Genomic DNA, 230,686 nt, shown 5'->3' on the forward strand with positions numbered 1-230,686 from the left:
ACGACTGCCCTCTCATTGAAGTTAGCTGAAATACGGATGTAATTTTATAATTTTTTTTACAGGGAATACGACATGGGTATCAGGATTTTGTTACCCTTCTTCTTTCTTTTAAAAATCAAATAAACCTATATAATAAAATATGATTGAGTTTATTTCCCTTCTGTACAAATTAGGAAAGTGGAAATTTCGTATAATTTTAGATCTTACTTTAATAGCTTCTACTAATATTTTTATTTCTAAAATCACAGATTGTCGTACATTATTATTTTCTAGCAGCAACATTTTTATTCTCTTCAATGTTAAGTTCTGAATCAAATGAGTAAAATATAGCAGCAAATCGCTCTTTACTCACATCAATTTTCTCTATTTTAACTTTAATAAATTTATTATTACTAAAATAATCATTTAATGAATTTTGATACTCTGCAGGGATATTTGATTTATGCATTAAACCTACACATTTATCTGTCAATCCAAAAATTCCATAATTTCTAATACCTGTTATTTTAAAATCAATAATATCTCCATCTCGGTATTTTCTCATAAAACGTTGAAAATCTGTTTCTTTTAGATCCAGTAATAGCCTGTTAATCCCATTTCCTTTATATGTTTCTATGGTTTTTAGACATCCTCTAAAAGTTTTATGTGAACGTGATTGCAATTTGTTTAAACCAAACTTGATAAAATTTAATATAATTTCCAATCTGTTGTTATTATCATCGTCTAGTATAATTACCTCAGTACCACATTTCACAATTTGAATAATAGCATTAGTTAAATGATGTCGATGTAATCCATCTTTTACTAAGTCATCAAATGGTACTTTTGAAATTAAATCATTTAAACCTATGCCGAATTGATTGACAAAATTAACAAGTTTAACCTTGTACCCTGTTTTAATCTTTGTAATTATTTCATCATTTCCATCTGCATTCTCTATCTCTATTTTTCTCCGTTGTAATATTAACTTACCTTGGTATTCTATCCAAATGAAAAACAATACTAGACTTTCAGGCTCCGATACTTTCCTATTTTTGTAGTATCTATTTAAAGTAGCACATGCTTCTACTCCGTTATGATTCTCTTCATTTTTAGTATTCCAAAGTAATCTTACATATAGTCTAACTATTTCCTGATTATCTTTGAATAAACTATAATACTCTTTAAAGAGTTCTATAGATATTTCTGGTTTATTAAGCGTTTCAAAGTATCCAGTAACATTTTTTATAGCCTTTTGTTTAATTTCTATACTACATTTGGAGCTATCTAATAATTCTCTATATTGTTTCTTTATATTTTCTTCATTTTCACTTCTCCTACCCCTATCGGCTTTATAGAGCAAATTTTCATAGACATCACCTTGAAAGTTTGTTTCACCTATACTTTGTTTAATTTTTTGGACCTTTGACCTAAACTTTTGATCTCTTTTAAAGTAATTGTCGTTCATTTTTTTTAGGATTTCATCTGAGTAAACACGGTAAATTTTTGCAGAGTCAGATACAATTATTCGCATGTTAGTTAGTTCCTCAATTTCCTCTCCAATACTACTTCGTGATTCAATATTAGCTACTAAGTATTCTAAGACAGTTTCGTTAAAGCTTAAATCCTCATTAGATATAATTTGAGAAATATATACAAATAAGTTTTTAGCACGTTCACCTAAATAATCGTATAATCGGTCATATAAAAAGCTTTGTGCATTTTCACTGTTCGCCAATTTATTAAAATCTTGCTTACTAAAGCCATGTTGTACAAAAAGATGGACAAATTGATATAAGAATATAGGTCTCCCCGATGTTGCTTTAAAAATTAAATTCATTTTATAAGAGTCCTTAACTATACTTTCTATTTCTTTTAAATGTTCTGGATATTCTACTTGCACTATTTTTTTCACGAAATCCTTTGAAGTCTTTTCGTCAAATTCTGAACTTGTTATTTCTAATCCGATAACTCCATTCTTCACCCGTGTAGTAACTACAACTTTATGGTGATTTATGTTCAATTTTTGTACAAAGTCATTTAATTTCTTTTTTTCAATATCACTAAACGTTTCGAAATCATCTATTATGACTAAACTTTTACTGTTGTGATTCACGATTAATTCAGTATAATCATCAACTTGATCTATAAACTGGTCATATTCCATACTCAGGTCAAATAGAGTGTGACTTATTGTATATATTACCTCTTCGAAGGAACGGACATTATCAAAGATTTCTTCAATTTCTCCTGTTACAGGGTTATACTTACGATCCTTAGCAGAGGCAAAAATGATATAATCAAATTTTTTTCTTTGTTGGTTAAATAGTTCTGTAGAAATATGTTGTATTAAAGCCGTTTTTCCTACGCCACCATGACCCCATATGGTACAGCAGACACTTGATTTATCTTTTAATAAAAAGTTATTTATTATCTTTTCAATTTGTGTATTTGTAATAATGTACTCTTTATAATTATTCTCAAAAACATTCATAATTGTTCCATTAGCACTTATTCTTCGATATTTATTTTGAACAATAAATATATTTGTTAACTCATCCCATTCCTTATAAAAATTATTATTAGTTCTTAACAATTGAGAGTATTTAATTTTCCCTGTTAATTTTTCTTCTAAACTCACAAAAATGTAACGGTCTTCTCCACGATTTTCAAGATGAATAAATGGTGAAAGCTTTAAATACTTCCCTGTTTCTAATAATGCAAAAGTTCTACCTATGTAGGGTTCATCACAATTAAAAACCTGTACATTACAAGACCATCTAACTGGTAGTCCATTTGTTTCTAAAGGGAATCTTAACCCATGTAATATATCCTTTTCCTGCTTTGTAACTAATATGATATCGACTGTATTCATAAAAATAGGAATATTATTAATGAACACAGTATAGAATCGTTCTAATTCCAAGGCGAGTTCATGTACTTTATCATCTACTACATATCCATGTCCATGAGTATCATTTCTAAAGTTTGGGTAAGCATTAAGGTCAATATTTACATGCTTATTTACAAAAATATCTTTTTCTTTATCTAACATCCGAATAGTTTCGATAAGTTTTCCCATACTCATTTTGTGCAGTTTCTCTACAATTTTTGAAAAATCCTGAAAGTCAATATCGTCGGAATTTTTATCCCACACATATGCCAACGAGAAAAAAAGTACATAGTCAACTCTTTGCCTTAACAGGTTTATATACCTTGAACTTTCACTATCTTCTACAGAAATATTTGAATCTAATTGCCTTAGTATAAAATCCATCATTAAACCTCTCTTTCTAATTTTGGTCAATAATCCATTAAACATCGTAATTCAATAAAATATCCTTCATCCTACTCTTCAGTTTGACCAACAACCTCTCCCTTACTTACTTTCAAAAAATACCCCTCCATAATATCTTTCATTTCTTCAATTGATAATAAACTACCGGTTCTTGGTGTATCCACAATCGTGTAATTAAACGCTCTTCCGTCATACCAGGGGTCATTGTTGGTACACCATTCTTCTTGAAATCGTCTACTTCCTCGGTCACGCCATGTTGAATGAGCATCTCCTAACAACTCAAGCTCTTTTTTGCATTCTTCCTGTTCAAGTTGCTGACCTAATTGACTTAAGCATACGTCACTAGTTGGATCGACAGAAATAATCACTCTATTTACGGCAAACTCTTTATCTATAATTATCTTTCTTTTCGAATAGATAGGAATAAATGTTAGCGTGTAGCCAGCCCTTCTTGCCCAATACTTATGAAGTAAACAGGTTGGCGGGCTTTTCCATTGTAAGGCTTTAACTAACTTAGATTCTTCCTTATTATTATCAACCAACGGCAATAGCAAGGATGTTCTCTCACACAGATTATTAACATCAGCTAAAAACTTTTGATAATCCTCTTCGATTAATGAGAACTCCTTATCAAATGGGCACCCCTCGTATAAAATCGCAGGATTAAATAAATCCCTATTTTCCCCCGCCAACTCATCCAATCGGCTAATCAAGAATTCAATTAGCTCCATGCCCCTTGCTAATACCTTCTGATTGTATTCATCGGGAGTCAAATTTGTATTCTCTAATCTAATAGATTCATAAATTGCATGGGCAATCGCATACGGAGTGTATACATAGGAATCAGAATGTTGAACCAGACCCTGGTCTACTTTTTCAACATACTCAGCTAATTTTTGGTGATGTTTTGGCAATTTCCCATTCAAAATCAGTTCCCGAGTTAAATAAGCCGAGGCAAAGCAATCAAAATCTGGTTCACTATGTACAATAATTTCAACAGATTTTGGATCCTTCAACTGATCAAGAACATAGTTAGGTGAGCATGTAATCACACCTGTTGTGCTATGGTAAACCCTATTTTGATAGAGATATCCGTCTTCATATTTATGTAAATCAATGGCACCAAGCGTCAATTTGTTTCCAGTATCCAAGAAAATTCGATTTGGAACAATTCTTAACTGTTCATTTTCATGATGGTGACTAACCGTCTGTCCCATTCCCACAAATGAATATTCAATGTTGATAGTTTTTTTTGATTTATATTGATCAAATAGATTTATGCTAACAGCGTCACGAATCGTAGGCATAAATAAATTACAGTTCTCTAATACCTTTCTAAGAAAATATCCTGAATAAAGCAATGCAGCCTTTTGTTTAGTTACATCGTTTGTTTTTCGTAAAAATCCTAAAGCAACAGCGACCCCCGCTAGATAAAATGAAGAATCGAACCGTGTATTTCTAGGGTCTGCAATCACTTTCCGATAGCCCTGTCGAAGTCCATTCGTAAATTCTCTTAAGATACTTGCTCTTGGCCCGTCCGGAATTTTGACTTTATCAATATTTTCACTTAACTCGAAGCAAATCTTAGCCCACCATATCATTTGATCTGGATCGTTTAAATCAAGTAGATCTAAATATGTGTAAAACTCAAAATAGAGTAAATCATAGAAAAGATTGATATCTTCTTGGGCTTGACCAATATCAATGACATGAATGCCTAATTGAGAGACGATTACATTTTTTGAATGAAAATCACCATGTGCCATCGCCTGTAGAACATTGACCGATACCGCACGTCCTGATTGTTCTTTCCAAGCTTCATCATCCTTTAGAAAATAAAGTGGATTAGGCAAAAATACAGTTGCCTCTTCCACATATATGTATTGGCAAGGAACAGGAATATTTAAACTCTCCTCAAATCGGTTCACATATTTTTGATCATTTAGACGATACCCTAAGCAGTTTTTCACCGCCTCATATGGGGTCATGACCACGCTATGATGTTTCTTATTCCAGTTAAAAACAAAATCCACTATTTCCTCAGTAATCGCGCCCAACCGTCCTGATTCATTTTTTACTAGTCGAAAAAAGGTCTTTATATCATTTAGACTATCCCCTACTAGTTCATAGAGGTAAGCAAACTTCTTGGTCCCATCCTCCTCTTTCAGTTCACAAAACTGCACTAATCCGGCAATAGATGATTCATAGAGATTGCTTTTCGCACAATCAATCGCACGTTTAATGACGTCATATTCATTAATCTCATCAATTTTAAGGATGCCTAGGAGCTTCGACTGACTATATTGAACAATATAGATTTCGGCCCCAGACAAACCGCCGCTTAATTCTTTATCAATTTCAATAGGTGTAATGGTTGAGTCAAAATTATACTGAATTAGATCAAGTAAATGATGGTCCATGTACAATGGCCTCCTCTACGTATATAAGTACGTGAATTTTTGATGAATAAAACGACATTGGTCTTCGAGAGAATCAAGTTCTAACAAACCTTCAAAATAATCTGCTACCTCATCATCCCTAACAACAAGCTCCTTAAAATAGTTTAGTAGAGGTCTTATATCTTCGTACGTTCTTCCATAGAGCAAGGAGAGTTGAATCTCCGTATCTAGATTAATCAATTTGACGGTCAATTGAGCATCACCTTCGGCGGTAGAACGAATGAGTGCAAGTAACGGATCTATATCGATTTCTTTCTTAGAATGTTTTTGAAGCCAAATTGCAGCATGCTTATAGATCAACTCCCAAGGGTGGACATCTTTTGTATCCCCCTTTGTTAGTAAATCATGAAGAAACTTAGCCACATTCATTTTCTCCTGTTTTGTCAGTGTGTGATTGAATGAAGTTAAACTCTTTACAAAACAGTACACCTTAAAACTGTTTTTACGAAGGCTGTCTAACTTTCTAATGTAATCAAGTTGTTCCTGTACAAAAACCGAGCTTAAATACTCGCCAACGTATGTATCGAATAATCCCTTATCCTTCTTATCGATTGCCATATGTAAAAAGCAGGAAATTGTAAATTCTCGATTGTCTGGATCCTTTTCAAATTCTTTTAGGGCTTCTTCAAAATAAAGTTGTGAAAGATCCTTTTCACCGAGATATGAATATACTTGTGCTAAGGCACTGTTGGTTTTACCAAGTAACCCGCTTTTGTATTCGACAGGATCAGAAGACGGGTTGAATAAAGAGGCGTTACTCATTGTTAACTGCTTCATATTTTCAAGAGTTGCCACATTTCGATTCAATAACTCAAGGGCATCGTTAAATTGGAAGCAATTCACATATCTCATCGCTGTAATGATGACAATCCCACATAAATCTTCGAGGGATGCGAACGCTTGCAATTCATTAATCTTATCGAGATAAAACTTAGAACGTTTGATGTTTCCTAAATGGTTGTTCACGAGGACTAAAGAAGTAGCCAGCAAAAGCTTATGCTGTTGATGATTTACCATTTTTCGCTTAGCCTCCCACGCTTCTACCAGATCCCACATTTGATCCCCAATAAAGACTGCCTCATGTAAGTCTTCGGTCTTTTTACTGTTCCTTTGTTTGTCCACATAATCTTTGAAATCCTCGACATATTTGTAGAACAAGTTTTCATCAAAAGCTAATTCCTTTTGATTATGAAGAGTTGGCACCCAGAACATAGAATAATAGGGTTCAAATGGAGAAGTACTTTTTTTAAGTGTAAAAAGTAAGCTAAAGTAGGAAATTACGTCTTTTTCCTGAAAGGCTTTATATAAACTTCGCCATAGCTTATTTATTTCATCATATGCCCAAAATAATACCGGCCTTCCTGTTATTCTCTTTGAAACTTCGTAGAACTTCATGATGTTGAAGTCAGGATTTTCGTATCCTTTATAAGTAGGTGATCCAACCGTTTCACGAATGATATCGCAGGCAAAATCTGCAAAATAGAGAAAAGGTGTTGTCTTTCGTTCGACGCGATCCCTTTTCGTTAGGTGATAATTAATGGATTCAACATTTAAATGAAAATGGTCTTCTACATTCTCCCCCATCTGACTTGTTAACATCGTTTTAAACGTAGCTTGATTTGTGATGAAATACCTTCTTTTCCCTTCTCCGTGTAGGTCCTTATAGTCATAGCCAAGAGAATCATATTCTTCGATACGTTGTTTATCCGAAAACTTGACAGGAAAACTTCTCTTAGCGATTTCTAATCTAGTCAATCCTGAATTGACACGATAAGGGTTGGAAAATAAATAGGTTGTTAAGAATTGAGAGATCATATTTTCATATAAATTGCTTGCTATATCATCATTTAATAAGTTTGAAGCTGCAGTTGATTTGAAATGATGTGGTCGAATCATACAAACAAATTGGTACTGCTTGGATGACTTTATATATTCCTTTACTTTCTCCTTTAACTGCCGCTTTTTCTCAATTTGCTCAGCACTTGCCTTCCTGTCGTGTACATGTATCCCCTTTGGATAATCCAAACCGATTGCACGACATTGTTTTTTGAAAAATTGTTCAATCCTCAAGCTTTCCTCTTCATGGTCCTCCCCATGATATATTAATCCACCAATTAGTAAGGTTTTAGATTTATTTTCAAAGTTTCCACTTTCATCAATACAAATCGTCGTCAAATAATCTCCTCCCTTATTCCCCTAACTTTTTAACTATTCTTCCTATAAATGTTTTTTTCTGTATATTTCTCATAATATATAATACTATAGAACTAATTAAAAATTCTCAATACTTACTTTTTTAAAGAACAACCATAGTTTATTAGTATAAACTACCTAAAATAAGGTACGTACACCTGCACAACAAAATTTTTACTGGAGGTTATTATTTTGAAAACAAATCAAACGGAAATGTCAGATATAGCATCCGTGGACCCCTCGCATCATGCAAAACTTGAGATGGAGTGGGTAGCCTTACAAAAACAAATAATTGAACAAAGGATACCTGTAATGATTATTTTTGAAGGCGATCAGGAAGAGATGAAAGGCCAGTTAATTAATAAACTGATAAAACCTTTAGATCACCGATGGATAAATGTTTACGCGGTGAAGCATTATCAAGAAATGTATATGGATTATCCATATTTAAAACCTTTTTGGTTAATGACTCCAACTAATGGAAAAATCTCTATTTTAGATAAGGGTTGGTACACTGATAAACTTACTTCAACTAGAGATCAACAAGAGTTAAATGATTATTCCATCCGTATAGCACAGTTTGAAAACCAATTGAAATCAGAGGGAACGATCATCATTAAATTGTTCATCCAATCTACCAATTCACCCCTTCTGAAAAAGCTAGATAAAGGATGGATTCATTTAAACGAGACCTCAGTAAAACAAAACGAGGAAAAAATGCTTACTACTATTATTGACAATGTGAAGGATGCTTTATCAAAAGATATAAAGCCTACTATTACGCTTACTCCTTATCAACCAGACTTTTCATTCGACCACATTGATTTAGCTAAATCTTTAGATAAGGAAACCTATAAAATAAGATTAGTTGATTACAATCGTCGAATGAAAGAAATCTCTAATACATTACGAACTAAAAAGAAAAGCTTACTCATTTTGCTGGAAGGATGGGACGGATCAGGTAAGAGTGGAAGTATTCAAAGTATTACTGCCCCCTTAGACCCAAGACAATATAAAGTTGTCCCACATGCAACAATCAAAGATTTAGAATTGAATCACCATTATCTCTATTATTATTGGAGCTTAGTCCCTAAATGGGGAGATATCTTGATTATGGACAGAACTTGGTATAAATGGGTGATGGAAAACCGCATTTACAATAAGTGCACTGCGGAAAAGTCTGAGCGTTCCTATCAGCATATTCAAGAAATGGAGCAAGAGCTTTACGACTCTGGTGTCATCCTCTTGAAGTTTTGGCTACATATTGACAAAGATGAACAGCTTCGCAGATTTCACTTTCGAGTACAAAATGACCCAAGCGTCAAACAGAACCAACTAGATGATGATTGGAGAAATAGGGAAAAGTGGGATGAATTTAAGAGCTGTGCAGAAGAAATGATTGATCGAACAAGTAAGCCACATGTACCATGGGTGGTTGTTGAATCAAATTCGCGATTCTTTGCTAGAGATAAGCTGTTTCGAACTATTCTAGACGCAGTTGAACTGCAGAATTAAACGACAAGAATATTTCAAACCTGCATTTTCAGGGATAAATTATTTAGGGGGCTGCTATGAATTGTAAAAAGTGCAACAGTGAATGTATTGAATTCAAAGGACGATATATATGTAGCAATGAAAATTGTGACTTTACCGTAGTTATCTCTACTCTAACCAGAAGTGGACCGTGGTTTGAACAAATCGTAGAGGATGAGTCATTATGGGTGAAATCTGCTTTTGAAGTGTATCCCTCCATTATCGCCCATGAATATTGGCGAATTTATCAGCTTTTAAAGGAAGGCCATACATATGGGGCATTTCTGCAATTAAAGGATCTATTTGAAGTGTTAATTAAGTTCCCAACCTTAGTTGCCGTCAGTGAATTAAATGAGAAAACAGAAAAAACTAAAAAGGAAAATGAAATACTAGCAGATTTACTGAGTAAGCCATTAGGCTTAGGAGATTGGGAAAGAATTGCAAGTGCCCTAGTCAAACATACCTCCGTTAATCAAAAGGTAAAAAAATGGCTAACAAGCTGCCTCACTTTGTTTAAAGATCATTCTATTACCAATTGGAGAAATGATAACCTAGGACATGGGGCCCTATTTTTTGACCATGACCCTCAGTTTAAGAAGGATTTTTCAAAAAGGATTGCCATAGTAAAACAACACTTCGATGAACATGATAAATTATATAGGGATATACATTTTTACGCGACCATAAATGGTACAGATCAAGTGCTTCGTGGAAGAGAACATGCCTCCAACCTTTATAGTAAAAAAATAGATCTCTATATAGTACTTGAGGATGTAAGGGTGTCACTGTTTCCATTTGTTATTCTAGATAAACAAGGAATTTATTTTTTTGATTCCTATTTTTCAAAAAAGAATAAAACAGCCACTTTAAATTATCCTGAAGGAATTAAAGATGATTTAAATCGAACAGTTCATATGGAATTGTATCGAATCTATTCCTCTTTGACTCATTACACCCACTCTTTTGAGTCTACCTTTTCGGTTGAAGATGAAACTTATTCGAGAAAACAAGCAGATATATTAAATAAATTGCAGGAGGTAGATGATTTCCAATCACCTGCACACCTAAAAAAGTGGGTGGAGCAAATCACATTTACCTATGATAAAGGGATATTTCTATTACAAATGGAAAGAGGAACCGGAAAAACAACCTTTGCACGTGCACTAGATGAATTATCCTTACACAAAATAAAGATAGATGATTTTTCAATTCGATCATATTACATAAATGACTCCTTCTTACACGAGAGTAAAAACTTCACGATTAGAGTGAATGACTTATTAAGAAAAGACAGAAAAGGTCAAATAGAGATAGAGGGTATTCAAGCAATCACCGGCAATGAGGAAAACGTAAAGCGGGCATTTGCAGCATTCTTAGAAAAATACCAAAGAGCCCATAAGAATCATTTTAATAGAGATCACTTGTTGCTCATTCTTGATGGACTTGATGAAATTCCTTCCAATGATGGAACGTCAATCTTTGATTTCATTCCAGATGAGAAAGATTTGCCTAAGAATGTCTTTATTCTGCTTACCTGCCGGACCGATGAGGAAATAACAGACTATACAAAGTCAAAATTGAAGAAATTAACTATTAAAGCACAACAATCTTATACTCGTGAAGATAATCTATTAACAGTAGAGACCTATATAACAAAAAAAATCTTGAATATTCAAAAGGAAAACACAAAATTAAACGATTTCCAAATTAAGCAAATCAACAAGGTTATATCCCATGCTGACAAACGATTTTTATACGTAAAACCTATTAAGGAAATCTTAAAAATGAACCCTACAATGGATTTGAATGAGATACCCACCGGAAATCAAATCCTACCTTATTATTTAGAAAATTTACGAAAGCATTATGGTGAAAAATACTTTAAAAAGGTCAAAACCATTCTCTCCATTTTGGCAACTAGTTATGATGGGTTAACCTATAAAGAAATTTCCTATCTTTTTGGCGAGGATAAGCCTTCCTTTGAATTCTTAGCCTATCTCGTTGATATTAGATCTTTCTTACACTTGGACCGAGATAGTCGAGGAAATCTTATTCAAATCTCTCACCAAGAATACAAGGACCAAATCCTTTCTGACTGTCTATTAGAAATAAAAGAATTGGTGAATCATTGGACTGATCTAATTTCCTCGGACTTTGTTCAATTCGAAGTCGACCATGTAGGAGAACTATACTTAAACTCAACTATATTTAATTATGTGAAAGACTTTTCTCCTGAGAATAAAGCGAAGTTATTAGAAATATCCACCCTAGAGAAATTATATAAGTTTTGTGAAGATGTTTATCATCAACCTTATACAGACGTTTATTATACTCGTATTCTTTCATTATTAGCCCATTTGGTAACCGTTTCTACCTCAATATCTGATACTATTACGGTAAAAGCTTTAAGTCTGGGTGGGATGATTCTGTTTGATTTGAAAGAATATGAACGTTCGACAGAAATTTTAACGACAGCATTAGAAAAAATAGAAAATAGTCCAAATCCCCTACTGGCTGAAAAAGTTCCTGTACTAATGGGATTAGGAAATTGTCTGTCTAAAAAACACTTACCTGAACGTTCACTATATTTTCATTTACAGGCATTTGAATTATTTGAGCAACTGGATGATCACATCGAACATTTTCATTACTTTTTACCACACTTAAATAATACGGCACTTTCGTTGAAATATCTAAAACAATTTGATGAAGCTCTTTATTTAATTACAATTATTATCGATACTTGTAAACCTGAGGATGAGCTAGATATGGATTCCCAAACTTTAAATCTACTTGCAACAGCCTATCGAAACCGTGCATCTATATTCTTGGAAAGTAATCATTACCAAGACGCTATTAATGACTACAACGAATCCATTCAGATAAGGGAAGCATTAGTGAAGGAAAATAGCGCAAAATATAAACCAGATCTTGCCAACGCTTATAGTGGAAGAGCAGATGCTTATGCGTTGGACGATCAAGATGAAAAGAGTATTTTAGATTATAACCAATCAATAAAGTTGCGAGAAGAATTATATGAAAGTAGCAAACTAAAAAATCCAATGAACCTAGCATACGACTACTCTAATCGAGGTAAACTATATAAAAATAAAAATAACTATACATTTTCTGCTAATGATTTTACTCATGCCATTGGCATCATCGAAAGACTAATAGAACAAGAAAGAGAGCTTAGCCACGAGGAGATAGAAAATATATATCTTGAAGCCTACTTATTACGTTCAGATTGTCACAAGAAAATGGGCATAGATTATTTTACAGATTTATATAAAATAGTAGAAATCTACAAAGAATCAAACAAGATGTTTCCAGTATTGGCAGTTAAAGCCTATAATAGACTAGGAACTGACCTAAGTGAATCTTCTACTAAGTTGGCTATTGCCTACCTCCATGAGGCTGAAACAATTCTAATAACACTTCGAAAAAAAGACATAAATAAAAATGTAAATGATTACATTGCCAATTTATTTTCATTGGTTTTTGCATATTTTTACGATAAGAATGATAAAACCTCTGTAAAGTATTTAATAAAACTATTAATGGCCATTCAAATTCATTTAAAGAAACATCCTGAAGTATTTGATAAATACTTTCACACGGCACAAAATCTAGCTGTTGCTTTTAATCAAAAAGGCATAAATCCATCTGACCTGAAAAAAATAAGAAAATTGGTGATTGATATAGTTAAGAAGTATGCAGAAGTTTCCAATCAGCGTTATAAACGAACTGGTTCATTAATCGGAATCGTAAATAATGATTCTAACTGACACATCTCGCCGGACAGGGTACCACACCCTGTCCTCCCTCTTATTTTAAGAGACTAGTTCAAGCCCCTCCTTCACCCATCCTAACAATAAATCTCTATTGAGATTAATGTGTAAGATGATTTCAATACCCAACTTTTTCACGCTTCCTCTCAAATTTTAAACATTAACAAGTCAACATTTGCGAGTATTTTATCGTATTAACTTGTTCTTCCCTGATAATTTTTGTCGATATCAACCTAAACTCAAGAAACAAAGAAAACATCACCACACTTACGTATCGTAAGGATATATTGTTAGTAATCTCCCAAGTTTCTTCATTTGTGAATATTGATTTTAACAACCCAATGGTTTCAATAAAAGTAGTAGTTAGACCGCTAATCTTTTCACCCTTCAAATATTAACAAATAACTACATATAACGAGCGATTTTTCTTTTATGAAATGTCACATTGTGCGCTTACCCAGGAAATTTATTATTTAAAATAGAGCGATAGACACATTTGAAGAATACCATGAGGTAATTAAAATGAGGGACAGGTACGATATCCCAGGATGGGTCACGGAACCTGTCCCTCTGTCCCATAAATCCCAAATTTGGAATCTAGTTACTATAAAACCTATAATTACCGACGATTCTTCATTAGTAGTATGCTATAATAGTTTGCTTATACTATTCAATAAACTATAGGTTAACATATATATTATTTTACAAGGAGGGCTTTCTCGTGGCTAAGAAATCAATGGTTGCAAAGCAAAAGCGTCAACATAAATTTCCTGTTCAAGAATATACACGTTGTGAGCGTTGTGGACGCCCACATTCTGTTCTACGTAAATTCAAGCTTTGCCGTATTTGTTTCCGTGAATTGGCCTATAAAGGGCAAATTCCAGGAGTAAAAAAGGCTAGCTGGTAAGAAAAAAAGGGACTAGCTGTCCCTTTTTGTTCATTCTATATTGATTTCCCTCATTATTTCCTCAATTTCAACCTCTTCGGACGGAACAACTTTTTCGTAGTAGAATTTATCGGTACGTGCAAATCCAAGTTCCTCTGCAAGCTTTGCATTAGTAGTCCCCTATGTTTAATGTCTTTCCCTTTTGACTGACTAGCACATCGAATTCATGACCTTTGTATATACCAACTGGATGGACATAAAACACTTCAGTAAGGTCAGATTCATTCACTTTCTTTTGATACACACCCTTGGCATATTTTTCAAACCCATTTTCAACATCCTGATAATCATTACTTATCAAAAATAACTCATTTTCCTTCGTTCTCACAAACTTGTATTCTTTGCCGTTATAGTTGGCATAGTTCCCTTTTCGAATCATCTTGCATTCATCTCCTATATCGCTGAAACATATCATATTTATTTTAGTCATATTCTCCCTTCTGCCTGTTGTTGCAGCATGTATAACAGAATCTTTAGTATGTATAAATAAGATATAAGAGTCTACTTTTTGGGCTGATCAAGTGCTTGGTAAGCTACCTGATACTTTCCTCCATCCGCAACTTCTGAATGGTATAAGGCCTTCAGGGCATTGTTTTTTTCAAGCCCATGCTCAGCCTTCAGTTCTTTAAAGCGTGTATGCAGTTCTTTATTTTCCTTAATTAGCTGTTGCATTTGCGATTTTAAATACTTCAAAATATTTATCTCCATTCTGAATCTCTATGTTTATCTTCAATTTTTACGAGAAATAACCTGTTTAAAAAGATCCCTAAATTGCTCCCGGTCTTCTGCTGTAAAAGGCTTTGGTCCCTTTGTTCGCTGTCCGCTTTTTCTAGCCATTGCACTTAAATAACGTGTTTGTAATAAATGGTCAATATTTTCATTTGTATATCTAAATCCTTTATGGTGGAGGACGGTAATTCCTTTTGCTAAACCTAGTGATGCAAGACCATAATCTTGCGTCACGATAATATCTCCTTTTTCCACTAACTTCACAATCCGATAATCTGCAGCATCTGCTCCAGAATCAACATAAATGGTTTTCACTCCTGATGGCTGTTCTGCATTAGAAAAATGAGAAAAGCTTGTAACAAGGATAACCGGAATTTCAAAATCCCTTGCTTCTTCAATAATAATATCTTTCACCGGACAAGCATCTGCATCCACATAAATTTTCATCTTTCCCCTCCTGTAAAGAAGTTCGACTTATTATTTAACTTAATCTATTTCAACTAAACTTTTATTTAAATATAATCAAGAGTTCTTCCATTTGCTGTATTTGTCTATCCTCATATTATACTTTATAGAATTATGTTGGCAAATGGTCGTTAGATTACCTACAAAATAGGTGGCTAAATCATCTGCTTTTATAAAATCTTTAGGATACCTTAGAACTAAATACTTGATTAGAATGTCACACATTTTATAGGTGTTAAAACAAAAAGGATAAATGAACAGGATGATCACCTGTATACATCTATCCTTTTTAATCAACAAAAGACCTCATTTACCACAATAACAATATCGTTTTTCCCATATCAATAAGCAAGTCATAAAACTATAAATATAGAGTGATAGTAACATAAATAACCAATTAAGACGCTTTAATTATGGGTCAGAGGGACAGGTTCGTTGTCCCAGGTGGGTCACGGAACCTGTCCCCCTGTCCCATACACTAACTACCCTATTAGTTGTTCGGAACACAAGGTTACTTCTTGTCAGATAATAGCTGAATTTTGAAGATATTGGTAATGCCTGTGCGGTCGGTTAAAAGTGTGATTGAAACCAAATCCCCTTCTGACAACTCAGAAAGCTGTATTTTAGCATCCTGCCGATATATACTCACTTCTCCCCATACATCATATTGAAACTCACCTCGATAATTCTCATTATTGAGGGTAATGCCTTCCACTAATAGAGAGTTCTCACCGACTTCTTTTACTTCTGCATAGAATGACTGAATATCAGAATGTGACATTACCCATGCATCTTCTTCGTAATCTTTATAGGCATTAGCATATCCCACAAAATAGCTAATCAATATGCCAATGAGTATAACGATTATGGTCAAACCAATAGCGGCGACTGTATATGGAGGAACCATTGAAGTACGCTTGCCCCCGGTTGCTCCTAAAGCCTTATTGATATGCCGTTTATAGACTTGAAAATAGACAATGACGGTAGCGACTAATATAAGTAGAATTGCAAACAGTGCGAGAAAAAAAATAGGAAAAACCATGTAGTTGCCTCCTCTATATTCCGAAATATTCTTTGAATATGTAGTAATAGCTTCTTGTTACATCAACACGTTTACCATTAGTCATTGTAAGGATAAACTTCGACGAAAGAGTAGGTGTAATTCGTTTAACCTTATTTGTTGCAATTACAACAGAGTTACTTATACGCAAAAATTTTGTTGGATCTAACAAACTGACAATTCGGTATAATCGGTCGGTTGCTTGATATTGTGCTTCTTGTGTTTGTACTTCAATTGCATGACCGAACGATTCAATACACACAATATCCTCTACCGATAAAATGAACCGCGCATTTGTTCCTTTTTCTCTCACAGTCAGATTATCAATGAAGCTGTTGGTTTCACTTAATACAAAGTCGGCAGTATCGTCTATTTCAATTCCTCGTGATTCAAGTGCAGATTTGATTTCATCATAACGCTCATTACTAATGTCAAGTTTGATTTTCAAATTGCAGCCTCCTTTCGTTGATCGTGATACATAGCCATGTTTCGTAGTTTAACAATCGTATTTTCGTATTTCAATAGAAGAGGAACACTTTACAGATATAGCCACATAGATTACACAACATGGTGTATGAATATTAGCATTTTTCACTTCGCCTCCTGTCTGCAGGCTTTTCCGCGTCCTTCGGAATAAGCCACATAGATTGCGAACTTGGTAATGGCTTTTGTTATGGCTTTTGTACTTGTGGTATTCCATTAAATTTTCAGCTGCGATTATATCATTAGAAGTTCATGCTTTAACCTAAGTCATTTTTGGAGATTGGAGGAAAGAATGGGTCACAGAGCCTGTCCCCCTGACCCACTTTATTCATTTTGAATTCGAAATTAGTTATTTATGCTTAGTGATATAGGTAACTAGTTTTGGTAATATAGAAACCGACACGTTACGCAGCAGTATCTAAAGCTGCTACAAAGGAAGTCACCTAAACTATTTATCTATATTAAAATATCAATTCCGGAACAAATGTTATGTAGCAAGTAAATTTGTATTTAAATAGAAGAAATTAAGAAAGATGAGAAGTGATGCTAAGTTGAAGTACAAATCTTTTTTTATTTTTATAGCAGCCTTACTAGTACTAAGTGTTGTAGGAAATATAATGAATAACACAAAAGAGGAATACCCAGAAATCAAAGAACAATTTATCGATTATTTAACAAACACACACGATTTAGAGATTTCTAGTGGTTTTGTTTATAAATCTGGTCGATCTACCAATGGAGTAAAGGAAGGTGATTTCATTGGCGTATTTTACGACGAGAGAGACCCGAGTTTTATGATTCAACTGTCTATTGATCCACAAGACAATTCTGTTAGGGATACATTTGATAGTAAAACATTTTGGATACGACAAGAAATATTTGATGTTATGAATAATTACAGAAAAGATAATGAATTTAACGGGTATCTTAGCTTTTCACCAGAAGGTATACGAGGGCCTAATTTAACTTCTGTTTCTTACGGAAGAATTAACCCTACGATCAGTTATTCCGTTATTCGTGAAGAAGTAGATATTGAAAAAGAGTTAGAATCTGATTATCTCATCGCTAAAGAAGTAAACGAAATCGTAAATAAACATTATGATATGGATTTAAACATGGTAAGTGTCACATACTTTGAGAAAAACGGTTTTAATTTTGAAAGTTTTTTAGAACAATTCAAGAAAAATTACGGTGAAGATATTCACGGGAGTTCTATTACAAGCTATGGTCATTTAAATAATCCTAAAGTGTACGGTGTGAAAAATGTATCAGCTCCAAAAAGAGTGTTTGAATATGGAGTTAGTACGTTTGAAAAAGAGAAATTTCACTTGCGATTAGATAGTCTTGAACAATTTAAAATGGAAGCGAAAAGAAATTATACCGAGCAGTACAAAAAGACCGATACAAAATAATGTGTATCGGTCTTTATTAACTCTAAGATAATAAGGGATTAACCCCTATAAAAAGCATCCCTATTTGGTGCTCTGTTTTCCAATTCTAACTAGAAATTGGGATATTCAATTTTACCAGTTTCTACTAATTGTTTTAACCCTAAGAACATATAATGCCAACCTTGTTCTGTTTCTCGTTTCCAATCCTCATGTGCTTTTTCGATATCCTCTGCTGTCCAGTTTTCTTCATGAATTACTGTAATCTCTTGAGTAAAAGTCATTTCTGTTCCATCTTCAGCCGAATGTAATTCCACAGCTATGATATCATGTAAATCACTAAATTGTGGCATCTGAAAAGTAAACACGATTTTAGTAGGAGGCTCAATTTCTTTATAATCACCAATCGCTCGATAATCTTTTCCCCCTCGGTGGTCTACAACTTCCCAACTGCCTCCAACTTTAGGGTCATTTTTAGTCACTTTATTTGTATGCTCCATTGTAAAAAACCATTTCCTCATTAATTTAGGGTTCATCCAAGCATCAAATACCTTTTCAGCAGGAACGTCGAAGGAGCGTTTCATGATTAAAGTTGTTTTTGAAGTTTCAGCCATTTACTATTCATCCTTTTTAATTGAAATCTTTTCATTATCTTACAATCATTGTTTCTAAAAAAAAAAACTATTATTGAAAATAGAAAGAGCATCATGCCATCCTGGAATGATACTCTTGTCACTCTATTACTATTATGCACATGTACTGGCCAATTACCGTTAATACTTTAACGCACCGATGATCAGATTAACAGGCACCAGAAATTGTGCTTTTGTGTCACCGGGTACATATACACCTATTTGTCTATCAATCTGTAATTCAACCAAAAATCAAACCAAAAATCCGTTCATACGCATCATAGATTTTATCTGCCTCTTCAGGTTGTTTGAGCTCATCTCGATATTGACCGACAAACAAATCTAGTTCACTAAGATTAATCAAAATATTCACCATAACCTTTGGCATTTCATTCCACGAGTAAATCACGTCGATAATATCGTGTAATTCATTGTAGATTCTATCAAATTGTTGTTCATCCATTCCTTTGCCATTTTGAAGCTTTATGAAGAAATTTCCGTTTTCGTTGATTTTCTCAATCAAACTGTCAATCACTTTAGCTTTTTCGGGTTCTATTTCACCCGTCTCCTTCGTACATCTTTGAATCAGCTTTTTAATATCTTCAGCTGCTTTCTTAATACGGACTGATTCTTTCTCACCATATAGGAGTGAATAGTTGTACAACTCATCGTATAGTTCTACTAAAGTATGGACGGCATCTATCGGTATACTTGTACGATTCTCCCATTCATCCGCACAAATGGTGAGTGCCTTAATTAACCTTTCATACTCCTTTTCATGATAACCATTCCCCATTCGCAGCTCTACAAGTAAATTAATCTCTGAACGTTCAAATGCTTCTATTATCTCTTTATCTTTCACAATCTCACCCTCCTCTGAAAAGGCCACGTACTACCTTGCAGCAGTTTATGCACAACTAACTTTTGGAATTACTCCAAGTAGGAATTTCCCTCCTGAGTTATATTGGAGGGATATTCCTATTTAATTTTCACAATGAAACATTTTACAGATTTATTAGTATTTTCCATATATATTTTAACACATGAACCTGGTGCTGTATTTTTGTATTGAAACTGCCATTAGGAATGAGTCATAAGTTCTAAGTATCTTTCACACTTTAAATCTTCACAGAAATCAATTCTTCCCCACATGCCATACATACGGTGGGCGTGTTTGATTAACAGCATAATCCCCTATGACTCTTTCTTTATAGATAAGAGGATTATGTGAAGCAATGGTTCGTGCATTCCGCCAATATCGATCAAAGCTTTTGGTTTGTAATGTGGCCGAAGCACCTAATGCGTCGAACAATACTTCTGTTGCATCAAGCGTTAATCTAGTAACCACAATTTGAGCTTGCGAGACTTCAATTTCTGCTTCGTTATTTATCAATTCTTCATGTTCAACGTTTCCAGCAAGATGAAGCTCATACGCCCTTTGCAAAGACTCAGCTGCTTTTAGAACAATTGCTCCAGAGGAATAGGCTAAGCTATGAACCTTTCCGACCACTTGCAGAACTTGCGGGTCTTCACTTGAACGTGCAGCTGTTGAATGAGTATACGTTCTTTTGCGCTCTGCTACAGCTTTCGAAACGTCATTTGCAGCCGCACGGGCAATTCCAGCTAGAGTAGCTAAATGCATCATTTGGAAAAAGGCAGCTTGATATTTAGCATTAAACTCCTCCGTTAGAATGTCACTTTCCTTAATTGGAACATTCGTAAATATTGTTGTTCCACTACCAGTCAATTTTTGTCCAAAGCCGTCCCAATCATCAATTACGTCGACTCCAGTTGCATATCTTGAGATAACAGCAAAGACTTTAGTGACTTCCTCTCGGGTTGCCAAAACAAGAATCCAATCGGCATAAATCGTGCCCGTCGAATAATATTTTGTACCGTTCAAAAATAGCTTTTCTCCTTCTCCTTTTGTCACGTTCGTTAAGAAGGTGCCAGCCTTTGCGCCACCAACTTCAGACCATGCATTTCCAACAATATCTCCCTCTAAAATACGCTTTATCCACGTACTTCTTTGTTCACCCTTTGGTGAATTCAACACCATCTCAACAAATGCAAAATGTGCCCGCAGTGCTTGTGGTAGATTCGAATCCGCCTCTGCTAACTCAATAAGCAGATTAAATAACTCTGGGATTGTTGCACCCAATCCCCCTTCTTCACGTGGAATCCGAATAGCTCCGAAACCAGCTTCCTTTAACAAATTTATCTCCTCAAAAAGTAATTTCCTATCATTCTCTCGTTGAACCGCCCCTTCACGTATTTGTTGAAAAACGCCTCTGTACCTTGATGCCAATTGTTCATAACTATCACTAGGGGCACTCCCCCATACACCTCTTGCTTTTTCCAATGTTACTGTCATATTCTCTTCCTCCATATAAGTTATTTAAAATAATAAAATGATAGAAGCTATACGCTTTATAAGCTTGTTTATAACGTGATCTTAATGAGACCTATTACATCACCCCCTTCAAAAAGCACTTGGTTAAAGTACCCCTGATCATACTGCGGACTCCTTCAATAAAAAAACACCTCTCTTTTCAAGTCTTGAATGAAAAGAAAGATGCCTTTAGTTGTCTAATCGGCAGATATATAATTGTCTATTTCTATGGATAAGTAACATATAAGTTTTATTCACCTCGTGACTTTTGCCTTGCTTTATGAATAAATGAACATTCATGTTGATCTCTAGAAAAATACTAAAAGTGTGGCGGAAATAATTGCAGTCTTTGGCCAATAAAGTTAAATCAGCCCTTTTGCTGACCTACTAATTTTTTCCCATTTTACAATCTAATATTTTTTCGGTCTAAAAAGTTCTGAAGCTCTCTTGTTAGCCCTCCATTTCCAAATCGTATAAATTTATCACGTTCCTGTTTCATTCCTTCTTCTAACGTGTAATCTAGAAAAGCCAAAAGATAGATACGACGGTAATGGATATTGATCATCCCATTTTCAAAAAACCAAGAATCAATCGTATTAAAAACACCTCTATTTACCCCATACTGGCTATTACACCATTTATAAAATTGTAAATCAGGAAGATTCAGATGTTCACTTTGCTCAAATGAATAATCTTCTCTTGTCTTTACACGTATCCTAGTAGATCTTAATTGTTTTTGCATGTTGAATACCCTCCTTTGTTTGTTTCCTCTCAGGAATCACCACTACACACTTTCCCACAAAAAAACACCAAAAACACTGTGAATGATACTTCTAACAGTGCCTTTGGTGGTCCAAACAGCAAAATATTTTATTATTTAACTTTCCATTTTAAGTTCAATCAGAAAACTAAAAAACCCCTTCTAAAAATAAGAAGAGGTTGTATGAATTAATTCCATGACTCTCCTTATCTTTCAAGCGTACGCTTGCTGGATTTGGCACAGTACTTAATAAGTCTGTTGCCGAGGTATCCTTGGGCCAGTCCCTCCACCTCTCTAGATAAGTTAAATTTCCAAATTATTTAATTATTTAATTATTTAATACTATAATTCATTTTAAAAACATCGTCAATCGTTTTTGAGTGAAAATCTATTCAGTGATTTTCAATGGCCTGGCAGACCGGAAAAAAGTGTAATTGGAATGATAGTAACTTAAATAGCTATATAGGATGAAGGTATATTTACTAAATTTAAAAATTCAGTCAATTGTTGGGAACTTTATCAGTTATAAATCGTAAGGTAAGATAACAGTTTACTTTTGGAGGTGGAATATGAAAAACATAACTTATGGTTATGAAAATAGGATGATTTATTTGGTAATCGGAATATGTTTCGCTATTTTTGCACCATTATCTCTTTTATTTGTTCCGCAGACAGTTGCTGAAATTGCACACGATAAACCAGGGATATGGCAAGTTTTTGTACCCAAAAGTATCTTTTATCTCTATGGTGTCGGTTATCTCCTTTTATTTTTATCTATGATGCTCCTGTTTTTATTGAACAATAAGAAGGTCTCCATTACATTAAGTATTATTTTTATTATTCTGGGCATTGTCCCATTTTTTGTAGCTGCTCAAGCAAATACTACATTTTCTTATGATTCGATTTCTCACACTCCCCCTCTCAAATTCCAAAGCCACTCCTATACATGGGATGAAATTGAAAAAGTCAATTACTATAAAAATGAAGAAAATGGAGAATTCAATGAGTATGAGATTTTTTTCCGAGATGGATTAGTCATTAAACTACCCGATAATGGATATTTCAATGATATAAAGCTCAACTTTTATTCCAAGCTCGACGAGATGAATGTAGAAGTAACCGAAATTGAATAAAGTTATTCATACTTACATTCTACGAAAACTATAAACACAACGCTGAGGTGCAAATGCCCCAGCGTTCCTTTATGTGATTTTTCCTTTTAAAGTACTATTAATCTGACTTAAATACTCCATAAAACAGAATTACTTAGCGCCTATATTACACCCTTGCTAACGTTGTAGGTACTCCAGCTGAGGACAACTTATTATATTTATAAAGTTTTTCACATAGGTATTTATGCTGAACAATAATTATAGTAAAATCTATAAGACTGCCAACATTTGGTACAGTTACTTTACATAAGGGAGAAGCCTATGTCACAAATAATTAGAAGAAAAATATTAACGGCCATCATAAGTAGTTTACTAGTTGTACTCATTTTTATGATTCCAGGTGAATCTAACCTAAATGGATTTGCTAATTTGTATTATTTAAATTTCATCATTGTCGTTTCATATGGAGTTATCGGATCGATCATTAGTGATTGGGTTAGTAAGAAGATGTTTTCAGCAACAACAGCTCGAGAGATTACTTCCTTTTTATTTCATTGTTTGTTCGGTTCCGTGTTTCTCGTTCTAAGTCTTGTTTCTGCCATTTCCTTTTTTATCGTTGATCGACTACTTTCAAAAGTAAAACTTAAATGGTGGATTGTGAATGTGACAGTATTGCTTGTCGTACTCGTGTTTTTTATCCTTATTAATCTTGGAGAGTAAGTCTTGAAAAATCCCCAAAACTTCCTAGGTAAAAACCAGTTCAACTAGGCTATCATCTATACTTCCTCCCACATGGACACATACACTAGGTTGAAAGCTCATGATAGGCAACAAACATGGATAGGCAATTTTAATATTGTCGGTTGTTTGTTTGATGAGTTTCGAGATTACTCATGAGGAGGAATGTACAATGTACAATGGATATCAGCCTGTTCAAGCATTTAGAAGTGATGAAAGAATTTTTAGAAGACCTTGGGGATTTGGTTTTGGTCGCCCTTGGGGATTCGGTAGACCGTGGGGATATGGGTTTGGCTTCGGCAGACCATGGGGATGGGGCTTTGGCCCATTTTTAGGAGGACTTGCAGGTGGATTATTAGGTAGTGCCTTGTTAGGCCCATATTATGGCTATGGCTATCCTTGGTATGGGTTCGGTTATCCATACTACTGGTAAAGAGAGCATATAAATAGCTCGGTCACATGCTGAGCTATTTCCCATTTTGAATGTGCTTAGTTAAAAAATAGATCCCTAACCCCCAGCACATATACATTACTGAGGGTCAGGATCTTCTAGATTTCAAACCTATCCCGTATCAACTCAATCGCCTTTTCAAGTCGTTCTTGATAGGTCCCCTTTATATGAACGAACTCAATCCCGCTTTGATTCAAGATTTCTTTTAACCGCTGATTGTTTTCTTCACGCACCTGTTGTTCCCCATGTACCCGTAATCCATCATCGACCCATTTCACATCAGGCTCCAAAAAGAGGCAAAGGTCGTATTGTTGGATTTTGGCGACTTCATCTAGTACCCGCTGCGTTTTCTGATTGTACAGCTCCGAATAAAATTGTGTAACAGCAGCTTCCGTGTCGATAAAGACGATTTTATTCGCCCGTTTACTAGCTTCATATTCCTTTACTTTATGACCATATGCGATGAGAGGGTAATCCTCGTCTAGCATAATTCCATCACAGCCTCCTAATTCTTCACAGAACTCCCTGCCATATTCGCTTACATAGGTCGTGTTATAGATGAGTGCTAGATTTCGAGTTAGCGTTGATTTCCCACAGCTTTCTGTACCCAAAATCACAACCTTTTTCACGAAGTATGGTTTAGCCACTTCGGGAATGTACTCCCAGTAATGAAACACACCTTTCGTTCGAATGTCAGTAGCCGAGATCGGTACCTGTTCCCTTTTTTCATCAAGTAAGATGTGGGTTGCCTCAGGATATAGTTCTTGAAAAATCGGGTCGTATTCTACTTCAGAGCTAAACACAACATCAATCTTCTTTCCGATTGCGGCCTTTATTTGTAACGCCCCTTCACTCCAATCATAATCCTCATCTCCGTCATGATCCTCCACTTCGATGACCTTGACGTGCTTCATATCCTTCGTGAGCTGTGAAAGCCAGCGCAACCGGATACGACTTGGAATATAAGGTAATTTGCTTCCCTCACACAACTCCCGGTCCCTTTTTTCACTATGAGACAACACAACATACAATTCATCAACCATTGTGGACGCTTTGATGATGGCAAACACATGTCCTTGATGCAAAGGTAAAAACTTCCCACCGTAAAATCCAACCTTTTTCATGAAACCCTCGCCCCTTTCTGTTGTTTATAAACTTTTGACCAGTTGTAATATCCGTACGCACTATTAATCAAAAACGCCGACCACATGACAAGCATGGATACATCGTTTCCACCTTGTAACAGTAACGCTTTTACCCAAAGTGCAATGGATAGTACATTCACCGCAATCCAAAATAGCCACTGTTCGGTGAATCGCTTAAGCATTAAAATCTGGGCAATCACCGATAATGTTGTCGTTGCCGAATCGATCCAGACTACACTGCCACCTATACTTCCAAGCAGGTATGCGTAGAGTACAAAGATCACTAGGAATGAAGATAACGTCAAGACCCAGCCTTTTTTCGTTAACACACTGACTTGAATCTCTTCCCCTTGTACCGTTTGCTTTGTCTTATGTTTACTCCATAGGTAAAGTCCCACAAACTGTAGTGGAAAATAAAACAAGGCATTTAACATAACCTCGCCATATAAGCCATATCCGTACGCGATGTACGCATATGTTCCGGTTTGAATAATACCAAAATAGTAATTACTAATCTTCCCTTTTGCCACTAACACCACACAAAGCATTCCTGAAATCGAGGTAATTAAACCGAGAATCGTATCATCCCAAACAAAAAACAAATATACATTCACAAGCGTAAACGTCACAAGCCAAAGCTTTTCAAACAATGTCCAGTCTTTTAAGATTTTCATATTCCCTCTCCCCTTATTGATTATTAATTAACAAATTGTTAATTATAATGAAGAAAAAAATTAATACTTAGAATTATAGATGGATACATATGGTTCAAAATCAGTAAATCGATAGAGTTGTGCTTTATTTTTCGACCATCGATTTGTTTTTTGAGGCTCTCCATTCTTCACAACTTTTTCGATAAATGGAAGCGTTGGGGCTTTTCTAAAGAATTGAGAATCCAGTTTTAACCACGGCTCATCCATCACCGTTAACAATACCCCTTGCAGTTCTGATAGAACAAATTCCTTTGGTAAAAAGTTTTTCGCAAGCGTTGTTAACGACATATCCTTCTTAATGAACCATAGCGCATCATCAATAATTTGCTTGTGATCAAAGGCTAGGTCCAGCTTAAACACTTCATCCATCGTGAATAATTCTACCTCGGCTGCATCATCTGCTGCTCTTCTTTTCACTAGCTGATTTTCTGGAACAATCGCATAATGCGCATTTGAAATAATCCAGCCCCGCTCGTCTCGACCAAATTTGTCGTATACACCAAAGTGTTTAACCTTCAATCCATCAATACCCGTTTCTTCTTTTAATTCACGAACAGCAGCATCATAAGCCGTTTCCTCAGGCTTACAAAACCCACCAGGCAACGCCCACTTCCCTCTTTCTATATTAGGCTCACCCTCTTTTGTCTTTTCCGCTCGTTTAATCAACATAATTTTTAACGTTTTCTCTGGCGGCTTATAGGGAGCTACTTCCGTTGAAAGTATCGTAAAAACAGCAATATCACTCGTATAGCCGTCAGGAGTCCGATATTGACCCGCATCATACCGTAACATTTCCTCACTCATCCTTTGCTCACCTCAATTAGCTTTGTTTTTAATTAACGTTTTGTTAATTGTTAATTATAGTATATCAGATACTTCACGAAATGTTACATAAATTTTTGCGTTTTAGCGATAAATCGTATAAAAGTACTACTTATGATGCGTTAGGTTTGTGACGGGGAATTGATTTGTTATGTTGTAACAGGTAACCCGGGTACAACCCATTCAACAATTGGAACCAAAAAAAAGATGACTCCGGTAACATACCGTAATCATCTTTTCTCTGACTAAATAACTTATTTTACTGACCAAACGTTGCCTCCATTCGAGCAATCGGATCATCCTTAATGGATTCATCCCACTTTACGATCTGTCCTACCTTCTCCAATTCTTCTAATAACGTTTTGTAGTCAACATCCTGGACGGAACTATTATTCCGAATGGCGATCATTGCGGCTACGGCAGCAGACTGCCCGATTATCATAAAAATTGGCTCCATTCGGATACTTCCAAACGCGATGTGGGAACTAGAAACAGCAACTGGCACTAATAAATTGGAACACTCTTCTGCCTTCGGACGAATGGAACGGTACGAAATCGGAAAAGGAGAAACGGCTATTTCAACATCCCCCTCATTCACCACACGACCATCTATGACAAATCTTCGACAATTATGCGAGTCCATATGATAGGAAGCGAGACCAATAGAATCCTCCGCAACTCTTTGGTTCAAACAATTTCGGTCAATCATGACATAATCCGAAATCATGCGTCTCGCTTCTCTGATATATAATTGCGGCGGCCAATGTCCTGTTTCTTCAAATTCATCCTTTGGTAAACCAAATTGAGAAACTTCTTCCCTTATAGCAGCTGGAACTCTTTTATCATTGGTTAAAAAATAAAGCAATCCCATATTATATTCCACATGGTCTTGAAAGATTTTTTCTCTTGTTTCGTAATCCCCGTCTGGCCATTCATAATTCTTACCAATATGATCGGTCGAAAAAGCACCGAAATTATTTAAATCCCATTTGTTATTTGGCAAAGGGGTATTTAATTTCATTGCATCCCAATGACCAGCTAGAATATACCGAAGCAGCAATTGATACTTCTCTGGATCATAGTTGTCGGGTTTTGGAAATTCTACCTTGTTTTCTTTATCCTTGGTCAAGCAGATTCGAAAGTTGTACGCTTGGATGGTATTGTCTTCTTTTCCATTGTATCCGAGTTCAGCGAGAGGAATGTCATCAATTCCATATAGTAATCCACTTTCTGGATCACCTTCTATCTTATATGGATCGATCCACGTCTCAAATTTATGGTGTTGTTCTTTGAATTGAATTCCATTATAAATTTCTTGATATTTTGAATTCGCTTCTCTTCCGACTGCATAGGAAACTCCTGCCTTTGCCATTAGATCTCCTTCGTAGGAAGAATCAATAAATACCTTCCCTTTAAACGAATTGCCATTCTCCATGATCATTTCTGTAATGGCACCGTTTTCCGTAATGACACTCTCTAAATGTTGCTCTTTGTATATGTCGAGTTCATATTCAGTTATCCAATTTTGAACGATACTTCTTGCCACTTTCGGCTCGAATTTGAATTCTTTCGGTTTCCCATAGTACGAGCTGACTTCTTTGTAAAACTCCATCGCCAACCCACCTACTGCGTATTCTGAACCTAGGTCAGTTGCCGACAAACCAGAAGTTGTCATTCCTCCTATATGAGATCCAAATTCAGTGATTGCGATAGATAATCCGTATCTTCTTAGTTGAATCGCAGCCATAATCCCACCCATCGTGGCTCCATAGATTATGACATCCTTTTCGATTTTTTTAGGATTATCAAGTTTTTCCGTTTTACGATAGTAGTATAATTGTTTCCCTGTCATCGTCTTCACCCTTTTCTAGAAAAAATCTTTATAAAGAGGCACAAATGCTGAAAAACTACCATTCCTATAAACTGTAAAGATACACCGAACCCATTCTCCCACCGGAACCAATAGCCAAGATGGTATCTGACTCGTTTAAGGCAATACTTGTGAGATAGGGGCTATTGAAGCAGCCATATTGATAGTCATCCGTTGCAACGGTTCCTAACCATCTCAATCCCTTTTCATCGCTATATTCAAAGAGGATAGAGAAATCATCAATGTCTCCAGCAACTCCATATACTTTCTTCCCATCTTTCGTAACGGTCAAATCACGGACAGGGCCATTCGAACAAGCAGGCCCTAGAGCATATACATTTCTTCCATCCCATATTGCTAGCATGCCGTCTTTCGATGCAATAAGATGTCGATTTCCATCAATTGTGATCATTTTATCTATAACCGCCTGATACTGACGACCTGGATAATATGGCAATTCCACTTCCAGATTGGTAGAGGAATCAACTTCTACTGAAACGATTTGCTTTCTTTGTAACACTTCTCCTCGTACATCTATCGTGTAATGATAGAATGATTGTTCGCCAGTATAGACTTCCAAATTCCCGTTATTCCACACCACTTTTTTGACTCCAGAATTAAAAATCTCCTCATTCGAAAAATCATTCCACAATGCAACAGGAATCACTGATTTGGCAGCAAAGGTAGATGGATTGTTTTCCCATATCCTTCTTGTCGTTTGAATGCTTTGGCCATGTTCTTTATAAAGCTGATTCTTAGGATCTACAAAAGGATCTTGTGTAACCGGTCCAAGTTCATGAGCTTTTTCCCTATATACCGATAAATCTACAGCAACCACATCAGGTGCATCATTTCCATGATTTGTTGAAATCACATAAAGAATCTGCTTCTCTTTATCAATAAATAGGCTACAAGTAGAGGTAGTGACACGACTCTCAGTGCCTACAATACCTAAGAATTCGGGATCTTTTCCATTCAGAATATCCCAACGCATTAACGAATTGCCAAGTTTAAAATCTTCTCCATGATTCTGTCTCAAAGCACAAACAACGTAGTAAAGAACGCCTTTTTCATCAAAGTCCATGGCCCCAATATAATCTTGGTTTTCAATACTCTTCATGTAAAAGTCCGGTTTCTTGTAACGACCTATCACTTCAAACTGATTTGTTTTAGGATCATAAGCAGAGATTTCATCATGGAACATCCCTGACATATATAATCTGCCATCTGGTCCGTTTACCCCATACGTCATGTAGGAGCGATTTCGTTGATATTTCTCACTACTATTTGGTAATGTATGTCGGAGGTTTTCTACTTCTTGTGTTTCAACATTAACTCGCATTAACACTCCGTTACGTGACGTAAAATAGATATTTCGATCGCTACCCACAATCAAGCGATAGCTTGCTTTTTCTACAACCTGCCCGTAGTCTGTGACTTGTCTGTCATCTAGATCGATTCGATAGAGATGCCCTTTCAAGAACCCTAATGCATAGTACGCATTCTTCACGGCATCATATGTACCACCATATAGTGTCTCTCGGTGGACTGGAATTCCGTAATTCTCTGCTTTATTCGTCATAGGATCGTAGACTATCAACGAACTTCCGGGATAGCCTTCCCAAGGATGATTATAATAGGCATGAGGCATCCATGCAGGATGGTTAGGTGACTTATCCGTAGTGTGCGTCAGCATAATTAAGCGTCCGTCTTCTAGTTCTGCGAGACTCGTATGAATCTTGCTGTCACGGATAAATCGGTCGTTGGAAAAGATAAGTTCCTTTGTATAAAAGAGTTCTTCTACCTTATTGTTTTGATAATCATATCTTGCAAGTTTCGCATATTCACTCGTCGTAAGCTCTGAACAAAGACTCAGATAGAGTTCACCTTCTGAAGTCAATAAGGCATCCCAACTCGCATTATGGACGGAAGGACTTGGCAGTACACATTGTCTAACTCCGTTCTGATTCATCACTCGATAACTAGTAGGGTCCTCTATGTCTAACAAATACTCTTTGGTAACTCCTGTATCTTGATTCACCATTGTATATCCTCCTTGACTTATATTGGACGCTCTGTCGTGGATTATGAATTTCTCGCTTCTAATGGTGTTACGTTACTACTTAATACTCCCCGCTGTCATACCTTCAATAAATTTTTGCTGTGCGAAGAAGAAGATTAGTAGTAATGGGATTGTAGCAAGCGTGGTCGCACTCATTAAGTGATGCCATGCTGTTCCTGTTTCGTCAGTAAATAAAGACAGTCCCACAGGCAAGGTCATTAGCTCTCGTGAACTTGTAAAGATAAGGGGATATAAAAATTCATCCCAGTTTGTTAAGAAAGTGAAAATTGTCAACGTTGATAGAGCTGGAATCGAAAGTGGCAGCATGACTCTCCAAAAAATTCGAATTCTTGAGCACCCATCCATGATGGCAGCTTCCTCTAGTTCCTTTGGAATGACGATGAAAAATTGTCTCATTAAAAAGATTCCAAAAGCACCTGGAGCACCAAATACAGGAAGTAAAATCAATGGTATATGGGTATTAATTAATTCGAGATCTCGCATAAATAAAAACAAAGGAATAATCGTCACTTCTGGCGGTATCATCATGACACTTAAAAACAAGATAAAAATGACATTTCTACCTGGAAATTTAATTCTTGCAAATGCATAGCCAGCCATTGAAGCAAATACTATGACAAGCAATGTCACAATTACACCAATATAGATACTGTTCCAATATTGCTTCAAGAAGATAGCATTGCTTAGTACGTCAGTATAGTTTTCCCATTTGACTGGATTGGGGAAGAACTGCGTAAAAATCCTTGTTGGTTCCTTTAAAGATGTAGAAATCATCCACAGCAAAGGACCAATCATGAATAATGAAATAATCGAGAGAATGATATATTTGAAGATTAGATTTGTTTTACTCCTCAAAGAAAACCCACCTCTTTCTAACGACCCAAGATAAAATGGTAAATGCTAAAAGAATAAAGAATAGAACAAATGCAATGGCAGAGGAATACCCCATTTCATATTGTTTAAAGGCTGTTTCCCAAATGTAATAAACAATCACTTTTGTGCTATCCACAGGGCCACCACGGGTCATCACATATATTTGTCCGAAAACCTTCATCGCGCCTATTGTCGTAATAATCATTGTTAGAAAGATAGTTGGAGTGATGAGTGGCAGTGTGATACGACTAAACTTCTTAAGTGGTGATGCACCGTCTAGCTCGGCTGCTTCATATAATTCACCCGGCACTTGCTGCATCGCGACTAAGAATAAGATCATGTTTAAACCAACATTTTTAATAACACTAATAAAGATAACAGAAGGTAAAGCCGTACTTGTATCTAAAAGCCAGGATGGCCCTTGTATTCCAAATAAGTCCAAAAACTGGTTAATAAAACCTAATTCTGGCGCAAGTAAATACTTCCAGACAATTGCCCAAACAACCATTGATGTGACGACGGGAACAAAAATAGCAGTACGAAAAAAACCAATACCCACGAACTTATTTTTTAATAATGAGGCTAGTAATAGTGCTAACATGATGTTGAGCGGAACTAACCCTAAACTAAATAAGGCAGTATTTTTAAAGGATGTAATAAAAGTTGGGTCGTTAAATACATTCTTGTAATTTTCTAACCCGATAAATGTGTTCTCCCCCAATAATGGCCAGTCATTTAAGCTCATAAAGAAGGCATATAGTAGTGGTCCAAACATAAATACAAAAAATCCAATAAACATTGGCGATATAAAGAACCAGCCCGCTAGATTATCACGCCATTTAGCATTTAGCCCCTTTCGCCTTGTGTTGAATGGAGGATGGATTTGTTTCTCTCTCGCTTCTACTTTCATCATAAGATCTCACCTTTACACCCCCGCTTATTGGTAAAGTGGGAAATAGATTCGTAAATCGATGTTGGTGTTTGACCAGTTGTGACAACACCTAGCATGACAGCATTAATCCCTATTTCTTTAAGTAGCTTCAAATCCTCTGGAACAAGTCTTTTCTGCGAAGGGACAATTAGAGGAAGTTTCGTGCAATCCCTCATCATTTTATAGGTGACTAAATCTTTGCCATTCAACGCTTGACCATACTCTTCTTTTTTAATAATCGAAAGCTCAATTGCATCGATCGGAAATGAACTAAGAGCTTTAACCATTTCCGTAGTGAAATCATCAGTGATCGCAACCGTCTGTTCCAAGTCGGTTTGGAGCAACGTTGTCGAGGCGATATGAGTTGGATATAACGAGTAGTAGCCAAATCCGAGTTCCCTTAGGTGCTTCGTGTCTGCCTGCACAACTTGTTCTATTTGATCCCCTAACACAATCCCCATTGGTCCAGAGAATTCCTCTCTGATTTCTTGAAAAATATCTACATAGTGTTCAATATCTTGAAACGTATTTCCACTCGCACGATGTGCAACATTTATATGAAATTTCAGAGCATCTGCCCCTCCGCGTATAGCTGCACGCGCTAGATCCAAACGATTTTCGGGAAGACTAACAATAATTGGCATAGTATGCCTATCTAGTAATTCTTTAAGAGAATGTACCATTTTGTACCTCCTTTTAAGACGAAAAGGAACGGAATAATCAACCGCTCCTTTTCTTCAAATTATCTACTGTTGATCTAATATTGGTTGAATATTGCTCTCCATTTGTTTAAGTATTTCTTCTGGTTCCTCCATTTGAGAGTACAACATATCGAATCCTTTCGTAATCTCACTTTCAATCTTGGTCCAATCCTTGTGTAATGGATAGAAGTACCCATTATTCATTGTGTCAATCATTGCGATTTGAATGGACTCCTTCGGTGGATTATTAGGAACGTTAATAAATTCATCTGATTCTAGTACACTTTTTCTAGGAGGTACGAAGAATGTTGACTGAGCTTGAATACCTTCTTGGCTCTCAATATATTTCAACAGTGCTTTTGCTTCCTCTGGATGTTTACTTCCTTGGAATGTAACAATTCCAGCTTGACCTAGTAATGGCTTACTGCCATTCGGTCCTGAAGGCATTGGGGCAATATCCCATTCAAAATCTGTGATAGGTCGTACATTTGCCATGTAGCTATACATACCCGTAAACATTGCAACCTTTCCACCCTCGAAGTTAATATTCTCTCCTGGTGGCACATGTGATTTATCTTCAAATAGCATGCGATCTAGCAATTTAAACGTTTCAATCCCTTGTTCGGAATTCCACATGAATTTCTTCATATCATCAGAGAACATGGAGCCACCATATGAAAAGGTATGTGATGGAATGGCTGAGAAGTTCGCCCAATCCACATAAAACCTTGCACCATAATCACGATCTGCTCCTTCTCCACTTGAAATGGCTTTGGCTGTTTCCTCGAATTTTTCCCATGTCCATTCATCTTTCTTCGCTAATTCTAGTGGAGTCTCAAGACCAGCTTTTTCAAACATTGTTTTGTTGAAGTAGATGATCATTGGTGGAGTAGAAAACGGTAAACCATATAGTTTTCCATCCTTCTTCCATAACTCTAGTGTGGAAGGAATAAAGTCATCCATATTAAAATCTGCATCATTTTCAAAGTCTGAGATGTCAGCTAAAATGTTATTATCCATAAATTGTGGAACCATTTGTTCTGAAACCCAACCCACATCCGGCAATTCGTTTCCAGCTGCCAAGACTGACATCTTTTGTTGATAATCTGGGAAAGGAATGCTCTCGATTTTCACTTTAATGTGCGGATTTTCCTCATAAAAACCTTCTAATAATGTTTCGTACATTGCAGCATGTTGTTCATTTCCCCAAATCGTAAATGTTAATTCAGTCTCTTTTTTGTCACCTTCATCTTTTGGAGTGTTACTACTTTGTTTCCCATCACTACTACATGCTGCTAACAACAAAACTCCTACTGCAACAATAAATAATAGGTATTTCTTCATTCTATCTCCCCCCTCTTACCATTAAAAATATCATGGACAGAAATATTTTAATATTACTGAATATTAAGAATTGGTTTGTAATCTTAAGATGTTAGTTGCTTCGATAACGCTGTGGGGTTGTACCAACGATTTTTTTGAAGACTGTTGCAAAATGTTTGGAATCTGCGTATCCGACTAGTTTTGAAATATCAATCACTTTCATATTTGTTTTTGAAAGCAATTCCTTTGATTTTTCAATACGTCGCTGTGTGATATATTCTGAGAGGCGTATCTTTGTTTCTTGACTGAATAGCTGACTAATATAATTTGGATGAAGGTTAAGAGATTGTGAGATGAATTGTAGTGTTAGTTCAGAATTTAAATGTTTTTCGATAAGATCCTTGATTTGCCGTATATGTACAGATTCACCGTTATGAATCTCCTTTCTACTCTTCTGGTTCGTCTCATTAATACTTAGAAGAATAGTGGCTAGGTCACTTCGAGAGATTGGTTTTAGTAAATAATCTTTAACCCCTAGTTTCAATGCTTCTCTTACATAAATAAAATCATCATACCCGCTTAACACGATGATAGGTGTTAACGGCAGCTTCTCTCTAGCTAAACGAATAAAGTCAATGCCACTCATATTTGGCATCCTAATATCTGTTATGATAATGTCGGGAACTTCTATTGTTAGTATTTCAAGGGCTTCGAATCCATTGGACGCTTCCCATATGACCTTGTAACCTGTGATCACATCCTCTAACAACTTCTTAATTCCATTTCTAATTGTCTTTTCATCATCAACCACTAGAACAGTATTTATTTCCCTCACTCCCTTATCTATCAATCTCAATATATACGGTAGTACCCTTGCCAAATATCGATGTAATCTCCAATCGACTAGTACTCCCATACATTAACTGCAACCTACTGTTAATGTTTACAAGAGCAATACTATTCGAACTTTGTGTCTGCCCTTCTACATTATCCAGATTTGCGGATTTCTCATGTAATGCCTTCTTGATTGTGAGTAGTCTTTCACTCCTAATACCGACCCCGTTATCATTAACAGATATAATCAGTGAATGTTGATAGCTTTTTATCGTAATAGAGATAGTAAGTACCTTGACATGGTCTCCATAGCCATGATGTATGGCATTTTCAAGTAAAGGTTGAATGATGTATTTCGGAACGGGATAATCTAAAATCGTTTCATCAACATCCCAATAAACCTCAAGCGTGTCCTCTAATCGACTTTTCATGATATTAATATAGGTTTTTGTAAACATAAGCTCTTCCTGTAAAGGAATTTGCTGCTCCTCATTTCGCAATCGAAAACGAAGTAATTTCCCTAATTCTACAATCATATCTGAGATTTCATACTGATCATGCTGGATTGCCTTCATATTAATAGATTCTAAGGTATTGAATAGAAAGTGTGGATCCATCTGTGATTGTAGTGCTTTAAACTCCGCCTCCGCATTTCGTTGATTCGTTTCATATACTTTTTCAACAAGAAACTCAATTTCTGAGAGCATTCCGTCATAAGCCACACCTAATTCAGAGATTTCGTCTAGGGGATCCATCGCCGACTGGTTTTTAGACTGAAATAATAGGATCTTATTTTTTAAAATATCAAATGGTTTCAATAAATAATTTGCCATATAGTATGAAATAGGTAGTGAAATAAGGATACAAATACCTAAGAGTAGTAATAAGAAACGATCAAATTCTCTCACTTCCTTATAGAGATAGTCCTCAGAAATTAAGTTAACGACTTTCATCCCTGTTTTTTGAGACGTATTCGTTAGACAAATAGAACGGCCACCACTTTTATCATCCTGAACCCAGCTATAATTGGTTTGACAGTTCACTAAATCGGTTGCATTCAGATTTCCAATCAGGGGTTCATTATCCGCCGTTAGAATCTGCCAATTTTCGTTCGTAAATTGTGCAGTAATATCCTTTAAGTAAGAGGGAGAAAAATCTATTCGAATGACACCCAACTCTTCATGGTCATTTGGGTCCCTCAACAATCGTATAAAACTTACAAACTCTCGATTCTCATTTTTATAGTAAGTGGGACTTTTATCGAAGTACGTAATCCATCCCCCTTTTTCATCCTTTACTTTTTGAAACCAATCCTGCTCTTCTAGTGGAATAGAATCCTTTAATAAGTATTCACCTAAATTACTAAAAACCTGGCCATTCTCCGTGAAAACATGAATGCCATACACTTGGTCCTTCTTGAACGTAATGCTAGATAAAAACAAGGAAAACGTCTTGATATGTCCTGCCTTTTTATAAAGAGTCGTTGAATCACTATCGTATTCTCTTAAAATCTGTAAAAGTTCACTATTATATAATATAGACAGTGTTGACCTTGACGCATCCTCCATCATTAAATCTAGGTTATACCCTAGCTGTATCATCGAATTCTCTGTCTTCTTCACAACTTCTTCATTACTTGATGACTTGAAGGTTCGATGAACAGCTATCCCCACAGTAGCAAGGAGTATTAGGACGAGACAGGTAAACGTGATAAATATTTTATTTCTTAGCTTCATATTGGTCTCCTTGTCATTGTCGTTGTAGGATTCTAGTCTTACATCTTTTCTATCATTCTCCTCCTAAATCGCCTCTATGTATACAGAATATTCAATAATTATATAATACTACTATTTTATTATGGTTGTTGTTAGATGCAAGTCACTTAAACGTCTTTTATTTCTATTTGATCCACTCAAAAGAATCCAACAAGAAATATAATCCAATTTTTTCATCTTGATCAATCAAAGGAACAATTAGGCCATACGTACCGTTTGTTTTAGATAATGTGCTTAGTATGAAATAGATTTTAATAAAAATTTTTTCTGACGGGTAGACTTGGAGACTAATTGTTCCAGGAGGAAAAGTTGGTTTTCTATGAATATACCGGTGTTTGAAACGATTTGTTTCTGTTAATGCTATCCAACAGACGGAGGTGAAGAGATGGGCAAATATCCTGAGGGAACATTTGGAGGAACGGGAAAAGTTCCACGCGTTAAAACCGGTCCAACATACGGACAAGAAAGAAGCAGAAATAGTGACGGAACATGGCGAGCAAAACGCTCTGATGCTGGTTCTACGAGAAAAAATAGGAGAGATTCAAAATGAGAAGATTGATAACTGTTTTGTTGTTACTTATTCATTATTGGGGCAATTGAAGTATATGAAACCACTGACTAAGTTCAAAATTTCAAATACAACAACATAAGCCAGTGGACTAGTTTTTTTAGGAAGATATAGCCCCTAGTATAGTAGTTCACTAGGGGCTTGGTACTGTATCACCAATCTGCGGTTTGATAAGTTATTCCCTATACGCATAATAACCAATTTCCTTAATTCATTGTCTAAAATTAGGGAGCTTTGTATTTATCACAAGTATTTTTATTAACAATTAAAATTTTTAAATAGAATGTAGCCATATCGAATTTTTTATGAGTTTAACTAGTTTGTGAATCATGAATGGTCCTGCATTTTTCATTTCGGAATCCTTTTGAGGTGACCTATAAATAAAAATAATATAAACTAGTTCTATTCATATTAACTTAGAAACACCCGTCCTGTTCTCTATTTATGTATCTTTAAAAACTCTAAAACTTCATTTTTGGTAGGTATAGATTTTAGGGCACCTTCTTTTGAAACAGTTATTGCCGAAGCTGCAGTTGCAAATTTGAGGCTATCTTCATAAGAATTTCCTCCATATATAGCCACTAAGTATGCACCTATAAATGTGTCGCCAGCTGCTGTAGTGTCAACAGTTTGTACTGTATATCCTGGAGTGAAGATGGTTAATCCATTGCTATTTTTAAAAAAAGATCCTAGTTTACCAAGAGTAATTATTACTTCATTTACTCCCTTTTCTATTAGAGAGTTTGCTGCTAGCTCTGCTGTTTGTTGATTGTAAACGTGTATTTTTGTAATAATTTCCGTTTCGGTTTCATTCACAAAAACACCTCTTAATTTAGGCAATACCTCCTCTGGAACATGTATAGCCGGTGCAGGGTTTAAATAGACTGGTACACCTAATTTCTCTGCTTCCTCAATAACATAGGTAGTCGTTTCCCACGGGATTTCATTCTGTAGTAGGATTAGACCCGCCTGTGGTGAAATCTCAGGCAGGAAGTTTTTTATGTCTTCCTTATGTAATAATCCATTAGCGCCTTCCTCAAGAATGATACTATTTTCTCCATTATCATCCACTGTTATGAAGGCGAGTCCTGAACTATAGGGTTTTATAACAATAAAATCACTCGATATCCCTTCCGCTTTCAAGGTATCAAGTAATTTGGAGCGAAAAGAATCATTACCTAAAGCACAGACCATAGTTACGTTTCCACCAGTTCTAGATGCTGATACGGCTTGATTGGCCCCTTTCCCACCTGGATTAAACTCCGTTTTTATTCCTTTAATTGTTTCTCCTGGCAAAGGATGCCGATTAACTCTGTTGACAATATCCATATTTATACTACCAATTACTACAATTTGACTCATTTTTGAGCACCTCTCCTCGATAATAAGGTAGAATTATTGATACTTTCGTTCCTTTTTCAGGTTCGCTATAAATCTTTAAACCATATTCACCACCAAATGTTAATTTTATTCTTTGATGAACATTAGCCAAGCCTATTCCCGTACTCTTACTATTATTCTTTTCTTTTATCATTGTTCCTATGGATGAATCCAACATAGAATTAACTTCTTGTAGTCGTCCTTTATACATACCAATACCATTGTCTCTAACTTCAATCACCACGACTCCATTTAGTTGAAAACAGATAACTTCAATTGTTTTTGATGAATTCGTAGTATCAAATGCATGTTTAATCGCATTCTCGACTATTGGCTGTATAAGAAACCGAGGAACCAGTGTATGTTCAATAGATGTCGGTAACCGATAAATAAATACAATTTCTCCTTCATAACGAAAATCAATAATCTCCCCAAATAACTTTAAATAATCGAATTCCTCTTTTAAGGTTACGAATTTTGTATCATCTTTTAAGCTATAACGTAATAATTGACTTAAGGAATCAACTACTAACTGAATTTCTCGTATTCCTTTTCTGTTTGCAAACCAACTGATGGAGTTAAGAGTATTGTATAAGAAATGTGGGGTTATTTTTTCTTGAAGAGCTTCAATTTCAGCTTGTTTATGTAGTAAAAGGGCTTTTGATTCCCTTAACTCACTTTGATATACTTGTCCGATTAATTCTTCAATCTTCATTACCATCTCATTGAAATGAGCACCTAATATACCGATTTCATCCTTTCTGCTAAAATGAACTCTAGTTTGAAAATATCCATTTTGGACATCATTTATTGATTCTTGTAATTTTTTAATCGGTCTTACAAATAGCTTTTTAATAGAAAGAGCCAATAAAAATATAAAACAAAAGATGATTACAATAAAAACAAAAAATCCAATACGAAATGGTTTAAATTGTTCGACAACTTCATCATACGGAACAACACCAAATACCTTCCATCCTGATTGTGGTACTTCCTTTATAAAATACAGCATTTGATTCCCATTTTGATCTTTGTATAGTTTATATTTCTCCGTTTGATGGATCCAAAAGTAGTTGGATACTGTACCTATTTCTTTTTCGGGATGAAAAAGAAGTTCATTATGTTGATTAATAAGAATGATAAAACCCGACTTTAATAGTTTTGCATTTCCTAATTCTTGATAATAATAATCTAGATTTAGATCTAGCATAGCGATTCCAATGTACTTACCTGTATGTAAGTCAATAATCTTCTTTCCAAACGAAATTAGTTTTTCTCCATCTACGGTATACACTTTACTCGTTGCAAAGAATTGATTATCAAGTTTTACCATTAGCTCATCAAATGCAAAATGCTCTTCAAATCCTGGCAAAAAGTGGCCTTCACTATCTAGTCTTTTACCATCAAAATTATATACAGAGATTTCTTTTATCTCCGGATGACCTACCATGAGAAGATTTGTATATTCTGTAAAGAATCTGGCTTCTTGGTAAGACTTCCAATCATTCTTTGTTTCTTCTTTCAATGAACTCTGAATATCTGGATGAATGGTGACTTTAGTTAATACACTATTCATATCTTCATAGACTCCACTTAAAAACTCACCCAATTGATTGACATTGTTGTAATTTGACTCTGCGATCATATTATAAAGAACACGACTAAACGTATGATAGCCATATAGACTTACAATCAAAACCGGAATGATAGTAAGTAAAGTCAAAACAAGCAATAGTTTCTTATACAATGACCAGTCCGAAAGTTTTCTCATTTATTTTCCACACTTTTTGTTCGAAAGTATAAGGGCGATACTCCGGTGTGCTTTTTAAAAATTCGAGTAAAATATTCAGTACTATTAAACCCTACTTTTTCAGATACTTCTAACACTTTCATTTCAGAGTCACCAAGTAGCTTTTTCGCCTTTTCAATACGAACTTTGTTCAAATAATCGATAAAATTAATTCCGACTTCTTTTTTAAAAACTCTACTTAAATAGGAAGGTGTCACACCGACAATATTGGCTACTTCATTTAATGTAATACTTTGCTTGTAGTGATTGTTAATAACTTCTTTACAATGAAATAATATATCTGGACAAGATTGTTGCCTACTATCCCTTACTATATTTGAACATTGAACGACGAATTCCTCTACAGAAGTTCTTATAGCTTGAGTGGTCATTTTGGGATTTAATTCTTCAAATAACTTTATTCCTTCTTTACGAAAAAAAGTTTGTATTAGTTCATTAGAAGATAGTCTTTTTCTTAATGATTTTAAACTATCAATCACGAATGATAGTAATCTGAAAGGATCATCCTCCACACGACTCAGGAAAGCGAGATATAGTTTTGTAAATGCTTCTCTAGATGCATTCTTGTTTCCAATCTCAATCGCATCAAATAGTGTAGATTCGAGACGAACTAGCGTCATATCCCATTTTTCTTGATTAACCATTAGTTGGTTATGAGTAGATAATGAGAAATACATAGAGGTTACTTTAGACAAGGTTTCAGATAAATTTTCTTGTTGAATTGGTTTTAATAGAAATTCCTGGACCCCCAACTGAATAGCCTTTCTCGCATACTCAAAGTCATCATAACCACTTACAATGATAATTTTACATTCTGGATGGAGCAGTTTTACTTGTTTTACTAAGTCAAGGCCATCCATTTGCGGCATTCGTATATCTGTCAATAGAATATGAATGTTAGTTTGTCTCGCTAACTCAATTGCTTCTAACCCGTTAGCGGCACTTCCTACTAAACAATACGGTTCACCTAGTGATTGAATAAATTGTGTGATACCTCTTCGAACATTACCTTCATCCTCAGCAAGCAAAAGATTAATCTTCATTTAAGATATCCTCCTCCATATGATTGAAAGCACTTATTAAACTTCATTATGTTTTCAACCAGTGTAAAAAAGCAAGAAGAACATTAAATATTTAGATTATTATAAAATCCAATAAGGGAATTCCCCTCATAAGGAAATTCCCTATTCATCTTACAACCCTTTTACTTTAAATCCTTTGTAGTGCGTATGACTGCCATTCACATTTGAAAATCCAATTTGTCCATTTAGATAAGGGTTTTCTGTATCAATATACTCTAGTGCTAATTGACCATCCACATAAATTTTATAGTTATTTCCATGGGCTTCTACTTTAAGACTATACTCGCTTCCAATTTCCCAAACATAGTCAACAGATGAAAGCTTACTATAACCATTATTATTTTTATATAGTGCTAATTTGTGGTTTGGTGAAAAGCCTACTGCATATGAGCGAATACCTCCTTGAACACGATAGTTCAAGTAATGATCATAGCCAAGCATAGGAATTACAGTCGCTTCAAATTCATAGTTCTCCCAATTGAGATCGCCAGTATATGCCTCTGCTTGTTCACCATAGTAGCTTCCACTTAGGTAACCATCTTCTAGTGTCCATATTCCTCGAAGGTACGTAAACTGACTTACTTCAACGTGTAAACCGTTCCATTTTTCTAATCTTTCATTCTCAAAGTCAATTTCATAGTTTGGTTTTCCTGAGAATCTAAAGTCATCAACGTAAGCGATTAAGGATGGTAATGAACCTAATCTCCTCTCCTCTTGAACAGGGATAAATTCAACGCCCGCTTCTGAGATACATACTCCCTTTAAAGAAGGAATATCAAAAATTAAATGTTCCCAACTTCCTACTGCTAGCTGAACTTTATCACCATAAACTCTTTGATTCGTATTACGATCCTTCACATATAATCTAGCTTTCATATCATTCACTTGTCCTACAGGTAGCTTTACATGACATTCAATGGTTTGACCTGGGTAAAGCGTTGGCGAAAAGCTAGGGTCATATCTACTATCATTAAAATCTTCAGGAGTATAATAAGTTTTCACAAATGCACGATAGCCATACCCTCCATTACAATAATCAAACATTACTTTTAATGAACGATCACCAGAATGCGCTTCTTTGTTTGTGTTTTCAACCACACCAGTTATTTGTTCTGGTGCATCACTTTCTACTCGAAAGGCATGAGTAGATGTTGGATATTCAAAATGGAATAACCGATTCTTTTCTTCAATTAGTTCAGACCACTTTTCTGGTGCTTCAACCCCAGATATTTTATAACCAAACTTTGAGATGTAAGAGGCTCCCCAAGGTATATCCAAAATATTTAATGTACCAATAACGCTTGAACAGCACAGAAAATCGTTAATTGGTGTAATCCAATTTTGATCTATTCCTTCAATACCATTTATCACTCCTAAAATACATCCAACATTCCCAACATTACAGTCTGTGTCCCAACCACACATATTACAAATGTTAATCGTTTTTGAGAAATCTCCTTGCCCATAAAGCATGGATAAAACCATTACTGCAGAGTTAGGAATGATATGACAATTTCCTGGGTACTTGTCATATCCATATGTTTCATATACATATTGGAAGCAGTCACGCCAATTATTAGGGTATTCATGATAAAATTGGATTAAATCTCTCGTTACTTCAGCATATTCGCAATCCGATGGGATGACAGACAATCCTGCTTCAATAATTTTTTCGATATCTTTTTCAACAAATGCTGCGGCTATACATGCGGCAATAAACATACCTCCATATTTTCCATTGCCATCGTGAGAAACAGATGCTATTTTTTCAGCATACTCAGCAGCTAATTCTGGATTCCCTGGACAAATCAATCCCCACACATCAATGAAGATTTGACCACCAATTTGCTCTGCAACTGCATGACCATTTTGTTCTATAGAACCAGAACGTGGAGCCATAATACCATTTTTCATATTTAAATATGCAGTGTGTTCAGTTGATTTTCCATATCCACCCCACCAGTAAAAACCATGGCCATCGGGAGCATAATTTAACCATGTTAACCCCATTTGTTCGGGTGTAATCTCTCTGGTATGAGTATAATCCTCTAATGATCGTAAAAAGAATAATGGTCCATTTGTATCGTCATCGGCGGCAAAATTTTTGAATTCGTGAAGATACCCAGTTATTTCACCAAAAGCCTTATTAATTCTCTCATAGGACCATTGTTCAATATTCCCACCATGTCTAACACCTATAATTTTGCCGAGCCAACCTGCATAGACTCTTTCGACATAGTCGTTTGCAAGTATATCTAGTGATTGTTGGTTAAATACTTTTTTGTTTTCAGTAACTGACATATATACTCCTCCTAAATTAGTAATTTATTTATCCTTTTACACTACCTTCTGCAATACCTTCAATAAAGCGGCGTTGTAGGACAACAAAAATGATAGTAATTGGCAATATTGTAATTAACCCAGCAGCTGATAGCATTGTCCAATCTGAAGTAAACCTGCCCGTAAAAGCTAAATACTTTGTAGCTACTGTCTTTAATTCATCAGATTGTATAAACGCATTGGCAAAGAAAAATTCATTCCATGTCCATAATCCGACAAGTAGAACAACCGTTAAAAATGCAGGACTTGCTAATGGAAGCATAATCCGGTAAATCACTTGAAATTCATTACATCCATCAATTCGAGCACTATCCAGTAACTCATTAGGAATCGCTACAAAGAAGGATCGTAATAAGAAAATGTTAAATGGTAGAAAAATAGCTGAGTATATTAGAATGAGTCCGAACAAACTATCCATTAGATCTAACTGTTTCCAAATGAAAAATAATGGAACAAGGAATAATCCTACAGGAACAGATAGAATGAATAAAAGAATTCCCACAATTAAATTAGATCCCTTAAATTGGAGTTTTGATAATGCATAGGCAGCAAAACCAGCACTTAAAGAGATTATTAAGATACAAGCTACCCCTACAATAAGACTATTAATGAATGCTTCACCATAACCACCCCTCTCCCAAGCATCCACGATATTTTGGAACTCTAATCTAGAAGGGATTCCGAATGGATTTACTTGAAATTCCTCTTTTGGTTTTAATGCATTACTAAATAATAGAAATAGTGGTGCAGCAGTTAAAGCTGCTATTAAAATTAGAGGGATATGCCTCCAGTCTAAGTATTTTTTCATTACACATCCCACCCTTTTTTCTTCAAATATCCAAATCCAACAATAACTAGAATACTAAAGAGTCCCATGGTTAAAGCAACTGCACTCGCATATCCCGGTTGTTGTCCGTAGATTGCTAGGTCATACATATAAGTTGCAATTAATTCAGAAGCATTACCTGGGCCACCTTGTGTCATTACAAACACATAATCAAAGGCAGCAAATGACCAAATAATAAGCAACATATAGACTAAAACCAGTGTAGGTCGTAATTGCGGTAAGATTACATGAAAGAATATTTGAAATTTATTAGCACCTTCAACAAGTGCAGCCTCTTCCAAACTTTTATCAACTTGCTGTAAAGCTACTAAAAATAAAACGACTAGAAAACCATAGAAATGCCAACCATCAGCTAACGCAACGGAGAAAAGGGCATACTTGCCGTCTTCAAGCCACGGTAATGCTAACCAATCAAGTCCCCACTTTTCAAAAATTACATTCAATCCAACATACGGGTTATACATCCATAACCATATTTTCGCCGTTACCACTGTGGCAACGATATATGGAATAAATACAATCATTCGATAAAACATTTTTCCGAATTTCACTTTACTAATTAAGACCGCTACACTTAACGAGAGTATAACTGGAACAGTTAGAAAGAATCCCATCCATTTCACATTGTTAAGCAGGGCAGCATAGAAAACATTATCGGAAAATAGACGAATAAAGTTCTCAACTCCTATAAATTCAGGAGTAGCAATTCCATTCCAATCTGTGAATGCCAACCATACTGTTCCAACAAGTGGTCCTCCTACTACAAGAAGTAAGAGTACTAAAGTAGGTGATAATAAAATCCACGGTAAGAACGTTTGCTTCCATTTTCTTTTGTACTTTTTTGGTAGGGTCTTTGTCGATGTGGCGGCTGTAACTTCCATTATTTCTCACACTCCTTTGAACAAAAGGGGATCGAAGAATATATCCCCTTTTTTATTCACTTACTCATTAAAATTAAAGAGTAGTCCTTCTTCTTCATCTTTCTCGGCTTGTTTCTGGGCATTTTCTAAATACTCATCAACAGATAACTGATCGAGAAACACACTATCAATGTTATCCCATAAATAATACTGAACATTTGGACCCCAATAAGTCCAAGAGGCAAATCCAGCATTTCCCTTTTCAAGTGCGGCATCAAGTTCCTTATGAACATTTGTAACAATTGGATCTACGCCTTCTACAGCCTCAATGCCTTTGTTAGGGTAGAAGTAACCTTGCTTGAACATAATTGTTCCAACTTCATCACTGAATAACCAGTCTATAAATTCTGCAGCTTCGTCTGGGTGTTTTGTATCTGCATTAATTCCTACATTTTCACCAAGTGCTAATGGTAATGTTGGCTGTACTCCCTCTCTCCAACCAGGCATTACGAAGAAATCAACTTCGAAATCGACCGGATCGGTTGTAAAGTTCGCATTTGCCCAAGTTCCTTCCATTTTCATCGCTGCTTTTTGATTTCTGAATAATACCCACGCATCATCACCAGAGATTGCATGTGATTTTTTCTCATTGATATAGCCTTTTTGCCAAATATCTTTCCAAATCGTAGTAGCTTCTTTTACTAAATCACTAGTCCATGGAACTTCATTATTTAAAACTTTCTTAAATTCGTCTGGACCTAGATAAGAGTTATAAACAACTGATAGCCACCATTCGTTAGCAGGTCTGAAGTCAGTCGTACCAAACGCAAATGGTATTAAACCTTCGTTTGCAACATCTTCATTTAATTTTAAGAATTCATCTAAATTTGTTGGCTCTTTCCAACCATGTTCTTCAAATAAGTCCTTGTTATACCACACAACTAAAGATTCATATTGCCCTGGCAGTCCATACAGCTTGTCATCAACAAACCCTGTGTCATACGCCCAATCAAAGTAGCGATCGCCCCAGCCATATTCTGCTGCATAATCATCGAGCGGTAATAAATAGTCTGATTTAGCAAATTGAACGACTTGTGTTGGCCCATCAACAAGTACGATATCTGGCCCAGCACCTGCGGCTAATTGCTGTCTAACTAATGTAACAGGATCTTCATTTTGCACCCATTTAATCTTGATATTTGGATGTTCCTTTTCGAATGCTCCGATTACTTCCTCCTCAATGACTTTCTTTTGAACATCATTTTCTGGCGTATGACTCATATAAACAAGCTCGACTACATCACTATCACCTGAACCATTACTAGAGTCACTACTACAAGCAAATAAAATAATAGAAAAGAACAACATAAGAACCACAACTACTAAACCTGACTTCTTCATACTTTTCCTCCTTATGGTTTATGAAAACGCTTACTACCACTATCTAAATTATCAATCTTTTCTGACAAAATGTACACCATACAAATCTGCACAATTTCATGTACAAATATGACATAGCTAGAATCTAGTTTGTTTTTCTTAGAAATCTCGTTAAATATTATTTATCTATACACTATAGAGAATAGTTTTTATCTTTTAATTTTCTGATTGTGTTATATCAGGATTCGTTATTAGATAAAAAAAATACTTACACTTTGAATTCATCTCATCATACACAACACAGTTTCATAGTATTTGTTCTTTTAAGGAATCTTCAATTACTATAAATATACTTTGTTACAAATAAAAAGCCGGACCCCCAACACGGTAAAAGAATACCGCGCTGGAGGTCTGGCCCCATTTTTTATAGAGTGGAATGGTATAACATGTAGGAAGAAATCCGATGGAACAGATACTTCAAGTCCTTGCTTCTTCCTTCCGTTCTCTCTACAAGTGTAAATAAGAATCGATAAATTAACCGATATGCTTCCTCGAATGACATCTCCTCTATGAACCCATTCACATAATTCAAAGCGAAGTTCAAGTCCCATAAGCCATCGTTTTGGTTAAACATCAATTCGAATTTTCCTTTATCCCCCTTAACTCTTCATGGGTCAGGGGGACAGGTTCCGTGTCCCACCCCTGCAACTTTTAACTTTAGGATACCTTCATAGATGTTTTAGGGATAATTGGGCGGAAATGGTGGCTACTTGGGATGTGGTTTTGCTTCACTAAAAGTAGCTGATTCAGCTTTATACATTTTTCCATCCCAATGATACTTAACTTTTAGAGTTCCAATACTTGCTTCTGGAATGGATACAAAGACAGTTGTATAACCATAAAGTACACCATTTTCAGTCTTATAATCTTCTATTGACCCTACACCTGGCCTGTCAACAGATGTGTAGTAACCAAATTTAAAATAGTCCACAAAGTATTTCTTTTCACCAATTTTAAAAACAATTTCATTACCTTTTTGTTTCATCTTTACAAGTCGTTTGACTGCATCACTTATAGATTCAACTGGTACTTCTTCATAGCTTCGGTCAGGGTCATGTACTTGATTCAGAATATGAATTTCTTTTGTAGATAATCCAGAACCAGCAGCAGAGATCAATGCGACTATAATATCATTTAGTTTATCGCCATTACTATCCTCGTAAAATAATTTAGGGGCAAATTTATCATTATACCAATTTGGAAAGTTATATAATAACTCACCACCAACACTGTCTACTCCACCGCCGACTTGAACAGTAAAGTTTTTAGTAGCACTACCATCTGCCTTATCTGCAATGAGAAAAATGTTTTCATACCATACATTAGATATAATGTGCGAAGTAACTACTCTTTGAACCGCATATGCTTTTCCTGTATTACAAACAAACATTATGATTAATAGACATTAAAAATATTTTCTAATTGTTTTCACTCCTTTTACTAAATAACCTTCCCAATAGAAGTGAAGAATAAGTAGATGTACGACATAACTAACAAATTTTTTATTGAACTAACCTACGCTGTTAACCGAAAAGCAAAAAAGACCGCAGCAGCGATCTCAACTTTAACTATTGCTTGAACAAGAAAAAGTTACCCTCAATAATTCATGCAAATTTCATATTTGGCTAAGTGCACATATGGCACCTACCGGATATTCAATAATCGCATAACTTCCACGACCCTCACCTTGAGGCTCTGAAAGAACTTTGCCACCAAGACTACGACACTCTTCTAGACTAGCTTTTAAATCCTTTACTCCAAAATAGACGAGCCACACTGGGGGAAGCTCACTAAGACTTCCTGCTCTTTGACAAATACCCGCCGCAGGTTGCCCATCCGTGGTTATCATAAAGTAATCGGTATAATCTCCTCTTTTGTATTCACTATGTTCCCATCCAATGACTTTCTTATAAAAATCACGCACTGCTTCTGGCTGATTAAACAGTTACATCAGCCGAAAGAATCGTACCGGGCTTGAAAGCGTTTTGTTCTTCATTCATTAGCAACCCTCCTTGAATTAAATAACGTCTATAATAAATTTGACCATTTTTGTTATAGGTTAAAACCAATTTGATATACATCAACACCCCTGCACTGTTGGTAAAAATATAACAGTTAAAGATTTTGAGATTAATGTACAAAATTCCTCAAATAAACTCATTTAAGAGGTGATAACATGTTATTATCGAAATAACAAAGGCCAGATCCCCAATACAGTAAAGGATTACCGTACAGATGATCTAGCCCATTTGCATTTGTATAGAGAAGAATTTGTACTTTTGTAGGAAGAAATGCAATAGAACCGTTACTTCCCGTCCTAACTTCTTCCTTCCGTTCTCTCTACAAGTGTAAATAAGAATCGATAAATTAACCGATATGCTTCCTCGAATGACATCTCCTCTATGAACCCATTCACATAATTCAAAGCGAAGTTCAAGTCCCATAAGCCATCATTTTGGTTAAACATTAATTCAAATTTTCCTTTATCCCCCTGTAACTCATTACGTAAGTTTTCTTTAAGGGCTGACTCAAACTTTTTCTGCAATTTCAATCCTGCCATGACGTCATATGTTCCAAATACATCATTTACTTCAAACGAAATCGCATCAACGCCGATTTGTTCAAACCAACGAGATTCAAAATATAAAAATTCATTCTTGTGCTTTTGAAGGTAGTCAATCGAGCTTTCTAAGAAACCGAATGATTCAGTCGCAATTGTTTCTTCTGTTTCTTTGTTACATCTTTCAATGTACGCTTCAAGGAAACGTGTAGTCGGATCTTTTTCTATTACTGTCACGTCATTTGACATCATTTCATTTTTTTCAATGTACTCTTTTTCCTCTTGATAGAGTTCAACCTCTTTTACCGAGGGGTCACTCAATAATTCTGATGAAATGTATGTTTCCATTTGTTTATGTAACATGGGTGGTTCCTCCTGAAATCGGTGCCCTACCGGTCTTATGTGTAAGGCACTCTAGTTTGTTTCATAACTCTTAGCGAGAACGTCTTCTACCTTGCGTTTTATTGCTTGAATTGCTTTTTGATCGACTATCATTCGATTTTCTGTTTGAAGAAAACGGTGCAGCCTTCCTTCCGTCTCTTCTATTACCTTCAGAGCGTTTATCTTCTTTTTTTTGCTCGCTTGCTCTCTGATAATCCTCACGATCAGGGATACTTACTCCTTTTATCACTTGTATGTCTAATTTTTGATTTATCCCTTTTTCAATCATTCGGAGGAACTCCATATCTTTAGGATCTATTAATGTAAAAGCAACCCCGTCGACACCTGCACGTCCCGTTCGTCCAATCCGGTGAACATAGCTTTCCACATCATGGGGGATATCATAGTTATAGACATGCGTTACCCCTTCTACATCAAGTCCCCTTGCCGCAACGTCTGTTGCCACTAGAAATTGTGTTTTCGCATCCCGAAATCGTTTCATTGCTCGTTCACGTTTTGATTGTGGCAAATCACCATGCAGCTCGTCAGCTTCATATCCATTCGCAGTCAGTGCTTCGTAAAGCTTTTTGGCACGTACCTTTGTACGACAGAAGATAATCGCTAAAAAAGGACGATGTTCGTCGATTAAATGAAATAATGTGGCTTGTTTTCTACGGTCAGTTGTTTCAATCACCACTTGTTTGATTTCTTCAACCGTTACTTTTTTCGCTTTCACTTCTATGAACTCTGGCTCTACCATATATTTTTTGGCAAGAGATTGAATTTCGTTAGGTATTGTCGCTGAAAACAGCATGGTTTGTCTAGAAGGGAATGTTTCGCTAACAATGGCATCTACCTCTGGAAGAAAACCCATCAATAACATCTGGTCGGCTTCATCGATCACAAGACTCTCCACCGTTGAAAGATCGATTGTTTCACGGCGAATATGGTCTAATAAGCGACCAGGTGTTGCAACGACAATATGCTGAGCACCTTTTAGCTTTTTTAATTGATTCGCTACATCCTGACCACCGTATACAGATAGCACTTTGACACCCTCAACATTCTCAATCATTTTCTTGATTTCCTTCGAAATTTGCAGAGCTAATTCTCTTGTTGGCGTTAAAATAAGTGCTTGAACATCCGATTTATTCACATCAATATTCTCAAGAATCGGAAGAACAAAAGCCAACGTCTTACCCGTTCCTGTTTGTGCTTTTGCAATAACATCCTTTCCCTCAAGGACGGAAGGTATCGTTCGTTCTTGTATAGGAGTAGGAGCTACTATACCTAATGACTTCAATGTATGGTTAATCTCTTTTCGAATACCAAGTTGTAAAAAATCTACCAAGTCTAATCACGTCTCTCTTCTTGTACGAATACTAATTTATTTGTTCAATGGCTTATCTACTATATCATATAAGTTAGTATTTACAGATTGATTTGGATTATTATGGATCAGGGGGATATGGGTCAGGGGGACAGGTTCCGTGACCCACTTTCCTGTAACTATCAAACTTGGTATACCCGTTATTCCAATTTTACCTGTTAGTTCTAGTCCTAAACTTATTTGGTGAGATAAGAGGCGCCCAATGAAGTACGCTGGGATATCATTCCGGAATAAAAGAATAAGAAACCCAATCGCTTGTTTCAGTCCGAAACGAAATTGTGCAATCCTTATCTAAATCAGCAACTTCATAATAAAAAGGAGAAATTTCCTTCAGCCCTTCTCCAGCAGAAAAGACGTCCAAGTCTTCTCCAATATCCTCACGTATAAGAGCAATGGTGTCTCCTTTTTTGACTGGAATGACTGAATTATTTTCAACATTTGAGGTATATGAGTTTTCGTAATCCATGTTGTCACGGAATGAATAGCGAATAGTATGTGTTACTTCTTTATCAATTTTTGGATTCTTAAGTAAAATGCGGTGGTCAAAATCATTTGTTGTCCAGGTAAATCTTTCTTTTAAAGTAACACCATCAAATTCAATCGACTTTTTATCATCAAGTACCGAAACTCCATGATATACATGTTTTGCACCAAATCTTTTAAATTGAAATTTTTTATCTTTTTCATCATACAAAAGAACAGCAACCCAATCTGGAGATCCCGAACCTCCCGCATTGAACCTAAAGACTGGCTGCTCTAGTTTGTTATCAAAGACAGAAAGCCTTCCTATTGGCTCTATATAATGATATTCACCGACTTCTTCTTCATTAAGAATAATCTCCCATTCTTTAAATGAAGCATTATACTGACTAACAACAATTTTTGATTGTAGTAAAGTATTTTCATCACTCAGTGTATAAGCGGCAAGAACTTCAGGCTGATTATTGCCTGTTAACGACAAAACTTCGATTTTGGCATTCTGGGCGTCGCTTGGAATATATGATTCAATTTCACTTTCTTTTATGATGACATTTGGGTCGATTTCAACTTTTGGTTGTTCTTGATCAGTGGAAGGTTCTATAGTATTTTCTTTTTGTGATATATTCTCGTTTGAACAGCCACTCAAAGCAATCATTAGGAAACCACTCAAAACAATAAGCCAATAAATACGATGCATATACAATCGCTCACTTTCTATCATATTCATGAAATAACTGTCTCTTACTGCTCGAGCCGAATTTTTAGTATCTCCAAGAGAAGTAACATCATGACTAAAATCCGGAAAAACAAAGGCACATCTACAACCACAAAAAAACACCACAAATTTCTGTGTAAACAGTTGTAGTGTTTTTGTCTATAAATTGTTTGTACTAATTTAAAGTTATTAGTGTGGAGTTAACTAAAATTTAGTCTTTAAATAAACAATGGTTTAAAACTAATCGTCCTTCATCAAACATAATATTGTCTCTAAAAATCCATTTTCTTCTTGGAAACTTATTTGATCCTTCTTTACGAACATTTTATAATTTGAAGTGTGTTGATTTAGTAATACCATGACCTTTAAACAATGAATTATATAATAAATGTTTAATTTTATTCTTATGAAGGTTTTATTTAATATTGATTTATATGGTAATACTTTCCCTATCAAACTTAATTGATTATCATATCTTATTATCAACTTGTTGTTATTCAATAACTCTAAATAAACGGGGATAGATTTGTCATTCCTAACTTTTTCTACATCATTGATGATTTCCTCTTTTAATTCCCTAACCGCATTTAACCAATAATATAAATCAGAGTGTAAAATATCTATTTCATTTTCAATTTCTTTTCTCCTAAAGAACTGGGATATATCAAAAGAATGACCCATAAACATGTCAAAAGAAATTGGATCTATTAAAAAATCATCTAAAAAAAAATGTGCTTCTTCAACTTTCATCCCCGTTATACCATTTGATGCATACAACGAACCATTCCTTTTTAATAGGACGTATTGCAACTCCTTTTTACTAAAATATGTTTCTTCTTTTACAAACATTTTACTTAGCCTCAATGCATCCCAAAATATGTCACTATGTAAAGGTAATAAACTTGATTTCTTGTCCATATACAAATCTTCCCCTAAAAATTGATATACTATGTCCAATTTACATTTCATTTACGTTTCCAATAACCCTTTAATTTTATTTTATGCCATAACCATATTTCTCCTAGTTCCACTTTGCTAGTTCCATACGTGTTGTCACTGTTATTTATGTATCGAACTGATAACTCCGACAAGTGATAGAAGTAAGTATATTTATATAAAAAAGTTTGAGATTCGAAAATCTCAAACTTTTTTAGAATATATTTATTTTATTGATTCTACATCTAAATGATATCCCATAACTTCACCGACATCGGTGATTGTTCCAACTACAGTTACTTCTTGGTCACTACTAAATTCCATTACCGCATCTAAGTGTTTTTCTTCAATAAAACATTGAACACCCATTATTGTAAATTCCTCTGAGAGTGGATCAAGTGAAAAATAATCACCAGAACTGTCAATATTACTTAATCTACCTCTCACTTCAACATATTGGTCTTCGTAAGTTTTAGAAGCCTTTAAAGCATTTTCATTTAATGTATCCATAAGCTCATCAACCGTCACTACAATTGGTTCTTTAGCTTCTTCTTTTACTTCTTCCTGATTTTCAGCAACTTCGCCAGCAGTGTTATCATTATTGGTTGCAGTATCATCTCCACCACCTAATGCATTACCTAAGGCAATCAATAATACGATTGCACCAATAAACGTTAAAATCTTATGCCTCATAAACCAATTACGTTGGTCTTTTCCACAATGTGGACATTTTTTTACACCTTTTGCAATTTCTTTACCACATGCTTTACAATTCACTAAATCTGCCATAACGCTCGCCCTCCATTAAGTAATACTTTTTTGTGTATTACTTAATGTTCCCAAAAATGAATAAGTAATAGAACAATACACAAAAAACTAAATTTTACCATAGATGTATTTCAGGCAACCTTTTCCTAAAGAATAGTTAGAATTAGTATTACAGTATGGACTAATGGGTGCTAGTAATCAGAAAAAATAGGTCTTATGGAATTTATCACTTTTTACCGTATAGATGTAATTGATATTGTAAAATCCCGTTTGTATATCATTACCAAGATTATAAAAGAACCCTCCCTTATAAACTAAGGAGGGTTCCTTCACTTTAAATCTGTTAATAATTTCATCTAAGATATCGGTGTTAGTTTATCCTGTTTTTTCTATTGCTCTTTTCTTTTTCCTAATAACGAAATACGTTATTACCACTATAACAATAATCGTAGAAACAATTCCAAAACCTATTTTGTATTTTTTGATTGTTTCAAGTTTTCCTTTTTCGTAATACTTTCTATATAGTTGATCCTTATTATTTCCACGTAGCCTTGTCGGAGGAGAGTATTCTTCTAAGTACTTTCCCTCATTATAAGCTCTGTCTAGATATTTTTTCACCTCATTGTTTGAGTTGAATCCATTGATGAATTCTTCCTCTAATACAGAATTTTCTTCATAAATTGAAGGAAGAACGACTGTTTCATGTTGAAAAGCAGATTCATAACCTTGATCATAGGCCTTTTTCTGTATTAGTTCATCATACTTTTTTTGCGCACTTTCTTTAACGGATTGAGGTAGATCGGATGGAAAACTTATTGCTGTAAATGTGGATGCAGCCTCATTCGCCTGGTTTAACCAGTTTTGAGTTTGTCCGTCAACAAAGCCTTTCTCATATGACTGCTGCACATCTGTAGAAATTGTAAACTTCTCTGGTACAACCATCTTATCATCAAGTAGTCCTGCATTATAGCCTGCATCTCGTGCTACTGGAATAAGCATTTCAATCTCTTGTCGTTTGTATCCTTGATCATATCCTTGTTTATACCAGCTGTACTCCGCGTTCGAAAAATCATGGTTGGTCTCTGGGTCGTACGTTTCATAAAACGCATCTGAATAACCATCGTCATCACCCATTGATTTAATGTTTTCAGCCAGTTCACTTGCATTTTGTTCATAATCATTAACACCATTACTATCACTATCTTTGTATTGGTAATCTATAGTTGAGGTAGAATCCAGATTTGAAGAGTTAGAGTAAGTGGAATCACTGTATCCATTGTGACAATGATACACGCCGGTAGAATAATTAGTATGACATCCTGTAGCATCAGTACGTCCACTATGTGCTTGCGCTGTGGAGATTTGAAAAGGGATGATTATAGAAAAAATGATGGTCGTTATCAAAATTGGCAGTATTTTTTTCAATAAATGACTCCCCTTTTGTTTTATAAATTACATTTTGTTTAATTTACCCCTTATTCATTATAGGTTTATTGTATATAAATTGTAGTGTAAGTTTCTGGAAGTCATATAGATAATTAGGGACAGCGAATTATCCTAGTACTGAATGTCGTAGAATCCTTTTATAAAAAATAGAATTTATCTACCATTTTATTTTCCTTCTAATTAAACCTTCTTATAGTTCGTTGTTTTTAAACATAAAGAAGGGAACTTCCCATAGTGAAAGTTCCCTACTAAACTCGATTTTACAAGTCTACCTTCATATCACGCAACGCACCTTGTTTCACATATTTTATTAGTTTTGCAGACTCATCTTGAACACGTTTTCTTCTGAGTTCAGTTACAAAAGTACATTGTGTTGGTTTGATTTCTACTTATTGATAGAAAGGACAAACCCCCATTTTGGAATAGAAAAAAGAGTCTTACTCATAAAGACTCCCTAAAGGATACCATCTCTATTCTCCTTATCATTTTACTCCGTTCAGACAACTGAACGTTTTTTTTCCTAATTTTCTTTAAACGAGTTACATTCATCATGGTATGACAAAACTGCTAATCTTTACTGCTATATTGCTTACTTTGTTTTACGTATAATTCTTACTAATCATTTCCCTTTTTGGAAATAAAGGGTTGTATTACATCAACCATTCTATCCCACATTCGAGAATACGATTTGGTTTCTTCCCCTATCCTTTGCCTCATATAGTAGTTTATCAACTTTTTCTACCAACTGATCTGGGTTTTCACCATTTTGTTTACAAGTTCCAAAACTCATAGTTACAGAAAAGTCTTCCCCTTCACAGAAAAAAACGTGATTGGAAACTGTCTGTTTGATTTCAATTAATAGCTTGTTCACTTCAAAATGTTTACTAGTATAAAGAATGAGTGCAAACTCTTCTCCCCCATACCGAAAAACTTTTCCTTGATTCTCTGGAACAATAGTAGTTAGCAATGCCCCAATTTGATGTAATACTTTATCTCCCATTACATGTCCATATTTATCATTAATTGATTTAAACTTATCAATATCTGTAAGAACAAGGTAAAAATCATGGCCTTTTTCTAATTCTTTTCGTACGTTTTCCTGAAATGAACGGTGATTTAATAAATTCGTAAGATAATCACGTTTAGCAGTCTCGGCTAACAGGTTTCTTTCTGAATATTGCTGTCTTTCCCTAGAAACAATAATCCCACCTAATCCGCCTACCAATAACAGAAAGAAAACTTGGCATATATACATCACTACGTTTTTTAATAAGTAGACCTCAGAAACTTGTATAAAAAAAATGATAGAGTATATCGAAATAAATAAAAAGGCAGTAATGATCCCACCTACAAATCTCCAATAAACAGCAACGTGTAATAGAATTAAATACGCCACTGGAAACAGTGGACTTTCAATTCCTCCGGTTAATGGGATAAGTGCAGAAAATGCAATAAAGTCAAAACATGGTCCACCCTTAGTCATGATTGTATACATCCTTGATCCTTCAGGTGACTTATGTAAATAATAATCTGAAGTGCCCATATAGAGTATTCCAAATACAACTAAAGCTATGAATAATTTAAGTTTTACATCCGATGGATTTTCAACATATTGTACAGCGAAAACAACAATTGCTAATAATAAAAAGAACCAACGCAAAGAAGAAAAAATAACTTCAAGTGCATGGTATGACTGGTAAGCCTGCTTTATCAAAGATTTCAATTCGTCCACATCCAGTGAATATAATTCTAGTTTTCTTAATTATAATGTAAAATGAGCAGCAATAAATAAAAAATATGTAAAATGAGATAATTTTACATAGGTCAGTTATAAATGTGGGGTCCAATGTGTGGGCCTGTCCCCCATTGCGTTATTATTTAAATACATACTTGTTAGATGACTATATAATCTTTTACGCTGTTTTCTTAAAGTTCATTATTTTTATTCATAACAAAGGGAACTTCCCATAATCAAAGTTCCCTACTAAACTATTCTTATTTTTAGCGTTTTTACAAATCTACCTTCATGTCCCGCAACGCACCTTGTTTCACATATTTTATTAGTTTTGCAGACTCTTCTTGAACGCGTTTTCTTCCTAGTTCGGTTAAAAACCAGTTATCTTTTCTTGTATTATTATCATCAGCAGGACATAACGTATAGGTGATCCAATTAGGCATATATGTTTGTAATGTCAGATGTAATCGTTTCATATGGTAGGATGTCGTTACTACCAAAATTCGTTTTATTTTATATAAGTGGAATTCTCTGTTTAATACGAATAGAGAGGCTAACACATTTTCTAGTGTGTGTAGTGACTGGTCTTCAATTAGTATATCTTTTTCAGGAATCCCTAAAGAAATGGCCTCTCTTTTCATCGAATCGGCCTCCGAGAAATCACTTCCCTCCCATTGCACCCCGCCTGAAAGCAATAGTTTACTGGCTCTGCTTTGCTTATATAATTCCACTGCTTTTGGTAAACGATATTGAACGGCCTTGCTGCTGCCCACCACCAATATACAATCTCCGTTCGCGTAATCATCTTCAATATCTGAAAATAAAAGCTTGGTCAGTTGAGCGTCTGAGAGTTTTTCAACTTCTAACTCAGACAGATACATACTCAAGTCACCCTCCTTTCATAGGTAGTCCTATCTAAAATATACCACAATTTGGAAGCATGACAGTATGTACAAAAGCATCAAAATTTCGTTTTCTCTTATAATTGGGCACGTAAAAATGCTATGGGTCAGAGGGACAGGTTCCGTGACCCAAACCCCTTATCTGCCGGGACGGTTTCCATTACCCTATTTTTTCCATTTTAAGCTCAGAATGAAGGCCAAACCCCCAATGCGATAATGCATTCACACATTAAGGGCTGGCCATGTTTTTCTTACCCCTTCGTCTCCGGATGAACAATAGCCGCTGTTTCAACGGTAACAAGCGATGGTCCATTATCTAAAAATGCTCGTTTTAACGTGCTTTCCAATTCACTTTCATCCTTTATATGATACCCTTTCCACGAGCATGCTTCTGCAATTTTTACGAAGTCAGGGTTTGTCAAGTCAACATCCTTCGGTATACTTCCTTCAGCTAGCATTTTGTCACGTTCCATCTGTAATGCATGATTATTGAAAATGATCACCGTGATAGGTAAGTTGTATCTGACAGCTGTTAGGAGATCGGCTAACGTCATTTCAATTCCACCATCCCCAACAACTGCAACGACTTGCTTTTCCGGGTAACATATTTTTGCTGCTAGGGCAGCAGGTAATCCGAATCCCATCGTACGCCATTCTCCTGAAAAAATGACTTCTTGCTTTGTTGAGCGGAAGTTTCGATTAAACCAAACTGTAATATCACCTGTATCGAGTGTAACAATTGCATCTTCCTGTACAGTATTTTCAATTGCTCTCACGATTCGAGAAGGATGAAGGGGCTGCGTTTTTTGTAACCCCTCTTCCTCATTTTGGTTGGCCCACGTCTCTTTTGCCGTTTGAATCTGGGTTACCCACGCTTGATCTGCTGCGTGGTTTTGAAGGTTCTCTGTTACTTGTGGGACTAGTGTTTCTGCAGGACCAACTACCCCTACCTCAACTGGTATGCCATTTCCGATATTTTCCCTGGCTATGTCAATCTGAATGATTGTTGCCTGCTTGGGAACATACTCTTCTGGCCACCATAAATCTCCTACTAGTAACACGACATCTGATTGTTGAAAAAGCTCTTTGGCATGTGGATTCCCACCTTGTCCGATCCCACCCAAAAGATTTTCACAAGAATCATCGAATGCCCCTTTTGCACCAAGGCTGACTAGGATACCCGCTCCCCAAGCGTTTGCTAATGCCTCTATTTCATGAACGGCTTGTTTTGCCCCAACTCCAGCTAATATCATTGGTTTTTTAGCTGTTTTCATCACATCAACAACTTTGGCGATTTCTGTTTGGTCAATAAGGGAACGACCTTGAATCATTTTTGGTTCACTTCGTACTTTGGCATTTGAGTTCATAGTAAATAGATCCTTTGGTACTGATACATGTGTGACTGCACCTTTTACAAGTGATGTACTCATCGCTTTCACTAAAATATCAGTTACTGCATCTGGATGAGCAAGTAAGGTTGTATATTCAGCCAACGGTTTAATCAGTTCTTGTTGGTCAATATACTGTTTATAGTCTGTTCCAATTTTTTTCGTAGGTGCTTGACCTGTAATGGCCAATACAGGTGCCTTATCCAAGCAGGCGTCTCCAAGTCCGTTTAGGAGATTTCCTAATCCTGGCCCCATTGTTGCGAGACATACACCGAGCCTACCCGTTAGCTTCGCTTCGGCTGAGGCCATCATAGCAGCAACTGATTCATGTTTAACCGCGATAAATTGGATGGTATTTTGCTTTGCAAGCTCATCCATAAATCCAATAATCGCATCACCAACGACCCCGTAAATCCTTTTGACTCCCCACTTTTCAAGTTGATTAATCATCAGTTTTGCAACTGTTTCACTCGACGATTGCTGAGAATTCGAACTCATTATGTACACGTTCTCCTTTGACATTTTTACGCTTTAACATTCCAACTATTGGGGGAATATATACAACTGGGAAACAACGGGACGGTTTTGGTGTCTCTTATTTTTTTATAAATAGGATCTTGTCTCATGATGTTTTAGCATTGGGGGAACTTAGAAGAGTAAAAAATAAAAAAAGACCCAAAATGGGTCAATTTGATACTGATACATTTGATTTGATAACAAAATTAAGCTTCTTATTTAACTGTTATCCCAGTGGCAGGAACACCGAAAAACGAGATACCTGTATTAGTTCCTTCAAAGATGAAGTATGCTGCTACTTGATCACCTTCAGCTATTATGGATTGAATAGGCATTCTAAAGCTAGGTAATGCATCAAAGTCTACAAGCCCTTTTAAACAGGAAAAGGTATATCCAGTTGTGGATGAATACAAGTTTCATGGCAATACTCTTTACGTGCTTCAAAGTTCTCTTGGTCGATGGTTTCATAAAAGTGACGGACCAATTCCTTGTTTTCTTAAACCGACACAACTATTTCTCATTTATTATCTTCCAATAATATTTAAAATGTGTATGATTCTCCGTCAATTGGTACTAGCACATTAGATTCAATCTTTTTTTCTTTAGTATAGTTTTTCAGTTCCTCTCTAGATAAGGACCAGTGGTTAACTGCCTCCATGTGTACGCAAATAATTTTTGCTTCTGGAGCAGCTTTGTAAACTTCATAGACATCTTCTTTCCCCATGACTAGGGAACCACCTTGGAAGAATTGATTATCCCCAGCGTTTACAACAATTACTTCTGGTTCGTTAGTCTCAATTACTTTTTGTACTTCTTCATACCAAACAGTATCTCCCGCAACATATAATGTTTTCTCCGTTGGGTGTTTGAAGACAACCCCACATACTAGACCAGCAAGTTTTAAGATTTCGCCTCTTCCATGCTCGCCCTTTGTTTTCACTAGCTGGATTCCTTCGAACTCTGTTTTCTCTTGTAAAACCTCTACATTTATGAAACCAGCATTTCGAATTTCTATTGCATCTTCTTCATTTTGGGCAAATATTTTAATCTCTTTTGGTAAAGCTTCCTTAGCTGCATCATCCCAATGATCATAGTGCAGATGAGTAACAATAACTGCATCAATACCTTTAATTACATCATCGATAGATGTTGGCAGGCTTACCAAAGGATTATTTTGCTCTTGCCTAGGTGAATTTGGGAAAGGTGGGTAAGTACCTTTTTCAGATAACATTGGATCGATTAAAAACTTTTTACCCGCGTATTCCAAAACGATAGTTGCATTACGAATTTGTTGTATATTCATAGTTATATCTCCTTTTCTTCATAATTTCCTTTGAACATTTTATATACTATACTATGGTTAATAACAGATACATGGCCTAAATAAAGTGTTTCGGTCGTTTGACTTTATTTATGAAGGAGTTAGATAGATGTTAGATAACACGGATCTGCAAATCCTAGATGAACTATCCAAAAACAGTCGGATAACAATGAAAGAATTGGGAGAGAAAGTCCACTTAACTGGACCAGCTACTTCAGCTAGGGTGGCAAAATTAGAGGACAACGGAATTATTGAAGGATATACCATTAAAATTAATCAAGAAAAGCTGGGCTATTCAATTCACGCAATGATCAGTATTATTACAAATAGCCCATATCATAAACCTTATTTGTCATTCTTAAATGCACAAAAAGAGTATGTAATAAATAACTATAAAATTAGTGGGGATAGCTGCTACCTTTTAGAATGTAAATTCCCATCTACTCATGTATTGGATGAGTTCTTAGTGGGTTTGAGTTCGTATGTGAATTACAAATTATCAATAATAATAAATAAGTAATTCTTATAAAGAGATAACTTGTGAAGAAATATACTTAAAGTAATTGGTGATTTAGTTGAGCATAAGGCACATATAAAATACAGCAAAAAGACTAGGAAAAAGTATAATCCTAGTCTTTTATTGTTGATTATGCTTCTGAATATTACGTTAACCCCCTGCTAATTGAGATGTTTATACAAGTTTACTTGCTATACAGAACCCGTTAGATCTTTTTCGTAACTAGAAGTTTGTAGGACATAGTAATCTATCCAACTTGAATCAACCGCTCAAGCTCCTCCTTCTCCACATCCGACAGTATCACCTCTGCCAATGGAAACAGAAATTTTTCTTCTTTTGCGAAGTGTTGTATTAAGGTTGCATACGCTTGAGCGGCGTATACGGTTATCGATTGAATGTCGTTTTCATCAATTTTCTCCCCCGCCTGTTCAGCTTCTTTCATAAAATCCTCTAGATGCTGCTCTGCCTTCTCATGTTCATATTCCATCACTTCGATAATATTGTTTTCCTCTCCAAGGTGACGAGACATCATCGGGAATAACGCTTCATCCTCTCGTTTAGAATGTATCTTAAGTTTAGCTATGAAAGCTAAGACCCGCTCGGATAGTTCGGCAAACAGTTGAAACACAGAAGACCCGGTTTCATATTCTATCTCTTCAATGATTTCATAAAAGAAATCCATCTCTGCCTTCAATGACACGTGCTCGTTCTGTAATTGTTTCAGTGGCGCACTCTCTATAACGGTTACAGTTTCCATCGTCTTCCCCCTATTGGCTCACAAACATGGTCGTCAGTCACATCTTCTACGTAAAAGTATAAGTCAAAAGACTTGTTACCTTTGTGATGAGAATCACTAGCCTTTACAAAAGAAGATTCTAACTCGCCCCACGAGATACGAAATATGGTATTCTATTCCTAATAGAATCTAGAAAGGTAGAATAACATGTATACAAAACAAGATTTACTAGATCATCTCGAGCAGTTAGGTATTGAGCGAAACGGAACATTGCTTGTTCATTCTTCGATGAAAAGTATTGGGCAGGTTGAGGGTGGCGCGGATACAGTCCTTGATGCGTTGTCTGAATATATGAAAGATGGGCTATTGGTTTTTCCAACACATACTTGGTCGTATATAAAAGCTGAAAATCCCAAGTTTTATGTAGAGGAGTCGCCTTCTTGTGTGGGTCTACTAACTGAGCTTTTCCGGAAGCGTCCCGGTGTTGTTCGTTCCTGGCATCCGACCCATTCTGTAGCTGCTTTGGGAAATGGTGCTCAGGAATTTGTTGCTGGCAATGAAAAATTCAATACACCTTGCGCAAGAGAATCGAGTTGGGGGAAATTATTGGACCGAAAGGCATCGATTTTATTAATTGGGGTGGATTTACGTCGTTGTACATATATTCATGGAGTCGAGGAATGGCTTGATATTCCTGGTAGATTAACAGATAGTCACGAACAGCTTTACACCGTATTACCGGATGGAACCGAGATTTCCGTACCTCAAAGACGACATATAGGGCACACCTCTGAAAAATATGAACGGGTGGAAGAAGCATTTCTTGATCAAGACGCAATGTTCAAAGGTTCATTTGGGGATGCAGAAGTTCGAGTTTGCGATACGGTAAAAATGACTGACTTGCTTTATCATATACTAGAGGAAGATCCGGAGATGTTTTCTTGATTCTTACATAAAAGACCTGACCCCAATCATGCTTTTTGTAAAGTGTGGATCAGGTCTTTTTTTATAGAGATTAGTATCAATAATTCTACTAAAAAACTAATTATCATACACAATTTTGCCAGATAAACTTAAGTCAATTAGTAATTGATAACAAATTTCAATCTTTTTATCAGCCGGTAACCTGTTGTATTCTTCAAATTCTAAATCAAAAGTTTCCTTTAACTCTTCATTAAATAAATTTGTGAAAATTGATTGATTTATTTTAGTTAGTTTAGGATAAATATAATTCTCATAGTAATTAATTATTTGGCTATGGTCCCATGACAAAACATCAGATCCTCCTGGACTATTAATGGTTTCCCCTACATAAATTTCCTCTGGGAATGCAATGGGTGTATATAGACCCGCTAACTGAAAACCATCTGGTAAAGAATCCTCAATATTTGGTTTTTCGTAATTATCTAATACGAATTGTTGGATTTGCAAAAATTCTTTAATCTCAGGTATTTCTTCAAAATCTATTAGTTTTTGTTCAATCCATTTGTAATTTTTCATTATAATTTACCTCTTTACCTATAGTAATTCATAAAAACAATGTTTTTCTACTTACCTAAAATACCTTCAGTATTATTTATTTTTTAACAATATTTATTTGTAGAAATCGATTCGTGCATATCATTACCCAAGTCGCCATTCTGTTGAATAAGTTCTCGGTATTCCTTCTTCCTTAATTTTTTTCATCGAATGTTGAGCCTTTAAAATATCCTTTTTGTCGGTTTCACCAGAACCGAATTTTATTATATTCTTTATTCTATTACCTGTCGCTTCGCCTAATATTAGGGCATTTTTATCGAATGTTATGATTTCTAACACTCCATCTTCTTCCTTTAGCCCCGGTCTCGAATTTCCAATCCAAACTAATTTATCTCCTGCTTTTATTCTCCAAATATTCGGTCCATCCACTTTAGCTTTTGGTTTATAACCAGAGTCCAATTTCTCCAAGATTTTATAAACTAATGAATCACTAACTTCTGTAGGATGTAATTCGAACCACGAAGGAATATCTGCCCATCGATTTGTAATAGTTGCATAATCACCATCACTAAGTTTCCAAAAATCAATTATCGAGAGGCTATCAAGATCGAAATAATTCTTAAACCTAAACCATATTAACATGTCTTTTCTCTAAAAGAGAGTCTTATTGTAGTATCATGTTTAACTACTCTTTTCATGTTTCTACCCCCCTATTTAAATAACTATAATAATAGGCATTGTAATTAATTCCGTTATTCTTTTGTAAATATTTCTTCACTAAACTAAATACTTCTAAAATCTATCTTGGCAGCAATCAAGGTATTATATTCCTTTTCTACAAATAAACAATTTAAATATATTCATTTAAGTTATGTTTGCATTGTCCACTTCTTCTTTTTTACGTCTGAAGTTTATGTGTTCACAAAAGGGCCAGTCTTTTTACCCAGTATGTATTTACAGAACTAGTAAATTAATATACTTTTAAATTAGTAAATCTTGGAGGATATTACATGAAAAAGGAAATTAGCTTTTTAATAGACGAAGATTTAGTTGAAAAATTTGAGGCAGCAATATTAGTAAACAAGGAAAACCTGAATAAGGTACTATCAAAATGGATGATCCAGTATGTTTCTAGTAGTTTTTCAAAGGCTGAGTCTGAAAAGGCTTCCCAACCTTCCATCAAATCAAACAATTTAGTTAAGGTTGGGAGTAACTTTTCTAACAACCAAATAGAAACTAAAAAGTTAGATAATCGCATTTCAAAAAAAATAACAAAAGAAATGATTGAGATAGCATATAACTTTGCAAAAAAAGTGTATTTTGGTGAACTAACTAGAACAGAAGGAAAACAGAAGATTTCAACATTTACAGGGATGAACGCTGGATCTGCTCAAGATTATATTACGGATTTTTTAGCTATGATGTCAGGACAGGAATATCATCGTACAATGAGTAATTTCGGAACAGAGTATTATCTAGAGAATATACGAAAGGACTTTGGCAATCAAGCCTTTATGTTAGCTTTGGAGGCTACAGAGAAACATATTAAATATTACAATGCACTTGGGTATGGACAATTAAAGGAAAAAGAAAAAATAGTAAGGAAATTTAAAGAAACAATTAGGTGATAGAGGAATAGGTGCCTGCCATTGTGAGCTAATTGCTCCCAATTGCCCTTTTTAAAATTTGATACAACTATACAATAAAAAAGTTGTATTACGTGTTAATTTTTTATTAGAACTTTCTAGGTTTAAACAATTTATATCATCATTTCTATATTTAATATATTGTAAAAATCCGGTACTATTTTCTTGATACCTTGAATTGTTACTACTAGGGGAGATAACCTCCCCTGCTACATTTTATCTACAGCATGAAGACTCGCTCTACCAAAACTATAAGTTTCTTAACTCCTCTAACCCTGTTTCCACATACGAATCCATCATTTCCTTGGGAACCATACTCCCCCCTGTTGCCCATGCAATATGAACGGAGTGTTCCATTTTATCTGCTACTCTATGTTTTTCCAAATACCCTCTACCTTCTGGCTCTGTAAATAAGCGAGCTGGACCGGGCACTCCTGCTAATGCGGAAGGTTCTAAATAGATGCTTTCTGTTTGAGCCAACAGACTGAGATACGCTAATAAATGATGATCCTCAACCGTATAAACACCACTCAAAAGGTTTTCCAGCGTTCTCCCAACAAATCCTGATGGACGTCCAACCGCTAATCCATCTGCAGCTGTTTTGTTATCAATGCCAAAATCCTGTACCGAAATGTTGTCATGCTGTTCGGTTAACAAGCCAACTAACATACAAGGAGAATGGGTAGGTTCGGCAAAAAAGCAATGAACATGATCCTTGAAAATGAGCTTTAAACCAAACGCCACTCCGCCTGGTCCTCCTCCCACTCCACAAGGAAGGTACACGAACAATGGATGATCTTCATCGATTGTGATGTTCATCGCTTCTAGTTGTTTTTTAAGTCTTGAAGCTGCTACGGCATACCCAAGAAACAAATGTGTGGAGTTTTCATCATCAATAAAATAACTGGTAGGATCATCCAGAGACTGTTTTCTTCCTTGCTCAACTGCCACACTGTAATCTAGTTCATGTTCTATGACTGTTACTCCCTTACTTCTAAGAAGGTCTTTTTTCCATTGCTTTGCTTCAACTGACATATGGACTGTCACGTTAAATCCTAGCTTAGCGCTGATAATCCCAATACTTAACCCCAAATTCCCGGTAGAACCCACAACAATTGAATAATTGGAAAAGAATTGTCTAAATGAGTCACTGTCGAGTTTGGAATAATCGTCTTCCAATGATAGAAGCTTATTTTCAATTGCTAAGTTTTCCGCATGCTGTAAAACTTCATAAATACCACCCCTTGCCTTAATCGATCCAGAAATCGGTAGATGACTATCGCATTTAAGAAGTAACTTGCCCTCAATTTTTTCCGCGAATAAACCCTCAATAGCCTGTTGCATAGTTGGGATTTCTTTCAATGGTGATTCAATAATCCCATTCATCTCCCTTGTTTCAGGAAAGGCACTTGCAAGATAAGGGGCAAATCTTTGTAATCTCTCCTCTGCATCCCGAACATCCTCGACACCCAACGAAACATTCTCTATGGCTCTAGAAAATTCGTGGTATTTCGGATTCCTCCAAAACACTTCTTCCGTTCTTATAAGCTTTTCTAATAAAGGGTATGTCTGTAACCATTCATCCTTTGTTTTCCCTAAAATAACGTCCATCTCAGCACCCCTTTTAGTAACTATAGAGAAGTTTATGTAAGAATTAGAGTTTCATATACCTAAAAAGGCCTGGTCCTAGTTACTTCATAGGAATCGGGCCACTTTTTATTTACTTCTCATCATACGCATTTAGCGCATTCACACTATGTGCCAACGCAGATCCCGCTTTTAACGCAACTGCAACGAAAATCGCTTCAGTGATTTCTTCCAGGTCGGCACCCACTTTTTTCGCATTTTTCGTATGAAGGTCAATGCAATAGGCACAACCTGTTGTGTGAGCACAAGCGACCGCAATCAATTCTTTTTCTTTTTCTGTTAAGTTTACTGCTTTAAGAGATTTCGTATCAAAATCAATAAATGCTTTAAATGCTTCGCCATTCAGGTCAGCAAATTCTTTTAATCTTGCAAAATAGGCTGCTTTGTATAGCTCTTCATCGCCATTTCCATCATAGGCATTAAGAGCATTCACTCCATGTGCTAACGCAGAACCAGCTTTTAATGCAGTTGCCACAAAAATTGCCTCTGCTACCTCTTCTTTTGTAGAGTCATTCTTTTTTGCATTTCCAATATGTAAATCAATGCAATACGGACAACCCGTAATATGAGCTACCGCCACCGCAATTAGTTCCTTTTGTTTCACAGAAAGTTTACCCGCAGCAAGTGCTTGGCTATCAAACTTGATGAACGATTGAAATGCCTCTGGCGCATACTGTTTTAATTCCGGAAGTCTCCCGAAGTATTCCTTTTTGTACAAGCTATCTGTTTTTGTCACTGTCATGTAACTCTCTCCCCTACCTATTTTTTCACCAAATAAAATACGACATGAAAAAGCCCCTTCCAATGAGGAAGAGGCATATGTACATCCACACTCATCTTTCAAGCCTACGCTTGCTGGAATTAGCACCTTGTTACAATCAACGTAACGGTTGCTGCGGGATCAACGGACCAGGTGCCTCCCCCGACTCTCGATAAGAGAAAAAACGTATTCATTTAGTAATATTTAACAATTTCATCTTACATGATTGAATGAGAGCTTGTCAATTAGAATAGTAGAATATTCAAAAAATGGGTCAGAGGGACAGGTTCCGTGACCCAAAATTGTGGGACAGGGAACCTGTCCCCGTGTCCCTAATATATTCCCTTAGTTCAACGACCATTACACCCATTTTCTGAATGGATGGTTGAAAGACGTTCGTAATGCCTTGTTTTTCTAGCTCGTTTGCGGTGACTTTTCCAACTGCAACCGCCAGGACTTCTTTGTTAAATGCTTTCACCACTGCATCTGTACTTGTAGAATCAGCGAAGAGATTTTGGACTTGAGTTTTACTTGTAAAGATAACGGCATCCAGTGTTTGATTGAGAATTTCTTGTTTGAGGTTCCTTACAGTAGAAAGGGATGGCTCAATAAAATGATAGGGTTTGGATAGATAAACATCATATCCTTGCTTTTGTAGCTCTAGCTGTAAAATTTCGTCGTCTTGGTTATATGCTTGAAAAAAAATCCGTTTCCCGTATTTTCCTCCTTTGCTATCCAAACTCAATAACAGACCTTCCATCGTTCCATCCTCAGAAACGAATTCCACCGGCAAGGAATGTTTTTTTGTCCAATTAAGTGTCTTACGACCACGGACTGCTAAGTTAATATTCTTTAATTTATGAATAAATTCGGTGTGGAGAGTAAGCTTTAGCGCAGATCTTTCAAGAGTTTCGATGCCAATTCCGGTAGTTAGCAGCACCATATCAAATGGTTGACTTACTAAATCTCTCACATTTTGTTCACTACACTGTTCATTTACTTGTTGTTCACCTTGAATTGAGAATACAAATGGTAGACCCCCGTTTTTTTGGATAAGTGTCGAAATCGTATCCGCTTGACGGGCAGCGGCAACACCGATCCTCTTACCCTCCAATCCTTTCATTCGTCCACCCCTCCCGCGAATAACTCTTCAGTAAATTTAAAGCTAGTTCCTGCTTCATCTTATTTTGATAATCATCTGACAGTAAATCCTTTAATATGCATTTTTGTTCATATTCATCGAACATTGAGTGCTTGATTAATTGCCGACATTCATATAAAAAATCAACATACTCCCCATAGTTCTTGTCATACATGATTTGAAGCTGCCGTTTGATTTTACCCGAAAGAAGAGGACTTGCTCCATTTGTCGCTATACTTATTGACAATCTCCCCTGTTTAAAATGAGCTGGAAATTGGACATTTCCTTCAGAAGCTTCCGACGCCATATTTACTAACGTATTGGAAGCACAGCTTTGTACAACTGTTTTATTTACCATCGAATCATTTGTGGCTACGATGACCAGGAATGCTTCTTTACTATCTTCAGGCTCGAAATGCTTATTCTGCCAAATGAATAGGCCTTTCCCACAAAGGGAACGCAATCCATCCGTAAGAGTCGGACTAATGACATGTAGGTTTGCACCACTTCCTAGCAATTTTTGAATCCTGCGTTCCGCAATACGACCACCACCAACAATTACAACATTCTTCCCTGCTAATTGAACCATGAGAGGTGTAAGCTCCATTTTCCATCATCCTTTTTTACACTAGATACGAGCTTTTACATATTTATTGTTTCTAACACTCTAGCTTTTAACAATTCACACACATTACGATGACTTCCGAGTTGATTACAAATTACTACTTCTTGATTTGGATGTAGACGTTGTCGCTGGACAAATTTTTCTATTCCGTTCATTAATAGTCCGGTAAATAACAAATATGGAAGAATAACAATTTGCCTCGAACCCGATACAATCTTATTCTCTAGTACCGTTTCAAACCTAGGGGTTGCTGCAGTCAAAAAACATTTGCTAACAGAAGACACTTGTATTTTTTGTTGTAGGAGCTCAGCAATGCGTTGAGTATCATTCACCGCATCCATATCGCTACTTCCTCGACCAACGAGAAGGATTTCCATCTCTTCGTTAATCTGACTATTCTCTTCGATTCTTTCTACTAAAATATCAACTAATTTTTCCTGTACACCAAGTGGTTTGCCATAACGAAATTCAATTGTTTCGTATCTTTCCTTTGCTTGTTCTAGAATTTCGGGAATGTCCATTTTGGCGTGGACTGCCGTTAAAAGAAGGACGGGTACAACTGCAATCGTAGTAGCACCCAATTTCACACATTGATCTACACCCTCTAGAATAGAAGGTTTCGTAAGCTCTAAAAAACAGTATCGTTGAATTGGTGCATCCACAAGTTTCATCGTCTTTTGAACAAAATCAATCGCTTCCTCCACACCCGATCTCTTCCTCGTACCATGACAAACATAAAGAACAGCCTGCATAATCATCACTCCCTATTTAGTGGGACAGAGGGACAGGTTCCCTGTCCCTGTAAAATAATGGTGGGACAAGGGACCTGTCCCCCTGACCCATCCCGTGACCTAATAGTTTCTCTCTGAATCGTACGACTTCTCCGATTACGATTATGGCGGGGTTTTTTATGTTCGATGTTGAGGCGATGTTGACGATTGTTTCGATTGTACCTGTTACTGTTTTTTGGGCATAGGTTGTTCCTTCTTGAATGATGGCGACTGGTGTATCTTCGCTTTTCCCGTGCTTCCGTAATTGCTCACATATGTGTGGTAAGTTTCCAATTCCCATATAGATTGCTAAGGTATCGACCCCTTTTGCAAGGCTTTCCCACTTAATATCTGTTGGCTCTCCTGTTTTGCAGTGGCCGGTGATGATGGCGAATGAATTCCCAAGCTCCCGATGTGTGATTGGAATCCCCGCATAAGCTGGAGCAGCTATCCCAGCTGTTATACCAGGTACGACTTCATAGGGGATATTATGCTTCATCAATTCCTCAACCTCTTCTGCTCCTCTTCCAAAAACGAAAGGATCTCCCCCTTTAAGTCTCGTCACCACTTTTCCTAAGCGAGCGTATTTCACTAATTGTTGATTAATGACTTCTTGTGGCATCGTATGAAACTTTGGTTGTTTTCCACAATAAACTAATTCTGCACCACATCTTGCTTCCCGTAACAATTCTGTATTGACTAACCGATCGTATAAAATAACATCTGCCTGCTGGATACATTTCAAACCCTTCATTGTAATCAAATCAGGATCACCAGGACCCGCTCCCACAATATATACCTTTCCCATCTCAGTTTCCTCCCTCATTATGTACCTGCTATCACATCTTCCTTTTTTGACACAAGCATGACATTATTCTTTTTCACATTCCGATGAGTTACGTATAAGGCTAGACCGGTACAGACAACTCCACTGACGAGATTCCCAAATAAGACAGGAAGCTGATTCCATAGCCACCAATCGGCTACTGTAACATCTGCACCTAACATCATCCCTGCTGGAATCACAAACATATTTACGACGGCGTGTTCAAACCCTTGCGCAAAAAAGATCAAAATCGGAAGCCACATGGCAACAATTTTTCCAAGTGTTGCTGTCGATGTCATCGCCATAACGGCACCCAATGTTACCATCCAATTACAAAGCATGGCTTTCACAAAGACGACGACCAAACCGTCGTTCCCTAGATTCTGATACCCTATTGTTTTTGCTTCTGCAACTGCCATAATTTTGGTTATCATGGCATGATCTGTGACATGTCCTAGCTGTGTGATGGCAATTACGTATAAAAAGGCATAGAAGCCTGCACCTAGTAAATGCCCCACGATGACCCAAAACCAGTTTGATAGCATTTGAGAAATCGTAGCCTTTTTTTCTAAAACCGCTAGGGGAATTAACGCAAAATTCCCTGTTACTAATTCAAGACCGAGGAGTATGACCAATACGAAACAGGCAGGAAAAAGCAAGGCACCCAAAACGCCTAATCCCGATTGAATTTCAGCAGTGAAAGCTAGTGTTGTACCGAACCCAAGAAGTGCTCCTGCAAGCACCCCTCGAATTACCAGATCCTTCACTGATAATTTTGCTTTTGCTTCTCCAGCTTCAATCATGCTAGCAATAACCTGATTTGTTTTTACAAATGACATGGAAATCCTCCTCCGAGATTATTAGATGATAATATAGACAAGATCCTCTTCCACTTCCACTTGATACGTTCGCACACACCCATGATCCGGTGCTTGAACTTGACCATCACAGACATTTATTTTCCAATCGTGCATCGGACAAAAAACATGTTCTCCGCTCACCATTCCTTCAGCAAGTACTCCACCTTTATGGGGGCACCGATTTTCGATTGCACGGACATCCCCATTTGCTAGCTTAAACAAGGCAATTTCTTCTTCCCTTACGAAAAATGTTTTCCCAAGACGATCTGGTAGCTCTGAATAGTTTCCGATAAATACTCTACCTAGTGTTTTCTCCACGATATCTCCCCCTATCTATTAGTTAGAAGCTGCCGGAACATTGACTGTTTCATAAAGCTCTTTTAGTAGATTCTCATCCTTAAGTGCTTCACTCCAAGGCTCTTGAATGGCAGATAAAGCTGTATTCATTCGCTCATTCAATTCATCACGGAATGCTTTGTTTTCAAGCATTTCCTTTATATGATCAATCCCTATGCGTTCAACCCATACAGACGTTCTTTCTAAGTACGTTGCCGTTTCGCGATAATATTGTAAAAAAGCACCAGCCCATTCAAGTACTTCATCACCTGTTTTCACTTTACATAGTAAATCTGCTACCCTAAGATCTGTACCCGCATTTCCACCTACATACATTTCCCATACTCCATCCAATCCGACAATTCCAATATCCTTAATTGCTCCTTCCGCACAATTTCTTGGGCAAGCCGAGACACCCATTTTTATTTTGTGCGGTCCATGTAACCCCTCAAATTTTTTCTCTAGCGCAATCCCCATCCCAATCGAATCCTGTGTACCAAACCGGCAGAAGTCAGATCCAACACATGTTTTTACGGTCCGTAGCCCTTTCGAGTATGCATGCCCTGATGGCATTCCAAGCTCCGCCCAAATACTTGGTAGGTCCTGCTTTTTCACACCGAGTAAATTAATTCGCTGGCCACCGGTTATCTTAATCATTTTTACCTGGTATTTATCCGCTACATCTGCAATCTTTCTAAGGTCCTCTGCATATGTAACACCTCCATACATTCTTGGAACAACACCAAAGGTGCCATCATTTTGAATGTTTGCATGTAATCGTTCGTTCACGTAACGAGACTCTTTTTCATCCTTGTACTCGGTTGGGTTAATCATTCCCAAATAATAATTTAAGGCTGGTCGGCATTTCGAACATCCTTCATCGGTACTCCAGCCCAACACATTCATGACTTCTCGTACATGGGTAAGCCCTTTTTCCTTGATTTCATGTACCACTTCATCTCTAGTTAATGTTGTACAAGTGCAAATAGACACCTTTTGATCCTCACTGTACTCATCACCGAGAGTAAGCTCTAATAGGTCAGAAACCAGTGACTTACAAGTTCCACAGGATCGAGATGCATTGGTACAGCCCTTCACCTGGTCAATGGTTGTGAGACCCTGCGTTTCAATTGCTGAAACAATCGTTCCCTTCGTTACACCGTTACATCCACATATAATTTCATCTTCAGCCATCTGAGCAACTAAGCTAACTCCTGACTCTTCAGTCTGATTGGCTTCTATATATTCCTCTACAGTCGCTCCTTTTTTAATGAGACTTAGCAGTCGATTGCCTTCCCTCGTATCTCCAAATAAGACAGCACCAGCTATTTTTCCTTGCTCCACAATGATTTTTTTATAGATTCCATTCCAATCATCCTGCATTTTTATTGCTTTTGTATTCTCGTCTTCTATGATTTTTCCTGTTGAAAAGACATCAACACCTGACACTTTTAACTGAGTTGAAAGAACGGACCCCTTGTAACCCTCAGTTTGCACACCGCAAATCCGTTTCGCTAACGCTTCCCCCTGTTGATAAAGTGGGGCAACTAATCCATACACCATTCCTTTATGCTCTGCACATTCACCAACTGCAAATACATTAGGAACATCCGTTTCCATAAAATCATTTACGACGATTCCTCGATTTACTGGAATACCAGATTTTTGAGCTAGTTCAACATTAGGCTTTATTCCCACTGCCATCACAACTAGGTCTGCTTTGATTTTTTCACCATTTTTAAAACGTAATCCTGTTACCTGTTTTTTACCAAGGATTTCGACAGTCTGTTTATTTAACAGGAAGTTCATCCCTTGACCTTCTAACTCCTTTTGCAATAATTTTCCCGCTGCTCTATCTAATTGGCGCTCCATTATGTACTCGTTAATGTGAATCACATCTACTTCCATTCCAAGATTAAGTAACCCACGCGCAGCTTCAAGTCCAAGTAAGCCTCCTCCAATAACTGCAGCTTTTTTATATGTTTTTGAGTATTCGATCATCGTTTCACAATCATTGATATCACGAAACGCAGTCACTCCTTGTTTGTTTGAACCAGGCAAAGGTAACATAAATGGATTCGATCCCGTTGCAATAATCAACTTATCATAAGGTTCAGCTCGATCCTTATCTGTATAAACAATCTGTTTATTTGTATCGATATGTCGTACACTTTCTCCTGGATATAAGCGAATATTGTTGTTTTCATACCAATGCCAATCATTTAACGTAATATCCGCAACCGTTGTATCTCCTTGCAACACCTTTGATAATTGGATCCGATTATAGTTCGGATGCGGTTCCCTACCAAAAACGGTGATATCAAATTCATCAGGTGCAAGTTTCAGTATTTCTTCAATCGTCCTTATCCCAGCCATTCCATTGCCAATCAATACTACCTTTTGCTTCAACATAATAGGTTAGCCCCCTAAAGTAGTTTAATAATTCAAACAACTAATCTACGTTCAGTCTACTTAGCACATATCTCTCTTACAAGTAGTTTGTCAGATTTTCTGACATACCTACATTTACAGCATCTAAAATTGAAAACGCTTCATTAAAACCAATGTTTACAGCACTTTACTCGATTACAATTGCATTGGAAACGGATTCAAAAATGTAATATTTTAGGTTAATTATGATTTATAAAATAAGTCAAAAGTCCTACTCCAGCTCACAAACTACATATCTATAAAAACATGTGAGATTTTCTCACATAAGTTTTGACAACGAATAGATTCTGCATTAATCTGAAAATAAGAAAAATTGCAGAAAGGAGCTTGCCATGATCTCTTACAAGGAGAAAAAAGTCATTTCGATTGGTACTGTTACGGAGATAACTGGACTTTCTGAACGGAAAATACGTTATTATGAGGAGCGTGGATTGATTTCCCCCAAAAGAACGGAACGGGGAACTAGAAAATATTCCTTCTTAGATATAGAGACCTTAATGAATATTGCCGACAAGCGAGAAGAAGGAGTCCAAACAAAAGAAATAAAAAAAGATATGGACAACGAAAAGAAAATCGCTAATATTCGAGGTGACTTGCTTCGGGGACAACTAAACGCCCATTTTAATATGCGGAAATAACTGGAGTTGGGACAGAGGGACAGGTTCCGTGACCCAAAATTGTGGGACAGGGAACCTGTCCCCCTGACCCACGATTGGCACCCTCCCCCTACGAATTCATACAATAGTCCTACTGATAACAAGCCCTTTTTCCCATCCTTTTTCTGGTAGAATAAGGTTTGAAAGGGGCTATTTGTTGATGGAATTACAAACTAAGGATAATCGAAAGTATACGAATCAACTTCCTAAGTGGGCCATTGGCTGCCATATTGGACTTATTTCCATTTTCGTACTACTAGGGATTGGCGGTTTTATGTTAGGTGCTAAAGAAGTTTCAGAGACAGGATTTGGTTTCTTCCTACTTCTATGTGCGTTTGGTGTTATGTTTCTTGGCTTTGCATGGTTCAGTTACAATAATCTACGAAAATACCTCGATATTGTCATTCACATCCATCTAGGCGACAACGGGTATGATTATTATGTAAATGACAAAAAGGAAGACGAAGAACACTATATTTTTCTTCCATATGACAAGATGAAATACGTTCTAATCGGAATGGATTATCGATTACAGGCACAGACGAGGATACAAGGGGATCATCAAACAAGAGTAAAATTTAAAAAAGTACGTTCAGCTAAACTGTTCATATATGGATACGATTCTAGTAATCAAGTAAAGGTTACAAGCTTTCCTCATGCGAGTCAGACATCTCTATATGATTGGATAGACGTTTTTCAAAAGCATGGGGTTGAGATTTTCCATACGGATAAAGCCTTAACCGCGACACCGAGTAACCCTGATGTTATTGAATCTATTCCTAAGGAACCGTTCGAAGGAACACTTTCCTTCGTCATGGGGTCAGAAGCAGATGAGTTTGATAATCTCTTTTTAACAGATCAACAGCAAGAAATCGTTGAGAAAAAGGAGAAAAAGACTCGCAAAAACGGATTCATCTTTACCATTCTTCTCTCCATTTTACAGATCATGATGATTTGTTTTTGGTTTCCAAACTGGGACATCGTAGAGGCGTCCTTTGGCACAAATTCAAACGAATTCTTCGCCCTTTTACTAACCGTTTTACTACAGTTTGTGATCTACGTGTATATGAGACGAGTCAAATGGTATGAGCCGCTACGGGATTCAATCATTCTATATATCGGAGTCTTGATTGGTATCCTACTTTCACCTGATGAACGACCAACGTTTCTTCCGGCGGTTCAGATATATGCAATCATGACAATCGGAACGATATTGTTTTTTTTCTATTGTATGAAGGTGTATTCATGGTTTAAGAAATTTGTAAAGAAATTAGACACCACAAGCGAAATCAAAAAGAAAGATACGCATAGTTAGGATAAAAGGATATCAATCCGTTTCCTATCGCAATACCTGATGTATACCCGAAATATTCAACAAAATTTATAGCAGTAAAAAAAGAAATAGCTCAGTTAGATTGAGTTATTTCTTTTTAAGCTTCTGTTCCTTTTAAGATTTTTACTTTCGAAAGTCATATATCTGCTGGAAAAGTTAACCCTTTTTTGTTGCTTTAACCTTTTGGGTACTTAGGACAAAACTAATGATGGCTGCCATACTACAAACATACGGAAGGAAAGGGTATCCCCAATTAGTTATGACATAACCACCCACCATTGAACCAATGGTTATGCCAATATACAGAGCCGTGTTATTCCACGCCATTACAATTCCTCGTTCTTGTGGATATTCGACCGCTAATCGTGCTTGGTATGAAGTAAATCCCGCATACCCAACCAAAGCCCAAATGAATAGGAAAAAATAAATCCAATCACCCGATGAGAAGAATATACCTAAACAAACGAAAAGGATCGTCAAGAATATGAGCGAAACTTTCGATATCTTCCTTTCTCCAAATCTATCTGTTAACTGTCCACTGATCAGACTTCCTAACACAGCTCCGATCCCATAAAAAGTAATTGCTAATGCGATTTGTGTTGATGAGAATCTATTCTCAGAATAAAGAGACGCACCTAAGTAAACATAAAGAGCATACATGGAAATCGCCCAAAAGGTTGTTACACATACCGAACCAAGTATTCTTAGTAGATTTCCTTCTACTAGATTCCTTGTTACATCACTTTTAGGGATGTTTTTCCAGGTGTTGGAATTTACTACCGCCAAGATAGCTCCTATAATAGCCATTACAACAAATACAGAACGCCAACCAAGAAAATGCTCCAATAACGTACCCAATGGCGCTCCTGCCCAAAGAGCGGTTAAGTGGCCTGAAACAACAATTGAAAGCCATGTCCCTGTCCGATTTGGTGGGGCAGTATCTCCAATGATTGCATATATCAAAGGAGTAATGGAAGCAACGGATAAACCAGCAACTATACGGCTAACAAGTAACCAAAAAAATGAAGGAGCAAAGGCCGTTAGCATGTTAGAAATGAAGAACAACAGTAAGCCAAATGTAATGAATGCTTTCCGTCCATTTTTATCGGAAAGCCACCCAAAGAAAGGGGCAAAAATAGCATATGTAACCGCAAAAACCGTTACCATCCAACCAGTCATCGCTGAACTAACATGATAGGCTTCCGATATGAATGGTAGTAACGGAGATACTACAAATAAGTCAACACCCATTAAAAACAAAGTTATCCAACCAACAAGTAAACGTACCCTTCCTCTAGCCTCCATTACATCCCCCACTTACAATTATTGTTACATATGTATTCCTTAGAGCTAGAAAATGGACCTCGTGTTCAAATAAATAGCACCGATAGCTGAACAAACAAAAAAGACCGCAGAAGCGATCTCAACTTTACCTATTACACCATTTCGTATACGTATATTCCTTCACAAATCTTTGACATTACAACGGTGTTGGAACACGAATCTGCTCATCAAAATGTAGTTCTAGAAGTTGTCCTGCATGAACCAATCCAGAACCAAAACCGTACATAAGCACTCTGTCTCCATTTTTTACTTTCCCTTCTCTGATTCCTAGATCAAGAGCTAATGGAATAGTAGCAGCAGATGTGTTTCCGAAATGAACCAAACTATAAAGTGTTTTGTCCATTGCGTATTCTAATTTTTCGCAAATTGGCTCAATCAACCTTAGATTTGCACTATGAGGTATAAACCAATCAACTTGTTCCATACTCATCTGTGTACTATCTAAGATTTGTTTAACACTATCAGGAACATTCCTTACTACCCATCTGAAAACTTCTCTTCCGTTCTGAACTAAACATTGTGTATCCACTAGTTCAATCCCATTAACCTTTTTTGACAATCCAGTACGATATACATGTTGTGCTCCACTTCCATCACTTCCTAGATTGAATCCAATAAAACTTTTCGAACTCTCATCCTTTTCAATCAAGACTGCCCCAGCACCATCCCCAAACAAAATACATGTACTTCTATCGGTATAATCCGTAACTTTGGATAGTGTATCTGCTCCAATTACTAGAACCTTTTTGTGGAGTCCTGAAGCTATAAAGGTATGTGCTGTATGCAATGCATACACGAACCCTGCACATGCCGCACTTAAATCAATAGCTCCTGTTCGTGCTATATGTAAACGGTCTTGTACAATACTTGAGACAGATGGAAATGGAAAATCTGGTGTACCTGTTGCCACGATGATCATATCTACATCTTCGACTGTTTTATTATATCTCTGCATTAAATCTTCTACAGCAGCTACACATAAATCACTTGTGAATTCATCAGGTTGACTAATTCGACGTTCATGAATTCCCGTTCTTTGAACAATCCATTCATGGTTTGTATCAACCATTTGTTCCAGATCATAATTTGTTAACTTTTTTTTGGGTACATATGTACCAATTGCAGTTATTCTCGCACCTATCATAAAAAACACCCCGCATTTTATTATTAGTTGGTATTAGTACCTAGTACTAATTATAGCTATTCATATTAATAAAAATCAATTTATATTCTGTTTTCACATCAAAAAAAGGTTACTCCTTATTGAAGTAACCCGCTTCTTTACTTGAATAAGTAAAGCATATCGTTGTTTAAGTACCGCTCCCGTTAGTTTAATAACTGATGACTAACAATTTTAATCCATTCACCTTTATCGTCTGCAAGTAAGGTATTCCAACCTAAATTTCGTGCTTCAATCAGATTTTTCTCTTGGTCATCAATGAATAACGCATTTTCCTTCCTGGTAATATGGGAATTAACTTTTAAGTATATATCGACTTGTGGTTTACAAAATCCTACATCACTAGAAATAGTTATACTTTTAATGTAGTCTTCAACAGGTGCAATTATATGTTTCACCCATTCTATGCGATGATTACTTAGTAAATGAATATTTGCGTACTTACTCCATAATGGGATTTCTTCAAGAGCAGGTAAAGGTTTAATCACTGTTAATAATTTGTCTGCGGCATAGCTTCCATCAATTGTTGGGAACCTTTCTATCAACTTAGGCCAAAATTCTTCTTCTTGAATTTTTCCAGTCCATAATTCTTCACGGACTTCATTTCTAAACTTATTAAGTTCATTATATGAAACTTCAAATTTTGAAGATAAATCTTCCCAAAATATCGGTGAAAAATTAGTTGCAATCACTCCTGCAATATCTAAAATTAAGTCAGGTTTTGTGCTCATCTCTATTTTAATCCCCCTTAATAAAACTATTCTTTTTACATTCGAGTAGCTTATTTGAAATTCCTGCTTGTTCAAGTATTCTGCACCTTTAGTACAAACTTCTAAAAAAAGGATGCTTCTCCTTCTTGAAGGTAAGCTACCCTTGGTTTAATAAGTATCTTGAGTTTCGCGAATTCACTTAAAATTCAAAATGTTGTCAAGAATTTAAAGGAGTTTCCCCTATTTTTACAGTAAAATATATATAAAGGGGGATTTTTATGAAAAAAAGTATATTTCTTATTATTATGTTGCTTGTTATGGTTGGCTGCTCCTATAACCTATCGTCAGAAACACTTACAGATGATAATACTACCCCAGATGTTACTACAATTGAAAATGTTGGTTCCGAAATGATAACACATCACCATATGTACGATAATATGGATAGAGGTAATCACGATTATTTTGATAAAACCCTAGCGATTGAGAAAAGTATAAATGTGTCTGATATTTCAAGAGGAGATGTTGTTTTTTTCGATAATGAGGATGGAGATAAAGACATATCCAGAGTTGTTGCTTTGCCAGGCGAAAAAATTGAAATAACTAAAGGACAGATTTTTATTAACGGTCAAAAGTTAGACGCATTTTACGGTAAAGCTCATAGGCTTGGATTAGATAAAAAAAGTTATTTCGAAATGATGGATAACCAGGGGAATGATTACAATAAAAAAGGTATGACGGAAGTTTTCGAAACGAGTATGAAAGAGATTAAACTCTCGGATGATGAATTCTATTTAATCAGCGATGATTGGATGCGAGGGAAAAAGATGGTACTAAAAGAAGAAAAATTCATTGGAAAAGTAATTGGATACGCTAAATAAAACACTTGAAAAGGACATCGATTTATCGATGCCCTTTTTTGTGCTATATTGTTTGCTAATACCACTTTAAAATGTCCAATAAACCATAGGTTATTTATACTTCTATTTTACATTTTCTACTTCAAAACCGAACCCGTTATTAAAAAAGAGAAACTTTTCTTCATTTACACCATCCTAAATTATATTTAGGACTACTTTCACCAACTAAAAACTAACTATTCTTTTTCCACTAACCTGCACTTTTACTTCAATAAACAAAAAGCGATGATCTTGTTAAATCATCGCACCCAATAGTTTAAGTACATTATTTCACAAACTTTAACACGTTTTTCACTTTTTGTTTTTCCAGTGAGTTAAATATAAACAGGAAAGGTTAAAATTGAAAAAAATTATGCAGTGATGAGCTAATTTTATCCACCCGTCTACACTTTTCTTCAGTAAAGGTGGTCTAATGAGTTTAAAGTAACAGGCACGTAAGTAGGCGATAAAATAATAATCTACTTGTAAAATAATTGAAATAAAGGGATAATTTAGATTACACTAAAAATAATTTTGAATTTGGTGGTGATTAAAATTAATAGACTAATTCCTTTTTTCATATTTTCCATTATTGTTGTATTACTTATCGGTTGTACTAATAAAACAATTGAAGTTGAATCACCTAAAGAATTAAATATTAAGAACCCCATCATTGTGAAAAATGGCAATCAGGTATTTAGAATTATACCCTTTTATACTCAAGTATTAGATTACATAGAAAGTGTTTCAGAAATTGAACAACACGAGAAGATGGAAGAACATTACTATCAAAAAGTTGTCGAACCATTTCAATTAGATACTTTAGGTAAAGGAGAGGGGTATTGGATAAAGGACCATTGGGCTTTTGCAACTCCAAAAGACATTAAAACTTTGGAGCAATTTGTATATTCTCTAATTAATAATCAAGATGAAATAAATAAAATAATAGAACAAGCCTTGATTAAATCATCTAATACCCTTCCAGGCGGGAATAAGACTGTTTATTTATTTCCTCCTAATCCAGATGACATGCATGGTATCAATTTAATTGGTGGCGTTTCTGGGATAACAGTTAGTAAGGATGTAATCTTAATAAAGATTGATCCATCTTCATTTATTGAGGATTTGTTGGAGTATAGTGTTGCACATGAATATCATCATACTATTTATATGGAGAACGGAAATGTAAACTGGCAGAACACTTTATTAGATGAAATAATTCTTGAAGGTAAAGCGGACAATTTTGCCAAAAGTCTTTACCCTGATATTACTATACCGTGGATAGAACCTCTATCAAATCAAAAAGAGGAGGAAGTATGGGAGCACTTAAAAGAGAATTTAATGTCAAAGGACCGAACAATAAAAGGCGATTATTTTGAAAATCCAAACAAAGGAATCCCTCGTTGGACCAACTACAAGTTCGGATACCAAATAGTGAATTCCTTTTTAGAAAAGAATCCCACCACCCCGGTCAGAGACTGGACACTATTATCTGCGGAGGAGATATTATCAAATAGTAAATATGTAGATATGATTTCAAAATAAAAGTTTATTTAGATTTTTGCAAAGTAAGAGATATTCTGACTTTGCTTTTTTGTTTTGCATTTTCTGTCTACTTAATTATAAAGCTGTTTTTTCTTCTTCTACTATCCTGCTTCGTTTGTTCAATAAGGAATTCAACAAAATAGTGCATTAACCCTTCTTGGATCAACGCACCCGATTGTTGAATAGGAATTCTTTCTTAGTTCCTATTATTACACTGTGTTTGACTTTCCTTTTCAGAAATCTCTTTTTCTATTCTAACATCTTTGATTTCAACACCATTTTCTGGAGTATCTTTTAATGTGAAATGAATTCTATCAAAAGGAAGGTCACCGTGATGTGAACCATAATTTAACGCACTTGCATAAACAATATGTCTGCGAGTATCACCTTCTATTCTTTCGATTTCTATTCTTGGACAAACTATAAAATCTGAATATTTTTGGTCGAGATAGGAAAGGTACCTTGTATATAATGTCTCTTCAAGCAATTCATTTTTAGAAAAACCTCCGTTCCAACCAACCAAAAGTAAGCCAACAAACAATATGCCAATTTTTTTCACGAGTTTTTATCACCTCAGGACTATTCTTCTTAAACGATAATTCCCTTATTCCATTTAACTTCCCGTTAGCATAATAAACTCAAAAACAATTCGATAAATCCTACTTGAACCATCGCACCCTTTGCCCCTATTCTACAATCAGGAAATTAATACCGTAGTTATGTAATACTCAATTAGTTAAAGAACTCTTCGCTTAATTGTGTTGAATGCTCAATTGAGTTAGCTATTTGAACCAATTCTTCTGGTGTAACTTTATCTGAGATTCTTTGGTTTACACTAAATAAATATTGCCATTTATCCCGCTTAAAGACGAATACGTTTGCACCCCTTACATTAATATAAGATGCTATTTCTCCATTCTTTAGTTTAAAGACCTTTTCAACGTCTCTATCATTTAAGTGAATCCCATTCTTTGCAAGTCTTACATCAATAAAAAAATGAAGTTCAGATGAGTCCTCACTAATAAATTCCATTTCAAAGGAATCATTTTGGCTTCCTTCCAAATTATTAAAGCGTCCAAATATATGTGTAAACGGAATAGGTGGAACTCTCAGTGGAAGTTCCAAGTCTTGTTTGTAATGTTTTTCAAAATCTCTTATAGCTTCATCAACAGATACATATCCAAGTTCAGTATATTGTTCTTCTATGGTTCGGGTTTTATTGTTTGAATTTGCATAAGTAGTTCCGTTAAATAATGCAAAAACATATGTAAAGAGGATTAAAAATAGAGGAATAAACTTGTTCAAAATAAATCATCCTTTAATTATTTTTAGATTATTTTATCCAAGTAAATTCACACTATCCTTCTTCAACAAACCTGCTTCGATTGTTAAATAAGTTTGCACCTCAGAAGTGACCCATTAGCTAAACTCTAACCGTTTATTTTTACTAGCCGAGTGACTAATTTCACAGTCACTTTGAAATAAAAAAAGCCTGTGTTACGTGAAGACAGGCTGATTGCATTTATTATCTTATCATTCTTCTTTTTCGAAAATCTGCCAGCCATGCGTTTGGAGCTTTTCAACATACTCCTCGATTGATATGTCCTCTAATTCAATCGCAAGCGGAGCTAATGAAACCCAACATTCTTCCGTCGCATAATTAATTGTTACTTTGACCACTTCATAGCCATTGTGAAACCGAGGAGAGAATCCCGGATCGTCGATGATATCTCCTTCTACTGGCCGAAAATCTGATTGAAAAGTCCTTTTCATCGTAACTACCTGCTCCTCGTTCATCGAAGCAACAAAAATTATTAAATGTATATTCACCCGTCACTCTCCCTTTCTATTTAAAAAGTTTATTTATTCTTTAATGTAACTTGATATAACCTGTACAGTTTCTTTACTAACGCTCAAAAAAAGAGGCGTAAGTCCTTATTGGATCAACCTACCCTCTAGTTAAAGATCTCTAATGGGAAATTATGTTATATATCATTGTCCAAGATGTTCCTGATTGACCACATTGTTCAAATCCGAGTTTCTTATAGAGTTGTACTGCCCGAGTATTGTTAGGGTCGACACTCAAAGATATCGATGAAAAACCATCATTAGAAGCTGTTTCAATTAATTTTTTCATGAGCAGAGTACCTATTCCCTTACCTCTTCCTTTTTTCATTACTGCTATCCCTAGTTCAGGAGTCTTTTCATCAACATATCCATACCCTTTTTGATCTTCTGTATATAGGCGATACCAAGCAGCACCAACAGGAAAATGATCCTCAAAAGCTATTAGTGCTCGATCACCTTTTATTCCCCATCCCTCACTATATTTTTTGAGATGTGGTACATTTAATAGTTCTTCTTTGGGCGGCTTATTTTCAAGAATATGAATGGATTCATACATCATATCCGTTAGAAAATCCGATAATTCATCCTCATTCTGTTCCAAACTTTTTACTTGTATCAAAATGGTTCACCTCTAAGTTTTTATACCAAATTTGGCATAGTTATTTTATTACCTGCTTATCCAATAAACTGCCCTGATTAGTTGAGTAAGAAAAAGGCTACATTTTGAAGCTGCCAGATTTTTAAGGAAAGCTACCCGTTCCTTCGTTAGTGAAGCAGCTTCTACTTAAGAATGTAAACATAATTACTGTTTAAATTCCTTAAACTCATCAATGTATAGAGCTACATAGCCACAATTGGGACATACAGAAGCTTTTGGTTTTACTGATACATTCTTGAAAAGCCCTTTCTATTTTTGGCTAATTTTAATTCCAACTAAATCACCTTCAACAGTCACCTTACAATCATCTATCATTTCAGTTTGACATTGAATACATATTCTTTTCATCACTAAAAACCCCTTTTGTTTGAGTTTCGAATACTTAGACTTTTCCTTTTTTAAAAAACTTCTTCAAATCTACTACCCTATTACTTTACTAACTTCTACAAAATTATGCGTAATCCTTCTTGAATCTTCGCTACGTTTTAGTTGAACAATACTTACCATTTTGTTTGTTTAATTTTTCTATGATTAAAGGTAACTCCGACAGATCATTAACGATGAAATCACCATCTTATCGCTATAAAGTTTAATGCACATATATATATAATTTATATCCTAATTATAGATACCACTATATATAATGGGTTAACTGAAATTGTACATATTTTTTTAGTGTACATATTTGGTAGATAGTATATTTAATATTGTACATAATTATTGAATATAAGATTCAGTAGATTGCTGCGATAGACAAATTATGCTACGGATATATGATCGACAGGATTTGCTTCTAGAATTCTGGGAAACAATGTTTCAGATCCTCCTCAATCCCCAGTTTCTTTCCGACTGCATCAAAAAGGTATGTTTTCCGTAGAAACAGCGTTTATGTACAAAGGATGGAACAGGTCCTAGTTGTCTATAAAAAATTATGGATATTACAGGTAAAATTTTCTAAATGCTGTGAACATGGTTAAATACAATACAGAATTGAATTAATAATTGGTCCATTTTAAAGCAAGAAATTTTTTAATTTTTTTCATTTATCTTTAGGTATTTAGCCTTATTTATTAACTGCTTAAATATCAAAATGTTGGAAACCTATGCAAGGTATTAACAGTAACATGGAGATATTGTTTAATACAAAGTTGTGAAATAGAAACGAGTTCATCAACACTAGTACCTTATACTTAACTTTGTGTATATCGGTATTAGAATATTTAAAATATGATACAATCGGAAAAGTAACAATTATTCACAAATTTTAAATTAATAGGGGGAAAAACATGTTAAAATTGTTGCGGGGAGCTAGTATTTTGTTTATGGTCTTTTTTTTTCAGTTTTTCACTAACAGCATTTGCAAATGGTGATGATCAAAGATTTATAATTGAGGGTGATAGAGTTCATGACACAGAAACTGATAAAGAATATGGTTCAGCAACTAAATATAATGACAAAGGAGAATTAGAAGAAGTCAGCTTGGATGCATTAAAAAAATTATTAGAAAATGAAGGTAAAGTTGATATACGGAATGAATTTCAGGAGAAAAATATTTCTTTAGATAGAAAGATAAACGAGACAAATCCAATTCAACCATATTATTTATGGTATCAGTATATTGAAAGTGGTCGGACTACATCAATAGGAAATCGTATTGCTGTCAGCGCCTGGGTATCATGCCCAAGTGGAGGTAGTAATTGTTCTATTACTAGCTCTACTGGGTGGTCTGTACGTGCGAGTTATAGTGCTGGCATTAGTACTTCCGCTGCAAAGTCTGCTGTACAAGGAAGTGCCTCTTTTACTTGGAATACAACCGCCAGCAGAAGTACAAGTTATACAATTCCGATTCAACCAGGAAAAAGAGGGAGAATGATGTTCTTCCCAGAATTTAATTATACTTACGGTACTTTGAGAACTTGGAGTGGATCTACAATACTAGAAACAAAGTCTGTAAATGCTCAATCACCTAAAAAAGTAGTAGGAACAGGTGATCCAGATGGAACTTTCTTTATTGAATACAGTAATTAAATAAATCTAGATAATTTGTAGGTGATTTTATGACACATCGAGGCGCAGGTATGTCCTTTATTGCCATTGCTGCATTTTTAATTAGTACAAGATATATAGTGGCTGCTATTTTTGGCTCTAACATGGAAAGTTGGAATAAAGTTATGTTTAAATCCGCTTTGGAAGGTACTGGTTATGTACTTTTGATTTTAAGCATAATCTCGTTCGTAATTGGAGCTGTATATTTAGTAAACGCTGAAGTTAGAAAATAATCACTAAATGTTTTTTTTGAGAGGGAGGATAAATACAGCCTCCTTCTCGGTTATTTATAACTCGAATGGCTAAATTCCACTGCGATTAATCTGCCTTTCATTCTTTATACACAACCCCCCTCTTTTAATTTCAATGTGTAATTTCTTCTTCCTCACTAATTCTTAGTATTCACGAATGACAATCAATGTTGGTTTTAGCAAATTGCAGCTACTATAGTGTTCTAGAAATAAACGAAACTATCTTTAGTAGTAAATAATAGCTAATAAAAATTAGCAAATTTCTACAACAAACACCTTTATATAAGGGGTCGCGGCAGAAAAACGCGGAAAATATACGCTAAGCAAAAATCGACATGAAAAAAGCCGATTTTCCTTACTCTAAGAGGAATCGGCTTTAAATACCTTATCGAAGAGACCGTAAATTAGTGTTCTGCTTTAGATTAAATTTGTACTCCCCTAAGAAATTAATATGTTCCCATGCTAATGGTGAAATATGTTGAATTAATTCCTCATGATGCAACTCATTTTCGTTTAAAACTTTAATGGCTTCTGTTAAATAAACTGTATTCCATACACTAATTGCATTAATCAAAATATCTAAGGCACTAGCGCGTTGAAGTTGATCTTGCAATCCACGTTCCCGTAATTCCCCACGTTTTCCAAAAAACAATGCCCGAGCCAGTCCGTTCATGGCTTCTCCTTTATTCAAACCACGCTGAACACGCCGTCGCAAGGCTTTATTTGAAATGTAGTCCAGAATAAATATGGTTTTTTCGATTCTTCCCATTTCACGTAATGCAGTCGCTAATTTATTTTGCCTTGCGTAAGACCCTAATTTCCCCATGATAAGTGAACCGGTGATTACCTTCACGAATAGAATGGGCCACTCGCAATACATCATCATAATTTTCCTTAATAATTTGTGTATTAATTCTCCCTCGAAGAATACTCGTTTATACCCCCCAGTTTCATCAATATTAACTTGCAATTAAATATTCGTAAAATTAGTGCAGAGTTGGAGCTTATTTATACCATACGGGCATGTGACCCAGGAAAGGAGCATATCCAACCCTCATGGATACGCAGGACGAAGGAATGTATGGATTACAATCCGGAGAGACACGGGAGGGTTAGCGACCGTGATTTGAGTGGAGATTTCCTAGCACGGTTAAATCACTATTACCATTCCCCCCCCTAAACCAGTAAATATGTACAACAAAGAATCATGTGAAAATATTCAGATATATTATAATTCTATATTATCAATGCGAATAATTATGTACAAGTTATTTCACATAAAAAAGAGCCGTGTGGCTCCAAATCAGCAATAATGATATTTAATTATGTACAATATAAATTGGTGCGTATTTATGGTGATAATGCTTCAACATTGTCCCACTGAAAATCTCGTTTCCAAATACCTTTCATTCCTACATTTTGAGCAGCTTTTACATCATTCACAGGATGGTCTCCCATAAATATACTTTCATTAGGTAAAATCGCAAGTTTCTCTAATGCTCTGATAAATATTTGAGGATCTGGCTTTTTCATTCCTTCCCATTCAGATACTAAAATCGTATCAAAATATTTATCTATGCCCAAAGCTATAATATTATCCATCTGAAACTGTCCATACCCGTTTGTTATCATTCCTAAAACAAACTGGTTACTTTTCAATTCTTCCAACATCCCAATCAGATTTGGAAAAGGAACACAGTTATACTTAAATTCACGAATATAATCTTGGAGTAATTTTTCCCATGTTATATCAGCAATAGTAAATTCATCAACTAATTGCTGATATACTTTATCTTTCCAAACATACCCTCGGTTATCTAATTCTATAAATCTTGATACATACTTCTCTTTCGGAATATGACCTACTGCTTTAGATAACCTGTCATATTGCCTCTCAATAAACACTTTTACTGACTCATCTCTATTTAATAAAGTTCCATCTAAATCAAATAAAACAGCTTTAATCAATTTTGAAGACACTCTCCCCAACGTAAGATACTTATATCTTTTGATAGTTAATAATATAGATATGGAATTATCTCATTAATGCTTCTCCTGTTAAAATTTCATATAGCTCTCCTGAATCTTGCTCTATTAATTTCACATATCTACCGCTATCCATAACTAACTCTACATTTTCACCATTTGGGCTAATCCATAGTAAATAGGAGGCAATTTTAGCTTCACTACCATTGCCATTCTTTGGTGTAAATTGAAATTGGTAGTCAGCATACCCTGCCATTTCTACTTTTGCATGTTCCCAGTTAGCTCTTTCCACTATATCAATCGCTTTTTTTACCTGCTTTTTTTGAGTGACTTCCTTAAAGTCTTCAAAAATGTTTTCTTCTCCCGATCGTTTCTGTACAGTTATTTTTTGCCCATTCACTTCGCTCAAACAGCCTGAAGTCAGTAACAGAACACCCAGTAAAGAAAAAAATAATACTATTTTTTTCAATCTATTCCCCCCTTTATATTACTTTTACTTGACCTACAAAAAGACAGCAACTACATGCTGTCTAAATTTCTACTACATAACTACTATTACTATTTACGAACCTCCACAGTTTCTTGACCTATGGTTTCCTTTCTCATTTCTTTTAAACCGAAAAGTACACGTAGAATGTTAACTCGACGGATAATAAAGTGGTACAAACACATAATGATCGTAAATGATACTAGTACTAAATAAAGTAATTTTACAGGTACTAACCATCCTAAGTTATAGATGAAAAATCCTAACAGAATGATGATCAGTTGATGAAGTATAAATGCTAACCTAAGAATGTACAAAAGTGATTGTTTAAATATGTACACTTTTGACGAATTATCTGCATAATATTCTTGGAGGGGAATATCATGCATATGCAGATAAATATTAATACTGACATAGAAATTAATAGTCTATTAGATTTACCGAAATTAAAAATGTTAATGGAGAGCTTAAACATGAAAGTTAATAAGAGTAAATTAGCTCGAGATATGGGAGTTGATCGGAGGACGATTGAAAAATATCTTAATGGTTATCTGCCTAAAAAGAATCGAGATAGGTCATCAAAGATTGATGATTATTATGAAATTATAAAGCTACTTCTTTCGGAGGAGTCAAAACAAGTATTTTATTATAAACGAGTTTTATGGCAATACCTACAGGATAATCATGGATTAATGTGTGGTCAATCCACATTTCGAGCGTACATATCAAGCATACCTGAATTCCAAAGTTATTTTGATTCAGGAAATCGAAAGAGTTCCAACAGCGAAGTAATTCGATTTGAAACTCCACCAGGTGAACAAGCCCAGTTGGATTGGAAGGAAAATATTCGATACATCACTAAAGATGGGGAGATTTTGTATATAAATGTTTGTGTACTTTTACTCGCCCATTCAAGGTTTCGAACATTTAATCTATCAATCTCAAAATCACAAAGTGTGTTACTGTCATTTATTACGGAAAGTTTTGAGGTATTTGGGGGTGTTCCAAAAACGATTGTAACGGATAACATGAAGACGGTCATGGATGAAGCACGAACAGAGTATCAAAAAGGAAAAGTGAATGAACGGTTTTATCAATTCTCAAAGGATATGGGATTTGAAGTAAGGCCTTGTATAGCTGGAAGACCAAGAACCAAAGCAAAAGTGGAAGCCCCAATGAAATTTCTTGATGAAATTCATGCTTATCAAGGAAAATTTGATTATGAAGAACTACATCAATTTATACAAAAGTTATGTAATCGTATAAATAATAGTTACCACCAGGGTACAGGAAAAATACCAATATTAGCACTAAAAAAAGAAAGAAACCTCTTATCCCAATTACCACAAAAGAGAATAAGAGATTTCTATAAAATTGACCATATACCTGCGAAAGTGAATACATCAAATATGATCACTTTCAAGTCCAATCAGTATTCAGTCCCACCTGGATACATAGGAAAAACTCTTAGTTTACAAGTATATGATAACCATATCTTTGTTTATTATAACACGGATTTAATTGTCCAACACCCTATTAGCCATCAAAAACTTAATTACAAACCTGAACATTATGTTGATGCATTGGCTAGAGGGCTTCCTTCTTCGACCAATATTGAGGAGCTAGCAAGGAAAAATTTAGAGGCGATTAATGAGGTGTATAAAAATGAATAGTAGTTATAGCAAGCTAGTACAAAATTTAGAGTATTTAAAGTTGAAACAAATGATAGCTCATCTTGATGACACAATTGATTTTATGACTAAAAATCAATTGTCATTTACGGATACACTACTCAAACTTACGGACTATGAAATTGATATGAAAGAAATAAACATGGTGAAATCAATGGTAAAGGTAGGTGCCTTTCCACATTTCAAAGAAATTAAAGACTTTGATTTTGATTTTCAGCCTTCAATTAATAAACAGCAGATATTGGATTTCTCCACCTTACGGTTTATTGAGCAAAAAGAAAACATCGTTTTCTTAGGCACAAGTGGAGTTGGGAAAACCCATTTGGCGACCTCTATTGGAATAGCAGCTGCCAAGAAAAGGACGAGTACGTATTTTATAAAGTGTAATGATTTAATCATGAATCTAAAAAGAGCAAAACTTGAAAACCGCCTGGAAAATAGACTTAAACATTATGCGAAATATAAGCTGCTTATCATCGATGAGATTGGTTATTTGCCTATTGATGCAGAAGATGCCAAGTTGTTTTTTCAGTTGATTGACTTGCGGTATGAGCAGAAAAGTACCATTTTAACAACGAACGCTAGTTTTAAAACCTGGGGTGAGATATTTCAAGACCCCAAAATAGCCAATGCGATTTTAGATCGTGTCCTCCATCACGCAACAGTGGTGAATATTATCGGAGATTCATACCGTCTAAAAAACCATTTCGATAAAGAAAACAGCAAACAAGGAGATCGATGAAATGAATGCATTGGTGTTAACAGAAACTATAAAGTTCTTTCGCTCATACGGATTAAAATGTGATGAGAGGTTGGTTGAGGAATGGCTAGAAACTACTCCCGATACCAAAATATTTAATTTTCAAGTGTCTGAGGATGATCTTTACGATTTTAATGAATGGTGCAGATGGAAAGGTACAGCATGTGAGAATGGAATAGATGATAAGACGAAAATCGCAAGATTATTAGATGAAATAAACGAACTGAAATGTGAATTATCATTATTAAAAAAGGAGAAAGAACGTTTAGAAGGTAAACTAGAGATTTTTTGAATTAATAAATCCTCCCCTATCCTGATTAACGACTGCTTGGGGAGGATTCATAAAAATAGTTGAGAAGCAAAATTGTACATCCTTAAACGAGCGAAAATGTACATTTTATCATTGACATTTATAATGAAGAATATAAAACGGCATAGATGCTTCACTCGTATATGTTAATGCTTTATTGGAAAAGTTCAAATATTTGTCGCCTAGGTACAGGATAAAGAATAGCAAGTTCCATACCAAAGAGACACGTATAATCATGAATATAGCCCAACTGATGGATACAGTCATCGGAAAACCATAGAACATAACCCAGAATAAATATGTTGCTGTACTAAGTATACCTAGAATACCGGCTAGTACGCCTATTTTACGCACAAACTCCCTTAACGATTCTCTGGTAAAAAAGTAAAACCCAAAAATAAACAATAGAAAATAAAAAATGATTCCCCAACTAGCTAAATTTACGATACTATTGACAGTTAAAACTGCGATTGCAAGGGGGATAGGAATCAATACATAATGAAGAATAGTAAAATCTTTCCCGTTCACACTTTCTCTAGTCTTTAGAAACAAAGGTAATGTAACGATAGAAAAAAGCAATAACATTAATAGATACCAAAGATGATGTCCAAAAAATGCAAAGTTACCCATACCACCCATTTCCAAGTAAAGTCCGTCAAAGTAATGAGGAAAGAATTGCAGGAATGACCCATTAAATTGATTATTCGTTATTCTTTCAATATACACTTGAGGGGGTGACAATAGAAATATTCCAAGAAGTAACGGTATTCCAAGTCGTAAAAGTCTTTCTTTTATAAAACGTTGAGCATCTCTTCTTTTTAGTGCGTGATAAATAGCCATTCCTGAAATCACAAAAAAGATCGGCATGATCCAATTTCCCACTAAAAGAGAAAAAAATTCGATATATGTATGGTTATTTATATTGTTTTTAATGTGCCAATCAAACGAATTAAAGAACATTGAACAGTGATAAAGGAGCACGATAAACATTACGATTACCTTTATCCAGTCTAAATCATAATGTCTAGAATATTGATTTTTTATTTCCATAAATTTCCCCCTATGAGATTATTATATATTTTTCATAAATGTAATTACACTCATTTTTTACATTTATTTGTCATCTTAAATTAGTAACCCGAGGCATTCATTTTTATCATAAAAGGGTATGCTGTCTGATTATACATATAAAAGATCCCACCTTTTCTTATTTCAAACTTTAAAGTAGAAGTATGTTAGGTTGTTCTTTTGTGTAGTTTATTCGTAGTAGAAATATAGTTGGCATAAAAAAAGCCGGTTAATCCCGCTGGATCACCGAACCCTTTCGTTTACGTACACTTTTTCATAATCTCAATCCAAAAAGACAATTTTCATTTTTATTTCATATCACTTATTTTTACATCAAAGATACTTAATAGAGATACTATTATTAGTATTGATAAAAGCCAAGCTAATGGAGGTCTTTTTTGATGTATCGGTAAGATAATGAAAATAATACCTGTAAATAATACAGACCACCACATATTCCATCCATTATGGTATGTAATAAACCCAAGCTTACTGTTTATATACTCAATAGATAAGTATAATCCTCCCCATAACAAAAACCAAAAAAATCGTTTATTCCATTCCTCAGGGAACCTCCCTAGGTATATTAATACGGTTGCAGAGTACGAAACGACCATGGCTAAAATTGTAATAATGGTATGGTTAGGTAAGATTACATCGTGAAACAACCACATTGATTTTCTATAGAGGAGAAAGTTGTATAGTAAATCACCAATGATAAAGAAGAGTATTGTCGGATAATAAAATTTCCAATTCCTCCAATCCCCCCATTTAAACGCTGCTAACAAGTAAATAATATTAACTAAAATATACATAAAACCAATCCTTTAAAGATGAGTATTCCTATTCTCTCCAATTAACAGGAATTTACTAAAAGACTTGTTCCATTAACCTGTACCCTGAAGTTCAATAATGAAAGTGTATGTAATTTCATGAATTCCTGCATAATCCTATGTTTTCAAAATAAAGTAGACGTTAAAAACCCTACTCTCAATGAGTAGGGTTAAACTAGTTATAAATAAAACGTAGTCCTTGCAAGATACAAACAAGCATAAACATGCCTTGGACTTTGTGAGTATCAATCATCATACAGCTATTTTCCAAAACTCCAACCATAAAGTCTGCCAAGCTTCACGACTGTATGTAAGCCTTTCGATAATCCTCATCCGACACAAACTTCAGTACGAAAATCAAAGTGTAACTATAATCGGGCCATTCTTACTAACAATAATTGTATGTTCGATTTGAGCTACATAGCTATTTTTTGTAGCATACGTCCAGCCGTCGTCTTTTTGAAATACTTCTTCTTCAAGGGTTGAGATGAATGGTTCGAATGCGATAACCATCCCTTCCTTTAAGATTTCGTTATCCCATGGATCATAATAATTTAAAATATGATCAGGTGCTTCATGTATGCTACGTCCAACACCATGTCCTGTAAGGTTTTTAATAACCGTCAATCCATGCTGCTTCGCAGTTTCATGAACTGCTTTTCCAATTCTACTCATTTTGGAACCCGGCTTTATTTTCGTAAGACCTGCTTCAAATGCCTCTTTCGCGACGTCACATATTTTCGTTACTACTTCTTCGCCGTTACCTACTACAAATGAGATACCCGTATCTGCGAAATAGCCATTCTTTGATGCAGAAACATCGATATTTACTAAATCGCCTTCCTGAATAACCCGCTCCCCTGGAATACCATGTGCCACTTCATCATTGACACTAATACACGTATAGCCAGGAAAATCATATATTCCCTTTGGAGCTGAGATGGCACCTGCTTTTTCAAAAAGTTCCCCAGCTAGATCATCAAGTTCTTTTGTCGTTATCCCAGGAACGGTTCTTTGTACCAATTCAGCTCTAATGGAGGCAATAATTTTACCAATTTCTTTCAAACCATTCATATCTTCTTCTGTTTTTGCAATCATGTTTTCATACCTCATTCTATTTTTTCATTTTGCAATATACTACTTATTGTACCTTTATCTTCACGAAAAATAAAAGCATATGAAATATTTAGGACATTACTCCTAAATTGCATGTTCCTTCAGTCAAAAAAATATACCAAAAAAGAATCTGTACATAAAACTATACGATTAATTGAATTTGTCTTCCACTTTTCTACAAAAAATAGAGCTCCCCGGTACTACAACAAAGACTTCCTCATAGGTATAAATCGTAAACCATGAACTTTTTGTTCTTCATCTGTCTTCTCAAATCCTAATTTTTCATAAGCATTAAACCCATATGGTGAGGAATTAACTGTAATAAATTCTTGATTCGGATATTGCTTTCGAATTTTATCAAGAGCAATCGTTAGTAAGGACTTTGCAATGCCACGCTTTTGATATGTACCATCAACAAATAGCATTGAAATGTGATTATAGTCACGAATTTCGGTTACTCCAGCCATGATATTATTCACGGAGGCTATTAAAACAAAATGATTTTCTCGATTGCGCTTTTCAATAGAAGTGGGTTCATTTATTCTCTTAAAGGTATAGATACCTTCATTAGAGTAGGTTGGGGCTATAAAATCATTAAAAACTCTTCTAACAAATTGAGAAACTTCATTTACTTCATCTAGATTCATTTGACGAATTGAAACTTTAGTCATTCCCCATCACCACCTTATACATTATGACTCGAATAAGAATAATGCGTCTCTAAATACTATAGAAACGCTTTAGTAACTTTTTTTCTTTCAGTAAAACATTTAACTCTTTTAAAGTTTTTTATATATTAAATTTTACTACCGACTAAAATAGATGTAAAAAGTAGCTTTTACCCCTTAACGAGGACCTTATACAAAGGTAATCTTACAACCACCCTTTGTGTCTTCACCTATCAACTTAACTGAATACTTGTTGCTTTCTGCTTCAAAGTTGAATTCCCCTTCTTCACTCGCAGTAAAGCTTTTCGAAAAGCATTCTCCTTTCATACTTCTCAGCTCAATCGTTACTGTTCCTCTTTCCACGACAACCGAATATGTCATTGTGAATCGATGCTCTTTGTTCAAATTAAAATAATAATATTCCAGCCCATCAAATTTCTTATATGAAACTTCTACATGATCTCCGTACCGTTTCATTTTGTATTTTCCGTACGTAGTCATTGTGAAACGAATAAGTCCCTTTTTATAAAGTACACCAAATATTAGTAGTAACACACCAAACACGATTAGTTCTTCCATCTTCTCATTCACCCATTTCTTTCTCTCCTGTATCTCTACGATACCTTAAGATAACCCTATTTAGGAATAAGAAAAAAGCAATAAATCATGTAATGGTTTGAACAGCAAAACTCCCACAACAGCATTGTGGGAGTCTTTATAAGTTATTCACTAAGATATGGATTCAATTTCTTTATGATGTTTTCCATTTCTATGGATTGGCTAAAATACATCTTCTTTGCATTTTTATCCTTTGTTTGAAACGCCGTTTGTTCTAGTTCTGTTTGGATTTTTCTCAGCTTAATAGCTAGGTCTGGCTTTTGTTTTTCTTGGTTATTTGTATCATCTTTCTTATCATTATATAAATCAACAAAAACAGTACCATCAGAATTAATCTGAGCCAAAAAAACATCCTCTATATTATTGGCACCATGTTTCTTAAGCTCTTGTAAAAGCCATTCTTTCGTATAGCCTAGGTAATTCAAATGCTTTTCCATTACATTACCATCAATAATAGCGAGAGATGGACCATGATCTTCGTTCACAGCCAGCCCTACATCATTCGGAGTTATTGCTTGATATTCCGGTTTTTTCAATACACTAATGTCTCCATTGGTTTCAAGCATGGCCAGTTCAACCTCTGAAAGGTTGAAAGCACCTTTTATCCGTAATCCATTCAATAGATCATCGAATGTCATCCTTTGCTTCGAAAGCGTTTTCTCCATCACTTTTCCATCCTTCACCAGGATTGATGGACTACTTTCTACTAACTCTCTAAACGTAAAGGATTTAACGGCACCATACCCAATCAACAATGACAAGAGGGTAAAGACAACTAGTCCAATAATGCCATTGAAAATACCAATCGACTTATCGATTACAATCGTACTAGCCATATCCCCTATTGCAATTCCCACCACATAATCAAAGAAAGTAAGATGAGAAATTTGCTTTTTGCCAAGGATTCGTGCAAGAAACAATAAGAGTAAAAAAGATAACAAGGCTCTGCCCGCTACCAATACATATTCAATCATAGCTACCTCCGTGATTATTGTACCTATCTTACATATCATTCCCATTTAAAAAAGGAATATTATTTGAAGCACCTCGTAAGTAAATAACATTCCCCTAAAAAAAAAGAAAAAAGCATCCCCTATAAAGGAAATGCAGTAGTTTATTATTTCATTAATTTCATTTTCCACTTTTCTACTATCACTATCTGATTATAACATTCCCCAGAAGACATAGGTTTGAGACGTTAGGAAGAAAAGAAGCAATCCGATGGACACCACCTTGATGATTTGTTTTGGCGTTTGATATAAAACAAAAATCGTAACGACCCAGAGTAGAAATTCCAATGGATGTATCATATCAAAATACCAAAATCCAAAAACAAAAGTCTGTCTTGAAATCACCATAAAAATGATAGATGATAGAAAAATAGCTAATAATCCTTTCCCTTTCGAATACCAACAGACAAAAGCCAAAAATGGTGAAAGAATGGTAAGGATAATCCAAATCATCATATATGATTTTGGGAAAAAACCAGCTACGATAACTGTATAAAGATAATAGCTACCTACCATTCCTACAAAAAATAAGAGAACATTGATAGCTGACCTGACAGGTGATTTGCTATAAACGGATAGTAACGCCCCAAGAAAAATCCAAATTCCCATACGAGAAAAAAAGTTCCGGAGATCCAACACTTCAAGGAAATACGGTAATAAATTACTAGCCGTTTCATCAAGTATCTTGGAAATCAGCCCTAAGAGTATTCCAGCGATAAAAACTAACGTCGAAAACAACCACTTTTTTGTTAGAGAACTTACTTTTGGTTGCCGAATTCGATTCAGAAATTCGTTCATATTTTCCCTCTTAACCCATAAATATTTTTTTACTGATACTTTGATATTGTTTATATACCTCTGATTAACAAAATAGACCTCCAAATTACTATACAATCTGAAGGTCATGTTGCATTATTTTTAGCTTTGAGTTGTTACGATCCTCTATAAAAGCGTAACCGCCCTACAATGATAAAAGGATATTGATAGTGTCATAATTTTCTTCTATCTTCCAATTAGGTGATAGCATCTGTTTTAAAATATGTAGCTGTTCCTCTTGTAAACTAAGATTTTTGATACCATTTTCCACCAACTCGTAATCAATATCAGGTACTTTTCCGAATCGAAGTTTTATGAGATTCTTCATTCCGTTAAACGTCACAAATTTCACCTGATACCCCCTCAAAAGGATGGACTGGAAATCATCCAAATTTAAGTCTGCTAGTTTCAATAATTCATTAAAATCAATATCTGAATTAATATTCTTCCAAGAGTGCACATCCTTTTGTTTTACTTGAGCTAGTATTTCTTGGTTGGAAATGCCGTAACTGCGAAGTGTTTCAATCATATATGCATCCATTAACGAGATTCTAAGTAATGCCACTATTTCTCATCCCCCATTTCTTGGTATAATAGTAAGCCCGAAAAACCTCAGTTGTCAACTTGGTTTAATAAGCTTATCATGCTTATCACCTATTATTTATTATTATTGATAAATTGTAGTCTACATCTTAAGCTAATAGCTACAAATATAACCCCTATCACACCAAAAAACCTACTTTAAGTCTACGCGACACCCATAACGATAAGAAAATAATCATACAAATAAACTAAAGCATGAGTCTGTTTTTTATAAGACTCATGCTAGTTTTGACCTTACTTATCTATAAGTCACTATGTAATTTGAATTTCATATCTTCTTTATTAAATTGTGTTAAATCTTATTGACTTTTCGTAGAATCATATTGGTACATTTTGTACATATCCTACTCTTTTTTCACAAATAATTCTAATAACTCCTTGGCACTATGTACTTCTTTATCTGGTTTATAGGTAGCATTCGTCGGTAAATCTTTCTTACGATGATTCATCCAGATTGCTTGCCAGCCTGCTTGTTTTGCTCCGATAATATCTTTTTCAAAATTATCCCCGATATACACGGTTTTGGTTTGATCAAGATTTAGCTTCTGTTCAATAAAATCAAATACTTCTCTTTTCGGTTTTGCATGACCAATTGAACCTGAAATAAACGTCATCTCTTCCGGAATCCAACGACTAAGGCGGAGTTGTTTTATTTTCATAGCTTGATGTTTTTCCTCACCATTTGTAAGAATCCCAAGCTGTTTCCCTTCTTTGTAAAGGATAGTTAGTAGTTCTTCGACCTCTGGAAACAGGGTAATGTTGTTTTGTTCGGCCACATATGTTTCATGAAAAATAGTCGCTTTTTCTATATCAATAGGAATGTTAAAATCCTTACACGCAGCCATGATTCGTCCTGTTTGCCATTCAAATTGAGATATTTCACCTGCTTCACTTTGATCAAACAAAATCTCACTATATTTACGACTAGCTTTATATAATTGATTGATTTCTTCGTCTGACAGTGGCTCTTGAAAAAGCTTCCTCACCGTTTTATGAAAAGATTCCGCTTGGTCATAAAGCGTATCATCGACATCAAAAATGATGGTATCCATTTTCATCGCCCTCCTTCTATTATGATGATATCACTTATTTATCACTAGAGAAAACCAAAGAACCAACTACCTACACTTTTGTACAAAGACCATGCCAAAATTTTCGATACTACAATCATAAAAGAAGAGTATTCAAAATACGCTAGCCTATAATACCCTACTTAACAGTAAAAAGCAGTGTGATTTCAAAGGTAGAAATCCACTGCTTTTATGGTTATCTATAAATATGGTTCTTGTAACTGAAAAAGATTATTTTTTAATTAATAATTTTAAACTGTAAAAACCGGTAATTTCTCTAAAAATAAGATATCCTTCCGTTCAGCGGCGTCCCCTTCTGCTAAAATAGCAGCTTTGGCAACAACAAGTCCACCCGCTTTGATCACTAAGTCTTCTAAGACTTTCATAGATTCACCGGTACTAATGACGTCATCAATTAACGCCACTCGTTTTCCTTTTATGGTTTCTGCATCTTTTCCATCCAAACATAATAATTGCTGTTTTTGTGTGGTAATCGAAACAACTTGATTGACTAAAGGTTCTTCCATATAGGGCTTCACACTTTTACGAGCGACTATATATTCTTTCATATTCAATTCCTTGGACAATTCATGAACCAATGGAATTCCTTTTGCTTCTGCCGTAACTAAATAATCAACATCTGTTAATTTTTCAGCAAGTAATGGAGCAGCAGCAGAAACAATCTCTGTATCTCCTAAAATGACAAAACTTGCGATTTTCAATTGATCTGAAATCGGTATAATTGGCAATTCCCTTTTAATCCCTGCGACTGTTAATTGATAGCTTTCCATTGTATCCCACCTCTATTCGATTAAACTCCAAAGATTCCTAGTAAAAATTCCATAATGACTCCAGCTAGTAAACCAAAGAATGGGTCAGTGATTGCCGTAACGATGATTGTAACTGCAGCAACGATTGGTGAACCAGGTTCTGCACCCGTTAAAGCAGCCGTTGCATTCCCAGGTAACGTCACAATTGCCCCTAGTACAAAAAGGAATCCAGCGATGGAGGCACTTGGTACATATTTTCCGATTTTAGGTAAAAGCTTAAAGAATAAAATACCAGCCATGATAGCCATCGCCAAAACCCCTGCCCATACCGCATGAGGAGCCGAAGCTGTAGCTGATATAATGACTTCAACCGGACCTCCGCCGAACAAGGCAGAAGCCATATCTGCTAAACTACTAATAATCGTGAGGGTATCAATATTAACATCCTGGTCAGCAATCTCACCATTGATTTTCCCAAACGCAATGTTTGCACCAATATTTAAACAAACAAGAGCTAATGCGCCACGGATAACAGCTGGGTTAATGATAAATTTTTGCAATTTAAACTTATCTTCACTTATGTTCTTAGTTACAGATTCATTTCCTTTTTTAGTAAGGTTATAGACAATACTTGAAAGAATGACTGAAATTGTGATTGTATACACTAGATCCTTCGTAATGATATAGGTCAATAACGCACTTGCGAAAGAGGTTACCCCAACATATCGATCATTCTTTGTCATATCCCACGCGACCTTTGCAAGCATAAAGCCAACACCGGCCATCATTCCATTCGTAATGACTGGACCAATCCATTCAACGATTTGCTCCATTAACCCGAACAAACTAATGACAACTAATAGTAATGCACCATAGAAAATAGATGAAAGGCGCTCTCGCATATCTTTCCCCATTGTTCCTGCTACCGCAATCGTTTCAGCTTGAAACGAAACAACCGCTACATTGTGCGTTAAACTATTACCAACCGCACCTATAATAAATGCGAGCGCAGTTGGAACAGAAGCAAATCCAAACGAAAGGGCAAGTAGACCCTGAGGTAATCCGTTCAAGACCACACTGAATGCTGCAAGTATATCTTTTAGTATGTCTTCCATGTCTCTTCTCCTTTTCCCGCACTATTGCCTCACAACAGAAAAAAACCATCCAGCATAAACTGAACGGTTTCCATTAACTGAAGGACCGTCCATAGTAGAGTGATTTACGGCCACTCTGTAGAAACTCCCAGACCATATTACCGGGATTATACGGGGATTAATGTAATATTATCGAACGATAATGAAATTATAATACATATTATTCGGTTTTAAAAGAGAAAAGATATTTTTTTATGAATAATACTCTAAAATATAAATAAAACACAAACATTTTCAAGTCATCTTTATAAAATCTTGCGTTTCTACCTATTTACTATCAAAGTTACTAATTAATTTTAAAGTTGTTTTTAAGTGTACGTAAACATATTAAACTAGTCTAAAAACTAATAAAATAGCTAACCCTATCACGACACCAAATATCCAGGTAAAAATCTTTTGTTTACGTGTAAAGACTGTCATAAACTAACCAATTGCCCTATGTATCGTATAAGTAAGAAATCTTACCTATCAATCTTCAATTAACCTGCTTCGTTTACTTAAGAACTGCAACAAAAAAAGAGCGTTATCCTTATAGGACAAACGCACCATTAGTGAAAAAATCTAGTTTATTTGGATTTTATCTCTCACATTAAACACGATTCAGATGATTGTCTTTAAATTCCGTTGGGTATTTTAATCCATATCCAATCATTCTATCCATTCCAATATGGGCCGACCATATTAAACCGATTGCGAAAGCCGTTTGATTCTCTACTAATAGACCCCAGAAGATAACAATAATCGTTATTGTATACGTATGAAATAAATTATATAGCCTTGCACCAATCTTATTATTAATAAAATAACCAAGCATTGAAATATCTGGTGCTAACAATAAAACAAAAAAGAAAAGCCAACTTAATTGACTGGTTCCATAAAAATACAGACTTAAAACAAAGACCGCAAGACCTTCTATATGCAAAAGAATTTTATTCAATTACATCCCCCCAACTAGTATTTATTCTAAATGTTTTTCTTCATTCCATTTAAATTCTACTGTTTCATTGACCTACCCCGTTCGTTAAATAACCTTCAATAAATCAATCATGACGTTTGCAGAAAAAAATTATTTAGTATCTTTGAATTTCTTTCTCAAAAATTCATCAACTATCCAGAATAGTAATGCAGCAAATAAAGTTAGCAAAACAAGAAGTACATGTTCAAAAGGATAAGATAAGATGAAACCAATTATGAGACCAAAAACAATATGAATCATACTTGCTTTTTTACATCTTTGTTTGCCATGTACATTTTTAGTTACATAATCAGATAAGACAGATACTGGTACGCCAATAAGAAGTATAAATGGAGCAGCACCAACAAGTAGAACACCTAGAGTAGCAAAAAAATTATACGTACTAAATCCATCTAGTACCGCAAAAAAAAGGGTAAGAAATACTCCAGTACTTAGAGTGGTTATAACAAATCCTAAAGATTTCCTTACTACCATCAAAGCCCCCCCAATAAAACAACTTCAACACTGCCCTATTACACATAACTTTTCCTACCATTACTTCAACAAAAAAGCACAGAAATCCTTCTTAAATAGACGCACCTGTGTAAATCTTCATGGCGATACTTTATTATATTTTATAGTAATGGCACGATTGTTGAACAAATGTGAAACATGTTACTTCAATTAAACTGCATTGCATAAAGTAAACTCTGATAAAAGAAAAACGCCCTTTTATTGAAGAGCGTAAAAACCATTGCCACTATTAAGAAGATGATTAGTATGAACTTACAAAGTAAACTAATTCAAGGCTTTTCTTAGGAAAACACTTTGAAGTCACAAATCCACAACAAAAATCTTATGAATAGACATGTGTAAATACCCAGTTTTTGAAAGAATGATAATCTTCTTCTTGCAATGGCTTTGGGTACGACATTAATACAAGCGGAACAGGGGTTTGCCCGTTTGCAAGTGGTGGTTGAATATAGCCCCACTGACTAAGGTGAAAGCCATTGCGTTCATAAAAACTAGCTCGTCTTTTTTCGATTTCCCCCTCTGGTGGCTCGATTTCAATTACGATAGGTTTTATCTGCTGCGTAAGAAATTCTTGGAGTAGCTTCGACCCTAATCCACCATTGCGAAAATTTTCTTTAACAGCAAAATGCTCCAAGAAGATGTAGTGAGGTCCTTCCCATGTCGCAAAAAAGGCTGCAACCTCATGATCCTTTTCATACACATAAATTTGATACTGAGGATGAGAAAGTAATGCACGTTGTGTTTCGTAAGGCCTATATTCATCACTCGGGAAAGATTCTTCAAATAATTGATAAAGCTGTTCAAATTGTTCATCTTGTAAAACCGTTAGCATTTGAATCTCCTACTGTCTTATTAATTTGTTATTTTTTCAGTCACTTTGTTGTTATAGTCAAGCATGAGGTGCATTCATCTTTCATGATCAACGCACCCCTATCGTTCAATAATAAATACTAGTATTTCAATGTTGATGCCCAAATGAAAAGATAAATGGGAGCAATAAAACAAATAGCCAATAGAGTGAGCGAGAGGATAAAAGGTAGACTGGAATCCATTTCGACTGTATTTCTTAGCATTGCTTCATTAGCTAGTAGAAACGATATAAAACTAAGATTTTGAATCAGTATCAATACTTTTTCAGTTCTTGCAAACTGAATTTCTTTATTTGCTTCAGTTAAATTAACATAGTTCAATTTTTCTGGTCTTTTACCAACTAAACCAATAAGGAACCAAATGAAAATACCTAAAACAGGCATGATATACAAGATGTATTTGGGACCCCAGTTATCTGGCGTATCATTCGTAAAGTGTATTGCGATACGCTCGGGTATATCTGGCCAAAAGTAGAATAAATTAAGAATATGGTAGCAAAAAACAAAAATCGAGATTATTAAAAAAGTTACTTTAAAATGCTTAATTTTCATTTTATCACCTTTCATATTTAAAACTTTATTGAATTAAGCTACAACGCAAGTCAAAAAAGAGTAAAAACTGCACCCGGGACAGCTCTAATCTTTAATTCTTACACGCTTTAACGTTAGTACATCTAAAGTGTCCCCTTGAATTTCTCTGGCTTTCTCACATAGCTTTCGATGATAAGTCCACATTCCGTACAAATAATGTATTCAACCTCAGACCCTAGGCTCATTTTATTTTCCGGGTACATAGCTGCGTATCCACTTTGCTTTCCTCTCCCTAATTCATTTCCACCACATTTTGGACATTCTGTTGCCCTTGCAAAATGTTTCATGTAAAGCCCCCCATATATGTTGTACTTACAATAAAAACAAATCCTTATAAACTACTTTCCATTCAATTTGAGATAATGGCGATTCTCTGACGTTCTATATATTTTTACGAATATACAATGAATTGGTTTCATTTAATTCAAAATCAATCTGCACCGATAGGCAGGTACAACTATAATGATTCTTCTATTGTTGCTAGTAGTCCCTTTCATAAATGCTGGTTTTCATAAAGGAACTACAAGTAACACAATCCTCTACTTATGAGAAAAATAAAAAGACCTGAGTCCAGTGAAATAGAACTCAGGCCTTAAAAGTTGGGTCAGATCAATTTTGATCTGTTTTTTTCTGTTGTACTCCCATCATTTTCATTAGTAGTCTTTTAGGTAATTCATAATGTGCGATTAATATAAGAAAATATAAATCGAGTAACCAAATAGTTGAGCCTATGTCATAATCCTCTTTATTTATTTTCCTTTCGAATTCATTCATCACACCTATTACTAACGCACATACAAGAAAATATAGATATTGCGTTAACACATACATCCATTCTTCCTTCGTTTCTCCTATTGCAGCAATCCCTGCAAAAACAGCTACTACGAAGAACCATAAACTCAAAATGACAGATATACCTACTATAACAAATCGAACAAACCCAAAAATATATAAGCCAAGCGTTTTTATTTTGATCACCACCATATGTAAATATCCTTTGGCAACGGCCTATCATTCAAAATATTTCTTTACATTTTATTTTAGAACTCCTCTATTTTAGACCACAATATAAGAAAGGTTCTATAATTCGCTTTCGATATTTCAACTAATTTGATGGTGCATGAAAAAAAAATGTTGTAATATTCCACATTACTTGTTATAAATTGGTAGACTTGATGTCTTTATGACACTCCCATCCTTCAACGTCACTTCTGTATACATTAAAAAATATGGCTCATATGAAATCCCTTGAGAATCAGGACCCTTTTGCTTATTTATGATGGTATCAATCGTTTCATTTGTATATTTCCATCCATCTGTAAAGTCAGTATCCGAAAATACTAAGTTCGGACCTTCATCTGACTCTAATTTAAACGTATAGAAATCTACTTTCTTGGCATTTTCATAATGTAATAATTCGATTTGAAAATGATCGTCACTGATGACATACCAATCATCTTTAACGATATGCTCAGAATGCAGCTTATAAATATTCGTTAAATTATCAAAGGTGTCTTTATAATCATGTAATCTGGCATTTGAGGACCACCTTATCATCTCCAAGCTCTTTTCTAGTTCTGACAACTTAGTAGTTTCACTTACATTATTTTCTTTTAGAAGTTTTATCTCCACATTTTTTTCAGAGATAACCCTCTTCAGTTCTAAATTCTCATTCGTTAATCGTTCTTTTTCTTCTTTAAAAGATTCTGAATGATTATTCGTGCATCCTGAAACAAAAATAAAAGATAACAAGAGTAAAATAATTTTATTTTTCATATTCCTCCTTATATCCCCCACGAAAAGTACTTTTATTTACCTAAACTCCATCTTTCACTTACTTGTTTCATCGCACTTGTTAGTTCAGCCAGTTTTTTAACTATTACTAAAAGTGTGACCTTCATTTTCTAATACGACTTTTGCCTTTTCAATTGAATGACTTTTAATGAGTAAGTAATCCGTATTAAAGGTTGATATTGCAAAGATACTAATTTTATTTTCGGCTAATGTACTCGCTAATGAAGATAATATACCTGTTAGGCTAAAGTCTAGTATCCCCTCAACTTTAATGCACTTCCAATCATCTTCCATATGTTTAAATACTTCATTCTTAGGTAAGCATTCAGAATGGCATACAATAGATAGTTCTTCTTCAGTACGAGTTATAGAAAATACATCAGATTGTAATGCCCACAAGGGTATTGATTCAGTTGGAGGAAATTTCACAACGGAAAAAGTTGAATCTAACATTTTTAGTTTCATATTTACAGAACCCCTTTTAGAATAAAATTTATCCTATCTTACCATATTCTCGTATCTATTTTTATTTAACTATTTGAATAGCTTACTAACTTCAACAAAAGGGTGCGTAGTCCTCTCGGAACAACGCTACCCTAAAGTCTACAAACAATTATTCACACCTATGTAAAAAACAGAAAAAAGTAAACGTAGCGGCCATTTGGCAGCTGTAACTAAATCGCGATAATACGTTGGGACTTAAGAAATGAAATCAGTTTTTGGTTCGTTTTTTCTACTGATTTTCCAATCCAAATTAAATGTCCCCACGCATCAACTATATATAACTCTGATTTAGCTATTTTTTCATGAGCCGTCTGTGGGTGTTCAAGTGAAATAAAACCGTCATATTCACTGTGAATAATCAGAGTTGGACTTTCGATAGATTTATAATCTTGTTCCTTTATATCTTTCGATTGCTTAAGATCAATAAGGAACCCATGACCAGAACGTTGTCGTGCATTCATCTTTGTAAATTCTGCCACATCGCTACCTTCAGATTTCAGTTGGATGTCTTTGTTGCTTAGAGAACTAAACTGTGGAGCCATCATTTTAAACATAGCATTTGGAAATAGATGGCTAAGTCCACTAAGCAGCCTCCATGTAACCCCTTCAATAAAAGGCTGAAAAATAATATGAGCTGCTTTATACTCTAGGTCTTTGTTTGTCAACCATTCCTTTGAGACTGCACTTTCTAAAATAAGACTCTTTACTTTTTCTGGAAACATAGATGCAAAACGTATTCCAGTTGGACCGCCCGCTGAAATTGCTATAATATGGACTTGATCTACTTGTAGATGTTCTAGTAAGTGTTTATAATGCTCACATGCCTTTGTTAAACTTTCCCCTACTTCTTTAGATGTACTTCCATACCCTGCTCTTGAAGGTGTAATTATCGAGTAACCATGATCTAGTAGTGATTTATATCCAAATTCTTCGTTGCAATTTGAGTGTCCACCGTGGAAAATTAAAATAGGCTCCCCCTTACCGATTAAAGAATATTCAATTGTTATCCCTTCTCTACAATATTTCTCAATTATTCGTTCCATATTATCAGCTCCCATAGTGAATCTGCGCGTTTCCGGACTAAAAGTTTCATAACTTAATAGAATTCTTATTTAGATGGAGCTTGTAAGGGAGCCTTTAGAGAGTATTTAGCCTTCTCAAGTTAAACTCCATTTGGCAACTGGATCTATAAAATGAAAACTACCCTTTCGCTTACATACAATACTTCACTGTTATCTCTTACATGCACTAAAAATGGACTGTCTAAAACAACCTATCATTGCTCGATTATTTATATTAAATTATCACGAATTGTACTGGCGAATGTCGGCTTTAATCGACTTACCCCACCAAATAAGCTATAGGTAATAACTTGGTCGCTCCAGTGTACAGTCTATATCGTTTAATTTGAGATAGTGACTTTGATTATAGACTTGATGTTGAACAGGAATATTACCCACCATACTAATAAAAATAAATAACCTATAATTGTGAAAATGGACCAAGTAGCACCTTGTTGCAATTGACTAACTAAGTGTTCATATTCATCAATGCCAGGTGCTCTGCCTATGCTGTTTACAATACTTACTATTGGAATAAATACAACTAACACAATGGCTAAAATGGACAATATGGACAATATCTTATTTTTATTCTTCACAAGACTATATATAGCAGTTCCTAATGTTGTTAATAGAAACAAGTAATATAAATTCCAAAACCAAATAGGAAGAGTCTCCCACATTTTTCGTTCCCCTTTTTATAAGATTTTTTACTCTCTGATAATATAATGCCATATTTTAACAGTTGGAGAACTTAAAAAACTATTACTAACAACAATCTTCATATACTAAAGGAATTAATTATTACCCACTTTCACTATCACACTTATTATCTCTCTTTTAATTATGTAATGTACTTTTATCTGTAAATTTATGTAACTGTTAATCTAACAATAACATGCAAAATGAAATTAACTTTATCAGTGTGGAGCGTACTGTGAGATAAAAATACAACAAAATAAATCTACCATAAAATGGTGAATTTATTTTGTTGTTCAACTATAGCTACCCGTTACTTTACGTGCATTTTTTCAGAGTCATTGCATTAATTCCAGGAATACTTCTCTGTTTAATTTAAACCGTAGGGTTCTTCCTTTGTTGGGAAAATGGATGGTCTACATTTGTTCTTCTTTTCCAATAAGCCCTTCTTCAACAAACTCATACAAGCCTTAAATGTATACCGGTAGGAAAAGAATGAAGAAGGGATCCATATGTTTACCTATTCACTTGTTGCTTAATAGGTTTTCTTCATCTTCCTTTAGTTCTACCCTCTAAATGAATAAGAGGGACTTCCTTTTATATCCATTTCAATTCGGAAAAGCCCTCCTGAATAAGGGTACTTAGTAAGCTGTTCTTCACTTAAATCCGACCTTGCTGTTGTTATATACAATTCTGTTAAATCTTTTCCTCCGAATACACACGATGTTACATTCAATGCTGGCACTTCTACAGAGCCTACTTGTTTTCCTGTTTTAGGATTCCATCTAGATACTTTTGAGCCACCCCAATGCGCAATCCACAACATTCCTTCTTCATCTATTGTCATTCCATCAGGGAGTCCTTCATCCTCTGGGAAGTTGATAATATCAATCGGATTACCAATTTCCCCCGTCTCAATAGTAAAATGAAAACAACAAACTTTTTTAGTTAGCGTATCGATGTAATACATAAACTTATTATCTGGGGACCAGGCTATCCCATTTGATAATCCAACATTCGTTACCTTTTTATGTACGTTACGATCTTTATCTAAGCAATAAAGAGCACCTTGCCCTTCTACATAGGATTTATCCATTGTACCTGCCCAAAAACGTCCATAAGCATCGCATTTCCCATCATTGAATCGATTATTTTTCATATGACTCTCTGGTTCATCTATAAGGGTAACTTCTTCCGTAGAATAATGTAAAAAATAAAAACCGTTTTCCAATACCACCACCGCTTCGTCTAAATTCCTCGGAACAATGGCTCCAACATATTGATCCAGCTGAATTTCACGGTTTAGATTTGTTACTGGATTAAAAATATTTATCTTTTTTTCTAAAACATCTACCCAATACAATAATTGTTTTCTGCTATCCCAACACGGCCCTTCTCCTAGGGTCGCTTTTGCATCTAGTACCAATTCTAATTCGCCTACCAATCAAAACCACCTCGTCCAGTTTTCATTATAAATACTTTGTTTTGTAATAAAGAGACGAATTCCTTCTTGAACTACTCAGCTTCGTTAGTTCAAGAAAAAGCGTTACTTCTCCAATCTCATTGTTTTGAGAAAAATCAAAATCCTAGCGATATAATTCATATCACTAGGATGAAGGACTAGCTAATTATAAACTTTCAATTTTTTCAATATCTTCTGCAGTTAATACGAAATCAAAAAGATCTAGATTAGCTGCTTGATTTTCTCTGTTGTGTGATTTCGGAATAACGATCACACCGCGTTGTATTTGGTATCTTAATAAGACTTGTGCTCCAGATTTGTTATAGGCTTTACCGATTTCATCCAACACTTCTTTTTGATGGGCTTCGGCTTTCATCGGACCCCACGCTACAGGTGTAATGCCCTCGTCTTTTAATACAGTTAGGAGCTCGCGATTAGGTTCTTTTAAGTTAATTTGTATTTGATTAACAGCCGGCTTCACTTTAGCGAATTCTTTCAATTCATCTAGATGATGTTTTCCAAAGTTTGAAACTCCAATTGCTTTTAACTTGCCAGCTTCGTAATATTCTTCAAAGACTTCCCACGTATTTTTAAGTTGCCCTTTGTCTTCAATCGGGAAGTGAATAAGAAGCAGATCGAGATAGTCTGTTTGGAAGTTTCTTAGACTGTTATCAATTGCTGCTCGAGTAGCTTCCTTTGAAGAAATATATTCTTCATTAGCTGGAACCTTTGTCGTAATGAATAACTCTTCTCGAGGCACATTGCTTTCTGCTAACACTCTTCCGACAAGTTCTTCGTTTCGATACATAATAGCTCCGTCTATTGATCGGTACCCTAACTCAAGTGCTGAAACAAGTTCAGGAATTTCATTTGTTAACTCACCGTTATACTCGTTATTTTCTTTTCCATACGTATTTGTACCCGTACCTACTATTGGCATTTTTAACCCATTATTAAGTGTTATGTATTCCATATATTTACGCACTCCCTCTGTATCCTTCTATCTACTTTACGTATTAAGTTCATCATATCAAATTATAGAATTTTCAAAAAGCAATATGTATCTGGATGTCCTCCCATTCCAAGTTTCAAAAATTTGGAAACTATCATATACAATTCCCTAGACTGTTCCAATTTATAATTGTCATACGTTCAATTCCTTCTGTAATTTAATAACTAACCTGTACCGTTAGTTTAATTACTTCAACAAAAAGGTGCGTAATCCTTCTTGGTTCAACTCACCTGTTTGTTACGTACACTTGAAACCTACCATTATCCAAAGTGAGTATGAAACCACCAAACAATAAGAATCATACTCACTATTCCCCAAGCTGTGCAACTCACTATCCTCCAAATTATGGATTTTGCTTTTGTTGAACTTTCCTTATCCTCCAAATTAGCTTTAATAAAAACGAGTTTAGTTTCCATTGCTTTTTTCATAGATATGAGTACAACAAATCCAATTATTATGAAACCAATAGTTATCCAAAGTAATAAGTCCACCTTTTATACCTCCTTTTTTTTGTGAATTACTTTCCTTTCAATCTACTTTATTCAATTATCCTGCTTCGTTCGTTTTCATAATGAAAGTGTTACTGCTTCAGAATTGTTTCGAATTGCTCATTTAAGATTTTTTACGTACTGCTTGTTGTAATTTTTGGTAAATTGCCTCATATTGTTGATTCTATTTGAATTTCTCTATTAAAATTAAAATTTAGAAGTCCTTGGACATTTGTTTTTTTAAAAATTTGGTCTAGGGACTTTCTTACATTTTTACCACTCATTACTGTTGCTTTTTCGTTAGTTAAATAAGGAATTCAACAAAAGAGGTGGTTAATCCTTCACCCGTTAATTGAAGTAATGGACTAATTCAATTTCATTATCGTTTCCATCTAATAGTATAAATTCATCAGGAAGAGGGTTCTCAAAATGGTCAGGTACTTTTTCGTATATAAGTAATGATTCGTCATCAGGCATATTCAATTTAAAGTCATGTATCTTATTTCTTGAATTGATTAAAATAGTGTTAATTTTCAAATTAGGGTTTTTCCCATACAAAACTATGTACTTACCTTCGCTTGTTTCTATTAAATGATTATTAATTAAACTCCCGCCATGACTACTCGTAACTATTTTCAACTTGCCATTTATTCCTTCAACAAGGTGAGCGTATCCATATCCTTCATGGAATTGAAATAATGATACAAATGATTTTGAGTCATCAAGTTGTACAACTTTTAGTATATTAGGTTCATAAACTTCCATATTATACCCTCTATTTAGCCAAACTTTTAACCTTGATTGGATAGCTTCTTTATCATTTTCAATTTTATATTCATTAAAAAAGTAAAATAAAAATCCAATGCCGAACACTAAAAGAAAAAATAATATTTTTATTTTCATTCTGACTTTATCCCTCTCCAAATTCTCTTATTATTTTCCACTAAACTGATTCGTTTGTTCAATAAGGAATTCAACAAAAAAGGTGGTTAATCCTTCTTAGATTAACGCACCCGTTAGTTTAACAAGATTCAACAAAAAAAGTCGTTCTTCTGTATGTTAGGGACCGACTTTTTTAAGGAACTTAGAATTTCTATTAGGTTTAAACTCAATCAGATTAAATTTAGTACATCCATTGGCTTGTTTAATACATAATCAGCTTTTTCAAAACCTTCTCTTGTCTTTGAACCCCATAAAGCAAGGGCGAATTTTACGCCAGCACTTTTTGCACATTGCATGTCGTATATAGAATCCCCAATGTATATTGCTTTATCATTCGGAACATTTAATTTTTCCAAACAAGCTAATAATGGTTCAGGATTAGGTTTATGCTTAACAGTATCACTTGCACAAATTATTTGCTCAAAGTAACTACTTAAGCCAAATGGTTCGAATCCTTCTTTTAATTCTCTTTTAGTTTTCGATGTAACAATACCAAGTTTTATTTTATTAAGGGTTAATTCTTTAATAACGTCTTCTATTTCTTCGAATACGGAAACTTCATGTAAAAAATCTAGTTCAGCATCAGAGCATTTTGACTGAACAACATCTATATTAGATACATTTAGTTTCTTTAAAGTTTCTTTACCTGGAATTCCTAAGGCAAATCTTAATTCATGTAATTCATATTCTTTCTTCACTTCTTCCTTTAAAACCTTTTGTAAAGCTTTGAGTACAACTTGCTCTGTATCCAAAATTGTGCCATCGATATCAAAAATAATAGATGTAACCAAAATAATCCCTCCTATTTTTCATCTTCTTACCACCGCTATATCGTTTTTCCGATAAACCCATAAGTGCCTCAAGCGGAAAGGACCATATTATTTAGATGTCACTTAATGCGCAGTATGTGGCCAATTGTTCAGCCAGCCTAACAATATAGAAAATGACATTTGTGGCTTTTAATGTTTCAAAAATAAAAATTTTATCTATGTTAAATAACACAAAAGATGGCTTTAAACAGAATCTCTTTCCACAATACGATAAGGTATTTTTACTTTTTCTCTAGATTTCTTTATCACTAAACTACAAGCTTGTTCACCGATTCTCGTTAACTGATGGTCTACTGTAGAAATACCCATGGCTATACCAATTGGTTGATTTTCTTGACCAATGATTGCTAAATCAGTAGGGATTTTCAATTGTTGCGACTTAGCATATAAATACATACCACCAGCCACCTCATCTCCATTCGCATAGATAGCTGTTGGTCTTTCCAGTAAATGCAGTAATTGTCCCGCTGCTTCATATCCGTCTTCTAAGCTGTGACAACTTGAAATATGATATTCAGATTTAAGTTCACCAAAAATCTCATTGTAAGCATCAATCATTTGCCTCGTGCTATTGCTTTCCAGCCTAGCTGTTGTGAAAGCTACCGCATAATGCCCTTTGTTTTTTAATAATTGAAAGGCATCTAAATAAGAAGAATAGCGGTCCATAAAGGAACATCCTATTTCCTTGTGCTGCGTATATTCACAAGATACGATTGAACCATAATCACTATATGGAATAATCGTTTCCCAATCATTTGCTCTTGAAGTGATAATGATGCCATCATACAGCTTGCTTTTTAATTTTTGCAGATACTCCACTTCTTTTTCTTTACTATAATTTGAAGGAAGTACCGTAATCAAAAAATCATTCTCTAATGCCTTGTTCAGTATACCGTTTAATATTTGATCAAATGCTGGATTGTTGTTATATGGGAGAATAACGCCTATTGTTCTTGTTTCTCCTCGAATTAAATCAATTGCATTTTTATTTGGTGTATAGTTCATTTCTTCAATAACTTTAAGAACAGACTCTCTTTTATCACTAGCAACATACTTATAATTGTTAAGGACTCTAGAAACAGTAGAGACGGACACACCTGCTAATCGTGCAATATCGTTAATATTTGTCATCACTTATCTCCCACATATACTTGATGTCAAGGAACCTATGCAGTTCCATTTAATTTTTGAAAAGCTTTTATAAAGTAAAGGAGGTTTCCATTGTAAGCCCATCTTACCGCAATCCTGTGTTCTCCTACAATAAGTGTAGAATGTTCAATATCCCTCATTTCTCCTACTAACCAGAAAGATGATTCTTCCACATTTATTAGTCTATTGCTTACTACATATATTCTTTTATTGGTTAAATACAACTCTCCAAAGCTGACATTATGTGTTCCATCAAAGATTTCCAATAACCCTGTAAGGGTAGTTAGTACATGTTCATCTTGTTGAAGGTTAATTGTCCTGTTCATCTTTCTTCCTCCTTAAGTTGAAAGTGAGCTTACTTTCACTCTAATTTATGAAATGCATTTCAAGTCAAGGGGAAAAAGTTAAACATAACCTTGTTTTCAAAAGCAGCTACACTGATCCAGAATAGACTTTGGTTAAGTATTAAATTATCCATTCTTCAACTAACCTGCTCCTTTAGTACAATAAGAAATGCCATACCCCTTTGTTAAAGTATCGCACCCGTTACTTTAAGTACAATTTTTCACAAACTTTCTTTTAGTGAGAAATAAACGACCTTCTTCTTGAAGAGTCACACCAGTTCGTTAAAACAATTCTGTATCAAAATAATTTAGCCCCACCACATCGCACAAACAAATACTGACCATATGGATACGCATATACCTATCATTCCAAAACCAAATATGTATATATGAGTAAATTCTTTATCAATTTTTTTTACTTTCATCATCAAATATGCCAATAAAGGGGTAACTAAGTATATGAGGACACTAATAACCGTAAAGATGGTTAAGTAATATATCGGAGGATTTGTATTAGCCATATGTTCATCCACAAAATAGGCTAAAGATTGTCCGTATACGCCTAATATAGTTGCAATTATCATTAACATCCATATAAAATAATGCTCCTTTTTCAATTCCCATGCCCCCTTAGCAAATACAAGGCAACACATCTAACCTTAGTGTAATTTTACACTAATTATAACAAATAACCCCCCTGATTGGAAATATTTTTTATTAAACTATCCTGCCCCTTTAGTTCAATAACTTAAAAAATAAACGATAACCCTTATTGGATCATCGTCACTTTAGTTGAAGTATTTTTTAATTACATTTGTGTTGTTAATAACTTCTATCTTGTCTTTATGTATGTCGTATCTGTTGAAAAAATTAACTTTCCCTACATCTTCAAAATATCGGTTCCATTTAAACATTTTAAAAAATATTTTTAATGATGGTTTGTAATTTGACTTCTCTAATCTAAGTATTTGTTTAAGAAACCTCTTTATTATTCGGTAGGTTCTTATGGAATATCTTGTATCTAAAAAAATAATCAAATCTGCACTATGAAAACAATCGCTAACCCAATCCTCATTGTGTACTCCTTCAATTATCCAACTTTCAGATTGTATTATACTACTTAGATACACTTCTCTTTCCTGCTCAGTTCTTCTTATATCTCCAGACTTATTCCTTATCCAAACTATATTATCTAATTCGTAATAAGGTATTTCTAACTTTGAAGATATTTCTTTTGCTAATGTTGTTTTACCACTTCCAACAGAACCAATAATATGTATTTTTTTGGGGGGTGTTTTTTTCATAAGACCACCTAATCCATAATAATTTGTTTTTAAAACACATCCTATTTAGGATTATGACTTACTATTTATAATTTAAATTAAAAATAGATTCATTATTAAACACTGCTGCACCGTTAGTTAAATAATTCACCAAAAAGTGCATTAATCCTTCTTGGTTCAACGCACCCTATAGTTTAAGTGAAAAAATTCACATATTCTTCATTTAGATTCATGTCCCCAGTTAGTGCAAAGTACCAATATCATCCTTGCCTATATCTAAGATTGAAACAATAATCTAAAATTAATTTTTTCCAAGTGCTAACTTTATGCCTAAATATATTAGTGCAATACCAGAAACTCGGTCAAAGATTCTTTCTACAGAAGGTTTTTTAAACCACGAACTTATGTAAGTAAGAATGTAAAGATATAAAGTAAACCACAATAAAACAGTTATTATAAAAAGCCCTGCGAGTATCACTGACTGCAGAATTATATTTCCTTGTAAATCAATAAACTGTGGAAGAAAAGAAATATAAAACATAATGGCTTTAGGATTTAGAAGTGTACTTGCTAATCCTTGGAAATAAGAAGATTTTTTTTGAGCAACTTGTAATTCAGCCCCTACAGTCGATTTAATTTCTATGTTTTCTTTTTCCTTATTCTTTATACTAGATAGGATTGCCTTAATTCCTAGATAAAGAAGGTAAACACCTCCAGTATATTTGATTACTTCAAAAAGCACTATAGATTTTGCAATAACGGCCGTGAACCCCAGGATAGAAGCTGTTGCATAAATAATATGTCCTGTCACAACTCCGTATGAAGTCATACGACCTGCATGTCTATTAATTGCAAGTGCATTTTTAGTAATCAAAATAAAGTCAGGCCCTGGAGTTATAATGATAATAAGGGATACAAAAATAAACATATAATAATGTGACATACAAGCAAATCTCCTTCCATTCTTAAGAGATAAAAATCCAGGGTTAATGTTTTCGTTAGTAAATCTCAATTTTTAATTCGGCTACTGAATATAGAACTGCTCTACCAGCCATCTTTACTCGAGTATCCTCATGTTTACAGTAAAGCGTTCCTCCTCTACTTGATAATTGTCTAGCCACCATTTCCTTTTTTTCTAGCCTATTTGCCCAAAACGGAATTAAGCAGCAATGTAATGAACCTGTTACGGGATCTTCGTTTACTTTTAACTTAGGAAAAAACGCTCTGGAAACAAAATCGAATTCGCTTCCTTGCGCCGTAACGCAAACACCCAAGCCTTCTGGCAATGTTTCTAATTTTGCAAAGTCAGGGCTTACGTTTCTGACTTCTTCCTCGGACTCTAATACGAAAACTAAATCTCTATTCAAAAATGTTTCCTTTGGTACGATTCCCAAAGCACTGATCATTTGCTCAGTAACAGAAAGCTGTTCCGAAGGAACAGAAGGGAAATCCAGTTCATATAAATCATCTTGCTTATTTACGGTCAACTCTCCACTAATTGTGCTGAACTTAACGCTATCTAATTGCATCTCATAATAATTAAGAATGATAAATGCTGTTGCTAACGTCGCGTGCCCACAAAGGTTAATTTCTCCTCCAGGTGTAAACCATCTCAGTCCATAATGTGTGCCCTCTTTTACTGCAAATGCCGTTTCCGACAGGTTATTTTCAATGGCTATTTTCTGCATAAGTTCATCTGAAATCCAATCATTCATGATACATACTCCAGCTGGGTTTCCTTCAAAAACCTTTTCTGCAAAAGCATCAACTACAAAATATTTCATCTCAATTCCTCCAGTGTTATAATGTGTTTAATAATTTAATGGTATTCTACATCTGTTTGTGTATAACACTCAACAGCCATGTATAACACTTAAAGGAGTAAACTCATGCACATTGAAATTAATCGTAATGCTGACATATCATTAACGAAGCAAATATACCATTCGATTCTCGATCATATCCGTTCAGAACTCTTAGAAGAAGATTTTCAATTACCTTCTGTGCGTGAACTTTCAAAACAACTTGGAGTAAGTTTACTTACTGTTGTAAAGGCATATCAAAAACTAGAACATGAGGGATATATCACATCTGTTCAAGGAAAAGGAACCTTTATAAGAAAGACAAAAAATGAAGAACCAGAAAGGAAAGAAGGAACCGGTTCATACGATTGGCAACTTTCCGTTCAAGATTATTTACCTAGGTCTCAATTTGCTCGTTTTCATCAAGTCCCTGAAAAAATTCATCTTTCATCTTCTATGTTAGACCCTGGACTCCTACCTAATCGATATTTAGAGCAAGAAATTCATAAAATGCTATCTGAGAATCAAAAAATTCTATCAAAATATGGAGAAATTCAAGGAGATAAAGAGCTTAGACATGCTATGAATGAGTATTTAAAAAGAATGGATGTTCCAACTATCCCAGACAATATTTTAGTTACAAGTGGTTCGCAACAAGGAATAGACCTTGTTGCTCGTACATTTGTTGGACCAGGTGATGTGGTAGTCATGGAAGCCCCAACTTATCCAGGAGCTATTGATGTGTTTCGTGGAAGAGGTGCAACAATCCTTACGGTACCTGTTGACAGTGATGGAATGCGGATAGATTTATTTCAGAATTTGTGTGATAAATATAAACCCAAAATTATTTATACTGTACCTACGTTTCACAATCCAACAGGTGTAGTAATGCCCACAAAACGCCGCAGACAAATTCTTGAAATTGCTAAAAGTACGCAGTGTTTAGTGATTGAGGATGATCCATGTAGTGAAATCTATTTTGAAAGAAAACCACCTGCATCGATGAAAAGTTTGGACCAAGACGGTCATGTCATTTACTTGAAAGGTTTAAGCAAAATATTAGCTCCAGGATGTAGAATTGGAATATTAGCTGCTTCTGGTTCAATATTTAAACGTCTATTAGCTGCCAAGGCTAACGCAGACTTAGGGAGTCCATTACTAACACAAAAAGCTATCAGTCGTTTTATTACTTCAAATAGAATGATGGATCATCTAAAAAAATTAAGAACAGCTCTAAAGATAAGGCGTGATCTAGTCTTAGAGATTCTATCAAAACATTCACCTGAAGAGGTTTCTTGGTTTATTCCAAAGGGAGGATTAAACGTTTGGCTCACTCTTCCTTCTTGGATTAATACTGATCACCTTTTATTAGAAGCAAAGAAAGAGCAAATTACTTTTTTACCTGGGTCAGCTTGTTACCCTTCTGAACAAGAAAATCATCATTTAAGACTGAGCTATTCTTTTATGAATGAGATACACTTAAAACAAGGTGTTACTACCATTTGTAACATCCTTCAGTCCGCAATTGACTTAAGCAAAAAACAAGATAGCACACCACATTTTTGATTGAAAGTATCATATTGACTCGTTATAGAGCCAAAAAAATAAAACCCCATTTCTCTAGAATGGGGTTTATAAATATCTACTGTGAATTGTGTTGCTCTTTTCTCCAATAATTTTAAATGTCTTATTCAACTAACCTGCCCGTTAGTGAAAAAGCATTCTGTATTTCACAGAAACGATCAAGTTAGTTAATCTTATTTACAAATTTTCTTAACATTTACAGCTCTGCGTGATTGTTCATTTAAATTTGGATTTTCTTCAAGGTCAAATAATACAGCCTCACCAGTTGTAAGTGATTTAAACCCATCCATAAGAATACTACTGAAGTGCACCCAAGCATCAGCTTCTCCCTCAATTGAAATCCAGCCCCACCCCTCTTCTTCATTAAAAATTTTACATACTCCTTTTAAGTTAGATCTCATTTTATAACCTCCAATATGACATTTTCTTGTTCAACTAAACACTGAGAGTTTAATAGGATCTTACGTTTAAATTTCTAGAATCAGGTCAATAATTCCTTTTAAAATAGAATTTTAAAAGGGAGAGATATATTTTGTTACTGTCAAAAGCATGGGATACTTATGAATCGGATAAGCGAATAGAGGGATTTTCACCTCAAACTTTAAAAGCGTATCAACTTCAGGTCAATCTACTAATTCGTCATTTTGGAGATGTAGAAATTGATTTACTTTCAACAGACCAATTAAAGGCTTACCTCTCCAAGTCTAGTAAAACATTAAAACCTTCATCATTAGCACATCGTGTTCGTTCAATGAAATCACTCTTTCGTTGGACACATGAAGAAGGACATGTCAGTAAAAATCCAGCAGCCAAGATTAAAGAACCAAAGTTAGGGAAAAGAATCCCAAAATTTTTAACAGATAGGGAAATCGAACATCTTCGTGAAGCATGTTTGACACCTATGGAGAAAGCTCTATTTGAGTTTATGTTTTCAACAGGATGTAGGATTGGTGAGATCGTAACACTCGATATGAATAGCGTTAATTGGTCTAATCACTCAGCAATTGTTAAGGGGAAGGGTGATAAGGAAAGGGAAGTATATTTTAATATTCGCTGTGACATTTGGCTTAAACGATATATAGAAAGTCGAGAAGATAATGATGGAGCTGTATTCGTAACCGAAAGAGATCCTCATCGAATGAGCAAAGCACAAATGAGATATATCATTAAACGAATATCAAAACGGACAGGTATTAACAAAGTAATCCATCCGCACCAATTAAGACACAGTTATGCGACTCACTTACTAAATAATGGTGCACCCATTGAAGTGATACAGAGTTTGATGGGACATGAAAAAAGTGAAACTACACGGATATATGCTGAACTAAGTGGTCGTCTCAGAAAAGAGTTTTATCAAAAATATTTCTAACAAATATAATGGAGCAACTAGTTTTAATAACTGGTTACTCCATTAAATTAATTTAATGCACCCGTTTGTTGAAAAGACTCAAAAGTAATTAAAACTTTGCAATTTTAACAAGAACATAATTTTTAGTCCACATTTGAGTAGTAGCAATTAGTTCTTCTCCATCTTTTTCAAAGAACAAGCCAGCACCATCTTTTTCTTTAAATTCCCATCCATTTGAGACAACCATTTGTTTAATATTTTCGTCAGCAATCGAAATACCTCTATTCTCGCTACTTGTGATATACCAAATAGAATCGCCTTCTACTGCAATTTCAGCTATTTTACTATCCGATTCTTTTAGTTTATCAATTGCATCTTTTGCTGATAAGTTTTCTATTGGAAGAGCTGGATAGTATAATTTATTTACAAATATGAACGCAGCAATAACAACTATTACAATACTAAGTATAAGTCCAACCTTTTTCATCTAATTCCTCCCCTTTTTCGTTTCAAATCAAAATATTTTCAAATCCGTTCTTACACTATCGCACCCGTTACTTTAAGTATAATTATTCACAAACTATTTGGTTGAATTTTAGTTCTATTTATTAATTGTTGAATAGATTTCAACTTCCAAATTGAAAAACCAATCAAAGCCCCAAACATATTTAGGATGAAGTCATCGACATCAAAACTTCCTCTTCTTGTAATTAATTGTACTACCTCAATAACGAATAACATGATTACCATTGTTAATAAAAATACACTTATTTTGTTGATTTTACCTATAAAGTAAGGCAGATAGATTCCCATTGGTAAAAACATAAAAGCATTTCCAAAGAGGTTTTGAATGGGTATATTCATATTCATCCTACCATCAAAAATCGCTGTAACATATGTTGTTATTGTTTTAAATGGGATTAAGTTTGAAGACGATTTGATATATTCTATCAATGACAAGTCAGTCCCGATATATCTTAATCTAACACCTAAAAATAATAGAACTATTAATGCAAACAAATATATCACAAAACTTATACTTATCATTACTCTAAATACTTTTATCATATTATCCTCCTTCAATTTGTCTCCTCCGTTTTTCAATAAGATATTAACTAATTGTTTTAGATTGCACCCTTTTCCCAAATAAAAAATAAGCCAAGTAACCGAATATATTTAAGAAAGCAAAAGCAAAAACCAGCCAACATTTAGTCGTTTATGATGATATGCATTGATCGTTGCCCAAATAGTAAACAAAGTCGCATAAATCGCAAAACCGATTAATGAAACAACAGGTGCAAACGCAATAAGTTGTTTTGATTCCATTTGTACATACCATTCATTGTCATTGTCTATATACCCTAAATCAATTAACATCCAATTTTTTTCATCAGAAGGCGATTTTCCGATTCGATAAACTGGTATAGCTTCATCTAAGTGATGCGAAATTGTGCCTGTTTCTGATACTTTCTCGACATCAGACATCTTGTAAATTTTAAGATTTAAGATTTGATTTTTATTTTGTACTAAAGCATCAATTTCTTCTTTCGCATCTTTGGAAACTGTTTCTTTACCTTCTAAAATACCAACTGTTTTTTCTGCACCAATTATTTTTTCAGCGACAGCATCATTCTCCTTCATATCCGCTACATCCAACGCCCATAAAACTACACAGATAACGGAAGTTAGGACAAAAAATGATAATGCTATATGGAGCACCCGTTTAGCAAATATCCTTTGTACATTAAATATATGACGGACAATAGATCGCATTTCTTGTTCTCCACCGAAACGTTCAATGGCAAGTTCAATGGCTTCTTGCTCTGTTTTCCCCTCGGATTTTAACTCGTGGACTGCCTCTAATAAATGATTTTTCATTTCTTCTTTTAACTCTTGAATTTCTTTTTCATTACCACCTATACCCTGATACACTTCATCAACAAATACTTCAATTTTCTTCATACTTGTCTCCCCCTTCCAAAACCTCCTTAAGTTCAGAACCTTATCTATCTTCGCTCCAATAATGAATAAGCGTTTCTATTGTTCCAGAAACCACCCCTATAGTTGAAGAACTTACTAAGGAGCACATCATTGGGCGATTATCTATAGTAAACTATCATGTTGCTTCTTCATTACACCACCTCAAAGGCTATTGCTCATTTTATAAATAGTAGAAAAATGGACTTAGATTGTACAATCCCCTTTTAACATACTGAATATAGTAAATATGTGTTCATTACTAATATTTTCAAGGGAGTGACAACAATGAAAGATAAAAAACATCATCATAAGGATCAGGATAATCACAAAAAGGATAAAAAACATCATCACAAAGATCAGGATAAGCACAAAAAGGATAAAAAACATCATCACAAAAAAAATAAATGTAAATGTGAATGCAAATATAAGTACAAGTATAAGTACAAATATAAGCATAAGAAATAAACGCTACCAATCGTAAGGAGGGAGGGTTCTTTAGTAGAATCCTCTCCTATCACCTACCTACCTGCTTTTCTTTTATTGCGTTATTTCTCTAAGGTCCTGCAGACCTACTAGTACGTGGATAATGTTACTCCTTATTGCTATACGGTTTGCCGTTCTATTAACTTGACTACGATCTCTTCGTGAGATTTTTTTGTACGGTTGATTGCTTGATGAAATAATTTTCTACCAATCTCAACCAAAGGGATTTCAAGTGTTGTAATGTGCATAATTTTCGCAATTGGTTGGTTATCAAATCCCATGATTGCTAGTTCATCCGGTATTACGATACCCTTTTCCTTACAGTAGGTTAGTATTCCCGCAGCAACGATGTCACTAGAAACTAACAGTGCGGTTGGAGGATTGTCCATTTTTGTTATCTGCTGTACCACTTTTACTCCGTCCTCAAATTTGAGACAATTCGTAAATATGTAATTAGGGTCAAACGGCTTATTTCTTTTTCTCAAATATTCCTTGTATGCCATTGCCCTTTGTAAACTATTTGTACCCGATGTTCTTCCAATGCAATAGCCAATCTTTTCATGCCCTTTATTATGAAGATATTCTAATGCAAGTAAGAAACTTTTATAATGATCGATAAATGTGGACGATACATTTTGACCTCTAGAATCTTCACAGAGAACGATCGGTCCATATTGTACATACTCATTAATTACATCCCAACTGCAACTTTTTGAACAAATGATTAAAGCATCTATTTGTTTATGTTGTAACATCTTTAACGCTTCAATCTCTCGATTTACCTCATAGTTCGTTTGGAACAGAACCAACTTGTAATTGTTTGTAACAGCCTCGCTCGCTATTCCTTCAACTAATAATCCGAAGTAAGGGTGATTTGTAAAAGGAATCACCACCCCTATAAGTAGAGTTTCTCCTTTGCTTAAATGAACTGCATTAATATTGGGTTGGTAATTGGTTTCCTCAATAGCCCGTAAAACAGCTTCCCTTTTTGCTTCACTGACATATGGATGATTATTTAACACACGGGATACTGTTGTTACTGATACTCCTGCCCTCTTCGCAATATCCTTTATATTTGCCAAAGTGTGTGTCCCCTTACATAAAATACGATATTTTTCTTGATGTGAAACGCGTTTCATCATTTACAATCATTTTGTATAAAAGCAAGATGATGAGGAGTGAAAAAAATGTTTGTGATTAACGGTATTTTGTGCTTATTTTTCTTATGTGTTTCTATTCTATTCTTAGCATCATTTCCAATTTATCAATATAAAAAAAATAAGACAAACGAAAAAACAAAAGACTATTACAGTCTTTTATTTGAGGTTTTTGAAGAAAACATTCCTTATAAAAGTAAATCACAAAACTGATATGTACTAGTTTAGGGATTTGAGTTATCACTCAAGTCCCTTTGCTCATAATTTTCTATTTAAGACCTCTTATTTTTATTTTACGCTATGAAAAATAAATGATCTTGCTTCTACAGTTGCATGCTTAAACTCCCAATCACCATAAACTTGGATTTGCGAAAACCCTACTCGTTGCAGTGATTCATGGATTTCTTCTTTTGTTCGAAATTTTAATTGCATTTTTTCATGAATGAGTACTTCATCTGTTCGTGCATTTTTCACAGTTTCATAAAACGTATAAACATCTTCTACAAACCCCTCGTATTCTGTCCAAATTTCAAGTGGTTCGCCAGTCTCCTGGTGTATTGCAAGATCAGGTGTCATATCATTTTCCCACTGTTCCCACACTTTTGCTAAGGGGTTACGTGTATCAAAAATAAAATGTCCCCCTGGTTTTACTGCTCGATAAACGTCCGAAATGACTTGTTGCCAACTTTTATCTGTAAGAAATACTTGTGCGACATTTGCTGTCATGATAACAGCATCAAACGAATTTGTTTGTAAATTTGAGCTATCACCAACAATCCATGTCACCTCGCCTGGAAAATCCTTATTTTTCGCATATTCAATTGCTTCATTATTCGGATCAACAGCTGTAATATGATAGCCCGCTTTCGCAAAATGAGAAGTTAACCTTCCAGTTCCACAGCCCAAATCAGCTATTTTTTTTACTTTAACTTTTTTTAATAATGCTAAAAAGAAATCATCGTCTTTGCCCCAATGATTAATTTGGTCATATACTAAAGGAATCATCTATTTACCCACTTTCATTTTCACACTTATTCTTTCTCTACCATTTTTGCAATGTACTTTTACCAGTAGATTTTCCTCGCTATTCAATAACTCTCCTCCCTCACTTTATGTAACTTTTAATCTAACAATAACATGCAAACTTATATAAACTTTATCAATGTGGAGGGTAATATGAGATAAAATACAACAAAATAAGTCTACCATAAAATGGTAGACTTAACGTTGTATTGTTCATCTAAAGCTACCCGTTAATGAAATAAGGAAATTTATAATCCTACCAGTGTACTTGAAGTTTATTACCATTTGGATCATAAAAGTGGAAAAAGGCATGACCATTATCTTCTTGTATATCCTCTACCTTAACTTGATTATTAATTAGGTGTTGGTGAAATTCAGATAATTCTGGGCTTGTAAAGCCGATACTGAAAGCTGATTCATTATTCACTGTAAAATGTGCAAATGTGTCATCGTCAGTTGGGACTAGGATAAGTAAAAGAGGTCCCTCATTTACTTTAATAATCGCAAATGGATCATCAGTAATGCTTAATAACTGAAACCCTAATACATCTCTATACCATTGTGCAGACTGTTCTAAATCTTTTACAGGAATTCTAATATAATGTACTTGTTCAATGAATGATTTACTCATATTTACCTCTCCTTAATTTAATCTGCTGTATCAAGTTATTCCTTATTTATAACCCCTATCCCTTTCCAATGTATTAAATTAACCTGCTTCTTTACTTCAACAAGAAAAGCCACTAATCCTGCTAGAATCAGTAGCTGCACTCCTTTTATATTCTCACCCGTTTGTTGAAGAAGAGTGACAATCACTCCCGTTCAATTTTTTTATATAATCTTTAATTCCAAATAAATGGCGTGAACTCTATTATTTTCCAATCTAATCTTCATTGACTAATATCATATTAATTGGATTTATAGTTGGAGTTGTTACATATCGTACAGAACCTATCATTATACTATTTGCATCAAATCCTATTTCATATGAGGCTTTATCTGTTTTTATAACTAAAGTCGTCAATATTTCAGGGAGTTTATGTGTATTAATCTTTTCTAGTTTTATTTTTTCATTTAAAATACTATCTATCAATTTAGTGTCATCAATTGTTGCTGAAGCAGTTTTCGTAACAAGTGGTATTTGGCTATAAACTGTTATTTGCCCAACCTTTTCATCTTCCTCAATTAAATTTGCTATGACTTCTTCGTATGTAGTTTTTTTTGATTGTTCATATAAAAAGTAGCCAACTATACTAAGTATAATGACTATGATACCAACAATTTGTCTCTTGTTCATATGGCCACCCCCCGTATTTAACAAAGATTCTTCAGCTAAACTGCATCGTTAGTTGATTAACTTCAACAAAAAAGTGCATTAATCCTTCTTGGATCAACGCACCCTTTAGTTAAAGATCCTTTATTTCATATTTAATATTTAATTTTAATAGCTAATGTTCCCCATTCCTTTTCTTGTTCTGGACTATAAATTTCATATGTTCCATTTACCATTTCTTCCATTGTCCAACCTTCACAATCAAAATCTTTAAAAGGTATATCTTCATACATTTCCTTAAAGGTGTCATATTTCCTAAGTTCAATTACTTGTACTTGCAGAGTTTCATCTTGTTCAGGAACTTTTATAAATTCAATAGTATCGCCGACTTTTATTTTCCTTCTTTTTTCATCGTTCAAGCGAACCTCCACTGACTTTCGTCCTTCTTTAATTGATTTAAAATATTCACCATATAAACCCATTTGATGTACAGTCACTCTAATTCACCTCTTTATACAAATTACCGACTTATTATGCTAAACTGCTTCGTTAGCTTAATAAGAACACCGAGAGAGAACAAACAGTCCTATAATAACAATTACTAAGGTAATAACCTTTGTTAGACACCCACTTTTTGCAATTGTACTTGGGTCACCAACCATTGAACGGTTAACGGAATCGGCTAAATTACTTAACGGATTTCTTTTCCATTCTGTTTCGCGTATTTTTTCTTCATCTTTCCCCATTAACTAACCATCCCCGTAAATTTAATATTCTCACTCTACTTAAATTAATTTTACGAAAATTGCTCACACAAAGTTTCATTTTTCTTCAACTAACCTGCCCCGTTAGCTCAATAACTACAATTAAAATAAGCGATAATCATTCTTGGACAACCGCACCCGTTATTTAAATAACTCAAAGGAACTTTCAACAAATTGTTCTTCAGAAATAACTTGTAAACCATTTCTCTTAAGTAAGGATGAAGTAACTCCATTACCAACAATTTTCTTACCCTTAAATTCACCGTTATATATCATTGAACTGCCACAGGATGGGCTATTCTCCTTGAGAACAACTATTGTTGCGTTTATTTTTTTAGCTTTTTCTAAAGTCGCATAAGCTCCTTTTATGTAAAGTTCGGTTACGTCTTTACCAGATTGCTCCACCACTTTAGCCCTTCCATCCAGCACATCTTCTCCGTCTCCGCCTACTATTTCAGCAGGTTCCCTTGGGGTTGAAAATCCACCAAGCAGTTCGGGACAGATAGTAACAGCTTTATTCTCTCCAACTAATTTATTTATCCTATTATCTAAGCTATGTGTACCGTTGTACCTTACTTCTAATCCAGCTAAACAAGAACTGACCAAAATCATGAACTTCACCTCACATCTTAAATGAATCCGTACATCGTCATCCTTTTTATACTAAATTGCACCGTTAGTAAAATAAATTCAACAAAAAGGTGCTTTAATCCTTCTTGGATCAACGCACCCTTTAGTAGATCTACTATAAAGTATTACTCAGTATTATGTTTCACGTTGTTTATATCCTATTAATATATCCAACTATCGTTCACAATTTCTTGCAATTCTCTCACCTATAAACCCACATAAAAACCCTCGTGAAGCTGGATCAGGTCATCTTGTATCATCCCTCCCCTTCTATTTCTAGTAAAAATGATTTATTCTATAGGAAGTTGAACAAACAGTTGTATGAATTATTGAGGTGGATAACATTGAATCCTATTTTAATAGTGGATGATGAAAAAGAGATTGCTGATTTAGTGAAGTTTTATTTGATGAATGAAGGCTATGATGTTCAAGTATTTTATGATGGAAAGCCCGCCTTAGAGTATATTCAGACTCATGAGCTGGAGCTTGCCATTTTGGATGTGATGCTGCCTAATGTGGATGGGTTTACAATCTGCCAGAAGATTCGTGAGAACTATCATTATCCTGTCATTATGCTGACAGCAAAAATTGAAGATATCGACAAAATTACTGGACTTACACTTGGTGCCGATGATTACATTACAAAGCCATTTAACCCGCTTGAAATGGTGGCAAGAGTGAAAGCCCAGCTGCGTCGCTACAAACGATACAACTCAAACAATAGTCTTATTACAGAGCCTGCACAGGCTGCTAAGGAATACGACTTTTCAGGACTGGTCATAAATCAGGATACCCATAAATGTACACTTTATGGAAAGCCTCTCTCCTTAACTCCCATCGAATTCTCGATTCTGTGGCATTTATGTGAAAACAAAGGGAAGGTTGTTTCGTCTGAGGAATTGTTCGAAGCAGTGTGGGGCGAAAAATATATAGATAACAACAATACAGTGATGGCCCATATTGCACGTTTGCGGGAAAAAATGAAGGAACCTTCGAGAAAACCAAAGTTTATTAAAACGGTATGGGGAGTTGGCTATACAATTGAATAGAGAGAGTGTAGCAAGTAGCGGCTTAACTGGTAAGACATTCACGAAATTTTTTATAACGATCTTTCTTTTTACCGTTGGTTTAGCAACAGCTATTGTTGTGGCCTATTACATATTGAGCAGTTTTATCTGGTATCCAAATGATTTTCTATACATTCTGCTCCGTCCAATTCGCAATAACCCAATCCCTTTTATACTCATAACATGGATGATCGGCTTTATTATAATCTTTATGTACTATTGGAGAAAAACGCTCAACTATGTCGATCAGATAGTGGATGCAAGCAGAAATCTAGCTTCTGACAAAAGTGATTACATCCGTTTACCTACTGAATTAAAGCAAGTGGAAGAACGGATGAATGCTATCAAGCAGGAATCCATCCGTAACGCCAGGTTAGCAAAGGAAGCAGAACAACGGAAAAACGACCTGCTCGTGTACTTGGCTCATGATTTGAAGACACCCTTAACGTCTGTAATTGGCTATGTAACGTTACTTCGAGATGAACAGCAAATTTCGGAAGAGCTCCGGGAAAAGTACTTATCCATTTCATTGGATAAAGCTGAAAGGCTCGAGGAATTAATTAATGAGTTTTTTGAAATTACACGTTTCAATTTAACTCAGTTAAGTCCTGAAATGAGCCATATTAATCTAACAAGGATGCTCGAGCAGATTACGTTTGAATTTAATCCGTTGTTTGCTGAAAAGAACCTAACCTGCCAGTTAGACATTGAAGACAATCTGGAAATCTCCTGTGATGTGAATAAAATGGAGCGTGTCTTTGACAACTTAATTCGCAATGCCATTAATTATAGCTATGAAAACAGTCCAATCATCATTCGCTCTAAGAAGGACAATGAGTATTTACAGCTTCATTTTATAAACAATGGTCCTGTTATACCAAAAGACAAGCTCGGTCGCATCTTTGAACAATTCTATCGATTGGATACATCACGTGGTACGAAAACAGGAGGAGCAGGTCTTGGGCTTGCGATTGCCAAAGAAATTGTAGAATTACACGGAGGCACCATTTCCGCACAAAGCGAGGAAGAGAAAGTCGAATTCATCGTAAGACTCCCTCTTTCAACGTAAGAAAATCGTAAGAATTAAAGAAGAAAAACGTATTATTTCCTTGAGGATATACGAAAACATAACACTTTTTGTTTTAGTACGATACAAGTACAGAAACAAAAAGTGTTTTTTTTTATCTATAAGGAGGAAATAAATATGGAAAAAATGATCGTTGCTGTTATCTTTGGAGGCTGTTCAAATGAATATGAAGTCTCACTGCAATCTGCTTACTCTGTTATTACACATATGGACCAAGACAAATATGAAAAAGTGTTAATTGGCATCACAAAGGAAGGCCGCTGGTACCGTTATCACGGTAGCGTGGAAAACATTCTGAACAATACGTGGTGGTCCGATGAGGCAAATTGCACACCTGCCTTCTTTTCTCCAAATCGCTTTGTGAATGTTCTACTGGAAAATCGAAATGGACATGTTACCGAAACAATGATTGATATTGTTTTCCCTGTTCTACACGGTAAAAATGGCGAAGATGGAACACTACAGGGATACTTAGAACTAGCCGGAATTCCTTACGTCGGATGTGACATCTTGTCTTCTGCTTTATGTATGGATAAAGACCGTGCACATAAATTAGTAGAGCTTGAAGGCATCAAAACACCTGCCTCAATTGTTTTTTCGAGGTATCAATTAATAGAAGATATTGTCACACAAACAGATCAGCTCCATCTGCCTCTTTTTGTTAAGCCAGTCAAATCAGGGTCATCAATTGGAATTACGCTCGTTACTGAAAAGGAAGAACTTCCAAGTGCAGTTGCGGAAGCCTTTTCTCACGATGAGCGGATCATTATTGAAGAATATATTGAGGGATTCGAGGTTGGCTGCGCAATTCTTGGAAATGATGACCTGTTAGTGGGTGAAGTGGATGAAATTGAATTAGAGACCGGGTATTTTGATTTCACTGAAAAATACACCCTCACTACCTCAAGCATTCATATGCCAGCCCGCATTGATCCTGATATGACAGCCAAAGTAAAGGATACGGCAATTCAAATTTATCGTGCACTTGGCTGCTCTGGCTTGGCAAGAGTAGACATGTTTCTTACACCTAATGGAGACATTGTCTTTAATGAGGTCAATACCTTTCCTGGTTTCACCGATCACAGCCGTTATCCAAATATGATGAAAGGCATTGGGTTAACGTTTTCTGATATCATCAATCGCTTGATCCAATTGGGGTTAGAACGATGAGAAAGATAACGTTACATAAAGACGATATCTACAAAGGGTATTTGATGTTGGTTACTCGTAATCATGGTCTGAAACAGACACAAGATCAACCATCACTTGTGCCGAGTCTTGCAAACTATGAAACTATTTTACTCGAAAGAAGGGCCGCAGCATCGTTAACACAGCTTCTTGAAAAAGTAGAATCACGAGGAAGGATCATTCCGGTTAGCGGATACCGAAGCAAGGCTGAACAAGAAAAGCTATACCAAGACTCTCTCATTGAAAATGGCAGAACCTTTACAGAACAATATGTAGCCTATCCAGGTTGCAGCGAACATCAGACTGGCCTTGCGATTGATTTGGGAGAAAATCTAGACGAGATTGATTTCATTCGTCCATCCTTTCCATATACAGGTATCTTTGCACATTTTCGCAAGCTTGCTGCAGACTATGGTTTTATTGAGCGTTATTCACACGGCAAAGAACAGATCACAGGGATCTCACATGAACCATGGCATTTCCGCTATGTCGGATATCCTCATGCAAGAATTATGGAGCGCCATGGTTTCTGTTTGGAAGAATACATTCAGTTTCTTTCCGATTTTACAGAGAATGGCCAGCAATATATCTTTACGGAAAAGGGTAAAAAGTTTGAGGTTTATTATGTAAGAGGAATGGATGAGGCGACTGTCATTGAAATACCAGATGATTGTTTGTATCAGATTTCAGGCAACAATGTGGACGGCTTTATTGTGACTATATGGAGCAATCCCCTATGAATAAAACGGGATCATTAGACTTATTCAGATTACTAGCTGCCTTCCTCGTTATAGCAAACCATACCTCCCCTCTTCTTTCTTATGGGGAGGATGCGGATTTCATTTTGACTCGAATCATTGCTAGAATAGCTGTCCCCTTTTTTCTGATGGTCAGCGGATATTTTCTATATCAATATATTGAAAATGGGGACAACTCTTATATTCTAGCGTTTTGTAAAAAAATCGGACTTTTATATGCCCTCTCCATCCTTTTATTTCTACCGCTAAATTTGTATGCAGGTCATTATGAGGGTACAAATTGGGGTCTTGAATTCGTAAAAGATATACTCGTTGACGGGACATTTTATCATTTATGGTATTTCCCTGGGCTAGTTGTAGGTGTGATTCTTGTTGTCTTTCTCATACGTAAAATTGGGCTAAAATTGACATCGATTATATCCGTTATTCTTTATGGTATAGGACTGTTTGGAGATAGCTACTATGGGGTTGCTGAGCAGTTTCCTAGTCTAGAAGTGTTTTATCAAGCGGTCTTTACTGGAGCGGATTATACGAGGAATGGCGTTTTTATGGTGCCAGTCTTTTTAATCATGGGAATTCTAATCTATAAAGGAAATAAAACAGTTTCGTTTTCGATAAATCTACTATTATTCGTAATCAGTTTCTCTTTCCTGATTGTTGAAGGACTACTGCTGCATGCTTATGACCTCCAGCGCCATGACAGCATGTATGTTATGCTACTTCCAGCTATGTATTTTCTTTTTCAATGCCTTCTCCAGATTCGCGGAAAAAGCAGTAAAAGCATTCGGAATGTCTCGACTATTATGTATATCATACACCCGTGGATAATTGTACTAGTTCGCTTTACAGCAGAGTTTTTCACACTGGAGAAATGGTTTGTTGAAAATAGTATGGGGCATTTTGTGGCGGTCAGTATCCTCTCATTTACTGTGGCTTGGATGTTAATAATTGTTTGGCCAATTAGAAAAAAAACAGCTCCCCCGCCAACTAGCAGAGCATGGGCAGAGATTGATTTAGGCGCACTACGTGGAAATCTAAAGCAGCTAAAAGGAATTCTTCCGGAACAAACAAAACTCATGGCAGTAGTCAAAGCAAATGCGTATGGCCATGGGGCAGTAAAAATAGCGAAGGAGTTATCGGATCAAGGGGTAAAGTCGTTTGCCGTTGCTACTATCGCTGAAGGAATTGAACTTCGAAAAAACGGAGTGAAAGGAGAGATCCTCGTTTTAGGTTATACCCCTGCCCAACAAATAGGAGAAATTAAGAAATACAAATTAACGCAAACTGTGATTGGAGTAAGCCATGCAAAGCAGTTAAACAAACAAGGTGTTGCGATAAGGGTTCAACTAAAAATAGATACAGGCATGCATCGTTTAGGAACAGATGCCTCACAACTTTCAGATCTGAAAGAAATCTATAACTGCAAACATTTACATGTTGTCGGTGTATTTTCTCACTTAGCTGTTTCTGATAGCGTTCGTTCTGAGGATATAGCATATACAGATATGCAGATAGATAGATTCAACCAGACCTGTAAGTGGCTAGAATCACAGCAACTGCCTCTGGGGCAGCGACATATTCAAGCGAGCTATGGAATCTTGAATTACCCTCACTTACAATATGATTATGCACGTCCGGGAATTGCTCTATATGGTGTACTAAGTAAAAACGATCCAGTGAGAACAGATGTGGAACTGAAGCCAGTCTTATCCATTAAAGCGAGGGTTGCGATGGTGAAAACTCTACAGCCAGGTGAGCAGCTCGGCTATGGGAGAGCATTTACAGTAACAAGGATGATGAAAACAGCGGTCATTACGATTGGTTATTCAGACGGTATCCCAAGAAATATGGAAAACGGGAATGTCCTCATTCGTTCACAAAAAGCTCCTATTATTGGCCGAATTTGTATGGATCAGCTGGTGGTTGATGTTTCCGCTATTGAGGCTGTACAGGCTGGCGACATTGCAACGCTGATTGGTAGAGATGGTTCTGAACAAATTACTGCCGAAGAAGTCGCCGAAAAATGCGGGACCATTACGAATGAATTATGTAGCAGACTAGGGTCGCGGCTGGAATACGTTTACAAATCGGATTGATTAAATAAGAAAAGGACGCATATTCCACAATCGCGCCCGTTTCTGGAATAAACAAGAAGCTCCTATTTAATAAATTTAATTAAACAGTAATCTGTTTTTACCTTACCTTGCATCACTTTATAAATTATAATGAAAGTATTAAATCTTAATAGCGCTATGGAAGTAGAGGAGAACATCTATGAAAAATAAACATAGATTTGTAATGAATATCATTATAGTAATAACATATGTTATGGTTTCCAGTTTTGTATTAGTACTTTACGCTAAGAGAGATGCTTTGTCAGAGGTTTATATAGTTTTTCTTCCTCTTGCAATTACAGCCATAGTTTGTTTTGTATTGAATACAATTAATAAAAAGCAAGATAATATAGAAAAATAGTATTTAGAAGATATTAGATTTTTAGCATAAAAGTCGATTTCCTTTACGTTGGGAAATCGATTTTTTATGTAGTCTTATTCAATTAAATGTCCCGATTGTGGAACAAGTTAAAATTTTTTCTTCAACTAACCTGTCCCTTTAGTTTAAGTGTAATCGTTCATAAACTTCGTAAAAACTACTCCAATAATAGAAATAACGATATTTATAACAGATATTGGTAGCTGTTCAGCGAATGATTCAGACCTTCCACCATTAACCCATGTGAATGGAATACTTTTGCTTATAATAAGAAAGTGGATTAAGATAGTCAAAGAGTAAAAAATTATCCCCATGAATATAGCAGTTTTCATATTAATTTTCCTGAGTTTTTCTAAAATAAAATCACCTCATTTTTAAGCTCTCATTTAGCCATATTTGCGCCTTGATAAGTCCTATGGACTTACCAGTTGCATGTTTTAACTCTTGAATTTTATTAAGACCAACACTACGTTTTACAGCTTTCCTTAAATGCATTAATAAGTCTTGATCAGAGAACTTTACTAATTCATGTGGTAACGCAAAAAGCTTTAAGCACTGTAACGCTGCCTTTCCCTCCCACTTTTTAAAGACCGTAAGGAGCTCAGGAAAATAGCGATCTATCCAGTTGTGAATCTGCCCTTGGACAGTTTGAAGATCGTCAGACAAGAGATCACGTATTTTTTTAGCCACTTGGAGTTCAGCATAAGCTCCTTGCGGAATTGTTGGTTCAGCATATCTCCCATCCTTAACAAATTGTGCAATGACTTTGGCATCACTTTTTCACATGAAGTGGAGTCATGAAGTTAGTGTTTGGAGAATACTTATGGCAATTCCAGAACATGAAACCCATCATCGTGGACAAATTTCTACTTATTTGCAGATAAACAAAATTGAACCTCCTCAAATTTTCGGATTAAAAATTGAGCAAGTTAATAGATTATAATTTTAAGAAAGGGCTTTGGACTTACCTCAAATATCCAAAGCTTTATTTTTATGTTTTGTTACACTAACCTGCCCCGCTAGTTCAGTAAGAAACCCAAACTCAATTAAATTCGCCATAACTTCTTTGTATGTAGTTTTCTTTGATTGTTCATATAAAAAGTAGCCAACTATAATAACAATAGTAACTATGATACCAACAATTTGCCTCTTGTTCATATGCCCACCCCTGTATTTAACAATGATTATTCATCTAACTTGCTTCGTTAGCTTAATAATTTCAATACAAATAAGCGATAATCCTTCTTGGATCATCGCACCGGTTAGTTAAATAAGAAAAGGGATGCTTTTTCCACAAACGCGCCCGATAGTTAACTATTCTCTTTCTACTGAATTGTATCTTGTACTACGTACTATATATGTTGTTCAGTCGTTTATTTCTTCAAAATAGTTACGTTTACTAAACGTTAATCCTTCTACCTGTTAGATGAGTGGGGATAGTCCACCGTTATTTAACTTTAATTACAATTTTCCCTTTGGCATGATTTGTTTCACTTAACTCATGTGCTTTTTGTAACTCTTCCGCTGAAAAACCAAATACACTACCAACCTGAGGCTTAAGTATTCCTTTCTCAAGCAAATCGCCAATTTCACCTAGCTGTTTACCACTTGGCGCTAACCAATAGGAGCTTGCCGTTACTTGATGCTTTTCTATTAATCCTTGATCAGGTTGTCCGGCAATAGTTACTAGTCTGCCACCAGGTTTTAAAATCTCGAAGCTTTTATTTAAAATATCGCCACCCATTGTATCAATGACCACATCATAATCGCTTAATTCTTCTTCAAATTGTTGTGTACGGTAATTAATAAACTCATCTGCACCTAGATTTTTTACATAAGCTTCATTTTTCCCACTCGCTGTTGTAGCAACATAGGCACCTAAATGTTTTGCCATTTGAATAGCCAAACTTCCTACACCACCAGCTCCAGCGTGTATGAGTACTTTATCTCCTTTCTTGACTTTTGTGTTATCCACTAAACACTGCCAGGCAGTTAGGCCTGCTAATGGAATAGAGGCAGCTTCTTCAAATGTTAAGTTACCAGGCTTTTTGGCAAGTAATTCTTCATCCACAGTAGTCAATTCCGCATATGTACCTTTTGGGGTCGTATCAGGTCGCGCAAAAACTTCATCCCCTACCTGAAAATGCTTTACTTCATCACCAACTTCAAGGATTTTACCTGCAACATCCCAGCCAAGGATTATAGGGAATGTCCAATCAAGCATCTTCTGTAGATAACCCGCACGAAGCTTCCAATCAATTGGATTAATGGAAGTTGCATAAACCTCAACAAGTACTTGGTTTGCTTTTATCTCTGGTTTCGGTAACTCTTGCTCTACTAACACATTTTTACTACCATATTCATTTATAACAACTGCACGCATCAATAACACTCCCTACAAATGTATTTAAGCTAAGTATTTGTTTCTTTCTGAGAAGTTATCCCTCCCGTCAGAGTCTGATAAAAAATGACTAGAGATTTTTAAATTGACTTACAGTCTTCAAAAATAAAATTCTCCCACTACCTCCCCGTTAGTAGCATAAGTTCAGAAAAAATAAGCGATCGTCTACGTATTAATTTCACATTTTTTTGAGTATAATAATAGACGCCTTCTTACTAAAGAAAGACACCCGATTCTACTATGCGTTATAAAACTCTCCTGATGCAAGAACAAATACTGTTATAACACAATAACAATCCATTTTTTCCCAAATTATTGTATTACTAACCAAATTCTTAAAAATTCTGCTCCGTTACTTGAATAAGTAATTGGTCCAGTTACCTTTACATCATTAAGAATGGACTGCTAAAAACAGCCCATCATTGCTCGATTATCTATAGTAAACTCTCATATTGCTTTAAAATCACAAACAAGATATGTAAGCAGCAGTTTCATGTCTGAATGATTTGTTCATTTCACTATACCCAAATAGCTTCTTGTTATATTTGGTATTGTAATCATACCGTTGTTGCTATATTTATCAAATAGGTCTGTTAAGGCAGCAATGAAGGAATCATACTCCTTGTCATTCTCTTTTGGGGAATAGGAAGCAGATAAGTACCTGCCCAAAAACCCATCTACATCAAACTCCAGGTCATTGCGAAAGAATGTAACATCATATTTTCCCTCTTTAAAAAACTCATGAAAAGGAATCGGCTTTTCCTCCATTCCCCCGCTAAAGCCTTTAAAGTTCGGACAATACTGTTGGCATACAACCGCACTTTCTTTGTTTATATCGCTTGAACTATCACGGCTGTTCCACACAAGAGACACTTTTGCATCCTGTTTCAAAATTCGTTGACATTCCAGTTTGAACTTCTTCATGTGAAACCAGTGGAATGCCTGCCCTACCGTTACTAAATCGATACTGTTATCCTCTAAAGTTGTGCTTTCAGCCGCAGCTTTAACCGAAATATAACGGGAACCAGGCATTAACGTTTGCTCCGCCACTGTTCTCATATCATCATTTGGTTCCACTCCAATTACCGTATATCCTTTTTCAAGAAGCTGCTTGCTTAAAATCCCAGTCCCTGATCCAATATCAGCAATCATACTTTCCTTTGTCAAATTAGCTTCGGAGATTACATATTCAATATACTCATTTGGATAGCTTGGACGATATTTAGCATATATCTCCGCTTTGTCTGTGAATTTATCTGTTGATGCCATTAAAACACCTTCCCCTATTGGCATACCTATGCCTGTTAGTATTACTTACTGTATTGAGGTTTGATCGTTGAATAAAAGTTGATCGATCATAGTGGAATATTCGTCAGCCACAAGTGCCGCACCCCTACTGTTTAAATGAATGCCATCTAACGTTACATGAAGGCCGCGTTTTTTTGATAACCGGTCGATGCTTGTTGGGTTTTTATAAAAGAAAACGTCCAGCATGACTCTCATAACACTGATGCTGATGTAATCTGAACTCGTGACTTGTGAGAGGTGTTTCCGAAATACGGAATGCATATCCAAATATGTTACTTGTGTATGACTTCTAGTGAGGGCTTCGATGATGGAGGATATAGTTTTTATTTCTTGATTCGATTCATTCTGTAATGATTCACCCACTATTGCAGGCGAAACCGTAACAACCTGTTTGGAAGACGCAAGAACCATATGTAACACTTTGCTATAGTACTCCCTAAATTCCTCGAGATCCTTTGCAACATGCTGGGCTTGGACTTTCAATAATTTCGTATACACATCATTGACTCCAATCCAGAGGAAAATTAGATCATACTCTTTTTCTACTTTTACTTTTGTGAGACGGCTATACAAACTCTTCACTGATTCCCCAGGTTTGCCAAGATTATCAAAGAAAAGCATTGGATATCTTTCTTTTAAAATAGGGACAAAAGACACTCCAGGACGACCTTCTGTTAAACTGTCACCAATCAGGCCAATTTTCATTGTTACCCTCCTCCTTCATTTATTGGTTTCTTTTACAATTCGCCCTTCCTGATATGGAAAAAAGGTGTAACTTTTCCATTATGAGTTTACTCTTTTTCTATCCATTTTCTAAATTGTCTTTCATTTTTTATTATAACATTTATTCATTTCCTGACATGCTGAATTGTTCGAACACACTACACTATTAATCATTTTCTTGTTTTCTGTTTAATTTTCCGAATTAGGGATATATATATCTTAAGAGGTGACAGAATTGGATTTTCCAACAATACATACAAACTTCTGGGATGCTGTAATTGCAATACCAGTTATCATGATTCTGACTCAAGCAATGAAAGTCTTTATGCATATACCAAAAAAATATATTCCTACTGTCGCATTAGTATTGGGCTTACTCATTTCTGTTTTTATTAGTCACCGTAATAACGTAGCATCAGGGTTATTTATGGGATGGTTCTATGGCTACGCGGCCATTGGTAATTACGCAGCATTAAAAACAGCATTTGTTGTTTATAGGACAAGTAAATAAAAAATAGTGTTGCAGTCTACTTTGGCGTCTTGATAATAACAAGAAGAGTAACCCTTATTGCTGGTTACTCTTAATTATTTTCTCAAGCTGTTTCACCTGTTCCTTTAGATCATCTATCTCTTCCCGCATCTTATCCTTCTCTTGAACTGATTTAAAATCATCAACTTGTGATTGAAAATCATCAGAAACATCGATATTTAGTTGAATAATGGCTCCAATAGTGGCCAAAGCGTCCCCCACTGTCGACAATGTACCGCCAATTATACCTAGGATGACCCCAGTATTATTAGGTGGCTTATATTCAAAATTTCCTAAAGCTGAAAGGGAGTTTTTATCGTTATTGACGGTTGTAGGAAGAACAGTAGTAATACTGGAGACCCTTTTATTCTTATTCATAAACAGCACCCCACAACTATGCCCTCATATTTTCTTTACTAAAAATAAAAACAGTATGATTAATCCTAACGGGTTCCGATAAGGGAGAGAAACTCTACAATTAGAATGGTAATTAGCAGACTAATTCGCATAGCGATTTGGTCTGCTTTTTTTATTGCTATATCAACGTTTGGAATGAATTAGCAATGGAAATAATTATACTATTAGCATATGAATTTTTAGGAGGGCAATAGTTGTTGTCCGCTGTAAAATTGTTGTGCTAAAATCATTGCTAAAACATATGTTAAAAAGATAACCATTTTACAGAAAGGAATTGAAATAATTCGATGAAGAAATTCAACTATATAAAGCCTAAAAACCTTAATTCAGAGCGGGTGAACTGGGTTATCTCAGAACAAACAAGAAACATTGTAGCTGCATTTTCGGAGTACAGTGAATACACCGAAAGTGAAGTTGTAGATGAATTTTTAAAGAACATCCTTACTGATGAAGAGTTTGTTGATTGGGCTATGAAAAAACGAAATAATAAGCGATTGCTTAAACAACTTGGGTTAGAAGAAATGGAGGTTTAATGGTTGGCTCGACTGAAACGATTGGCTGAAAAAGATGAAGAATTAATCATTGTACAAACACCTATAACAACTACTGAAATCGCTGACCGAGTAAAGAATTATGATTTATTAGAGCCGAGCAAATTCTCCAAACGATACAATAATCTTTTGTATCGTCCCGTTTCTTTTTCGTTAAACGGGAAGGAACACAAAATTCAATATAACTTTTGTGGCAACCCGTATTGTAAATGGCACGGTCTTCCACAAGAAAAATTCACTAGTGCAAAGGGTAACCCTAGTCGCTATCGACTGAGTGGACGAGGAAAAGGAGAAAATCAGGCTATCATCTGTAACGAAGATCCTGTTGGTGTAGTTAAGGGAGTAACCTGGGGCTGCACAACCTCTCCTGTGTCAAACTGGTCTGTGGCAGAAGAGATAAAACGTCTTGTGCATATTGAAACGATTAAAGATGTGGAACCAAATTATCAGTTTCATAAAGAAGGATGCATCCAAGAAGGAACAACCCCATTTGAAGATGTTCACTTGTTCTATAAGCAAGGAAAGAGCAAAACGAATGCTCAAGTATGGCAATGTAAAACTTGTAAAAAGAAAACAAGTTTAATGCCTTCTAGAAAGCAATCAACCACCTATCATCAAAAGCGAAACGATATACTCCCTTCTTTGGTAATGGACTTATTAAATAGGACACCCGTAACTAGAACTTGTGAAAAATTAGAGATAGGTGTCAGTACCTATTATCACAAATTAGAGTGGATCTATCGTCGTTGTTTAGAATTTGTAGAGCGACACGAAAAACCAGCATTTGAAAGAATGGAATTCTCTGTAATGTGGTTGAATACGGATAAAATGACTTACAATCTCAATAACGTCCGAAAGAAAGGACAAGGTGGTAAGGGATTTGATGATGTAGAAGAAGCACAATTTCCAACACAAATCGTTGTGACCGCAGATGTTCATTCTAAATATGTATTTCGCTCAGATATTGCATACGATTGGAATATTGATATTAATGACATCAAGTTGGACACTGTGTTGTTGAAAGAAGACCACCTAAATGAGTTTTGCAGAAAGCACGGTCGATTTAGGAAACATTCCTTTTATCCAATGCCTCCGTCGGAAAATGACATACAAACAGAATGGGAATATAAACAAGCTCTGCAAGAGTTTGACCGAAGAGAACAATATATTGATGGATTACACGTCAATTCTACCTATACGACAATCGCACACCTTTGGTTGATTAAACGGATGGTAAAGGCATCTGAATGGCGTTTTGTTACCGATAAAGATAATTCTTTAATGACTGCTTTTTCTCGTGTATTTGCGAATGAAATACGCTTGGCAGAGGCACATCATTTTATTTCTATGGTGGATAGATCGAAGTCATTAAAACAGTGTAATCAAGAGTTTAAAGACGGTAGAGCAGATTTACAACGATGGGGTAACGCTATGATGCACGATACCCGATCCATTTGGCAATTAGCTTATTTATATCTCATTGATGTATTTAAGAGTAAGCAGTTCCACGAAGAAGTAATGGTTGGTTCGGAAATCCATCATAAATGGGCGGAATCCCCTATCGAACATCCGATACCAACAAGGGATAAAGGGTTTTATTATGTGGATTGCAAAACGGATTTATCTTCTTTGGAACCCAAAGAAATTGCTAACCTCGTATTGAATGTAAGTGATTATTCAACGAATAATTTTATGCAACAAATTCGCAGAAGACTATCGATATTAGAAAGACCACTTGTAACGGCAAGAGGTGATGGTAAGAGTTATATCTATGCAAATTTCAACCCTAAGTATGCACAGTATGCTTTGACCATCCTTCGTACCTTTTATAACTTTTGTGAAGCTACTAAAGACCTTGATGGTGAGAAGAGAACTCCTGCACAAAGACTAGGTATAACAGATAAACAGTTTGATTTAAAAGATATAATTTATTTGAGATAGTTCGCTAAATTATAGCGAACTTATTTTTTTTGAAGGTAAATGGAAAATTTATGCTAAAATTATTATTATAGCATTTACAAAGAAACATTCTTAAACTAGCGGTGCAGTACAGTTGAAGTAGAATTTGTGGTAAAAAGCCAATTTACTAGGGATATTGTGTTATGTTTTTGTAGGAGGGAGTTATATGTCCAAGAAATTAAAAATTTTCTTATCTATAACGGCTATTTTGTTAGGGGTATATTTTTTAAATTTAACATTAAAAGATGATGTTAAAGAAATGAAAAAGGCTGTGTACTCATTAAATCAACCTATGACAAACATTGCTCATATTGAATTTTTGGATAACAATCAAGCAATCGTCTTTTATGAATGGGGAAATCATGAAAATCAACATTTCGGAAGTGCACTTTTTAAAAAAAACTTATTAGGCTGGGGATTTGTTAGTGGAGGCACTGGTTCACTTGCTCACGGATATAAATTAGATTGGGGTTTCTCAAATTTAGAATACTACTTTTCTGATTATACGGATTTAATCAGAGGGAAGATACTTGACCCTGAAATAGATGAAGTAAGCATTAAAACTAAGGATGGAAACTTATTTAAAGCCAATCTAATTGAGTATAACAATGACGAGAAGTTTTGGTTTTTAGTGAGTGATGGAGAGGACCTTGTAGGTTCTACAATAACAGGGTTGTCTTCGGACGGAAAAATAATTGAACAGATAACAAAGTGATTTTTCCTTCTTCAACAAACGGGGAGCATTAATTAAATAGGATTTGTGAAATATTACATCAAAAAGCGCTCAGAAAATAATCTGAGCGTTTTTCTTTGCAATTTATATTGCCATTTTGTTGTCAAATTCCGTGCTAATTATTATGTTATTTACAATCCTATTAGCATTTTTCTCTCCCCAAACGGAACCCGTTAGATTAATCCAACCTACTTTTAGATCCTGCTTTAGAAGACCGCAACACATGTGTTTTGTAATTTTCTTTAGTTCTGTCTCATTTTAAGGGCTTGTTTGAATCGGAATCTTTGTAGTTCTTGCGTTTTCTGTACTTTCATATTGCTTATTGCGTAACGGCTACTTGTAATTTATGTTAATTGGCACAATTGTGTGCCCAAATTGTGACCTACTAACAGAATTAAGGACGATTTCATTATCACAAATCTACATACTTCCCCCATTATTCTGTGTTATTTCTCTATGTTATGCCAAAAGGGCTTGTGTAGCATCAACAACTCACGAATATTGAGTCCTTTACCAAGTTTTCTTTAACAGATCCGATACTCTACTCTTAAGTAAATAGCTTCCTAAAGCTGTATAAATAGTATCTAAAATTCAGTTCTAGAAAAAATAGTGAACGATAAAAATGGCTGGATTTTAATGTTTAAAAATATAAAGAGCCCCACATACTGTTGCGTACATCCTTGTATGTTATAGGCTCCTATTACAAATAATCTTTATTCTTTATCAATTGGCGAGTATATATGATCACTGAACGTATCCACATACAAATTATCATTAGCGGCGAGCACTGCATAAACAACATCATGCTTGGACAGATTACGTTTTTTTAGTTCGGAATCAAGCCATGAAAATTGTATATTATTTTGTTCTAAATTTTCACTAATGATTTCCCCATCCATAATAAGTTCAATAGGTAACCTCTGCTCCGTTTTTATGGGAATCATCATATCTTGTCTGGTTACATTTCTATATTGTGGCTTTTTTAACACCGTCAACGTACCATTCGTTTCAACGATTGCAAAAAGAACTTCTTCAATGTTAAAAACATCCCTTTCCCTTAGTTGTTGATTTAAGTAATCCAATGTATAACGCATTTTTTTCATATTTCCTTCTAATATTTTCCCGTTTTGTACGACAATTGTGGGGTCTCCAGCCAGGAATTTTCTTCCCTTTTTATTTTTCAATGAGATTAAGGCGATTAAAAAGATAATGGCTACATATATAATGAATGCAATAATTGTATGGTGTACTTTAATAGTCGTATTAAAAGCTAAGTTTGCTGAAATTGCTCCGAGTGATATGGATGCAACAAAATCAAACATTGTCATTTGCGAGATAGTTTGTTTTCCTAATATTCTTGCTCCAATTAGCAATAAACTAAAAGATGTTATTGACCTCAAAATCACTTCGATATGTTCGGGCATCTTCTCACCTCGATGTTATCACTGTTAGTGGTATCATAACCAAGAAATTTTTAATTTATTAATGTTGCAGGACTATTTTCATATTTTTTTAACCACATATGATCAAACAGAACTAGCCGTTATGCAATCCATTTTGTAACTTCACCATAATCTCCTTATTCTTTTGGATAGACTACTCAATGGGATACGTATATTTTTAATATCTTTCGAATCATTTTTAAGACTAATTCAAGTAAAAATATTAATACATTACAAAAAGACGCCCTTCTTATTAAAGAAAAGCGTCAGTTTGTGATTCTCAATCAATTTGTATTAATTTTCTCTCATGTATCTTATATTGTATATCCGCTACATTTTTTATAAATTGCTGATCATGCGAGATAAAAAGAATGGTACCTTCATATCCAGCAATAAATGTTTCTAATGCTTGGATTGCATGGATATCTAAGAAATTAGTGGGCTCATCTAACAGTAATATATTATAATCTCCTAAAAACAGGAGACATAGTTGAAGTCGAATCGCTTCTCCACCACTTATTGACCTTATACTCTTTTGTAAATCTGTCCCTACAAACTGCATCGAATGCAACACACTTCGTAAAAAGGGTTCATCGTATTCTGATCGATTTCTTACGAATTGCAGGACAGATTCATCGCTCGCAAATTGATAACTCATTTGCCTGAAAAATCCTATTTTCGCTTTTGGAGAAATGATCAAGTTATGATCTGTAGTTGCGATATGGTCTAGCAAAGTACTTTTTCCGCTCCCGTTACTGCCTGTTATTGCAATTTTTTTACCAAGTGGAAGCTGGAAACTAACATTCTCTAGTAAGGTTTTATTTTCCACTTGAAGTGTATATTGGTCAGCCATTATTGGGTACTTGTTATGCAATTCTGTAGCCTTTGATTGACGGAAAACAATCGGTCGATTTTCTCGTACCGCTTCTACTTCCTGAAGCTTTTCCATACGATTCTCAATTGCTTTCGCAGCACGTTGCATCGACTTTTCACTTGTACCTTTGGACTTAGTCATAAACGACTTGTTTGGTTTAGCATTCGCTTCCCGTTTAGTCATCCGTCCTGCTTGAGATACCTTTTGTGCTTTTTTCATCTTTTCTTGTGCTGCTTTTTCAAGCCTAGTCTTTTCTTTCACAAACTGTTCATGGGCTTGCTGCTGTTGTTCTCGTTCCACCTGTTTTTGGGCCATGTAATCACGGTAATTTCCGGAATACACACGTACTTTTCCTTCATCCACTTCCCAAATAGTTGTAACAAGTTCATCTAACACTGAACGATCATGACTAATTAGTATAAGCGCACCATAATAATAGCGAAGTTCCTCTACTAAAAAGGTAATACCACCTTGGTCCAAGTGAGTTGTCGGCTCATCAAGTAATATTGCTTCATAATAATGGGTAAACAACTGAGCAAGTTTCAACCTTGTCTGCTCTCCCCCGCTTAATTGGTCCGACTCTTTTGGTATACCTAATTTACCAGTTAAGACTGGATCCGCTTCAAGAGATCTTGGTGCCTCAAGTTGTTCGAAATATCCGTTCTCAACATGACGATTGACTTTTCCTTTTGTTGGCTGAACCGTGCCTGCCAATAGTTTTAATAGAGTACTTTTCCCTGCACCGTTTTTACCAACAATGCCTATTCGGTCAAACTGGTGAATGGCAAGTCGGTCGATTTTTAAGATTTCCTTATCTAAATAGGTTATTTCAACATTTTCTAATTCAAAACAGATTTTTTCCATTATTGCTACCTCCCGAAATTGATATCATTTCGTATCGATAGCTAGGATCGATACGAGCTTTTAAACTAACAAGCTCGTATCAATGAAAAAGTAACATCCACATTCAAATCCCCTCCAACTACTTTTAAATCAAATAAAAAATCACAGACGTCCTGTCTGTGATCTTGAGTAAAGGGAATTGCCCATAAAAGCTGGGCTTATAGATTACTGTCCACTTTTCGTAAAAGGGAAAAAACACAAAAATAAAGAAAGGCAGAGTTATCCCTTTCTTCAAAGTAATGATTTATAGAGTAACTTGAAGAGTATTAAAAAAGGACAGACGTATCCCGTTTACTCTGTATATCCAAACAGAGTCTTTGACCATATTCAATTACTGGTTCAAAGTTAGGGACCAAAGTCTAGGTATCATTTTTTAATACTCCTCCTTATGATTACAATACTCTATCAATTGTAAAGTGACATTTGGAAATAGTCAATGGATGTTACACATTTGTACGATTATGCATTGAACTATTTACCCTTGAATTGGCAAATAAATCTGTACGTCTTCATCGCCTTCCCCTATAGGGTGATAGGTCTCGATAATATAGGAATCTAGATTTCTCTGATACCCTTGTTCTTCTCCCCATTTTACTAAATTCAAATGAAGTTCTCTCAAATTAGCGATATTCCCTCTTGTCGTAATATACCTTTCATGTGTTTCAATATACTCCATCCCTATTGGTACGTCATTTACTTTCTCACTCACGAGTAAGCCTACATAATAATGACCAACTTTATGCTTCTCATCCCTTTTAGGTTCAAACAATGCTATTTCGGTCTCTGTCGAATGTAGGATTTCGTTTGAGCGACTTACTAGCTCCTTTGCAAGCAGAGGTACGTCATGACCAAAGTTGGCAAACTCTCCACTACCTTTCATTCCAACTAATTTAAACTCTTTTTTTACCATCGTAAACGACATTGCAGCTCCTCCAATTCACATGAAAAATCAAGCCTTTTCTATTTTCATGTATTCAACAAAAAATCCTTACTTCCTGCATCGTTGTAAGGATTTTTTTATTTAACGGAACGATTATTCAACTATTTTGATCTGCTCATTAATGCTTTTCATATTCAATTTACTAGTGCGAAAATATGTAACACATATTGGCACTTTCCGGGTCGGATCATAAAACGTGAGCGTTTTTTTGTTCTTTAATACAAATATTTTTGATTTTACATGATATCATAATAGTTAATTGTCTGGAAATTTTACTAAAAGAGGGATACGCGATGCATCAAGTCAGTCGAACTATTTTCGCGATCCATTTGGTCGCAATCCTTTTGATTATCGGAGGATGTTCACAAAGTGATGATCATACAAGGAATAACGAAGTCGAGGTCATTCCTGAAACGAGTGAAAAACCGGAAAGAAACAACGATGTAGAACAACCGCCTATTGAAGAGGAAGAAATAGTACCAGATACACTATCAGAACTGAGTGTGCATTATATTGATGTTGGTCAGGCGGATGCAACCTTACTGCAATATACGTTCGAGGGAGAAGAATTTACCATTTTAATTGATGCAGGTAATTGGAATAAAAATGATGTCATCCATTACTTACACTCACAAAACATCTCCGAAATTGATATTGCCATTGGGACACACCCTGATGCAGATCATATTGGTCAACTAGATAAAGTGATCAATACGTTTACCGTAGGAGAAGTATGGTTATCTGGAAATACAAGCACATCCCAGACGTTTCAGAGGTTACTTCTTGCAATTGATCAACATAATGTTGATTATTATGAACCAAGACAGGGCGATGAATTTGAAGTTGGTCCGCTCCAAATTGATGTTTTATACCCGATTTCTGTTTCAGAAAATGACAATGAAGAATCCATTTCGCTCAAGCTAACGTACGGAGATGTTACCTTCATTTTTACAGGTGATGCTAGCACAAAAGATGAACTAAGGATGATGAATGGTGATGTAGAGATAGATGCTGATATCCTTCATCTAGGACATCACGGTTCAAGCACGTCTACTCATCCTACTTTTTTAAAAGAAGTGAGTCCAGCTATTGCGATCTATAGTGCTGGAAAAGATAACAGCTACGGTCATCCGCACAAAGAAGTCGTAGATCTAATCCAGGGGTCTAGCATTACACTTTATGGAACGGATGTACACGGGACAATTATTGTAAAAACAAATGGCAAAACCTATGATGTGTTAACTAAAAAGGATGGAACGATTTCACCCCCTTCTACTGGTGGTGGAACATCTACAAAACCTGATTTAAAAAACAAAGAAGATTACGTCCAACATGGTGAATGTATAAATATCAATACGGCAAGTTTCGAAGAGCTACAAGAAATCATTCACTTAGGACCAGCACGCGCAGAGGAACTGATTGACCTAAGGCCGTTTACATCCATTGATGAGTTAACAAGAATAAATGGAATTGGCCCTTCAAGAATGGAAGATATTAAAGCACAAAGTCTAGCCTGTGTAGGAGGATAACATGAAAGGTTATTTGGATCGAATCGAAGACAATCAGCATGCAGTCATCTTAGTAGAAGAAATCAATAAAGAATTCATCATACCAATTAATGACTTACCAAGTGGTTCATCTGCAGGGTCATATTTTGATCTTACCATTGAAAATGAAACGATCACTTCAATTACACGAAACGAAAACGAAACTCACTCTCAACAACAAAAGGTAGATGATATGATGTCAAAACTACGTAAAAAGAGTTCAGGAAGCAAATTTAAGAAGAAAAGTTAAAAAGCCTCATTACGAGGCTTTTTACATTGAAAAGAGACTTTACCTATTGCTCGTAGTGTCATTTTCAATATCTGCTTTATTTTTCCCTTTACTTGTATAAGGTTTTGCACTCTTTTTCTTGTTAGCACTGGCTTGCCATCGATTCCAACCCTTCTTGTCTGTTCCTCTTCCTGTTCCACCTTTTCCTTTAGCTTTACTCATATCATCACTCCATATTATTCTAGGTTGAGTTCTGTTTAGTTTTATTCATTTTAATGAGTTATTAACCAAGCAAATTGCAATTAACAATATTCTTAAAGGCACGCCTACCGCAATTAGTAAAATATGCTGAAAAATCTTGTATTCCAAACAGCTCTCTATCACGTAGTTCTGCTTTACAAATACCCATTATCAAAAAAAACCTTTATAGTATGTGTTCGCTTATATACCATCCACTGAACTGCCTGTTGCTTATTATATATCCTGACCCTAAAATAATATATACTCACTTAAGAATTAGCATTACAAAGAGCGGGACATGTTACTTAGCAACATCTCCCGCCATCTATTAGCGAATAATAGTTATACTATCTTTTCTGACAAAGATTATACTAGAGTCAATAAATCTAGATAACTTCGGATTAAAAAACAGCTTAATTCTCCTTAAAATTAGCACAATTAGGACAGTAATTAAAAATCGGATTTTCTACCACAATAAAGCAATTGCTATTATCATTATTTTCTTTTTCATATGATAGTTCCCCTTGTATACTTCTGTCTATTTCATTTAACAAGACTTTCTTTCTTGTATTATTACATACGTTTCATAGCGTTAAAGGTTGCATCCTTCTTCTACTAAACTGCCCCGTTGGTTAAATAACTTCAAAAAAAAAGTATAATCACCCTTCGTGGAACAACGCAGCCTTTAGTTGAGAAACCTCCTCGAAATATAATTGGTAAATTTTTCTATTTGTTCGTGAAATGATCCAAAATATAAAGCCATATGAAAATATGAATTTGTAAAATTAATAATAAAGTCAATAACTCCATTAAATATTCTTTTTCAGCAATTGGGAGCAATTTAATCTCAAAAAAACTAAATTCTTGTACAAGAAAATTGGTATGAATCATTCTTTTTCAAAAATTGTGCCAGATAGTTAGAGGCTACAATGTTTATTTACTTTATATAATAAATGTAAATTATTCCACATCTATTATTGGTACGTTTAAATACTTATAGCGACATAATTTACATATAAGGTGAAGGTATTTTTTTGAGTGATTAATTTCTAAGAATAACTGAAAAACAAATGACAAAATTACCAAGTTGTAAATTAATTATGTTAGACTTAAAAAGGAAAAATTATGAAAGAAGGGGAATGAAAAGAAAATGAAATCGAAAGCATTATTACTATTGGGTGCGGTTGTTGTCGGAGGAAGTTTAGTCGTTGGATTCACGCAAGTCGACGCACCACCGACTGAAGCAAAGGAGGAATCCACATCGAATCAAATCGTAGTAAAGCCGAAGGGAAATGTTGTTGAAGCAGCCGAAGTAGACCCGAAGCAATGGGAGGACGCAACAAATATTCCCGAAGGGCTTGTTCCCGACTTCCCGACGAATGTGAACGGATACTTCGAACACACATTGAAAAATTGGTATTTGGAAGCCGACGAAAAACTGTTACAAGCGGGATATCCGCCCGAATACGATTATTATATAAAGGCAATGGCAATCACCAACGTCGTTGACGAATATATCCGTGTTCAAGGTGTTGACTTTGAAAGAGATTTGTATAATTTGAGAATGCTTGCGGCGGTCATAGAACGGGAACAATGGAAAAGAACTTCGCACATAAACTTTAACCCCGAAGACCCAAATCGGGACAAGTTCGAAACAACCCGTGAAGCGGTTGCACATTGGAAGCCCGCTACCGAACGATATAATCAAGCGGTTGAATATACGAAGCAATTATTAAATGATATAAATTATATTGCAAACGGAACGGGCGAACCGTTCGGCGTGACAAACCAATTGGACGGCGACAAAGTTGACGAACTGAATTCGTTTTTGGACGTTGAAAGGGATATTATCGAAGATTATATAAATTACTATTAAACAACTGCGGCGGGGCTACCTGTCGTTTTTGTTTTGGATAGTTTGTCCTTGACTTTATACTATTTTTTCTCTCAAGTTTTTTTCTATCCTTTTCTTTCTTCTTTGACACAAAAGCGTATTATTTCTTATTTAACGAAACTGTTTCATTTATTTTAATAACAAATTCAATAAATAAGGTGGTTAATCCTTCTTAGATCAACGCACCCCATACTTTACCTATATTCATTCACAACTGAATTTAGGTAATAGTTATTTTAGTAATCCTAAATCAAAAAGCTGAGAGCCGATGATATATGGATCCGTATTGATATAATTCACATCTTCATGCTCCAGAAGTTTTATAAGATTTCGGGCAAATGTTGTCTTTCCAGACGCACCATGACCCGAAATTCCTACGATGATTTTTTCATCCTTACTATTTATAAAATTAGCAATCTTATGTAGAACTTTCTCCATGTTTCCCCTCCGTTTTCTAGATTCAATCACTTAAATGTGTAGGGCATTAAAAAAGACCCAAGAATTATTATTCTTGAGATAAATGTAGCCAGCTATTTTCAGCAATGGCGGGAATTTTATATTTTGATCCAACTATATCTAACATTCTTTGATACGTTGTAACACTCTGAAAATCATGAATATGTTCATATAAGTCCTTTTGTACATATTCCTGAATTATGAAATTCGTAACAGAACTACTATCGACTAAGTCCCCAAAAAACTCTCTTAACATAATCGAATCTCCTTTTTCTAATGGCTCGTCAGATAGGAGATAAATTTTAAATACATTAACAATAGCATGTAAATCCTCTTCATCCAGAAAACAAAGTGGCTCTAGCTTTTTATCTTGTTCTGTAAATGGTCCTCTAGTATCTTCAAGTATCACATAAGCTACCATTTTATTATCTTTAAAAAAGCGAAAAACCTCTAAATCCCTCAATTTTAGTTTTCTATCAATTGAAATCATTTTTTCACCTATCCTCTTGAATTAACACACCAGCATATAAAAATAGAACCTTATCGACACCTCTGTGAATCTATATTTTTGTTTTTGATTACGTTATGGAGTTCTCCAGTACTTTTCTTTTGCTCCGTTGAGCCATGCCTTGACTGCCGCTTTGTAATGTCCTTGTATGAGATCTGATTCGTATTTCCCCATTTTTTCCAGGGAACTTTATCGTATGTATGGTGCTGGTAATACTTCCATGGGTGAATACTCCCCGGCGCAAAATTATACGTGCCCATGTTCACCGGATCGGTCACCAACTGACCCGACTCAGTATGATAAACAGCTTCAAAGCGACCATTTGATGATATAAACTTTACATTATAAGCGGCATCATAATCGCTTACTTCATACCGGTGATATCTAGCACTAAATAGCTGCCAATTGCCACATGCCACCAGTTCAATCATTTCTTCCAATTGTTCAGGAGCATCTCCATATCGATTCAGTTCATTGCGAAAATAATGAAGCTCTTCCGTGATAGAAGGGAGTTGTTTGACGTGTTGATCAAATGTCTCAAAAAACAGATCAAATCGCTTATGCCCGATTAGACTCTGTGGGTCTTCCTCCAAATCATGCATCATTTGTGTTAGGATAGCGTGTGATGAAATGGCTTTTGCTGTATCATATGTATAATAGCTTCGATGCTCCGAGAGAATTTGGTCATACTGCTGTGAGAGCTCAGTAAAGTAAGCCTCTGTTAAAAAATTTGCCTTGATTGCTACAGGCACAGTCGGATAGACTAAATTTTTCTCTAATCGATGGTACCCATATATTGACAATAAAAACAGGGTTAAAAGAATGATAGGAACCATTTTTTTCGACCAACTTTTGACTACGATCCTAATTTTTTGCCCCCTCCTTCTTGGATCCTCGCACCTCTTCGTTTAAAAAGAAATCAAAATTATAAATCTACCTAATCCCACTTTCTAAACGACACTTCAATCATAAATTCATTTTCATGGACATTGGCTAGCGCTTCTCCTCCTTGTTTGGTAACAAGTTGTTGAACAATATGAAGCCCTAATCCAAGATGTGTACCACCACGACTAGAATCCAACCTGAATGTTCGATTAAAAATCTGTTGGAGTTTCCCAGCATTAATCTTCTCCACATCGTTTACTACCCTTAACCATATATACCCTTCTTTTTCTACAAAACTAATTTTTACATAACTTTTGGCATAGGTTAACGCATTTTGAATCATGTTGATTACGATACGGACGGTTGCTTTGTTGTCAGCAAGAACAGCAGGCACAGTACCTTCTTCCATTTGAACCTTTAGCTGCTCTTTCTCAAAATCTTCATAGAACATTAGCATGGTTTCCACGACAATTTGATCTAGAAACTGCTTTTCCATCTTTAATTTCTTGTCTGATGAATCAAGCTGTGAGAGTTCATAAAATAAATCTACAATCATCGTTAGATTATCGATTTTCTTTTGAATAATAGTTAAAAACTCTTTCCTATCTGTCTTAGAAATAGATGGATCTGTTAACAACTCTGAAAAGCCTTTAATCGAAGTTAAAGGCGTACGTAAATCATGGGAGATATTTGTGATTTCTTGTTTTAATTCCATTTCTCTTCTTTCAACAGACTGTTGATTTTGTTTGAATAACTGAATCAGCTGGTTGATTTTTGAAGCAAACAGAGCCAAGTTTTTATTATGAGTATTCGTACGTACTACTTCATTTGTTCCGAAATTTTCACTGATTCTATCTAATTGTTTTGTCATCCTTTTGACATCCCAATGGAACAGCAAAAGCATGCAGACAGTAACAATTAGTAGGAAAAACAGAATCACTATTATCCACCAGCTGCTCACTTACATTCATCCCTTCACAATCAATCGATGTTTTTATTTGCGAACTTTTTTGCTCCTATCAACAAAGAAATCACAGAAATTACGATACTTACAACCCAATATTGGTAATCGAATTGGGCTTTATCATCCAAAAAGCTCATTAAGTTATCATTTAATAATGTACTTGGTGCATGTTCTTGTATCTCTCTTAAGCCTGAAAATCTCCGAAAAACCCGCAACAAACTATCAGAAAACCCAAATATAAATAGCAGTACGATAATAATGTAAACTTCTCCAACCTTTAGCATTTTCATGGTATGAGTTAGAAAAAATCCACTTAGAACAATTGGTGTCATATTGAGACACGCAATTAGAAAATTACGTACTGACTGATTTTCCCCTGTAAACAAATTCTCCCCTAACACAAGCATGACTGCTATTCCAAGGACACAGATTAGTAGAAAATAACTTACAGTTAGGATTAACTTAGACCAGAAGATCGTGTTTCGAGAAATACCGAAAGATATGGATTGCTTTAGTAGAGATAAATCTTTACCAGTAAGTGAACCATTAAAAATTAGCCCTACGATAATAATGAGTAATCCTCCACTTATCACATTTGAATAGAAAAATTTACTAGTGGCATAAGGGAAATTCGGGTCGAATTGACCAAAATAATAAAGGGTGGCAGCAGCAGCTCCTATCAGTAGTAAACATAGTAAACCTGTTACATGCGTCCCTTTTTTACGCAATAGTCGATAGCTTTCGCTTTTCATATAATTAATCATGTTTATTTCCCTCCTCCACTAATCCTAAGAAGTATTCCTCTAGATTCAGTGCTTCAATGCGAGACTCCTTCACCGTTACACCATTATCAACCAAGAGGCGATTAATATTTCCACTGTCCTCTACATGATTTTGGATAGAGATGACTTGATTAGGAAGGACCTTAAACTGAATATCTGCATATGCTCGTTCTAATAATTGTGCCACTTTCACTGCATCATTGACCGTGAGGAGAATTTGTTTCCTACTCTTCTCTTCCAGGGCCTCTTTACTTAAATCTTCAACGATTATACCATCTTTGATAAAAACAAAACGTGTTGCTACCAATTTTAATTCGGTTAATATATGACTAGAAATGAATATCGTTATATGTTTTTCCTGGTTGAGCTTCATCAATAATCTGCGGATTTCCATAATCCCTTCCACATCCAAACCATTGATTGGTTCATCAAGCACTAAACAATCGGGATTGCTTAAGAGACAAAGGGCTATGCCTAATCGCTGCTTCATCCCCATGGAATAATCCTTAAATCGTTTTTTCTTTTGATTTGCCAGACCGACAATTTCCAGAACTTCATAGATACGTTTCTTATCAACGACTCCCCGCTGAATCCGGAAATATTCTAGATTTTGAACGGCAGTAAAATTCGGGAAAAATGTAGGTGTTTCAATCAAAAACCCCATTCTCTTTTTCTCATGCTCTAGCTCTTTACCAGATTTCCCAAAGAGATGAATCTCCCCAGTGGTAGGCATTAGTTGGCCTGAAAGAATTTTGAATAATGTCGATTTCCCCGCACCATTTTTTCCAATAAGTGCACAGATTTCCCCTTTCCTTAATGAAAAATCAAGAGGTTTAAGGACCTCATCCTCTTTAAACTTTTTCGACAATTGATACGTCTGAATAATGGTTTCCATCTTTTCGACTCCCTCACTGTATTTCTGATATTTCCAGTTTAGCTTAGAAGTCTTTAAAATCCTTTAAGCAAAACATAAAGAAATCATAAAGAAGTCAGATAAGCATAAAGCCTACTCCCCAAATGGTCTTAATATATTCTTCAGTCGTAATTTCGGAAATCTTCTTGCGAAGGTTAGAGACGTGGACACTGATCGTATTATCATCACCATAATAGGTCCCTTTCCAAATGCTTTCATATATCTCCTTTTTTGAAACTGCACGCTCAGGATTGTTCATGAAAAATGTTAAAATATCAAACTCAGCATTCGTCAGCTGTAGTTCGTTCCCTTTCAACATAACAGACCGTTTTTCTGTATTCATTACTAAATCACGCCATCCTACTTCCGCTGACTGATCTGGGTGTAAGCTTGCTTTTCGTAATTGGATTTCCACTCGGACCATCACTTCTTCCTGATGAAACGGTTTGGTTATATAATCGTCTGCACCCATTTTCAATACTTGTACTTTATTATCAATATCGACTTTGGCTGAAATGACAATAATTGGAATAGAACTCTTTTTTCTGACCTCTTTTAGTAGTTCCTCTCCGCTTTTACCCGGTATCATCAAATCCAATAATATTAAATCAAACTGATTACTTTGCAACTGCAATAAACCTTCTGTACCAGAATAAGCTGCCACCGGAACCATGTGCGATTTTTCCAAAATGACACGTAATAGTCTACTAATCTCTTGATCGTCTTCAACGATTAAAATACGTTTACCTTCAAACATAATCATCACCCATTTTTTTATATGTAGCGCTTTGTACTATTTCTATACCATTATAACTTATTTTGATTAGGAAAATATGGTAAATGTGCAGTGGGTAAAGAATAGAGGTTAGATAAAATAGCGCAACCACATAAAGCAAAATACCTCTACCATACCTTTAGTAGAACAAGAAGGGATTATAAAACATTGAAAATATGCGATAATCTTTCTCAGATCATCGCCTCCGTACTTTAAAAATATTTAGTTAAATTTATTTGCTATCCTTCTAGACTTTATATTTAAAATAAACTCATACACAAAAGCTAGTACCAATCCGATCCAAAAAATGACAAATGAAGTAAAGATCTCGCTTCCAGATATCAAATAGGAAATATAGTTTATAAATAATAGCAACATATATGTGTAAAAACCAAGGATTGCTCCTCTTCTCCAATTACTTTGCTCTGTTTTAGACATATTTTTGAACAATTTCATTCTAATCCTCCGCTACAACTTGTACTTATCTATTCATGCACTTTTATCTAGCCCACCTATCAGGACACAATATCAATATTTTACATAAAGTCTATGAAACCTTATGTAAATAGGTCTTTGCACCATCTATTATGATGATACCAACAGACTCAGACTCCCATGAATCGCAGGTCGCTCCTTCGTGATTCTAATTTCAATCGCTGGAGATGCTTCTATATGAATAAAGGAATCTTCTAGTTCGAAAACAATTGAGGTTATTATTTCTTCCTTCATTTTATAAAACCCATAACCCCATACTTTATTAATTGAGTTCTGCCTAGTATAGTAGCTCGACGCTTTAATTACATACTTTTGATTAGGATTATCAATGACTTCATATTCGAGAGGTTCGGGTGTTTCCCGCTCATGTATTACCAGCATATTTTCCCCTGTTTCTAGTTCTTCCCATTCTAGCAACCAGAATTTTTCACCCGGAGTTTCTTGAGAATCTAGAAAACGGATAAGTGGCTTCGAGGAGTGTAATATAAGTTCATCAGATTTGTTGTAAAGATGAAGTATTTTTCCGTAAATGCCTTCAAATGTCATTCCTTTCCTAGATTTGATAAGATGTAAGTTTGTCTTCATTTTTACCTCCTTTAGCTAAAAGTAGTTCAACAAAAAGAAACGATAATCCTTTTTGGACCATCGCACTGCTTTAGCACAATAAAAAATACTCAAATCCGAGATAGTGTTACACTCACTTTCCGAAACCAAAAGAAAAGAAATATAACAATAGAGGAGCTTTCACATCCAAGTTGTTGATGATGCTAATATTTAATGATCTGTCCATTTTCCATTAATCCTTATATTTTCTTTCGGTTTATCAATCAATTGCATCGCCAGTTTAACGACATTTAGTTTTGGATATTATGCCACTTAAAATCTTCATTATTAAATACATTTGTATCCTTTGGGTATCCAAAGTAATAAAGTTTTTTTCCATCCTTATTAAAAGCTGTGGGGTAAAGAAAGTCTAGTTGTTCACTGAATGGAAACAAGAAGGTAGTGAGTTCCCCTTTCTTTACTTCCTTTCTTTCCATAGTAGGCTCAATACTCGCCTCTATATATGTAACTTCTTTATCGTATGAGATTATGCTTAATAAAGTTGCAGCTTTATTCTCATTATTAGTAGTGTAGCTAATCCCTCCAACTGTTTGAATAGGATCAGAATGATACGGAGTAATAGTTGATGGACGACACGATAAAACGGACCTGATTTTTCAGCTAGAACTGTTTGGTACGTTTCTTCCTCATCACTTTTAAATAGAAAAATTGAAGATGAACCCGTATCATATTGTTGCTTTTGGCAGCACTTAACGCCGTAAATCTATACCCACCTATTACCATTATAAAACCGATTCTAAGTAACAAGGGTATAACAAATCCCCATTTCCCCTTTATTCTCCTCATGCGATTCTATCTCCTTCTATTCAATTAACCTGCACTGTTAGTACATTATGAAATATGTACTAAGTATTGATATTTTATAAAGGTGTTGAAAAACCGCCTAAAAAAATGATAGATACAGTTCTGAGTTAGAAAGGAGAGTTTCACAATTTCAACGTTACTACCTTTTGTTCATAAAAATTCTTGTTATTGAAAAGTTGATTTTACTTTTTCCTCTTCGATTTTCCGAATAATCCTATTGCAACAACCGTGCCAATGCCGACAGCGAACCAAGTAGCAAAACTCATTACATTCACCTCCATATAGACTAAAATGGTTCAGATGCTAACATTTCGATTGCTCAGATTTATACTAAATATCCATAAAATGAATAAGTAGCAAAGTTCCAACCAACATCCATAATCACAATCAAATATCCTTCCCGCATTTATTAGAGGTTTATCCGATTGAATAGGGTATTTGGTATATCATTTATTACTATGCGTTTTATAAAGCTGATGAGTTCCGGATCTGTAACAACGGTTTGATATACGTTCGTTTCATTATATACATATTCAATTTCATATGATTCCAGTTCAACCGAAATCATTGAATTGGCGAAATCGTAAGAGTACCTTTTTAAATGTTTTTTGTCCTTGGCTTTATCCTTAATAAAATATAGTAAATTCCTTAGTTTCCTTTGTTCATGATCTTTATGCATTACCAAATAACCTACCGATTCACGTCCTCTTCCATCCCAATACTCATCGAAATTGTCTGTATTCGTTAGACTAGTATTCCAAAAGAACTCTAACTCATTATGATTAATTAACCTCGAGAAAGAATATGAGAATTTCATGCTACATTCCCTCCTCCTATATAGTTTACCTCATTTCATAAAATTCAGACTATTTTTTATAAAAAAAATCTTGTGTTAACAAGATCTTACTTAGATTTACAGCTTACTATAAGGCAGAATCACTTTCCAGATAAAAAAACCTTCCAATAAAAGAGGAAGGTTTTTGGCATGTTAAATTGACAAATCAACTGGTAAAAAATTCGGAAGTTGTTGTTCACGCTTATCAAGCATTATTTGCTCAGGCTTGATTCCCTGCTCCAATAGCACGTCAATGTTCTGCAAAAGGAACTCATCGCTACCCACAACATAGAATAGACCATCCTTGTCTGCAGCTAGATGTTTCACTTCTTCATAATATTCGTTACGGTTATCGACGAACTGTGCGGTGAAGTTCTTGTCTGGTGTAGATGTAAACACATTCGTGAATAGGAAATCCTTTGATGAATCGATATTTAAGGAATGAATGTGAGTAACGTTATCTGCACATTCCAAATATTCAAGGACAATCGGTCTAAATGTTGCCAGGCCAACACCTGATGACAATAGGTACACATTTTTGTCTTCTCTTCTAAGCGGTACATTTGAATGAGTCTTAAAAATGGCAACTTTATGGCCAACTTCAAGATTTCTCAAGATTGATTTAAACTCAGAGCATTGCTCTCTGATACGAGTTGTGATCCCAATTGCATCTTCGTGTGGCAAAGTAGAAATTGACATATGGCGAATTAGGCTGCGGTTTGGTTTATCTCCGGCATTGAACCCTTCTAGTGCGAAGTGAGTGTGTGATCCTTCTTCCCACGTAAAGTCTTCCGGACGCTCTAGCAAGTACGTATGAACCTCAGGCGTTTCCTTTATTATCTTCTTTATTTTAGGCCAGTATATTTGCATTGTATAGTCTCCTTACTCATTATCGTTACTATCAACTATACAATAAATGAAAATAATTCTCAATTAAAAAGATACGGATATTCATTTAAAATTTCTGACAAGTACTAAAGCTTTTCTTGGATATGCTTAAGAAACTGCTATACCTGAATAAAAGTTGGTATCGAGGAAAATATTAAACCATGAAAGAGGTGAAAGAAATGTCTAACATGATGAATCAAGAAGAAATTGAAACATTAAGAGAGTTAATCAAAGATGTAGACACGGCCATGTTGACTACTGCTACTGAAGAAGGGCTTGTTTCACGTCCCATGAGAACACAACAAGTAGAATTTGATGGTGACCTATGGTTTTTCACTAAAAAAGAAACAAATAAATATGATGAAATAGTACATAATCAAGATGTGAATGTAGCATATGTAGGTAAATCCTATGTTTCCGTCCGTGGAAAAGCGGAAATCGTTGAAGATTTAAATAAGAAAAAGGAATTGTGGCACAAAGTATATGAGAAATTTATGCAAACGTCCTATGATGATCCTAACGTTATCTTGATAAAGGTAAATGTGGAAGCAGCCGAATACTGGGAACAAGGTAATTTCATAAAGAATATAGTCTTCTATTATAAACGCATGACAGGGCAAAGTGCTAAAACGGTAGACATTAATGAAACGATCGAATTGAATTAGTAATAACAAAATGGATTGTCTTGTTCTAGGACAATTCATTTTGTTGGTGATTAACGCCCTCATACTTAATAGAGTAGTTGTTTGTAGGTGTGGGACATGCTATCCCTTATTAAATAGAAATAGGTTTTACTTACATGCAAAAAACTTACTCCTTACCACTAATCTCAACAATGTCGCCTATCATCTGAATTTTGTTATCTTCAACAATAATCCCATCCCCATCGTATCCAGCATAAACTGTTGTTTCAGTTTTCTTTGCATACTCATAGACGTCTCTTTTATAGGTATCATTCCAACGATTGTAGTGAGGTAAAAAATCAAAATTAACAAGATGTAATGTTTCTAATTGTTTTACATAATCCCCAATAAAAAGCTGAAATAAGTTCGTGGTCTTTCCAAGTTGAACCGCCCCACCACTTACCCCTACTATTGTTCCTCCTTGTTTGTAATACTCACATAGAACCTTTTCCATATTACGGTGCTTGATAGCATTCCTAAATTCAATTGGATTCCCCGCTGAAAGATGTATAATGTCACATCTCATTAAATCATCAATCTTCATTGGATTATATTCACTATAAAGATCAAAAAACATGAAGTTTTCAATTCCGTAATTTCTGTAATATTGGACTTTTGTATTGAAATACTTTTTATCCTTGTCTTCAGTTGAAGGAATGTAACCTATTTTACTAGTTTTTGTATCAATACCAGCAAATAGTATGTTATCCAATCTTTTATTACCTGGAGATTCAACTACTTGATCACTGTAAAAAAATAACTTTCCCATGTTGAAATCACCGCCTTTCACAACAGGTTATTTAAAAAAGCTTCTACTTATGGGGTATCGAAGCGACGTACTATTACTACTTGTATTCGGGAGGTTATTGTATATTGAATCTAATCCAATTAGTTACCTCAAGTTTTTCGTTCATTACCCCTTTTGAAATTACCAGTTATCTTCGCCATTATTAATTGTGCTTCCGTTATATTATCCGCAGCTCTCATTCTCTTTAGAAATTTCTCTGCTTCTGTTTCTTTTAATATTTTTACTTGTCGACCATTATAATCCACAAAGACTGTATTACCTTTAGTCACTCGATAAGTAAAAGGTTCGTCACCTAAACGATTTCTATTATCGATATTCATTATTTCTTTTCATCCTTGTCAAATTTAATAATATAAGATTTTAAGAGTTATTCAACTTTTGCATGAGTTAATTAACGCTTACTTTTATTTATTTGTCTACTCCTTCATCTATTTTCCAGCTATTTTGCAACTTTCGGATATAAATGATCTGACCAATATGATATGCGTTATGAGTTGCCACATTTCCAAGTACTTCCCACCATTTCACATTTTCAGAAAAACCATTCACTTCACTCTCTACTTTTTCTTCATGTAATAACTCTTGCCAAAGTAAAAGCACCTCTAAAAGTTGTTTTTTCAAGTCAGCAAATGTATGATTTTCCGGAATAATAAAGCTGTCTGTATTATTTCCTATGGAAGGGACAGCATCAACATGAGATTTTTGATACCTTGTTTGCCATGTTCGATTCCAATAAAGTAGATGCTGGACAATTTCAGCAATGCTATTACTTTCCTCGTTTGGCTTCCAAAAGGCATGTTCCTCAGACAATCTTTTTATTGAATCTGAAAACGGTTGGTACCAACTAGGGTCATTCGCATTTGCCAGCAACTGATCCAATAAAACATCTTTTGCATGAACCATAACCCACACTCCTAAAATAAATAAATTTTTTTTCTAAACAATGACATTTTATTATATTCTGCCATGTATCAGATTTTCCTGTTATGATTAAACAAACCTGGCTCCGTTCGTACAATTACTTCTACAAAAAGGATGCTTCTCCTTCTTTAAGGAAAGCACCCGTAAGCTTAATAATTAAACTATTTTTACCATTCGTACTTGTTTTAAGATATGTCCTTCGAACTCTACATCAGACTCTTTAACTATTTCGAACCCTTTTGCTTTATAAAAGTTCATGCCAATCTTATTATCTTTTTCGACGTTTATATACACTTTTTTTATACCTTCTAATTCTTTAACAGCTTGTTGTATCAACGCTGTACCAATCCCTCTACCCTGGAATTCTGGATAAAGATAAATAGCCGCCAATTCTACCTTTCCTCCATCTCTTACTGTGGAATAGTTTGCAAAACCGACAACTCTCCCCTCAACTTCTGCAACATAAACAATAGATCGTTCGATACGTAGTTTCATACTTTCATCACTGTAATTTGTTATTAAGAAGTTATGTTGTACTTCTATGGGAATTATGCCCTCATATGTGGCATTCCAAGTTGTTTTCGCTATGCTTTGAACTTGTTTTGTATCTTCGTAGTGCATCTTACGAATGGTAACATTCATCTAAAGCCCCCCTTTTAACACGTCCTAGACAACTCAACTGTACCTGTAGTCTAATTACTTCAACAAAAAAGTGCCTTAATCCTTCTTGGATCAACGCACCCTTTAGTTTAAGTACATTATTTGACTATCTTTACATTTATATAGGGTGATACACTACTTAACTTCAACTACTATATTCTTCAAGGAGAGGTGTGTGTTTAGTACAACTTATATTAGTTTGTTATGTTCCACATTTATAACTACATTTCCCTTTTTGTGTCCTTTCTCGACATATCTATGAGCTTCCACAATCTCATCAAACGAATAATATCTGTCAATGACCACTTTTAACTTCCCCATCTCAACAAGTTCTTTAAGGTAGTTTAATGCTTCTGAAGTTTCAGGTGAATTTCGGCTCAATAATAGTTTCTTGCTACTCGTCAATTTAGTCCATAGCATTTGAACACTTGGTAGCGGTTCAGTAATATTTATATAGGTGCCGTTCTTCTTTAACCATTTCATACAAGTTGAAAAGGAACTCTTGTTTACCGCTTCAAAGATGACATCATATTTTTCGTCTGTACTAGAAAAATCTTCTGCTGTATAATCAATTACTTTGTCAGCTCCCAGAGATCTTACTAATTCCAAGTTCGTGGTACTGCATACCCCTGTAACGTTTGCTCCGAGATATTTGGCAATCTGAACTGCATAACTTCCTACACTTCCTGAAGCTCCATAGACTAAAACCGATTGACCGCTATTTATACCTGCTTTACTAAGAAAATACAATGCTGTACGAGCTCCAATAGGAATAGCAGCAGCCTCTCCATAAGTAATATTGGAAGGCTTAATAGCTACAGGTCCATCTTCCTCTAAACACTTATATTCGGCATAAGCACCAAATCCAGCCAATGTTGCTGCAAAAACTTGGTCTCCTTGCTTAAACCTTTTTACATTTTTTCCAACTAACTCCACTTCTCCAGCTAACTCCATTCCTAATATCTCTTTTTTTGGTTGTCTCAAACCAAGTGTGATACGTGCAGGTAGCCAAAAAGCAGGAGGAACTGTAAAATTCCGTGACCGAATATCTGCTACTGTTACGGTTGTGGCTTTTACTTTAACTAAGATTTCATTATCTTTTGGATTAGGTTTTTCTACCTGTTTCAGTTCAAGAACATCGGGAGGACCGTACCTTGTGTACACAATGGCTTTCATTTATACACCTCAAATTCGTTTTATTCCTTTATATAATACGAATATTACGAATAAATAGACCAATAACTGTTCTTAAACTAACCTACCCCGTTTGTTCAATAAGGAATTCAACAAAAAAGGTGCTTAATCTGCTGATTCAAAGCACCCGTTAAGCTTAATAATCCAATCTTTTTAATTTACCTACCTATTCGTTCAAGTGTTTCTGAATAATTGCTGTCAATAATTAGCATTGGTTCCCTTATAGAATGTAAGATGCCTTCTATGTCAACCAATTTATTGTCACTTTCTTCACCAATGGTACTAAAAACTGTAATAACGGCTTCCATTTTCTCTTTTTCTTCACTACTTATTGCATACGAATGATTTTCAAGAAACTTATTAGTCATACCTGATATAAATTCATCAACTCGAAATAAGCTATATTGTAGTAAATCCCAATAAGATGATGCGTCTCCCATATGTATTGTTGAAATGGCAAATAAATAGGAGTGAATGCTTCTACTCTCTCCGTCAACAATTCTCCAATTGTTGTACAGATCACTTTTCACATCACGTTTTTCTTCTTTTTCGGAAGTTAAATGAACAAACTCCTTCAGCCTGTTAGCCAAATTACTTCCTTTAACAGATATAATTGATAAATTGTCATAATTTCTATCTATACTCTGATTAACATAGTGTTTATACTCTAACTGAACATACATACTATAAATAACAAAGACTCCCATTAACAAAATAAGAAATCTATTTAAATACTTTTTTAAATTTGCTTTATCCATGTAATCCCCCATAGCCTATTTTACTTCTTCAAGTATCCTGCTCCATTTGTTCAAGTAACGCATATAGTTCAATGTTAACATATTATTCCAATGCTCAATCAAAAAAATATACATTGATTTGTAAAAATAAGGTAATGCTATTCCCGATTTAATATTTCGGGAGGAATGAAAATGAAACATATTTTTGTAACTATAATGAGTGTTCTTACTATTGCAAGTAGCTCCCTTTCAGTAAATGCTGCTTCAATAAAGGAACTACCAGTGACCCAATCCTCTAACCAATGGAAAGTAACTGTCGGAAAAGCTGAGACGGATAATTCAAAAGAGGAGAAGGATGTTTTCAACCTATATAGTATTGATATTAAAAACATCGGTGATAAGGTATACAATCTAACTTTCGAAGTATATCGTGATGAGCCTAGTACCAAGACTATGTTTGGACTTAGCGAAGTAAAGTCAATAGACCAGGACTTCTATCATCATAGTAACCAACCAGTATCGAGTAATGCCAAGCAAATTGAAGTAATTGTTACTTGGAGAGAAAAACCGTATGAACAGCTAAATGATGGGAAAAAAGTTCCTGGACGGAAATTTAAAGAAACATTTGTATTTTATCAAGAATAGCAACTTAGCCCCTTTTTAGGGGCTTTTACTCTTTTTAAAAATGTAATTGTTCTTTACGTAACCCGATCCGTAAACACAATAAGAAATGCCTCTACATTTGACGTCTCCTTTTATCAACTGACCAGTATAATGCCCGATATAATTCACTAAATCCATCTTTCACCTCATTCAAAAATATATATAAATGAATACGTTTATATATCGTGATAGTTTCGAACCTTTGTTGAACTATCCTGCTACGCTAGTTCAATAAATTCAACAAAAAAGTGCGTAATCCTTCTTGGACCAACGCACCTATTAACACTATATTTTAAAAGGACTGATACGTCCCATCTTGATAAACCTTGTAATAACCTAAGGTTCCCGTTTTGCCAGATACACGCGTAGAGATTGAAACAAGTTGGATCGTATAGTATGAACCGTTATCATCCGATGCTAGTGTCTCATCTACCCCAAATGAAACATCGTCATCCTTCCCTGCAGGAAGTTGCTGTTTTAAATGTTCGATTGCTTCTTCTCCACTTGAAATGACAATAGTTTGCTTCCCTTCGCTTGTACCCGATTTCGATGTGCTATCGGAAGACGAACCATCTGATTGGGAAGAATCTGCATTTTTTGTTGTGGTGTCTGGTTTTGACTGATTTTTGGTTGATGCAGCAGTGTCAGGTTTATTGGTATTCTGTGATGGTTTTCCTTCTTCTTTTTCATCTTCAGATTTACTACTATACAGCTCACTATTATCATCATCACGGGACTTGTTTGTGAATTCATTTGTACTTTCTGATTTAGGATCTGATTCCGAACCCTCTTTGGATAAGGCCGTATCATCTGATGATTTGCTACAAGCAGACATTCCTACTACAAAAACAAATAATAAAGTTGCCACGATAAATATTTTGCTTTTTTTCATTATTGGTACTCCATTCGTTTTTTTGAATAATAGACTTACGTTGTTTATTATTACTAAATATTTATCAGTTCTTATTTCACAAAACGCCCTTTGCTCATTCCCACCATCGGCTCACTTTGAATGGAAATGACAATGCCACGTATTTAGTTAAATGTGGTTAACTCTTCTGAGACAGAATGTAAAAATTCTTTTTCAAATTTTATATAGTATTTCTCATCTATCATTGTATCTGTCATTCCATCTATTAATGATACTGATTGTATCGAAGAAAGTTCCATTTTTTTCTCTAGCAATTGGTCAATTGGAAAATTTCCTTCTATTTTACTAGTGTATTGGCTTTGTGGTACTATGTCTCGTGTTTGATTTATCACAGCGTTAATGATGTTTAATTGATTTTCTTCATCCAATCTTCTTCCCTCTGTAGCAGCCATCATCAATGCTACAACCTCTTCTCCATTCAGACGATTTGTCCCCTTTTTAAATTCAAATGAAACTCTAGATAAAGCTCTTACTTCAATATCTTCTTGCAGATCGTACTCTATCCCATTCACTGAATCAATCAAGCTTGAAAAGGTTTCTAGATCTATAACAGAATAATAATCAATAGGTAAATCAAATAGCTTTGAAACTGTAGTTCTTACACTTTCAGCGCCTTCCAAACCGTAAGCGTAAGCGAATGTCATTTTATCGTAAGAAGTAGTTCCATCATTCTTATCTATCGGAACATACGTATCACGAGGAATAGAAAGAACCTTCATCAGCTTTTTATCTTTACTATAGGTAAGTAAGAGGGTAATCGGTATTCGATTATTCTCATCTTTCACCATAAATAGAGTAGTAGAATACTCTTTTTCTTCTTGAGATCCTACTGTACTTGCATTCCTTCCGTTGTTTTCGTTCACAGCGTTTTCTTGAAAAATCGATGGCATAAACAAAACAATACACAAGCCGACCACTAATAAAGAAGCTGTAATGATGGAGAATTGTTTTGAAATAGAACCAAGAGATATCTTCTTTGTATGATTACTTTTTTCCATTTTATTAATTCGTTCAAACACTTTAGCACGGTCTTCTTTCGTAAAACTTAATTCATGTATAGACGCATTGTTAAATTGATCTCTAATTTGTTTCTCATCCATAAAACTCTGCCTCCTTAATCAACAACTCTAACCTTTGTTTTGCTCTTCTTAACCGAGTTTTCACTGTATTAACTGGAATATCTAATACATTAGCAATTTCATCTGTTGTTAACGAATCATAGTAATATAGATAAATCACTTCCCTATACACTTTCGGAAGAGAAAAGATACTCTCTTTCATTTCTTGGGTATTATATTTATCCATAACTGTTCTTTCTGTTGATGGTAATATTGATCTTGTTGTTTCATTTATAAAACTTCTTACTTGTACCATTTTGTAATTCCAACTTTTTAAATAATCCTTACATTCGTTAATTGTAATGCGATATAGCCAGGTTTTTACTTGTGAGTCAAATCGAAACGTCTCAAGGTTTTTGTAGCATTTAATAAACGTATTTTGAACCATATCCTTTGCAATTTCTGTATCTTTCACATAAGAAAATGCCAATCGTACCAACTCATTACCGTATTCAATCATCAGTTTTTCTAATATGTAATCCTTTTCTTCTCTTTCCAATCTACTACCCTCCCATTACACCTACTTCAAATTCTGCTATTAGACGATTCTCAACTCATAATAGGTTCAATTATGTAAAATTTTTATTGTCGTTAATTTTTAATAGCTTTGATTTATTAAATGCCATATAAAAAAAGCATCCGTTAAAGATGCTTTACTTTGCAAATCTTCCATATCATTGTCGCATAAATAAGATTATTAACCTATTATTTAATGTGAATCTTGATAGCTAAAACCTTTAAAGATTTTTCAGCGGTAACTACTTATTATGTCGTTTGTTCATTTCAATCGTTATGAACTCCGGCAAATAGTTGGGAGTACATCCTTTTGATACTTTATCATCTTTGTAAAGACCCGTTTTCTCACCAAGTTTCATACAACGTGCACGATTTTTTTCATCATACACGCCGATCCACCCTGCGGTGAAGTTCATAGCCCATTGAACTTCCGGTTCTTCCTCCGTAATAGTAGCTTCTAATGCAGACAGCAAGTCTTCTGTGTTATCAGGCGGTGTTTGTCCAGTCCATCTCAATCGCCCTTGGTAATACCAGAAAGTTCGCCTTTGAAGAGCAGAAGGACTATTTTCCCATGACTCGATTAATGCAATTTTCTTCTTGTCTTTTGTGAGCTGATTAGCCAGTAACCAATCCATTAAGTTATTTCGCTCATCAAAAGTGTGAGTCTGCATATCCTTATCAAGCATATTTAATACCTCTTCTGAAAGAAGTTTTTTGTCCATTAGTAAGATGGCTAATAATCTGGGCAAAAACTCTCCGGTTGACCAAAGTTCCATAGCTAGTTCGTGATCTTTTTTAATGTCCTTCGCGATTTTTCGTAAGTCACCTAGCTTAGTTTGACTATTAATCTGAGATAGAATGTTTTCTGCTTTTGAAGAGCGTTTTGTTTCTGTACCTCTATTTTCAATCATTCAATACAACTCCTTTATTAATGCGCTATTTCATAGTCCTTGCTCAACTATTCTGAACCGCTAGTTCAAAAACTTCTTAAAATCAATTCTTGTGTAAGTTTTAGTATATTGTGTACCATTATCCGTATAAAATAGAGCTTCCTTTACATAAGGTTTGGAGATCGGTTCATAACCATGATTTTTAATTAATTTTATCATTTTAGGATTTTCGATTGGGTCAACACTCACAAACATCTCAGAATAACCTAAACTCTTTGCAATTTTTTCTCTATACCTGATTAAATCGGAACCGATACCATTTCCCCGATAATCCTCTCTTACATATAGATCACTTAATTTAGGAAGCATAGTGCCTTTTAATTTTAGAACGCCAAAGCCAACTAGTAGTGAATCGATCTCAGCAATTGCAAAATATATTTCCTTATTTGTTTGTTGCTTTACATAATTCATGAATAATTCTTTATTATTTCTACTATCACATAAACCTGGTACGTCGTTTTCATTTGCTACTCTTATATTGTAATTCATAGTTACTTCCTTTTTTAAGTGTCTACTAATCTTTAAAAAGACTTGCCTACTACTAACGGGTTCCGTTGCCTATCGCAAACATTAAAAATGTAACGCAAAATGACCTACAAATTGTATGCTAATTTGTAGGTCATTTTTGTTTGATTTTAAAAGGTTTTGGTTATAATTTTAAGGTAATTTGTAGTACAATTTGTATATGAAAATGTAAGGGTACAATAACCAGTGTACCCTTACAAATTGCACTACATTTTTGCATACAAATTGGGATACAGGATTTTACCAAATAGTAGGAGATGGATTGATTTGAAAATTAAGCCAAAATACCCCAATGCCGAGGATGTAACACTAAGGTTATCGTTTAAATCACGAAAAATTTTAGAGCATTACTCAGACTATACAGGCTTAACTCCTGCTCAAATAATTGAAGAAACATTGCCGCATTTACTAAAAGATGATGACTTTATAAAATTTGTAGAAAGTAAACGGAGTAATAAAAGATTAAAACGTGAATTGGGGATAAATGATGACTAAAATAAAACGTCTGGCAACCGCAACCGACCTTATATGCCGTATTGACCCAAACATCACATCAATCGAAATGAAACAGCGGGAGGCAGACTATTACACTCTTTCCGATAAAAAAATGAAAACAACTTATATTAATTACGCATTTCGCCCTGTTCACTTACAGTGGAAAGGTAAAACGTATGAGATTCAACTGAATTATTGTTCCGACCCATTCTGTAAAAATTTTCATCAGCCGCAGATAAGCTATAGTGTTGGGAAAATCAAAAGATACAAAATGTCTGGGAAAGAAGATAGTCGAGTCATTAATTGCGTTCCTGACCCAACAGATATTAAGGGCATACCTACTTTGGGATGTTACACCAAGACCTTTTCTAATTGGTCTTTGGCAACTGAAATTGAACGTCTGATTCGGATTAATTCAATTGTCCCCCTAGAACCTGATTACGAGTTCCATAAAGAGAGCTGTTTAAACAACGAAACCTATTTTGATAACCCAAAGGCATTTTATAAAAGAGGAAAAGCCAGTTCTAATGCTCAAGTTGTACAATGTAAATCGTGCGGAAAATACACGAATCTTTTACCGAACAAGTCGCAATCAACTACCTATGCTCAAAAGAGAAATGATATTTTGCCTTCCTTTGCCGAACACTTGATTAATCGAGTACCCGTTTCAAGCACTTGTAAAATCTTAAAGATTGGAAGAAGCACATATTACAGTAAATTGGAGTGGCTATACCGTTGTTGTTTAGAGTTTTTAGAAACACACGAAACAAAACAATTTTCCAAAATGACATTTCCCCGTATCTGGTTAAACACAGATATGATGATGTATCACCTTAATAATGTCCGAAAAAAAGGGCAGCCAAGGACAAAAGGCACTGTCTCGGAAAAACAACTGCCTACCCAAATTGTGGTATCTACCGATTCAAAAACTCGTTATGTGTTCCGAGCAGATGTAGCTTATGATTGGGAAATTGATTTTAAACAGTTGGAACAGGACACCGAAACCTATAAAGACGACCATTTACCTGTCGAGCTAAGAAAGAATGCTAAATACACCAAGTATTCTTATTATCCAATGGAGCCGACTCCAAACGATACTCAAAGCCAAAACGAATACTACCTTGAGATGAAGGAATTAGAACTAAGAGGCAAATATGTGGATGGATTACACATTAATCACACATATACTGCGATGGCTCAGATGTTCCTTATCAAAGAAATGGTGAAAACGGATAAGTGGCGTGTGGTTAGTGATGACGATATGGTACTGAAGTCTGCAATAAAAAAGGCATTCTCGAAAGAGATTGAACAAGGCAAACTACATCATTTTGTAAATACATTTGATAAGACACTTTCTAGAGAAGCATCGTTCCAGGAATTTATTGATTCAAATAAGTATTTACGAAATTGGGCGGAGGATAATTTCTTATCGGAACAATCCGACTATGAAGTAGCCGTAGAGTATTTGAAAAGAAGACTTGCTGTACACAAGTTTTATGAAACAAGAGTCGCACCTGATGGAACTCATTATACTGCTCACAAATCGAATAAGATTGAACACCCTATTGCGATGGCAGACCGTGGCAGTCGTTACATTGACGTTCTTACTGATACCTCAAAGTTATCAAATGAGCATTTAGCAAGACTTATTGTAAGAGCGAATGACAATGCGGTAAATGCCTTTTTACAGGAAATTAGACGTAGCTTATCAATTTTGGAAAGACCATTGGTGACTTCAAGGGGTGATGGCAAATCATATATCTATAGCAATTTCAATCCTAAGTATGCTCAAATGGCAATTACAATTTTAAGGACTTATTATAATTTCTGTCAGCCCTTTAAAGCCTACGGAGAGGAGCTAACACCCGCTCAGAGATTGGGTATTGCTGAGAAAGTGTACAGTTGGAGAGATATTATTTATAAACGATAATACAAAATTTTAATAAATGATTTTAAAGTCAACATAGGAGTGATTTAATTGAAAAGAAATAATCTGAAGATGTTCACTCAAATCTCATTCTTTATTGCAATAGCTATGATTATTGTCTTACCACTATTCCTGATTTCAACCACTTTGGGCGATAATGTAGTTCCTATTATACGACCGTTATTAATACTTACTTTCCTTCTTTCAGTTTTCGGCATACCATTGAGCATCGTTTCAATGTTCAGTAAAGAAAATTTAGCAAAGAGAATTATTGCTTTAATTGTAAATTTATCGCCGCTTGGTATCCTTGTTTACGGTCTAATTATAGAATTTATAGATGAATTTCTCCGAACTTCACCTTAATAGAATAAATTCATAAAATAGCTCTATTTGATGCCGACAAGAAAGCAGACATCCACCTACCATCAAAAACGGAATGACATCCTTCCGTTGTTCACGAAGCTGCTCGTTAATAAAATGCCTGTATCAAGAGCCATTGATGTGTTGGAAATTGGGGTCAAGACTTATTACAGCAAATTGGAATGGGTCTATCGCAGATGCTTAGAATTTTTGGAACGGCACTAACAAAAGCCTCTTCAAAATAAATCGTTCGGAACCGTTTGGATAAACACCGACAAAATGATTTATAACTTGAACAATGTCCGAAAGAAAGGAATGGGTGGAGCGAGATATGATGATGTGGAAGATACGCAATTTCCAACTCATATCATCATTTCCGCTGATGTGTTTTCCCGTTATGTATTTCGGTCAGATGTCGCTTTTGACTGGGATGTACGACTTGAAGACATAATGCTGGATACCATTTTATATAAAGATGACCATCTTCATCTATTCGCCCGAAAACACGCAAGATTACGGCTCAGCACTTATCCGCAAGAGCCAACGGAGAATGACACTCAGACGATGGCTGAGTACAAAGAAAAACTCGATGAATTCAATATCAGAAGCCACTACATTGAAGGTTTGCATACAAACGGGACTTACACCACGATGGCTCATTATTGGCTCATTAAAGACCTGTTAAAAGTCCAAAAATGGCGATTTGTGACCGACAACGATAGTTCCTTGCATTCCGCAATGTATCGGGTGTTTTCAGAAGATTTCAGGTCATTTTCGGCACACCATTTCCTTTGCCTTACTGACCGTGGACAATCACGGAAACAAGCCTATCAGGAATACAGAGAGGGAAGTGCTGATTTGTATAATTGGGGATTGGCGATGGGAATTGACAGCCGTAATCCTTATACGATTGCCCATCATTATTTGGTGGATTTATTTAAAAATGGTGGTCATCAATTTCATAAAGAGATTGTTCTGCCGACACACAGTTTCACAGTCAAAGATGATAATCCGATTGTTCATCCCATTACTTCGATTGACAAAGGGTATTCGAAAGTGGATTGCAAAACAGATTTATCCTCACTTGAACCTGAACAAGTGGCGAGGTTGATATTGAATGTGAATGACCACGCCACGAACTTCTTTATCCAACACATTCGAAGAAAACTATCAGTTTTGGAACGCCCTCTCACCACAGCCAGAGGTGACGGGAAAAGTTACATTTATTCCAATTTCAATCCTAAATACGCTCAAATGGCTACCACCATTCTAAGAACCTATTACAATTTCTGCTTACCATATAAATCTTATGATAAGCAGAAGTTGACTCCTGCACAGCGATTAGGGATTACAGATAAAAGGTTTAAAATAGAGGATATTTTGTATTTAAGGTAATTATAGGTGCAAAACATAAGTCCTATTATCTTTGGGAGTGAGCATTATTCGAAAATTTATCAGTACCATTTTACTTTTATTTGGCTTTAGTATGTTTTTCCTTTTTATCATTGATATTTTAGGGGAATTTTCTTTCAACCCCGACAGAGGAATTCTATATAGATGGGGAATTCAATATAGGTATCCGTTTATCGGTGGACTATTAGCCCATATATTAGTTTTTATATATAACAAAAAGAAATCACTAGCTTTTGTTGTATTATCGGTCATAGGTCTCATAACTATGATATTTCTATTCCTGCTGTACTTATTATTCCAATTGTATATTTCTCTCGATTTCTTCGACTAATATCATTATAAATTATAAAAGCATCGGTGCTAAAACCGATGCTTTTTTGATACTGAAATAAATGTGATTTCTAATGTTATTTTTAATTTTGTCCCCCAAAAGAGAACCCGTTACATATGAATGGGGCTATTTTATTTTTGTAAACAAAAAGTACCGCAGATTACGGTACTTTTTGATATACATTTTACTTTACAATTTCAACTGCAAATTCAAGTTTTGCGATAGGAAACGGAACCCGTTAGCCTACTACAGCCTTTTCTTTTCAACTCCAATAGCCTTAGTACATGACAGAATTGTTAAAATCTCTTTCAATTGATATAGCATCATCGGTTGGAGTAAGATATTCCTTTTCACCTATAGCAAAGTTTGAACCAAAACGTTCGATTTCGGCATATTGAACAATGTTATCTTCGTTAAGGAAAACCAATAGATATATATCTTCTCTCCAACTGATATCACTCACACCCTTAAAGTCTGTACCCAATTGTTCTTTTATTGATTCCTCTGGAAAATAAGGTGTAAAGAGGTATGCCTTATCCCAATCGAAGTCCGTCAATGATTTTATATGTATTTCATCATGCTTTTCATCTTTTACTATAGAAGAAAATGAACTCTCTAAGTCACTATTCCTAGAGACTTTGTGATCAGTACTACATCCCACTAGTAATAGTAAAAGCAGCATAAAAATATTGATTTTGTTCAAGTTGTTCTCCTTTTTAATTGTTATGTAATACCTGTCGCTCAGACTAGACCTTATTCTGAAAACTCCCAAGCTGGATTCCAAACAACTTCCCATAAGTGTCCATCTGGATCTTGAAAGTATCCCGAGTATCCTCCCCAAAACGTCTCGTGAGGAGGAACTGTAATAATTGCCCCAGCCTTCTTTGCCTTTTCCATTACAAAATCGACTTCTTCTTTACTCGCAACATTATGACCAATGGTAAACTCAGTCGGACTTATTGGTGTCTGATCAATTCTTGCATCATGTGCTATATCTTTACGTTTCCAAATGGCGAGTTTTAGCCCTGATTGCAAGTCAAAAAATGCAACAGCACCATGCTCAAATTCTTGGCCCACTATTCCTTTTGTTGGTAATCCAAGTCCATCTTTATAAAATTCCAATGACCTTTCTAGGTCATCAACACCCAGTGTGATAACTGAAATTCTTGGTTTCATTCTTATACCTCCTAAGTACTATTTTTTGTAGTCACGCTTCGTTCCTAAATACTTCAACAAAAAAGTGCCCTACTCCTTCTATTTATGCCCAGTAGATGAAAACAAAATAAAAGACATACAACTGGACTTTCTTGTATTCTCTGGCCAGTTTTTAAATCAATGTCGAAAGATCTACCCCTTACTTGCACTACATCTACCTTAAATTTGTTCTCAACCTTATCCCTCCACTGCTTTTTCTCAACCCTTTGTTAACATTATAATTAAACTGAATCATACACCCCTTTAATTTTGTGCTCTTTTAAGACAATGATGATATTTGTATTTTCCCGTTTGATATACAAAAGGGTACATGAATCCTTCATGGATCAATGCACCCTTAATAAATTAATGCCCAATTGAATGTAGTATCTCTCTAATACCCATAAGTTCCAATGCGATCATTACACTAGATATAGCAATGATAACCAGACAGATAGCTTTTATTACATTATAATATCTATCACTCAACAAATATCCCTCCACACTTCTACAAAAAACGTGCTTATTAAATTTCCGAAGCCGTTAGTTCACCATTGCGATCTCTTCAATAGTAGTAAAAATCAGTGAGTATGTTCCTTGAATATTCCGTTCATTTACTTCATCATTATATAAACCGAATCCCCAATACTTTTCACTCTTGCTATCGTAAAGCCGTTTGTTTTTAAAAATTCACTCAATATAGTCGATTACCTTCGCTGGAACTTCTTCAAAAAATGAGCACCCTGTCGACTTAATTCCCGTGTGTATGATCTTTCTCAGATTTAATTTTTTTAGATTGTTTCTCTAACCAGTTCGCTCGTGCTACCAATCCCCAAAGTCCAAATCCTGTCATAGCAATAATAAAAACAAGGTATATCCAGTTCATTTTAAAACTCCTTTGCTTGTTACAGTTTTGACTTTCCTAAAAGGTAAACCCAAACTAACTCTCTATGTTATTTTTTGTGTCTTTCATAGTCTTGCTTTAACATTGAATACATCAATAAATCATCGAATTTTCCGCAAGTAAATTCGTAACTTCTCAAAAGTCCTTCTTTTATAAATCCCTTACTTTCTACCAATCTTTGAGATGACGTATTAGGCGGTTCTATTAATGCTTGTATCCTCTGCAGATTCAATTGTTCAAATCCGTATGTAATAACTGCTTCTAACGCTTCACTCGCAATTCCTTTACCCCAGTATTCTTTGCTTAACTCAAATCCAACTTCAGAACGGGAATGTTGTTGAGCAATGTTTAGAAAACCACAACTGCCAATAACTGTTCCTTCCTCTTTTAGCGTAATACCCCATCTAATCCCGGTCTTCTTTTCAAAGATTGATTGATACCACGATACTTCATCCAATGCCTCATCGATTGATGTAAAAGGCTCTAATCCATAATGCTTCATTACATCTTTATTAGATAAATATACTAATATGCTTTCTGCGTCATCTTTTGTTATTTGCCTTAATATCAATCTATCAGTTTCTATTACAGGAAATATAGTTTCAGTTTTCATTATTATCCTCCTACGTTTCATTTCAATAACTAGCAACAAATACCTTTCACTGCAGAAGAGATAACCTGCAATGTCACGCGATTTATGCCATCTAGTACAATTTCTATAAAAATAGTGGTAATCCTTCTTAAATGGTAATATCTGTTATAAAAACATTTTTTGTTTAACATTTACTTTAAATAAAAATACATGACACTGTATTAGCGATTAAAAAAACAGATTCATCAAGAATCTGCTCCGTTTAATAAAAACCTGTGTTTTTTGTGTAGTTCAGAAAACTCTATTTCAACATCTAAGGATGCGATTAACCGTACAAGCTCTTTTGATAAATAAAAGTCTGGAATGCCTCCGTAGCTGTATACTTGAATGTAACAACCCATGTCGAATGTCTCGTCGATATAGGCAAGTTTTTCTCTTGTGATCGTATGAGTACGTAAGAGTTTCTCAAATTTATCATAAAGCAGATCCAAAAATACGTGTTCGTCATTTACCTCATTTGTTAAGAGTTCGTCATCAGAAAGTGTTAAAACTTTAGTCCAAAATGAATAAATTGCCATATGTTTTGATGTTTGTGACACAAATAAGTTTGGCTCACCCTTTAAAAAACAAATCGAACCTTCCATACCTAGATAATCATCCAAGTCCTTCTTCGTTACCAAACGGTTTCCGTTATCGTCTTCATCGATTCCTGAATAAAACGAAAAACATAAAATATACCGTGTTAATCCATACACTATGTCCTGTTCTTGTTCCAAATACATTCCCCTTTAAATATATTGTGGTCTCTAATCCAAAAAAAACGTACCATTTACACAATACTTCCACAAGAATGAAGGAAATCCTTCTTGAACCATCACAATTCTATATATAGCGAGATATATGAAGGGTTTAACTAGAAAAAGGATTGCCGTAATGACAACCCCTTTGAACTATCTTTTTCGAATTTGTTTTAATGATTTTTCAACAAATTTGTATGCTTCCTCTTCAGAAACATATTTTGCTTGGAATGTGTATAGATAAACAGTGTCCTTTAGTTTAAAGCTATAATTATACGCTTTGTGATTGAGTGGTGGTCCAGTATCAATTACTCTAAATTTAACCGAAAATCCGGCTATTATTCTTTCATCACCATAAAGTGCTGAATGTATGAGGTCTTTTCGATTTGTTTTTTCAGACATAATGACGATAGCAGCTTTGTATTTCTCAGCCTTTAGATAATCACCATGTATAAACTCATAAGGTGGTACTTTAGATTGTTCTAGTTTTGTTACCCTCTCAAATTCTGCTGCATCAGATTGATCTGCATCTAATTTACTATAGCCAATTACAGCTGGGCCATGCTTACGTTCTATTTCTCCTCTTTCGGCTGAACCAACTGTTTCCATCATAAAATATGCCGTTTTCACTGGTAGATTATCATGATATGGAATATATACAGGTGTTTGTAATACATCCGAAATTTCCTGTTCAATCTCTGTATATGGAGTTTGAACCACTTCATTTTCCTGAGCTGGCTTTCCTTCCTCTGAAAATATGACCTGGTTTACTAGGAAGTAGCCACCAATAACTAATACGATTCCAGTTAAAATAGTATTCAATACTGGCCGTATACTCCATTTTATTGTCGCGCGTTCTGATTTTTCTACAGACTCTATCATGTTCTCGTGAATGTTACGCTTTTCTTGATCACTTAACTTTATAGCTTTAAAACTTTTTAACCTATCATCGTAGTTCGTTTCTTTTTTAGATTGTGTCATGCTCATAGCCCTCCTTAATCATTTGTTTTTTTAAGGCTTCTAATGCTCTGAACAAGGTAGTCTTCACTTTTGCTTCGGTCCAACTTAGTATGTCGGCTGTTTCTTGAATGCTCAGTTCTTCTATTTTCCTTAATATGATTACTTCTCGATATGACCTCTTTAACCTCTGAAGTGAACGATAAAGCTGTTCTTCCCTTTCTCCTACTTGAATCACTTTTTCTGGAAGATAGTCATTCGTAGCAAGCGACGTGTACGTATTGACCATAAACCGCAACGGCTTCCTTTTTCGAATTTCGTCAATGGTTGTGTTATGTGCAATTCGATACAACCAGTTTTTCTCACTCGCTTCCCCTCTAAAACTTCCCAGGTACTTATAGGCTTTAATAAAGGTCTCCTGTGTGACATCTTTTGCGAGTTCCTGTTCCGCCGTCATCATTAACACGTACCGATAAATACCATCACTATATTTGACATACCATTCATTTAATAATTGTAATGAGCTATCTTCATCCACTTCCTTCACCTCTTTCTATGTTCGAATATATTACTTGAAAATTGTTTGCCTTAAAGACGTACCAATATATAAAAAGTTACACTTTATTTATAAATAGGACTAAAAAAAAGCAGCTTCCCAGTCTACTATTCTAATTAGTGACCGGAAAACCAACATCATATACAAATTCCCTGCCTTAACTTAGTACGATTTGGGATACTACATTTTTTTAAACCTTGATTTTGCTGTGTTAACTTCTAACCCATCTATAGTCTGTAAATAGTAAATTCCCCTTAAAGTTACTCAAAAAAAATACCCAAACGTAAAAAGGCGCAATCCATTAATGAATCACGCCCCATTGTTGTACCATTCCATATTCCTTACATTGCAGTAATTCCGCCATCAACAATGAATTCAGCACCTGTTGAGTAACTTGATTCATCGGAAGCTAAATAAAGTACAATATTTGTTACTTCTTCTGGTTCCGCAACTCGTTTTAACGGAATATGTTTCGCAAATTCCGCTACCGCTGCTTTTGTGTCTTCTTGCACAACCATCGGAGTTGCAATTACACCTGGATGTACAGAATTAACACGTATGCCATAGTGGGAACATTCCATCGCTGCAGCTTTCGTTATGCCGCGAACAGCGAATTTTGTATCTGTATACCCAACAGCACCTCCCACAATGCCATTAATGGAAGAAATGTTTACAATTGAGCCACCTCCAGCTTTTTGCATGGAAGGAATAATTGTTTTCATTCCTAAAAACACGGAAACCTGGTTTATGTCTACAATACGGCGGTATTCTTCTTCAGTGGTTTCTAAAATTGATTTTGCCATTGTGATACCAGCATTGTTAATTAATATGTTGACTGGTCCAAATTTTTCTTCCGCCTTTGCCACAACGTTTGCCCAATCTTCCGCACTAGAAACATTTTGTTTTATAAACAGTGCGTTTTCACCTAATTCACTTGCTATCTTGCTGCCTTTTTCTTCACTAAGATCTGTTAATACAACCTTTGCCCCTTCCGCAACAAAGCGTCTTGCATGAGAGGCACCCATACCTTGAGCAGCACCCGTAATAATTGCAACTTTTCCTTCTAAACGTGCCATATAAATCGTCTCCATTTCATCTATTAGTCATATTTTGTATAAAGTGTGTACTACTTCTAGAATTTCAGATAGGCCCGTACTAAACGTTTCTAAAATGATAACTTTTTCTTACCAGAAATGTTAGCCAACAATTTTTTTTGAATTTCAATGTAATTTGAAAGTTCTTCATCTGAAAGAATACTAAATAATTCGTTATGAATTTTCTTTCCAATCGCTTCTGATTCGTTTAAGGCTTCCATTCCTTTAGCTGTTATTTTTAGATAGACCGTTCTTCGATCACTACTATCATACGTCCTCTCTATTAAATCTAGCTTGACCAGTTTTTCTGCCATATTCGTGATCGTACTCTTCGAATAACCTAGTGTTTCAGTTAATTCAACTTGTTTTAAAGGTCCACTCGTTCTTATTTCAGCTAAAACAATTATTGTTGATATACCAATTGGGTAAGAAAATTCATTTGTGAATCGAACAATATGTTCATTTGTTATCTGCTGAATCATATGTGTAAGATCGAAAATATTCGTATAACTATTCATTTAAAACTCCTTATTACCGTATTTGGATCGAACCTCCATCAACCATAAATGTTTGACCAGTGATATATTTTGAATCCTCTGAGGCTAAGAATATAGCAACAGGACCGATATCATTTTCTGGATAAAACCGTCTCTTCTTCATTAGTCTATAGATAAACAGTTTGTCAATAGAACGGTTTATATATAAACTATTTTAAATCTAAATTGTTTATATGTAAACTAATTTCACTAATCACTATATAATTATCTTAATAAGCTTACTCATACCAATGCTTTGTTTATATATAACAATCTTTTATTTACTCTCGCAGCCAAATAGAATATTAGGTTACGAAGGTGCTAATTTTTTCAATCATTAACACTCTTCTCGACAAGTTTTTTTGCCTAAAGTTACCTCCCCTATTATTTAACCCTTCAATAATGTATTCCGCCTTTTTCCCTACCTTACATTTCAACTAGGTAATTAGTTATAACCAAACATAATTCGATAGTCCCAAATGTGGATTTTAGACAGTTAATCGCCTTTAGAGTCTCATTTTCGTCATAAAACATGCAGTTTTACTGTTTACAATTAGCCATAGTAGTATAAATTCAAAATATTCCACCAAATGAAGATACTACTACATCATTTATTCAGGAGGTGAAACACTCTTTTTGAAAGCGTAATCATTTTTAGTCCGCTACAGGTTAAAAAATGGAGGTTGATATGATTGTTTAAAGTAAAAAGCATTTCAGTAAATATTTTTCTCTCTATAACTCTATTTGTATTGTTAATTGCACCATTGAATCAGGTTGAGGCAAATGAGAATTTATTTCCTACATATTCAGAACCAGAGGAAATTGGTTTTCCGTTAACGGGTGGTACGACGATTTACGATGGAGCTGTTGGGATTGAGGACGGAAATGAAGTTATGTATACAACTTCCAAGGGTATTCCAGCTCAGTTTAGTGTTATTGATCTCGAGACAAAGGAAACACTTCGCACATTATTTATGGATGGTGCAAATGATTCGTGGCATCATGAGGTTGCACCAGATGGTACCGTTTATGTAGCAGCTGGCAAGCATATCTGGGGGTACTCACCCAAAACCAAAGAAATAACAGCACTAGCTGAAATTCCAGAAGCGTCCTTGTGGGCACTAGCAGTAGATGAAGAGAGTAATGCTTACATTGGTACGTATCCAAGTGGCAAGGTATTTAAATACGAAAAAGCTACTGGCCAATTACATGATTATGGAAAAATGATTGGGGAAATTAGTCAAGAATATGTTCGTTCCATGGATTATCATGATGGATATATTTATGCCGGTACCGCTCATGACAAACTTATGAAACTCAATGTAGAAACGGGCGAAAAGGTAGATATCGCGGAAGAATTAAATGAATCCGGATTTGTTTATGATTTAAATGTCGTAGATGACCGCTATATATTTGCTAGATACTCTGTTTCTAAGAAAATGTATGTGTATGATATCGAACAAGAAAAATGGTTAGATGTTGTTTTAACAAATGTTACTGGATTGCATGTGACTGACTCGCTTGATGGCAATGTGTACTTTGTAGCAGATGGAAAGCTTAAATATATAAACCTAGAAACGTTACAAGTGAATGATACGACGATGAGGTATGGAAGTGGCCTTCGAGGAGCAGATTGGGTTGAAATTGAAGGTGATGATAGACTCCCAGGAAAGAGCCTTGCCACGATTACGTTTTCTGGTGCTGTCGTCTTTTTTAATATTGAGACAAATACAGTTGTAAGTTATTCAAATATGGTTCCTCCAACCGCGAATGTGACGAATAAATTTTTCACCTATTCGGAGGATAAGATTTACATGAGTGGTATGACTGGTGCTGTTGGTGCCGTGTTTAACCCACTTACAAATGAGATTGTAACTCTTAACTTAGGTCAAGCAGACGTCATGCATGAAATGGATGGAAAAATGTATTTTGGCGTGTACCCTGAAGGTAGTGTACAGGTCATCGATCCAGAGGTGGACCCGTATCAAGCACCAAGCAAAGTATTTGTAATTGGTGACGAACAAGAGCGACTCCACTCTATGACTTCTGGTGATGGAAAGCTATTTGTAGGTAGTATCCCGACTTACGGTAAATTAGGTGGGGCTCTTACTGTCTATGATGGTGAAACCCATAAGGTCTTCAGAAATATTGTTCAAGATCAAAGCGTGAACGACATTGTGTATAAAGATGGAAAAGTGTATGGGTCCACTTCGATTACAGGTGGTCTAGGAAGTACACCGACAGCAGAAGAGGCAAAACTATTTGTTTTTGATGTTGAGACAGAAACCAAAACGAAAGAAGTATCACTAAATATAGATGGTTTGGAAAAGCCGACACACATTGGACAACTGAAATTCGGATTCCATGATGACTATATTTGGGGAGCTTCGTCTGGTTTCATTTTCGCATTGGATCCTGAAACGCTTGAAGTCGTAAAGAGCGTAAATATTGACCCGAATGCTGCAATGGGTGCGTGGAATAACGTGCATCTAGAGTGGTCAGAGGATGGGTTCTTATACGCGAATGCTGGTAGCAAATTATACGTTATTGATCCAATATCTTTGGAATCTCAATTTATTACTAACACCATCACCTTTACTCTAGGAAAAGATGGAAACATCTATTATGCCCCTTATGAAAATCGTACAAAGTTAGTCAAGATTACGGTAACTAGCCAGAATGCGTCTGAGTTGGATACGTTAGAAGCAAAGATTGAGGCGTTACATGGTAACAACTTACTTGATAACAGCCAATACAAACAAGCAATCAACCAAATCAAGCAAGCCCGCCACTTTGAACAAAAAGGTGAACCAGAGAAAGTTAAACGTCACCTGGAAATTCTAAAGGAACATATTCAAAGATGGGATATTGATCAGGACTTAAAGGACTATTTGTTGGGATAATTGTCGCGGTGTCTCATTGAGATTTCAATATTGGAGAAGCTATCTTACTAGTTTCTCCTTTATTTTTGTTTGACCTTCAGGATATTTCCTTATTCTGGATACTGGGAATGGTTTTTGACCTACTAACCTATTATATGCATGCGCATCTTTCATTTGCGGATGCATTTTTCTCTTTTTTCTTTTAAAACCATTTAAATATGGAATATTTTAACAGATATTACCCTTTCCGAAGTCAACTTTTCCTTATTCTGGATCCTGCGAATGATTTTAGACCTACTAACCTATTAAATGCATCCGTATCTTTCATTTGCGCATGCTTTTTCTCTCTTTTTTTCTTAAAAACCATTCGAATGTGGAATTTTTTTACAGATATTACCCTTTCCGAAGTCAACTTTTCCTTATTCTGGATCCTGCGAATGATTTTAGACCTACTAACCTATTAAATGCATCCGTATCTTTCATTTGCGGATGCTTTTTTCTCTTTTTTTCTTAAAAACCATTCGAATGTGGAATTTTTTTACAGATATTACCCTTTCCGAAGTCAACTTTTCCTTATTCTGGATCCTGCGAATGATTTTAGACCTACTAACCTATTAAATGCATCCGTATCTTTCATTTGCGGATGCTTTTTTCTCTTTTTTTCTTAAAAACCATTCGAATGTGGAATTTTTTTACAGATATTACCCTTTCCGAAGTCAACTTTTCCTTATTCTGGATCCTGCGAATGATTTTAGACCTACTAACCTATTAAATGCATCCGTATCTTTCATTTGCGGATGCTTTTTTCTCTTTTTTTCTTAAAAACCATTCGAATGTGGAATTTTTTTACAGATATTACCCTTTCCGAAGTCAACTTTTCCTTATTCTGGATCCTGCGAATGATTTTAGACCTACTAACCTATTAAATGCATCCGTATCTTTCATTTGCGCATGCTTTCTTCTCTAATTCTCTTAAAAACCATTCGAATGTGGAATATGTTAACACACCCGAACCTTACAAATGCAAATAAAAATGCTTACCCCCAAACCTAGGAGTAAGCACCTCTATTACGCAAAAACCTGGCTAGTCTTAATTAGCTCGTTTCTTGCTTCAATATATTCTTGATAAAGCTTTTCCACGTACTCTCTTGCACTTGTTACCTCATTAATTGCACCAATCCCCTGGCCACTTCCCCAAATATCCTTCCATGCCTTGGATTTCCCCTCTCCACCAAAATTCATTTTGGATGGATCACTTTCAGGTAGATTGTTAGGATCTAAGCCTGCTGCACGAATGGACGGAGCCAGATAGTTGCCATGAACTCCTGTAAATAAATTACTGTACACCACATCATCGGACGTACACTCAACAATAGCTTGCTTGTATTCCTCTGCTGCTCGTGCCTCATGAGTAGCGATAAATGGCGAACCAATATAGGCAAAGTCGGCACCCATCGCTTGAGCAGCTAATATTGACTTCCCATTTGCAATTGAACCCGCTAACGCTAAAGGACCATCAAACCATTCGCGGATTTCTTGTACTAATGCAAATGGGCTTTTGCTTCCAGCATGTCCGCCTGCACCTGAAGCGACGGCAATTAGACCATCTGCACCTTTATCAATTGCCTTATGTGCAAACTTATTATTGATGACATCATGCAGTACAATTCCCCCGTAGCTATGGGCAGCTATGTTAACCTCTTCACGAGCCCCTAGAGACGTAATAATAATCGGAACCTTGTACTTAACACATAGATCCATATCATGTTCAAGTCGATCATTTGACTTGTGCACAATTTGGTTGATTGCAAATGGTGCAGCTGGTCGGTCGGGATTTTTCGCATTGTAGTCAGCTAGCGTCTCCGTTATCTCGGCCAGCCATTCATCTAGTTGTGAGGATGGTCTAGCATTTAATGCTGGCATTGAGCCAACAATCCCAGCCTTACACTGTTCAATGACAAGCTTTGGATTACTAATAATGAAAAGTGGTGATCCAATCACAGGAATCCTTAAGGATTTAAGGACAGTCGGTATATTTGACATTGTACTTCCCCCAATCATTTTAACTAAAATGAAATACCATTCGGAAAAAAGAAAAACCAAGATGTCATTTATGTACTGTGGAAGCGTTTTCTGTTATCCCTTTACTTAGTAATACTATATTAATAGCGTTATAGTCAAACCATTTTCACTGTATCATTCCCTCAACAGCAAAATTTCTAATTGAAAAAAATATCCTTAGTTGAATGAATATGTTTTTATTATTTTTATAATTCTCCTAATCTGTACCTACATACATAAATTCATCATCCTTACCAAATCGAAAGTGGATATCATACTTTCGTTCAGTATTATGTTGGTCATAACCATAAAGAAAATAACCAACCTCAGTTGAATCAGGCTGAGGATTATAAAAATTAAAATACATGGGGAATTTAGCTATTTCTGTTGGAAAGTAACTTCCTATAGAAGATTTACTAAGTTCACTGAAATATATCTTACCATCGATTACCTCAAGATTAACATCAAATTCATTTTTTAATTTATCAAAATCATGATTAGCTATATGACCCATAATGTTTCTTGCTTTATGGTCAAATACTTGTAGTTTTTCTTGGTTTTTCCTTTCTTGCTCCAATTGATCATTAATTCGCTTTACCTCTTCTTTTAACTTACGAATCTCATCATCTTTTTTCTCAATCTTAGTTTCGTATTCCAAAGTTAAAGATTCCTTACCAGAACATGCAGATATAAAGTTTATCGTTAAGAAAATTCCTGACAACAGAATAAACTGTTTCATTTTAGCATCTCACTCCGATCATTTGAAAAAAACTACCCTTCTATTACAATATTTCAACAAAATAGGTACTTCTCCTTCTTAAAAGATAGCACCCCCTTAATAAAGTAAACATTTATTTGGGTGGGAAAAGTATCACATGAAAAATTTTCTATTTTTTTAGCAATTTTTACTATACTAATTAAGTTCCAAAAATTTGTAATATGTTCATTTTCCTGTTATGATAAAGAAGAATTATTTTTGTTCCGTGAAAAAGGCTTCTCATTTTGAATACTTTGGGCAAGGATAGTAATACAATGTGTGGCAACGCACTAGGAGGCAACAAAAATGGAACAAGGTACAGTAAAATGGTTTAATGCAGAAAAAGGTTTTGGCTTTATCGAACGTGAAAATGGAGACGATGTATTCGTACACTTCTCTGCAATCCAAAGTGACGGTTTTAAATCACTAGACGAAGGTCAAAAAGTAACATTTGACGTTGAGCAAGGTCCTCGTGGAGCTCAAGCTGCTAACGTACAAAAAGCTGCTTAATTTTAAATCGACTATACAAACAGGTTCTATATAGGGCCTGTTTTTTTATGTTATGTGTTAGTAAAATAAATAAAAAATGGTTTCCTAATCTGGAAACCATTTTTGTAATTGACTATATGATGTTACCAATTCGTTTTTCCTTTTACGTAAAGAAGATCCAACAATACAATTCACTGCCTTTAGTTGTAAAAAGTTCGTAAACTTAGAAGTGAAATGATTGTTTTTCTTCCAGATGTAATGACTTACATAAATACATTGTATACCTAAAACAATGAAAGCCCTGCCTCTCTTTCATCCTTACGGCTCCAAGTCCGTGCCAGTGTGAATCAGGATTGCAAAAATCAATTGTACTAATTTATCGAGTATTTAATGAACTTCATACCTTCGTAAAAGAAATGTGGATACTAAAAATGGATTCCAATGCAGAAAAAAACATAAGAGGGTATTTCTCTATAGATGAGTTGTAGAAGTTGAATGTCTTTGAGATGATTTACTTTTAATAATTGTCATATTCCCCAAAAATAAATAAAGGATATTTTCGGGAGATGTCGTACATTATCTTACATTAACCTTAACTGAAACTTTTTATTTGATTTTCAGTAATCCCATTAATTAATCCCAGTTCACCAATCAAAAATTCATGTGCATTATCTAACATTTTTTTCTCGCTTGTATTAAGGGATTTTTCTTTCTTCATTCTCATTAAATCACGAACAACTTCAGCACATTCTAGTATTTTGCCTGTCTTCATTTTGTCCGTGTTCACTTTATACCTTTGTTTCCATGGCAGTAATCCATCTGATTTTCCATGTTGAAAAATGTGTATGAGGTGTTTTAATGACACTAAATCAGTAACAGGGCGTATTATTGAGCTTTTACCCGTTGGAATCATGACCTCCATATTACCCATTAACATTTTTATGACATAATACTGTTGTTTTTCACCTAAAATTTCCTTTTCTTCTATGGCTTTAATAATACCTGCTCCGTGCATTGGATAAACAATGTTATCGCCAATTTGAAACAAATAATCCACCTCCATATATGGTAACCTTCTTAACCTTAACACACATGTAATTTTTTATCAAATTTTTAATAATATCATATTATTATTTTACATGTCAACCATCTTTTCTTTATAATCAAAAAAAATAGCAATCTTATCAGATTGGCTATAAAAGCAAGGTTAACTTCAGGGATTCTACAAACGTTGATATTCGTAATTTATTTATATATAAGACTTCCTGCAGCTTCTTAAAACATACTCTAATTCCAGTATTTAATCCTGGAATGCTACATAATTAATAACTTTACTCTTTCGAAGTAAATTCTTTTACCCGCTCCACATCCACTGGCCCATTCAACACGCGATAGTGATCCATATTTATGAATATCTCGTTCCTCTCAATTACAATCATCACCTGGGCTGGACCTAAAAGTCCTTTTTCATTTTTCCACCATAATTCATAAGGATCAGAAAGAATATGCTCAGCTTCACTTTTGGTTTTCTTAACCTTATATTGTGATAAAAAATCGATCATCTCGTTAACCGTTTGGGTATCCTTGATTTTTGAGTCCATATCTGGCCCTATCACGATTTCTTTCGGATAGCTATACTTCTCTAGAATAGCTTCCAACGGTTTCTCTTTATACTCATTCCAATAGTGAATACCAAATATAGTAGCAGCAACAAACACTAAGGTGAAAAAGATTTTTGCTCGTCTATTTGGTGGCAAATAAACTTTTTCCTGTCGTTCTAACCAATCATAGAAAATCTTGCAAACTATTAATGAAAACAGTCCAATTGCAACCCAAATTACATACCAAAGATAAAATAGAGTGGGTACCAACCAAGATACAAGAGTATGAAGAACAAAAAAGAGTGCAAAAAACAGGATTGTACAAATGACTTGTTTCATACGCCACCTCCTCTTAACCAAATACGCCATTACACTATATTTTACCACAATATCCCAATTATTTCATACAAACTTCTATGTACTATAGATCCTATAAAATTAAGAGGAGCAGTTATTACAGGTTTTATCTGCTTATCTATTCAATAACAGTCGAACTGTCTCTTGGATATCGCATAGAAACTTTATCTAACTAAATAAAAAAACCTTCCAATTACAGTAGTGGAAGGTAACAGTTGAATAACAATGCTCATAATTAATTCAAAAATGATTGAAGATACAAATATCCATTTTGTTGCAATTTTCCATTTATACAATTGGAGTTTTATTCATTTCACGGTGCAATGTCTTGAACAATACGTCATCTATCCCAAGGACTATTCAATTAATTCAGTGCTAGTAGATTGGACAGCATTCATCTTTTTCCCTACGCGAGACCAAACCATAACTGGTACCAGTAATAGGGCTAAAATTCCTCCAACCAAGGATAAGGTAGTGTAACTAGAGCCAGCCACTATCATACCTGATAATGCTCCTCCACTAGCCCCTGATAACGCAATTAAAACATCTACAGTACCTTGAGTTTTAGCCCGCGTGGAAGTTTCCGTTGAATCAACAATAAGTGCAGTTCCACTAATCAAACCAAAGTTCCATCCTAATCCAAGTAGTGAAAGAGCAATTACTAGAAATACGATAGAATCACCTGGTGCAAATGCTCCTATTAAACCTGCCAAAAGCAATGTAGCCCCTGAAGCAACAGCCATTGCAGTCCGACCCAACTTATCAACAAGGACACCTGTAACTAGCGATGGGAGATACATTGCCCCTATATGAAATCCTATAACAAGACCCACTGCCCCCAAATCATGTCCATGATGATTCATATGAACCGGTGTCATTGTCATAATTGCAACCATTACAATTTGAGTAAGTACCATAATTGTTGCACCAACGATAACGCCTCTTTTGTTATACACTTGAACATTTGATTCCGAAATAACTTTATCTTTATGTTCTTTGTTGGCCGCCTCTATCATTCTTGCTATAACAAACGGATCTGGACGAAGCATTAAAAGAAGTACAAGTCCAGCCAAGATGTATGCTACTGCCGATAAAATGAAAGGCCCAGCAAGTGAAGGAACTCCAATAGAAAGAGCAATATTCCCCATTACATTCACTAAGCTTGGACCTGCAACAGCACCAAAAGTTGTAAAAACCATAGTAAGACTAATTGCAGTTGCTCGCTGTTTACTAGTTGCTAAATCGGTACCTGCATAACGAGCTTGTAAATTTGTTGCCGTACCTGCACCATACACTAGAAGTGAGGTAAATAATAGAAAAACACTATTTATTACTGCTGCAATTATGACTCCAATTGCACCAAGTCCACCTATCATAAAACCCGCTGTCAGACCAGTCCGCCGACCATATTGTTGCGATAGTCTCCCAACAAGTAAAGCAGCTGCTGCGGATCCTAAGGTAAATAAAGCGGCAGGAAGTCCTGCAAATGCGTCTGTACCAAGCATTTGCTGTGCAAGGAGTGCCCCCACTGTAACCCCTGCTGCTAATCCTGCGCCACCAAAAATTTGAGACATACTTACGACGAATAATGTACGCTTGTATAATGCTTTTTGTTTTTCTGAAGAATGAATATAGCTTTGTTTGGAAGTTTGAACCTCTACCGCTTCTATACTATCATTGGGTAACATAATCTAACCTACCTTTCCCAGAACCTAATTCTACTTCTTATTGAAACCTACACTTGATTTGAACCATCATAACACGCACTAAAAAACCATACAATATTATAATTGTATGGCGAACAATATTAAGTAAGGTCATTTAGCAAACGTTGAAGGATCATCAATCCTCGCTCAAGTTCTTCAAGTGTTTCCGGTGCACATACCGAAACCCTTACTGCCCTTGCTGGACAGCTATTTCCAACTACAAAGCGTTCAGCCGCATACACTTGTACTCCCTCTTGTGCAGCCAACGTTTCAAATTCCGCACCAGTAATCCTACCTGGTAATAGCAACCAACGAAAGATGCCCGTTTCATCACCTAGACACGTATAGTCATTCAAATATTGGTTTAGGATTTGGTTTCTGTGAATGGTATGTTCCCGGTGACTCTCAATTAGTAATTCAAATTGATTCGATACGATTGTACGAGCTGTCAGTTCAGCTAATAATGGGGACACTGTTATATTTAAGTTATAAAGTGCCTTTGAAATTGCCTCTTTGAATTGACTCGGCACTGCTACATAGGCAAGTCGTAACCCTGGTGCTAATGATTTAGATAAACTTGCAATATAAATAACCTGTTCTGGTGCAAATGTTGCAACGGCTGGCAGTGGTTGTTTGCTCAGAAGATGGTACGCACCATCTTCAATAATGAACTGATTATATTTTTGGGCAATTGATGCAATCATTTTACGATTCTCAACCGACATGAATGATGCAGTCGGATTGTGGTAATCTGGAATCAAGTAAATGCCTTTAATATTTTCATTTTTACAGGCATATTCAAAAGAAGTTGGACTCATTTCATAGTTCTCTGATTTTATCGGTATTAGTTGCACATTAAACATCGCTGCAACAGTTTTTAAGCCAGGGTATGTATGCTGGTCAACTCCGATGCGTTCTCCAGGCTTACAAAGACTTGCTAGTGTAGCGGCAATGGCATTTTGACCCCCATTTGCAAATAATATGTGATCAACGGTTGTCTCAAACCCACCTCTTCGGATTAGCTTTACAGCAGCATCCTTTTGCCAAAGGCTTTCGCCTGCACGACCATAACCAAACCATTTTTCATAATCTGTCTCTTGTAGCATACTTTTTAGTTGGAGTAACAGTGGCTCGAAAGAAGCATTATCTGGGAGTGTAGCTCCCATTTCAATTAAGTGCTTCGGCTTTGTATCTTCCAGTAAATACGCATTCGATAACGCATCATACGATACAAATGTGCCACTTCCAACAGAAGCACTGAGCAGGCCCTTTAACTCACAAACTTTAAAAGCTTTTGAAATGGTACTCACATTTAAATCCAAATAATCTGCAAGTTCTCTCTGTGGTGGAAGTTTTGTACCAGGTAATAATACTCCGTTTACTATATCATGTTCCAATTGCTGTGCGAGTACTTGATAAATAGGCTTTTTCGTTTTATCAATCGATGGCTTCCAGCTCATCGGATAGTTTTCAAAAGAATTAATCGGCATGATACGCATCCTTTTTCACACAATTATTATTTTTTATCATTTAACTTTATTCCGTTACGTAGTTTTGTTTTCATGTACATGTATATTTCATTCGTTTCACCCAAAAACAACAGATTCATTATATTTTACCATATGACCACAATCGATTAACGAACTCAATTGATTGTAATCCTTCCATAGACTAGAAACCTATTCGTTGATTGTCACTATTAACATATTTACTCGTTTTCTTTATATCTACAAGTTACTTTCTCTAGGATTTCTACACTTCTATTTAAGTACAAAATCGTAAAAAAAGTGCCAGTCATCACAACCGACACTTCCTTCATCCTTATAAACCTTCAATAACAAGGTCCTTTGCTGGTAAAAATTCTTCCCCTGTATCAAGGTAGGTTACGTTCACTGTATCATTCTCTTGTAAATAGATCGCTTTTGGCGCGTTTTCAGAAGAGATCATGTAACTTTTGTCATTATCTAACAAGAAATAGATAATCGTTGCGTTTTCTGCTTTCTCTTTATAGACACGAACGACTTTCCCGCTTACTTGTTTTTCTTCTGCTTCTGAAGTTCCATCAACCGTTCCACCACCACGTTGCAAGGCCGTTTTATATAGCTTCAATGCTTCATTTGGCGTATTTCCGTACACGGAAATCTCTGGATTGGCTGCTGACACGATGAAATAATTCTGTAGGAATCCATTCGCATCCAGTACTGGAGTTAACCAGCTTGCTTCGCCATAGAAATTATAGAGAATCGGCATTTCGCCATCCCATTTCTTTTCTATGAATTTCTTCTCAATAATTTGCAGTGCACCTTGTGAATCCATATATGATTCTTCTAAGTTGCCCGTATAATAGGTCGCTTCACCTGTTCTTGAATTCGTAAGAGAGTAACCGAGCATAGAGTCCACTCCCTCTTTGGGACTCGTAAAATCAGTGAAATAATACATATCCCCATTTTCATCAAAAATCGGGCTTACATTTGCTTCTGTTCCCTCATCTGATGGAAGCTTTACATCTGATTTTCCAAACTTACTGTTCCAGAACCCATTCACATAGTTCCCGAAATAACTATTTTGTAAGCTAACGACTTCCGGTGATACTGCACCATCAATGAATTCAGGAACATCCGCTGTTGCATACATGTCCATTTTTCCCGAGGCAGGGTCAACGAGGACGATTCCTTTGACATCAAACCCATTTCTAGCGGAAATAAATTCTCCATATGAGCGAAGATAAAACGGTTTTCCTTCCTCATCGATTTCCAATTGAGGTTCACCGTAAAAGATCACTTTTGGATATTTCATGCGCATATGGCGTTGTAGATCCTTGTTAAAATAGGACGATGGCGTATAAATCATTTCAGCCTTCACAAACTTTGGATTATCTGTAGAATCTGTCGCACTAATCGTGAAATATCCTGGTGTACTTTTCCCATTCCACCATTTAAAAAATCCGGAAAATTCGATTGGTGCAATATACACGTATTCGTTGTTTATCTTTTGAATTTGTAAGTTGCCAAGTTCATAATAACTCGTATCAGGAACTTGGCCAAATGCCTTTTTCATTTTATTTCGTGCAAACTGTGGAGGAACACTAGCAGGTGTTTTCGTTTCATCAAACACTTCAATTTCTGTTTCTAGCTCCATGCTAGACACTTCATATTTTTCATCGGCATTAAAGAGGAAAGCAGTTCCTAAGTAAATACTGAAAACAAGACTTCCTACGAATAAGATGCCTTTCACCATTCTTTCAGCGCCATTTGCAAAAAGAGCACCTAGAGCAGTAACGACAAGTGCTAAAAACCAGACCGACGTAAAGTTTCGATCCACATTTGTAAGATAAAAATAAACAAACATAAGAATAGTAAGTAAAACCGCACTAGTAATTAGAAACCCAGGATGAAGTTTCGTATCCTTTTCCTTGTCTCTTTTGCCTTTTTTACGTGTAAACGGTAAGAGAATAAGTGCTGAAGCCACTCCTATAATGACAGAAAATAGTAGAATTGATTGCATATAGAACTCCTTTCAAAAAGTCAATAGTTTATATACGAATAACCCCCTATAAAAGTTTCCTTTTTAGAACACTCCAATATAAAAAACACCAATCCTATACACAGAATCAGTGTTCCTTCATTACGCCCTCAAAATTTTCTCCATCTTTTTTCCTTTTGCTAACTCATCAATCAACTTATCCAAATAGCGAACTTCCCGCATAAGTGGGTCTTCGATTTCTTCTATTCGGACACCGCAAATCACACCTTTAATCAAGCTTCGCGAAGCATTCAGTTGGGGAGCTTCCGCAAAAAAGGTTTCAAAGTTTGTTTTATTTTCCAGTATTGTTTCTAGATCTTCCTGGCTATAACCAGTTAACCAACGGATGATTTCGTCTACTTCTTCTTTTGTACGTCCCTTTTTCTCAGCCTTCGTCACATAGTGAGGGTAGACACCTGCGAAGCTCATTGTATAAATCCTATGTTTTGTCATGTACATCTCTCCAATTTAACGTTGATACATTTCCTGCATAAAAAAACTATGTTAGAGATATTTATTTAATTTCTCAATCAATAACATGTTGATAATTTATAAAAAGTCCTATTCCTTTCATTTCTCCAAATAACTTTTCAACGCAGTCAAATCTTTGGCACAAATCTTTTTAAATGTACGTGTCATCAGTTTACCAACAAGTTTTGAGATTCCAGTTAGCCCTTTAATTTCAGCGTGTAACGTAACCTCAGTTGCATTTCCGGATTCTTTTATTTCATATGTATAATAGTGTTCACCTTTCCCGTTTGACCCTTTTGAACCGTCAACGAAAAGTTCAATCTTTTCAGGCTCAAGACCGATTACTTTAAAGACTTCCGACGCTTCATGCCCCATCATTTTCCTTGTTTCTATCCATCCACTGCCAACTTTCATTTGTCCCTCATCCAACCGCTTTATCCGGACTAACCCTTGCATCCAGTGCGTAGCTGCATCCAAGTCCAATAGGGCTTGATAAACCTTTTCCTTTGGAACTCGATACGTTGTCTTTACTTCGAATTGAATAGTCATCCCAAAACCTCCCTTGACTTATTTTGACTCTTACATTCTAGCCATTTCTGTTCTATACCAAGAAGAGTTATCTGTAAAAACCTACTTACATCTGTATCGCTATTAACTTACAAAGCATCCGTGTAATCTTATGCCTTTTTAAAGATCGTATGTTCTTTAAGAAGTGTGATACACATTCAAAAAGCACAAAAAGCCATTGACACAGTATTGGATGGTAATCCCTTACTATATTGGCCCCATGCCATAGTAAGCTCTCTATAATGACTTTTTAAATGCTTCACTATAGATCTCACGCAGGTTAGCTGCGTTATCGTGCCACGTAATTGGATTTCCATTGACGATTTGACTGAAGACATCCAAACACCTATGCCATCCTGCTGCCGTATTCACCGCCCATGAATCATCGTGAAACGTATGTATAAAGACCAATTGACACCCTTCATCCTTTTCTCGCAATGAAATGTTTATTAGATCATCAATTTCACGTAAACTAAATTTAGATGGTTTTTCTAGCTCAGTAATGACAGCCTTATAAGTCGATCCTTCACCGTCATCAAAGTTAATTTCACCACCAAGTCTGATATCCATCTCCCCGGTTGCAAATGGGTACCATTGGGTAAAGGAATTAGGGTCCGTAAGATAATTGAAAACCTCCTCTGGACTATGAGGAAAGAATCGTTCAAATCGCAAAAAATAGCAACCGTTCTCCTCATGCAATGTACCATATTCATTCACCACTTCATCTGCCTCCTCTCTATACTTGAAGCCTTACACATAATCCAAATTCGTAAATATGTATAGCTCTATTGTTATATGGCTTTATAGTACTAGAAAAAAACATAACTAACAAACAACAATAAAATAGTACTCTGATTAACCTGCTCTCGTACACAGTACTCGTCAAAAAAATCATCTTACGTTTTTTCTAACGAATACCTTTTCCAACTAATACATAGTTTTCATTACATCACAAACGTGAGTATTTAATAACTAGCACCTTTCCCAAGCCATGTTGCTTATCGGTTTTTAACTCTATTTCCTAGCTTTATCGTTCATATGTCGATTAGTATTTGTTTATTCGAATACTTGGCGCAGCTCAATCTGACCTTCTCCAAGACCATGTGGATCTGGCGCACGCAACGCCCACTCGATGGCTTCCTCGCGAGACTTTACATCTATGAACCAGTATCCTGCAATTAACTCATTGACTTCGACAAATGGGCCATGTGTAATAGTAGGCGGTTCACCTGGAACAGGGTACGTAATACGAATGCCGTTGGAGCTTGGATGAAGTCCACCGACTGCAACGAGAACTCCAGCTTTCTTCAGCTCTTCATTGTATTTTTTCATCGCAGCAAACATCACGTCCATCTGCTCCTTTGGCATTGTCCCTGCTTCAGAATCCTTCGAAGCCTTCACAACCATCATAAATTTCATTGATAACTCCTCCTTGTACTTGTTTGGTTATAGCTAAAAATTATCGTTAACAACTTGGAATGGGTTACAGCGTAAAAACATAATCCCCTACTACTTAAGGAATAATAACTTTTGACTTTGATGATATAAAAAGGAGGGGTATATCCATTGAAGAAATACAATTCTATTGTTTTATTTGGGTTAATTTGTTTATCACCCATTATGGCAAGCGCACATGTAAAATGGTTTACCGAGAAAGAACCAGAAAAGGTTCCTATTGAACAAATCCTTTCAATAGAATTTATAGTGTTATCCATACTAATTGCTCTTTTTTTAGCATTACTATCTCAATTCATACCACAGTTGATGAAGATTCCTGGAGTAGCCACAATCGATATGAAGTTAGATGGATATCGGAAATACTCTCGTTATATTCTCAAATATGGTACAGCTGCTGCCTTTATTTTACAAGTGATGAATCGAACGATGTTTGCACCTGAGTTTACTATCCACCATACTTGGCAAACGGTTTTAATGTGGGCAATTATCGTTTTACTAGTAATTCCTCATCATATTGCAACAAAGATAGCTGCCATAGTAATGCTTGGATTATTTATTCATATTTGGAGTTATACCGGTTGGTTTCATATGTTAGATTATGGGTTTTACCTAGCTATTATCGGTGTTTTATTGGTAGGAAAAACGAAACTGGAGACGGCAGGATTTCCATTTCTTTACCTCGGAACAGGCTTAAGTTTATGTTGGGTTGCAGTAGAAAAATGGGTCTATCCTTTTATGACAATCGATATTATTCACCGCCATCAAGTCCCGACTTTTGGCTTTCCCCCTGATCTATTTATCGTTCTATCTGCATTTATTGAATTCGTCGTGGGTTACCTATTAGTCGTAGGTATTCTCAACCGTTTATTGGCTGTGGTAGTAACGATTTTATTTATCCTAACAACGACCATATTTGGCTACACTGAAGTTGTTGGACATGGCATGATTCATATTGTGTTACTTATTTTTATTATTGAAGGAATTTCCTTTTATCATCCACCAGTTAAAATGCATAAGACCCGAATCGACCAGATGATATTTGTCTTTCTAAACTTTTTATTTGTGCTAAGTACATTTTTGTTGATTTATTATCGATTTGCATAAACATTAGAGGTGGAAGAAAGATTATTTTGATGGCCGTTTTCGGAGGATAACGGCCATTATTATTTTAATTAAACTGCACCTTTTATTCCATAAATCAATTCTATAAAAAGTGCATTAATCCTTTTTCTTAAATCAACTTCTGTATAATTGATCACATATTTTTTTACTCTAGTTCCACTCTGCTTTACACCTCAAAAGAGCTATCCGAAAGCAGAACAATTTTAATAACCACCCTTGCAATGATATAATGTTTTGGTCTCATACATAATTCCGTATAGGATAATACTATTTCATCTTAAGGAGCGAAGAACATGCAACCCATTGCAGGAAAAGTAGCAGTTATTACAGGAGCAGGACGTGGAATAGGTCGTGCAACAGCAATAGCTTTGGCAAAAGAAGGTATTCATGTAGGTCTTATTGGACGTACGTCAAAAAATGTGGAAAAAGTAGCTGAAGAACTGAAGCAATATAATGTGAAGGTAGCAACAGCTGCGGCCAATGTAGCAGATATAGACTCTATAACCACAGCGGTCGAATCAATTCGTGCTGAGCTGGGTCCAATTGATATCCTAGTAAACAATGCTGGCATCTCAAAATTCGGTGGTTTCATGGATTTAACGCCGGAAGAATGGACAAATATTATCGATGTTAATGTAAAAGGTGTGTACTATACTACGCGTGCTGTATTACCTGAAATGCAAGAGCGCAACACGGGCGATATCATTAATATCTCATCAACTGCAGGTCAAAAAGGAGCTCCCGTTACGAGTGCATACTCCGCTTCAAAAGCTGCCGTTATCGGTTTAAGTGAGTCATTAATGCTTGAAGTACGCAAAAAAAATATCCGTGTTACAACTTTAACACCAAGTACAGTTGCAACAGATATGGCTATCGAGCTAAATTTAACAGACGGCAATCCAGAAAAAGTAATGCAACCGGAGGATTTAGCAGATCTAATCGTGGCACAGTTAAAACTCCATCCGCGTGTTGTATTAAAGCATGCTGGCCTTTGGTCGACCAACCCATAATAGAAAAATGTGCCTGAGCCCTCGGTATAAACGGGGCTCAGGCACTAGACTTAGAAGTTGTTAAGAAAACCAGAAAAATTTTCACAAGTTACCTACATCACTGTTTCCCCTATTAATAGTACCCTTAATTGCTCCTTTGGAAGATGCCGTTTTTCCCATTCTCGCAGTAAACGCTCCAAGGCTTCTGGCCCTGTGTCATCTGCCAATCGATATGCACCATAATGCATCGGAACAAACAGCTTTGCCTCGAGTTCAATAAATGCCTTCACACTGTCCTCAGGGGAAATATGCGATTCAGCCATAAACCATTCCGGTTCATAGGCGCCAATTGGCATAAAGACGACATCAATCCTAAAACGTACAGCAATTTCCTTAAACCCGGCGAAATAGCCAGTATCTCCGACAAAATAAAACGTTTCATTGGAAGTTTGAAAAACCCACCCACCCCAATGGGACGTATTCATATCATTAAGGCTCCTTCTTGTCCAATGCTGAGCTGGGACAAAGTGAATCTTGATTCCTTCGTATTCTATCGAATCCCACCAGCTCATTTCCCTTACATTTTGATATCCTTTTTTGAGGAAAAGAGACTTCATTCCGATAGGAACAAAATATGTAGGATTTCCTTTTAATTTTTTCAACGTTGGAAAATCAAGATGGTCATAATGACCATGTGAAATGACCACCACATCGATGTCCGGCAACTCTTCCAACGGAATTCCCGGTTCAGTTAATCGCTTTTGAAAACCCATTCGTTTCGCCCATACTGGATCAGTAAGTATATTCAATCCATCAAGTTGAAGCAAGAACGTAGAATGTCCAATCCACGTATAAGAAGTTCGGCTTCTATTCTCCTTAATTTCGTTGATCCTTTTATCGGAACACTGCGGTATATTTTCCGTTAAATCCTTTACCTTACTACGTCTTTCCTTCTGCCACCTTCGCATATCCCGAAACGTCTTCTTATTCGACACATCACCTAAATTACTGTATCTCGTCTTCATACTCTTCTCACCTTTGTGGGACAGGGGGACAGGTTCCTTGTCCCAGTCCTCTCTATTTATTGAGGTTAGGAAATAACTAATTCTTCTTAAGCTATGCTGCTCCGTTTATTCAAATAGGATTTCAACAAAAAAGGCGGTTACCCCTGGAGGAACAACGCACCTGTTAGCGATTAGTTTCTTATTTTCTTCCTCTTCTATTTTCAAATTGATCGTGTTTTCCGCCAACCCCGCCAAGTATTCCTACAATTATTAATATAAGGAAGCCGAGACCTTTTTTCCATTTCGATTTCGCCATTAAAATTCCCCCTAACTGCTCAGTTAGTTCAACAGTTCTATAAAATTAGCGTTATTTCCTGCTTAGATCAAAGCACCCATTAACTCCATTAGATTTAGTATGAATTTTTGTTGCCATATATCATTCTTTTTAAAAAATCTATTTTTCTTATATCTTTATTATTATTGTTATATGCTCGATAACTATCCTTGGATGAAGATTCGTAAACACATAAATATTGAACAGGATTTAGTAAATAATACTTTATACCTCCTATATAGTGCATTTCCAGATCCTCTAATTGTATTCCAGCGAAACTTGGTAATGTGTCAATAATACCAAACTCAACTGATAATCCCCCTTTAGAGAATTCATGTTCATGCAAATCTATTAAGCAGTATTCCATTGATTTCATAATGTTCACTATATCGTTCCAGTTATATATATTTAATTCAGGCGGTACTTCCCATCCTCTTTTATCACCAGGCACATGAATATCTAAGTCTTGTGCGTCCCAATTCTTTCCTGTAACGACTTCTAAACCAACCGATCCCATTAACAATGGAATAATTTCAATTTCATTTAGTTTTTTTGCAATGTTAATAAACTCATTAAACTTGTAACTTTCCATTTTCCCTCCGCTTTTTACTAATTTTACTATATTCCTTTTAAAATTAACCTATACCGTTAGTACAATAACATAATAAAGGGGGCTGTTTCCTTCTTAAAGGTAACCAACCTATGGGACAAGGGGACAGGTTCCTTGTCCCAGTTCTTTCTATTTATTATTTAGGCTAGGAGAAAATTCTTTTACGTTTTACGTTCCCTCTAGTTATATTTAACCCATTCTTTTTTCGTTGTTAAATCATCACATCCGCTAGTTGAGCAAGCTAATTTGGTTTTCTGCAATTCTTTTTAGTTCTTTTGCACGAGAAATGATAAAGTCTGTCATATACTTTTCCAGAAATAATTTATCGGCAATTAATCCAAGTGGACCAAAAGGTGATTTATACTGAAAAGTATCAATCATCAGAGTCCCACCTTTTTCTTCTTTGAATTGATGTGTATGTGTAAAAGAACTAAAAGGCCCTTTTACCATAATGTCAACAAACACTGTAGGCTTTTCCATTTGTATTACTTTTGCTGTTAGCCTTTGTTTGATACCAAAGTGAGTAGCTTCCCAAGTAACAGTATCCCCTTTTTCCAACAGCCCCTGCGTAACTCCACCAACAGCTTTTTCCTTAGTTTTAGCAGTAGTTTCGATATGTATATCTACGTTTCTTGCAAGGTCAAAGCATACGTTCACGGGTGCTTGGATAAATAGCTGATGCTTTATAATAGGCATTTGCTTTCTCCTTCGTAAGGAACTTTAATTTTTATACATACTCTGCTACCCCATTAGAGAAGAAAGATTATTAAAGCTTTTCTTTAATTTTATCGATAACTGTCTGATAAAATGTAAGTTGATGAGGTACAAATTTATTCCTTCCAACACTACCATTAATACTACCTTTCTCTCCATCTTTCTTTATTTCAAATCCTGTTATCTCAATTGTTTCTCTTTCACCAGACCAGAGTTCCGCAAAATGGTTAAACTCTACTTTACCAATTCCCGCAACTTCTTCTTCCTGAAGGATAAAGTCATCAAGCGAAATATTTCTCTTATATAAAAATACGTTTGCGATTTCCTTATCTATAAAATTTTCCCTTTTAACACAGTAGTCTATTATTCCTAACGGTATTAATTCCTGAAACGAAATCTCAATCCCAATCTCTTCCTTGATCTCTCTTACACCATCTTGAACTGCTTCAGTAGCCAGTAAATGCCCTGCAGCAGTAATATCCAATAGATTCGGATAATCCTTCTTGGTATCACTTCGGAGTTGTAGATAAAGATAATACGTTCCCTTTTCTTCACAAACAAACCAACAATGAAAAACTTCATGCCAATATCCAAGTTTATGTACATCTTCACGTGTAGCGACGCCTATTTGATTTCTATGATTATTAAAGATTTTTAATAATTCACTTTCCAAACTTTCATCCTCCATATTACTAGTTTGATTGAAAATCCAAATGTATAGCCTATAAGCACAAAAAGTGTCTTACAATCTGACTACAGGTTTAACTGCTTTTTTTACTTATTCCCAATAAATAACACAATCTAACGAAGACACAACAAGGACTTTGGTAGGTCTTAAAACGTTAATTTGTATAATCAAACAAAACTTTTTACCTATAAATTTGTTATTTTTTCACATTTTTTACCTTTTTTACAGTATTATAGAGTATGTCATTTATCATAAATAATATCAGAAGAGGGGGACCTATAAATGACACTCTACGGAATTATTCTTACACTTCATATTATCGCAGCTGTCTGCGGACTTGGAGCCACTTTTGCTTTGCCGGCTGTCATGAAATTACCTAAAACCGTGACTCAAGCTAAATTCGCTCTTGCTATTAATGAAAAAGTTGAGAAAATCGCAAAGCCAGCCAGTATCGCTTTACTAGTTACAGCATTACTATTAGGCGCATTAAATCCATCTTTATTCAAAACAGGTTGGTACATTGCCTCAATGGTAATCTACATAGCTGTTCAACCATTGGTTGCAAGCATTCTACCAAAAAAGGCAAAGTTACAAGAAGAATTACTAGAAAAAGCAACTAGCGAAGAACTTCCTAAAGAATTTAATGAAATTGGGAAGCAAGCAGCCCCATACAATATGGTCACACACATAGCTGTAGTTGTACTAATTATCCTAATGACCTTAAAACCATTTTAAAAAAATATAAGCCATTTAAAGGAGGCGGTATTTCATTCCCCTCCTTTTATCCTTACCAACGATTATTATTGTATTTCCCCCATTTTGCTGTTGTCTCTTTTCTAATCGCTTCAAGATAAATATTCTGCTTAGTAGTAAAGTTAATTTAATACTAAGATAAATTTTATTCTTCCTCATTTATTAATACAGCTATTGCATATGTAGCAAAAGCAAAAAAACCTATAACAGTGAAAATAAAAGATGTATAACTATCTCCAAAGATGAGATTCATTACTAAACAAATACATATTATGATCCAGCATATTCTAATTAGTTCTTTTTTCATTGGCTGCCTCTTTTTCAACCGGATTTCAAATTAACAAAAGATACCTCTGTCCTTTACCCAATTCTAACCATTAATGTAAATACATCATCAAAAAAGGGGTAAGGAGTGTTGCAACAATCAAAAGTAGAACTAAACCACTGAACATATAAGTAACATATTTCTTTCTATCTACACCTAGTCTCAGTTCCCATAATCCGATTGTAATGAAATATAAACCTATTATTGAAACAAGCACGCGTAGCACAACAAAAAAATTCACCTAATTCTCCCCTTTTTATTACTTGAATGTTCTCATAACTCACATATTAACATAATATTCCAAATTTAAATACAGTTTTTATACCCCATGAAAACCAAAAAACGATTGCCTTGTTTAGCAATCGCTTTCGATAAAGTAAATGTGAAAATTTCACGAACTTTCACCAGCCTCTAACCGATCCATAAGTTTGTCTACTTTTTTTGAGATTCTTGCTTGTAACACAATGATAGTAATGAAAAAACCAACCACAATTCCAACTAATGGTGTGAAAAGTCCAACGAAAAAAATGGCTATAATAGTCGGCACTATGTATCAAGAGCTACCATTACTCCCCCTTTTATTACATGCAAACTTCGTCTAAGCTTCCCCGAAAGTTCAATTACTCCTTCTTCTCTACCCACTTTCTAACTTTTTTATCCATCTCTTTTTGTAAATCCTCTATATTCCCACTCCTTTGTTGTACCAATTTTAGATATTTTTTTGGAAACATTTCTGTTAGAGAGGACTGATATAAATTACCGTCTTGTGGCTCTATGTATTCAATCACAGAATAATTTTCTTCTTTTTTACTCAACCGAATTACGATAGGTAATGAATGTCCTGCCTGATTTTCTAGTCCAGTTGATTTATTAAAACCCCCATAATAAGACCACATGTAGACATTTATTACCCCATCTGATTCACTTGTACCAAACACTTCGTGTACTTCAAATTGTTTTTCGGTCTCGTAATATGAGGATGAATATTTTTGCATTATATAATCAGAAATAACCTGATCCATTTCTTCGTTTATATGCGTATCCCCATCTTGTAAGTTGACCTCTTTCCCACTACAACCAGCCACTACTAATGCACCTAATAAAAAAAATAAAATAAATGTGTTCCTCAAATGTTCTACTCCTCCTATATAAAACGTTTCACTATGCGTAAAGTAACATAATTTCTCTACTGTAATATACCCTATTCAACAAAGTCGAATGTCAGCTACCCCAGCCCACTTCATGTTTCGTTTCTTGAAATCACTGTAAACATCCCCGTCATGTTTGGTGAGTAATCCTTAAAATCATAACTTTCATAGAATGATTCTGTACCTTTTGATGCAAACAGACCGACAAATGCCTTATCCGGTGCATTCCGATTCAAGTAATCAACCAATCTATTCATTATGTCTTTCCCGATACCCTTTTTCTGATGACCTGGATGCACCATTATGTCTTGAATATAAAAATAGATAGCACCGTCACCAACAATTCGACCCATGCCAACAATATGTTCATTATTATAAACCGTGATGCAGTGAATGGAATTCCGTAATGATGTTTCCGCTACGTCAAAGTTCATAAAAGCTGTCCATCCCACAGCGTCGCACAGAAATTTGTATTCTTCCAATGTTGGAATGTTATGATTAAACTCATATATCATCATTATTTTGCATCCTCCAAAACTTCAGACTTCAACTAGTATAGTTATTCGCCATCTGTTTTTCTATTCCTTCTATCCGACAAAACACCAGAAAGTTGAATTTCCTAAACGACATAACGATCAAACGATATGTACAAAGGGTATTAACTGAGATGACTGAAAGATGTTCAAACAGAAAAAAATGGAGTACGAAATAATTTACTATTTCATACTCCATATATTATGTGGTTTAGTGATTCTCTTACGTCAACCAAACCCGTTATCCTAAGAACTTAGTTCTTATCTACAAATATAACTCTTAGTCATTTTCAATAGTATGTTTAGGCAAATGGATGATCGCCTTAAATAAATCTCCATCCACATGAATGGTAAATCTCCCTTTTTGCAGTTCGATAAGGTTTTTCGCAATTGAAAGTCCTAACCCGCTGCCTTGACTATTTCTGGATTCATCGCCTCTTTTAAAGCGTTCCATTAATTCGTCTGCAGAGATGTTTAACTCATAAGCGGAGATATTTTTAAAGCTGATACGAATTTCATTTCCAACATCCTCAATATCTATATACACCCTTGACCGCTCGAGTGCATACTTAAAGATATTTGATAATACATTCTCTATCGATCTCCACAATAGTCTTCCATCGACAGTCACATACACCTTATCATGTGGCTGACTTACCTTCATATCCAGACCCATTGCTTCGATTTTGTCGTTGACTTCCCCTAGCCCCTGGGTAAGTAAAGATATGATATCAATTTTCTCAACGTTCACCGGAATATTCCCGCTCGAAGCCTTTGAAGCTTCAAATAAATCATCAGTTAAAAGTTTGAGCCTTTGTGCTTTTTGTTCAAGCACCTCAATGTATTCGCCTGTTTTTGTTGCGTCCTTTTCAGTTTTTAAAAGATCCACGTACGTAATAATCGAAGTTAACGGATTTCGAATATCATGTGAAACATTCGTAATCAGCTCTGTCTTTAACCGTTCGCTTTTGAGTTCACTATCCACTGCCTTTTTCAAGCCATCGGTAATGCTATTGATATTCGTAGAAAGTTTTGCAAACTCTCCATTTCCTGGCACTTCAATGCGATGATGAAGATTTCCTTCCTTAATAACTTCTATCCCTTGTTGGATACTCTGGAAGGTCTTGACCTTTTTATAAGCAAACCAAGCTGCTACCCCAATCGTAATCGGGAACAAGAAAAACGTTGCTGCAATCAATAACGGATACCCTACTACAAGTAAGACTGTCTTAACACCAACGCTACCTGATTTATATACATCTCCAAAAAATTTCACAAACTTGTAAATGACTGTATAGATCAATGTGTGCTTGAAAAACGTTCTATTCTTACTATGCTTTACGAGTAACAGAAGCAATGCTACTTCAAGTGCGGCAAAAGGAATTGTAATGACTGGAAACATTCCTACCATATTTTCAAACACGTCATCCACTAATACAATCCAAAGTGGCCAAAGCAGAATACAAAGAATAATATTTATGTCATTATAGAGTTTTTCTACCGGGCGGAAGTGCAACTCTCTATCTTGAAAAGATTTTCTACCAATTACAAGTACCAAATAAATAAATGAAAGAATAAATCCTGCCAAATATCCTAGTAAACGATATAAGTTTGTTGTCGCATTGGCCTTGCCTTCTTGCCACTCTTCCGATTTTTTATCTAAAAATTGTTTCGAAAACCCAACAAAAACAACTGTATTTTCCATATCTAACTCATCAATTTGTTCTGTAATTCGATATAAATACTCATTTTCTTCTGTCTCTTTTGGATACAACTCTTTCTTGTATTCTTCAAAGAGTAGATAAGCTGGATACGCTGCAAATTCTTCTTTTTTAGTCATGGAACTATTTGAAAATACATTGGTGCCATCACTGGCATAAAACAATGGATCATAATTTTCGAGATTTTGCACGAGCATATGATATTCTCTCATATCTTCCTTGATCATCTGTTCTTTCGTTTCAGTAAGTCTGTCGGCAAATTCTTCTTTAAAGTTTTCGTAGTTCTTCTCTTTTCCTAGCTCTGGATCATACAGTCTAGAATGATATTCAAATTCTGAGTAGTATAAGTTCTCCTCAACATCTTTCCATTCATCCTGACTAATGGTTTTGCCACTTAAAATATGTTCCTCATTTTTATACTTTCCTAGTAATCTTGTGAGGTCATGAATCAACCTTTCACTTTCTTGTACATATGACCGACTTTCTATGTAACGGTCCTCGGTTACACTACCAAACTCTCCATCATTTACAATCTCCACTTCAGCAACTGCTTGAACCATTCCTGTAAAACACAGGATTGCAATGATAAAAACAATGATTTTTGTCATGATGGAATGGCTATAATTTTTCCACTTTATATCCAACTCCCCACACCACCTTCAAATATTTTGGTTCTTTCGGATTTATTTCGATTTTCTCTCTGATTTTTCGGATATGAACGGTTACGGTATTTTCAGGGTTAAAGGATGGTTCATTCCAAACCTTTTCATAAATCTCTTCAATCGTGAATACTTTACCTGCGTTTGCTGTCAACAGCTTTACGATTTTATATTGAACTGGCGTAAGATGGACCTCCTCGCCATCGACAGTGACCGTTTTCCTTTCATCGTCAATTAAAAGGCCCCCAGACTGATAGACGTTGCTATTCGTTTCAAGGCCACCTAATGATGTAAATCTTCTCAGCTGAGATTTGACCCTTGCAACCAATTCCAACGGGTTAAAAGGCTTGGTGATATAGTCATCTGCACCTAAATTCAACCCTAATATTTTGTCATGATCTTCAGATTTAGCAGAAAGCATAAGTAACGGAATATTATGTTGTTTCCTAATTTCCATCGTTGCTCGAATCCCATCCATCTTCGGCATCATAATGTCCATAATAATAAGATGAATCTCATGACTTTTGAGTCCTTCAATAGCTTCTAGTCCATTGAAAGCTTTATATACGGTGTAGCCTTCATTTTCTAAATATATTGCAATTGCATCGACAATGGCTTTGTCATCGTCACATACTAAAATATTCATAATCGTTCACTCCTACATGGTGGTAACATCTGTATCACTCCCTTTAGTATTTACTATAAGGAAATGATAGCAATCAAATCTTAACAATCCCTGCATGCATTTCTTAAGATTTTCTTACGATTTGGGCTGCCTTGACTATTCTACCACGCAATAACGATTGAAAGAGTAAAAACGTTGAACATGAAGGGCTGAAGGTTATAAAAAAGTAAATAATAGAAAAAAGGAACACAGTCCTCCAAATTGAAGGCGTGTGTTCCCATAAAATTGATTATCTAACTGGCCATTCTTCTAGGTTCTCTGCCATATCCCAAAACATGTATTCAAACAGACTTGTTTTGACCACGATTTCCTCAAGAGCTTCTAAATCTCGATCTGGTTTTCCACTTGCGATTTCATTAATTAGATTCTTACAATCCTCGGCTAATGCTGTAAATTCATCGGATGAATACATTTTCACCCACTCACCGTAGAATTCATGATCTGCTGCTCCTTGCCATGTTACGAGCTCTTTTCCAATAAAATTATAACTCCATGCACATGCAAGAACAGCTGCCACAACATTCTCAACACCACCAAGCTGGGCTACGTTCAGCATATAACTCGTATATGAAGTCGTAGTTGCTGCAGGCTTAGTTGCCTCAAGCTCTTCATTCGTAATATCAAATTTCGCCGCATACTGACGGTGAAGATCCATTTCAATATCCAAAGTACCATGCAATAAATTTGCAAAAGTGGCCATCGTTTTTAAATCATGAGCCTTTGCACTTCCTAACGCAAAAAGGCGACAATACTCAATCAAGTATACATAATCCTGTTTCATATAATGCTTAAATTTTTCCTTATCTAATGTACCGTCTCCTATTCCTTTCACAAAAGGATGCTCCAAATACGAATTCCAAATTGGCTCAACTCGAGTCCATAAACGATCTGTAAACAAATTGCCCACTATCATTTCCCCTTCCTATTTTTCGACTATAGGGGGGGTAAAAATAAAAAACCCATCACTAGTTACTAGAAATGGATTGGGTAATCGTTACTCGCAAACACGAAACGTACCAACTCCACTTCCCTACGCTAGTGTTACCTAGATCAGGTTCAAAGGGTCGATATTTCTATCTCTCAGCACTACATGCTCCCCTAGTCGAATTGTTAGATTATTAAGTTACTAGATATTAGTTAACCATAGCCCATATGAAAAGACAAGCGGTTGAGCGTTAAACACCCCCGTTAACGGAAACATTAATCAAACTTAAATTCATATCCTTTATAGCCATATACAAGTCGAAAGCCTATGTTCTCTGCGACCGCAATCGAAGGCTTGTTAGATTCCATACAATCCCAATACGGAACGAAATGATGATCCAAGCAATCTCTTACAAATGCGAACGCTACTCTTTGCGCTAACTTTTTACCTTGATGCTCTTTCAATGTTTCAATATCAATACAGTGAACATTGTCAACTGCAAACCCCGAGAAACAGACACTTACAATTTCATTTTGATACACAACACAGTACCCAACGCCTTCAAGAAAAAATCTCTCAGGAGAAGACCAAAACTCAGTTATTTTGGAATGTAAAAATTCAATGTTTTTAATTGAATGATCACTGTTGGTATAAAGCATTTCACTAATTTTAACAATGGTATATCCTTGTTCAATAGGAACTAAACTTTCTTTTAAGTCGTCCCTTTGCAATGTATAAACCCTCTGATTCCAACTACCTAGTTTACGGTTTTTACATATCTTTTGAATCGTTTCATCCCATTTGTGATGATTACCAATCCCCTCAAACCAAGTTAACCCTACCTTTCTAGCCTCTGGTACAAGTACTGAATCTATAAAATGATTGAATTGGGTATTGAACTCTTCGTTCCTTTCATTCCCAATAAAGATAAAACCATCGTTATTCCCTAACCAAATCAGTCCCGTAGTCGGAGCATCAAGGTTGTCGACAAATATACGACCAGGATTGACTCCTTCGCCTACAGCTTTCGCTTCTATTTGACCACTTTCGTTTAGCAAGTCTCTACATCTATGAAATTCGGATTTCTTCAATTCTGAGATCAAATGCTACCACCACCTGTCTAATACGGTAATTTACTTCTTGGATAAGTAATATCTTGCATTAGCAAAACATATCGTTCCAAACAGAAACAACATAACGATTAACCAACTGGCAATAGCTGAGAAATCTCCTTTAAAAATAAATTCACTCGTTAACGTAACAAACACCATTATGGCCATAACAACATACAAACCTATTACATGTTTCATTGTTTACATCACCCTCCTGCTGCGGCTCCATTTATCTCCCTTAGTTTACCAAATAAACCCATCTATTTGGTAATTAACTTATTTCGATTGTACAAGAACATACGAAATAGGTGCATGTTCCTTCTAGGATCAACGCACCTGTTTGTGAATTACATTTTTTCATAATCAACTAGGCTCTCGAAAGACTATTTATGCAACTTTCCTACCAAACTTTGATTCAAGTATTAAAACAATTGGATAGGCAGCAATCAAAAGTAAAGAAAAGTAAACGGATTGTTCAAACATAGCTTTAAACATTTCTTGGGACCATCTATCTTCACCGATAATCCAATACGCCATATGATTTGAAATACCAATTCCATCATTGGCTTCAGGAATTAAGCTTTGTGTATAGTTTTGTGCGAGACTAATAACGGCTAATATTGATAATGCAATTGCCATACTAATTCCTTTTGAAAATGGGTTTTTTATTCCTAATCTTTGGAAAACGATAACAGCAATGATTAACATAACTAAACTTCCAAACACAAATGTCATTTGCCTTCCCCCTGTACATATAGTAAGTCCTTTATATTAATTACAAAGAGTAAAGATATCCATTTTTAAAAAATGACATCATATCATAATCGTTTCTGCTTCGTTACTCATATAAGCAAAAATGGATACTTCACCTTTTGATCAACGCATATTTGAATACACTAAGAGTTATTTTTCTGCAACTCTTTTAAAACTTTCAAATTCCTATTAAACAGTTCACCTGCGTCGATATTTATAGTCTGCCAATCTTTATATTTATCAGGAATTGCAACTTGTTCTATGTTACTCTTGGATAATTCAATTATCTCTGTTATGTAATTCATTAATTTGATAATATCTTCCTTATTTCCAATTGGTCCGTGACCAGGGATAGCCTTTTGAATCGAAAGGTTTTTTATTTCATCTAAGATTTTTACCCATTGTGCCGGATTGGAATACGGGAAGAACGATGGATGCATACCGACAAAAAGAAGGTCAGCCATAAAAATAATCTCATCTTCAGGAATATAAAGAAAGGAATCACAATTTGAATGACCACCACCAAATGTACTGATTCTAGCTGTACGCTTTGTGCCGGAAATAGATAGTTCGTTGGTGAACGTGATTTGTGGCAAGACTAATTCTAGGTCAGGGAGTGAGATTTCTAGCTCCTTTAAAAAATCTATTTCATTCTTTGTCTGGATGTCGGGGGAACTTTCATTTTGTTTAGTAAGGGATTCAATATATTTTTTCAAACCATCAATGTCAGCTTTCTGATCAGCAATTCGTTCTGGATGATTTTCCTTCATTTGTTTCCATGTGGTTTGACTTGATACTATATTACAATCCCTAAAAACTTGATTCCCTCTTATATGGTCGCCATGAAAATGACTATTCATTACCCAAGAGACAGGTTGATCGGTAATGTTTTCTGCAATATTCCTTAGGTCTTCGGCTGCTTGCTGTGAGTTAAACGTATCAAAAACAAGCGTTCTCCCTCCTAAATCTAAGAAACCAGCATTTCCTACAGCTCCACCACCATCCTTTGCAATAGCAGCAAAAATCCCATCACTAACTTTTTCAAGTATAAAATGCTTAGAATAAAATTCAGTCATTAACTCTTCTCCCCCATTAATAAAGAACCTCGTTATTGAAGTATCCGTTATTACATATAAAACCTCACAAGCTAATCTTATCCGTTATTTTTTTAATCGCACTCACCACTACTTCGGGTTCATCATTTTGTATATAATGAGCACTGTTTTCAGCAATGACCAATTCACCATCGGAGGATATTTCAAGAATTGCTCTTTGCATCTCATTCCATAACTCTTGTGATTCCTTTGAATAATGAGCTTTCTTACCTGCAGAAAGAACAATTAGTGGGACATTTAATTTACGTTTAGTTTCTTTTAACTGCTTTAGGCTTTCCATAAATTCATCATAATTGCCTTCATGAACGAATTGCTTGTTGTATGCTTGTTGAAACTCTTTTGACATCGTTGGCAGAAATCTATCTCTGTAATCTTCAGGGGTAGAGTCAACCAAGACAAGTCCACAAACTTCATTTTGATGTTCAGTGGCAAACATTCGCATATTAACACCACCAAAAGAATGACCTACCAATATGTATGGAGGTTTAATTTTGGCCACAATAAGAAGTTCCTTCAATTCTCTTACCATTTCACGACTGGTTCTGGGCCTCGAACTTTTTTTACTTTTCCCAAGTCCTGCTCTATCATAAATTAAAACGTTAGAGATCATTGAAATATCTTCAATAATTGAATTCCAAGCCTTGGAAAAATCACCATATCCAGCATCCATTACAATTGTTGGTTTTCCTATATTTTCTCCCACTAATTTAGCGTAAAGATTACAATCACTTATTTGCACATGCATTTCGTTAGTCATTTTGTCCATTCCTCTCATTTTCCCAACAACACTTTATAGTTGAGTAAATTCACCAATAGGTGCATTAATCTTATTTGAAAGGTTCCTTTATACTAGTAGTTTGCTATTCTTTTAATGTTAAAACTCATTTATATCAGAAATTACATTTTTTAGAACTTCTATTGATTTGATTGGTTCTGTATCAAGCTCTAAATTGTGGTTAGCACCATCAACTACTTTTAATAGCAGATTTTTATTCTTTTTCAATTCTTCAAAGCGTTCCTCAATAAAACAAACACGGTCTTTTCCTCCAAAAATACAAAGTCCTTTATTCTTACTTGTAACCATTGCATGAAAGACATCATCATTTTGTAGTATGGGAGTCAGCCATATCGCTTTCGCATCTTTCATCCTTGGATGATCGAGCAGATACCGTAAAACCTTTGTACCGATAGATTTACCTACTACATAAAAATTGCTGTAATTCTTGTCCTTAATTGCACTGTCGATTGCAAATTGTACATCCTGTGCAAACTCTCTTTCATTTAGGGCAGACATCTCTTCCCTACTAAATGTATAGTTAATGTGCAAGACATCAAAGCCTTTATTGTAAAATACCCCTGTTGTAAAGTGTAACAATGGAGCTTGTGTTGTGTAACCCGCTCCGGGCAAGACAATAACTACGCTATTTGTATCTTCTTTTTGTTCAATCAATCTATAAGGAATACTTTTATTAGGTGTCACGTTTTTTTCACTCCTAACGTTTTATAGTTATCTATTCTTGACTATAAATCAACATTCCTTCTTTCCTTTGCCACTCTGCCAGGATTTTTTTCTAATTGTCTTGTGAACTTCTTTCTGGTGAAGTCCAATACACCTTTGCGAACTATTTTTTACAAAAAAAAGACGATCAATGGTATGATCGCCTGGTGAGATATATCAATTGATTGTTTGTTTTTTGCCTTAATCAATTGAAAAGATCAATCAAAATAGACAGGTTCTTTTGGATTATGTAAATGTTTAAATACTAAATGAATTTGTGATTCTGTATTTCTAGCTATAGATAGAGGTGGTAGTTCATTTTCAGAAAAAAATTCCACTGCATTTGTTTCAATACCTTCTCTGGGTGTCCCACCAATGATTTCACATTGGATAAATAGTTTATAAACGTGATAGGGTGAAGGTGGATGAGGATGACATTTCTTATCAATCACAGCTATTAATTTAATGGCTTTAACATCAAACCCTGATTCTTCTTTTACTTCCTTGACCGCTACTTCGCTTGGCGTTAATCCAATGTCACCCCAACCTCCTGGTAAAGACCAACTTCCATCACTTTTTTCTCGCACCATTAATAGTTTATTCCCATTAAATACAACAGCCCTAATATCAACCTTCGGCGTTGCATATCCAGTTTCATTTGCAAATAAATCGTTTATTCTTTTATTGTCAATATTTGTATACTGAGTCAATATTTCAACACTTATCTTTCTGATTTCCTCAAATCTCTCCACATCGTAAACATCTTTTGAATAAGTTAACCCTGCTTGTGCAATTGATTGAAGCTGTTTTGCCCACTCTAACCATTTAGGTTCCAATCCATATTCACCTCCAACTGGTTTTACCATATTTTTTACTGAACAGTAAGCTCTACGTATGTAGAACTCCCCTTATATCAAGGTACACACTAAATGAAATTCACTACAACTCATAGTTCCCGTTTAATAATCTCTTTATGACTTATTATTTTTGAAATGATATAGCACATCAATAAGTAACAAGATGAGAGATACACCGATTGAAATGGTCATGTTTATGACTTCATTTAACTTAAGTAGTATTCCAATTAAGTAGAAGGCTGCTACCCTTGACAACGATAAAGATAGAATGCCATAGATATTTTCACCCCATAGATACTCGAAGAACTTTTCAAAAATGTTATCAATTGTCATCCAATAAATAAGAAAGGAAATGCCAATAACAATTAGTTGGTTAGTTTCGATATGTAATGAAAATATTGTATCAATTACACTGGTTGAGCCCATTATCAGAAACAGAAAAAATGCAAAGACGACTGTGACAATGACAGAAAATAAAATGGCAACGACTAGTAAGCTTAGGAAGCCGTCTTTATTTCCCTCTTTTTTGTTTTCATGTTGAACAAACCAAAACAATACGAGAAATGCAAGGATAAATACGACAGATAAAAGGATTGCAATTTTCAATCTACCTACACCTCGATTCGTTAATTGATTACTAGATTGGTTGGGTGTATTTTATCATTTAGATCTATATATTCGCATATATTGAAATACGTTTTAACATAGGGAAAGTTTCATATTTTTCTGTAACTAATTAGAAAACACTTCTTTTTAGATGTACAAAACATAGCTATAAAAATTAGCTTATAATAAGAACATAATGCCGTAGGAAACCGTTCATAAATAAATGCTTCCAAGTAACACCGAAAAGTCTAGTGGATACTTGCACTGAACGATGGTAAAATATGGTTATTAGAAATAAAGGGCATCATTGATGAATACATTCTAATGGAGGTGTTTACTTGTATAATAATTTTGAACCAGCAGGGTTTTGGATTCGTCTTGGAGCTTCGATTATTGATGGTTTTGTCACTTTTTTTGCTATTTTAATACTTTCACTCATTTTTAACTTTCCAATAGATAATGACTCTTGGCAATCTGGCCTTCTTGAATTCTTATATGCTCTAAGCCTACCACTCTTATGGTACGGGTATACAGTTGGAAAAAGGGTATGTGGGATTCGCATTGCGAGGATTGATGGAGAAAAATTACACATTGGGAATATGCTACTTCGTCTTGTAGTGGCAGGGCTCATCTACGCTTTGACGTTAGGAATCGCAGTCATTGTAAGTGTAATTATGGTGGCTGTTCGAGAAGATAAAAGAGCAATCCATGACTTCGTAGCCGGCACATGTGTCACCTATAATCCACCAGAAAGAAAGTAACCGGGGCAGAACTGAGGAACTGTCCTGTGTGGGGACAAGGGACCTGTCCCTCTGTCCCACTATCTTTCGTAAATTTCTAATGGTAAATGATCTGGGTCTTTGAAGAAGGTGAATTTTTTTCCAGTTATTTCGTCAATTCGGATATCTTCTACTATGATTTGTTTTTCAGTAAGCTCTTTAACTGCTTCATCTATATCATCCACTTCAAAGGCTACATGTCGAAGACCTGCTGCTTCAGGATAACTTGCTCTTTCTGGTGATTCCGGAAAAGAGAACAACTCAATTTGGTAGGTATCCCCCACTGCTAAATCCAGTTTGTACGAACCACGGTCTTCGCGAAAGGTTTCATTTAAAATAGATAAACCAAGCTTATTCACATAAAATTCTTTTGACTTCTTGTAGTCAGTGCAGATTATTGCTACATGATGTATACGGTTGATTTTCAACGTATCCCTCCTCTCTGAATAGTAAATCTGGAAATTTGTAACTAGAACTACACGATACTTTCCCATATCATCTTTACCTATTTTCTCATTTTATTCAACCTATCTTAGAGAAATAGAAAAAGAGTTCCTCGTCTCACTCACTACAGAAACAAGGAACTCTTCCTTTCGGGGCCAACCAAAACCACTTCAACTTTATTTAATTACTACATATTCCAAGTCTACTAGCTTCGCATAGGTAACGATTTGATCAGTTGTTAGATTCAATGAAACAACAGTATGGTGACCGCCACCGTTTTCAATCCACGCTTTGACGCCGTCCTGGAAGTTTGGCTTAACCTCCCAAAGCACACGTGCTACTGGAAGATTTGGCGCTGGAACATTTGGTTCAAATGCTGAAACTTCATTGATTAAAAGTTTGAAATGGGTTCCAAAATCAGCCATTGAAACAACAACACCGTCTCCTGCTTTCCCATCAAATACTAGGCGTGCAGGATCTTCACGGTTCCCAATACCTAATGGAGAGACAACGATTTTTGGTTTGCTGCTTGCTAGCGTCGGATCAACTTCAAGCATATGTGATTGCAGAACCGACTCCTGACCTCTAGCTAATTCATACGTGTAATCCTCCATAAATCCGGTTGATTGATTACGACTCATTACCTTAAGCAAGCGGTCGAGTGCCGCTGTCTTCCAATCCCCTTCACCTGCGAAACCATATCCTTGAGCCATTAACCGTTGAACCGCTAAACCAGGAAGTTGCTTCATACCATGTAAATCTTCAAAATTAGTTGTGAACGCAGTGTAACCACCTTCATCAAGGAAACGCTTGATCGCGATTTCATAACTTGCTTGGACCTTTACACTCGATTCCCACTCTTCTTTCCTATATGTGCCATAATCAAATTCATAAAGCTCCGTGTACTCAGCAAATAATGCATTTATTTCTTCTTCCTTTACCTCATTCACATAGTAGACTAGATCCCCAATGCCGAAATAGTCTACTGTCCAGCCAAATTGAATTTGCGCTTCAATTTTATCTCCATCCGTAACAGCAACATTACGCATGTTATCACCAAAGCGTGCAACCTTTATATTAAAGCTTTCATTATAAGCAACCGCTACATCCATCCAATCTGCAATTTGCTTTTGTACTTCAGGACGTTGCCAGTAACCCATTACGACCTTATTTTGTTTTTTCAATCGTGCATTCATAAAACCATATTCACGATCTCCATGAGCCGATTGATTTATATTCATAAAATCCATATCAATCGTTGCCCATGGAATGCTTTCATTAAACTGAGTGGCTAAATGCAAGAGTGGTTTCTGCAATAACTTTGTTCCACGAATCCACATCTTTGCAGGTGAAAAAGTATGCATCCACGTAATCACACCAGCAACTTCATCACGATAGTTAACCTCTTTCATAATGTTTGTGATTTTTTTCTCACTAATCGCTAAATCCTGTAATACGATTTTATAAGGTAACAAACCACTTTCATTTAATGCTTCCGTCATCTCTTGTGCATGCGCTTTAACTTCTGCTAATGCTTCATCCCCATATAGATGCTGTGAGCCTACAACAAACCAAAATTCCTTATTCTCCATGAGTTATCCCCTTTTCCTATATTGATCGTTACAATCCCTTTTGACCGTAATATGCATGTTCCCCGTGTTTTCGTAAAAAGTGTTTTTCTAATATGCGTTGCGGTAATTCTACTGCAAATGTATTTAATTCTCGTGTAAACAGATTCATTTTTGCTACTTCTTCTAACACAACACTATTGATCACGGCTGATTTTACATCCTTTCCCCAGGTAAAAGGACCATGGCCATGAAGTAAAACTCCAGGAACCGCTAACACATCGAGACCGCGCTTTTCAAATGTTTCGATAATGACACGACCTGTTTCAGACTCATAACCACGATTGATTTCCTCTTGAGTTAAGAACCTTGCACAAGGGATTGAACCATAGAATGTATCCGCATGGGTCGTTCCCATCGCTGGAACATCAAGCCCTGCTTGTGCCCAAATTGTTGCCCACGTAGAATGCGTATGAACGATACCGCCTATTTCCGGGTAATGATTATATAAAACTGCGTGCGTTTGTGTATCTGATGAAGGATTTAATTTCCCTTCGACAACATTACCATCTAAATCCACAACCACCATATCACTCGGTTTCATCGTCTCATAATCTACTCCACTAGGTTTAATAACAAAAAGACCACTAGCTCGGTCTATCGCACTCGCATTTCCCCATGTGAATTTTACGAGGCCATGTTTCGGTAATTCCAGATTTGCGCGATACACTTCTTCCTTTAGTCGATCTAACATGTACCTTCCTCCCTCCTTCTTGTCATTGATGCAAATGTTTGACAGCGGCCCGCTCCATCTCTAACCCTTTGATGTAACGCTCGATAAATAACTCAAAACCCTTTACGTCATTACGGTCAGGATGTATTTCTTGCCCCACAACTCCCTCAAAGACATTTTTCTCAAGGAAATCTTCTAAACTTTCATTCTTGTCTTCTCTCAGCATGTAAGCAGCAAGGATTGCCATTCCCCATGCTCCACCATCTCCTGCTGTAGACATAACAGAAACAGGCACATTCATCGCGGCTGCAACCATTCTTTGGCCAACCTCTGGCGTCTTAAATAAACCACCATGAGCGAGAATACTGTCTATTGCTACATGTTCTTTCTTTGTCAAAATATCCATTCCTATTTTTAAGGCACCAAATGCCGTAAAAAGATGCACCCTCATAAAATTGGCTAGATTGAATTTACTCTCAGGTGAACGAACAAACAATGGTCTACCTTCTTCTAGTCCGGTAATATTTTCTCCTGAAAAATAGCCATAGCTCAGTAGGCCGCCACCATCTGGGTCCGCCTCCATCGCTTTGTTGAACATCACACTGAATAATTTGTCGGTCTCCACCGGATATCCCATTGCTTCCGAGAATTCACGGAATAATCCAATCCAAGCATTGATATCGCTTGAACAGTTATTAGCATGAACCATCGCTACCGGACTGCCATTCGGTGTAGTAACTATATCAATCTCTGGATACACTCTTGAAAGTTCCTTTTCTAAAACAATCATTGAAAAAACAGAAGTTCCGACCGAGACGTTTCCCGTGCGCTTTCTCACACTATTCGTAGCAACCATGCCTGTTCCTGCATCACCCTCTGGTGGACAAACCGGTATACCTGGCTGTAAATCAGAAGAGTAATCCAATATTTTCGCCCCAGTATCCGTTAATGCTCCGGCTTTCTCGCCTGAAATAGAAACGTTTGGAAGAATATCTTTTAGCTTCCAAGGAAATTTCTTTTCAGCTACTAGTTCATCAAATTTCGTGAGCATTGCTTCGTTGTAATCTTTTGTCGCTTCATCGATTGGAAACATACCAGAAGCGTCACCTATTCCAATTCCTTTATTCCCAGTCAGCAACCAATGAATGTAACCTGCTAGCGTTGTCATATAGTTTATCTGAGGTACATGCTCCTCTTTGTTCAAGATTGCTTGATAGAGGTGTGCGATACTCCATCGTTCTGGGATATTGAATTGAAATTGATTGGTTAGTTCTTTGGCTGCTGGACCTGTTGTCGCATTCCTCCAAGTCCGAAATGGAACGAGTAACTCCCCATTCTCGTCAAAAACTAAATACCCATGCATCATCGCTGAAAATCCAATAGATCCAATCGTTCGAAGGGTAGTATCAAACTTCTGTTCAACATCATGTTTCATTTCACGATAAGCTGCCCGCAAACCAATAATCACATAATCTAGGCTGTAGGTCCAAAATCCATCTTCTAAAATGTTTTCCCACTCATAGCTTCCAGTTGCAATGGTCTCAAATTGTTTCGAAATTAAAACCGCTTTAATTCGAGTAGAACCGAACTCAATACCAAGTGAGGTTTCTCCATTAGCAATGGCTAGCTTACTTTCTTCCTGATTCGCCTTCACGTTACATCTCCTCTCTTACATAATCTAAGAATTAAACAGATCACCATTTACACCCTCAACAAACTGGACCTTATGCAGAGGAATGGAAGTTCCCTGTAAACCTAACTAAATTACGTGGGAAACGGTAAAAGCATCCATTACATTGTCTGCAAAAAAGCTGGCTCAAGTCTCCAAGACTTTCGAGTCAGCTTTCGTAAGGTTTTTAATGGGTAAATATACCTCACTACTTTCCAGCACGGTTTTTGTTGTAGATATCAAACCCAACTGCCAGTAAGAGGACGAGTCCTTTGATCGCTTGTTGCCAGTCGATTCCGACACCAATGAGTGACATACCGTTATTCATGATACCCATTACGAGACCACCGACAATCGCACCAATTACGGTTCCTACGCCTCCAGCCATCGAAGCACCACCGATAAATACGGATGCAATGGCATCAAGCTCAAGCATGTTACCCGCTGCAGGTGTTGCAGAGTTAAGACGCGAAGCAAACATTAAGCCGGCTAAAGCTGCGATCACTCCGTTGTTCACAAATACCCAGAATACAACACGCTTTGTTTTAATACCGGACAAATCTGCTGCTTTCTGGTTCCCACCTGTTGCATACACATGACGGCCCATGACTGTGTTTTTCATAACAAAGGTGTAAATCACAATGAGGATTAGAACAATGATTAACACCGTTGGAATCCCTTTATTTAACGCCAATTGATACGCAAACCAGTTAATCACAGCGATTAGTAATGCCATTTTTGTAACAGATAGCCATAATGGACTCACCTCAAGGCTATATGTCGATTGCTTTTTACGATTTCTAAATTCCATATAAACCAAGACGATTGATAGAATAATAGATAAAAGAATAGTGAGTAGGTGCAAATCACCCGAACCAATTGCAGGTAAAAAGCCCCCGCTCAGCATTCCAAATGATTCTGGGAATGGCGCAAGTGATTTCCCATCTAACAGATACAAGGTTAATCCACGGAAAATTAACATACTTGCTAAAGTGACTATAAAGGAAGGTATCCCAACATACGCAATCCAAAAGCCTTGCCAAATACCAATGATTGCTCCTACAATGAGTGATAGAATAATAGCTAACCATACCGGCACATTATGATTAATCATTAAGACCCCTGCAATTGCGCCGACGATTGCAACGACGGAACCGACAGATAAATCAATATTTCCTGTAATAATGACTAAAACCATCCCAATCGCCAATACGAGGATAAACCCGTTTTGCAAGATTAGATTCGTCAAGTTTAATGAACTAAAAGATATTCCATCCGTTAGTATCCAAAATAGTCCTGCAATGAACACAAGTGCAATGATCATTCCATATTCACGGATATTGTTGCGAAATAAATTACTTATTGTTTGCATGTTTCGTCCCTCCTGTTCCCGTCATATAACGCATAACACTCTCCTGGTTCGCATCTTCACGTCCAAGCTCACCCGTTATACGACCCTCGTTCATGACATAGATCCGGTCTGACAGCCCCAAGACCTCAGGTAGCTCTGAGGAAATGACAAGGACCCCCATTCCTTCTGCCGCAAGTTCATGTATGAGTGAATAAATTTCAAACTTCGCTCCTACATCAATACCACGAGTCGGTTCATCCAATATCAAAATATCTGGTTCGGTAAAAATCCATTTACTTAAGACTATCTTTTGCTGATTTCCCCCACTCAAATTCCCTGCAAGCTGACCCAATGTTGGGGTTTTGATATTTAATCTTTCTCGTAAAATTTGCGCCTCCTGTACTTCCTTGTTTTCATCAATCACCGTATTGGTTGAAATACGCTTGAGATTTGATAGAGTAATATTCCGTTTAATATCGTCTATTAAATTTAAGCCGTATGTTTTCCGGTCTTCCGATACATATGCAATACCATGCTTAATCGCTTCACTTACTGTATTTATTTGTATTTCTTCTCCATTCTTGTATAATAAGCCGGTAATTTTTTTCCCATATGTTTTCCCGAAAATACTCATTGCAAGCTCGGTTCTTCCAGCTCCCATTAAGCCTGCTAGGCCGACAATTTCACCACGACGAATATGAAGGTTTACATTGTCAATCACTTTACGTTCTCGCTGCAATGGATGATAGACATTCCAATTTTCCACTTCAAAAATAATGCCACCAATGTTAGGAACTCGTTCTGGGTAGCGGCTAGTCAGCTCACGCCCGACCATGCCTTTAATTATTCGGTCTTCTGACGCTTTTTCTCCCTTTGCTTCAAACGTCTCAATTGTTTGTCCATCTCTTAAAATCGTAATGTTATCCGAAATACTAGATACTTCATTTAATTTATGAGAAATCAAGATCGAGGTAATTCCTTGTTTTTTTAGTTCAAGTAAGAGCTTTAATAAGTTCTCACTATCTGTTTCATTCAGGGCTGCTGTTGGTTCATCTAAGATTAAGAGTTTCACATTTTTGGATAGTGCTTTTGCAATTTCAACGAGCTGTTGTTTTCCAACCCCGATATCCATAACAGCCGTGTTCGGTGATTCTACTAACCCGACCCGATCTAACAGTTTTTTCGCCTCTGAAAACGTGACCTGCCAATTGATTATTTGATTGGATTGTCGTTCATTTCCTAGAAAAATATTTTCTGCAATCGATAAAAAGGGACTCAATGCTAACTCTTGATGGATAATGACAATCCCAATTTGTTCACTTTGTTTAATATCTTTAAAGTGGCATTCCTCTCCTTCAAAGTAGATGCTACCTTCATAAGTTCCACTTGGATAAACACCACTTAACACTTTCATTAACGTTGATTTACCGGCACCATTCTCACCTACGAGTGCATGAATTTCACCCTTTTTCACCTTTAAATTCACGTTATCTAGCGCCTTAACTCCTGGAAATGTTTTTGTGATGTTACGCATTTCTAAAATATACTCAGACATATCCTCACCACCTCGTTAAAATCCCTATTGAACAAGTAATTTAGTGGTGACGTTACATCACCACTAAATCGGGGGTACTTTATTTCACATCAGCTTCTGTGTAATATCCGCTGTCAATTAACACTTCTTTGTAGTTGTTGATGTCGACAGATACAGGATCAACTAAGTAAGAAGGAACGACCTTTTGCCCATTGTCATATGTTTCTGTATCATTCACTTCTGCTTCTTCGCCTGATTCAATCGCCTTTATCATCTTCACGACTACAGCAGCTAGATCACGTGTATCTTTGAACACTGTTTGTGTTTGTTCCCCAGCAATAATCGATTTTACAGAAGCAGATTCCGCATCTTGTCCAGTTACTACTGGAAGAGGAAGATCTGCAGAACCGTAACCTACTCCTTTTAGTGCCTGAATAACCCCACGGCTAATTCCATCATAAGGTGATAACACAGCGTCTACCTTTTCCGTACCTGAGTATGCTTTACTCAATATATTTTCCATACGTGATTTGGCAGTGTTTCCATCCCAACGCATTGTAGCCCCTTGTTCAAATTCTGTTTGACCACTTTGAACAACTAACTTCCCGCTATCAATATGTGGTTTTAGAACAGACATCGCACCATCCCAGAAGAAGTAAGCATTATTATCATCTGGTGACCCACCAAATAACTCAATATTAAATGGTCCTGCCTCTTCCTTAAGGTTAAGTGCTTCTTCAATATAGGAAGCCTGGAGGACACCTACTTGGAAATTGTCAAATGTTGCGTAATAACTTACATTTTTTGTTTCCATAATTAGACGATCATACGCGATAACTTGTATGTCTTGATCAGCAGCCTTTTGTAATACATTTGTCAAAGCCGTACCATCAATCGATGCTACTACCAAAATTTTTGCACCTTTTACAATCATGTTTTCAATTTGTTCAATTTGCTTATCAACATCATCTTCTGCATACTGCAAATCTGTTTTATAACCAAGTTCTTCTAATTGCTTCACCATGTTATTTCCATCATCTACCCAGCGCTGTGATGACTTCGTTGGCATTGCGACTCCAATTAATGTATCTTTTGAGTCACCCCCTGAACCAGATGATTTGTCACTTCCACTACAGGCTACTAACGTAAAAACCAAACTAATGATTAGTGCTAAAAACCCTACTTTCTTCATAATCGAAACCCCTTTCATTTTTTGTTATCTAACTGTCTATAAAAATATCATGTTAGCTAATGAAAGCGCTTTACATAAATTCAAACACTTTTTATAAATTTTTAAACAATTTGTAATTTTCGTCATTTACGCACAAAAAAATGCACCTCAGCTAAGGTGCACATTTTCTTCATTATTCTTAAACTGCATAGGCGAAATACCGACTACTTTTTTAAAGGTGGCGCTAAAGTAATGTTGTGTTTCATACCCAACGGTTTCTGCTATATCTCGAATTGATAAATCTGTAGTTTTCAATAAATCAACAGCTTTGTTGATACGCATTTGAGTTAAAAGACCAACATAGGAAATACCAAGCTCTTGCTTAATCATCCGACTTACATAAACACTCGTGATATGTAATTCTTCAGCTACCCGTTCTAACGTGAGGGAAGAATCCTGATAATGCTGTTGAATATAGGCTAAAGCTTGTTTGACAATTGGAGAGATTCTGATTTGCTGATCCACCTGCCGTTTACATTGTTCATAGACCTTATATAGATGAGAGTAGTCCTGAATGTAGATATCTTCCATATGATAATAGATTGTGATTGAAAAATAATTATGAACAATTTCTTCAATATTTATCAAGGAATCGCGATTGATCGGCTCCCATAAACAGACATTTAGCAAATGAGATTGGTCCCAAAAAAGGACTGCCTTGTCTGAATCGACCATTTCTTTTACTATGTTTTCAATGGCAAATAAATACAATTGACGGTCATTTTCTTGCATAAACGTTTGATTCAAATGATAATCTGGCCATTTAATCACGAGATATTGAGTTGGAAGTGTGACTGGCAAGTGTAAAAACTGTAATTGATCCATAATCTCTTCATTCTCAAGCTGTCCAGCGATCCATTCTTGAAAAAAACGTTCCTTGAGCTGTGCATGATTCCTTTTAAGTTGGATAGAGGCTTGTTTAATATACTTCTTCTGGTTGACTTCCATATCAAGTTTTTGTTTAAGATCCATGATTATTTGTTCTAGTTTACTTGGATTTATTGGTTTTAATAAGTAATCTTCGACCTTTAACCGCAGGGCTGCTTGTGCATACCGGAAATCATCATACCCCGAGATCACAACCATTTTACAATTTGGCAGTTGCACCTTAATCTCTTTCATCGCCTCAAGTCCATCCATAATCGGCATATTTAAATCAATTAGTACAATATCAATCTCGTATTTATTAGCTAATTCAACTGCTTCTTCTCCGTCCTCTGCCTCTCCAATGACCTCCATGTTATACTTCTCCCAATCAATAGAGGAATGGATTCCATCACGAATAATATATTCGTCATCAGCAATTAAAACCTTCCATTTACGCATGTTGCTTCCGCTCCTCTTCCCATCCAATATCTTCTTCTAAAATAGGTAACACTAACTCGAGCGTTGTACCAACCTTTTCTTTACTTTCAATCGTAATCCCATAGGGTTCCCCGAATGCAAGTACGATTCGGGCTTGAACGTTCAAAATCCCATATCCCTTTTTATTCTTCGCTTCGCCTTGGCTTTCTGTCCTTCTAACAGCATCCTTTAGGGCAACACGAATTTCGTGGAGCTGTGATTCAGACATTCCCGCACCATTATCCTGAATCAGAAGGCGTATGTTTCCGTTACTTTGTTGTGCAGAAACAATGATTTGACCTGGACCACGTCGCTCTTTGATTCCATGATAGATTGCATTTTCGACAAGAGGCTGCAAGATAAATTTGAGCACATATTGCGAAGAGACATGTTCGTCCACCTCAATCTGATACTGAAGTTTTTCACGATATCGTGTTTGTTGAATCTTTAAGTAACTCTCTATATGCTCGATTTCCTTATCGAGCGGAATCATATCTCTTCCCTTACTTAGCCCAATCCGGAACAGTTTTGCTAAACTTTCAACGACTTCAGCTATATCAAAAGCCTTTTGCTTTCGCGCCATCCATTGAATGGTGTCAAGCGTATTATAGAGAAAGTGAGGATTGATATTAGCTTGTAAACTTCTAAACTCTGCTTCTCGCTTTTGCCTTTCATGCCTCTCCGTTAAGCGCAGTAATTCATTGATTTGTTTCAGCATTTTATTAAAACTTTTGCCGAGCATTCCAATTTCATCGTCTCGTTTTTCCGTATAACGGACCCTAAGCTCACCACCTTCTGCTTTGCGCATAAAGTTCATAAGCTGTCTAATCGGTTTCGATATGGAATTTGACAAAAAATATGAAACTGGAATTCCAAATAAGAGGATGATAAACACAAAAACAACCAAATAAAACTGGATTTCTCTTATTTCAAAAATAGATTCCTCTGATGGAAACACGCCGATCGTGGTCCAGTTGGAATACGGAGACCTTTGGTATATGAATTGCAATTGCTTCGATTGAACTTCTTTTGAAAAAGTACCTGACCTTTTTCCTTCCAACCACTCATTTGGGATCGTTTCGATTAAAGGCTCTTTCGGTTGATAAATCGGTCGATTTTGTTCATCAATCACAGTCAAATAACCAGTCTTCCCTAGCTTCACATCGACCAATGTTTCTGCCACGGTTCTAACCTTTAAATCGATTAGAATGACACCTAGTACTTCCTGTGAAACTGGGTCGATAACGGCACGAACACCAGACACCACTTCATCATTTTTGTAACTTACCAAAGATGAGAGCTGACGATTCTTCGGTTGACCAATCATTTTAAAAATTCCCTTATTTTCTACCGCCTCTTTATACCATGTCTCTTCTCGTAGATTCGCTGTATCCGGGGCATACAGTTCATTACTCACATAATCCCCAGCTCTATTCACCACTAATACCCCTGCTACTTCAGGCAATAGTGTTGTAAAGTTACGAAGATAGCGCTGTATCTCATAATCATTGGTTTCAAATTGGCTTGGTTGACTTCCATTATGATTAAAAAAGTCTTGAATCCGATCATTATAAGAAATAAAGTAGGTAACTCGTTGCATATTGTTCAAGTAAAATTCAAGTGATTCGTTCACTTTACTGATTAGCTGTAGGGTATTCTTATTTACTTGCTCTTCCACTACTCGTTCAACTGTCCAATTAATTAAAAAGCCTAGACAAATTATTGGGATAATACTAATAAGTAAAAAATGAGTAATGAGCTTATATCGAATTGGTAAATTATTTATTTGTATGAAATTTCTCATCACAACCAATCCATTCCCAGAAGTTTATTGTGGATAGTAGGAATCTACATTTTCCTTTGTAACGATCGTCACACCTGTATCTACGTAGCGAGGCAAAGGCGTATTTTTACGATCTTGATCAAAAATACCGTGTTGTAAATGAAACAAAAATTGTAAGGACCAATACCCCATTTCCCATGTTCCCTGTGCAATCGTTGCGGAGATCACATCGTCTTCAATCATGTCAAGGGTGCCCTTATCTGTATCGAAACTAATGATTTTAATAGAGTCTTTGAGGTTATTTGCTATGATGGCTTGTCCAACTCCTACTCCTCCATTCGCTTCTGTCACAAAGATGCCTGCTAGATCCGGATTCTCGGCAATCATCGTGTCAGCCACTTCTTTTGAAATCACTTGATCGCCCCTTCCATCTTTGATGGAGACGACCTCTATTTCAGGGTATTCCATGAAGATTGTCTCCTGAAATCCTTTTGTACGTTCCTGATGGTTTAACTGATGAGTTAGTGTAATGACGCCAACTTCCCCCTTTTTATTTACCAATTCGGCCATCTTGTGAGCTGCCTCTACACCCGCTTTATAATTATCCGTGCCTAGAAAAGAATACGCCTTACTTTCTGGCGCATCCGCATCAAACATCACAACAGGAATACCAGCCTCCACTGCTTTATCAATCACAGGATTTAAGGCTTGCGGATCCATTGTGGAAATTGCGATACCCGCAGGATTTTTAGCGATAACCTGCTCCAGTACAGTCATTTCCTCGTGGACATCATATTGTGTCGATCCCCGGTATTCAACCGATACATTTAACGCTTCTGCCGCATCCTCAAAACCCTTTAATGCTCGTTTCCAATAATCAATTCCTACCATGAACGTTACCATTACGTATGTCTCATCCATATTACCAACCAGTTCATTCTCATTCCATGCACGTTTCGTCGAACTCTCTATTTGGTAGTTATAAATATAAACTACAAACAGACTGATGAGTAACAGATACA

237 protein-coding genes, 3 pseudogenes and 4 riboswitches (1 of these 244 cut by a window edge) are annotated in these 230,686 nt (G+C 35.6%); of the genes and pseudogenes, 48 read left to right on the forward strand and 192 right to left on the reverse strand.

Going from position 1 to position 230,686, the window contains the following annotated elements; translation table 11 throughout:
• Positions 1-262: 262 nt before the first annotated feature.
• The 3 genes from ACWNMY_RS00005 to ACWNMY_RS00015 all read right to left on the reverse strand — a co-directional run bounded on the left by ACWNMY_RS00005 (position 263) and on the right by ACWNMY_RS00015 (position 7,911).
• Positions 263-3,256 (reverse strand): NB-ARC domain-containing protein, encoded by a 2,994-nt coding sequence (locus ACWNMY_RS00005; RefSeq protein ID WP_449536238.1) that lies wholly within the window; start codon positions 3,254-3,256, stop codon positions 263-265.
• 71 nt (positions 3,257-3,327) lie between these two features.
• Positions 3,328-5,697, reverse strand: a complete 2,370-nt coding sequence (locus tag ACWNMY_RS00010; RefSeq protein ID WP_449536239.1) for a hypothetical protein — start codon at positions 5,695-5,697, stop codon at positions 3,328-3,330.
• Positions 5,698-5,712: 15 nt separating this feature from the next.
• The gene (locus ACWNMY_RS00015) at positions 5,713-7,911 is read right to left on the reverse strand and encodes a hypothetical protein (protein WP_449536240.1); all 2,199 of its coding nucleotides are present in this window, start codon (positions 7,909-7,911) and stop codon (positions 5,713-5,715) included.
• Between the two features lie 210 nt (positions 7,912-8,121).
• Here ACWNMY_RS00015 and ACWNMY_RS00020 point away from each other — a divergent pair, with 210 nt between their 5' ends.
• The 3 genes from ACWNMY_RS00020 (at position 8,122) to ACWNMY_RS00030 (ending at position 14,160) form a co-directional block, all read left to right on the forward strand.
• A complete protein-coding gene (locus tag ACWNMY_RS00020) occupies positions 8,122-9,444 on the forward strand; it encodes a hypothetical protein (protein WP_449536241.1) in 1,323 nt (440 codons plus the stop codon).
• A 56-nt stretch (positions 9,445-9,500) separates the two neighbouring features.
• A complete protein-coding gene (locus tag ACWNMY_RS00025; protein WP_449536242.1) occupies positions 9,501-13,250 on the forward strand; it encodes a hypothetical protein in 3,750 nt (1,249 codons plus the stop codon).
• A 724-nt stretch (positions 13,251-13,974) separates the two neighbouring features.
• The gene (locus tag ACWNMY_RS00030; protein WP_449536243.1) at positions 13,975-14,160 is read left to right on the forward strand and encodes a type Z 30S ribosomal protein S14; all 186 of its coding nucleotides are present in this window, start codon (positions 13,975-13,977) and stop codon (positions 14,158-14,160) included.
• 148 nt (positions 14,161-14,308) lie between these two features.
• On the opposite strand, the gene ACWNMY_RS00035 is transcribed toward ACWNMY_RS00030, so the two are convergent.
• The 5 genes from ACWNMY_RS00035 to ACWNMY_RS00055 form a co-directional block, all read right to left on the reverse strand.
• Positions 14,309-14,578, reverse strand: coding sequence for a hypothetical protein (locus ACWNMY_RS00035; RefSeq protein WP_449536244.1), 270 nt, complete (start codon positions 14,576-14,578; stop codon positions 14,309-14,311).
• Between the two features lie 122 nt (positions 14,579-14,700).
• Positions 14,701-14,892 (reverse strand): hypothetical protein, encoded by a 192-nt coding sequence (locus ACWNMY_RS00040; protein ID WP_048008527.1) that lies wholly within the window; start codon positions 14,890-14,892, stop codon positions 14,701-14,703.
• A gap of 36 nt (positions 14,893-14,928) precedes the next feature.
• The gene (locus tag ACWNMY_RS00045; RefSeq protein WP_449536245.1) at positions 14,929-15,375 is read right to left on the reverse strand and encodes a YaiI/YqxD family protein; all 447 of its coding nucleotides are present in this window, start codon (positions 15,373-15,375) and stop codon (positions 14,929-14,931) included.
• A gap of 529 nt (positions 15,376-15,904) precedes the next feature.
• Positions 15,905-16,435: a hypothetical protein gene (locus ACWNMY_RS00050; RefSeq protein ID WP_449536246.1), complete on the reverse strand. Its 531-nt coding sequence runs from the start codon at positions 16,433-16,435 to the stop codon at positions 15,905-15,907.
• Between the two features lie 13 nt (positions 16,436-16,448).
• Positions 16,449-16,901, reverse strand: a complete 453-nt coding sequence (locus ACWNMY_RS00055; RefSeq protein ID WP_449536247.1) for a LytTR family DNA-binding domain-containing protein — start codon at positions 16,899-16,901, stop codon at positions 16,449-16,451.
• A gap of 652 nt (positions 16,902-17,553) precedes the next feature.
• Between ACWNMY_RS00055 and ACWNMY_RS00060 the strand changes: the two genes are divergently transcribed.
• Complete coding sequence (locus tag ACWNMY_RS00060) at positions 17,554-18,348, forward strand: hypothetical protein (protein WP_449536248.1); 795 nt, start codon at positions 17,554-17,556, stop codon at positions 18,346-18,348.
• Between the two features lie 89 nt (positions 18,349-18,437).
• On the opposite strand, the gene ACWNMY_RS00065 is transcribed toward ACWNMY_RS00060, so the two are convergent.
• The 4 genes from ACWNMY_RS00065 to ACWNMY_RS00080 form a co-directional block, all read right to left on the reverse strand.
• A complete protein-coding gene (locus ACWNMY_RS00065) occupies positions 18,438-18,938 on the reverse strand; it encodes an SRPBCC family protein (RefSeq protein ID WP_449536249.1) in 501 nt (166 codons plus the stop codon).
• 259 nt (positions 18,939-19,197) lie between these two features.
• On the reverse strand, positions 19,198-19,818 hold the full coding sequence (locus ACWNMY_RS00070; RefSeq protein ID WP_449536250.1) for a hypothetical protein: 621 nt from the start codon (positions 19,816-19,818) through the stop codon (positions 19,198-19,200).
• 273 nt (positions 19,819-20,091) lie between these two features.
• Positions 20,092-21,330 carry an acyl-CoA dehydrogenase family protein gene (locus ACWNMY_RS00075; RefSeq protein ID WP_449536251.1) on the reverse strand — a complete coding sequence of 413 codons (1,239 nt, stop codon included), beginning with the start codon at positions 21,328-21,330 and terminating at the stop codon, positions 20,092-20,094.
• A 421-nt stretch (positions 21,331-21,751) separates the two neighbouring features.
• Positions 21,752-22,090, reverse strand: a complete 339-nt coding sequence (locus ACWNMY_RS00080) for a hypothetical protein (RefSeq protein ID WP_449536252.1) — start codon at positions 22,088-22,090, stop codon at positions 21,752-21,754.
• A 221-nt stretch (positions 22,091-22,311) separates the two neighbouring features.
• Positions 22,312-22,413, reverse strand: a riboswitch (SAM riboswitch).
• A gap of 264 nt (positions 22,414-22,677) precedes the next feature.
• On the opposite strand from ACWNMY_RS00080, the gene ACWNMY_RS00085 reads away from it, so the two are divergent.
• From ACWNMY_RS00085 to ACWNMY_RS00095, 3 genes are all read left to right on the forward strand, one after another.
• Complete coding sequence (locus tag ACWNMY_RS00085; RefSeq protein WP_449536253.1) at positions 22,678-23,241, forward strand: hypothetical protein; 564 nt, start codon at positions 22,678-22,680, stop codon at positions 23,239-23,241.
• A gap of 300 nt (positions 23,242-23,541) precedes the next feature.
• On the forward strand, positions 23,542-23,940 hold the full coding sequence (locus ACWNMY_RS00090; RefSeq protein ID WP_449536254.1) for a hypothetical protein: 399 nt from the start codon (positions 23,542-23,544) through the stop codon (positions 23,938-23,940).
• Positions 23,941-24,130: 190 nt separating this feature from the next.
• Entirely contained in the window at positions 24,131-24,391 is a 261-nt protein-coding gene (locus ACWNMY_RS00095; RefSeq protein WP_449536255.1) for a hypothetical protein, read from the forward strand.
• 116 nt (positions 24,392-24,507) lie between these two features.
• Here the strand turns inward: ACWNMY_RS00095 and nadR are convergent, their stop codons facing one another.
• The 11 genes from nadR to ACWNMY_RS00150 form a co-directional block, all read right to left on the reverse strand.
• The gene (gene nadR, locus ACWNMY_RS00100) at positions 24,508-25,533 is read right to left on the reverse strand and encodes a multifunctional transcriptional regulator/nicotinamide-nucleotide adenylyltransferase/ribosylnicotinamide kinase NadR (protein WP_449536256.1); all 1,026 of its coding nucleotides are present in this window, start codon (positions 25,531-25,533) and stop codon (positions 24,508-24,510) included.
• Positions 25,530-26,228: a nicotinamide riboside transporter PnuC gene (gene pnuC / locus ACWNMY_RS00105; protein ID WP_449536257.1), complete on the reverse strand. Its 699-nt coding sequence runs from the start codon at positions 26,226-26,228 to the stop codon at positions 25,530-25,532. The genes nadR and pnuC overlap by 4 nt, the downstream gene beginning before the upstream one ends.
• 60 nt (positions 26,229-26,288) lie before the next feature.
• Positions 26,289-27,071 (reverse strand): NUDIX domain-containing protein, encoded by a 783-nt coding sequence (locus ACWNMY_RS00110; RefSeq protein ID WP_449536258.1) that lies wholly within the window; start codon positions 27,069-27,071, stop codon positions 26,289-26,291.
• 277 nt (positions 27,072-27,348) lie between these two features.
• Complete coding sequence (locus ACWNMY_RS00115) at positions 27,349-28,941, reverse strand: FAD-dependent oxidoreductase (RefSeq protein WP_449536259.1); 1,593 nt, start codon at positions 28,939-28,941, stop codon at positions 27,349-27,351.
• Positions 28,942-29,005: 64 nt separating this feature from the next.
• Complete coding sequence (locus tag ACWNMY_RS00120; RefSeq protein ID WP_449536260.1) at positions 29,006-31,003, reverse strand: hypothetical protein; 1,998 nt, start codon at positions 31,001-31,003, stop codon at positions 29,006-29,008.
• Between the two features lie 75 nt (positions 31,004-31,078).
• Positions 31,079-31,897 carry a carbohydrate ABC transporter permease gene (locus ACWNMY_RS00125; protein WP_449536261.1) on the reverse strand — a complete coding sequence of 273 codons (819 nt, stop codon included), beginning with the start codon at positions 31,895-31,897 and terminating at the stop codon, positions 31,079-31,081.
• The gene (locus ACWNMY_RS00130; RefSeq protein ID WP_449536262.1) at positions 31,887-32,828 is read right to left on the reverse strand and encodes a carbohydrate ABC transporter permease; all 942 of its coding nucleotides are present in this window, start codon (positions 32,826-32,828) and stop codon (positions 31,887-31,889) included. The genes ACWNMY_RS00125 and ACWNMY_RS00130 overlap by 11 nt, the downstream gene beginning before the upstream one ends.
• A complete protein-coding gene (locus tag ACWNMY_RS00135) occupies positions 32,825-33,529 on the reverse strand; it encodes a hypothetical protein (RefSeq protein WP_449536263.1) in 705 nt (234 codons plus the stop codon). The genes ACWNMY_RS00130 and ACWNMY_RS00135 overlap by 4 nt, the downstream gene beginning before the upstream one ends.
• A 63-nt stretch (positions 33,530-33,592) precedes the next feature.
• On the reverse strand, positions 33,593-34,891 hold the full coding sequence (locus ACWNMY_RS00140) for an ABC transporter substrate-binding protein (protein ID WP_449536264.1): 1,299 nt from the start codon (positions 34,889-34,891) through the stop codon (positions 33,593-33,595).
• A 91-nt stretch (positions 34,892-34,982) separates the two neighbouring features.
• Positions 34,983-35,786 carry a response regulator transcription factor gene (locus ACWNMY_RS00145; RefSeq protein ID WP_449536265.1) on the reverse strand — a complete coding sequence of 268 codons (804 nt, stop codon included), beginning with the start codon at positions 35,784-35,786 and terminating at the stop codon, positions 34,983-34,985.
• Positions 35,710-37,440, reverse strand: coding sequence for a sensor histidine kinase (locus ACWNMY_RS00150; RefSeq protein WP_449536266.1), 1,731 nt, complete (start codon positions 37,438-37,440; stop codon positions 35,710-35,712). The genes ACWNMY_RS00145 and ACWNMY_RS00150 overlap by 77 nt, the downstream gene beginning before the upstream one ends.
• 374 nt (positions 37,441-37,814) lie before the next feature.
• Between ACWNMY_RS00150 and ACWNMY_RS00155 the strand changes: the two genes are divergently transcribed.
• Positions 37,815-38,129 carry a hypothetical protein gene (locus ACWNMY_RS00155; RefSeq protein ID WP_449536267.1) on the forward strand — a complete coding sequence of 105 codons (315 nt, stop codon included), beginning with the start codon at positions 37,815-37,817 and terminating at the stop codon, positions 38,127-38,129.
• 356 nt (positions 38,130-38,485) lie between these two features.
• Here the strand turns inward: ACWNMY_RS00155 and rbsK are convergent, their stop codons facing one another.
• The 22 genes from rbsK to ACWNMY_RS00265 form a co-directional block, all read right to left on the reverse strand.
• Positions 38,486-39,409, reverse strand: a complete 924-nt coding sequence (gene rbsK, locus ACWNMY_RS00160; protein ID WP_449536268.1) for a ribokinase — start codon at positions 39,407-39,409, stop codon at positions 38,486-38,488.
• Positions 39,384-41,198, reverse strand: coding sequence for a sensor histidine kinase (locus ACWNMY_RS00165; RefSeq protein ID WP_449536269.1), 1,815 nt, complete (start codon positions 41,196-41,198; stop codon positions 39,384-39,386). The genes rbsK and ACWNMY_RS00165 overlap by 26 nt, the downstream gene beginning before the upstream one ends.
• Positions 41,195-42,280 carry a response regulator transcription factor gene (locus tag ACWNMY_RS00170; RefSeq protein WP_449536270.1) on the reverse strand — a complete coding sequence of 362 codons (1,086 nt, stop codon included), beginning with the start codon at positions 42,278-42,280 and terminating at the stop codon, positions 41,195-41,197. Before ACWNMY_RS00170 ends, ACWNMY_RS00165 begins: the two co-directional genes overlap by 4 nt.
• 150 nt (positions 42,281-42,430) lie before the next feature.
• On the reverse strand, positions 42,431-44,620 hold the full coding sequence (locus tag ACWNMY_RS00175) for an ADP-ribosylglycohydrolase family protein (RefSeq protein WP_449536271.1): 2,190 nt from the start codon (positions 44,618-44,620) through the stop codon (positions 42,431-42,433).
• 28 nt (positions 44,621-44,648) lie between these two features.
• Positions 44,649-45,467, reverse strand: a complete 819-nt coding sequence (locus ACWNMY_RS00180; protein ID WP_449536272.1) for a carbohydrate ABC transporter permease — start codon at positions 45,465-45,467, stop codon at positions 44,649-44,651.
• A complete protein-coding gene (locus ACWNMY_RS00185; protein WP_449536273.1) occupies positions 45,467-46,387 on the reverse strand; it encodes a carbohydrate ABC transporter permease in 921 nt (306 codons plus the stop codon). The genes ACWNMY_RS00180 and ACWNMY_RS00185 overlap by 1 nt, the downstream gene beginning before the upstream one ends.
• A gap of 60 nt (positions 46,388-46,447) precedes the next feature.
• Positions 46,448-47,767, reverse strand: coding sequence for an ABC transporter substrate-binding protein (locus tag ACWNMY_RS00190; RefSeq protein WP_449536274.1), 1,320 nt, complete (start codon positions 47,765-47,767; stop codon positions 46,448-46,450).
• Positions 47,768-48,170: 403 nt separating this feature from the next.
• Positions 48,171-48,383 (reverse strand): hypothetical protein, encoded by a 213-nt coding sequence (locus ACWNMY_RS00195; protein WP_449536275.1) that lies wholly within the window; start codon positions 48,381-48,383, stop codon positions 48,171-48,173.
• Positions 48,384-48,512: 129 nt separating this feature from the next.
• Entirely contained in the window at positions 48,513-49,196 is a 684-nt protein-coding gene (locus ACWNMY_RS00200; RefSeq protein ID WP_449536276.1) for a hypothetical protein, read from the reverse strand.
• A gap of 225 nt (positions 49,197-49,421) precedes the next feature.
• The gene (locus ACWNMY_RS00205) at positions 49,422-49,730 is read right to left on the reverse strand and encodes a VOC family protein (RefSeq protein WP_449536277.1); all 309 of its coding nucleotides are present in this window, start codon (positions 49,728-49,730) and stop codon (positions 49,422-49,424) included.
• Between the two features lie 13 nt (positions 49,731-49,743).
• Entirely contained in the window at positions 49,744-49,887 is a 144-nt protein-coding gene (locus tag ACWNMY_RS00210; protein WP_449536278.1) for a hypothetical protein, read from the reverse strand.
• A 236-nt stretch (positions 49,888-50,123) separates the two neighbouring features.
• Entirely contained in the window at positions 50,124-50,729 is a 606-nt protein-coding gene (locus tag ACWNMY_RS00215; RefSeq protein WP_449536279.1) for a branched-chain amino acid aminotransferase, read from the reverse strand.
• Between the two features lie 70 nt (positions 50,730-50,799).
• A complete protein-coding gene (locus tag ACWNMY_RS00220; protein ID WP_449536280.1) occupies positions 50,800-52,098 on the reverse strand; it encodes a DEAD/DEAH box helicase in 1,299 nt (432 codons plus the stop codon).
• Between the two features lie 259 nt (positions 52,099-52,357).
• On the reverse strand, positions 52,358-53,344 hold the full coding sequence (locus ACWNMY_RS00225) for a hypothetical protein (RefSeq protein WP_449536281.1): 987 nt from the start codon (positions 53,342-53,344) through the stop codon (positions 52,358-52,360).
• A gap of 228 nt (positions 53,345-53,572) precedes the next feature.
• Positions 53,573-54,250: a hypothetical protein gene (locus tag ACWNMY_RS00230; protein ID WP_449536282.1), complete on the reverse strand. Its 678-nt coding sequence runs from the start codon at positions 54,248-54,250 to the stop codon at positions 53,573-53,575.
• Positions 54,251-54,493: 243 nt separating this feature from the next.
• Positions 54,494-55,057 carry an OB-fold protein gene (locus ACWNMY_RS00235; RefSeq protein WP_449536283.1) on the reverse strand — a complete coding sequence of 188 codons (564 nt, stop codon included), beginning with the start codon at positions 55,055-55,057 and terminating at the stop codon, positions 54,494-54,496.
• A 354-nt stretch (positions 55,058-55,411) separates the two neighbouring features.
• Positions 55,412-56,461: a YHYH domain-containing protein gene (locus ACWNMY_RS00240; protein WP_449536284.1), complete on the reverse strand. Its 1,050-nt coding sequence runs from the start codon at positions 56,459-56,461 to the stop codon at positions 55,412-55,414.
• A 685-nt stretch (positions 56,462-57,146) separates the two neighbouring features.
• Complete coding sequence (locus ACWNMY_RS00245; protein WP_449536285.1) at positions 57,147-58,205, reverse strand: GGDEF domain-containing protein; 1,059 nt, start codon at positions 58,203-58,205, stop codon at positions 57,147-57,149.
• A 287-nt stretch (positions 58,206-58,492) separates the two neighbouring features.
• On the reverse strand, positions 58,493-59,098 hold the full coding sequence (locus ACWNMY_RS00250) for a YdcF family protein (RefSeq protein ID WP_449538359.1): 606 nt from the start codon (positions 59,096-59,098) through the stop codon (positions 58,493-58,495).
• 272 nt (positions 59,099-59,370) lie between these two features.
• Positions 59,371-61,005, reverse strand: a complete 1,635-nt coding sequence (locus tag ACWNMY_RS00255; protein ID WP_449536286.1) for a thiamine pyrophosphate-binding protein — start codon at positions 61,003-61,005, stop codon at positions 59,371-59,373.
• A gap of 233 nt (positions 61,006-61,238) precedes the next feature.
• Positions 61,239-61,436 carry an ester cyclase gene (locus ACWNMY_RS00260; RefSeq protein ID WP_449536287.1) on the reverse strand — a complete coding sequence of 66 codons (198 nt, stop codon included), beginning with the start codon at positions 61,434-61,436 and terminating at the stop codon, positions 61,239-61,241.
• A gap of 128 nt (positions 61,437-61,564) precedes the next feature.
• Positions 61,565-62,326, reverse strand: a complete 762-nt coding sequence (locus tag ACWNMY_RS00265; protein ID WP_449536288.1) for an MBL fold metallo-hydrolase — start codon at positions 62,324-62,326, stop codon at positions 61,565-61,567.
• 127 nt (positions 62,327-62,453) lie between these two features.
• On the opposite strand from ACWNMY_RS00265, the gene ACWNMY_RS00270 reads away from it, so the two are divergent.
• Positions 62,454-62,864 carry an Lrp/AsnC family transcriptional regulator gene (locus ACWNMY_RS00270; RefSeq protein ID WP_449536289.1) on the forward strand — a complete coding sequence of 137 codons (411 nt, stop codon included), beginning with the start codon at positions 62,454-62,456 and terminating at the stop codon, positions 62,862-62,864.
• A gap of 244 nt (positions 62,865-63,108) precedes the next feature.
• Here the strand turns inward: ACWNMY_RS00270 and ACWNMY_RS00275 are convergent, their stop codons facing one another.
• Entirely contained in the window at positions 63,109-63,618 is a 510-nt protein-coding gene (locus ACWNMY_RS00275) for a hemerythrin domain-containing protein (protein WP_449536290.1), read from the reverse strand.
• A 186-nt stretch (positions 63,619-63,804) separates the two neighbouring features.
• On the opposite strand from ACWNMY_RS00275, the gene ACWNMY_RS00280 reads away from it, so the two are divergent.
• Positions 63,805-64,542: an AAC(3) family N-acetyltransferase gene (locus tag ACWNMY_RS00280; RefSeq protein WP_449536291.1), complete on the forward strand. Its 738-nt coding sequence runs from the start codon at positions 63,805-63,807 to the stop codon at positions 64,540-64,542.
• Between the two features lie 96 nt (positions 64,543-64,638).
• Here the strand turns inward: ACWNMY_RS00280 and ACWNMY_RS00285 are convergent, their stop codons facing one another.
• Positions 64,639-65,097, reverse strand: coding sequence for a hypothetical protein (locus tag ACWNMY_RS00285; RefSeq protein ID WP_449536292.1), 459 nt, complete (start codon positions 65,095-65,097; stop codon positions 64,639-64,641).
• 123 nt (positions 65,098-65,220) lie between these two features.
• Positions 65,221-65,718: a hypothetical protein gene (locus tag ACWNMY_RS00290; RefSeq protein ID WP_449536293.1), complete on the reverse strand. Its 498-nt coding sequence runs from the start codon at positions 65,716-65,718 to the stop codon at positions 65,221-65,223.
• Positions 65,719-66,086: 368 nt separating this feature from the next.
• Between ACWNMY_RS00290 and ACWNMY_RS00295 the strand changes: the two genes are divergently transcribed.
• A complete protein-coding gene (locus ACWNMY_RS00295; protein ID WP_449536294.1) occupies positions 66,087-66,704 on the forward strand; it encodes a hypothetical protein in 618 nt (205 codons plus the stop codon).
• 267 nt (positions 66,705-66,971) lie between these two features.
• Here ACWNMY_RS00295 and ACWNMY_RS00300 read toward each other — a convergent pair whose 3' ends face one another.
• From ACWNMY_RS00300 to nirB, 9 genes are all read right to left on the reverse strand, one after another.
• The gene (locus tag ACWNMY_RS00300; RefSeq protein WP_449536295.1) at positions 66,972-68,333 is read right to left on the reverse strand and encodes a D-serine ammonia-lyase; all 1,362 of its coding nucleotides are present in this window, start codon (positions 68,331-68,333) and stop codon (positions 66,972-66,974) included.
• 109 nt (positions 68,334-68,442) lie between these two features.
• Complete coding sequence (locus ACWNMY_RS00305; protein WP_449536296.1) at positions 68,443-69,111, reverse strand: carboxymuconolactone decarboxylase family protein; 669 nt, start codon at positions 69,109-69,111, stop codon at positions 68,443-68,445.
• Between the two features lie 88 nt (positions 69,112-69,199).
• A riboswitch (SAM riboswitch) is annotated at positions 69,200-69,308 on the reverse strand.
• 95 nt (positions 69,309-69,403) lie between these two features.
• Positions 69,404-70,252, reverse strand: coding sequence for a uroporphyrinogen-III synthase (locus ACWNMY_RS00310; RefSeq protein ID WP_449536297.1), 849 nt, complete (start codon positions 70,250-70,252; stop codon positions 69,404-69,406).
• Positions 70,233-70,877 (reverse strand): NAD(P)-binding protein, encoded by a 645-nt coding sequence (locus ACWNMY_RS00315; protein WP_449536298.1) that lies wholly within the window; start codon positions 70,875-70,877, stop codon positions 70,233-70,235. Before ACWNMY_RS00315 ends, ACWNMY_RS00310 begins: the two co-directional genes overlap by 20 nt.
• Positions 70,878-70,912: 35 nt before the next feature.
• Positions 70,913-71,647 carry a sirohydrochlorin chelatase gene (locus ACWNMY_RS00320; RefSeq protein ID WP_449536299.1) on the reverse strand — a complete coding sequence of 245 codons (735 nt, stop codon included), beginning with the start codon at positions 71,645-71,647 and terminating at the stop codon, positions 70,913-70,915.
• Positions 71,648-71,663: 16 nt separating this feature from the next.
• The gene (cobA, locus tag ACWNMY_RS00325) at positions 71,664-72,473 is read right to left on the reverse strand and encodes a uroporphyrinogen-III C-methyltransferase (protein WP_449536300.1); all 810 of its coding nucleotides are present in this window, start codon (positions 72,471-72,473) and stop codon (positions 71,664-71,666) included.
• 17 nt (positions 72,474-72,490) lie between these two features.
• On the reverse strand, positions 72,491-73,330 hold the full coding sequence (locus ACWNMY_RS00330; protein ID WP_449536301.1) for a formate/nitrite transporter family protein: 840 nt from the start codon (positions 73,328-73,330) through the stop codon (positions 72,491-72,493).
• A gap of 21 nt (positions 73,331-73,351) precedes the next feature.
• Positions 73,352-73,672, reverse strand: coding sequence for a nitrite reductase small subunit NirD (gene nirD / locus ACWNMY_RS00335; RefSeq protein ID WP_449538360.1), 321 nt, complete (start codon positions 73,670-73,672; stop codon positions 73,352-73,354).
• A 15-nt stretch (positions 73,673-73,687) separates the two neighbouring features.
• Positions 73,688-76,099 (reverse strand): nitrite reductase large subunit NirB, encoded by a 2,412-nt coding sequence (gene nirB / locus ACWNMY_RS00340; RefSeq protein WP_449536302.1) that lies wholly within the window; start codon positions 76,097-76,099, stop codon positions 73,688-73,690.
• Between the two features lie 371 nt (positions 76,100-76,470).
• Here nirB and ACWNMY_RS00345 point away from each other — a divergent pair, with 371 nt between their 5' ends.
• Both ACWNMY_RS00345 and ACWNMY_RS00350 read left to right on the forward strand, forming a co-directional pair.
• The gene (locus ACWNMY_RS00345; RefSeq protein WP_449536303.1) at positions 76,471-76,776 is read left to right on the forward strand and encodes a MerR family transcriptional regulator; all 306 of its coding nucleotides are present in this window, start codon (positions 76,471-76,473) and stop codon (positions 76,774-76,776) included.
• Positions 76,777-76,954: 178 nt separating this feature from the next.
• Positions 76,955-78,109 carry a hypothetical protein gene (locus tag ACWNMY_RS00350; RefSeq protein ID WP_449536304.1) on the forward strand — a complete coding sequence of 385 codons (1,155 nt, stop codon included), beginning with the start codon at positions 76,955-76,957 and terminating at the stop codon, positions 78,107-78,109.
• Positions 78,110-78,283: 174 nt separating this feature from the next.
• Here ACWNMY_RS00350 and ACWNMY_RS00355 read toward each other — a convergent pair whose 3' ends face one another.
• The 3 genes from ACWNMY_RS00355 to ACWNMY_RS00365 form a co-directional block, all read right to left on the reverse strand.
• The gene (locus tag ACWNMY_RS00355) at positions 78,284-79,432 is read right to left on the reverse strand and encodes an MFS transporter (protein WP_449536305.1); all 1,149 of its coding nucleotides are present in this window, start codon (positions 79,430-79,432) and stop codon (positions 78,284-78,286) included.
• 175 nt (positions 79,433-79,607) lie between these two features.
• A complete protein-coding gene (locus ACWNMY_RS00360) occupies positions 79,608-80,615 on the reverse strand; it encodes a beta-ketoacyl-ACP synthase 3 (protein ID WP_449536306.1) in 1,008 nt (335 codons plus the stop codon).
• 182 nt (positions 80,616-80,797) lie between these two features.
• Complete coding sequence (locus ACWNMY_RS00365; RefSeq protein ID WP_449536307.1) at positions 80,798-81,457, reverse strand: HAD-IA family hydrolase; 660 nt, start codon at positions 81,455-81,457, stop codon at positions 80,798-80,800.
• 182 nt (positions 81,458-81,639) lie between these two features.
• Between ACWNMY_RS00365 and ACWNMY_RS00370 the strand changes: the two genes are divergently transcribed.
• Both ACWNMY_RS00370 and ACWNMY_RS00375 read left to right on the forward strand, forming a co-directional pair.
• Positions 81,640-82,242 carry a S26 family signal peptidase gene (locus ACWNMY_RS00370; protein WP_449536308.1) on the forward strand — a complete coding sequence of 201 codons (603 nt, stop codon included), beginning with the start codon at positions 81,640-81,642 and terminating at the stop codon, positions 82,240-82,242.
• A 564-nt stretch (positions 82,243-82,806) separates the two neighbouring features.
• The gene (locus tag ACWNMY_RS00375) at positions 82,807-83,805 is read left to right on the forward strand and encodes a DUF2268 domain-containing protein (RefSeq protein WP_449536309.1); all 999 of its coding nucleotides are present in this window, start codon (positions 82,807-82,809) and stop codon (positions 83,803-83,805) included.
• Positions 83,806-84,001: 196 nt separating this feature from the next.
• On the opposite strand, the gene ACWNMY_RS00380 is transcribed toward ACWNMY_RS00375, so the two are convergent.
• The 4 genes from ACWNMY_RS00380 to ACWNMY_RS00395 form a co-directional block, all read right to left on the reverse strand.
• Entirely contained in the window at positions 84,002-84,364 is a 363-nt protein-coding gene (locus ACWNMY_RS00380; RefSeq protein ID WP_449536310.1) for a hypothetical protein, read from the reverse strand.
• A gap of 173 nt (positions 84,365-84,537) precedes the next feature.
• Positions 84,538-85,110, reverse strand: coding sequence for a hypothetical protein (locus ACWNMY_RS00385; protein ID WP_449536311.1), 573 nt, complete (start codon positions 85,108-85,110; stop codon positions 84,538-84,540).
• 228 nt (positions 85,111-85,338) lie between these two features.
• Positions 85,339-85,635 carry a hypothetical protein gene (locus tag ACWNMY_RS00390; RefSeq protein WP_449536312.1) on the reverse strand — a complete coding sequence of 99 codons (297 nt, stop codon included), beginning with the start codon at positions 85,633-85,635 and terminating at the stop codon, positions 85,339-85,341.
• Positions 85,636-85,774: 139 nt separating this feature from the next.
• The gene (locus ACWNMY_RS00395) at positions 85,775-86,272 is read right to left on the reverse strand and encodes an N-acetyltransferase family protein (protein ID WP_449536313.1); all 498 of its coding nucleotides are present in this window, start codon (positions 86,270-86,272) and stop codon (positions 85,775-85,777) included.
• A gap of 1,518 nt (positions 86,273-87,790) precedes the next feature.
• Between ACWNMY_RS00395 and ACWNMY_RS00400 the strand changes: the two genes are divergently transcribed.
• A complete protein-coding gene (locus tag ACWNMY_RS00400) occupies positions 87,791-88,339 on the forward strand; it encodes a DUF6060 domain-containing protein (protein WP_449536314.1) in 549 nt (182 codons plus the stop codon).
• Positions 88,340-88,368: 29 nt separating this feature from the next.
• The gene (locus ACWNMY_RS00405) at positions 88,369-88,590 is read left to right on the forward strand and encodes a hypothetical protein (RefSeq protein WP_010676360.1); all 222 of its coding nucleotides are present in this window, start codon (positions 88,369-88,371) and stop codon (positions 88,588-88,590) included.
• 403 nt (positions 88,591-88,993) lie between these two features.
• Here ACWNMY_RS00405 and ACWNMY_RS00410 read toward each other — a convergent pair.
• The 3 genes and pseudogenes from ACWNMY_RS00410 to ACWNMY_RS00420 form a co-directional block, all read right to left on the reverse strand.
• Positions 88,994-89,537: pseudogene (locus ACWNMY_RS00410) on the reverse strand (Tn3 family transposase); the annotation flags it as partial.
• Positions 89,538-89,958: 421 nt separating this feature from the next.
• The gene (locus ACWNMY_RS00415; protein ID WP_449536315.1) at positions 89,959-90,576 is read right to left on the reverse strand and encodes an HAD family hydrolase; all 618 of its coding nucleotides are present in this window, start codon (positions 90,574-90,576) and stop codon (positions 89,959-89,961) included.
• A gap of 67 nt (positions 90,577-90,643) precedes the next feature.
• Positions 90,644-91,063: a hypothetical protein gene (locus ACWNMY_RS00420; protein ID WP_449536316.1), complete on the reverse strand. Its 420-nt coding sequence runs from the start codon at positions 91,061-91,063 to the stop codon at positions 90,644-90,646.
• 401 nt (positions 91,064-91,464) lie between these two features.
• Between ACWNMY_RS00420 and istA the strand changes: the two genes are divergently transcribed.
• From istA to ACWNMY_RS00435, 3 genes are read left to right on the forward strand one after another with little or no spacing between them, the layout of a single operon-like run.
• Positions 91,465-92,754 (forward strand): IS21 family transposase, encoded by a 1,290-nt coding sequence (gene istA / locus ACWNMY_RS00425; protein ID WP_449536317.1) that lies wholly within the window; start codon positions 91,465-91,467, stop codon positions 92,752-92,754.
• Positions 92,747-93,514, forward strand: coding sequence for an IS21-like element helper ATPase IstB (istB, locus tag ACWNMY_RS00430; protein ID WP_440274940.1), 768 nt, complete (start codon positions 92,747-92,749; stop codon positions 93,512-93,514). Before istA ends, istB begins: the two co-directional genes overlap by 8 nt.
• 1 nt (position 93,515) lies before the next feature.
• A complete protein-coding gene (locus ACWNMY_RS00435) occupies positions 93,516-93,824 on the forward strand; it encodes a hypothetical protein (RefSeq protein WP_449536318.1) in 309 nt (102 codons plus the stop codon).
• A gap of 108 nt (positions 93,825-93,932) precedes the next feature.
• Here the strand turns inward: ACWNMY_RS00435 and ACWNMY_RS00440 are convergent, their stop codons facing one another.
• The 32 genes from ACWNMY_RS00440 to ACWNMY_RS00595 all read right to left on the reverse strand — a co-directional run bounded on the left by ACWNMY_RS00440 (position 93,933) and on the right by ACWNMY_RS00595 (position 119,869).
• Positions 93,933-94,892, reverse strand: coding sequence for an acyltransferase family protein (locus tag ACWNMY_RS00440; protein ID WP_449536319.1), 960 nt, complete (start codon positions 94,890-94,892; stop codon positions 93,933-93,935).
• 326 nt (positions 94,893-95,218) lie between these two features.
• Positions 95,219-95,725, reverse strand: a complete 507-nt coding sequence (locus tag ACWNMY_RS00445; protein ID WP_449536320.1) for a CBO0543 family protein — start codon at positions 95,723-95,725, stop codon at positions 95,219-95,221.
• 375 nt (positions 95,726-96,100) lie between these two features.
• Positions 96,101-96,841, reverse strand: coding sequence for a type I methionyl aminopeptidase (map, locus tag ACWNMY_RS00450; RefSeq protein ID WP_449536321.1), 741 nt, complete (start codon positions 96,839-96,841; stop codon positions 96,101-96,103).
• Between the two features lie 218 nt (positions 96,842-97,059).
• The gene (locus ACWNMY_RS00455; RefSeq protein WP_449536322.1) at positions 97,060-97,530 is read right to left on the reverse strand and encodes a GNAT family N-acetyltransferase; all 471 of its coding nucleotides are present in this window, start codon (positions 97,528-97,530) and stop codon (positions 97,060-97,062) included.
• 186 nt (positions 97,531-97,716) lie between these two features.
• Complete coding sequence (locus ACWNMY_RS00460; protein WP_449536323.1) at positions 97,717-98,118, reverse strand: hypothetical protein; 402 nt, start codon at positions 98,116-98,118, stop codon at positions 97,717-97,719.
• 131 nt (positions 98,119-98,249) lie between these two features.
• Positions 98,250-99,119: a DUF421 domain-containing protein gene (locus ACWNMY_RS00465; protein WP_449536324.1), complete on the reverse strand. Its 870-nt coding sequence runs from the start codon at positions 99,117-99,119 to the stop codon at positions 98,250-98,252.
• Positions 99,120-99,308: 189 nt separating this feature from the next.
• Positions 99,309-99,953, reverse strand: coding sequence for a hypothetical protein (locus tag ACWNMY_RS00470; RefSeq protein ID WP_449536325.1), 645 nt, complete (start codon positions 99,951-99,953; stop codon positions 99,309-99,311).
• A 163-nt stretch (positions 99,954-100,116) separates the two neighbouring features.
• Positions 100,117-100,536 carry a hypothetical protein gene (locus ACWNMY_RS00475; protein WP_449536326.1) on the reverse strand — a complete coding sequence of 140 codons (420 nt, stop codon included), beginning with the start codon at positions 100,534-100,536 and terminating at the stop codon, positions 100,117-100,119.
• Positions 100,537-100,918: 382 nt separating this feature from the next.
• Entirely contained in the window at positions 100,919-101,626 is a 708-nt protein-coding gene (locus ACWNMY_RS00480) for an HAD family hydrolase (RefSeq protein ID WP_449536327.1), read from the reverse strand.
• Positions 101,627-101,895: 269 nt separating this feature from the next.
• Complete coding sequence (locus ACWNMY_RS00485) at positions 101,896-102,435, reverse strand: phosphoribosyltransferase family protein (protein ID WP_449536328.1); 540 nt, start codon at positions 102,433-102,435, stop codon at positions 101,896-101,898.
• A gap of 20 nt (positions 102,436-102,455) precedes the next feature.
• A complete protein-coding gene (locus tag ACWNMY_RS00490) occupies positions 102,456-103,529 on the reverse strand; it encodes an NCS2 family permease (protein WP_449536329.1) in 1,074 nt (357 codons plus the stop codon).
• A 72-nt stretch (positions 103,530-103,601) separates the two neighbouring features.
• Positions 103,602-103,703, reverse strand: a riboswitch (purine riboswitch).
• 454 nt (positions 103,704-104,157) lie between these two features.
• Positions 104,158-104,505, reverse strand: a complete 348-nt coding sequence (locus tag ACWNMY_RS00495; RefSeq protein ID WP_449536330.1) for a DUF4260 domain-containing protein — start codon at positions 104,503-104,505, stop codon at positions 104,158-104,160.
• Between the two features lie 129 nt (positions 104,506-104,634).
• Positions 104,635-105,018 (reverse strand): hypothetical protein, encoded by a 384-nt coding sequence (locus tag ACWNMY_RS00500; RefSeq protein WP_449536331.1) that lies wholly within the window; start codon positions 105,016-105,018, stop codon positions 104,635-104,637.
• A 361-nt stretch (positions 105,019-105,379) separates the two neighbouring features.
• Positions 105,380-105,889 (reverse strand): GNAT family N-acetyltransferase, encoded by a 510-nt coding sequence (locus tag ACWNMY_RS00505; RefSeq protein ID WP_449536332.1) that lies wholly within the window; start codon positions 105,887-105,889, stop codon positions 105,380-105,382.
• A gap of 118 nt (positions 105,890-106,007) precedes the next feature.
• On the reverse strand, positions 106,008-106,478 hold the full coding sequence (locus tag ACWNMY_RS00510; protein WP_449536333.1) for a DUF1648 domain-containing protein: 471 nt from the start codon (positions 106,476-106,478) through the stop codon (positions 106,008-106,010).
• 122 nt (positions 106,479-106,600) lie between these two features.
• Entirely contained in the window at positions 106,601-106,804 is a 204-nt protein-coding gene (locus tag ACWNMY_RS00515) for a transcription initiation factor TFIIIB (protein WP_449536334.1), read from the reverse strand.
• A 322-nt stretch (positions 106,805-107,126) separates the two neighbouring features.
• On the reverse strand, positions 107,127-107,501 hold the full coding sequence (locus tag ACWNMY_RS00520) for a hypothetical protein (RefSeq protein ID WP_449536335.1): 375 nt from the start codon (positions 107,499-107,501) through the stop codon (positions 107,127-107,129).
• 165 nt (positions 107,502-107,666) lie between these two features.
• Positions 107,667-108,293, reverse strand: coding sequence for a hypothetical protein (locus ACWNMY_RS00525; RefSeq protein ID WP_449536336.1), 627 nt, complete (start codon positions 108,291-108,293; stop codon positions 107,667-107,669).
• A gap of 96 nt (positions 108,294-108,389) precedes the next feature.
• Positions 108,390-108,776: an ACT domain-containing protein gene (locus tag ACWNMY_RS00530; protein WP_449536337.1), complete on the reverse strand. Its 387-nt coding sequence runs from the start codon at positions 108,774-108,776 to the stop codon at positions 108,390-108,392.
• A gap of 209 nt (positions 108,777-108,985) precedes the next feature.
• Complete coding sequence (locus ACWNMY_RS00535; RefSeq protein WP_449536338.1) at positions 108,986-109,858, reverse strand: alpha/beta fold hydrolase; 873 nt, start codon at positions 109,856-109,858, stop codon at positions 108,986-108,988.
• A 359-nt stretch (positions 109,859-110,217) separates the two neighbouring features.
• The gene (locus ACWNMY_RS00540) at positions 110,218-110,559 is read right to left on the reverse strand and encodes a hypothetical protein (protein ID WP_449536339.1); all 342 of its coding nucleotides are present in this window, start codon (positions 110,557-110,559) and stop codon (positions 110,218-110,220) included.
• Between the two features lie 581 nt (positions 110,560-111,140).
• Complete coding sequence (locus ACWNMY_RS00545; protein ID WP_449536340.1) at positions 111,141-112,019, reverse strand: SMP-30/gluconolactonase/LRE family protein; 879 nt, start codon at positions 112,017-112,019, stop codon at positions 111,141-111,143.
• Positions 112,020-112,203: 184 nt separating this feature from the next.
• Positions 112,204-113,010, reverse strand: coding sequence for an aldo/keto reductase (locus ACWNMY_RS00550; RefSeq protein WP_449536341.1), 807 nt, complete (start codon positions 113,008-113,010; stop codon positions 112,204-112,206).
• A 299-nt stretch (positions 113,011-113,309) separates the two neighbouring features.
• Positions 113,310-113,540, reverse strand: coding sequence for a hypothetical protein (locus ACWNMY_RS00555; protein ID WP_449536342.1), 231 nt, complete (start codon positions 113,538-113,540; stop codon positions 113,310-113,312).
• Between the two features lie 345 nt (positions 113,541-113,885).
• Positions 113,886-114,440: a hypothetical protein gene (locus tag ACWNMY_RS00560; protein ID WP_449536343.1), complete on the reverse strand. Its 555-nt coding sequence runs from the start codon at positions 114,438-114,440 to the stop codon at positions 113,886-113,888.
• Between the two features lie 209 nt (positions 114,441-114,649).
• The gene (locus tag ACWNMY_RS00565) at positions 114,650-115,270 is read right to left on the reverse strand and encodes an HAD family hydrolase (protein WP_449536344.1); all 621 of its coding nucleotides are present in this window, start codon (positions 115,268-115,270) and stop codon (positions 114,650-114,652) included.
• Positions 115,271-115,492: 222 nt separating this feature from the next.
• Complete coding sequence (locus tag ACWNMY_RS00570) at positions 115,493-116,440, reverse strand: LacI family DNA-binding transcriptional regulator (RefSeq protein WP_449536345.1); 948 nt, start codon at positions 116,438-116,440, stop codon at positions 115,493-115,495.
• A 35-nt stretch (positions 116,441-116,475) separates the two neighbouring features.
• Complete coding sequence (locus ACWNMY_RS00575) at positions 116,476-116,784, reverse strand: hypothetical protein (RefSeq protein ID WP_449536346.1); 309 nt, start codon at positions 116,782-116,784, stop codon at positions 116,476-116,478.
• 326 nt (positions 116,785-117,110) lie between these two features.
• A complete protein-coding gene (locus ACWNMY_RS00580) occupies positions 117,111-117,419 on the reverse strand; it encodes a hypothetical protein (protein WP_449536347.1) in 309 nt (102 codons plus the stop codon).
• Positions 117,420-117,590: 171 nt separating this feature from the next.
• The gene (locus ACWNMY_RS00585) at positions 117,591-118,106 is read right to left on the reverse strand and encodes an AAA family ATPase (RefSeq protein WP_449536348.1); all 516 of its coding nucleotides are present in this window, start codon (positions 118,104-118,106) and stop codon (positions 117,591-117,593) included.
• 280 nt (positions 118,107-118,386) lie between these two features.
• Positions 118,387-119,028, reverse strand: a complete 642-nt coding sequence (locus ACWNMY_RS00590; RefSeq protein ID WP_449536349.1) for a LysE family translocator — start codon at positions 119,026-119,028, stop codon at positions 118,387-118,389.
• A 55-nt stretch (positions 119,029-119,083) separates the two neighbouring features.
• The gene (locus tag ACWNMY_RS00595; protein WP_449536350.1) at positions 119,084-119,869 is read right to left on the reverse strand and encodes a PhzF family phenazine biosynthesis protein; all 786 of its coding nucleotides are present in this window, start codon (positions 119,867-119,869) and stop codon (positions 119,084-119,086) included.
• Positions 119,870-119,974: 105 nt separating this feature from the next.
• Between ACWNMY_RS00595 and pdxR the strand changes: the two genes are divergently transcribed.
• Positions 119,975-121,453, forward strand: a complete 1,479-nt coding sequence (gene pdxR / locus ACWNMY_RS00600; protein ID WP_449536351.1) for a MocR-like pyridoxine biosynthesis transcription factor PdxR — start codon at positions 119,975-119,977, stop codon at positions 121,451-121,453.
• Between the two features lie 191 nt (positions 121,454-121,644).
• On the opposite strand, the gene ACWNMY_RS00605 is transcribed toward pdxR, so the two are convergent.
• Positions 121,645-121,872 (reverse strand): cold shock domain-containing protein, encoded by a 228-nt coding sequence (locus ACWNMY_RS00605; RefSeq protein ID WP_449536352.1) that lies wholly within the window; start codon positions 121,870-121,872, stop codon positions 121,645-121,647.
• Between the two features lie 131 nt (positions 121,873-122,003).
• Here ACWNMY_RS00605 and ACWNMY_RS00610 point away from each other — a divergent pair, with 131 nt between their 5' ends.
• Positions 122,004-122,843 (forward strand): tyrosine-type recombinase/integrase, encoded by an 840-nt coding sequence (locus tag ACWNMY_RS00610; RefSeq protein ID WP_449536353.1) that lies wholly within the window; start codon positions 122,004-122,006, stop codon positions 122,841-122,843.
• Between the two features lie 88 nt (positions 122,844-122,931).
• On the opposite strand, the gene ACWNMY_RS00615 is transcribed toward ACWNMY_RS00610, so the two are convergent.
• The 10 genes from ACWNMY_RS00615 to ACWNMY_RS00660 form a co-directional block, all read right to left on the reverse strand.
• Positions 122,932-123,309 carry a hypothetical protein gene (locus ACWNMY_RS00615; protein ID WP_449536354.1) on the reverse strand — a complete coding sequence of 126 codons (378 nt, stop codon included), beginning with the start codon at positions 123,307-123,309 and terminating at the stop codon, positions 122,932-122,934.
• Positions 123,310-123,395: 86 nt separating this feature from the next.
• A complete protein-coding gene (locus tag ACWNMY_RS00620; protein ID WP_449536355.1) occupies positions 123,396-123,890 on the reverse strand; it encodes a VanZ family protein in 495 nt (164 codons plus the stop codon).
• Positions 123,891-123,998: 108 nt separating this feature from the next.
• Positions 123,999-124,784: a permease prefix domain 1-containing protein gene (locus ACWNMY_RS00625; RefSeq protein ID WP_449536356.1), complete on the reverse strand. Its 786-nt coding sequence runs from the start codon at positions 124,782-124,784 to the stop codon at positions 123,999-124,001.
• Between the two features lie 620 nt (positions 124,785-125,404).
• The gene (locus ACWNMY_RS00630; protein ID WP_449536357.1) at positions 125,405-126,367 is read right to left on the reverse strand and encodes a LacI family DNA-binding transcriptional regulator; all 963 of its coding nucleotides are present in this window, start codon (positions 126,365-126,367) and stop codon (positions 125,405-125,407) included.
• 363 nt (positions 126,368-126,730) lie between these two features.
• The gene (locus ACWNMY_RS00635; protein WP_449536358.1) at positions 126,731-127,447 is read right to left on the reverse strand and encodes a class I SAM-dependent methyltransferase; all 717 of its coding nucleotides are present in this window, start codon (positions 127,445-127,447) and stop codon (positions 126,731-126,733) included.
• A 274-nt stretch (positions 127,448-127,721) separates the two neighbouring features.
• A complete protein-coding gene (locus tag ACWNMY_RS00640) occupies positions 127,722-128,096 on the reverse strand; it encodes a VOC family protein (protein WP_449536359.1) in 375 nt (124 codons plus the stop codon).
• Positions 128,097-128,348: 252 nt separating this feature from the next.
• Positions 128,349-128,762: a hypothetical protein gene (locus ACWNMY_RS00645; RefSeq protein WP_449536360.1), complete on the reverse strand. Its 414-nt coding sequence runs from the start codon at positions 128,760-128,762 to the stop codon at positions 128,349-128,351.
• Positions 128,763-128,893: 131 nt separating this feature from the next.
• On the reverse strand, positions 128,894-129,235 hold the full coding sequence (locus tag ACWNMY_RS00650; protein WP_449536361.1) for an ASCH domain-containing protein: 342 nt from the start codon (positions 129,233-129,235) through the stop codon (positions 128,894-128,896).
• 57 nt (positions 129,236-129,292) lie between these two features.
• Positions 129,293-129,484, reverse strand: a complete 192-nt coding sequence (locus tag ACWNMY_RS00655; RefSeq protein WP_449536362.1) for a DUF6366 family protein — start codon at positions 129,482-129,484, stop codon at positions 129,293-129,295.
• Positions 129,485-129,643: 159 nt separating this feature from the next.
• A complete protein-coding gene (locus ACWNMY_RS00660; protein WP_449536363.1) occupies positions 129,644-130,114 on the reverse strand; it encodes a DUF523 domain-containing protein in 471 nt (156 codons plus the stop codon).
• Between the two features lie 362 nt (positions 130,115-130,476).
• Between ACWNMY_RS00660 and vanR the strand changes: the two genes are divergently transcribed.
• From vanR to ACWNMY_RS00690, 6 genes are all read left to right on the forward strand, one after another.
• A complete protein-coding gene (gene vanR / locus ACWNMY_RS00665) occupies positions 130,477-131,181 on the forward strand; it encodes a VanR-ABDEGLN family response regulator transcription factor (RefSeq protein WP_449536364.1) in 705 nt (234 codons plus the stop codon).
• A complete protein-coding gene (gene vanS / locus ACWNMY_RS00670) occupies positions 131,174-132,268 on the forward strand; it encodes a vancomycin resistance histidine kinase VanS (RefSeq protein WP_449536365.1) in 1,095 nt (364 codons plus the stop codon). Before vanR ends, vanS begins: the two co-directional genes overlap by 8 nt.
• Before the next feature lie 135 nt (positions 132,269-132,403).
• The gene (gene vanG / locus ACWNMY_RS00675) at positions 132,404-133,456 is read left to right on the forward strand and encodes a D-alanine--D-serine ligase VanG (RefSeq protein WP_449536366.1); all 1,053 of its coding nucleotides are present in this window, start codon (positions 132,404-132,406) and stop codon (positions 133,454-133,456) included.
• Positions 133,453-134,214 carry a M15 family metallopeptidase gene (locus ACWNMY_RS00680; protein WP_449536367.1) on the forward strand — a complete coding sequence of 254 codons (762 nt, stop codon included), beginning with the start codon at positions 133,453-133,455 and terminating at the stop codon, positions 134,212-134,214. Before vanG ends, ACWNMY_RS00680 begins: the two co-directional genes overlap by 4 nt.
• A complete protein-coding gene (gene vanT / locus ACWNMY_RS00685; protein ID WP_449536368.1) occupies positions 134,211-136,328 on the forward strand; it encodes a serine racemase VanT catalytic subunit in 2,118 nt (705 codons plus the stop codon). Before ACWNMY_RS00680 ends, vanT begins: the two co-directional genes overlap by 4 nt.
• 178 nt (positions 136,329-136,506) lie before the next feature.
• The gene (locus ACWNMY_RS00690; protein ID WP_449536369.1) at positions 136,507-136,707 is read left to right on the forward strand and encodes a hypothetical protein; all 201 of its coding nucleotides are present in this window, start codon (positions 136,507-136,509) and stop codon (positions 136,705-136,707) included.
• Positions 136,708-137,110: 403 nt separating this feature from the next.
• Here the strand turns inward: ACWNMY_RS00690 and ACWNMY_RS00695 are convergent.
• Positions 137,111-137,499: pseudogene (locus ACWNMY_RS00695) on the reverse strand (IS110 family transposase); the annotation flags it as partial.
• Positions 137,500-137,509: 10 nt separating this feature from the next.
• Between ACWNMY_RS00695 and ACWNMY_RS00700 the strand changes: the two are divergent.
• Positions 137,510-137,668, forward strand: coding sequence for a DinB family protein (locus ACWNMY_RS00700; RefSeq protein ID WP_449536370.1), 159 nt, complete (start codon positions 137,510-137,512; stop codon positions 137,666-137,668).
• A gap of 26 nt (positions 137,669-137,694) precedes the next feature.
• Here ACWNMY_RS00700 and ACWNMY_RS00705 read toward each other — a convergent pair whose 3' ends face one another.
• The 4 genes from ACWNMY_RS00705 to ACWNMY_RS00720 all read right to left on the reverse strand — a co-directional run bounded on the left by ACWNMY_RS00705 (position 137,695) and on the right by ACWNMY_RS00720 (position 141,139).
• Positions 137,695-137,883: a hypothetical protein gene (locus ACWNMY_RS00705; RefSeq protein ID WP_449536371.1), complete on the reverse strand. Its 189-nt coding sequence runs from the start codon at positions 137,881-137,883 to the stop codon at positions 137,695-137,697.
• Between the two features lie 289 nt (positions 137,884-138,172).
• A complete protein-coding gene (locus ACWNMY_RS00710; protein WP_449536372.1) occupies positions 138,173-139,108 on the reverse strand; it encodes an NADP-dependent oxidoreductase in 936 nt (311 codons plus the stop codon).
• Positions 139,109-139,636: 528 nt separating this feature from the next.
• On the reverse strand, positions 139,637-140,395 hold the full coding sequence (locus ACWNMY_RS00715) for a class I SAM-dependent methyltransferase (protein WP_449536373.1): 759 nt from the start codon (positions 140,393-140,395) through the stop codon (positions 139,637-139,639).
• Positions 140,396-140,440: 45 nt separating this feature from the next.
• Positions 140,441-141,139, reverse strand: coding sequence for an SGNH/GDSL hydrolase family protein (locus ACWNMY_RS00720; protein WP_449536374.1), 699 nt, complete (start codon positions 141,137-141,139; stop codon positions 140,441-140,443).
• Positions 141,140-141,392: 253 nt separating this feature from the next.
• Between ACWNMY_RS00720 and ACWNMY_RS00725 the strand changes: the two genes are divergently transcribed.
• Entirely contained in the window at positions 141,393-141,668 is a 276-nt protein-coding gene (locus ACWNMY_RS00725; RefSeq protein ID WP_449536375.1) for a hypothetical protein, read from the forward strand.
• A 54-nt stretch (positions 141,669-141,722) separates the two neighbouring features.
• Here ACWNMY_RS00725 and ACWNMY_RS00730 read toward each other — a convergent pair whose 3' ends face one another.
• Positions 141,723-142,064: a hypothetical protein gene (locus tag ACWNMY_RS00730; RefSeq protein WP_449536376.1), complete on the reverse strand. Its 342-nt coding sequence runs from the start codon at positions 142,062-142,064 to the stop codon at positions 141,723-141,725.
• A 326-nt stretch (positions 142,065-142,390) separates the two neighbouring features.
• Between ACWNMY_RS00730 and ACWNMY_RS00735 the strand changes: the two genes are divergently transcribed.
• The 3 genes from ACWNMY_RS00735 (at position 142,391) to ACWNMY_RS00745 (ending at position 145,328) form a co-directional block, all read left to right on the forward strand.
• Positions 142,391-142,636, forward strand: a complete 246-nt coding sequence (locus ACWNMY_RS00735) for a hypothetical protein (RefSeq protein ID WP_400244283.1) — start codon at positions 142,391-142,393, stop codon at positions 142,634-142,636.
• 3 nt (positions 142,637-142,639) lie between these two features.
• Positions 142,640-144,595: an insertion element protein gene (locus tag ACWNMY_RS00740; protein WP_449536377.1), complete on the forward strand. Its 1,956-nt coding sequence runs from the start codon at positions 142,640-142,642 to the stop codon at positions 144,593-144,595.
• Positions 144,596-144,779: 184 nt separating this feature from the next.
• Entirely contained in the window at positions 144,780-145,328 is a 549-nt protein-coding gene (locus ACWNMY_RS00745; protein ID WP_449536378.1) for a hypothetical protein, read from the forward strand.
• Positions 145,329-146,059: 731 nt separating this feature from the next.
• Here the strand turns inward: ACWNMY_RS00745 and ACWNMY_RS00750 are convergent.
• From ACWNMY_RS00750 to ACWNMY_RS00760, 3 genes are all read right to left on the reverse strand, one after another.
• A complete protein-coding gene (locus tag ACWNMY_RS00750) occupies positions 146,060-146,770 on the reverse strand; it encodes a DUF421 domain-containing protein (protein ID WP_449536379.1) in 711 nt (236 codons plus the stop codon).
• A gap of 298 nt (positions 146,771-147,068) precedes the next feature.
• Positions 147,069-148,526, reverse strand: a complete 1,458-nt coding sequence (locus ACWNMY_RS00755) for an Msr family ABC-F type ribosomal protection protein (protein WP_449536380.1) — start codon at positions 148,524-148,526, stop codon at positions 147,069-147,071.
• 514 nt (positions 148,527-149,040) lie between these two features.
• On the reverse strand, positions 149,041-149,487 hold the full coding sequence (locus ACWNMY_RS00760; protein ID WP_449536381.1) for a GyrI-like domain-containing protein: 447 nt from the start codon (positions 149,485-149,487) through the stop codon (positions 149,041-149,043).
• Between the two features lie 311 nt (positions 149,488-149,798).
• On the opposite strand from ACWNMY_RS00760, the gene ACWNMY_RS00765 reads away from it, so the two are divergent.
• Both ACWNMY_RS00765 and ACWNMY_RS00770 read left to right on the forward strand, forming a co-directional pair.
• Positions 149,799-151,034 (forward strand): MBL fold metallo-hydrolase, encoded by a 1,236-nt coding sequence (locus tag ACWNMY_RS00765; RefSeq protein WP_449536382.1) that lies wholly within the window; start codon positions 149,799-149,801, stop codon positions 151,032-151,034.
• 1 nt (position 151,035) lies between these two features.
• Complete coding sequence (locus tag ACWNMY_RS00770; protein ID WP_449536383.1) at positions 151,036-151,302, forward strand: DUF3006 domain-containing protein; 267 nt, start codon at positions 151,036-151,038, stop codon at positions 151,300-151,302.
• Between the two features lie 39 nt (positions 151,303-151,341).
• On the opposite strand, the gene ACWNMY_RS00775 is transcribed toward ACWNMY_RS00770, so the two are convergent.
• Positions 151,342-151,503, reverse strand: a complete 162-nt coding sequence (locus tag ACWNMY_RS00775) for a DUF3934 domain-containing protein (protein ID WP_449536384.1) — start codon at positions 151,501-151,503, stop codon at positions 151,342-151,344.
• Between the two features lie 1,168 nt (positions 151,504-152,671).
• Between ACWNMY_RS00775 and ACWNMY_RS00780 the strand changes: the two genes are divergently transcribed.
• The gene (locus tag ACWNMY_RS00780; RefSeq protein WP_449536385.1) at positions 152,672-153,397 is read left to right on the forward strand and encodes a hypothetical protein; all 726 of its coding nucleotides are present in this window, start codon (positions 152,672-152,674) and stop codon (positions 153,395-153,397) included.
• Between the two features lie 249 nt (positions 153,398-153,646).
• Here the strand turns inward: ACWNMY_RS00780 and ACWNMY_RS00785 are convergent, their stop codons facing one another.
• The 12 genes from ACWNMY_RS00785 to ACWNMY_RS00840 form a co-directional block, all read right to left on the reverse strand.
• Positions 153,647-153,853, reverse strand: a complete 207-nt coding sequence (locus ACWNMY_RS00785) for a hypothetical protein (RefSeq protein WP_449536386.1) — start codon at positions 153,851-153,853, stop codon at positions 153,647-153,649.
• Positions 153,854-153,920: 67 nt separating this feature from the next.
• A complete protein-coding gene (locus ACWNMY_RS00790) occupies positions 153,921-154,361 on the reverse strand; it encodes a terpene synthase (RefSeq protein WP_449536387.1) in 441 nt (146 codons plus the stop codon).
• 50 nt (positions 154,362-154,411) lie between these two features.
• On the reverse strand, positions 154,412-155,215 hold the full coding sequence (locus ACWNMY_RS00795) for a hypothetical protein (RefSeq protein ID WP_449536388.1): 804 nt from the start codon (positions 155,213-155,215) through the stop codon (positions 154,412-154,414).
• Positions 155,216-155,316: 101 nt separating this feature from the next.
• Positions 155,317-156,135 (reverse strand): sensor histidine kinase, encoded by an 819-nt coding sequence (locus ACWNMY_RS00800; RefSeq protein WP_449536389.1) that lies wholly within the window; start codon positions 156,133-156,135, stop codon positions 155,317-155,319.
• Between the two features lie 110 nt (positions 156,136-156,245).
• Complete coding sequence (locus tag ACWNMY_RS00805; protein ID WP_449536390.1) at positions 156,246-156,992, reverse strand: ABC transporter permease; 747 nt, start codon at positions 156,990-156,992, stop codon at positions 156,246-156,248.
• Positions 156,985-157,905: an ATP-binding cassette domain-containing protein gene (locus ACWNMY_RS00810; protein ID WP_449536391.1), complete on the reverse strand. Its 921-nt coding sequence runs from the start codon at positions 157,903-157,905 to the stop codon at positions 156,985-156,987. The genes ACWNMY_RS00805 and ACWNMY_RS00810 overlap by 8 nt, the downstream gene beginning before the upstream one ends.
• Before the next feature lie 94 nt (positions 157,906-157,999).
• Complete coding sequence (locus ACWNMY_RS00815) at positions 158,000-158,680, reverse strand: response regulator transcription factor (RefSeq protein ID WP_449536392.1); 681 nt, start codon at positions 158,678-158,680, stop codon at positions 158,000-158,002.
• A gap of 240 nt (positions 158,681-158,920) precedes the next feature.
• A complete protein-coding gene (locus tag ACWNMY_RS00820; protein WP_449536393.1) occupies positions 158,921-159,154 on the reverse strand; it encodes a hypothetical protein in 234 nt (77 codons plus the stop codon).
• A 129-nt stretch (positions 159,155-159,283) separates the two neighbouring features.
• The gene (locus ACWNMY_RS00825; RefSeq protein WP_449536394.1) at positions 159,284-159,778 is read right to left on the reverse strand and encodes a hypothetical protein; all 495 of its coding nucleotides are present in this window, start codon (positions 159,776-159,778) and stop codon (positions 159,284-159,286) included.
• A gap of 639 nt (positions 159,779-160,417) precedes the next feature.
• Positions 160,418-160,603 (reverse strand): hypothetical protein, encoded by a 186-nt coding sequence (locus ACWNMY_RS00830; protein WP_449536395.1) that lies wholly within the window; start codon positions 160,601-160,603, stop codon positions 160,418-160,420.
• A gap of 427 nt (positions 160,604-161,030) precedes the next feature.
• On the reverse strand, positions 161,031-161,438 hold the full coding sequence (locus tag ACWNMY_RS00835) for a hypothetical protein (RefSeq protein WP_449536396.1): 408 nt from the start codon (positions 161,436-161,438) through the stop codon (positions 161,031-161,033).
• Between the two features lie 171 nt (positions 161,439-161,609).
• Positions 161,610-162,326 carry a dihydropteridine reductase gene (locus ACWNMY_RS00840; protein ID WP_449536397.1) on the reverse strand — a complete coding sequence of 239 codons (717 nt, stop codon included), beginning with the start codon at positions 162,324-162,326 and terminating at the stop codon, positions 161,610-161,612.
• Between the two features lie 197 nt (positions 162,327-162,523).
• Between ACWNMY_RS00840 and ACWNMY_RS00845 the strand changes: the two genes are divergently transcribed.
• On the forward strand, positions 162,524-163,009 hold the full coding sequence (locus ACWNMY_RS00845; protein ID WP_449536398.1) for a pyridoxamine 5'-phosphate oxidase family protein: 486 nt from the start codon (positions 162,524-162,526) through the stop codon (positions 163,007-163,009).
• A gap of 145 nt (positions 163,010-163,154) precedes the next feature.
• On the opposite strand, the gene ACWNMY_RS00850 is transcribed toward ACWNMY_RS00845, so the two are convergent.
• From ACWNMY_RS00850 to ACWNMY_RS00875, 6 genes are all read right to left on the reverse strand, one after another.
• Positions 163,155-163,796 carry a Type 1 glutamine amidotransferase-like domain-containing protein gene (locus tag ACWNMY_RS00850; RefSeq protein WP_449536399.1) on the reverse strand — a complete coding sequence of 214 codons (642 nt, stop codon included), beginning with the start codon at positions 163,794-163,796 and terminating at the stop codon, positions 163,155-163,157.
• 128 nt (positions 163,797-163,924) lie between these two features.
• Positions 163,925-164,158: a hypothetical protein gene (locus ACWNMY_RS00855; RefSeq protein ID WP_449538361.1), complete on the reverse strand. Its 234-nt coding sequence runs from the start codon at positions 164,156-164,158 to the stop codon at positions 163,925-163,927.
• Positions 164,159-164,243: 85 nt separating this feature from the next.
• On the reverse strand, positions 164,244-164,738 hold the full coding sequence (locus ACWNMY_RS00860) for a DinB family protein (protein WP_449536400.1): 495 nt from the start codon (positions 164,736-164,738) through the stop codon (positions 164,244-164,246).
• A gap of 174 nt (positions 164,739-164,912) precedes the next feature.
• Entirely contained in the window at positions 164,913-165,398 is a 486-nt protein-coding gene (locus ACWNMY_RS00865; RefSeq protein ID WP_449536401.1) for an N-acetyltransferase family protein, read from the reverse strand.
• Between the two features lie 207 nt (positions 165,399-165,605).
• A complete protein-coding gene (locus ACWNMY_RS00870; RefSeq protein ID WP_449536402.1) occupies positions 165,606-166,592 on the reverse strand; it encodes an NAD(P)-dependent alcohol dehydrogenase in 987 nt (328 codons plus the stop codon).
• A 176-nt stretch (positions 166,593-166,768) separates the two neighbouring features.
• Positions 166,769-167,368: a hypothetical protein gene (locus ACWNMY_RS00875; RefSeq protein ID WP_449536403.1), complete on the reverse strand. Its 600-nt coding sequence runs from the start codon at positions 167,366-167,368 to the stop codon at positions 166,769-166,771.
• Positions 167,369-167,539: 171 nt separating this feature from the next.
• On the opposite strand from ACWNMY_RS00875, the gene ACWNMY_RS00880 reads away from it, so the two are divergent.
• Positions 167,540-167,992 (forward strand): hypothetical protein, encoded by a 453-nt coding sequence (locus ACWNMY_RS00880; protein WP_449536404.1) that lies wholly within the window; start codon positions 167,540-167,542, stop codon positions 167,990-167,992.
• 310 nt (positions 167,993-168,302) lie between these two features.
• Here ACWNMY_RS00880 and ACWNMY_RS00885 read toward each other — a convergent pair whose 3' ends face one another.
• The 5 genes from ACWNMY_RS00885 to ACWNMY_RS00905 form a co-directional block, all read right to left on the reverse strand.
• The gene (locus ACWNMY_RS00885; protein WP_449536405.1) at positions 168,303-168,902 is read right to left on the reverse strand and encodes a hypothetical protein; all 600 of its coding nucleotides are present in this window, start codon (positions 168,900-168,902) and stop codon (positions 168,303-168,305) included.
• A 143-nt stretch (positions 168,903-169,045) separates the two neighbouring features.
• Complete coding sequence (locus tag ACWNMY_RS00890) at positions 169,046-170,041, reverse strand: LCP family protein (RefSeq protein WP_449536406.1); 996 nt, start codon at positions 170,039-170,041, stop codon at positions 169,046-169,048.
• Complete coding sequence (locus ACWNMY_RS00895) at positions 170,034-170,558, reverse strand: sigma-70 family RNA polymerase sigma factor (protein WP_449536407.1); 525 nt, start codon at positions 170,556-170,558, stop codon at positions 170,034-170,036. The genes ACWNMY_RS00890 and ACWNMY_RS00895 overlap by 8 nt, the downstream gene beginning before the upstream one ends.
• Positions 170,559-170,817: 259 nt before the next feature.
• Complete coding sequence (locus ACWNMY_RS00900; protein WP_449536408.1) at positions 170,818-171,486, reverse strand: DNA alkylation repair protein; 669 nt, start codon at positions 171,484-171,486, stop codon at positions 170,818-170,820.
• A gap of 60 nt (positions 171,487-171,546) precedes the next feature.
• Positions 171,547-172,014: a GNAT family N-acetyltransferase gene (locus ACWNMY_RS00905; protein ID WP_449536409.1), complete on the reverse strand. Its 468-nt coding sequence runs from the start codon at positions 172,012-172,014 to the stop codon at positions 171,547-171,549.
• Positions 172,015-172,317: 303 nt separating this feature from the next.
• Here ACWNMY_RS00905 and ACWNMY_RS00910 point away from each other — a divergent pair, with 303 nt between their 5' ends.
• From ACWNMY_RS00910 to ACWNMY_RS00925, 4 genes are all read left to right on the forward strand, one after another.
• Positions 172,318-172,545: a hypothetical protein gene (locus ACWNMY_RS00910; protein ID WP_449536410.1), complete on the forward strand. Its 228-nt coding sequence runs from the start codon at positions 172,318-172,320 to the stop codon at positions 172,543-172,545.
• The gene (locus tag ACWNMY_RS00915; RefSeq protein WP_449536411.1) at positions 172,538-174,475 is read left to right on the forward strand and encodes an insertion element protein; all 1,938 of its coding nucleotides are present in this window, start codon (positions 172,538-172,540) and stop codon (positions 174,473-174,475) included. The genes ACWNMY_RS00910 and ACWNMY_RS00915 overlap by 8 nt, the downstream gene beginning before the upstream one ends.
• 48 nt (positions 174,476-174,523) lie before the next feature.
• A complete protein-coding gene (locus ACWNMY_RS00920; RefSeq protein WP_449536412.1) occupies positions 174,524-174,835 on the forward strand; it encodes a 2-acyl-glycerophospho-ethanolamine acyltransferase in 312 nt (103 codons plus the stop codon).
• A gap of 288 nt (positions 174,836-175,123) precedes the next feature.
• The gene (locus ACWNMY_RS00925) at positions 175,124-176,227 is read left to right on the forward strand and encodes a hypothetical protein (RefSeq protein WP_449536413.1); all 1,104 of its coding nucleotides are present in this window, start codon (positions 175,124-175,126) and stop codon (positions 176,225-176,227) included.
• A 626-nt stretch (positions 176,228-176,853) separates the two neighbouring features.
• Here ACWNMY_RS00925 and ACWNMY_RS00930 read toward each other — a convergent pair.
• The 10 genes and pseudogenes from ACWNMY_RS00930 to ACWNMY_RS00975 all read right to left on the reverse strand — a co-directional run.
• Complete coding sequence (locus ACWNMY_RS00930) at positions 176,854-177,279, reverse strand: hypothetical protein (RefSeq protein ID WP_449536414.1); 426 nt, start codon at positions 177,277-177,279, stop codon at positions 176,854-176,856.
• A gap of 50 nt (positions 177,280-177,329) precedes the next feature.
• Complete coding sequence (locus tag ACWNMY_RS00935) at positions 177,330-177,752, reverse strand: VOC family protein (protein ID WP_449536415.1); 423 nt, start codon at positions 177,750-177,752, stop codon at positions 177,330-177,332.
• Between the two features lie 769 nt (positions 177,753-178,521).
• The gene (locus tag ACWNMY_RS00940) at positions 178,522-178,656 is read right to left on the reverse strand and encodes a hypothetical protein (protein WP_449536416.1); all 135 of its coding nucleotides are present in this window, start codon (positions 178,654-178,656) and stop codon (positions 178,522-178,524) included.
• Positions 178,657-178,723: 67 nt separating this feature from the next.
• A complete protein-coding gene (locus tag ACWNMY_RS00945) occupies positions 178,724-179,287 on the reverse strand; it encodes a GNAT family N-acetyltransferase (protein WP_449536417.1) in 564 nt (187 codons plus the stop codon).
• 224 nt (positions 179,288-179,511) lie between these two features.
• The gene (locus tag ACWNMY_RS00950) at positions 179,512-180,042 is read right to left on the reverse strand and encodes a DUF4279 domain-containing protein (RefSeq protein WP_449536418.1); all 531 of its coding nucleotides are present in this window, start codon (positions 180,040-180,042) and stop codon (positions 179,512-179,514) included.
• A gap of 174 nt (positions 180,043-180,216) precedes the next feature.
• Positions 180,217-181,044 (reverse strand): hypothetical protein, encoded by an 828-nt coding sequence (locus tag ACWNMY_RS00955; protein WP_449536419.1) that lies wholly within the window; start codon positions 181,042-181,044, stop codon positions 180,217-180,219.
• Positions 181,031-181,558: an RNA polymerase sigma factor gene (locus ACWNMY_RS00960; RefSeq protein WP_449536420.1), complete on the reverse strand. Its 528-nt coding sequence runs from the start codon at positions 181,556-181,558 to the stop codon at positions 181,031-181,033. Before ACWNMY_RS00960 ends, ACWNMY_RS00955 begins: the two co-directional genes overlap by 14 nt.
• A gap of 359 nt (positions 181,559-181,917) precedes the next feature.
• Positions 181,918-182,652: a glucose 1-dehydrogenase gene (locus ACWNMY_RS00965; protein WP_449536421.1), complete on the reverse strand. Its 735-nt coding sequence runs from the start codon at positions 182,650-182,652 to the stop codon at positions 181,918-181,920.
• Between the two features lie 89 nt (positions 182,653-182,741).
• The gene (locus ACWNMY_RS00970) at positions 182,742-183,188 is read right to left on the reverse strand and encodes a MarR family winged helix-turn-helix transcriptional regulator (RefSeq protein WP_449536422.1); all 447 of its coding nucleotides are present in this window, start codon (positions 183,186-183,188) and stop codon (positions 182,742-182,744) included.
• 13 nt (positions 183,189-183,201) lie between these two features.
• Positions 183,202-183,309, reverse strand: a pseudogene (locus ACWNMY_RS00975) (SDR family oxidoreductase); the annotation flags it as partial.
• 589 nt (positions 183,310-183,898) lie between these two features.
• Between ACWNMY_RS00975 and ACWNMY_RS00980 the strand changes: the two are divergent.
• The gene (locus ACWNMY_RS00980; protein ID WP_449536423.1) at positions 183,899-186,109 is read left to right on the forward strand and encodes an FIMAH domain-containing protein; all 2,211 of its coding nucleotides are present in this window, start codon (positions 183,899-183,901) and stop codon (positions 186,107-186,109) included.
• 1,047 nt (positions 186,110-187,156) lie between these two features.
• Here ACWNMY_RS00980 and ACWNMY_RS00985 read toward each other — a convergent pair.
• Both ACWNMY_RS00985 and ACWNMY_RS00990 read right to left on the reverse strand, forming a co-directional pair.
• Positions 187,157-188,131: an NAD(P)H-dependent flavin oxidoreductase gene (locus ACWNMY_RS00985; protein WP_449536424.1), complete on the reverse strand. Its 975-nt coding sequence runs from the start codon at positions 188,129-188,131 to the stop codon at positions 187,157-187,159.
• A gap of 235 nt (positions 188,132-188,366) precedes the next feature.
• Positions 188,367-188,888 (reverse strand): hypothetical protein, encoded by a 522-nt coding sequence (locus ACWNMY_RS00990; protein ID WP_449536425.1) that lies wholly within the window; start codon positions 188,886-188,888, stop codon positions 188,367-188,369.
• 324 nt (positions 188,889-189,212) lie between these two features.
• Here ACWNMY_RS00990 and cspC point away from each other — a divergent pair, with 324 nt between their 5' ends.
• Positions 189,213-189,416: a cold shock protein CspC gene (gene cspC / locus ACWNMY_RS00995; RefSeq protein WP_449536426.1), complete on the forward strand. Its 204-nt coding sequence runs from the start codon at positions 189,213-189,215 to the stop codon at positions 189,414-189,416.
• A 571-nt stretch (positions 189,417-189,987) separates the two neighbouring features.
• Here cspC and ACWNMY_RS01000 read toward each other — a convergent pair.
• The 9 genes from ACWNMY_RS01000 to ACWNMY_RS01040 all read right to left on the reverse strand — a co-directional run bounded on the left by ACWNMY_RS01000 (position 189,988) and on the right by ACWNMY_RS01040 (position 199,038).
• A complete protein-coding gene (locus ACWNMY_RS01000) occupies positions 189,988-190,458 on the reverse strand; it encodes a CarD family transcriptional regulator (RefSeq protein WP_449536427.1) in 471 nt (156 codons plus the stop codon).
• 268 nt (positions 190,459-190,726) lie between these two features.
• Positions 190,727-191,335 carry a hypothetical protein gene (locus ACWNMY_RS01005; protein ID WP_449536428.1) on the reverse strand — a complete coding sequence of 203 codons (609 nt, stop codon included), beginning with the start codon at positions 191,333-191,335 and terminating at the stop codon, positions 190,727-190,729.
• 374 nt (positions 191,336-191,709) lie between these two features.
• Positions 191,710-193,044: an MFS transporter gene (locus ACWNMY_RS01010; RefSeq protein ID WP_449538362.1), complete on the reverse strand. Its 1,335-nt coding sequence runs from the start codon at positions 193,042-193,044 to the stop codon at positions 191,710-191,712.
• Positions 193,045-193,160: 116 nt separating this feature from the next.
• Positions 193,161-194,549 (reverse strand): aminotransferase-like domain-containing protein, encoded by a 1,389-nt coding sequence (locus ACWNMY_RS01015; RefSeq protein ID WP_449536429.1) that lies wholly within the window; start codon positions 194,547-194,549, stop codon positions 193,161-193,163.
• A 331-nt stretch (positions 194,550-194,880) separates the two neighbouring features.
• Complete coding sequence (locus ACWNMY_RS01020) at positions 194,881-196,563, reverse strand: hypothetical protein (RefSeq protein ID WP_449536430.1); 1,683 nt, start codon at positions 196,561-196,563, stop codon at positions 194,881-194,883.
• 120 nt (positions 196,564-196,683) lie between these two features.
• Positions 196,684-197,034, reverse strand: coding sequence for a DUF2200 domain-containing protein (locus ACWNMY_RS01025; RefSeq protein WP_449536431.1), 351 nt, complete (start codon positions 197,032-197,034; stop codon positions 196,684-196,686).
• Between the two features lie 117 nt (positions 197,035-197,151).
• The gene (locus ACWNMY_RS01030) at positions 197,152-197,601 is read right to left on the reverse strand and encodes an SRPBCC family protein (RefSeq protein WP_449536432.1); all 450 of its coding nucleotides are present in this window, start codon (positions 197,599-197,601) and stop codon (positions 197,152-197,154) included.
• Positions 197,602-197,856: 255 nt separating this feature from the next.
• Complete coding sequence (locus ACWNMY_RS01035) at positions 197,857-198,339, reverse strand: SRPBCC family protein (protein WP_449536433.1); 483 nt, start codon at positions 198,337-198,339, stop codon at positions 197,857-197,859.
• A 336-nt stretch (positions 198,340-198,675) separates the two neighbouring features.
• Positions 198,676-199,038, reverse strand: a complete 363-nt coding sequence (locus ACWNMY_RS01040; protein WP_449536434.1) for a YciI family protein — start codon at positions 199,036-199,038, stop codon at positions 198,676-198,678.
• Positions 199,039-199,185: 147 nt separating this feature from the next.
• On the opposite strand from ACWNMY_RS01040, the gene ACWNMY_RS01045 reads away from it, so the two are divergent.
• A complete protein-coding gene (locus tag ACWNMY_RS01045; protein ID WP_449536435.1) occupies positions 199,186-200,181 on the forward strand; it encodes a DoxX family membrane protein in 996 nt (331 codons plus the stop codon).
• A gap of 311 nt (positions 200,182-200,492) precedes the next feature.
• The gene (locus ACWNMY_RS01050) at positions 200,493-201,209 is read left to right on the forward strand and encodes a 3-ketoacyl-ACP reductase (RefSeq protein WP_449536436.1); all 717 of its coding nucleotides are present in this window, start codon (positions 200,493-200,495) and stop codon (positions 201,207-201,209) included.
• Positions 201,210-201,301: 92 nt separating this feature from the next.
• Here ACWNMY_RS01050 and ACWNMY_RS01055 read toward each other — a convergent pair whose 3' ends face one another.
• From ACWNMY_RS01055 to ACWNMY_RS01070, 4 genes are all read right to left on the reverse strand, one after another.
• Complete coding sequence (locus ACWNMY_RS01055) at positions 201,302-202,213, reverse strand: MBL fold metallo-hydrolase (protein ID WP_449536437.1); 912 nt, start codon at positions 202,211-202,213, stop codon at positions 201,302-201,304.
• Positions 202,214-202,602: 389 nt separating this feature from the next.
• Positions 202,603-203,118 carry a phosphoribosylanthranilate isomerase gene (locus tag ACWNMY_RS01060; RefSeq protein WP_449536438.1) on the reverse strand — a complete coding sequence of 172 codons (516 nt, stop codon included), beginning with the start codon at positions 203,116-203,118 and terminating at the stop codon, positions 202,603-202,605.
• A 246-nt stretch (positions 203,119-203,364) separates the two neighbouring features.
• The gene (locus ACWNMY_RS01065; RefSeq protein WP_449536439.1) at positions 203,365-203,832 is read right to left on the reverse strand and encodes an SRPBCC family protein; all 468 of its coding nucleotides are present in this window, start codon (positions 203,830-203,832) and stop codon (positions 203,365-203,367) included.
• Positions 203,833-203,902: 70 nt separating this feature from the next.
• On the reverse strand, positions 203,903-204,523 hold the full coding sequence (locus ACWNMY_RS01070) for an NUDIX hydrolase (RefSeq protein WP_449536440.1): 621 nt from the start codon (positions 204,521-204,523) through the stop codon (positions 203,903-203,905).
• Between the two features lie 297 nt (positions 204,524-204,820).
• Here ACWNMY_RS01070 and ACWNMY_RS01075 point away from each other — a divergent pair, with 297 nt between their 5' ends.
• Positions 204,821-205,273 (forward strand): DUF2269 family protein, encoded by a 453-nt coding sequence (locus tag ACWNMY_RS01075; RefSeq protein WP_449536441.1) that lies wholly within the window; start codon positions 204,821-204,823, stop codon positions 205,271-205,273.
• A 395-nt stretch (positions 205,274-205,668) separates the two neighbouring features.
• Here the strand turns inward: ACWNMY_RS01075 and ACWNMY_RS01080 are convergent, their stop codons facing one another.
• The 14 genes from ACWNMY_RS01080 to ACWNMY_RS01145 all read right to left on the reverse strand — a co-directional run bounded on the left by ACWNMY_RS01080 (position 205,669) and on the right by ACWNMY_RS01145 (position 217,228).
• Positions 205,669-205,857 (reverse strand): hypothetical protein, encoded by a 189-nt coding sequence (locus tag ACWNMY_RS01080; protein WP_449536442.1) that lies wholly within the window; start codon positions 205,855-205,857, stop codon positions 205,669-205,671.
• A 379-nt stretch (positions 205,858-206,236) separates the two neighbouring features.
• Positions 206,237-206,746, reverse strand: a complete 510-nt coding sequence (locus ACWNMY_RS01085; RefSeq protein WP_449536443.1) for a hypothetical protein — start codon at positions 206,744-206,746, stop codon at positions 206,237-206,239.
• A 110-nt stretch (positions 206,747-206,856) separates the two neighbouring features.
• Positions 206,857-207,282 (reverse strand): GNAT family N-acetyltransferase, encoded by a 426-nt coding sequence (locus tag ACWNMY_RS01090; RefSeq protein WP_449536444.1) that lies wholly within the window; start codon positions 207,280-207,282, stop codon positions 206,857-206,859.
• A 295-nt stretch (positions 207,283-207,577) separates the two neighbouring features.
• Complete coding sequence (locus tag ACWNMY_RS01095) at positions 207,578-209,662, reverse strand: histidine kinase dimerization/phospho-acceptor domain-containing protein (protein WP_449536445.1); 2,085 nt, start codon at positions 209,660-209,662, stop codon at positions 207,578-207,580.
• Positions 209,637-210,323, reverse strand: coding sequence for a response regulator transcription factor (locus ACWNMY_RS01100; protein ID WP_449536446.1), 687 nt, complete (start codon positions 210,321-210,323; stop codon positions 209,637-209,639). Before ACWNMY_RS01100 ends, ACWNMY_RS01095 begins: the two co-directional genes overlap by 26 nt.
• A gap of 268 nt (positions 210,324-210,591) precedes the next feature.
• A complete protein-coding gene (gene tenA / locus ACWNMY_RS01105; RefSeq protein WP_449536447.1) occupies positions 210,592-211,275 on the reverse strand; it encodes a thiaminase II in 684 nt (227 codons plus the stop codon).
• Positions 211,276-211,372: 97 nt separating this feature from the next.
• Positions 211,373-211,472: riboswitch (TPP riboswitch) on the reverse strand.
• A 90-nt stretch (positions 211,473-211,562) separates the two neighbouring features.
• Complete coding sequence (locus ACWNMY_RS01110) at positions 211,563-212,390, reverse strand: GNAT family N-acetyltransferase (protein WP_449536448.1); 828 nt, start codon at positions 212,388-212,390, stop codon at positions 211,563-211,565.
• Between the two features lie 30 nt (positions 212,391-212,420).
• The gene (locus ACWNMY_RS01115) at positions 212,421-212,597 is read right to left on the reverse strand and encodes a hypothetical protein (protein ID WP_449536449.1); all 177 of its coding nucleotides are present in this window, start codon (positions 212,595-212,597) and stop codon (positions 212,421-212,423) included.
• A gap of 189 nt (positions 212,598-212,786) precedes the next feature.
• Positions 212,787-213,134, reverse strand: coding sequence for a hypothetical protein (locus tag ACWNMY_RS01120; RefSeq protein WP_449536450.1), 348 nt, complete (start codon positions 213,132-213,134; stop codon positions 212,787-212,789).
• Positions 213,135-213,295: 161 nt separating this feature from the next.
• Positions 213,296-214,228 carry an MBL fold metallo-hydrolase gene (locus ACWNMY_RS01125; protein WP_449536451.1) on the reverse strand — a complete coding sequence of 311 codons (933 nt, stop codon included), beginning with the start codon at positions 214,226-214,228 and terminating at the stop codon, positions 213,296-213,298.
• Positions 214,229-214,292: 64 nt separating this feature from the next.
• Positions 214,293-215,024 (reverse strand): alpha/beta fold hydrolase, encoded by a 732-nt coding sequence (locus ACWNMY_RS01130; protein ID WP_449536452.1) that lies wholly within the window; start codon positions 215,022-215,024, stop codon positions 214,293-214,295.
• Between the two features lie 117 nt (positions 215,025-215,141).
• Positions 215,142-215,747, reverse strand: a complete 606-nt coding sequence (locus tag ACWNMY_RS01135) for an alpha/beta family hydrolase (protein WP_449536453.1) — start codon at positions 215,745-215,747, stop codon at positions 215,142-215,144.
• 236 nt (positions 215,748-215,983) lie between these two features.
• Positions 215,984-216,601, reverse strand: a complete 618-nt coding sequence (locus ACWNMY_RS01140) for an NUDIX hydrolase (protein ID WP_449536454.1) — start codon at positions 216,599-216,601, stop codon at positions 215,984-215,986.
• 135 nt (positions 216,602-216,736) lie between these two features.
• Positions 216,737-217,228 carry a hypothetical protein gene (locus tag ACWNMY_RS01145; RefSeq protein WP_449536455.1) on the reverse strand — a complete coding sequence of 164 codons (492 nt, stop codon included), beginning with the start codon at positions 217,226-217,228 and terminating at the stop codon, positions 216,737-216,739.
• 338 nt (positions 217,229-217,566) lie between these two features.
• Between ACWNMY_RS01145 and ACWNMY_RS01150 the strand changes: the two genes are divergently transcribed.
• Positions 217,567-217,989, forward strand: a complete 423-nt coding sequence (locus tag ACWNMY_RS01150) for an RDD family protein (protein WP_449536456.1) — start codon at positions 217,567-217,569, stop codon at positions 217,987-217,989.
• A gap of 59 nt (positions 217,990-218,048) precedes the next feature.
• Here ACWNMY_RS01150 and gloA2 read toward each other — a convergent pair whose 3' ends face one another.
• The 10 genes from gloA2 to ACWNMY_RS01200 form a co-directional block, all read right to left on the reverse strand.
• Positions 218,049-218,435 (reverse strand): SMU1112c/YaeR family gloxylase I-like metalloprotein, encoded by a 387-nt coding sequence (gene gloA2, locus ACWNMY_RS01155; protein WP_449536457.1) that lies wholly within the window; start codon positions 218,433-218,435, stop codon positions 218,049-218,051.
• A 192-nt stretch (positions 218,436-218,627) separates the two neighbouring features.
• Complete coding sequence (araA, locus tag ACWNMY_RS01160; protein WP_449536458.1) at positions 218,628-220,043, reverse strand: L-arabinose isomerase; 1,416 nt, start codon at positions 220,041-220,043, stop codon at positions 218,628-218,630.
• A 28-nt stretch (positions 220,044-220,071) separates the two neighbouring features.
• Positions 220,072-220,773, reverse strand: coding sequence for an L-ribulose-5-phosphate 4-epimerase (locus ACWNMY_RS01165; protein ID WP_449536459.1), 702 nt, complete (start codon positions 220,771-220,773; stop codon positions 220,072-220,074).
• Between the two features lie 22 nt (positions 220,774-220,795).
• Positions 220,796-222,406, reverse strand: a complete 1,611-nt coding sequence (locus ACWNMY_RS01170; protein WP_449536460.1) for a xylulokinase — start codon at positions 222,404-222,406, stop codon at positions 220,796-220,798.
• 223 nt (positions 222,407-222,629) lie between these two features.
• Positions 222,630-223,793, reverse strand: a complete 1,164-nt coding sequence (mmsB, locus tag ACWNMY_RS01175) for a multiple monosaccharide ABC transporter permease (protein WP_449536461.1) — start codon at positions 223,791-223,793, stop codon at positions 222,630-222,632.
• Entirely contained in the window at positions 223,777-225,327 is a 1,551-nt protein-coding gene (gene mmsA / locus ACWNMY_RS01180; protein ID WP_449536462.1) for a multiple monosaccharide ABC transporter ATP-binding protein, read from the reverse strand. Before mmsA ends, mmsB begins: the two co-directional genes overlap by 17 nt.
• Before the next feature lie 79 nt (positions 225,328-225,406).
• The gene (chvE, locus tag ACWNMY_RS01185; RefSeq protein WP_449536463.1) at positions 225,407-226,498 is read right to left on the reverse strand and encodes a multiple monosaccharide ABC transporter substrate-binding protein; all 1,092 of its coding nucleotides are present in this window, start codon (positions 226,496-226,498) and stop codon (positions 225,407-225,409) included.
• Between the two features lie 147 nt (positions 226,499-226,645).
• On the reverse strand, positions 226,646-227,863 hold the full coding sequence (locus ACWNMY_RS01190; protein ID WP_449536464.1) for a response regulator transcription factor: 1,218 nt from the start codon (positions 227,861-227,863) through the stop codon (positions 226,646-226,648).
• Entirely contained in the window at positions 227,856-229,685 is a 1,830-nt protein-coding gene (locus tag ACWNMY_RS01195; RefSeq protein ID WP_449536465.1) for a cache domain-containing sensor histidine kinase, read from the reverse strand. Before ACWNMY_RS01195 ends, ACWNMY_RS01190 begins: the two co-directional genes overlap by 8 nt.
• 24 nt (positions 229,686-229,709) lie before the next feature.
• Positions 229,710-230,686, reverse strand: partial view of a substrate-binding domain-containing protein gene (locus tag ACWNMY_RS01200; RefSeq protein WP_449536466.1) — the 3' portion only. 19 nt of this gene lie beyond the right edge of the window; only the last 977 of its 996 coding nucleotides appear in the window; the start codon falls outside the window, past its right edge; the stop codon is at positions 229,710-229,712.

This window comes from Ferdinandcohnia sp. Marseille-Q9671 (assembly GCF_976954385.1).

What these genes read in the sequence shown, in the direction of transcription:
- ACWNMY_RS00490 (WP_449536329.1), bottom strand. Translation starts at nt 103,529, where the DNA reads ATGGAAGACATACTAAAAGATATACTTGCAGCATTCAGTGTGGTCTTG.
- ACWNMY_RS00275 (WP_449536290.1), bottom strand. Translation starts at nt 63,618, where the DNA reads ATGGAAACTGTAACCGTTATAGAGAGTGCGCCACTGAAACAATTACAG.
- ACWNMY_RS01125 (WP_449536451.1), bottom strand. Translation starts at nt 214,228, where the DNA reads ATGACTGAATTTTATTCTAAGCATTTTATACTTGAAAAAGTTAGTGAT.
- ACWNMY_RS00955 (WP_449536419.1), bottom strand. Translation starts at nt 181,044, where the DNA reads ATGACACAATCTAAAAAAGAAACGAACTACGATGATAGGTTAAAAAGT.
- ACWNMY_RS00880 (WP_449536404.1), top strand. Translation starts at nt 167,540, where the DNA reads ATGAAACATATTTTTGTAACTATAATGAGTGTTCTTACTATTGCAAGT.
- ACWNMY_RS00190 (WP_449536274.1), bottom strand. Translation starts at nt 47,767, where the DNA reads ATGAAGAAGTCAGGTTTAGTAGTTGTGGTTCTTATGTTGTTCTTTTCT.
- ACWNMY_RS00795 (WP_449536388.1), bottom strand. Translation starts at nt 155,215, where the DNA reads ATGGTTCCTATCATTCTTTTAACCCTGTTTTTATTGTCAATATATGGG.
- ACWNMY_RS00320 (WP_449536299.1), bottom strand. Translation starts at nt 71,647, where the DNA reads ATGCAGGCTGTTCTTTATGTTTGTCATGGTACGAGGAAGAGATCGGGT.
- ACWNMY_RS00965 (WP_449536421.1), bottom strand. Translation starts at nt 182,652, where the DNA reads ATGGCACGTTTAGAAGGAAAAGTTGCAATTATTACGGGTGCTGCTCAA.
- ACWNMY_RS00295 (WP_449536294.1), top strand. Translation starts at nt 66,087, where the DNA reads ATGAAAAAGGAAATTAGCTTTTTAATAGACGAAGATTTAGTTGAAAAA.
- ACWNMY_RS00285 (WP_449536292.1), bottom strand. Translation starts at nt 65,097, where the DNA reads ATGAAAAATTACAAATGGATTGAACAAAAACTAATAGATTTTGAAGAA.
- ACWNMY_RS00850 (WP_449536399.1), bottom strand. Translation starts at nt 163,796, where the DNA reads ATGGGAAAGTTATTTTTTTACAGTGATCAAGTAGTTGAATCTCCAGGT.
- ACWNMY_RS00620 (WP_449536355.1), bottom strand. Translation starts at nt 123,890, where the DNA reads ATGATAAAAGTATTTAGAGTAATGATAAGTATAAGTTTTGTGATATAT.
- ACWNMY_RS01050 (WP_449536436.1), top strand. Translation starts at nt 200,493, where the DNA reads ATGCAACCCATTGCAGGAAAAGTAGCAGTTATTACAGGAGCAGGACGT.
- ACWNMY_RS00550 (WP_449536341.1), bottom strand. Translation starts at nt 113,010, where the DNA reads ATGGAATACATAACACTTAATAATGGGTTAAAAATGCCAATAGTAGGT.
- ACWNMY_RS00250 (WP_449538359.1), bottom strand. Translation starts at nt 59,098, where the DNA reads ATGTATCTGTCTGAGTTAGAAGTTGAAAAACTCTCAGACGCTCAACTG.
- ACWNMY_RS00265 (WP_449536288.1), bottom strand. Translation starts at nt 62,326, where the DNA reads ATGAATATACAACAAATTCGTAATGCAACTATCGTTTTGGAATACGCG.
- ACWNMY_RS00890 (WP_449536406.1), bottom strand. Translation starts at nt 170,041, where the DNA reads ATGGATGAGAAACAAATTAGAGATCAATTTAACAATGCGTCTATACAT.
- ACWNMY_RS01190 (WP_449536464.1), bottom strand. Translation starts at nt 227,863, where the DNA reads ATGCGTAAATGGAAGGTTTTAATTGCTGATGACGAATATATTATTCGT.
- ACWNMY_RS00405 (WP_010676360.1), top strand. Translation starts at nt 88,369, where the DNA reads ATGACACATCGAGGCGCAGGTATGTCCTTTATTGCCATTGCTGCATTT.
- ACWNMY_RS00505 (WP_449536332.1), bottom strand. Translation starts at nt 105,889, where the DNA reads ATGCTAACGGTTTTACAAGATGAACAATTTGAACAGCTTTATCAATTA.
- ACWNMY_RS01130 (WP_449536452.1), bottom strand. Translation starts at nt 215,024, where the DNA reads ATGACTAACGAAATGCATGTGCAAATAAGTGATTGTAATCTTTACGCT.
- ACWNMY_RS00010 (WP_449536239.1), bottom strand. Translation starts at nt 5,697, where the DNA reads ATGGACCATCATTTACTTGATCTAATTCAGTATAATTTTGACTCAACC.
- ACWNMY_RS00115 (WP_449536259.1), bottom strand. Translation starts at nt 28,941, where the DNA reads ATGACAGGGAAACAATTATACTACTATCGTAAAACGGAAAAACTTGAT.
- ACWNMY_RS00835 (WP_449536396.1), bottom strand. Translation starts at nt 161,438, where the DNA reads ATGAAATTCTCATATTCTTTCTCGAGGTTAATTAATCATAATGAGTTA.
- ACWNMY_RS00575 (WP_449536346.1), bottom strand. Translation starts at nt 116,784, where the DNA reads ATGAACAGGACAATTAACCTTCAACAAGATGAACATGTACTAACTACC.
- ACWNMY_RS00470 (WP_449536325.1), bottom strand. Translation starts at nt 99,953, where the DNA reads ATGAACGAATTTCTGAATCGAATTCGGCAACCAAAAGTAAGTTCTCTA.
- ACWNMY_RS00655 (WP_449536362.1), bottom strand. Translation starts at nt 129,484, where the DNA reads ATGGGGAAAGATGAAGAAAAAATACGCGAAACAGAATGGAAAAGAAAT.
- ACWNMY_RS00525 (WP_449536336.1), bottom strand. Translation starts at nt 108,293, where the DNA reads ATGAAAAATAAAATTATTTTACTCTTGTTATCTTTTATTTTTGTTTCA.
- ACWNMY_RS00800 (WP_449536389.1), bottom strand. Translation starts at nt 156,135, where the DNA reads ATGACAAAACAATTAGATAGAATCAGTGAAAATTTCGGAACAAATGAA.
- ACWNMY_RS00990 (WP_449536425.1), bottom strand. Translation starts at nt 188,888, where the DNA reads ATGAAACAGTTTATTCTGTTGTCAGGAATTTTCTTAACGATAAACTTT.
- ACWNMY_RS00370 (WP_449536308.1), top strand. Translation starts at nt 81,640, where the DNA reads ATGAAAAAAAGTATATTTCTTATTATTATGTTGCTTGTTATGGTTGGC.
- vanG (WP_449536366.1), top strand. Translation starts at nt 132,404, where the DNA reads ATGGAAAAAATGATCGTTGCTGTTATCTTTGGAGGCTGTTCAAATGAA.
- ACWNMY_RS00290 (WP_449536293.1), bottom strand. Translation starts at nt 65,718, where the DNA reads ATGTTAATATGGTTTAGGTTTAAGAATTATTTCGATCTTGATAGCCTC.
- ACWNMY_RS01030 (WP_449536432.1), bottom strand. Translation starts at nt 197,601, where the DNA reads ATGACTATTCAATTCGAAGTAAAGACAACGTATCGAGTTCCAAAGGAA.
- ACWNMY_RS00605 (WP_449536352.1), bottom strand. Translation starts at nt 121,872, where the DNA reads ATGAGATCTAACTTAAAAGGAGTATGTAAAATTTTTAATGAAGAAGAG.
- ACWNMY_RS00090 (WP_449536254.1), top strand. Translation starts at nt 23,542, where the DNA reads ATGTCACAAATAATTAGAAGAAAAATATTAACGGCCATCATAAGTAGT.
- ACWNMY_RS00075 (WP_449536251.1), bottom strand. Translation starts at nt 21,330, where the DNA reads ATGACAGTAACATTGGAAAAAGCAAGAGGTGTATGGGGGAGTGCCCCT.
- ACWNMY_RS01040 (WP_449536434.1), bottom strand. Translation starts at nt 199,038, where the DNA reads ATGAAATTTATGATGGTTGTGAAGGCTTCGAAGGATTCTGAAGCAGGG.
- ACWNMY_RS01075 (WP_449536441.1), top strand. Translation starts at nt 204,821, where the DNA reads ATGACACTCTACGGAATTATTCTTACACTTCATATTATCGCAGCTGTC.
- cspC (WP_449536426.1), top strand. Translation starts at nt 189,213, where the DNA reads ATGGAACAAGGTACAGTAAAATGGTTTAATGCAGAAAAAGGTTTTGGC.
- ACWNMY_RS00080 (WP_449536252.1), bottom strand. Translation starts at nt 22,090, where the DNA reads ATGCAAAAACAATTAAGATCTACTAGGATACGTGTAAAGACAAGAGAA.
- mmsB (WP_449536461.1), bottom strand. Translation starts at nt 223,793, where the DNA reads ATGCAAACAATAAGTAATTTATTTCGCAACAATATCCGTGAATATGGA.
- ACWNMY_RS00865 (WP_449536401.1), bottom strand. Translation starts at nt 165,398, where the DNA reads ATGAATGTTACCATTCGTAAGATGCACTACGAAGATACAAAACAAGTT.
- ACWNMY_RS01165 (WP_449536459.1), bottom strand. Translation starts at nt 220,773, where the DNA reads ATGTTAGATCGACTAAAGGAAGAAGTGTATCGCGCAAATCTGGAATTA.
- ACWNMY_RS00210 (WP_449536278.1), bottom strand. Translation starts at nt 49,887, where the DNA reads ATGTATATCAAATTGGTTTTAACCTATAACAAAAATGGTCAAATTTAT.
- ACWNMY_RS00215 (WP_449536279.1), bottom strand. Translation starts at nt 50,729, where the DNA reads ATGTTACATAAACAAATGGAAACATACATTTCATCAGAATTATTGAGT.
- ACWNMY_RS00645 (WP_449536360.1), bottom strand. Translation starts at nt 128,762, where the DNA reads ATGAACAAGAGACAAATTGTTGGTATCATAGTCATTATACTTAGTATA.
- ACWNMY_RS00820 (WP_449536393.1), bottom strand. Translation starts at nt 159,154, where the DNA reads ATGAAATTGTTCAAAAATATGTCTAAAACAGAGCAAAGTAATTGGAGA.
- ACWNMY_RS00810 (WP_449536391.1), bottom strand. Translation starts at nt 157,905, where the DNA reads ATGGAAACCATTATTCAGACGTATCAATTGTCGAAAAAGTTTAAAGAG.
- tenA (WP_449536447.1), bottom strand. Translation starts at nt 211,275, where the DNA reads ATGATAGTGGGCAATTTGTTTACAGATCGTTTATGGACTCGAGTTGAG.
- ACWNMY_RS00780 (WP_449536385.1), top strand. Translation starts at nt 152,672, where the DNA reads ATGAAATCGAAAGCATTATTACTATTGGGTGCGGTTGTTGTCGGAGGA.
- ACWNMY_RS00120 (WP_449536260.1), bottom strand. Translation starts at nt 31,003, where the DNA reads ATGGTGAATCAAGATACAGGAGTTACCAAAGAGTATTTGTTAGACATA.
- ACWNMY_RS00270 (WP_449536289.1), top strand. Translation starts at nt 62,454, where the DNA reads ATGTTAGATAACACGGATCTGCAAATCCTAGATGAACTATCCAAAAAC.
- ACWNMY_RS00300 (WP_449536295.1), bottom strand. Translation starts at nt 68,333, where the DNA reads ATGGACGTTATTTTAGGGAAAACAAAGGATGAATGGTTACAGACATAC.
- ACWNMY_RS00445 (WP_449536320.1), bottom strand. Translation starts at nt 95,725, where the DNA reads ATGTATATTTTAGTTAATATTATTTACTTGTTAGCAGCGTTTAAATGG.
- ACWNMY_RS00310 (WP_449536297.1), bottom strand. Translation starts at nt 70,252, where the DNA reads ATGAAAGGATTGGAGGGTAAGAGGATCGGTGTTGCCGCTGCCCGTCAA.
- ACWNMY_RS01060 (WP_449536438.1), bottom strand. Translation starts at nt 203,118, where the DNA reads ATGGAAAGTTACAAGTTTAATGAGTTTATTAACATTGCAAAAAAACTA.
- nirB (WP_449536302.1), bottom strand. Translation starts at nt 76,099, where the DNA reads ATGTTGAAGCAAAAGGTAGTATTGATTGGCAATGGAATGGCTGGGATA.
- pnuC (WP_449536257.1), bottom strand. Translation starts at nt 26,228, where the DNA reads ATGAAAATCTTAAAAGACTGGACATTGTTTGAAAAGCTTTGGCTTGTG.
- ACWNMY_RS00465 (WP_449536324.1), bottom strand. Translation starts at nt 99,119, where the DNA reads ATGATTGAATATGTATTGGTAGCGGGCAGAGCCTTGTTATCTTTTTTA.
- ACWNMY_RS00750 (WP_449536379.1), bottom strand. Translation starts at nt 146,770, where the DNA reads ATGCCCGAACATATCGAAGTGATTTTGAGGTCAATAACATCTTTTAGT.
- ACWNMY_RS00140 (WP_449536264.1), bottom strand. Translation starts at nt 34,891, where the DNA reads ATGAAGAAATACCTATTATTTATTGTTGCAGTAGGAGTTTTGTTGTTA.
- ACWNMY_RS00350 (WP_449536304.1), top strand. Translation starts at nt 76,955, where the DNA reads ATGGAATTACAAACTAAGGATAATCGAAAGTATACGAATCAACTTCCT.
- ACWNMY_RS00720 (WP_449536374.1), bottom strand. Translation starts at nt 141,139, where the DNA reads ATGAAAATTGGCCTGATTGGTGACAGTTTAACAGAAGGTCGTCCTGGA.
- ACWNMY_RS00170 (WP_449536270.1), bottom strand. Translation starts at nt 42,280, where the DNA reads ATGAAGATTAATCTTTTGCTTGCTGAGGATGAAGGTAATGTTCGAAGA.
- ACWNMY_RS00435 (WP_449536318.1), top strand. Translation starts at nt 93,516, where the DNA reads ATGAATGCATTGGTGTTAACAGAAACTATAAAGTTCTTTCGCTCATAC.
- ACWNMY_RS00900 (WP_449536408.1), bottom strand. Translation starts at nt 171,486, where the DNA reads ATGATTGAAAATAGAGGTACAGAAACAAAACGCTCTTCAAAAGCAGAA.
- ACWNMY_RS00635 (WP_449536358.1), bottom strand. Translation starts at nt 127,447, where the DNA reads ATGATTCCTTTAGTATATGACCAAATTAATCATTGGGGCAAAGACGAT.
- ACWNMY_RS00860 (WP_449536400.1), bottom strand. Translation starts at nt 164,738, where the DNA reads ATGGTTCATGCAAAAGATGTTTTATTGGATCAGTTGCTGGCAAATGCG.
- ACWNMY_RS00625 (WP_449536356.1), bottom strand. Translation starts at nt 124,784, where the DNA reads ATGAAGAAAATTGAAGTATTTGTTGATGAAGTGTATCAGGGTATAGGT.
- rbsK (WP_449536268.1), bottom strand. Translation starts at nt 39,409, where the DNA reads ATGAGTCAAATTGTAGTAATTGGTAGTATAAATATGGATATTGTCAAC.
- ACWNMY_RS00355 (WP_449536305.1), bottom strand. Translation starts at nt 79,432, where the DNA reads ATGGAGGCTAGAGGAAGGGTACGTTTACTTGTTGGTTGGATAACTTTG.
- ACWNMY_RS00480 (WP_449536327.1), bottom strand. Translation starts at nt 101,626, where the DNA reads ATGGATACCATCATTTTTGATGTCGATGATACGCTTTATGACCAAGCG.
- ACWNMY_RS00455 (WP_449536322.1), bottom strand. Translation starts at nt 97,530, where the DNA reads ATGACTAAAGTTTCAATTCGTCAAATGAATCTAGATGAAGTAAATGAA.
- ACWNMY_RS00045 (WP_449536245.1), bottom strand. Translation starts at nt 15,375, where the DNA reads ATGAAAATTTATGTGGATGCAGATGCTTGTCCGGTGAAAGATATTATT.
- ACWNMY_RS00095 (WP_449536255.1), top strand. Translation starts at nt 24,131, where the DNA reads ATGTACAATGGATATCAGCCTGTTCAAGCATTTAGAAGTGATGAAAGA.
- ACWNMY_RS00915 (WP_449536411.1), top strand. Translation starts at nt 172,538, where the DNA reads ATGACTAAAATAAAACGTCTGGCAACCGCAACCGACCTTATATGCCGT.
- ACWNMY_RS00870 (WP_449536402.1), bottom strand. Translation starts at nt 166,592, where the DNA reads ATGAAAGCCATTGTGTACACAAGGTACGGTCCTCCCGATGTTCTTGAA.
- ACWNMY_RS00110 (WP_449536258.1), bottom strand. Translation starts at nt 27,071, where the DNA reads ATGAGTGAGGAAATGTTACGGTATGATGCGGGTCAATATCGGACTCCT.
- ACWNMY_RS00345 (WP_449536303.1), top strand. Translation starts at nt 76,471, where the DNA reads ATGATCTCTTACAAGGAGAAAAAAGTCATTTCGATTGGTACTGTTACG.
- ACWNMY_RS00940 (WP_449536416.1), bottom strand. Translation starts at nt 178,656, where the DNA reads ATGAACTGGATATACCTTGTTTTTATTATTGCTATGACAGGATTTGGA.
- ACWNMY_RS00745 (WP_449536378.1), top strand. Translation starts at nt 144,780, where the DNA reads ATGTCCAAGAAATTAAAAATTTTCTTATCTATAACGGCTATTTTGTTA.
- ACWNMY_RS00535 (WP_449536338.1), bottom strand. Translation starts at nt 109,858, where the DNA reads ATGGAACGAATAATTGAGAAATATTGTAGAGAAGGGATAACAATTGAA.
- ACWNMY_RS00145 (WP_449536265.1), bottom strand. Translation starts at nt 35,786, where the DNA reads ATGGGAGTACTAGTCGATTGGAGATTACATCGATATTTGGCAAGGGTA.
- istA (WP_449536317.1), top strand. Translation starts at nt 91,465, where the DNA reads ATGCATATGCAGATAAATATTAATACTGACATAGAAATTAATAGTCTA.
- ACWNMY_RS00715 (WP_449536373.1), bottom strand. Translation starts at nt 140,395, where the DNA reads ATGGCATCAACAGATAAATTCACAGACAAAGCGGAGATATATGCTAAA.
- ACWNMY_RS00315 (WP_449536298.1), bottom strand. Translation starts at nt 70,877, where the DNA reads ATGGAGCTTACACCTCTCATGGTTCAATTAGCAGGGAAGAATGTTGTA.
- cobA (WP_449536300.1), bottom strand. Translation starts at nt 72,473, where the DNA reads ATGGGAAAGGTATATATTGTGGGAGCGGGTCCTGGTGATCCTGATTTG.
- ACWNMY_RS00710 (WP_449536372.1), bottom strand. Translation starts at nt 139,108, where the DNA reads ATGCGTGCAGTTGTTATAAATGAATATGGTAGTAAAAATGTGTTAGTA.
- ACWNMY_RS00540 (WP_449536339.1), bottom strand. Translation starts at nt 110,559, where the DNA reads ATGTGGGAGACTCTTCCTATTTGGTTTTGGAATTTATATTACTTGTTT.
- ACWNMY_RS00595 (WP_449536350.1), bottom strand. Translation starts at nt 119,869, where the DNA reads ATGAAATATTTTGTAGTTGATGCTTTTGCAGAAAAGGTTTTTGAAGGA.
- ACWNMY_RS01120 (WP_449536450.1), bottom strand. Translation starts at nt 213,134, where the DNA reads ATGACATTTGTGTTTGGAAGTTTAGTTATGTTAATCATTGCTGTTATC.
- vanT (WP_449536368.1), top strand. Translation starts at nt 134,211, where the DNA reads ATGAATAAAACGGGATCATTAGACTTATTCAGATTACTAGCTGCCTTC.
- ACWNMY_RS00755 (WP_449536380.1), bottom strand. Translation starts at nt 148,526, where the DNA reads ATGGAAAAAATCTGTTTTGAATTAGAAAATGTTGAAATAACCTATTTA.
- ACWNMY_RS00305 (WP_449536296.1), bottom strand. Translation starts at nt 69,111, where the DNA reads ATGACAGTGACAAAAACAGATAGCTTGTACAAAAAGGAATACTTCGGG.
- ACWNMY_RS00840 (WP_449536397.1), bottom strand. Translation starts at nt 162,326, where the DNA reads ATGCAAATATACTGGCCTAAAATAAAGAAGATAATAAAGGAAACGCCT.
- ACWNMY_RS00790 (WP_449536387.1), bottom strand. Translation starts at nt 154,361, where the DNA reads ATGATTTCAATTGATAGAAAACTAAAATTGAGGGATTTAGAGGTTTTT.
- ACWNMY_RS01195 (WP_449536465.1), bottom strand. Translation starts at nt 229,685, where the DNA reads ATGAGAAATTTCATACAAATAAATAATTTACCAATTCGATATAAGCTC.
- mmsA (WP_449536462.1), bottom strand. Translation starts at nt 225,327, where the DNA reads ATGTCTGAGTATATTTTAGAAATGCGTAACATCACAAAAACATTTCCA.
- ACWNMY_RS00235 (WP_449536283.1), bottom strand. Translation starts at nt 55,057, where the DNA reads ATGGCAGATTTAGTGAATTGTAAAGCATGTGGTAAAGAAATTGCAAAA.
- ACWNMY_RS00065 (WP_449536249.1), bottom strand. Translation starts at nt 18,938, where the DNA reads ATGGCTGAAACTTCAAAAACAACTTTAATCATGAAACGCTCCTTCGAC.
- ACWNMY_RS00985 (WP_449536424.1), bottom strand. Translation starts at nt 188,131, where the DNA reads ATGTCAAATATACCGACTGTCCTTAAATCCTTAAGGATTCCTGTGATT.
- ACWNMY_RS00440 (WP_449536319.1), bottom strand. Translation starts at nt 94,892, where the DNA reads ATGGAAATAAAAAATCAATATTCTAGACATTATGATTTAGACTGGATA.
- ACWNMY_RS00520 (WP_449536335.1), bottom strand. Translation starts at nt 107,501, where the DNA reads ATGGTGGTGATCAAAATAAAAACGCTTGGCTTATATATTTTTGGGTTT.
- ACWNMY_RS00585 (WP_449536348.1), bottom strand. Translation starts at nt 118,106, where the DNA reads ATGAAAAAAACACCCCCCAAAAAAATACATATTATTGGTTCTGTTGGA.
- nadR (WP_449536256.1), bottom strand. Translation starts at nt 25,533, where the DNA reads ATGAAAAAGGTTGGATTTTACGGTGGGAAGTTTTTACCTTTGCATCAA.
- ACWNMY_RS00730 (WP_449536376.1), bottom strand. Translation starts at nt 142,064, where the DNA reads ATGAATAAGAATAAAAGGGTCTCCAGTATTACTACTGTTCTTCCTACA.
- ACWNMY_RS00330 (WP_449536301.1), bottom strand. Translation starts at nt 73,330, where the DNA reads ATGTCATTTGTAAAAACAAATCAGGTTATTGCTAGCATGATTGAAGCT.
- ACWNMY_RS00165 (WP_449536269.1), bottom strand. Translation starts at nt 41,198, where the DNA reads ATGAGAAAACTTTCGGACTGGTCATTGTATAAGAAACTATTGCTTGTT.
- ACWNMY_RS00830 (WP_449536395.1), bottom strand. Translation starts at nt 160,603, where the DNA reads ATGAGGAGAATAAAGGGGAAATGGGGATTTGTTATACCCTTGTTACTT.
- ACWNMY_RS00825 (WP_449536394.1), bottom strand. Translation starts at nt 159,778, where the DNA reads ATGAAGACAAACTTACATCTTATCAAATCTAGGAAAGGAATGACATTT.
- ACWNMY_RS01025 (WP_449536431.1), bottom strand. Translation starts at nt 197,034, where the DNA reads ATGACAAAACATAGGATTTATACAATGAGCTTCGCAGGTGTCTACCCT.
- ACWNMY_RS00180 (WP_449536272.1), bottom strand. Translation starts at nt 45,467, where the DNA reads ATGAAAAAATACTTAGACTGGAGGCATATCCCTCTAATTTTAATAGCA.
- ACWNMY_RS00230 (WP_449536282.1), bottom strand. Translation starts at nt 54,250, where the DNA reads ATGGACAAGAAATCAAGTTTATTACCTTTACATAGTGACATATTTTGG.
- ACWNMY_RS01055 (WP_449536437.1), bottom strand. Translation starts at nt 202,213, where the DNA reads ATGAAGACGAGATACAGTAATTTAGGTGATGTGTCGAATAAGAAGACG.
- ACWNMY_RS00485 (WP_449536328.1), bottom strand. Translation starts at nt 102,435, where the DNA reads ATGGAAAGCTATCAATTAACAGTCGCAGGGATTAAAAGGGAATTGCCA.
- ACWNMY_RS00515 (WP_449536334.1), bottom strand. Translation starts at nt 106,804, where the DNA reads ATGAAACATTTTGCAAGGGCAACAGAATGTCCAAAATGTGGTGGAAAT.
- ACWNMY_RS00035 (WP_449536244.1), bottom strand. Translation starts at nt 14,578, where the DNA reads ATGATTCGAAAAGGGAACTATGCCAACTATAACGGCAAAGAATACAAG.
- ACWNMY_RS01020 (WP_449536430.1), bottom strand. Translation starts at nt 196,563, where the DNA reads ATGCAATCAATTCTACTATTTTCTGTCATTATAGGAGTGGCTTCAGCA.
- istB (WP_440274940.1), top strand. Translation starts at nt 92,747, where the DNA reads ATGAATAGTAGTTATAGCAAGCTAGTACAAAATTTAGAGTATTTAAAG.
- ACWNMY_RS00570 (WP_449536345.1), bottom strand. Translation starts at nt 116,440, where the DNA reads ATGACAAATATTAACGATATTGCACGATTAGCAGGTGTGTCCGTCTCT.
- ACWNMY_RS00255 (WP_449536286.1), bottom strand. Translation starts at nt 61,005, where the DNA reads ATGAGTTCGAATTCTCAGCAATCGTCGAGTGAAACAGTTGCAAAACTG.
- ACWNMY_RS00005 (WP_449536238.1), bottom strand. Translation starts at nt 3,256, where the DNA reads ATGGATTTTATACTAAGGCAATTAGATTCAAATATTTCTGTAGAAGAT.
- ACWNMY_RS00130 (WP_449536262.1), bottom strand. Translation starts at nt 32,828, where the DNA reads ATGATGAAAGTAGAAGCGAGAGAGAAACAAATCCATCCTCCATTCAAC.
- ACWNMY_RS00280 (WP_449536291.1), top strand. Translation starts at nt 63,805, where the DNA reads ATGTATACAAAACAAGATTTACTAGATCATCTCGAGCAGTTAGGTATT.
- ACWNMY_RS01005 (WP_449536428.1), bottom strand. Translation starts at nt 191,335, where the DNA reads ATGAAACAAGTCATTTGTACAATCCTGTTTTTTGCACTCTTTTTTGTT.
- ACWNMY_RS00970 (WP_449536422.1), bottom strand. Translation starts at nt 183,188, where the DNA reads ATGAATAGTTATACGAATATTTTCGATCTTACACATATGATTCAGCAG.
- ACWNMY_RS00615 (WP_449536354.1), bottom strand. Translation starts at nt 123,309, where the DNA reads ATGAAAAAGGTTGGACTTATACTTAGTATTGTAATAGTTGTTATTGCT.
- ACWNMY_RS00805 (WP_449536390.1), bottom strand. Translation starts at nt 156,992, where the DNA reads ATGATTAATTATATGAAAAGCGAAAGCTATCGACTATTGCGTAAAAAA.
- ACWNMY_RS00560 (WP_449536343.1), bottom strand. Translation starts at nt 114,440, where the DNA reads ATGAAAATAAAAATATTATTTTTTCTTTTAGTGTTCGGCATTGGATTT.
- ACWNMY_RS00150 (WP_449536266.1), bottom strand. Translation starts at nt 37,440, where the DNA reads ATGAAGCTAAGAAATAAAATATTTATCACGTTTACCTGTCTCGTCCTA.
- ACWNMY_RS00700 (WP_449536370.1), top strand. Translation starts at nt 137,510, where the DNA reads ATGAAGTGGAGTCATGAAGTTAGTGTTTGGAGAATACTTATGGCAATT.
- ACWNMY_RS00510 (WP_449536333.1), bottom strand. Translation starts at nt 106,478, where the DNA reads ATGAAAATTAAGCATTTTAAAGTAACTTTTTTAATAATCTCGATTTTT.
- ACWNMY_RS00875 (WP_449536403.1), bottom strand. Translation starts at nt 167,368, where the DNA reads ATGGATAAAGCAAATTTAAAAAAGTATTTAAATAGATTTCTTATTTTG.
- ACWNMY_RS00935 (WP_449536415.1), bottom strand. Translation starts at nt 177,752, where the DNA reads ATGAAACCAAGAATTTCAGTTATCACACTGGGTGTTGATGACCTAGAA.
- ACWNMY_RS00185 (WP_449536273.1), bottom strand. Translation starts at nt 46,387, where the DNA reads ATGGAAGTTACAGCCGCCACATCGACAAAGACCCTACCAAAAAAGTAC.
- ACWNMY_RS00705 (WP_449536371.1), bottom strand. Translation starts at nt 137,883, where the DNA reads ATGAACAAGAGGCAAATTGTTGGTATCATAGTTACTATTGTTATTATA.
- ACWNMY_RS00590 (WP_449536349.1), bottom strand. Translation starts at nt 119,028, where the DNA reads ATGTCACATTATTATATGTTTATTTTTGTATCCCTTATTATCATTATA.
- ACWNMY_RS01100 (WP_449536446.1), bottom strand. Translation starts at nt 210,323, where the DNA reads ATGAATATTTTAGTATGTGACGATGACAAAGCCATTGTCGATGCAATT.
- ACWNMY_RS01000 (WP_449536427.1), bottom strand. Translation starts at nt 190,458, where the DNA reads ATGGAGGTGGATTATTTGTTTCAAATTGGCGATAACATTGTTTATCCA.
- ACWNMY_RS00060 (WP_449536248.1), top strand. Translation starts at nt 17,554, where the DNA reads ATGAATAACACAAAAGAGGAATACCCAGAAATCAAAGAACAATTTATC.
- pdxR (WP_449536351.1), top strand. Translation starts at nt 119,975, where the DNA reads ATGCACATTGAAATTAATCGTAATGCTGACATATCATTAACGAAGCAA.
- ACWNMY_RS00660 (WP_449536363.1), bottom strand. Translation starts at nt 130,114, where the DNA reads ATGATTTTGGTCAGTTCTTGTTTAGCTGGATTAGAAGTAAGGTACAAC.
- ACWNMY_RS01090 (WP_449536444.1), bottom strand. Translation starts at nt 207,282, where the DNA reads ATGATGATATATGAGTTTAATCATAACATTCCAACATTGGAAGAATAC.
- ACWNMY_RS00760 (WP_449536381.1), bottom strand. Translation starts at nt 149,487, where the DNA reads ATGTCGTTTACGATGGTAAAAAAAGAGTTTAAATTAGTTGGAATGAAA.
- ACWNMY_RS00845 (WP_449536398.1), top strand. Translation starts at nt 162,524, where the DNA reads ATGTCTAACATGATGAATCAAGAAGAAATTGAAACATTAAGAGAGTTA.
- ACWNMY_RS00025 (WP_449536242.1), top strand. Translation starts at nt 9,501, where the DNA reads ATGAATTGTAAAAAGTGCAACAGTGAATGTATTGAATTCAAAGGACGA.
- ACWNMY_RS00050 (WP_449536246.1), bottom strand. Translation starts at nt 16,435, where the DNA reads ATGGTTTTTCCTATTTTTTTTCTCGCACTGTTTGCAATTCTACTTATA.
- ACWNMY_RS00690 (WP_449536369.1), top strand. Translation starts at nt 136,507, where the DNA reads ATGAAAAATAAACATAGATTTGTAATGAATATCATTATAGTAATAACA.
- ACWNMY_RS00905 (WP_449536409.1), bottom strand. Translation starts at nt 172,014, where the DNA reads ATGAATTACAATATAAGAGTAGCAAATGAAAACGACGTACCAGGTTTA.
- ACWNMY_RS00775 (WP_449536384.1), bottom strand. Translation starts at nt 151,503, where the DNA reads ATGAGTAAAGCTAAAGGAAAAGGTGGAACAGGAAGAGGAACAGACAAG.
- ACWNMY_RS00500 (WP_449536331.1), bottom strand. Translation starts at nt 105,018, where the DNA reads ATGGTAGTAAGGAAATCTTTAGGATTTGTTATAACCACTCTAAGTACT.
- ACWNMY_RS00770 (WP_449536383.1), top strand. Translation starts at nt 151,036, where the DNA reads ATGAAAGGTTATTTGGATCGAATCGAAGACAATCAGCATGCAGTCATC.
- ACWNMY_RS00640 (WP_449536359.1), bottom strand. Translation starts at nt 128,096, where the DNA reads ATGAGTAAATCATTCATTGAACAAGTACATTATATTAGAATTCCTGTA.
- ACWNMY_RS00945 (WP_449536417.1), bottom strand. Translation starts at nt 179,287, where the DNA reads ATGAAAACTGAAACTATATTTCCTGTAATAGAAACTGATAGATTGATA.
- ACWNMY_RS00175 (WP_449536271.1), bottom strand. Translation starts at nt 44,620, where the DNA reads ATGTCAGTTACTGAAAACAAAAAAGTATTTAACCAACAATCACTAGAT.
- map (WP_449536321.1), bottom strand. Translation starts at nt 96,841, where the DNA reads ATGATTGCAAAAACAGAAGAAGATATGAATGGTTTGAAAGAAATTGGT.
- ACWNMY_RS01015 (WP_449536429.1), bottom strand. Translation starts at nt 194,549, where the DNA reads ATGCCGATTAATTCTTTTGAAAACTATCCGATGAGCTGGAAGCCATCG.
- ACWNMY_RS00785 (WP_449536386.1), bottom strand. Translation starts at nt 153,853, where the DNA reads ATGGAGAAAGTTCTACATAAGATTGCTAATTTTATAAATAGTAAGGAT.
- ACWNMY_RS00815 (WP_449536392.1), bottom strand. Translation starts at nt 158,680, where the DNA reads ATGTTTGAAGGTAAACGTATTTTAATCGTTGAAGACGATCAAGAGATT.
- ACWNMY_RS00200 (WP_449536276.1), bottom strand. Translation starts at nt 49,196, where the DNA reads ATGTTTGTTTGTAATACAGGAAAAGCATATGCGGTTCAAAGAGTAGTT.
- ACWNMY_RS00885 (WP_449536405.1), bottom strand. Translation starts at nt 168,902, where the DNA reads ATGAAAAAAAGCAAAATATTTATCGTGGCAACTTTATTATTTGTTTTT.
- araA (WP_449536458.1), bottom strand. Translation starts at nt 220,043, where the DNA reads ATGGAGAATAAGGAATTTTGGTTTGTTGTAGGCTCACAGCATCTATAT.
- ACWNMY_RS00135 (WP_449536263.1), bottom strand. Translation starts at nt 33,529, where the DNA reads ATGGTACATTCTCTTAAAGAATTACTAGATAGGCATACTATGCCAATT.
- ACWNMY_RS01115 (WP_449536449.1), bottom strand. Translation starts at nt 212,597, where the DNA reads ATGAAACATGTAATAGGTTTGTATGTTGTTATGGCCATAATGGTGTTT.
- ACWNMY_RS00735 (WP_400244283.1), top strand. Translation starts at nt 142,391, where the DNA reads ATGAAGAAATTCAACTATATAAAGCCTAAAAACCTTAATTCAGAGCGG.
- ACWNMY_RS00360 (WP_449536306.1), bottom strand. Translation starts at nt 80,615, where the DNA reads ATGATAGGTGCGAGAATAACTGCAATTGGTACATATGTACCCAAAAAA.
- ACWNMY_RS00085 (WP_449536253.1), top strand. Translation starts at nt 22,678, where the DNA reads ATGAAAAACATAACTTATGGTTATGAAAATAGGATGATTTATTTGGTA.
- ACWNMY_RS00530 (WP_449536337.1), bottom strand. Translation starts at nt 108,776, where the DNA reads ATGAAACTAAAAATGTTAGATTCAACTTTTTCCGTTGTGAAATTTCCT.
- ACWNMY_RS00765 (WP_449536382.1), top strand. Translation starts at nt 149,799, where the DNA reads ATGCATCAAGTCAGTCGAACTATTTTCGCGATCCATTTGGTCGCAATC.
- ACWNMY_RS00225 (WP_449536281.1), bottom strand. Translation starts at nt 53,344, where the DNA reads ATGAATATGATAGAAAGTGAGCGATTGTATATGCATCGTATTTATTGG.
- ACWNMY_RS00680 (WP_449536367.1), top strand. Translation starts at nt 133,453, where the DNA reads ATGAGAAAGATAACGTTACATAAAGACGATATCTACAAAGGGTATTTG.
- ACWNMY_RS01065 (WP_449536439.1), bottom strand. Translation starts at nt 203,832, where the DNA reads ATGCCTATTATAAAGCATCAGCTATTTATCCAAGCACCCGTGAACGTA.
- chvE (WP_449536463.1), bottom strand. Translation starts at nt 226,498, where the DNA reads ATGAAGAAAGTAGGGTTTTTAGCACTAATCATTAGTTTGGTTTTTACG.